Below are 230,686 nucleotides of genomic sequence, written 5' to 3' on the forward strand. Positions count from 1 at the left end.
CTCATAACCTGAAGGCCGCAGGTTCAAATCCTGCCCCCGCAACCAGACAGACAATCCAAAAACCCCCGGTCCGCAAGGTCCGGGGGTTTTTGCGTTCCAATGCCACGAAAAGGATCAGGCGACGTCGCGTTGGGCTGATGGCACTCCGCGAACGAGAGGCCGGTGTCCTAGAGCAGCTTCGGCAATGGCGCGTCGCTTCATTGGTCTGATCAAAGTTCTCCGGCAGCTAATGCCGCTTTACCGCAACGCTCTGTTCGTTCCGGGTATGGGAGACCGGCAAGGCGCACCAGTGTTTGTGGTGTGTGCGTGCCCGGCCGAGTGCCTGCCGCACGGGCGCCAGATCGCGGACTGTATCCGCCATACGCATTTGCCTGGAGGATGCCGGTGAAGTCCGAAGCTGGCGTTCGAAATGCTTCTGTCACCGATTTCGCGGTGCGGGGAATAGAGCCGCAGTTGGCGAATGCGCGCGGAAGGGGCTTCTATTCCGAATAGATGGTCGGATGCGGCTCGTGTCAGTCTTGTCGCTCGCCATGATCGGCACGGTCGTCTCGTCGCCATGCAACTGCTCGGCTGAAAAGTCATGGGCGGCGATCAGCGAACGGAAGGCCTTCAGGGCCGTGGCACACGCGCCGACTTGGGCGGCAAAGCCGCGGGGTTCACAGGCAGGGGGTCTGGCGGCTGCGTGATCGTTTGGCACACGATGCGGGAGAGCGCCTGCCGCATCGTCAGGATAGCGTCCCTTGCCACGGGATGACCTCCAGGGCCGCCCTGTTACGAGAGTGGTGTTGGCGTGGCATCATCGCCATCGCGCTGAGCCTTGGAGGCGTGGCCGAGCCGTCGCAGGGCCAACGGGTCGGATCCGCTATGAGCGACGCCAGTCAGGATGCTGGTTTCTCACGCGATCTGCATATGGGTATCCCGCCAAACATCCTGGACCGCCTGAATGGCTGTATCCGGCTTTGAATCACCGATGAAGATGATGATCGGACCCTGTTCCGTGTAGCTGGGATCATAAAAGTCGAGCAGATCCGGATGGCGGTCCTGCAGGAACGCGGGCATGCCGCCGCCGTGGCGCAGCAGGTGATCCACCACGACCTGATCGCCATGAACGGAATTGGGTACCGCGCCGCACGAGCCGGGCTGCATCCAGCGGTCGGGGTCCGCTCTGAAGGTTTCGTAGAGATGGTCGAGCTCGTTCCCGCGCCAGCGCATGAGCGCGGTGGAGAGGCGGCCTTTCAGGAAATAATCCTCCATGGCGGCCATGCTGTCATCGACGAGACCGCTTGCATCTCCGGTAAAGACCGTATCGAGATCGCAGAGGATCGTAAGATCGTCAGCGAGATCTGCGCGGAAGGCCTCGAACTTCGACCACCATGCCGGCCAGCCATGGCGAAGCGGCAAGGTCTCGACCCCCGCCACCTGAAGGTCAAGGTCCGTAAGGCAGACGACACGGTCGAGCCCGGAGATCGACCGACGGGCGCCCGCGTTCAGGCGCTCGACCCATCCTGCATCGTAGCGGCCACCGCTTTTCAGAACCGTCGTGAAGGTGACCATGCGGGTTACACCACCTTCAGCCGCGGCGTTTCGTTGACAGCGGTGCCCTGCCAGAGGTCGTCGCACAGCGTCTCGAGCCAGTTGGCAGCCTTGCGCGCGGCATCCGGATCGTGCAGCGCGTGAAGAATGGCTGGGTCGATCGCCTCTGCGGCATCCAGAAGCTGCTGCCACCCACGATAATCGCCCGGCCATGCCGGTGCGGTCACGGCAGCGCCCAGTGCGACCAGGGCTTCCGCCTTTCGGTGCTGCTCGGCGAAGTAACGCCATTCCGGCATGACGACGAATTTGGCGCCTGCACGGGCGATCTCGTGGACCGTGTTATCGCCGGCCGAGGCGACGACGATGTCGGCCGCGGCAATATGGTCGGTGACGTTCTCGACCCAGCCGAGCTCCTTGAGGTTGGCGAAATCCGTCTCGTGCCCTTCCCGGTGAACAGGGCCGGCAACCAGCCAGAGCGCATCCGGCACCGCACGCGCGGCAATCGTCAGCGGTGCCAGCGGTGTCCCGCTGCCGCCACCGCCCGTCAGGACCAGAATGACCTTGCGATCGTCTGCAAGGCCGAGCTTGGTCCGGGCCGCCTGTCGTGTGGGCACCGCGTCGCGCGTTGTGCACAGCCCGCCGGTGTAGATCGTCTTGGCGCGGAGAGCCTGCGGATAATCGTCCTGCTCCAGGCGGGCGTCGAATGGCGCGATCATGCCGACGCAGGCCTCGTAGGAGCCGATATGGCCCACATCGCTGCGATCGCCATGCATGCGGATCTGCACCGTCGGCGTGCTGACGATGCGGCCCAGCATGCCGATCTCCGCGGAGACATCGACCACGAAGAGACCGACATCGCGGTCATCCAGATGATCGACGATGGTCCGCATGGTGCGGCGCATGGAGGGAAGCCCGAGCGGCACGCAATGCATGACGGACGGCGTGGGTTCGGCAAAGAGCCGCGGCGTCGGCACGGTTTCGCCGATCATGTTCGGAAGCGCGATGACCTCGATGCGAGGGTCGGCCTTGGCAAAATGCTCAGGGCCCGCGGTGAGCACGGAAACAGGACGGTCCTTGCTGAAATGCTCGGCCATCGCCATCGTACGATTGGCGTGGCCGCGGCCCTGATGGTGGACGAAGAACGCGATCGGTTTTTTCATGAAAATGGTCCCATCAGGAAAAGAGAACGTGGTCGGGCTGGCGTGCAGCGTTTGTTTCGCGGTCAAGGGGGCGGCGCAGCAGGCGGATTTCATGGGCCGCGCTCGTCCAGTCGATCAGCCCGCGTTCTGCGAACTGCGTCAGCCAATAGTCCATGCACCAGACCCCGTGCTTCGCGTGGTACAGGCTGGCATTGCGCAGGATGTGGTCGAAGTGCTGAAGCGGCGGGATATGGACGGAATGATGCTGGTGGTAGGCACGTGCGCCACCGACGCGGTAGGTTCGAAGGCCTGCTTTCGAGGCTCTGCGCGCAAGGTCCGTTTCTTCGCCGCCATAGCCATAGAAGTCCTCGTCCATGCCGCCCAGCGACGCCCAGGTCGCCTTGCGCAAGGCAAAGGACAGGCCCCAGAGTTGTCCCGAATCCGGCTCTTCGGCGACGCCGAGAGGAGGGAATGCAGGCTTGGAGGGGTGGGCGAGGCCGTGGCTCTCCAGCGCGGCGACATCGCCGTCAAACCTTGGCAGGCCGCCCGGGAGATAGTGGATTTCACCGAGCATGACGCCGTCGTGCAGGGTCAACGCTCGGGTATAGGCCTCAACGGTGGCCGGCGAGGGAATGCAGTCGACATCAAGGAAGATGAGATGCGTACCGGATGCGGCCTCCGCCGCGCGGTTCCGGGCCGCAGCAAGCGGGAGGTCGTCACCGTCGACGAAGACATGGTGGACCGGAAAGGAGAGGACCGGCAGCGCTTCGGCCTTTTCGGCCTGCATCCACGCGATCACGAGTTCGCCGGGTGGTACGCTCTGTTGCGAAAGCCCCGTCATCAGCGCCCGCAGATGATCATCCCGTCCGCGGACGATCGTCAGGACGCTTGTGGAGACCACTGCCGTCATAATGCCAGACCCGCGGCCTTGGCCTTGTTGCGGAAGTGGAGAACCCCTTCGATGATGCCTGCGGCGTGGGTGCTGGACGCGATGTAGGCATGCTTCAATGCCGGCAGCTTGCCGAGATTGTCGGAATAGTTGGCAACGATGATCGATTGCGGAATGGCCTGCAGCATCTCGATGTCGTTGCCGCTGTCGCCTGCAACGAAAACCGAGCTTTCCGGCAAGCCGTAGCGACGGCGCACATGATCGACGGCTGTCCCCTTGGAGGCCTTGATCGGCAGGATATCCAGATAGCGCCTGTGGCTGTGAATGACGGACGCCAGCACGCCCGCTTCCTGAAGGGCTGTCCGCACACGCTCGACGGTCGCGTGGTTGCCGTCGCTGAAATAGCTGAGCTTGAAGTCCCGCTGTTCCAGCGGGGCCTGCAGCGTTATGCCGGATACGCCACGCAGGACCCGCTCGACGGCCGAGCGCTGCCATTTTGCGGCAATCGTCTTCAGCCAGCCCTCGTCCTGCTCGTAGGATACGCCGTTCTCCGAGAGCGTATAGATCTCCGAGCCGACCGACGTAATCATCACTTCCGGACGCGGCACGTCCTGTTGTTCCAGGATTGCCATGGCGCTGTGAAAGGAGCGTCCGGTCGCAACGCCGAAGGCCAGATTCTCCTGCACACGGCGCCAGTTGCCGAAAGCATGCAGATGCGGAACGGAGCCGACAAGCGTGTTGTCGATGTCGCTGATCAGGAGCTGGATGGCGCGTTGCGTGGCCATTTCCGGTGGGCGGACGAGGTCATGGACGAGCCCGTGATACCGCGTGACGTGCCGCTCCCAGTCATAGGTCTTCACCGCCCTGTCGCCGCACGCGGCAAAGCGATCCCACATCTCGTCATTGCGAAAGATCTGCAGCAAGGCATCGGCAATGCCATTCGCATCGCGCGGGTCGACCAAAAGTCCGTTGCCGCAGGTCTCGATGATGTCGTTCGGTCCACCGCTGTCGGTCGCCACGAGCGGCAGCCCGACGGCGGCCGCTTCCAGAAGCGTCAGACCGAACGGCTCGTTGAAGGCCGGGTTGACGAATATGCCGCGCCGGTCCCGGGCATAGGCATAATATCCGGGTATATCCTCGCCACGATGGCTCTTGGGGTAGGCCACCTTGCCGTAGAGGTCGTAGCGGTCGATGAGACGCAGGAGCTCGCGAAGATTGGCGGCCATGTCCGCCTCCAGCGTGTCGATGTCGTCCCGCGAACCCGCGACGATCACCAGATTGGCCGCGGCCTGCAAGGCGTCCGACTGGCCATAGGCCTCGATCAGGCCGGCAAGGTTCTTCTTGGCAACCGGCCGTGCAATGGCAAGGATGACGGGCTTGTTCGGCTCTACCAGAAACCGCGCCATTTCTCGCTCGACGACGGGCGATGCCGCCGCACCGCGAAACGCTTTCAGGTCGCTACCGGGCGGCAGCACGCGAATCTTGCCGGGGTCGTAATGACGGTAGGCCTTGTATTGCAGTTCCGCTTCGTCGCGGGAGGATGCGATGACGAGGGAGGCCCGGGCGAGCGCCAGCTCTTCCGCTGCGATCCGCTCGGCAAAGCCGCGGTCGGCCTCGCAGGCGGGCAGGGCTTTCTGCTTGACCTTGCCCAGCGAGTGGCCGGTGAAGACGAAGGGGATGCCGAGTGCATCCTCGACACGGGCCGCCACCACTGCGGCATCGGCATAATGGGCGTGGAGAATGTCCGGTCGAAGGCCGCCCGCCACGATGTGTTCGATCAGCGCGGTCGAAAAGCTGTCCAGTTCGGTATGCAGATCTTCTTTGGCGAGGTAGCCCGGATGCGTCGTGCGCAAGCGGACAATACTCGTGGTCTCATCCACGATTTCGACAGGCGTGAGGTACGCTTCACCGAACCCTTCGAAGGCGCGCGTGGCGATGACAATGCGCCCGGCCTGCTGTTCCTGTTTGCAAGCATCGACCAGATCCAGGAGGTAGCGGATATGCCCGCCCGTATCCGTCGTCAGCCCATATTCGACATTGTTTCCGCGCAGGCACCCTTGAAGTGCGACGTGAAGAACGAACATACATGATCTCCCGTGCAGTCAGGACCAGAAATGCCGAACCGCGACCGTGAACTGAATGAGCCAATAAAAGTTGCACAGGTTGCACCAAGTATTTTCCCCGTGCCGCCTCTCAACCACGGCGGGACCGAACGTGTCATTCACGACCTGGCGGTCGGGCTGCAGGCGCTGGGCTGCGAGGTGACGCTGTTTGCCCCCTCTGACAGCACATGCCCGGTACCTCAGGTCGGGGCCCTCCCGAGCCTGCAATTCCTTGAAAACAAACATGGTCTCGTGCCGCCGTCGATTCCGTCCGTTCTGGAAACAGTGCGGATGGAGGAGGTCCGCCGCGCGCTGTCCTTGTTCGACATCGTGCACTTCCACGGCGAGTTTTTCCATGCCGTGACGCTGGGCGAAAAACGTAAACAGTCGCTGACGACAATTCACTGGCGTGTCGACGAACTCGACCGAGAGTTGTTCTTTTCGGCTTTTCCTGATCTTCCTGTCGCGGCCATTTCACGATCGCAGGAAGAGGCGCTGCCTGTGGCGAACCGCGCAGGTGTCGTGCTGCATGGCGTCGACCCGGCACGCTTCGAGCCGAACGACACGCCGGAACCCTATCTCGCCTTCATCGGCCGCATGACCGACCAGAAACGGCCGGATGTCGCCATCCGCGTGGCAAGGGCAGCGGGTCGGCCGATCCGGCTAGCCGGGACCGTCGATGTCGGCAACCCGCTTTACTTCGACACCCATGTTCGACCGTTTCTCTCGCCGACTGCGGAATACATCGGTCCCGTGGACGATGCGGCCAAGAATGTCCTGTTGCGCAACGCCAGCGCGCTGCTCTTTCCGATCGACTGGCCGGAGCCGTTCGGGCTCGTGATGATCGAGGCCATGGCCTGCGGCACGCCGGTCATCGCCTGGAACCGGGGCTCCGTTCCCGAAGTCGTCGAACACGGTGTGACCGGCTTCATCGTCGACAGCGAAGAGGATGCGCTGGCGGCCATCGGGCAGATCGGCCAACTCGACCGACGCGTGATCCGCGCGCGCTTCGAGCAGCGTTTTACCGCACGGCGCATGGCGCAGGATTATCTCGATATCTATCGGAGGCTGCTCCAGCGATGATGCGCACCGCTCTCATTGCATGGGATTATCCGCCATCGCCGAGCGGGCTTTCGACAGCGGCGCGTGAGATCGCGGAAAGTCTGGCGGCACAAGGCTGCGACGTCACGGTGTTTTCCGGAGACAGGACCGGCACGAGCATGAGCGACGGCGTGCGCATTATCGGCTGCGCCATAGAGGAGCGCTCGGCACTTGGGCGCTTGCGGACCTATGCCGGCATCGGCCATCTCGCGGCACCCCGGCGGTTTCGCGATGCAGTGGCCTCCGCGCATGCCGCAGTGCCGTTCGATGTGGTTGAGGCGACCAACTGGTATGCGCCGGCCGCGCTGCTGGCCGGGCGGCGGGATCTGCCGCTTGTCACGCGCAATTCCACGCCTGCGTCCTGGTCGAGGGACAGCCGGCTCTCTCCCCGCAACCGGGTGGATGCCTGGGCGGCGGATAGGCTGGAGCGGCGGCAGGCGCACGGCAGCGCGGCGCTGATCTCCAACACGGCCGAGCATGGCCGCCGCATCGCCGACCTCTACCGCCTCGACGCGCGCCGCCCGCACGCAACGATCGGCCTCTCGCTCTCGCAAGCCGTGCTGAGGCGGGCGGGCGCGGCGACCTATCCGCCCGCGCAGGACCCGCTCCGCATTCTCTTCGTCGGCCGGGCCGAGGCAAGGAAAGGCTTTCGCGAACTCATGGATGCGATTGTCCAAGTCGCCGAGGAAGCCGATGCGGGGTCGGTCGCAAATTTTCGCGTCGACCTGCTGGGTGTACCCGATAGCGACCTGCCGGAGACGCTGTCTCCCAGCGCCCGCCGGCGCATTTTTGCCCTCGGCCGACAGCCGGACGCGATGCTGTTTGTTCTCTACGAGGCGGCCCATATCGTCGCGGCGCCCTCGCGTTACGAGAGTTTCGGCCTGGTCTATCAGGAGGCGATTGCCTTCGGCCGCCCGATCATCGCCTCGGCGGAAGACCCGAGCGCGCGCGAATTTGTCGGCCAGACCGGAGCAGGCTTGCTCGCATCGGCAACGACGGGCAGGGCGATCGCAGAGTGCCTGCGGGACATGCTGACGTCCGACACGCTGCGCACAGCGCTCCGCTTGAAGGCGTTGAAGGCGGCCGGAACCTTCTCCCGTGCGACGCTCGGCCGCCAGACGATCGAGGTCTACGAGCAAGCCGTTGCCGGCCATCGCGACACCGGATGGGCGAGGGCCAGATGAAGCGGACGGCCATTGTCGGCAACGCGCCAGAATTCGACGGTCGGGACTTTGATATCGACGGGTACGATCATGTCGTGAGGTTCAACAACACCGCCGGGCTCGGCTCCACGAGCGGCACCAAGACGTCCGAACTCGTGCTGGTCAGCCGTGGCGGACAACCGGCGGAATGGCTTGCCGATCCCATGTTCCCGCAGCGACGGGCCGTGCAGGATGCCGCGCGAATCACGCTGGTCTTTCCACCCTCGGAAAAGCCGGAAGACGAGTGCCATGCTGAAGACCTATGCCAGCGCCTTGGTCTGCTGGGCAAGGAGATCGGGTGGATCGATGCGGCAACAGAAGACAGGGCACGTGCAGCGCTGCTGACCCACGGCGCACTCTCGACCTCCGCTCTCAGCTCCGGCTTTCTCTACACATTCCGGACGTTGGAGGCCGAGGAGCCCGGATCCTCGTCGTTCGACATCGTCGGCTTCGGTTTCGACGGGTGGGATGGGCATGCCTGGAGCGCCGAGCGCGCCTGGTTTGAAGCCGCGCACAATTCCGGCCGGCTTGTCCTGCACCCTTTGGCAAGACGCTGACCGACGACGGGCAGGGAAGAGAGAATGCCAGACGCCATCACCGCTCGCTGTCCGCTTTGCCAGGCCCGTGGCATTGCGCCGACGTCTCGAACCCTGCGGAGCGGAGATGTCGTTCGGACATTTCCCTATGCCTGCTCACACTGCGGGCTGCTGCTGGATGCGCCCGCCACCATGCCGGATCCCCGGCAATGCGATGCGTTCTTTCGTGATATTTGCGCCCGAAAGCCTCCGATGGCCCACGCCGATGATCCCTTTGGTTGCGACATCTATACGATGCGGACGATCGCAACCCGTTTCGGTCTTGCGGCGAAGCCGGCGAATGCGATGCAGGACGAAGAATTGCGAAATCCGCATGGCACGCTCGCGGCCGATGCCGACCTCGTATCCTTGCTAACGCTCGCACCAACAGCTGTTGCCGTCGGCATCCTGTGCAGTGAGCGGGAGGCGGGTTTCGTGCTGGAGACGGCCGCGCGCCATTCGTCCTGGGCGGCTGAGGTCGTCGTCCTCGTTGATCGCGCCGCAGCGCCAGCCGAAGTAAGGCAGGACGGCGACAACGGCTTGGTGAGGGTATTTTCACGCCGGCTGAATGGCGATTTCGCAAGCCAACGAAATGCGCTGCAAGCTCTCTGTCGCAGTCCCTGGATCTTCCAACTGGATGCCGATGAGGACGTTTCGCCGGAACTTGGAGATAGCCTAACGCGTCTCGCCACGCTTGCCGACCGGCAAGGTGTCGTCTCGATCGGTCTGCCGCGCAAGAATCTGGTGGATGGACACCTCTCCGACCTCTACCCGGACGTCCAGTATCGCCTCAACCGATGCGACGTTTCCTATGAGGGGATCGTGCACGAGCGCCCTGAGCGCGCTTGGCAGAGCAGCTTCATTGCCCTTTCCGGCGCCATCGAGCACAACCTTACGGCCCGGCATGTTGCCAGGAGATCGAACGTCTACGAGACGCTCCAGCCCGGTGGCGGACGCCTGTTCGAGAGGGATGCGCTTGAGCGCCCCTTCTCGCTTTTATAAGTCTCGGCGCATATTGGCGGCGCCGTTACGTGTCTGGGACGGGCGACAGGCGCGTTTAGAACCTCCGGGGGCGAATTATCCGGGCGCGGGAACAAGCCGCTCCGGGACGGCCGAGCGTCGCTGCGAAAAACATGACGGGCGATCATCGGATCGCTAGATCTAGGGATGCCGTCACGAGCCGTTAACCGTTTCCGTTAGCATCGGATGTACCGAACAGGATCAGTATGATCGCGCCGATACGCGGGGCATGATGCCTGAACGCACATCCGCAGATGCAGGCTTCACGGCACCCCGGAAACACAATGGACTCGCGAAACACCACCCCCCGCACCGGCTCGACGGTAACCGTCGCGTGCGCAACCGCCTTCTTCCTTCTCGTCGGCGTAACTCTTACCGGGCTGATGATGAACGTCGTGACCACCATGGTCGCCTCGGCCGACCGCATCGATAACGCCCGTGCGGAACGGGCGGCGCATTCGGTCGTCACGGCGCTGGAGGGGCGGCTCGCGGCCGTCACGGGCGACAATTCTGTCTGGGACGATGCATACGCGGCCTCGGTCGGTGACGATCCTGTGGGATGGGCCTTCAGCAATTGGGCGAAGACGAGCGCCGACTATCCGCTTTACGACGGTGTGGTCGTGACCGATCCGACGGGAAGGATCTACTCGTCTTACATGAAGGGCCTGGTTTTCGATCCGATCGCCATGTTCGGACCTTCTTTCCAGAAACAGATTCAGGCGGCCCTTCTCGGTGGAAGAGAACCGACGGTTCAATTTTTTGCCGCAGGCGGAAAGCTGTTTCTGATCGCGTCCAATGCCATCCAGCCCTATGCAGAACCCGTGGGCCTGCCGAAACCGCGACATGTTCTGACATTCCTGAAGGAACTGACCCCTGCGGTGCTCGACGCTCAGGCCACCCCATACGACCTGAACGGCCTGCGCGTCGCCACTGCAGCAGAGCACACCGAACTCGCCATTGACCTGCTTTCGATTGACGGGAATCCTCTGGCGCGCCTGGCTTGGGAGGAGAAGCATCCCGGCAGCGAGCTTTACCACGTCGTCCGGCCGAAACTGATCGTCGCTCTTGCCATTCTCCTCGTGTTCCTGATCGGCATCCTTGTCTCCGGAGCAACGGAGACGCGCCGATTGAAGGCATTAGCGCAGACGGCTCGGCATGAGGCTGCCCACGATGGACTGACGGGCTTGTTGAACCGCAGCGGCCTGCTCCAAGAGATGGGGCGGGTCCAGAACCTGCGTGTCGATGACGGGAGTCTCACGCTCCATCTCATCGATTTGGATGGATTCAAGGCCGTAAACGACTCGTGGGGACACGCCGTCGGGGACGAACTCATCAAGCAGGTCGCTTACGCCTTCTCCAACCTTTCTCCAGCGGTCGATGCCGTGGCTCGGCTAGGCGGAGACGAGTTTGCATTGGTTCAAAGGGGTGATCTCTCGACCGTGATCGATGAGGCTGTTCTCGCCATTTTCCGTACGCCCTTCGTGATCGGCGGTCGGACGATCGAGGTGGGAGCGAGCCTTGGCACTGCGTCGGCAACCGCGATCGTCGAGCCGCTCGAGGTTCTAAGACGGGCGGATATGGCGCTCTACCGTGCCAAGGAAGATGGCCGGGGCCGGGTCGTGCATTATGATCCGTCACTCGACGTCGAACGGGAACAACTCTCGCTGCTGGAGGCAGACCTTCGCCTCGCGATATCAAACGGCGACATCACACCGGTCTTCCAGCCCCTGGTCTCCGCGAGTGACGGCAGGGTCCGCGGCGTTGAGGCACTTGCGCGCTGGCAAGCCCCGACGGGGAATGTCAGCCCGGAGACCTTCATTCCGCTTGCTGAGAGGTCGGGCCTCATCGATGCCCTTGGAGCGCTGATGCTCTCCGCATCGATCATCCACGCAAAGCGTTGGAACGACCTTTATCTCTCGGTCAACGTTTCGCCGCTCCAGTTGTGCAATCCGGACTTCCCGAAGACTGTCCTTTCGATTGTGGAAAGGGAGAGCTTTGATCCGCACCGTCTGACGCTCGAGATCACGGAAGGTGTTTTGATCGCGAACCCTGACCAGGCACGGCGGGCGATCGAGTCGTTGAAACGCGTTGGCGTCAGGTTTGCCCTTGATGACTTCGGCTGCGGATACGCAAGCATCGGTGCGCTACGAACGTTCGGTTTCGACCGCGTCAAGATCGATCGGTCGCTGGTGACGGCGCTCGGGGAGAAGTCCAACGGCAAGGACGTCCTTGAAGCGACCGTCCTTCTGGCAACGGCGCTCAACATCCCTGTCACGGCAGAAGGCATCGAAAGTACGGATCAGGCAAACATCCTGCGGGCGGCAGGTTGCGATCAACTCCAAGGATACCTGCATGGAAAACCCATGCGGGGCGAGGACATTGACGCGCTGCTGGACCGGCATCTCCCGACACGGCCCGAGACCCGTTCAGGACATGACGCGGTCGCTGTCGGAAAACGGCGTCCGGCCCGTCGAAACGGTATTTCCTGACGATCCTGGGGAGGCACCTGTTCTCCCTTACGCAAGGTAAGCTGGCGTCGACGGACGTCCGGAGGGTGGTTTTCCGATGCCGATAAAAGTCCGGTGGTTCCACAAGCTTGACAGGACAGCTGCGGAAATCACACATGCAGGACTTCGTGCGGTTGAGGGAGATTATCGAGATGCGTCACGGGCTTATGGCGGCGACGAGCAGCATTGTTTTGGCTTTGGCCACAGGGGCACTTGCCGCGGATATCAGCGAGGATGGCGCTCATGTCATTCGCGACAATCTCAATCGAATGCTGCCCGAGAATGTTGCCAAGAGCGCACCTTTCACGGTCACGCCCGAAGGGTCTCGCTACAAGATCGTCTATGACTTCGCCCAACTGATGTCGCGGATCAAGACAGAGAGTTTTGATATCAAAGGTCTCACGCCATTCGCGATGTTCGCCAAGCCGCTGGACAGCGGACTCTGGGATTTCGAAAGTAACCACAACCTCAATGTCACCGGCTACTTTCTCGGGCCGGACAAAACGCGCACGGACTTCACCTATTCCATCGCCGACATGGTGTTCAACGCTGTCTTCGACCCGGCAATCAGCTATTTCCGCTCGAGTGATCTCAGCGCAAAAGGGCTGAGATTGACATCGTCCTCCGATACCGAGGTGATCGATGCCAGCTTCGGCAACGTCATCTACAAGCTGAACTCCGCGGAAAGTGCCACTGCCGGTCGCCTGGATTTCGCGGCCAACGGGACGTTGAGCACCTTTGTGGAGAAAGTCAGCAGCAAGGACATGCCGCCGATCCAGATCTCGGCAGACAGCTTGGATTTCACCGCGAAGCTCACGGGCGTTGCCGCCAGGGAACTGAAGGAGATGGTCGTGTTCGTGCGCGATCGCTCCGAAGAGAAGCAGCTCACGATGGAGAGTGAGAGAAAGCTCAAGGAGATCCTCGGCAAGGCCTTTCCGCTCCTGAGTTCTCTCGAGGAAACAGTCGGGCTTAACAACGTCGCCGTCACCAGCGCGGTGGGCAGCGGCGGCGCCAAGTCCCTCGGCTATCACTTCAAGGTGGATGGACCGAGCAACGCGACGCGCATCGGCATGGCGATGAATGCTGCCGACGTGACGCTCGACAGTGCGATGGTTCCCGCTGCTTACACCGCCTTTCTGCCGCAGGCGCTTGACATACAGTTCGGCGTTGGCGGCATGAATTTCGCCGCTCTTGGCGACGCGTTCATGAAGATGGACTTCACCACGTCGACCGGCGACAGTGAGATGGCAGGACAGAAGGCTGTCGAGGAGCTCTTCCCGGGCGGTATCCTGACCGTGGATTTCCCGAAGATCAGCGCCAAGTCCAGCGTCTACGACATAGACGTATCCGGTGACATGGAAGGCTCTTTTGATCAGCAAAAGGGCTACAAGGTGAACGCCTCGATCCTGGCACGCGACTACGACAAGACAATCGCGGCGGTGCAGGAGCTGGCAAAAGCCGATCCTGAGCTGAACCAGGCGTCCTTCGGCTTGATGATGATCAAGGGCTTTGCCAAAACCGACCCTGACGGCGCACAGCGCTGGGACGTGGCCGTTGCCAGCGACGGCTCGGTGAGCGTCAACGGCCAACAGATCAAGGGACCTGACGCACCGACGACGGACGCACCCCCGACGGACCAGATCGCGCCTTCGGACGAGGGAGGCCCATCGGAAGAGACAGCACCTTCCGGTGGATCCGAGCCGGATTGACAGACAGACCACCCGGCTTTCTTTCGCCAAACCCTGGCTGCCATGTGGAAGGAAGCGCGAGTTCGTCTCGGCTCCCGCAATGGGAATGCCGCTGCCTCCTGCAGGCTGGAAGGGTCGACAGCGGTTGCCCACGAGCGCGTACTTGCATGGAGATCTGGCGTCCAGCGGGCTCCAGCTCTCCTGACAGACAGGCAGTCCTTCAGACGGGTCTCCAGTAGGACGCCAGCCTCCAGAGGTCGGAGCGCTTGATCTCAGCGATCCGCCGACTGACGCATGGTCAGTCAGATCCCGTTTCCCTCCTGATTGTTGTCACCACGAGCCCGCAAGCTAACGGGTCGTCCAGCCGTTCGTCAGAATGGCGTCTTGAGATGGGGAACATAACCCGCAGGCCATTGTTAGATGCCATCTCGAATCGCAACTGTAAGGAGCGTTACATGGCCGAGAAAACCCTTGAGACACTGTTTCTGGACACTCTGAAAGACATTTACTACGCGGAACGGCAAATTTTGAAGACCCTGCCGAAGATGGCGCGGGCTGCGACTTCCGAGGAAGGCAAGCAGGCGTTCCTGAAGCACAAGGACCAGACCGAAGGTCAGATCGAGCGCCTCCAGCAGGTCTTCGAACTCATCGGCAAGCCGGCACGTGGTAAGACCTGCGAAGCGATCCAGGGCATCATCGCCGAAGGCGAAGAGATCATGGACGAGTACAAGGGGTTCGTCGCCCTCGATGCCGGATTGATTTCCTCGGCGCAGGCCGTCGAGCATTACGAGATCGCCCGCTACGGCACGCTCAAGAGCTGGGCAGGCCAGCTGGGCATGGACGAGGCCGCCGCACTCATCGATGCCAACCTTCAGGAAGAGCTGGAAACCGACCAGCTGCTGACGCAGCTCGGCGAGGCTTCGGCCAATCCCAAGGGCGCCAAGCTCAAAGCTGTCTGAGCCATCCTGCAGGAAGCCGCTTTCGGGCGGCTTTCTGCATGTCTGTCGCGCCCGGCTGAGGTGTGGACATGCACGACGTTTCCCCATCATTTCTGATTTTCATGGACGTGGTCGCGACGCGTTGCCGCAAACACATCAGGGTGAAGCGATGGATGCGGGCGGCCCGTCGATGTGCCATGGGAGTGCATGACCGTCCTCAGGCTGCTGACAGCAGGAAATGGCGTCAGTAGCTTCTTTCGAAGCGCATTCCGGATCGACCCTTTGTCGAGATCAACAAACCTTCGACACGCGAGATCTCGAACGTCGCCATGCCACTGCAGCAGTCCCTTCCTTTTCCGGCGACGTCGATCTTCCAGAGCTTCGCCATAGCCGGGTTCGAGTGCGGTCTGGTTCACGGTGGCCGTCACGACCTCCTCGTCACGACACGGCACACCCCCCCGTTTCGCATGCTTGAGCATTACCGGATCGTTCGCGATCATCGGATGACGACCATCCGCGACGGGCTCGTGCCCGGTCACCACGCCGTGGAACGACTTGCCGCTGCAAAGCAGGCATCGGTCGAAGCCATATGGGATCTGTCGCATTTCCATCGCAACCAAGACCCCGTCCGCTGCGCTAAAATCGCGGCCGATGCATCCAGGGCCGTCAACGGTTCGGACAGGCTGTGGCTCTGTCCCGTCAACGAACCGTCCCTCTATCCGAGGATTTCCGGAATGCCACGACAGGAGGCCGTTGCAATGGCGATCACGATGGCGCGCGTCGCGCGGGATCATCATCCGGATGTCGGCATCCTGACGAACGATCCGATTACCGGTGTGGGCGACCGTCAGTTCGAGGCGACCGATGCAATCGTCTCTGCCGTCCATGTCGACGTCATCGGGATCAACTATTATCCGCACACGGCGAGAACGTCCCTCGTCAAGGTGCTGATGGCGACGTGGCGCCGCTATCGCAAGCCGATCATGGTTTCGGAAACCAGTTGGCACGACGGTCATCCGGTGCATCACCGTCGGTATCCCGGGCTGAACAAGGGAACATGGTTGCGGCATGTCATCGAGCAGGTGCGTGTCGCCAGATTTCACGGGGCCAATATCGTTGGCGTATGCTGGTATCCGATCGTCGATTGTCCACCCTGGCACGCGCCTCAGTCGAGTAACCGCTGGAGCCACGGTTTGATCCGGAAAGATCTGACGGTGGATCCATGGCTATCGGCGGAACTTCGGCAGGTGACGCTGCATGAGGACGCTCTCAATTGAGTGCTTACCGCGTCGCAACGCCTCGGATCGGCCGGCGGAAGCGCAGTCGCATTCGGCTGACAAATGAATGTGGCGACACCAAAGCCAAACTCCTACTGGACATCAAGCATGACATCTGCACGCTTACCAAGGAGCATGGCTTCTTTCGAAAAAGAACCCACCGGTTGGCCCTGAAGCATCCTGCCCTGCAAGCCAGACGATGGTATCCGCGGCCTGTTCGACGGTGCGATATCCGGAATGATTGTTGAAGTCGGTCTTCGTGTAACCGGGATCTGCCGCGTTGACCCTGATACCATCTCCTTCAAGGTCCTTGGCCAGGGACAGGGTGATTGCATTCAGCGCCGTCTTCGAGCTGTTGTACCCCAGTATGTTGACGGTATGGTAAGGATGCGCGGGATCGGAAAGCCATGTGAGCGAGCCCAGGCCGCTACTCACCATGATCACGTTGGCCTGACCGGAAGCCCGAAGCAGGGGCAGGAACGCCTGTGTCACCCGGATCGGGCCAAAAACATTGGTCTGGTAGACCGTTTCTATCTCGCGCACGCTCTGCTCGCTCGGTGCGGCGTAGCCGCCGGGAATGCCCGCATTGTTGATCAAGACGTCGAGCTTGCCATCGGCAGCCTGGACTGTGCGGACGGCGTTCCGAATACTGTCGTCATCCGTCACGTCGATCGCAATCGGCCGCGCATCAATGCCCTCAGACAAGAGTGTTTCCACCGCGCGCGTGCCTCGCCCGGCGTCTCGGCTGCCGAGCCAGATGCGATATCCGAGCCGACCCAGCTGGCGGGCGGTCTCGTAACCGATGCTCTTGTTCGCACCGGTGATCAGAACATTCTTGCCTGTCATATGATGTTTCCCATTCCGCATATCCGGCTCTCGTCTCGTTCTCCAACGGACCGGCTATTTCCTGTTGCGGACGATCCTATCACGCGGCGAATGTTTGATAAGCGATCCAGATCCACATAGTGTGATCGCCATGGCGAGCAATGAAGATCTGCCCTTGGACGACCTGTCCGTCTTTCTGTCGGTCTGCGAAACCGGCGGGTTCAGGAGAACCGCGAAGCAGCTTGGCCTGTCGCCGTCGACCGTCAGTGAGAGGATTGCCTCACTGGAGACGCGACTGGCCGTGCCGCTTCTCATCCGGACCACGCGCAGCGTCAATCTGACGGAGGCCGGGCAGACGCTGGCTTCCCGGCTGTCGCCATTGATGCGAGAAGCACGGGCCGCGCTGCAGGATGTTGCGAGTTCGAAGGGTCAGGTCAGAGGCCAGCTGAAGCTGAATGTCACGGGCGCCGTCATGGTTGACATCCTGCCGCCGTTGATCGATCGCTTCCTCAACCGCTTTCCGGAGGTCAAGCTCGAGCTTGTGGTGGAGGACAGGCTTGTTGACGTCATTGCGGCTGGTTGCGACGCCGGGATCCGCTACGGCGAACATCTGGCCAAGGATATGATCGCTGTCCCGATCGGGCCGCGATATCAGCGATTGGCCCTCGCGGCGTCCCCAGGATACCTCGACGCGCGAGGGGCGCCTGTGCATCCGAATGATTTGCTCAACCATGACTGCATCCGGTTTCGCTTCTCAAGCGGCGCGCTGACGGCATGGGAGTTCGAACGCGGTGAGCAGTCCGTCACGGTCGATCCTCCTGCACGTCTGACAATCGGCGTGAATGCCGCACCCGCTGCCATTGAGCTCGCATCCGCGGGTCACGGGATTATCTGCACCTTCGAGAACTGGCTTCGCCCAGCGCTTGAAGCCGGGGCTCTCAAACCGGTTCTGCCCGAATGGTGGACCCGGTTCGAGGGGCCGCGGCTCTACTTCTCCAGCAGGCTGATGTCCGCTCCTCTCAGGGCCTTCGTCGATCTGTTGGGGGAAGAGAGGCGTAGCGACAGGGTCTGACTCCGTCGCGTTGATGTCGAACCTGCGATGCATGAACCAGACAGGCCTGCAGACCCTTGGGTCGAGCTCGCCCATGAATGGGCCTTTGATAAGGTCCGGATACGTGATCACACCTCACGTCTGTCCGTTCTCCTCAGTGGACCCGGATACGGTCGATCTTTGCCCGTTGGCGTTGCGCGACCGCAGACGCGCTCCTGTCCAGTATTGGTAGCATTGGTTGGACAGGAAATGTCGGCCGCCTCGGCAATCTCATCGGTTTTGCCGCTCACCTTCTTGAAGGGGCGAACCTGCACGACGGCTGCGAGGATCCTTGAACAGCACCAACATCCGCGCTCATATCAAGTCTAGGGGTGCGCGATTATCTTTGGATTAAGGTTCGTCGGGCACTTAATTGTTCGAGGAGGCTGGCTCAGGCAATGTGCTCTCCTCGGCTTTCATCCAAAGACTAAGTTCGCAATCGCTGACGCTCGGCATCAGAATTAACGCGATATTAGTAAGTTAACCCTAAAACTTATGCATCCTTCAGTTGCGGTTGTAACGGGTCTCCAATGATTGGGGGTGGGTCGGGACGCATCACCGTCCCATATCCGCGATGCGATCCGTGTCGCGTCGGTGGCCATTTGAGAGAGACCCGCTATGAGCGCCAACGGAAATGCCGCAGTCCAACTGAAAGAACGCCTCGACTTTGTCGAGCTTAAAGAGGTTCACAAGCGCTCGCTTGCGGCTCTCGCGCCGACCATCGCCCTCTCTCTCGACGGTGCACTGGACGATTTCTATGCCAAGGCGACAGCCCATCCGGAAACCGCCAAGTTCTTTTCCAGCGATGCTCATGTCGCCCATGCCAAAGGGCGGCAGGTCCGGCACTGGGAAACGATAGCCTCAGCGAAATTCGACGAAGCTTATGTCGATGGCGTGACCATGGTCGGGCGCGTTCATGCACGATTGGGCCTCGAACCTCGTTGGTACATCGGGGGCTATGCCCTGATGCTGGAGGGGATCATACGGGCGGTCGTGTCGGAGGAGTTGAAGGGATACTTCGTAAGAGGGAAGGCGAAGAAACTGGCAGACGACATCAGCGTGGTTGTGAAAGCCGCCTTGGTCGACATGGACTACGCCATCTCCGTTTATCTCGAGGTTCTCGCCGAGCAACGGACAGCTGCCGAAAATGCAAGGACGGCAATCAAGAACGACCAAGACACGGCGATGTCCGTCTTGGAGGAATCTCTTGCCAAATTGTCGGAAGGCGATCTTACCGTCGCGCTTGAACGGACGCTGGCGCCCGAGTTCGAGGGTCTGAAATCCGACTTCAACGCCTCGGTCTCAAGCCTCAACGGCGCGATGCGGCAGATCGGTCAGTCCGTCAATCTCGTTTCGGCGCAATCGCACGAGATAGCCGATGCGACGAACGAGATGGCCAAGCGCACCGAGCAGCAGGCGGCCGCGCTTGAGGAAACCGCGGCGGCTCTCGAGCAGATCAGCACGATATCGAAACAGGCGCAGACCCGAACTGCGGAAATCCAGGACATCATCGCCAAGTCAGCAATCGGTGCGGCAAAGTCCGGCGAGGTCGTTGAACAGGCCGTAAACGCGATGAGCGAGATCGAGATCTCGTCGCAGCAAATGACCCAGATCATCGGCACGATCGACGAGATTGCGTTTCAAACCAATCTCCTGGCGCTGAACGCAGGCGTCGAGGCCGCGAGAGCCGGTGACCAGGGCAAAGGGTTCGCGGTCGTGGCCCAGGAAGTCCGCGAACTCGCGCAACGGTCTGCCGGTGCCGCGAAGGAAATCAAGCTGCTCATCGGAAAGTCTTCCGAAGACGTCAACCGGGGCGTCGTCCTGGTCAATTCCACCGGGCGCGCTCTGAAGGAAATCGGAGATCAGGTGCGCATGATCAATGACTTCATGACCCAGATCGCCAGCTCTTCGAAAGAACAGGCTTCCGGGATTGCCGAAATCAACGCTGCCGTGACGAGTCTCGACCAGATCACCCAGCAGAACGCAGCGATGTCCGAAGAATCGTCCGCCGCCACGCAGAAGCTCTCGGCAGAGGCGGTAAGCCTTTCCGAACTCGTCAGCAGCTTTAGGGTTCAAAAGGATCAGTTCCTCCGATCGACCTCCTCCAACAGGACGCCCGTAGCGTCGCCCGCTCGGGCGTTGCAGGACACGATCAAACGTCGTGCCGCGGGCGTCGGGGCGCGGATGAAGGAAAGCTGGGAAGACGTCTGACGGGAACCTTGCCGACGAGTTAGAGTCCTGGAGAGGGGCGATGGGCATGACCATGCCCAGGCGTATCGAGATGCTGATCACACAGAACCGGAGGCCGGGTCAGGGCAGACAGCGCTGACCTGCGTGCCTAGGCCTCGCGGCCCATGTCGCGTTCCTCTCCGCGGCACGGACCGTCACGCTTGAGCGACCCAACAGTGGACACGTGGACGGGAACGGGCGTCGCAGCGCCCTTCGGGAACGCGCATCCGGCTTGAAAATGCGCATCCAGCCGCATTCCGTCGACGATCGAGACCTCGGCGAGCCTGTCGGACGGATGCCGCATGTCTCGACGTCGATGGTCCAGCCCCGAGCTTCACCACACCAGGCAAGACCACACAGCGGGCCGAAGGGTTCTTTCCGTCGCCGCTCATTGCCGACGGCTTGACCTCATGGCCATGTTTGAAACGGAAGACAGGCGGCGCTTACCGAGCGTCGACCTTCTTGCAACAGCGCGCAAACCGTTGAAGACGGACATTGCGATCGTTTCGTCAATTGCTTCGTAACCATTAGCTCACATATGTTCCCGCCTTTGGCGTCCCCCGGACAGTCTATTAAGGCCTCGTTAAAGTCTCTCCCCATAATTTGCGGTGTCCGTATCGAACGACCAATTCGGCATGATGCCGATCCAGGCTACGCGGCCTCGCGTTTGCGACCGAACGCCACCGGACACTGGCTTGCGGCATTGTCCGCCCCACCGTCCTGCCGCTCGTAACGGCATGTGTTATCTATGGAGAATGCGTTGAAGACGTCCAGTTTCGTGGCGGCACTTTCGGTCGCCGCTACTCTTTTGTCGTGTCCTGCGTTTGCGCTCGACAATCCGACGGGCGAAGTCGTGCTCACTGTTCGCGCGGCCAAGCTTGACCACGCCAACGTCGATGGAACGGCCCAGTTCGACTTGCCCATGCTCGAAGCTCTGGTCGGCCGGAAAGCCGTGATGGAGACACCCTGGACCAAGGGCAAGGTCGAATTTTCCGGACCCCTGCTGAGATCGGTTCTCGATGCGGCAGGCGCGCACGGCCAGAAGATCAAGCTCACGGCGCTGAACGACTATGCAGCCGACGTGCCTGCCGAAGACGCAAGCGAACTCGACACGATGCTCGCGACACGCATGGACGGCAAGCGCATGTCGGTCCGTGAAAAGGGGCCTCTTTTCCTGGTCTACCCCTTCGATAAGGATGCGTCGCTCCTCAATGAAAAGTACTTCTCGCGCTCGGTCTGGCAGATCAAGGACATCGAGGTCTCGGAGTGATCCCGTCGTCCCAGCAGAGCGGTGATGTGATCCGGCGCGCCGGCAAGGCCACGATGGTCTTGCAGGCGTTCGCCGTCGCTCTCCTGCTGGGGCTCGTCATGCTGTTCACCGACTTGTCGCAGAAGTACTCCGCACTGCAGGACGGCATAAGGGAGAACGCCCTCTGGTCCGTCTACCAGCTCGACCGCGAGGCGCGGAGACTACACGAGACCGTCCATGTCATGCTTGCGGAGGGGGCGTTCACGGAGCCCCGGATCAAGGCCCTGTCCACCCGCTTCGACATCCTCTATTCGCGAATGGACATCCTCGACAAGACGTCGTTCAACGACGGCTTCCGAAACGATGGCGACGTGTCGGCCGGCGTGTCCGCGATCCGTCGCGCCGTTTCGAACCAAACCCCGCTGTTCGATAGAATATCCGGTGGCGCGCAGGTTGATGCTGCGGACCTCAAAGGCGCGGACCAGGAGTTCGAAGCCCTTATCAAGCACACGGAAGAACTCCTCACTTATTCGAACAACACGGTCAGCGTCGAGCGAGCAGAGGCAAGAGACGCCGTTCTTGGCCTTCAGTGGAAGTCGGCAGGTGTCGTTGCGCTGCTCGTCTGCTGCGTCGGCGTCCTCATCTTCACGCTCAGAAGACAGTTGAATTCGGTCCGTCTAGCTGGACTTACACTTGAGGATATCTCCAACAAGCTGAAAGAGTCCTACATGGCGGCCGAGGCGGGGAACCGCGCGAAGTCGCAGTTCATGGCGACCATGGGCCACGAGATCAGAACGCCTCTCAACGCCATCCTCGGCACCGCGGAACTGCTGGAACTGTCGAACCTGCCGCCGACGGTTGCACCGGGGGTCCAGACGATCCGGCGATCCGGGCAGGCTCTGCTCGAGATCATCAACGAGATCCTCGATTTCTCGAAGATCGAGCATGGTCGTCTCAACATCGAGATCCGGGCGATAGACGTCGCATCGATCGTCGGCGGAGCCGTCGACATGCTCCGGGACCGCGCGACGGAACATGGAACCCGTATCCATCTCGATCTGCCCGAATGCCTGGAAACGCCTGTCGTCATGTCGGATCCGACCCGCCTACGACAGGTTCTCCTGAACCTGCTGAGCAACGCCATCAAGTTCACCGAGGAAGGATCGGTCACCCTCAGGCTGACGGAAACGAGGAATGCAGAAGCCCAGGACAGCATGCGCTTCGAGATCATCGACACCGGCATCGGCATCGACAAGGAGAACATCGACCGCCTCTTTCAGCCTTTCTCGCAGGGCGATGCGACGATTAGCCGGCGCTACGGAGGTACAGGGCTCGGCCTGACCATCAGCCGCCAGATCGTCGAGGCGCTGGGTGGTCAGATCGGGGTTGAAAGCCGAAAAGGCGAGGGGAGCACGTTCTGGTTCGAAATACCGCGCAACCCGGCCGACCCGCTCGCATTGCCAGCAACGGATGAGACGCAGGAGCGCACGGGACCTGTCCCCTCGCTGGACATTCTTCTGGTGGAGGACAACCTCGTCAACCAGCAGGTCGCGGCAGGCTTTCTGAAACACCTGGGTCAGAAGGTCGCGATCGCGTCCGACGGCCTTGAGGCCGTCGAGATGGCGGCTCGGCACCGTTACGACCTCATCCTGATGGACATGCAGATGCCAAGGATGGACGGGATCGAAGCGACACGGCGCATCAGGTCAGCCGAAGAGGATGGGCGAGCCGTTCCGATCGTGGCGATGACGGCGAACGCTTCCGATGACGATTGCCGCCTTTGCCATGAGGCCGGAATGAGCGCGTTCCAGTCGAAGCCTGTGACCATGAGACAGCTACGCACGGTCATTCTTTCGATCACCGGAAAAGATACGGCCCTGCCGCAACATGCTGCCGATGCCGACGCGCCGGTCACCGTGTCCGGTCCCGACCACGCATTTGAGAAGCGCCGGGCGGAGATCATCGAGGTGCTCGGGCCGGACGCTTTCGACGAACTGCTGGGAAGCTTCTTCGATGATGCTTCACAGTTGTTGTCCGAACTGCACGCCGCGCTTTCCGGAAATGGAGGAAACGTCGATCGTATCCTCCATACGCTGAAAGGCGCCGCCAGCAGCGTTGGCCTGCAGGCCGTTGCCGACAGGTCGCAGCAACTGCGGGACAATGCCGTCGGCGACGCCGACCTTGCCGAACTTCATGGAACCATAGCCGATAGCCGACGGCACCTAGCCGCATGAGGGATTACGACGGATGCGCATACTTCTCGTCGACGACAACAGGACGAACCTTGCTTTCCTCACGAAGCTCGTTGAACGCATTCCCGACTGTGTTGCCGTCCCCTTCGGACTGCCCGAGGACGTTCTCGCATGCGCGTCCGATCTGGACTACGACATTGCAGTCATCGACTACCAGATGCCCGGCTTCACGGGGGCCGAGCTCTTGGTCGAGCTGATGCGCTTCGAAAAACACCGGGACAGTTTGGTCGTGATCGTTACGTCCGACACCGATGCCGCGACCAGAATGACGGCGCTGAACGCGGGCGCGATCGACTTCCTGACGAAACCCGTCAATCCGCTGGAGTTCCAGGCAAGGATCAAGAACCTGATGGCGCTCGTCGACGCGCGCAACAAGCTTGCCGACAAGGCGGAGTGGCTGAGGATAGAAGTCGACAAGGCGGTCAGGGAGATACGCGAGCGCGAGGAGGAGATCATCGATCGCCTGACCATCGCGGCCAGCTACAAGGATTTGGAAACCGCGCGGCACACCCGTCGGGTCGGACTGTATTCCGAAGCCATCGCCGTCTGCATGGGTCTTTCGCCGCGTGATTGCTCCGATATCCGGCTTGCATCTCCGATGCACGATATTGGAAAGGTCGCCATCCCGGATGCCGTGCTCCTCAAGAAGGGCAAGTTCACCGAGGACGAGTTCATCACCATGCAGCGCCACACCGTCGTCGGCTGGAACATCCTGCGGGAGTCGAAATCCAGTCTGCTCCGGCTCGCGGCCGAGATCGCCGGCAGCCATCATGAGCGCTGGGACGGCACGGGCTATCCCCACGGAATCGCGGGCAACAGGATCCCGATCTCCGGACGTATCGTCGCGATTGCCGACAACTTCGACGCCCTCACGACCGAAAGGCCATACAAGGCCGCATGGACCGTGGAGCGCACTGTCGAGCACATCCGGTCGAAGGCTGGAACCCAGTTCGATGCGACCTGCGTCGAGGCCTTCGAAAGAGCGCTTCCGCGCATACTGGCGATCATGGAAAGCGACCTTGCCGATAGCGGCGGGCCAGCCGGCGAGAGGGATTTCCTCCCGCAAAGTTCGTTTCCCATGATGCGTCTTCAGTCAGCGTGAGCGCATGGGCCCAACCTCGCGATATCGTGGTCGAAGGGGGTTCTCTCTACCCAATGCGGGCGAAGCGACATCGTCGCGCACACCGCCTCAACACCATGGCATTCGTCGGTTCAATAGTGGTCGGGCACCAAGGCGCACATCCTTCCCGGCGGACTGCGCTCGACTGTGCAGAGAAGCGATGATCTCTCATCGACCGCCGCCGACGTGCGCTCGGGGTCAAGCCCGCTGCGAGCTGCTGCGGCGTGCCCCGTCGGCATGTCATGAGGCCATTGCTGAGCCAATCGACGCGGATCGCCTGTCGACCCGCGCCCGGTACAAAATGTCCACGAAGGTCGCGCGACGTCTCGTGTCGAGCGCGAAACTCTGACTTTACGGCATGCGCAAGGTCTGGCGAAAGTTGCAGCGAGGAGTTTCAGATATCGCTCGGCGCGCGCAACCGCTCGTCGTAGCCCTTTGGAATCTCATGAAAATGATGGCAACCGCTCCTTCGTTTCCTTGTCGAACACATGCAGCGGCGCTGTCCCCAGTGAAAGGTGAACCTGTTCGCCGGGGACCAGTGCGATGCGGGACCTCAGGACAACGGTGATCTCCTGCGAGCCGAGCCGGACAGCAAGGTGGGTTTCCGAGCCTGTCGGCTCCACCACGAGCACCTCGGCCGGTATGCCGCCGGTGTCGGCGATGCCGATCTCCTCTGGACGGATGCCGGCGATGACCGATTGTCCTGCGGCACAACGAAGGCCCGCTGGAAGCGGCACGCGGCCGGCGCCGTTCAGTTCGAGGAAGGCGCCGTCTTCGCCGACGATGACGCCGTCGAGGAAGTTCATGGCGGGCGACCCGAGGAAGCCAGCGACGAAGACGTTCTTCGGATGGTCGTAGAGATCGAGCGGCGTTCCGATCTGCTCGATATGACCACCTTGCATGACGACGATCTTGTCGGCCATCGTCATGGCTTCGATCTGGTCATGGGTGACGTAGACGATCGTCGTCTTCAGGCGGTGATGCAGCGCTTTGATCTCCGCGCGCATTTTGACGCGCAGCTTGGCATCAAGGTTTGAGAGCGGCTCGTCGAACAGGAAAACCTTGGGATCGCGCACGATGGCGCGACCCATGGCGACGCGCTGGCGCTGACCACCTGAAAGCTGAGCCGGCTTCCGGTCGAGAAGCGTCTCGAGACCAAGGATTCCCGCGGCATGATCCACCTTGCGCTTGATCTCGTCCTTGCCGGCGCCCGCCAACTCCAGCGCGAAGCCCATGTTCTGCGCCACCGTCATCTGGGGATAGAGCGCATAGTTCTGGAAAACCATCGCGATATCTCGGTCTTTCGGTTCCACTCCGTTCACGACGCGCCCGTCAATGCTGATCGTACCGCCGGTGATCGTCTCCAGACCGGCCACCATTCGCAGCAGTGTCGATTTCCCACAGCCCGAGGGGCCGACGAGAATGACGAACTCGCCGTCCGCGATGTCGATATCGACACCGTGGAGGACAGGATGGGCGCCATAGGATTTTCGGACGTCGCGGATCTGAACGGTCGACATTCCATGTTCCTCCTAGCGCTTCGGCCGCACGCGGATGGCGAGGTTCGGCTTGCCCGGCAGTTTCACGGCGAAAGCGGCATCCGGACGGCGCGGGCGGAGCGACGCGCCATGCCGGGTCGGATGGTTGGCTGGGGCATCGACGATCGTGGCGGGCGTCACCGTCATTTCCCACGTATCGATCACGTCAACGTCATAGTCTCCAGCCTCCTGCGGCAGGCCCGGCGCCCAGATGACGGGCTGGTGCTCGCCGAGATAGATATAGGTGACGTCACCATCGGTGGCGCCGGACACGCGGCTCCATGGCCAGTTCGCCTCGCGCGCGATCGGCGTCAGGCCGTCTTTCACTTCCTCCTGCAGGAGATCGCGCAGGAAGCCGATCCGCTTCCAGGCCTCCCCGTGCAGCACGCCCCCCTTTGCCCACCAGAGGATGTCGTCGGGATGCATGAAGGTTTCGCCATGACCCGCATAGCCGCCGCGCAGCAGGGTAATCCAGTAACGATGGACCAGTTCGCGGGCGGAAATATTGCCCCAGGACAGCATGATGTCGCCCTCATACTCCGGCTCATCGTTGACGACCGGCTTCCCGTAGGTCTCCCGCCATTCCTGCGTGCGCTTCACGTCCCAGTTCTGGATGCAGACGTGGCTGACCCAGGGGCGGCGATGATCGTAATTCGCGTTGACGTCGCCGTTATGGATCGACTTCAGGTGATGATAGGGATCATTCTCCTCGATGATCTGGAAGTAGCGGTCCCATTGGCCCATTGGCTTGGTGTCGAGGAGGAAGTCATACTCGTTGGCAAGCGACCACCAGACATTGCGATACGCAGCGAGGCGTGCGGTGAGATAGGCGACGTAGCGATAGTCCTGCTCGGCGCTCATGTCGCAATATCCCCAGCGGTCATAGGGATGGAAGATGATGATGTCGGCTTCGATGCCGAGATCGCCCAGCGCTTTCACCTGATTTTCGAAGTGTCGGAAACTTTCGGGGTTGGGCCGGTCGAAATCGAGTTCCCCGTCTGCGTCGCGCTCATAGACGTCATGGAGCGGCTCGTTGATATTGAACGGGTAATCCTTTGGGAAAACGCCCATCCGCATCTTATTGAAGCGCGCCTGTTTTAAGGTTTCCAGCGTCCGGGCCTGCAGGTCCAGAGGTTGATGCGTCCAGGCATAGCAGGTCGTGCCGAACGATAGGAACGGCGTGCCGTCGGCATGGGCGAAGTGAAACCTGTTGGCGACCTGAACGGGTCCGTGGACGTCGGGTCGCGCCGGTCCGGCAAGGAAGCTGCCGGATTGGCCGTCGAGTTCGGGTGCCGAAGAGCGCGTCACATACGTCCATTCGCCCTCGTTGTCGGGCATGAAGCGGACCTTGTAGACGCCATCGCCGTCATAGAAGCCGGGCACCCGCACGCGACGACTCTTCTGACTGAAGTCGGCCTCGAGTTCGACCTCGATGAACGGATTGCCGGAGGAGGGCCCCGTCAGGCTGGTTTCGAAGATGTCCCATTTGGCGATGCTGTTGTCGGTCATATCATGCGTCCTTGATGGAGATTCAGCCCTTCACCGCGCCGGACGTCAGTCCGGAAACGAAGTAGCGCTGGAAGATGAGGTAGACGATGGCGGCAGGAAGCACCGTCATCACGATGGCGGCGTTGAGCTGGCCGTAGTCCCTCGAGAATTGTCCTTGGAAAGCCGAAAGGCCGAGGGGAAGGGTCCACATGTCGCGGTCCTGCAGAAGGACGAGCGCCATGGCAAACTCGTTCCATGTGGACACGAAGTCGAGGATGAGCAAGGCGGCCAGCACGGGCAGGGAAACCGGCAGGAAGATCCGTCGGAAGATCGTGAAATGCGAAGCGCCGTCGATGCGTGCCGCCTCGCTCAGTTCCTTCGGGATACCCCGGAAGAAGCTCTGCAGGATGAAGACCTGATAGGGAATGCCGAAGGCAAGGTAAGGCAGGATGACGCCGGGATAGGTGTCGATCAGGTGCAGGCGGTTCACCAGCGTGAAGAGCGGTGCGAGCATCACCTGGAAGGGGATCATCGTGCCGAAGAGAATGACCAGAAGCAGCATCTTGCGACCCGTGAACGGGATTTTCGCGAAGGCATAGGCAGCCATGGACGAGAGAAACAGACCAAGGGGTACCTTGATGACGGTGATGATGACGCTGTTGAAGAACGTCGTGTTGAAGCGACCACGGTCCCAGGCGCCGGTGTAGTTGGCGAATTTCGGATCGACGGGCGGGGCAAAGGCACTGGACGCCATCACCGCGGCATTGGACTTCAGAGAGGTGAAGATGATGAAGACGAAGGGTGCGACCCAGATGAGCGCGACCAGAACGAGCGTCGCCCACAGCGCCACCAGCACCCAGTCCCGCTGGGGCTTTTGCAGTGTATTGTCGTACGGAGAGGCTGCCGTCGGTGTCATTGCTCGGTCTCCTCGGAGTTTCGCGTCCAGCGCAGATAGGGGATGACGACGCATAGGGTGATGAGCAGGAGGACGACGGAGATGGCGCTGCCGCGACCGAAGTCGAAGATCTGCATCGACTGGGTGAAAGCCCAGAGCGCCAGCATCTGCGTCGACTGCGCCGGCCCGCCGCCGGTCAGGCCGTAGATGATATCGAACGCCTTCAGTGAAGAGATGATGGCCAGCACGAGGACGATGGTGATCGTCGGCTTTAGCGCCGGAAAGGTCACGTGACGAAACACGCGCCAGCGTCCGGCGCCATCGATGCGGGCCGCCTCGATCAGCGTCTTGCTGACGCCCTGCAATCCGGCGAGAAAGAGCACCATGGAAAAACCGACCGTCTGCCAGAGATAGGCGACGAATGCGGAGTAGAGCGCGATGTTGCGGTTTCCGAGCCAGTCCTGGATCCAGGTCTGGAGACCGAGAGAGGTCAGGACCTGCCCAAACAGGCCAAAGAACGGGTCGTACATCCAGCGCCACATGGTGGCGACCGCAATGGGCGCGATGATGACGGGAAGATAGAAGATCGCCCGCAGGCCGTTACGGCCGAAGATCGGCTGGTTGACCCCGAGGGCCAGCATCAGCCCGACCAGCGGGGGAAAGATCGTCGACAGGATCGTCCAGATGACGGTGTTGCGGAACGCGCCCCAGAACACCGGATCCTTGGTAAAGATGTCGACGTAATTGTTGAGGCCGACGAACTCCTTGTGGGCGTCAAGGCCGTTCCACCGCTGGAAGCTCAGGGCCACCACGTCCACCATGGGATAAATCGCAAACAGGACGTAGATGATGAAAGCCGGAGCGATCAGCATTGCCGCCTGGGTGCGCTGGTCGGAGAACAGGGATCTGGACGTCATGAGACACTCCATGCGAGGCAGGCTCTACGGCGCGGCAAGTCCGACGCGGGCGATGGATGCAGAGGGTAGAGGGCCGGCCCTTGCTCAGGGCCGGCGCAGGCAACCGGCAATCAGCGCCGGTTGTCGATGAAGGCCTGAAGCTGGCCGCCGGCATCCGCCGCCGCCATGTTGCCGCTCGCCACTTCGTTGATGACCCGGAAATACTCCGTCGTTACGTCGAGCGGAAAGGCCTGGTCGCCGTTCATGTAGACCTGCGTATAGGTGTTGAAGATGTCGACCCATTTCTGGTCGAGAGGACGCAGGTCCTTGTAGGTGACGTTCTTGTTGATGGAGGTGGTGCTGAACTGCCCGAGGCTTGCCTGCTGCACCGGTGTCGACATGAAATAGTCGAGGAACTTGGCCGCGGTGTCGGGGTTTTTGCTCTTGCTGCTGATGTAGTGATACTCGGCAAAACCGTAGAGTCGGTTGGTACCGGTGGGAACGGGGAAAACGTCGTAGTCGTCGAGGTTTCCGGCCTCTGCGAGCTGCTGCACCAGCCAGTCGCCTTCCAGCATCATCGCCGCCCGACCACCGACGAAGAGATTGAAGGACTGGGCATTGTCGATGCCCATGAAGGGGCTGAGAATGTAGTTCTTGCTCCACCGGTCGAGCTCGGTGAAGGATGCCGCAGCGCAAGGCTCGGTTTTCCAGCTCGTCTTCATGTTCATCAGCGCATCATGCTTTTCGATGCCGCATTTGGACTCCAGGATCACGTCCATCAGGCGCATGAGATGCCAATTGACCGTGCCGCCGAAGGTGATGGCGGGGATGCCGGCAGCTTTGAGCTTTTCTGCAGCCGCGACCAGTTCGTCATAGGTTTTCGGCGCTTCGGTGATGCCGGCCTGCGTGAACAGGGCCTTGTTGTAGTAGAGCGCCTCGCCCTTGAACGTGAAGGGCACGCCCTGCCGTCCGCCCTCGTAGATCTTGGAGAAGGACGCGGCGGCGGGCACCAGCTCCTCGTCCCACTTGTACTGCGCATAATATTTGTCGAGCGGAAGGCTGAGGCCCGCCTTGATGTACTCGCCACCCAGGCCGAGACCGGCCCAGCTGAAGAAGATATCGGGTCCGCGATCCGATCCTGCGGCAACGCGCAGGGCCGTCTTGTGATCGTCGACGCCGCGCGTGACGATCTCGACGTTGACGCCGGGGTTTGCGGCCTCGAAGTCGGAGGCTATTTTCTGCATGGCGGCATTCGATGCCTCAGAGCTGAAATTCAGCGTCCACAGTGTGATATCCTCCGCAGACGCCGCGGTGCCCATCGCAAGTGCTGCGAGCATCGTGCCGGTCCGAAGTGTTTTCGTGATCAAGCGCATGGTGTCCTCCCTGTGTGTTTTCCTCATCCTCGCTGCTTTTTAGACTGGCGGAGCGTCCGTTTGTCAATATGAATTCTGTCAGCCATGACAAAAGTCCGACGATATGGCGATTGTCGGCGCGCCAGTTCTGTCGTAGATGACGTCGTCGGACGCATGGAAAAACGCGAGAATGGGCGAGGGGACGGACGCGATATGGCCAATATGATCAGCGGCGGACTGCGAGGCCTTCTCGACGAGCGTCAGGTCGATACGCCTGTCGCGCGCGTCGTGCGTGCGCTCAGCGGTCACGGCGCGGTCAGTGCTGCCCAGATCGCTCGTACGACCGGTCTCGCGCGCTCCACCGTCTCCACGATCCTTGCCGATCTCCGGCGATCGAGCCTGGTCGTCGAGGTAGAGACGCGCAGCCCAGGCCTCGGTCGTCCCGCGCTTGCCCATTCTCTCAATCCGGAAGCGGGCACCTGTCTCGGCGTTCTGCTCGGACGCAACGAATTGCGGGTGGTTCTGGCGGATGTCGCCCACAACATCGTGGCCGATGTGGCGATCCCGCTCGAGCGCGATTACAAGCCGGAAAAAGCAACGCGGACTGCGAAGCAGACGATCGACAACATCTACAAAGAGCACAGTCTGCCGTATTCCGGGCTATTGGGCGTCGGGTTCGCGGTGTCAGCGCCTATCGCGTCCAGCGGACGCATCATGCGCGGCTCGCAGCTTCCGGGCTGGCAGGGGGTCGATCTGCGTGCAACCTTCGAGCCTGTTCTGCAGAAGCCGATCTTCGCCGACAACGAAAGCAACTGCGCGGCCCTTGCCGAGATGATGTGGGGGGCTGCCGCAGGGTTTGAGAATTTCGTGCTCTTCAAGCTCGATCTCGGCATCGGCGGCGCCATCGTCGCCAACGGCAAGGTTCTCACCGGTGCGGCCGGCACGGCGGGAGAATTCGGCCACATGGTGCTCGATCCTCGGGGGGATCTCTGCACCTGCGGCAACCGTGGTTGTATGGAGCTTTCCTGCAGCGGCGCTGCTGTTCTCGGCATCGCCGAGCGCCGCCTCGCCCGCAGTCTCGGGATGGCGGAGTTCGTGAAGATGGCGCAGGCCGGCGACCTTGGCTTCCAGCGCCTGCTGGAGGATGCGGGCGAGGCGGCAGGCCGCGGGCTTGCAACGGTCGGAACCATTCTCAACCCCGGCCTTTTCGTCATCAGCGGCGGAATGGCGACAGCGGGTGAAATGCTCCTTGCTCCCATCCGCGCAGCCTACAACCGGCACACCTTGGTCAAGGCAGGAGACGGAGAGGGCGCCAACCCCGCGTTTGTCACCGGCCGCTTCCTTGACAACGACAACTGCATGGGCGCTGTCGGACTGGTCCTCCGCCATCACGGGCGACTGACGAGAGCGGTGTAACGCCGTGTGACATGGAGGCGGAAGGCCGACCCACTTTCATCGAGACGGTTAGATCTGCATGTCTCGCCGCGCTTACGACGCCGGGCCCTTTCCTGCGGCAGCGTCGCGGGCGAGGGGAGAGACATCGCTGGCTGGCCGGCGATCTCGCGCCGGCTCTCCGAGAGTGCCTCTGCTGGAGAAGCAAAGGTCCGGGCCTCACCGTATCTGCCGGAGGTTTGCTCGGCGCGAGATGATATCGATGGCTGACCTACGCCGCTGCCATCAATTCGGCCTCGCTCCGGTTGAACATCCGCTCCAGGTTCAGAAAGCAAATCATCCCGCTTGCCTGCGCGATGATGCCTTCGGAAAAGGTCGTGGCGTTCGACGAGGTCACGTCGGGGACCGGTTGCAGCAAGCTTGTTGGCACCATCAGGATATCGGATACGCGATCCACAAGGAGGCCCATGACCATTCCATGAACCTCCGTCACGACAATGGCGCTCCGTTCGGTCGGCTCCGTACTGCGCATTCCCAGTTTGAGCGCGAGGTTGATGACGGGAATAACGGTTCCCCGGAGGTTCATGACGCCGAGCACCTCGGCAGGCGCCTGTGGGATCGGTGTCGCCGGAGCCCATCCGCGGATCTCGCGGATCGTGATGGTCCGGACACAGAATTCCTGATCGTGAAGTCGAAAGGCGATAATCTCGAGCATATCAGTAGTTGCCATTGTCATGATCAGAACTCCTCCCAGCTTTCCTTGACAGCCGCGTTTCCGGCTGCGGCCTTAACGCCCTTTCGCATCGGCAATGCCGCTGCCGGAGCGCTCGGGCGGGCGCTCTGCTGGGTCGCACCCATGGCGGCGGCCATGTGACGCAGTGTGGCGGGCTGTGCACCGAGGCCACCGAGGTTGAACTGGCCGATCAGGTGGCGGAGCTTGCCACTTTCATCGGCAAGGGTTGCACCAGCCGCGCTTGTTTCCTCGACCATGGCCGCGTTTTGCTGGGTCACCTGGTCCATCTGGTTGACGGCGGTGTTCACTTCGCCAAGCCCGACAGACTGCTCGCGGGCGGATGTCGCGATGGAATCCATATGCTGGTTGATCGTGACGATGTAGCTTTCGATCGTCTGCAGGGCCTGGCCGGTTTCGCTGACAAGCTTCACACCGTTCTGGACCTCGACGGACGAATTGCGGATCAGCTCCTTGATCTCCTTCGCCGCCTTGGCCGAGCGCTGTGCAAGCTCGCGGACTTCCTGCGCGACCACGGCAAACCCCTTGCCGGCGTCTCCTGCCCGCGCGGCTTCGACACCGGCGTTCAAGGCAAGCAGGTTGGTCTGGAACGCAATCTCGTCGATGACGCCGATGATGTTGGAGACTTCGCTGGAGGATGTCTCGATCTTCCCCATCGCCTCGACGGCTTTGGCCACCACCCGTCCGGATTCGCTGGCGCTGGCATTCGCCTGGAGCGCGACGGAACGCGCTTCGTCGGCTCGTTTGGATGAGTTCGAGACATTGACGGTGATCTGATCGAGTGCCGCAGCCGTTTCCTCCAGAGACGCCGCCTGCTGTTCCGTCCGCTTCGACAGATCGTCGGCGCCGCGGCTGATCTCCTGGCTGCCGCTGTCGATGGAGCCCGTGGCTTGAGCAACCGAACGCAGCGTGTTTGCAAGCTGTTCGACGGCACCGTTCAGGTCATGACGCAGGGCCTCGAAGTCGGGAGCAAAGGGTTCATTCAGCTGGAAGGACAGATCCCCGGCAGCGAGGCGCTGGAGCCCTCGTGCAAGACCGGCGGTCGCTTCTGTAAGACGGACCTGTGCGGCGGCTTCTGCTTCGGCGGTGAGGCGGATCCGATCGGCTTCGGCCTGCTGTCTTGCGGCTTCCGCTTCTGCCTCCAACTGCCGGTTGGCGATCGCGGACTGACGAAAGACCTCGACGGCCTGCGCCATGTCGCCAACCTCGTCCCTGCGGCCGCGGCCGGGCACCTCGTTCGACGTGTCTCCGCCGGCCAGACGCTCCATGAAGGACGTCATGCGCCGGATGGGCTTGGCAATCGAAACGATGAGCAGCGTCGCGCAGATCAGCGCGAGGACAAGGCTTGCGGCTGAAGCCATCAACAGCGTCGCATAGGAGGTGGCAACAGCCGCATCCTGCGCTGCGAGGGCGGTTACGAGCCGGGCTTGCGCAACGTCGGTCATCTCCCCCGCTTTGGCTCTCATCGCATCCATCGAGGCCTTGCCGGCGCCGCTCGACTCCAGCGCCCGTGCGTCCGCCTGTGTGGTCTTCTGCTGCATCAGCTTGATCTCGGCCTCTGCAACGTCATTGCGCCATTTCGACGCCAGGCCGACGAAGGCATCCAGTCTGGCGACCTGATCCGCGCTGTTGATCCATTCCGTGCGCAGAGCACGCTGTTGATCCTCGAGACGGGTCTGTCCGGACCGATAGGGGGCAAGAAAGTCTTCGTTCCCGGAAACGAGATAGCCGCGGATCCCCGTTTCCTGGTCGATCATGGATGCCATCAACGCATCGATGCCGCGCATGATGCGGGAGCGCTTCAGGGCGTCGTTTGTGGCGTCATCGCCTATGCCGACCTGCAACCAGTTGAAGGCGGCGGTCGAGAGCATCGTGATGAACAAGACAAAAAATGCCGCGAAAAATTTCGTACTTATCTTCCAAGAATTCATGTTTATGGGCCCGTTCCTGCAGATCAATCGAATGGCTTGTCAGCGGAAAATGCTTCGGCACGTTTGAAGCGAGAACAGAAATTCCCCTGTGCGGCCAAGGTGTGCGATCGGCCTTTAATCTTGATTAAAATCGCAATAGTAGAAGTAACGAGTGCAAAATGACGCAAGTGTAAAATAAGATATATAAAGAGAGAGGCTGTCATGTATTATTATCAGAAAACCAGATGACTTTGGCCCAAAACCCGCCGTTTCGTGGTGGTGGCGGTGCCGGCGAGGTGGTCGGCGTCGTCCGACGCTCCGCCCCGGTGCTCTCGTCCTCACACCGGTCGAGCGTCAACCATCGATCAGTCTATCGGGTGCGTCGATCAGACCCTGAGGTGCGAGGAGATGCGCGTGCCGATCGTTTCGATGGGAGCACGGTTTTCCGCAAGATCGAAGGTGCGGCTCGCCAGCGTCCCGTTCATTTCCAGCGGTCGTGCAGGAACTGGGCTGCTTCCCTTGCCTCGTCCGATGAAATCGTGTGGCCCACGTCGGGAAACGTCTTCAGCGTGACATCGTATCCCGCTGCCGCGAGCTGTCGCTTTGCCGCGACCGAGGCTATGGGCGGTATCGTTCTATCTGCGGCGCCATGCATCAGCAGGATCGGGGTCTGCGTAGAAGACGCGGTGGGTGGAAGGGCCAACAGGCCTGCAAAACTTACGACAGCGCCAACCTTCCAGCGCCCCGTGGTCACCGCGTCAAGGGCCATGATGGCACCCTGAGAAACACCGACGAAGGCCACCCTTTCCAGCGCGTTATCGAAACCCTCCCGTTTGACGATCCCGGAAACGAGGTCGTCGAAAGCCCGGCGGGCATCCCGGATACGGTCGGGCTTCATGACCTGGTCATCGACGGGGAACCACTGGCGGCCGCCTGACCTGTGCGGCGACGGTGCGTCGGGCGCCACAAACCTGGTGTTCGGCAATGTCGCCGTCCACGAATGGCCGATCACGGACATGACCGCCCCGCGACCGCCAATTCCATGAAACAGGATGACGAGCCGATCGCGCCGCTCCGGCCGCGCGGGAGCGACGTCGGCCACCTCGTGGCTTTGGCCACCCTTCGCCCCCACCTTGTCGACCACGCCCATGGCTTCCGGGGTCGGTCGGAGACGAGTGTTGGCGGCCGAGGTCGCATTGGAGAGCAAGAAGGCTGACAGCGCAACGAAGGCAAAGACAGCGACCGAATGAGACGAAGCGGCGATACTGGATGTGGTCATGGATTTTCCCGGATGCCTCCGCGAAACCAGATCGGCGTGATATTCGTTCCGCCCTCCCAAAAAATGCCGCGACCGCTGACGGGATGACCGTCCGCACAATCGGGAAGGCGCAAAGCGAGGCCCGGCGTGAAGGCCCTTGGCGCAGACCGGAGTGGGGCCGGTCGGCGCGTGTAACGCCTCGCGGGGAAAGGTTGCCGCGACATTCGCCACGGGCGGCCAGTTTCCGCGGGCGCGGCAACCGGTGTTCGAGAGGTCGCTGGCCGACCGTCACGCGGCCGTGAAAGCGCCTTGCCTGTATTGCTGTGCGAGATGTCTGCAGGCGCGCAGGGTCAACGCCATCACGGTCAGCGTCGTGCCGGAGATGCCGCTTCCCGGGAAGGCGCTGGCATCGGTGACGATCAGGTTGGGTGCATCCCAAAGCTGGTTGTACGGATTGAGAACCGCTGCCTCGGGCGTCTCGCCCATCCGGGCGCCGCCGGTCTCGTGAATCGCCGCGCCCATGCACATGGTCTTCTTGAACCATGTGCGGAACATCCATCGGCTAAAGGCGCTGGCGTCGGGAAAGGCGCCTCTTCCGATTTCCTTCAGCCCGGTCGGCGAGCCGATGAATTCCAGATCGCCGCCGACGCCCTGAACCATCGCTATCAAGCTTTCCTCCTGGCGTTTGAGCAGCGCATGTTCTTCGTCCTGCATGACGCAGCGGATATGCGGGACGGGGATCTTCCAGGCGTCCGTGCGTCTGGCATCGAGCGTGATTCGGTTGTCGGCATAGGGCAGCATCCGGCCGAAACCAAAAAAGGCGAGCCGGGATGCCTCCTGATCCGATGCAGGCGCGCGCCCCACGCTGCCCTGATAGTTGAAATCACCACGGTCCGGATCCGCTCCGCCGAAACGCGGAATGAAGATGCCGCCGGAGGGGTTGTAAAACGGGTCGATGGGGGCAGACTCGTCGATGGCCCAGCCCTTTGCCCCGGCGAAGGAGCCAAAGGCAAGGCATGGCACCTGGTCCATGAAGTAGCGGCCAAGTCCGCCGGAGCTGTTGCCAAGTCCATCCGCATGTCGGCCGGAGGCAGAATTCAGGAGAAGGCGGACGCTTTCGATGGGGGATGCCGCAAGGACGACCATGGCGGCCTGGGCCGTTGACACGGCACCCGTCGCGCTGTCGATGAATTCGGCACCGGTTGCGCGGCCGCTCTTGTCATCGGTGGTGATGCGCCGCACGACGGCGTTGTACCTTACCGTGAGATTGCCGCTCGCGAGGGCTTCCCGCAGCGGTTTCGGGATCCGTGCGGCATCCGGTGCGATATAGCGCCAAGACACCACGTGCCGGTTTTGCCAACGGCTCTCGATCGCGTGCTTGAAGGTCTGTTCCGCCGGCGTCAGACTGGCGCGCTTGGCATAAACGCCGTCCGGCAGGGTGGAGACATCGTCCTTGTTTCCGTAGAGCCCGAGATAGCTTTCGACCTCCGCGTAAAGCGGCGCTATCTCCGCATAGGAGATCGGCCAGTCAACGCCCTTTCCCGTTCTCGCATGAATCTTGAAGTCGTCGTCGGTCCAGCGCAGCAACACGCGCCCGAAGCTGTGCAGCCGTCCGCCGCTCTGGCGGCCACGGATCCAGAGGAAGGGTTCATGTTTCGGTGTTGTATAGGGGTTCTTGCGGTCGTTGACGAAGAAGTGGCTGAAGCGCTCGGTGAAGAAAGCCGCGCGGGCCTGGATGGGTTGTCCCTTCACAGTGGCGCGGGCGCGCTCCCAGATGTTGATGCTGCTTGTCGGGGGTTTCTTGCGCTCAGGATCGAAAGCCTCCGGGCCGACCTCCGCGCCGGCTTCCAGAAGAAGCACCGACAATCCCTGTGCCGTCAGCTCCTTGACCGCGAACGAGCCCGCGGCACCAGAGCCGATGACCAGTGCGTCATATCGTTTGTCCGTCATGTCGGCTCACATCCTGTCTTGAAGCAATAACGGGAGAAATCCTCCCGGGTCTCGCGAAAGACCACATGCCGTTTGCGCTAAAGTCGCGATCCCTCGGCCCCGAAGAGCGATGCCTTTGTCATGTCGAGGCCGGGTGCAAGCGCGTCGCCGGGCTTCAGCGTGACATCGCCCATCAGACGAAGCGAAAGGGTTTGGTCGAACCAGTCGAACCAGAGGACCGCCTCCGACCCCATCGGCTCCACGACAGAGACGTGTCCGGAAAGAGTGGGCAGCCCACGGGCGATGCCGTCGAGCACGAGATGGTCCGGCCGGAAGCCGAGGGTTGCCGGTCCCGCCGCAGGAGGCGTCTCGAAGCCGTAGTTACCGAGATCCGCGCGCAGTCCCTTGCTCTCGAACGTGATCGAACCCCCGTCGGTGTTGATGCGGCCTTCGATGAAGTTCATCGCCGGGGCACCGATGAAGGCGGCGACGAACAGATTGGCGGGCCGGTGATAGATCTCCGCAGGCGAGGCCAACTGCTGGATGACGCCGTCGCGCATGATCGCGATGCGATCGGCCAGGGTCAGCGCTTCGACCTGATCATGGGTCACGTAGATCATGGTGTTGCCGAGACGCTGGTGCAGCTTCTTGATCTCGACGCGGAGCTCGTTGCGGAGCTTTGCGTCCAGATTGGACAACGGCTCGTCGAAGAGGAACACATCGACCTCTCGAACCAGCGCGCGCCCAATGGCCACGCGCTGACGCTGCCCGCCGGAAAGTTCGGCTGGGCGCCGATCCAGCAGCGTGTCGAGGTGAAGAAGGGCAGCGATCCGCGAGACCCGCGCCTCGATCTCCAGCTTCGGCAGTCCCGCGACGCGCAGGCCGAAGGAAAGGTTCTTGCGCACGGACATGCGGGGATAAAGCGCATAGGATTGGAACACCATGCCGATCCCGCGATCCTTCGGCTCTTCCCAGGTGACATTCTTGCCGGAAATCCAGACTTCGCCGGCGGTGATGTTCTGGAGGCCGGCAATCGCGTTCAGGAGCGTGGACTTGCCGCAACCCGAAGGGCCGAGCAAAACGAGAAACTCCTTTGGCGCGATGTCGATCGACATCTCCTCGATGACGGTCTGGTTGCCATAGGCGATCTTGAGGTTGTTGATGGAAATAGCGGACTGCATGGCGGCATTATCCCTTTACGGCCCCTGCGGCGATGCCTCTGACGAACCAGCGACCGGACAGGAAATAGATGGCGAGCGGAACGAGCGCGGTGAGGATCGTTGCGGCCATGTTGACGTTGTAGGTGCGCTCGCCCATCGTCGTGTTGACGATGTTGTTGAGTTGAACCGTCATCGGCAGGTTGTCGCGGCCGGCAAAGACAAGGCCCAGCAGGAAGTCGTTCCAGATGCCGGTGAATTGCAGCATGGACACGACGGCTACCATCGGCACAGCCAGCGGCAGCATGATTTCAAAGAAGATGCGCCAGAAGCCGGCACCATCGACACGGGCTGCCTTGCACAATTCTTCGGGAACGCTGACGAAATAGTTGCGGAACAGCAACGTCACCAGCGGCAGGCCGAAGATGACATGGACAAGGATGATGCCGGCGAAGGAGTTATAGAGACCGACCGTCGCGAGTGCCCGGACCATCGGATAGAGATAGATCTGATAGGGAATGAGACCGCCGGCCAGGAGAAGGCCGAACAGCAGGTGAGCTCCGCGCGGACGCCAGAGCGACAGGGCGTAGCCATTGACGGCACCCATGAAGACCGACAGTGCGACCGATGGCAGGGTGATCGCAACGGAATTCCAGAAGCCGTTGCGAATGCCGACGCAGACGGTGCCCATGCACGCACCGGACCAGGCTGTGACCCAGGCGGACACATCGAGCTTCGCCGGGAGGGCGAAGATCTGTCCGAGGCGGATCTCGTCCATGGTTTTCAGCGATGTGACGACCATGATGTAGAGCGGCAGCGTGAAGAAGAGGACGGCAACGAGGAGGAAAACATAGAGCCCGACGCGGCCGACGGTGATGTGTGCCGGCATCGGGCCGTTGGGGCTTCGCGGGCTCATCCGCGCGCTCCGGTGCTTTTGCGGCGCAGGAACATCGCGTACCGGAACGGAGCGACGATGGCGATCACGCCGAGGACGAGGACCGTTGCCCCCGCGGTGGCCAGGCCGAGGTTCTGGCGCCCGAAGAGATTGTCCATGATGAACTTGGCCGGCACCTCCGTCGCATTGCCGGGACCACCATTGGTCATGGCGACGACGATATCGTAGGTCTTGATCACCCCCATGCCGAGCAGCAGGCCGGCAGCGGCAAGCGCCGGACCCAGTTGCGGCAGGATGATCGAGACATAGATGCGCCAGACGGGAATGCCGTCGATCCTGGCCGCTTTCCATTGTTCGGCCTCGATGCCGCGCATGCCGGCCAGCACGATCACCATGACAAGACCCGCACCCTGCCAGACGCCGGCCAGAACCAGGGCATAGATCGCCATGTCGCGGTTCACCGCCCAGTCGAGAACGAAGCTTTCCCAGCCGAGGGCGCGCACGCTGGCCTGGATGCCGAGCGTCGGATTCAGCATCCATTGCCAGATGAGCCCGGTTACGACGAACGACATCGCGTAGGGATACAGAAAGAGCGTGCGGAAGACGCTTTCAAAGCGGATTTTGCGATCGAGGGCTGCTGCCAGCAGAAAGCCCAGCAGAAGACACCCGCCGACGTAGAGAAGACCGAAGACCAGGACATTGTGCAGCGAGGCGAGCCACTTGGCCGAGGAAAACAGTTTTGCGTACTGGGCAAGGCCGACATAGTCCGACGAGGGAAAGATCGTTGAACCCGTGAAGGAGAGATGGATCGACCACGCCATGGTGCCGATGAAGACCACCACCGCCACGAGCCAGGTCGGCAGAAGGGCGAGGGTCGCTGACAGGTTGGGCTTGCGTTTCATGGGCGTCGCCAGTTCGTTGCGGGATAGGCGGCAGTCATCGCACCCCCCTTTGTCAGGAGCGGCGTGGAGGCGCATCAGCGGCGCCGGAGCAGGTCCGGCGCCATCTGCAGGTCTCATTGCAAGACGGTGAAGAAGTTCGTGGTCGCGGCATCCGCGTCGTTGAAGCTGCCGTTCCAGTATTCATCGACGAAGTCGTCCAGGGCCCCAACCTGTTGCGGCGTCAGCACGATCGCCTGGTCCGGCACGATGGCACCGGCACGCATCAAGTCGACACCCTTCTGGGCGCAGACGTCCAGCTTTGATGTGTCGACGTCGGAACGAGCGGGGACCGATCCCTTCTTCAGGGCGAAATCGACCTGAACCGCCGGATCCATCGCGACGTCGGCGATGAGCTTCTGTGCCGTGTCGGTCTCGGCATTGCCGGTTTTCGGGAGGTAGAAGGAGTCGGCGATATAGACCATGCCCGGCGATTCCGGGACGATCATGCAGCCATAGTCCTTTCCGGCTTCCTTGCCGGCAACGGTAAATTCCCCTTTGGCCCAATCGCCCATGAACTGCACGCCGGCTTTGGCCGTGATCAGCATCGCCGTGGCATCGTTCCAGTTGCGGCCGCTCGCACCTTCGTCGACGTAGCCATGCAGCTTGCCAAGGATCTGCAGCGTCTTGCGGACACCCTCTCGGGAGGCGTCGCTTGTGTCCTTGTCGACGTAGATCTTCAGGAAACCGTCGATCCCGACCTGCGAAAGCAGGATCATGTTGAAGACCTTCGTCTGTTGCCAGGGCTGGCCGCCCCAAGCGACCGGGACCAAGCCCGCCGCTTTCAGCTTATCCAAGCCGGCAAAGAGCTCGTCCCAGGTTTTCGGCTCCGCCTCGATACCCGCCTTCTGGAAGGCGTCTTTCGAATAGAACATCCAGCTTTCGCCATGCGCGCCGATGGGTGCGAGATAGACATGTCCGTCATAAGAAGCGAGATCGAGAAGCGACTTGGGCAAGACGCCGGCCCAGTTTCCGTTCGTGGCGATGTCATCGATGGGGTTGAACAGTCCCTGCTTCAGGAAGTCGGCGGCAGCCAATCCGATAATGCCCTGTTTCGCCCCCGGCGGGTCACCCGCAACCATTCGGTTCTGGAAGGCTGCATCCGCTGCGCCAAAGCCGGCGATCGAGGAGTCCTTCCAGACACCGCCTCGCTTTTCATATTCCGTTTTGATGACGTTGAGGGCAGCGGCCTCGCCGCCCGACGTCCATGAGGATAGCACCTCGATCGTCGGCTTGTTCCCGGCCTCGGCCGTGGTCAGAAACCCGGCGCATGCGACACCGGCCAGAAAGAGCATCATCCTGTTCTTCATCGTTCGACCCTTCCAAAAAACGCCCTTTCGGGGCGCGTTCATCGACTGTGAGGACTGTGTCAGTGATAGATCGGGAGCAGCGCCTGTCGGACGAGCGTGAGCCCGTTGGCAATGTCACGCACGGGATTCGGCGCGGCGTCGAGCTCGAGGATTGCCCACCCTTTGAAACCCCGATCGCGCAGCAGTCTCGTCCAGGCCGGCCAGTCAACCCTCCCGAGACCGAGGTCGCAGAAATAAGGGCGGTGACGATCGTGGATGTGTTCGTCGATCGGCGTATCGGCCGGCATCGGGCCGATCGCATCCTTCCAATGGGCGATGATCATGCGCTCGTGATGGCGATCGACCATCTGCACAGGGTCGGATCCAGCAAGAATGATATGCGCCGTATCCGGGCACATATGCACATAGGCCGGATCGGTGAGCATCATCATCAAATCGACATCGCGGGCGGCGGCGAAGATCGAATGGGCTTCCGTATGAAGCGCAAGACGGATGCCGCGTGCGAAAAGAGCGGCGCCGAGCCGATTAAGGAAATCGGCGATGCGTTTCGCCCGATCGAAATCGTAAAACTCCACCGGCTGCGCGCCCAAAGTCTGGCGCAAGGGGGCGCCGATCACCATGATGTCGCTGCCACACGCCTTCAGGAAATCGGCATAGGCCTCGGCCTTGGCAATAATCGCCGCTTGCGCCTCCGCCTTGGTAAAATCGCCGGAGGCTTCGAGCTCGGCGAAGAAGCCGCTGCACAGCGTCAACCCACGCCGTGAGAGCTCGGCTGCGAAAGCATCGACGGAGCCATATGTCTTGACCGCGTCCTGCCAGTTGAAGGGGGAGAAGGTCAGTTCGACGCCGGTGACGCCTGATTGTTGGACGCTGTCGAGGATCTTGTCCCAGAAGGCGCGTGGCGCCGAGCGTGCATAGGCGATGATGGCATCGTGAGTATCGACATCCCAGAAACCGGGATGGAAGAAGGTGACGAGATCAACACCGAAACGAAGTCTAACACCATCTGTCATGGACACACCTTCCTTAGGGCAGAGCATGCCGTTCCTGAGCGTCGATCGTCACGTCAGCACGACGTCGACTGGCCGCCCCGTTAGATATGGCAAACGTTTGCCATGATGAGATAATAGCCAGGCCTTTTTTTTAAGCAAGTGCTTTTTAGCAAATGTTTGCGAGAAATCGTCTATGACCGTACAAGTGCGACGGAGAGCCTGCAGGAGCATAATGGAACGTGCCTAAGGACAAGGATATTCCCGGGGAGGAGCAGGCAGGTCCCCTGATGGCTGATGTCGCGGTCCTTGCGGGCGTGGCGATCTCGACGGTCAGCCGCGCGCTCGCCAACCCCGGCCGTGTGAACGAGAAGACGCGGATCCGGATCGATGCCGCCGCCAAGCAGCTCGGCTATACGCCGAATGCCATGGCGCGCGGTCTTCGGGTCGGCAAGTCCAATATCATCATGATCGTCCTGCCGGGTTCCCTCTACTACGGCGCTTCGCAGATCGTCCCGCAGGTGCTGCATGCCATCAACACGGCGCTGCTGCGGAGCGGCTATACTCTGCTGATCGCCAACCTCGCGCGCGATGAGCCCTCCGAGCGGCATATCCTCAACCTGGCCTATAGCGGGACGGTCCGGGGCACGATCATCCTCTCGTCGAAGCTGCCGGAGCTGGAAGGTCGTTCGCTCGCGGGCGCCGGCTTGCCGATCGTTTCCATGCTGTTGGATATGAGCGCATCCGGTGTGCCGAGTGTCGTGACCAACGATCGCGAAGCCGTTCGCGACGCAACTGCAGATCTCATTCGTCTGGGGCATCGCCGGTTTTTCTATCTCGCCGGACCTGACGGGAATTATCACGACGTCGAGCGGTTCGGCGGCGTGTTGGAAGCACTGCAGATGGCAGGATTGCCGGAAGCGGCGGTGGTTCGCTCGGGCGGCAAGCTGGATTACCAGCAGGGGTTTGAGATTGGCCTGCAGGGTGCCGACGATTTCATGGCGCTTGCCGAGAAGCCGACCGCCGTCATTGCGACGAGCGACGATATGGCAATCTCGTTCATGAGCAAGTTGAAAGGCATAGGCATTTCAATTCCGGACGAACTCTCGATCGTCTCGTTCGACGGCTCTCCCGTTTGCGCCTTCTGTTCGCCGCCGCTGTCGACGATCGAACAACCGGCAGAGGAAATGGGCGGTGCGGCCGTTGAATTGCTCCTCCAGGCCATCGAGAAGGGAAATGGCCCACAGGCCACGCGTCGGGTCATTCCAAGCCGTCTGATTGTTCGCGACAGCATGGCCACGCCGCCGTCGTCCGCGCACGGGGCAGAGCGCTCGCCCGTTCACCCGCTGCGCGGCTGACGAGCGCGTTCGAGGGTTTCCCGGAAAGGAGGCCGGAGGTCACGCCGACCTGCCGACCGCTGGGCGGCGCGGAACATGTGGGCGAAACGGGACATCGTCGGGCTCTTCAGCGCACGTGCGGATCACGGTCGTGTCGCAGGCGGGACGCGGAGAGAGCCGCCGTGTCCGGCGCGAGCAGGTCGTGTCTCCCGGCAAAGGCGACAAACAGGCCGCGGGCCGTCTCGGCCTCGATGTCGCCCCGCAATGCCGCTTCGCAGGCTTTCAAGGCGACCGCGTGCGCGGCGTCTCGCATCGACATCGGCCACTCGCTAAGGTGCCGATGAGCGTCGGCCACGCTCCGGATCTCGGCCGGAAAGCCGAGGCCGATGACGATGGACACGGGTTTTCTGAAGAAATTCGGTTTCATGGCGCGCTCCTTCCCAACCTCGCCCCAACCTGGCCCAACCCCGGATGTCACCTCCGGGATGTCACTCCCAAATGTCAAAGGGGCGCTGGCGCAGCAGCGCCCCTCCTCGACGGTCTGATCACGCCGCCTTCTGCGCTTCGATCTGCGCCGGCGCGGTTTTCTGCCCAATGGCTGTCCTGCCCTCAATGTCGATTTTCCGCGGCTTCAATGCCTCCGGGATTTCGCGAACGAGGTCGATCGACAGAAGACCGTTCTCCAGGCTCGCACCTTTCACCCTGACGTGATCGGCAAGCTCGAACCGATGCTCGAACGGCCGCGCGGCGATGCCGCGGTGGAGATAGCCATCATTCTGCACCTCCTGTTTCTTGCCGGTCACCGTCAGAAGATTGGACTGGAAGGTGATGTCGAGATCGTCCTGCGCGAAACCTGCGGCGGCAACGGAGATCCGGTAGCTGTCGTCGCCGGTTTTCACGATGTCATAAGGCGGCCAGTCGCTGATCGAGCGGGCGCGCTGGGCGTTTTCCAGAAGATGGAAGACCCGGTCGAAGCCGACGCTGGAGCGAAAGAGCGGCGCATAGTCGTAAGATGTTGCCATAGCCATATCCTCCTTGAAGCAACATGGGATCGGAAGCGCCGCAGCGGCGCTTCCGGCAAAGCCGGCCTTGGCGTCAGCGACCGGCAGGAAACGATTTGGTTTTTGCGTTTTTCGGGTTCAAGAGGGGATGGTGAGAAAAATGTGCGGTCTCGGGCGCTGGCGCTGCGCGAACGCAGCGGTGCCAACGCGCCTCGTTTGTCGCGGCCGGTTGCGACATGCGCTGACTGTCTCCACCGGCTGCATTCTGATGGCGGTGCGGATGTTCGGTGGGTCGCCGCCTCGGCTTTGCATTCTGTCGCGCGCTTTGCCAAAAGAGGTGTTGCAAGAGACAGCAAGGTGGACCCCGGATGCCAATCGAGAACCCGCGTGCGTTCCTCACGTCGCTCTTTGAGGCTGCTGTTCGCGCGGCTGATCCTCTGGAGGCGATCCGGGCCCACCTGCCGGAGCGACCGAAGGGTCGCACGGTTGTGATCGGTGCCGGAAAGGCGGCGAGTCAGATGGCGCAGGCCCTGGAAAGCGTCTGGGATGGTCCGCTGGAAGGCGTGGTCGTCGCCCGGCATGGTCCTGTCGCCGCCTGCGCGCGGATCCGCGTGCTGCAGGCCGCGCATCCGGTCCCCGACGCCGCGGGCATCGTCGGGGCGCAGGCATTGTTGGCGGAAGTCTCCGGCCTGACGCCGGACGATCTCGTGATCGCCTTGATCTCTGGGGGTGCCTCCGCCCTTTTGCCGTCGCCGCCGGCGGGATTCGCTCTGGCCGACGAGATTGCGCTGAACGAGGCGCTTCTCGCTTCCGGTGCGCCGATTTCCGCCATGAACGTCGTGCGCAAGCATGTCTCGCTGATCAAGGGCGGACGCCTCGCCAAGCGCGCGTTCCCGGCGCGCGTCGTCAGCCTCGTCGTGTCGGATGTCCCCGGGGACAATCCTGCCTTCGTCGGCTCCGGTCCCACGATTCCCGACGATGCGGATCGCAATGACGCGCTTCGGGCCATTCGGGACTATGGTATGAAGATCCCGCCCCGCCTTCTCGACCATATCGCCACGGCAGACAGCCCGCGGCCCGACGATCCGGCCTTTGCCGGGCACGAGGCTCATGTCATTGCCTCTGCCCGTGTTTCTCTGCAGGCCGCCGCACGCCTGAGCCTTGAGGCCGGCGTTACGCCGTTGATCCTTTCTGACCGGATCGAGGGGGAAGCCCGTGATATCGGGCGCATGCATGCGGCGCTGGCCATGGAGTTTCAGACAGGCCAGCGCCCGCAGGAAGGCCCGATGGTTCTCCTTTCAGGCGGGGAAACCACTGTGACCATGGGCTTGGAGCATGCCGACCCCGCACGGCGCGGCAAAGGCGGGCGAAACACCGAACTGCTGCTGGCAGCCGCCATCGACCTCGACGGCTCCACTGGCATCACCGGCCTTGCAGCCGACACCGACGGCATCGATGGTTCCGAGACCAACGCCGGCGCCTTCTGCGATGGCCAGACCGCCGCACGCATGCGGGCGACCGGTTGCGAGATGCGTGCCTGCCTTGCCCGGCACGACGCCTGGTCCGCATTTTCAGCGTCCGGCGACCTGTTCGAGACCGGTCCGACGGGCACCAACGTCAACGACTTCAGGGCGTTTCTTCTGCTCTAGGCGTGCAAGACGCTTTGTGGGGCGTTTACTCCGGGGAAGCCGCCGCGCGGATGGCCTGAACCGGCTGCATCAGCGCAGCGGCAGGGTTGGGAAGGGCGTCCGCCCGCTCGTCTGGCCCGACAGGCGGCGGGGCATCGATCGACATCTTCGGTCGGCGTGGTCGCCGCAAACCAGGAGATGGACCGCCCGTCAAGAAGGCCCTTGACTTAATGATGATGATCGTCATATTTAATGATGACGGACATCATCAAAACAGGTCGATGGCTCTGCGGCCCTTTCGAACCGGCGGCCGAGACCAAGAGGTGCAACATGGACAGTGCTCAGAAGACAGCGTTCCTGACGGGCGCCTCGAGCGGGATCGGGAAGGCGACGGCGATTGCGCTGACCAAGGCCGGGTATCGGGTCATCGGCACAAGCCGGACGGCAAAGCCCGGCGAGGTTCGCGACGGAATCCGGCTGGTCGGCTGTGACGTGACCTCCGACGCATCGGTCGCCGCCGCCGTCGCGCAGGCGCATGCGGAGCTCGGGCGCATCGATCTTCTCGTCAACAATGCAGGCTTCGGTATCGTCGGTGCCGCGGAAGAGAGTTCGCTTGAACAGGTCCGGTCGCTCTATGATACCAATGTTCTCGGCGTCGTACGGGTTACCAACGCGGTCCTGCCGATCATGCGAGCACAGGGACGCGGCCGCATCGTCAATGTCGGATCCGGGCTCGGCTTCATTCCCGCGCCGTTCAATACCCATTATTCGGCGACCAAACATGCTCTTGAAGGCTATTCCGAAGCCCTTGATCACGAGGTTCGCGGCTTCGGCGTGCGGGTTCTGCTCGTCGAACCGGGTGCCACGCATACCGCGTTCGAAGCGAGTGCCGTCCCGGCCGATGCACCCCTGACAGCCTATGACCAGCTTCGCGCCGGTTACGATACCGCCTATGGCAAGGCGATGAGGGCGGCCGATACGGCGCAGAGCGTTGCAGACACCATTTTGCGCGCAGCGTCCGACAGCACGCCGATGCTCCGTTATCCCTCGGGCAAGGTGGCGCGACAAGGCGCCTTTGCTCGTCGCTTTCTGCCCCGCTCCCTGTTCGACAGGGTGCTGCACAAACAGTTCGGCCTCGGCTAGGGCATCGCCGGAGGCGACAGCGGGGGTAGTGCCGCGACGTGCCGGTCGCACGGGCCGACCCACGGCGGACGGCAAACCGCGATACCGACATCTTACGACCGGGTGGCGTCTTGAAGAAAACGACCCCGCGGTTCCCTGCAGCCTGACGGCTTGCACTTCCATTCTGGAGAATAGGCCCATGAAGGCTTTCATCGTCGAGACCTACAAAAAGAACGGCGCTCTGCACATGGTCGACCGGGCCGAACCCGTGATCGAGGCCCAGGATGTCCTCATCGAGATCAAGGCGACCGCCATCAACCTGCTGGACTCCAAGATCCGCGACGGGGCGTTCAAGGCTCTGCTCCCGTACAAGCCTCCGTTCATTCTCGGCCACGACCTTGCCGGCACGGTTCTGGCCGTCGGTCGGGACGTTCAACGTTTCGCGGTCGGCGATGCCGTTTATGCAAGGCCGCGCGATCGCCGCATCGGCACCTTTGCGGAGCGCATCTCGGTCCACGAAAGCGACGTCGCGCTCAAGCCCGGCAATCTCGACTGGACGCAGGCAGCATCGATCCCACTGGTAGGCCTGACAGCCTGGCAGGCACTGGTCGAGCTCGGCAAGGTCAAAAAAGGCCAGAAGGTCTTCATCGAGGCCGGTTCCGGCGGTGTCGGGACGTTTGCCATCCAGCTCGCCAAGCATCTGGGTGCGACGGTCGCCACCACCACGAGTGCAAAGAACGCCGCGCTTGTCAGAAGCCTAGGCGCCGATATCGTGATCGACTACAAAACCGAGGATTTCGAAGCCCTGCTATCCGGCTACGATCTCGTCCTGCACAGCCAAGACCAGAAGACGTTGCAGAAAGCGCTTCGCGTGCTCAAGCCCGGCGGCCACCTCATTTCCATCTCCGGCCCTCCGGACCCGACATTCGCGACATCGGCCGGGCTGGGTACGTTTCTCAAACTCGTCTTCACTCTGCTCAGCCGGGGGACCCGAAAAGCGGCGCGAAAACGCGGCGTTCGCTACGATTTTCTTTTCATGCGCGCCGACGGTCGCCAGTTGGCAGAGATTGCCGCCCTGGTCGAAGGCGGCGCGATCCAGCCCGTCGTCGACCGCGTCTTCCCGTTCGAACAGACGGGCGATGCTCTTGCCTATGTCGAGACCGGCCGCGCGAAAGGCAAGGTCGTCGTCGCCGTTCAATAGGCCGAAGACCCATCCGGCCGAGATGGGCTCGGCGTTGACGTCATCCTTCAACGGACCAGACAGAGAGAATTTTATGACCTCCAAACCCACCGTCCTCATCACCGGCGCTTCCACCGGCATCGGCGCCATGTATGCGCAGCGCTTCGCGGAACGTGGGCACGACCTCGTGCTCGTCGCCAGAAACGTCGCGACGCTCGAGGCGCTTGCCGCACGGCTCAAGGAAGAGACCGGCGTATCCGTCGAGCTGTTGCCCGCCGATCTCACGAACGAGGCACAGTTGCTGACCGTGGAGAAGAGATTGCGCGACGATGCCTCGATCGGCATCCTCGTCAACAACGCCGGTGGCAATGTCGGCGGCACCTTCGTGACGCAGAGCATCGAGGACCTGACGAAACTGGTAACCCTGAATGCCACCAGCGTATTGCGCCTTGCGCATGCCGTCGCGCCGCGCTTCGCGCAAAGCGGCGAGGGTTCCATCATCAACATCAGCTCCGTTCTCGCGCTCGCGCCGGAATGGGCGACCTCGGTCTATACCGCGACGAAGGCTTTCGTCCTGTCGCTGTCGCAGGCGCTCCAACTCGAGCTCGCCGCGCAAGGTGTCTACGTCCAGGCGGTGGCGCCTGCGGCAACACGAACCGACATCTGGAATTTTGTCGAGGAAGCCAAGCGCCCACCGATGATGGAAGCCGCCGAGCTCGTTGACGGCGCTCTTGTCGGCTTCGATCGGCGCGAGGCCGTGACCATCCCGCATCTTCACGAGGAGGCGCGTTGGCAATCCATGGAGGCCGCGCGCAAAACGCTCCTCGAGGATACGGGCCACACGACCGCCGCCGCCCGATACCACACGTCGGGATAAGACAAGCTGGGCTGATGCGGATCATCCGCTGAGGCATATCGGGGCGGAGAAGAGCGCCATGCGGGTCACGCGTGAACAGGTCGCGGAAAACAGGCGACGCATCCTCGACGCCTCCGCCCGGCTCTTTCGAAACCGGGGCGTGAGCGCCGTCAGCGTGGCAGACGTCATGCAATGTGCCGGCCTCACCCATGGCGGCTTCTACCGGTACTTTTCTTCCAAGGACGATCTGGTCGCGCAGGCGCTGGCGCATATCCTGACATCGAGCGCCGACGCACCGTTCAGCGTCGGCGAGCACGTGGAACGCTATCTTTCCGCAGAGCATCGAGACAATGCTGCGGAAGGATGCCCCTTTGCGGCGCTCGCGTCCGAGATGCGATACCAGACCCCGCAGGCGCGTGCCGTGATGACGGCCGGCGCGCGTCAGATCATCGCGACGCTGACGTCCGCAATGTCGCCGCATCCGCAAACGGACGAACGGCGCGCTGCCATCGGCAGCTGGGCGGCAATGGTCGGCGCCATGGTGATTGCAAGGGTCGTGGATGACGAAGATCTGTCCGACCGCATCCTCGAGGAGACACGGCGCTTCCTGGAGTCTGTCGCCAGATGCCCTGGAAATGTCGATCCGGAAAGCGGGTCTTCAACCTTCCCGGCGTCGTCAGAGCCCGACTGACACCCTCATTCCGCCAGGACCGAACCAGCAGCGGCCGCAAGGATTTCCTTCGAGAGCGCGTCGTCCTCCACCGCACGCGCAAGAACCAGCGCCCCGACCATCGTCGCCATCGTCGCGATTGCCGATGAACGGTCGGCCATCTCGCCGTTGGAACCGGCGACGGACTGGAGGAGAGCGATCTGGTCTTCGACGCCGCGCTGCATGACGCGGCGAACCTTCGGACCATGGCGCGCCGCGTCCGGTGCGAGGGCAGCGAACGCGCAACCCTGCGAAACGCCGTCCCGATGCTGATCGGACAGATAAAAGCGGACGGCCTTCTTCAGCGCGTCGGGCGCTTCGTCCCCGATCAGGGACGACATGCGTTGCGTGCTTTGCGCGAGCGCGGCCGCCGTTGCCTGGGCAATCAGGTCGTCCTTGGACTCAAACTGCTTGTAGAAGCCGCCATGGGTCAGGCCCGCCGCCTGCATCAGCGTATTGACGCCGACGCCATCGAAGCCTTTCTCTCGAAACAGCCGGCTGGAGCTCTCGATTACCTGCTGACGGTTTTCTTCCGCCTTTTCCTTCGTGACTTTCATGGCACCGATCTCTTCCCGAAAGCTTGATGATATATGATGAACGGCATCTTACTCAACGGCGTTGGGCAAGGGTATGAGAGAGGCTGTTGCGTTGCCTGGGCACGCGCGAACGACCGGAACCTCGACACGGGTCATGTACGGGTATATACACGAAAACATGAACCGTTGCTACTCGATGATGCTCCGTGAGGCGGCCCGCAGGGTTTCGTCAATCTATGACGAAGCGCTGTCGCCGCTTCAGATCAACATCGCTCAGTTCTCCCTTCTCCGCCGCATCGAACGGCTGCAGCCCGTCAGCATGACCGATCTCGCGCAAAGCGCTCAGCTGGATCGTTCGACGATCGGGCGAAACATCAAGGTCCTGAGCCGTATGGGACTTGTCGAGACCGGACGGGCGGACCGGGACCAGCGAGAGGCGACGGTCGGGCTTACCGGCGCCGGCGCCGAATTGCTGGCACGGGCCGGCCCCATCTGGGATCAGTGTCAAAGAGACATGGAGGCGAGCCTTGGTCCGATCAAGATAACAGCACTCGAAGACATCCTGCGCTCGATCTGATCTTCAATAACCAAATACGTGTATATACCGATAAATAGGGACACCATGATCTTCCGGCGCCATGTCTCACCGATCACGGAATGGTTCTCGCAGAAGGGCATCCACTATGGCTGGATTGTCGTCGCGACCACATTCCTGACCATGATGGTGGCGGCAGGTGCTGTCGGAGCCCCCGGGGTGTTGATGAAGCCTCTGCAGACGGAGTTCGGCTGGGACGTGGCCGATATCTCTGCAGCCTTTGCCATTCGCTTTCTGCTCTTTGGCGCAATGGGCCCGTTTGCGGCCGCTTTCCTCACCCGCTTCGGCGTGAAACGCGTTTCCGTTTTCGCGCTTGCCCTCATCGCAGCCGGAGTGGGCGGCTCGTTCCTGATGACAAGCCTGACGGAGCTGTTTCTGCTCTGGGGTGTCGTCGTGGGTCTTGGAACCGGCTTGACCGCCATGGTCCTCGGGGCGACGGTCGCGACGCGCTGGTTTGCTGCGAAGCGCGGGTTGGTTATCGGTCTTCTCAGCGCCAGCGTGGCGACGGGGCAGGTGGTCTTTCTTCCGGTGTTCGCGGCCCTGTCGGAAGCCTGGGGATGGCGCACTGCGCTCGGCCTCCTGCTGGCGATGCTCGGTCTCTGCTCCGCTGTGGTGCTTCTGCTGATGCACGAGCGACCCGAGGACATCGGCCTCTTGCCCTACGGCGCTGCGGAGGCGCCTCCGCCGGAGCAGGGCTTGTCTTCTTTTGCGAAAACGCTGGTTGCGCCGATCCGCATCCTGGCGATGGCCGCCCGGTCCAGCACGTTCTGGATCCTGTTCGGGACCTTTTTCGTCTGCGGCGCGACGACAACCGGGCTTGTCCAGACCCATCTCGTGGCGATCTGCGGCGACTTCGGCATCGCGCCGGTCATGGCCGCCGGCCTGCTCGCAGCCATCGGGGCTTTCAATTTCGTGGGCACCATCGCTTCGGGGTGGCTGTCCGATCGGTTTGACGGCCGTTGGCTCCTCTTCTGGTACTACGGCCTGCGCGGGCTCTCACTGCTCTATCTTCCCTACACGGACTTTGGATTTTACGAGCTCAGTCTTTTCACGCTGTTCTACGGGCTCGATTGGCTCGCAACGGTTCCACCCACTGTTAAACTCATCACTGACCGGTTCGGGAGCGCCTCGACGATCGTCTTCGGCTGGGTTTTTCTCGGCCATCAGATCGGCGCTGCCTTGGCAGCCTGGGGGGCGGGACTGACCCGTAGTCTCTACGCCAGTTACCTGCCCGCCGTCTTCGCTGCGGGCGCAATTTGCCTTACAGCCGCCGTCGCCGTGTTCGCGATCCGGACGCACGCAAGGATGCCTCAACCGGGATCGGCCTGAGTCGCCAGCGGGAAGAACGCGTGTGCCGGCGAACAACACCGGACAAGCGCACCCTGCCGTCCCGGCCCGGCCGCCGATGTCGCTTGCGGAGCCGCCGGCACGAAAGCTCCGAACGGCATGTCACGCTGATGCGTCATGCCGTGTCGGCGGTGGGATCCGGAAATGCCAGCGTCACCACGGTGCCGTGGCCCAGACGGGAGTGAATGCTCGCATCGCCGCCCGACTGGCGGATGAAGCCATAGACGGTTGCCAGGCCGAGGCCGGCGCCTCCGTCCTTGAGGCGGGTCGTGAAATAGGGCTCGAAGGCCTTGTCGATGGCTTCCGGCGTCATGCCGATGCCTGCGTCCGCGACGGATACGATGACGGATGGCCCGTCCCGCACTGCGGAGATCGTGATATCGCCGCCGTTCGGCATGGCGGCTGCGGCATTGAGGCAGAGGTTGAGGATGGATTGCTCGAAGAGGGCGGGATCGAGAAAGACCGGGGGCAGGTCGCCTTGGGTTGACAGGCTGATCCGGCATTTCTCGCCGACGGCAATCTCGAGCACGTCGATCATGCCGGTGAGGACGGCCCGCAGATCGATCGAGACGGGAAAGATCTGCTGCTGGCTCGCCACCGACAACATGCTCGAGGATAGTGCGCGGCCACGGTCCGCTGCCTTTCGGATACGGTTGAGATGCCGCTTCTGGCGGTCGGTCAGGCCGTCCTCGCGCTCCAACAGGCCGAGGCTGCCGGTCACGATGCCGATCATGTTTCCGACCTCGTGGGCGAGCTGGTGGGTCATGCGCGTGATGCCGCCGAGCCGAAGCGCCTTTGCCGCCTCGGCTTCCTGCCGGTCGGCTTCGGTAACGTCGCGCGCGAGGAGCACAAAACCGCCGTCCCGCTGGCGCGAGAGGGACAGTTCCACCACCTGCCCATCGGGGCGGCGCTGGCGCGAGACGAACGGCGTTCCCGGCCGATCCTCTTTCGCCAGCGCCTCCTCCAGGCCCCGGACGTCGACGTCTGCGACCCCCTCCATGAAGCGTCGCAAGGGGAGTTTTCGCGAGGCGCCGCCGCCGCCGAGAAGCTCGATCACCCGTCGGTTCATCGCCAGCGGCTTGCCGGCGGAATCGAAGAGGGCGATGCCCTCGTTCATGCTGCGGAAGATCGCGCGGATCGTCTTGGCCGCCGTGTCCGCCTTGCGCCGCATCTGGCTGACGCGATCGACGCTCTCCCGAAAGGCGCTGAACGCCTGCCCCAGCCGGATCAGTTCCGTTTCGTCGCCGCGATAGCGCGGCACGTCGATGGTTTTCTGTCCTCCGGCGAGCGCGTTCATGCCGGCGGAAAGATCGATGATCCCGCGGGAGACCCGCATGACCGAGCGAATGGCGAGGGCGGCAACGACCAGCATCAGAAGGGCGGTCACGACGACGATGCTCAACAGCCTTTGCAGCATGTGCGAGATCGCCTGGACATCGTTGCCGAGCTTTTGCACGACGCCATCGTTCTGCGCCTCGACGGCGAGCGAAAGCTCGCGCGAGACGGCATGCAGGCGCGTGATCGCAGCGCGAATGGAAAACATTTCTCTGAGGTAACGCGTCTGCGCCGCAAAGATGCGACGGTGCGCATCGAGCGCTGCCTGGTCCATGCGCACGGGCGCCGCCTCGGCAATGGACAGATCCCGGACGTAGCGTCGTTGAAGCTCCCCGAGCTGGAACAGGCTGTCCGAAGTCGAAGCGGATTGGGCGAGGGCATTGAGCGTCGGTGGCAGGTTGCGAACGGTGGACATGTCCCGTGTCGCGATCTGGCTCAGCGCCATCGCGGCATCCGACTTGTGCGCCTGTGCAGCCTCGGCATTGTCGAGCATGGAGATCGTCTGTTGTCGGATGCTTCCGAGCAGAGCAAGAACCGCTCCCGTGTCGGCGGGTGCGCTTGCGCGCTCGCGCCGCGGCTGCATCATGCGCATCAATGCTTCGACCTGCGTTAGGACGGCGCGACTTTCGCTGGAAATGCGATAGGGCGACGTCGCATTCATCAGGAAGGGCGCGCTGGACACGAGATCGGACACTTGCTTGGAAACCGCGGCGGACTTGCCGAGGCTGACGAAGGCCTGAGTGCCGTAGGTTGCCATTTCGTTGCGGGCCTTCAGAAGCCCGAAAATGGCGATGGTGGAAATGCCGAGAACCAGGGCGCCGATGATGAGGATGGCCGCGGGAAGACGGAAGGCGATCGAGGAGAAGAAGGCCCGATGGGTCATTGCTCCGTCTCGCGGCGGGCCGTCTCCAGCACATAGCCTCGGCCACGGCGCGTCTTGATGAAGCGCGGCAATTCCGGGTTCTGCTCGATCTTGCGGCGCAGCCTCAGAACAAGCACATCCACGTTACGATCGACGTAGCGCTCCGTGCCGCTTCCGAGCCGCTCGAGGATCTGCGCGCGGGTTACCGCCAGATTGGGCGTTTCGGCCAGCAATTCGAGAAGCGCGAACTCCGCGCCCGTCAGCGTCTTTCCCGGTTGGCCCTCGCAGATGGCCAGTCTGCGATCGAGATCGATCGTCCAGTTCCCAAGATGCAGCGCCGACGTCGGGAACGCGCGATCGGAACCCGGCTGCGCGCCCGCCTCGGGGACACGCTCGGGTTTCGGCATCAGGATCGAGCGACGCAACACCGCCTTGATCCGGGCAGCGAGTTCGATGGGCTCGAACGGCTTGACGATATAGTCGTCGGCTGCCGTTTCGAGACCCAGAACCCGCTCGGCCGAACTGCCGGCCGCCGTCACCATGATGATGCCGACATCCAGGCTGCTCCGGACGCGCTGGGCAAACGTGCGTCCAGACGCACCAGGCAGATTGTGGTCCAGCAGCACGAGATGCACCGCCTCATGGGACAGAAACACCGTCGCCTCTTCCGCCGATCCGGCAACAAAAGGCGTCCAGCCCTCCGCCTCGACGAGATCAAACAACATCTCCGCCATATCCGGATCGTCCTCGACGATCAGAATCTTCACCTGCATGCCGAAATTCCTCCTGCTGCATCATAGGCTTCCGGAGGAATTGTTCAAATCCTCGCCGATGACGGGAACTGTCACAAATGTAATATCTGTAAGGCTCGCAATCCTTCGAAAGTCTGGCTGTAACAACGGTAACCACTCCTTTCTTGAAGCCTTCGCCGTATCTGCCATTCTGACGGCGGAGGTCGGAGCGGCATCGTTCCGGGAAGTGGAGGATCTTGGTGAGGACGTTCATCTGTCTGATGGCGGCGGCATTCGTGTCGTTCGGCGCGACGGCACGGTCAGAGCCGTTGGCGCGGCTCAACGTCCTGTGCGGCGTTGACGAAGCCTGGTGCGCCGCGATGAAGCAGGCCGTCCTGACGCATTTGAAGATTGACGCGACCGTGACGCGCAAGAGCACCGGCGAAATCCTCGACAGGGTGCGTCAGGAGCGGGCTGATCCCCAGACGGATGTCTGGTGGGGCGGTACGGGAGACACGCATCTGCAGGCAGCGGCCGAAGGCCTGTTGCAGCCTTACCAGCCGCCATCGACGCTGACGATGCTGCCTTGGGCGGACAATTTCTTCGATCTTTCGGGCGGCCATTCCGCCGGCATCTATGCCGGAGCGCTCGGCTTTGCCTACAATGCCGATCTGCTGAAACAGAAGGGTCTGCAGGCTCCCGCCTGCTGGAAGGATCTGCTCGACGGCACCTATGTCGGGGCGATCGAGCTTGCCGATCCCACCACGTCGGGTACGGCCTATACGGCCTTGGCCACGCTGGTTCAGCTCTTCGGAGAAGACGAGGCGTTCAAGTATCTGGGTCGGCTCCGCACCAACATCCGTGCTTTTCCGCAGTCCGGCTCCGCACCCGTGAAGGATGCTGCTCATGGCGAGACGCTGATCGGCATCTCCTTCATCCACGATGCCGTGACGCTGCGTCAGGCGGGGTATCCGCTTGAAATCGTCGCGCCGTGCGAAGGCACGGGTTACGAAATCGGGGCCGTCAGCATCGTGAAAGGTGCAAAGAACCTGGAGGCTGCCCGGGCTTTCGTCGGTTTCGCCCTCAGCGCCGAAGGGCAGGCGACGGGGGCGGCCGCCGGTCAGAACCAAGTTCCGTCCAATGCCGGTGCATCCTTGCCGCCGGGCGCGCCCGATATTTCGATGATCCGGATGGTCGACTACGACTTTGCGACCTTCGGCTCGCCCACAGAACGTAGTCGGCTTCTCAAACGCTTCGATAGCGAGATCCGCGGAATACCCTGAACGCAAACCATTGCCGAAAAGACACGTCACCCGCTGCGCATGACAGGGGAACGGCATCGCCATGCCGTCCGGAGGCTCGTGCAACCCGCTTACAAAGTTCAACCAGGAGGAAAGACCATGAAAACCTATACAGCCTGCATGCTGATGACGGCCGCGACGGCACTGACGGCCCCGTCAGCGCATGCGGCCGGCACGCTCAATCTGATCTGCTCGGCCGACGTCGTGATCTGCGAGCAGATGAAGGGCGACTTCGAGAAGGATCACGACATCAAGGTCAACATGGTGCGCCTGTCATCCGGCGAAACCTATGCGAAGATCCGGGCGGAAGCCCGCAACCCCAAGACAGATATCTGGTGGGCCGGCACGGGTGATCCCCATATGCAGGCGGCATCCGACGGGCTGACGCAAGAGTACAAATCGCCGCTGCTCGACCAGTTGCAGGATTGGGCGCAGAAGCAGGCCGAGGGGTCCGGTTTCAAGACGGTCGGGGTCTATGCCGGCGCGCTCGGCTGGGGCTACAACACCGAGATCTTCAAGACCAAGGGCTTTACCGAGCCGAAGTGCTGGGCTGATCTTCTCAACCCCGCGTTCAAGGGCGAGATCCAGATCGCCAATCCCAACTCGTCCGGCACGGCCTATACGGCCCTGGCGTCGCTGGCCCAGATCATGGGTGAAGATCAGGCCTTCGACTATCTGAAGAAGCTCAACGCCAACATCTCGCAATACACCAAGTCGGGTTCGGCGCCGGTGAAGGCCGCAGCCCGCGGCGAAACGGCCATCGGCATCGTCTTCATGCACGATGCCGTCGCGCAGACGGCGGAAGGCTTCCCGGTCAAGGCCGTCGCGCCCTGTGAGGGCACGGGCTACGAGATCGGCTCCATGTCGATCGTCAAGGGTGCAAAGAACCTCGACAACGCCAAGATCTGGTACGACTGGGCACTTACGCCGGCCGTCCAGTCGCGCATGAAGGACGCCAAGTCTTTCCAGCTGCCCTCCAACAAGTCGGCCGAAATTCCCGAGGAAGCGCCGCGCTTCGAAGACATCAAGCTGATCGACTACGACTTCAAGACCTATGGCGATCCGGCCAAGCGCAAGGAACTGCTCGAGCGCTGGGACCGCGAGATCAGCGCCAACGCCAACTAAGGCGCGCACCCCGCGCCGGCCGACGCAGCTGTCGGCCGGCGCAGGCAAAGGAAACAGGGCATGGCTCGGAGAGGGGATCGGCATGAAGACCGACACGGACACTCGAAACCGCAGACTTGATATCACGCTCGGGCTTGGCATTCTGGCCTTCCTGCTCGTCCCCTGGTACAGGATCGAGGGCGGTTTTCTGGCCTTCGGCTGGCTGTCGGGCTTTCCCGCAGAAGCCTCGGTTTCACCCGGTCTTCTGCAGATCCTTCTTCATGGCCGCTGGTGGCTGGCCGTGGCGGCGCTCATGCTGGCGATTGCCGGCATCGCCCGCTTCACGCAGGATCCAAAACGACGCGGAGCTCTCCTTGTCGCATCCGGCGCGATCGGCACCGCGTTCCTGACGCTGCAAGGATTGGCCATCGGCTATTCCGGCTGGTCCTGGACGGTCAGCGAGACGCTTTTCGGTGCAATGGCGGATGGGCAACCCTCCATGGGGGCCGGCGCTATGCTCTCCGCGCTCGTCTTCGTGCTGCTTTTTTCCTTCGGCCTTGCCGAGCGTGGCGCGATGAAGGGCGATGCCTTCGTCGTCGCGTCCATCGCGCTTCTCGTCTTCCTCGTCGCCATCTTCGTGTTCTATCCGGTCGGCAGCATGCTGGTCGGCGCCTTCCAGGATTTCGATGGCTCGCTCAATCCAGACGGGTTCACCCGCAATATCCAGGATCCCGCCATCTGGAGCCTCGGCTGCGTTCTCGGGGGCGAGCGTTGCGGCGTCGCCTGGCGGACGCTGTTTCTCGCGATCATGACGGCGGGCGGATCCACGATCATGGGGCTTGCCTTCGCGCTGGTCGCCACGCGCACGCGCTTCCCCTTCAAAAAGGGTCTGCGCCTCCTCACCGTCCTTCCCATCATCACGCCGCCCTTCGTCATCGGTCTGGCGCTGACTCTGCTGTTCGGACGTGCCGGCGTCGTGACCGAAGCCTTGTCGAACCTGTTCGGTATCGAGCCCGGCCGCTGGCTCTACGGAATGACGGGCATCTGGATCGCCCAGGTCCTGTCGTTCACGCCCATCTCGTTCCTGGTCCTCATCGGTGTGGTCGAGGGCGTCAGTCCCTCCATGGAAGAGGCGTCGCAGACGCTGCGCGCCGATCGGTGGCGCACATTCTGGCGGGTTTCCCTGCCGCTGATGAAGCCAGGCATCGCCAATGCGTTTCTGATCGGGTTCATCGAAAGCATGGCCGATTTCGGCAATCCGCTGGTGCTCGGTGGAAGCCACGGCGTGCTTTCGACGGAGATCTTCTTCGCCGTCGTCGGTTCCCAGAACGACCCCTCGCGCGCCGCCGTGCTTGCGATCATCCTGCTGTGCTTCACGCTCACCGCGTTTCTCACGCAGCGTTACTGGCTCTCGGGCAAGAATTTCGCCACCGTCACGGGCAAGGGCGATAGTGGCGCCCACATCGCTCTGCCCCGATCCATCGCGATCGGCGTCCATGCGCTTGTCGTCCCCTGGATGCTGTTCACGATCGTCATCTACGGCATGATCCTGTTCGGCGGCTTCGTCAAAACCTGGGGTCTCGACAATTCGCTGACGCTCGATCACTACATCAAGGCCTTCTCGATCGAGATGCGCGATGGTGTCATCGCCTGGACGGGCGTCGCCTGGAATTCCTTCTGGACGACCATGGAGATCGCGCTGATCTCGGCACCGCTGACGGCCGCCGTCGGTTTGCTCACGGCCTACATCATCGTCCGCCAGAAGTTCGTCGGTCGCAACGTGTTCGAGTTCGCGCTGATGATGAGCTTTGCCATTCCCGGTACCGTCATCGGCATCAGCTACATCATGGCGTTCAACCTGCCGCCGCTGGAAATGACCGGCACGGCCCTGATCCTCATCGCCTGCTTCGTCTTCCGCAACATGCCGGTCGGCGTGCGGGGCGGTGTGGCAGCGATGAGCCAGCTCGACAAAAGCCTGGACGAAGCGTCGCTGACGCTGCGCGCGACCAGCTTCCGCACGGTGCGCAAGGTCATCCTGCCGCTCCTGCGTCCCGCCATCACGGCCGCGCTGGTCTATTCCTTCGTGCGGGCCATCACCTCGATCAGCGCCGTCATCTTCCTCGTCAGCGCCGAATACAACATGGCGACCTCCTATATCGTCGGTCTCGTCGAAAACGGCGAGTACGGCGTGGCGATCGCATATTCCTCCATGCTGATCGTCGTGATGATCGTCGTCATCGCCGGCTTCCAGCTTCTCGTCGGCGAACGGCGGCTGCGGCGCGAAAATCGCGTCGCAGGCCTTCGCTCCGCACCTTCCTCTCTTCTCGGTCAGGAGAAAACAGCATGATTCATCCCCGCGCCGGTTCCGTCGTCTTTCAGCACGTGAAAAAGCAATTCGGTGCCTTCACCGCCATCCACGACCTGTCGATCACCATCGAACCGGGCCAGCTCGTGACCCTGCTCGGACCTTCGGGTTGCGGCAAGACCACGACGCTGCGCATGCTCGCCGGGCTCGAACATCCCACCTCGGGGCAGATTCTCATCGGCGGCAAGGACGTCACCATGCTGCCGGCCAATGAGCGCGACGTCTCGATGGTGTTCCAGTCCTACGCGCTGTTTCCCCATATGAGTTCGCTTGACAATGTCGCCTATGGCCTGGAATCGTCGGGCATGAAGCGCAAGGAGGCGCGCGAACGGGCAGAGGAAGGCTTGAAGCTCGTGGGTCTCGCCGGCATGGGGGCGCGTCTTCCCGCCGAGCTTTCGGGTGGGCAGCAGCAGCGCGTGGCCGTTGCCCGCGCCCTCGTGCTGGAACCGCAGGTGCTGCTGCTCGACGAGCCGTTGTCCAACCTCGACGCCCGGCTTCGCCGCCAGGTTCGCACCGAAATCCGCGAGCTGCAGCAGCGCCTCGGCTTCACCGCCGTCTATGTCACCCATGACCAGGACGAGGCGCTGGCCGTGTCCGACCGCATCATCATCATGAAGGACGGCGTGATCGCGCAGGAGGGTTCGCCGCGCGATCTCTACGAAGCCCCGGCGTCCGCCTTCATCGCCGATTTCATGGGCGAGGCGAACGTGGTGGCCTGCGATGTCATTCGCGTCGAGGGCGCGGACGCGACGATCCGCATCGGGGCACTCGAACATCGCGTGCCCAGCCGCAATGCCCGGCCGGGCCCGGCCAAGCTCGCCGTGCGGCCGAACTCGATTACCCTGGAACCGGCTTCGACGGCCGCACTTCCTGGGCGGATTACCCACGCCGCCTATCTCGGCGACCATGTGGAATACGAGGTGGAAACTGACACGGGCAAACTGTTCGTCGTCGATCCCGCCGTGGAACGCACGCTGCCGCCGGCAACCGACGTCGCTGTCGGCTTCAAAGGTCGCGGCATTGCCATTATCAACGATTGAGCCGTCTCGCAGTGAAGGACTACCCATGACGCATGATCTCGACGCCCGCTTCGCGCTTGCGCAAACGATCGCCCGCACCGCCGGCGCCGTCGCTCTCGACTACTTCAACCGGCGCGAGACGCTGGTCATCGAAACCAAGCGTGATGCCCAGGACGTGGTCTCGATCGCCGATCGCGAGGTGGAGAACCTGATACGCGCGGCCGTGGCGGAGGCCCATGCCGATGACGGCTTTCTCGGCGAGGAATACGGCCTTGCTGCAGGCACATCCGGCTACACCTGGGTGGTCGATCCGATCGACGGCACCAGCCCCTTCGTCAACGGCATGCCGAGCTGGTGCGTTTCGATCGCGGTTCTGCGTGACAGCAAGCCGGTGATCGGCGTGATCTACGCGCCCTGTTTCGACGAGCTCTATGCTGGCGCAGATGGCAAGGGGGCGACACTGAACGGGCGCGCCCTGGTTCTCGATCCGTCGCGCACCATCCGCAATGCTGTCACCGGGATCGGCGCCAACAATTACGTCACCCCGGCGTTCGTTGGCAAAATGGTGGAATCGCTGCTGGAGGCCGGTGGCAACTTCATCCGCAATGGGTCCGGTGCGCTTATGCTCGCCTATGTCGCGGCGGGCCGGCTTGTCGGATACTACGAGCCCTATATGCATGCCTGGGATTGCCTTGCGGGTTATTGCCTCGTGCGCGAAGCGGGTGGCTGGCATCATCCCTTTCCAGTCGAAGGCGCGCAGTTGACGCGCGGATCGCCCGTTCTTGCGGCAGCGCCCGGCGCCGTGGATGATCTGCGGAAGATCGCCGGCCTCTAGTGCCGGCGTTCGCCTCGAAAGAGGGCGGCGCGATCCGCCCGGATGTCGGGCCGGAACCTGGGAAGGGCACGTGCGTTTCCGATGGCGAGCCCTTCAACCAGCAAGTCAGGTCATCTCATGTCCCGTGTGATCGTCATCGGAGCAACAGGGCATGTTGGAACCTATCTCGTTCCCGCCCTTGTCGAGGCGGGACACGAGGTCGTCGCGATCAGCCGCGGCATGTCCGACCCCTACAGGCCGCATGCCGCCTGGAGACACGCGGAACGGCTGACGATGGATCGGGACGCGCGGGAACGTGCGGGCACCTTCGGTCAAGACATCCGGTCGCTGAAGCCGGACATCGTCATCGACATGATCTGCTTTACGAAACCCAGCGCGGCGATGCTGGTCGATGCGCTGAAGGGGCATGTCGGCCACTTCCTCCACACGGGCACGATCTGGACGCATGGTACGCCGGTCACCGTTCCCACCCCTGAAGACGCACCAAAGCAACCGTTCGGCGACTACGGGATCCAGAAAGCGGACATCGAAACCTACCTTTTAAGGGCAGCGCACTGCGAGGGCTTTCCCGCGACCGTCCTTCACCCGGGACATATCGTCGGTCCCGGGTGGAACCCGCTCAACCCCCAGGGCAATTTCAATCCAGAGGTGTTTTCGATCCTTGCTCGCGGCGAGCAGCTCCCCTTGGCGAACTTCGGCCTTGAGACCGTGCATCACGTGCATGCGGAGGACGTCGCGCGGCTCTTTCTCGCCGCTCTCTCGTCCCGTGCGAGCGCGATCGGGGAAAGCTTCCACGCGGTGTCGGAAAAAGCCCTGACGTTGCGCGGCTATGCCGAGCGCATGTCGCGCTGGTTCGGACGCGATCCTGATCTCACGTTCCTGCCATACGATCAGTGGGCGGCGGACCGGCCGGCGGAAGACGCCAAAGCCACCTGGGAACATATCGCCCGCAGTCCCAACTGCTCCATGGAAAAAGCAAAACGGCTGCTCGGGTTTGCGCCACGCTATACCTCCCTGCAGGCGGTCGAGGAGGCTGTTACCTGGCTGATCGAGCAGGGCAAGGTGGCGCCGCCGTCTCGCGCAGGCTAAAGCGCTGTGCGTGAGAAAGAATTCACGCAACGCGCTTTAAGGTCCTGTTTTCCCGAAACCGCTGCACACGTTCGGGCGACCTGCATTGGCCCTGAGATGGCCCGGTGCAGCGTCCCCAGATCCGAGACATCCGGGGTTGCGGCGTGTGCCGGAGGAAGGGACCGAGGGTCACTCGACGAGCCGGTAACCGACGCCCGTTTCCGTGAGGATGTAGCGGGGATGATCGGGGTTTTCTTCGATCTTCTGGCGCAGCTGCCGAATATAGACCCTGAGATACTGGACGTCGCTGATCTCCCCCCAGACCTTTTCGAGGATCAGGCGATGGGTGAGGACGCGTCCCGAATGCTGGACCAGAAGCCTGAGGATATCATACTCCTTGGGTGTCAGTCTGACGTCCATTCCCCGCACCCTGACGATCCGCTTGACGAGATCGACGGACAGATCACCCGCCTGGAAGATCGGCTTCTCGCCGTTTGTTTGCAGCCGATGGCGCAGAGCCACGCGAATGCGCGCGACGAGTTCGTTCATGCCGAACGGCTTGGTGACATAGTCGTCCGCGCCGATCTCCAATGCCTGAACGATGCCTGCCTCGTCCGTGCGGCTCGACAGGATGACGATCGGAAAAGAAACGTTCTCCGCCCGCCATCGGCTGAGGAGGTCATGTCCGCTGATGTCGGGCAGGCCGAGATCCAAGAGCACGAGGTCGGGAACATCCGACTGCACCATCTCGATTGCCGAACGGGCGTTCTGCGCGCCTTTGACGACGAATCCCTGCGATGACAGGCCGACGTCCAGCAGCCTTCGGATCGGCGGTTCGTCGTCCACGACGAGGATCTTGACGGCGGCATGGGTCATGATGTCGGTCCTCCTGCCATCGTCGCTATGGGTAGTCGGATCTCGAAGACGGCACCAGGGGTGTCCGGTCGATTTCCCGCGACGATGCTTCCGCCCATCGCTTCGACGAAACCCCGGCAGATCGACAGCCCGAGGCCGGTCCCGGCTTTGACATGGTCGATCTTGCGGACACGATAGAAACTGTCGAAAACGCGCTCCACGTCTCCGGGCGGCAGGCCCGGTCCTTCGTCGATCACGCAGAGGCGAACCGTGCCCTCGGCAGCGCTGGCCTCGATGCGGATCGTCGTGTGCGCCGGAGCGTATTTGGCGGCATTGTCGATCAGGTTGAAGAGCGATTGCTCGAGGAGGACCGGATCGACCTTCACCATGGGCAGATCATTGGGAATTAACGTTTCCACGCGATGGTCCACCGTGATCTTGGCCGCGCGCGCGAGAGCGGACCCGACGATATCGCCGACGAAGTGCGGCGAGGCGTTCGGCATCATGGCGCCCGATCCGATGCGGGTCATATCGAGGAGGTTGGCGATGAAACGGTTGAGACGCTCTGATTCCTCGATGATCGTCGTCAGCAGCTCGGACTTTGCGTCTTCGGACAAGCCGCCGCCGAAATCCTTGATGGTGCCGGCAGATCCCATGATGGCGGCCAGCGGGGTCTTGAGGTCATGCGAGATCGAAGTGAGGAGCGCCGTCCTCAGCCGGTCGGTTTCCGCGGCGAGCCTGGCCTTGTCGACGTCTGCGACGAGCTGGATCCGCTCGATGGCGAGGGCAGCCTGGTCGGCGAGCGCATCGAACAGGCGCTGCTGGTCGGAGTTCAGCAGGGGCCCCTGTCTGTCGTTGTCGAGCCCGACCACGCCGATCGCGCCGCGGCCGGTGCGCAGCGGCAGGTAGAGGCGCTTGGCGCCGGGAAGCGTATCGGCCGCACGTCCTGCGGGCCGATCGTGCTCCCACGCCCAGCGCGCTGCCGCGATGTCCGCATCGACAAGCGTATCGTCCGGCGGATAGCCGGCCTTGACCGCGATCGTCCCGTCCTCCGGCAGAAGGAGGACGACCCGGACCTTCAGCATCGAGGCCATCTGGTAGGCTGTTGCCCAGAGAACGTCGTCAAGCGTGCCCGTTCCCGCAAGCTTGCGAGAAAAGAGATAGAGGTCTTCCGTCGTCCGCGCCCGCTGTCGCGCGGCCATAGCCTGTCTCTGGACCGCGGCGGCAAGGTTGCTGGCGATGAGGGCGGTCCCGAGGAAGAAGAGAAGAGCGACCACGCTTTCCGGGTCGCGGATGGTGAGCGTATAGCGCGGCTCCAAGAAGAAGAAGTTGAAGGCGGTGGCGCCGAGAAAGGAGGCAAACAGGCCGGGCCCGAGCCCCCCTTTGACGGCGGAGGCGAGAACGCCCATCAGGAACACCAGCGCAAGGTTCTGCACATTGAGCGTCTGGTCGAGAAGAATGCCGATCAGCACGGCCATCGAAACGAAAGCGAGACTGGAGAGATAGTCCTTCATCCTGATGCGCGTGGCCGGTGCGGCCGTCCGGACACCGCGCGGCGCGACCTCTTCGCCGCCGTCCGACATGACATGTACGCTGATGGTGCCCGAGTGGCGGATGAGATCGTGCGTGACCGATCCTTCGAACCGCTCCCGCCACCAGGACCGTTCGGACTTGCCGATGATGAGATGATTGACGTTGTTCGCCGTCGCATAGGCCAGCAGCTCGCGCGACACGCGCGACGCCGGCAACGTCACGGTTTCCGCACCAAGCTGTTCGGCAAGCCGCATGCAGGCCGCCAGCCGATCCTTGTCCGCCTCTGCGAGAGAGGCCGACCTTGCGGTCTCCAGATGGATGACGGTCCAGGGCGCCCGCAGTCTGTCGGCGTGTCGTCGGGCGTAGCGGACCAGCGTGGGTCCGTTGCGACCGTGATCGAGGCAGACGAGAATGCGCTCACCCGCGGCCCAAGGGCCCGGGATGGCATGGGCCTGCATATGCGTGAGAAGCTGGTCGTCGACCCGCTGCGCCGTGCGTCGAAGCGCGAGTTCGCGCAGGGCCGTCAGGTTGCCGGGCGAGAAGTAGTTCTCGATCGCGCGCCGTGCCGTCTTGGGAAGGTAGACCTTGCCGTCCTGCATCCGCTTGATAAGGTCCTGCGGCGTGATGTCGATGATCTCGATGTCGTCGGCGCGGTCGATGATCGAATCCGGAACCGTCTCGCGCACCCGGATGCGGGTGATCTGGGCGACGATGTCGTTGAGGCTCTCGACGTGCTGGATGTTGAGCGTGGTGTAGACGTCGATACCCTTTGCCAGCAGTTCCAACACGTCCAGATAGCGCTTGGGGTGGCGGCTTCCGGGTGCGTTGGTGTGCGCGAGCTCGTCCACGAGCGCAAGCGCGGGCCGGCGCTTGAGGATGCCATCGATATCCATCTCGTCGAGCGCGCGTCCTTTGTAGTCGACGGATGTCCGTGCGACGGTTTCCAGTCCGGCGACGAGCGCCTCGGTTTCCCTCCGTCCATGGGTTTCCACCACGCCGATGACGACGTCAGTGCCGTCGGCGCGCCGGGCCCGGGCGGACATCAACATCTCGTAGGTCTTGCCAACGCCCGGGGCTGCGCCGAGAAAGATTTTCAGCTTGCCACGATCGTCCCGGTCCGCCTGGGCAAGGAGCGCTTCGGGGGATGGTCGCCGGTCCCGTCCGCCCTGGTTGTCGTTGGCCATCCTTCGCTCCATGGTTGGTCGGCCGCCGGTCAACGCGACTGCCGACCGATCTTGTGCTTAACGCAGGGCGGTCTTGTCCAGCGCGAGGTTGATCTCAAGCACGTTTACGAGCCGGTCCGGCGTCAGAATCCCGCCCGGCGAGAAGGCGCTGCGGTCGATGAGGGCGTTGACGGCCTCGACCGGCAGGCTGCGCGCGCTGGCGACACGCGCGGCCTGGTAGCGCGCGGCGCGTTCGGTGATGTGCGGGTCGAGACCCGCGCCGGAGGCAGCCGCCAGTTCGGCCGGAAGGGGGTTCTGCGGCGTTGCCCCGAAGGCGGCCGCCGTTTTCGACGCGCGGTCGGTCAAATCGGTGCTTGTCGGTGACTTGTTGGAGCCGCCGGCCGCCGCCGCGTTGTAGTCCACAGCCGAGGGGCGAGGCCAGAAGTATTGCGGTTGCGTGAAGGCCTGTGCGAGCTGTCGGCTACCGATGACCCTGCCGTCTGCAGTGGTGATCAAAGAGCCCTGCGCCATCTGCGGCGTGACAGCCGTACCGACCGCCCAGACGACGCCCGTATAGCCGCCGACGCAGACCAGCATGGTTGCAAGAGCGATGCGGACGCTGGAGAGAAGAGTTTCCATAATGGTTGGTCTCACTTCATGAACATGACGTGTTCGGCGATGGGGCCGAGCGTGGCTGCAGGAAAGAAGGTCAGCGCACCGACGATCACGACCGTGACGGTCAACATTCCGGCGAAGGTGCCGTCCTCCACCGAGAGAGTGCCACTGGACTCGGTGGCCCGGCGCTTGACGGACAGCGAACCGACGATGGCGAGCGGCAGGATGATCGGGATGAAGCGCGCGAGCAGCATGACGGTGCCCGTCGCGATGTTCCAGGCGACGGTGTTGTCGCCGAGACCCTCGAAACCGGAGCCGTTGTTGGCCGCGGCCGACGAGAATTCATAGAGGATTTCGCTGAAGCCGTGCGGGCCGATGTTGTTCAGCGTCGCCGCACCCCAAGGTGTCGCCGCAAAGATTGCCGTGCCGACGAGAATGAAGAAGCCGTGGCTGAGAAGACCCATCATGGCGAACTTGACCTCCTTCGCCTCGACGCGCCAGCCGAGATATTCGGGCGTGCGGCCGATCATCATGCCGGCGATGAAGACACCGACGACGATGTAGAGGAACATGTTGATCATTCCGACCCCGACGCCGCCAAAGTCTTCGTTGAGCCACATGCCGATCATCGGCATCAGGCCCGTCAGTGGATTGAGGCTGTCGTGCATGGCGTTGACGGAGCCGTTGCTGGTGGAGGTCGTCACGACCGCCCAGACGGGGCCGGCCGCCGTGCCGAAACGCAGTTCTTTGCCTTCGAGATTGCCAACATCCTGCGTGATGGGCAGATTTGCAAAGGCGTGGGTCGGTGCGGATTCAAAGCCGACCGCGCCGGTGATGCGGGCGCCCATGAGGACGAGCATGACCGTGAACAGCACGGCGGCATGCTTCATCCGCCCGATGATCCCGCCGAACATCCAGACGCAGCCCATGGGAATGATGATGATCGACATGGTCTGCAGGACGTTCGACCAGAAGGAGGGATTCTCGAGGGGATGCGTGCTGTTCGGGCCAAAGAAGCCGCCGCCATTGGTGCCGAGCTGTTTGATGGCGACGAAGGCAGCGACAGGACCCCGCGCAATGGTCTGCTGGACGCCTTCGAGCGTGGTCGCGACCGCCGATCCCTCGAATGTCATCGGCACGCCGGTTAGGAGCAGGAGGAGGGCGACGACGAGAGCGAGCGGAAGCAGAACGAGGAATGTAGCGCGCTGCACGTCGACGAAGAAGTTGCCGAGCGTGCGTCCCGCAAGCCCGCGCGCCAGCGCCGCGAGGGCGGCAAGGCCGACGGCCGCCGAGACGAACTGAAGCCACATCAGCGCGGCAAGCTGCGACAGGTAGCTCATCGCGACTTCTCCGGAGTAATGCTGCAGGTTGGTGTTGGCGACGAAGGAGCTGGTCGTGTTGTAGATCAGGCTGCCCTCGAGCGCCTGCCGGCCATCGGGATTGAGCGGCAGATACGGCTGCAACGCGAGGATCGCGAAGCAGATCACGAACATGACGACGTTGAAGCCGAGGAGGGAGACGACGTAGCGCTTCCAGTCCTGCGTCGGCGCCGTTGCGGCCCCGCCGATCGCCTGGAACGTCGCGGTCAGGCGGTTCCCTTTGCCTCGGCCGGCACCGGGATCCATAGCCCAGTGCATATAGCGCCCGAGCGGCCAGGAGAGGAGGGCCGTGCCGCCGATGATCATGATGACGAAGAGGATGGCGTGTATCATTTCGAGGTCTCCCGCATCAGGCTTTGTCGAGCGCCGAGGCCAAGGCGAAGAGCAGTCCGAAGAGGGTCATGCCGAGGATGAATACTGCGATGGTCATTGGTTTTTCCGATCAGGCGAGGTTGAGCGCCGACACGATCATGTCGATCAGCTTGATGCCGGCGAACGGCACGACGAGGCCGCCGAGGCCGTAAATCAGGAGGTTTCGGCGCAGCAACGGTCCCGCACCGATCGGCTTGTACGCGACCCCCTTCAGGGCAAGCGGGATGAGCGCGATGATGATGAGCGCATTGAAGATGATCGCCGAGAGGATCGCGCTTTGGGGCGTGGCGAGGCCCATGACGTTCAGCGTGTCGAGAGGCGGATACAGCGTGACGAACATTGCCGGGATGATCGCGAAGTACTTGGCGACGTCGTTCGCGATCGAGAAGGTCGTCAGCGACCCGCGCGTCATCAGCAATTGCTTGCCGATTTCCACGATCTCGATCAGCTTTGTCGGGTCGCTGTCGAGGTCGACCATGTTTCCAGCTTCGCGGGCTGCGACCGTGCCCGTGTTCATGGCGACGCCGACGTCGGCCTGAGCGAGCGCCGGCGCGTCGTTGGTTCCGTCGCCGCACATGGCGACGAGTTTTCCTTTCGCCTGCTCGTCGCGGATAAGCTGCAGCTTGTTCTCGGGCGTCGCCTGGGCCAGGAAGTCGTCCACCCCGGCTTCGGCCGCGATGGCCGCAGCCGTCATGGGGTTATCGCCGGTGATCATGACGGTCCTAATTCCCATGCGGCGCAACTCCGCAAAGCGCTCGCGGATGCCACCCTTGACGATATCCTTCAGGTGGATGATGCCGAGCACCTTACCGTCCCGGGCGACCGCGAGCGGCGTGCCACCCGCTTTCGCAATCGAATCCGCGATCGCTTGTGCCTCCTTTGCCCGTGCCTCCCCTTGTGTCGATGCGGCTGTTCCGGTTTCGCTCTGCAGATAGCGGAGCACCGACTCCACGGCGCCCTTGCGGATCGACGTTCCCTCCAGATCGACGCCGGACATCCGGCTCTGCGCGGTGAAGGGCACGAAGGTCGCATTCAGATCCTGCATGTCGCGCGCGCGGAGGCCGTATTTCTCCTTGGCGAGCACGACGACGGAGCGGCCTTCGGGGGTTTCGTCGGCCAGTGACGCAAGCTGCGCCGCATCCGCGAGATCCTGTTCCGTCACGCCGCTGACGGGGCAGAACGCAGTCGCCTGCCGATTGCCGAGCGTGATGGTCCCCGTCTTGTCGAGGAGCAGCGTATCGATGTCGCCCGCTGCCTCGACCGCGCGCCCGGACATGGCGAGGACGTTGAAGCGGACCAAGCGGTCCATGCCCGCGATGCCGATGGCGGAGAGAAGGGCGCCGATGGTGGTGGGGATGAGCGTGACGAACAGCGCGACGAGCACGATGATCGGGATGGAGCCGCCGGCATAGCCGGCAAACGCCGGGATCGTTGCCGTCGCCATGACGAAGATAAGCGTCATGGCGGCCAGGAGGATGTTGAGCGCAATTTCGTTCGGGGTCTTCTGACGCTCGGCACCTTCGACCAGCGCGATCATGCGATCGATGAAGGTCGATCCGGCGGCTGCCGTGATGCGCACCTTGATCCAGTCGGACAGAACCTGTGTTCCGCCGGTCACCGCGGATCGATCGCCGCCGGACTCGCGGATGACGGGCGCGGATTCACCGGTGATCGCCGCTTCGTTGACGGACGCGATCCCCTCGATGATTTCGCCGTCCGAGGGGATGATGTCCCCGGCTTCGACGAGCACGATATCATTGACCTTGAGCGTCGCACCGGGAACATCCTTCCATGTACGGCTGTCGGCGGATATCAGCAGCTTGGCCTGCGTTTCCGAGCGGGTGCGGCGGAGCGACTCTGCCTGCGCCTTGCCCCGACCCTCGGCCACGGCTTCCGCAAAATTGGCAAACAGCACGGTGAACCACAGCCAGAGGATGATCTGGAACGAGAAGCCGAGACCGTCCGAACCCGATGCCAGATCCTTGACGAAGAGGATCGTGGTCAGAACGGAAACGGTGGCGACCACGAACATGACCGGGTTCTTGGCCAGGGTTCGCGGGTCGAGTTTTCGAAACGCGCCGCCGATGGCAGGCACGAGGATGCGGGCATCCAAGATGCTCGCGGATGTGGGTTTGCTCATCAGAGACCCCGGATGATGGTTGAACGTCGGAAGAAAAGTGTCGGGTGCCCGCGGGGGGCAAAAGCCTCAACCACGACAGAAGGATGCCGGTGTGGAGGTCAGCGCCGAAGCAATGCGGCTTAAAGCGCGTTGCGTGAAAAAGGACTCACATGACGCGTTTTAAGGTCTTGTTGTGATGCATGTCGTTTCCCGAAACCGCTGCACACGTTCGGGCGACATGCATTAGAAGCGCTCCGGTCGCCAAAGGGCGTAGGCGAGATAGGCCGTGATGAAGAGGGTCACACCACCGCTGAGGATGTAATCGAATGTCATGTTGCACCTGTCATTTCTGTCGTGACCCGGCACGCAAAGGCACCGGCGTCAACCGGACTATGCGGCTGACCGGCGTAGGAATTCGAGACGGTGGACATGGCAAAGATATAAAGATTCCATAGGAATCTGGAGCCGATGCGGCGGGAAATGAGAGCGAGGATAGAAGCCTGCGGTGTCTTCAGCCGCTGGCGAGCCGGGCAATGGATTTATCGATCGCGGATCTCCGGCGCGGAAATCCGCTTTAGGAACCGGTGCCGAGCCGTCGCTGCGGGCGCTCGAAATAGCGTTCCGACATATCCGCCGCCGACAGAGGCTTGCTGTAGAGATAGCCTTGCATGACGTCGCAGCCGTAAAGGCGGGCGATCCCGGCCTGCAACTCCGTTTCGATACCCTCGATCGTGACGGCGATGCCCATCGCGCTGGCAAGGGCGACGGTCGCCTGCAGCACGGGCGCCGCATCATGCTTCGCATCCAATGCCGCCACCAGCGACTTGTCCACCTTCACGCGGTCGAACGGAAAACTGCGCAGCATGCCGATGCTGGCGAAGCCCGTTCCGAAGTCGTCGAGCGCGATGTCGACGCCGAGGTCCTTAAGGGCGGTAATCGCTCTCAGGGCCTGCTCCGGATGGCTGATCAGCACGCCTTCCGTGATCTCGAGGGTGAGCCTCGTGGCATCGAAGCCCGCCTTGGCGAGGATCGATGCCACTGCATGGGCGAACCCGTGGTCCTGCAGCTGGACCGGCGAGACATTGACGCAGACGCCGATCCCGGGCCAGGCCGCGGATGCCTCGACGGCCGTTCGCAGCACCTGCAGTCCCAGGGTTTCGATGAGGCCGGCCTTTTCGGCGACCGGTATGAAGACATCCGGGGGAACGCGCCCGAGAGGGGAGCTGCTCCAGCGAGCCAATGCCTCGACGCCGCAGATCGACTGATCGTTGCTCCGGAAAAGCGGCTGGTAGAAAACCTCGATCCCATCGGTTTCCAGCGTCTTCTTGAGGTACTGCTCCATCGTCATGTCGTCACGTCGACGCTGCTCGAGCTCGCTGTCGAAGGTGACGATGCGGCCGCGGCCAAGGTCCTTTGCCCGGTAGAGGGCAACGTCGGCCGCCCGCATCAGGTCGCCCATATCCACATCGGACAGCCCCGCCACCGCGCGTCCGATACTGGCGGCGACCTGGATCTGCCGTGTTCCCAGGAAGAAGACGTCGCAGGCCGCCACAAGCGCCCTATCGGCAGTATCGTCCGCGATGCGCGTCTCCGGCGTTCTGGCCACAACGATTGCAAATTCGTCGCCGCCGAGGCGGGCAATGAAGACTTCCGGCGGCAGGATGTCCCGCAGCCGCGCGGCGACCGAGGCGATGAGCTCGTCGCCCGTTGCGTGCCCCCAGGCATCGTTGACGCGCTTGAACCCGTCAAGGTCGAGGAGACACAGCTCCACGGTGCCTTGCTGTCCGTTTCGCGTGAGGTCGGTCAGGTGTTCCAGCAAGGCACGCCTGTTCCAGAGGCCGGTCAGCGCGTCGCGGAGCGCCGCGTGCCGCGCCGCTGCCTCGTCCTGGCGCAGTTTGCGAACCGCCACCCATCCGGCCATGGCGATGCCGGTGAGAAAGACCATGAGGATGGCGGCGCCGACGGCAAGCTGCGTCTTGACCGTGAGGAAACTTCGGCTGCCTGGCAGCTTGGACGGCCAGCTGAGATAGGCGATGGCCGTGCCATCGAGGTCGGTCAACGGCACGTTCAACATGCTCTCGGACCGTGTGGGACTGAGGCTGAGCTTCTCGATGCGGAAACTCTGCGCAAGATCGCCGATCACCCGGGGCGTCAGGTGCCGTGCCATGAAGAGGGTGTAGAGATTGCGCTCCTCGATCCGGGTGCTGGTCGTGCTCGGGCGGATCTTGGCGGCAGCCATCAGCGCGATACCGCTTTCGGAACGGACGGCGTAGACGGGTGTAATGCCGGCCTGTTCGCCGAGCCGGTCGGCATTGCGCACGATCGTGGTGAAGTGGTCGCCGAAGAAGACCGCGGGCGGTTCGGTCAGTTCCTCGCCATCCTTGTAGGCGACGATGACCTTGCCACGGGCGTCGGTCACGATGGCCGTATCATAGGCCGGGTTGTCCGCCCCGGTATTGGCCCAGTTCTCGATGACCCAGTACTTGCGGTTGATCGAATTGAGCTGCTTGTACGCCCCGTCCCAGGTCGCATTGTCGTGGAGAATGCCATAAAGCTGCGTGCGGAGCGCATCCACGGCCGCGGAGGTCGCATCCAGCGCGCGTTCGTCATCGATCCGGTTGGCGGTCTCCCGCATCGCATCGATCGAGCGGAAGACGATGCCGGCAAAGATGCTGGCGACGAGAATGAACAGGAATGCCACGGCCAGGACCGCGCGTCGCCGTCGCCGGTTATCGGTATGGGGCAGCATCATCTGTCATTCCTCCCCTCCGGCAGCGACGCTGTCGGAGTCCATCGGAAACAGCATTAGGGGCAAGCCCTCAAGAAATGGTGACCATCGGCACCCAAAGATGGTAAGTTTTCACTATCCTATACGAATTGGTTCAGCGCCCTGCTGGTACGGCGGGCCCTTCGGTAACTCTACGCTTGCGTTCGAGGGGCTTTCCCCCTCAGGCACGTGGCGAGAGGGCGCTGACGTCGCTAGAAGACATGGGCAAGCACGCTGCGGTTTCTGCCTCGGATGTCGATCGTCAGCGTGTGCGCGACCTTCCGCCCCGGTGGAGCGCCCCCGGCTGCTTGCAGACAGGCGTCTGAAACGACAAGGCTGCCTTCAAGATGGCGGGTCGCGCGCTCGAGGCGACTGGCGACGTTCACGACATCGCCGATGACGGTGAACTCTCGGCGTTCGCTCGTCCCGACATTGCCGACGATCACTTCGCCGAAATGGAGGCCGATCGCGATATCGACCGGCTGAGCGCCACGCCGTCGCCTCTTCTCCGACCACGCCGCATAGGTGTCGAGCAGCTGGAAAGCACAGGAGAGCGCGCGCTCCGCCGCATCCTTCTGCGGCTGCACGCCGCCAAAGGTCGCCATGAAACCATCACCGAGAAACTTGTCGAGCGTGCCCCCGCACGGGAACAGCACGCTGCAACCGCGCTCCTGGAAGCTCCGCAGGAGATTGAGCGCCTGCTCTGGCGAACGCTTTTCGGCCATGCGGGTGAAGCCGACGATATCCACGAACATGATCGCAACCTCGTGTTTCGTGGGCTCGCCGAAACGCGGGGCGCCGTCGCCCATGGCATGGGCAACGTCCGGAGAAACATAGCGGGCCAGCGATGTGCGAGCCGTGTTGTCCTTGATCTGGGAAATCAGCGTGTTGCGGCTGCGCAGGACCGCGATGGCCAGGATGAGCGTGATCAGGCCGGTCGTCACCAGCTGGACCCACATCTGGATGAGACCGACGAAGTAGGGATTGAGAAACCGCTCGAGCGCCTGCATGTCCGACATCGTGCCGGAAGCGTCGAACCGGACCGTGTCGGGCCGGTCATAGAGCGTGTTGATGCCGAAGGACCAGACCGCGAGGATGATGCCGCCCGTCCATACGACGAGGATAGGGGAGTAGGTGAGCGCCGATTCTGCCAGCAGAAGAAGCAGGTAGAGGAATTCCGGTCCGCGCGTACGGGTCTGGATCGGCCAGTCGGAAGCAAGGTCGCCCAGGGGCGGAAGGAGAATGGTGGCGGTGATGAGGGCGACATCGAGGATGGTGCAGGCCAGCTTGATCGTCCATGCGGCGCGATGATGCCGCGTCGCATACGGAACGTAGCTCAACGCGAGAAAGACGAAGCTGACGGCGAGATAATAGACGTTGCGCGGCCAGGCGGTGCTGACGAGCAACCAGACGGCGATCACGGCGACGGCGCATAGCCGGACGCGAAAGGCCACAGCCAGCCCTTCCAGTTCCGCATCTCGCAGGCGCTTGAACTGCTCGTCGGATGCAGACCGCCCGGGCAGCGCCGCAGACAGCTGAAGCTGAAGCCATTCAAGCATGCGCGTCATTGCCTCGGCTAAGGCCCCGAACGGACGGACCTTCGCGCCGACGAAGCCACAGAGAGTTGGTCATAGATGACATTCCGTCGCACGAGGATTGGTGACAGCACGCACTGCGCAGCGCCGCCCGCGTAAGCAGACGTCCGGACGCCCCATCATTCGACGGCCACCCAGCGCTTTTCCCGAAACGACTGCGCCATGGCGTGGATGCTTCGCTCGATCCGCACACCCTCTTCGAACGTGACGGCCGTGAAGGGTTTGCCGGCGATGGCCTGGTGAAGCTGGTGGCATTCGATGATCTTGAGATCGTTGAAGCCGAGGCCATGGCCCGGGGCCGGGATGAAGCGGTCGTAAGGCGGATGAACGGGCGCTGTGAGGACACGGGCAAAGCCGCGCGTCGCCTCCGGTCCTGAGGTCGTAAAGAGTTCGAACTCGTTCATGCGCTCCTGGTCGTAGAGGATCGATCCCTTGGAGCCGAAGATCTGCAGCGCGATGCGGCCTTTGCGGCCCCAGGCCGAGCGGTTCGTCATCAGAACCGCCGAGATATCGCCCTCGAGCTTCATGAGCACGCTGGCGATATCGTGGTTGTCGACCTCTCTCCGCTCGCCTGCCCGTGTCGGCCGGTCTGCATAGGGCTTGCGAAGGTCAGCGATGACCTCCTGCACATGGCCGAAGAGAGACCAGAGCAGCGATAGCGGATGGACGGCAAAGTCGTCCAGCGCGCCGTAGCCGGAGCTTGCCTCGCTCTTCAAGGAGAAGAATGCCTCTGGATCGGCCATGAAGTCTTCATCCATCTCGGCCCGGACATGGTTCACCTTGCCGATCGTGCCCTCTTCGATCAGGCGGCGGATCTGGGCGATGGCCGGGTTCTGGATATAGTTATAACCCACAATGGCGACTTTGCCGCTGCTGCGCGCCGCCGCCAGCATGGCTTCCGCATCGGCAAGGGCCGGCGCCATCGGCTTTTCGCACCAGACATGCTTGCCGGCCTGAAGAGCGGCGATTGCCATATCCGGATGAAACGCGTTGGGCGTCGTGATCGAGATCACGTCGACCTCCGGGTCTGCCAGAAGGTCGCGCCAGTTGCCGGTTGCTTTGCGGAAGCCGAAGATGCCGGCGCGGTGCGCCGCCATCTCCGCATTGTTTTCGGCGAGAGACACAAGCTGCGGTGCAGGAATGTCGCCGAAAACCTGTCGCACGCCGTTCCAGGCCAGTGCGTGGCACTTGCCCATGTACCCCGTTCCGATAAGGCCGACGCCCAAAGCTTTCATCTCTCTCTCCCCGATCTTTGCCGTGCCGCGCTGTCCCGATGGCGCGCCCCGATGCAAGAGCCTGTCACCGGCCTTTCCCAACCATGGGCTCCGTGACGGTGTCGCGATAGTAGGCACCGACGCTTGGTCAGGTAAAGCCCCGGGAATGAGGACCGGAGGCAAGGCATCGAACCCCGATGCAGGAAGACCGGACTCAACTGCGGCCGACCCTGGATCGCACAGACCGTCGTGTCCTCGCTCAGTTCGGCGAACGCGTGGGGCGGACGACGATTTCGTTGATGTCCACGTCGTCGGGTTGTTCGATCGCAAAGCGGACGGCCCGGCCGATGGCGTCCGGGGTCAGGGCGACGGCGCGGTAGGCTTTCATCGCGTCCCGGGCGATCGGATCGGTGATGGTCGCGGCCAGTTCACTCTCCACGACACCCGGGTGAATGCAGGTGACGCGAAGCTTGTCGTGTTCCTGCCGCAGCCCGTCGGAGATCGCCCGAACGGCGAACTTGGTTGCGCAATAAACCGCGGCCGTGGGCGAGACGCTCAAGGCGCCGATCGAGGCAATGTTGATGATGTGGCCCGAACCGCGCGCCGTCATCTCCGGCAAGACGGCGGCGACGCCGTAGAGAACACCTTTGATGTTGACATCGATCATGCGGTCCCATTCCTCGACCTTCAGCGAGGCCATCAACGACAGCGGCATGATCCCGGCATTGTTGACGATGACATCGATGCGGCCGAAGGCCTCCCGTGCGGCCTTTGCGAACGCGGCGACGTCGGCGCGATCCGTCACGTCCAGCGCGCGGACCATGACCCTTGCGCCCTCGGCACGAAGGTCGCTTGCGAGGTCGTTCAGCCGATCGATGCGACGGGCGCCGAGAACCAGCGTGGTCCCGGCCTTTGCAAGTTCACGCGCGATGCCGGCTCCGATGCCGCTGGACGCGCCTGTGATGAGAACGATCTTGTCCATCCTGTCTGCCTTTCTGTGTTGCAGATGTCGATAGAGACACGATACGTCGTCGAGATTGTCGCGATAAGCTGCCCGCTGCTCACCATTCTGGTAAGGAAACCTAACCAATGAACCCTGATCTGAATGCGCTCTCTGTGTTTGTCATCGTGGCCGAAGCGCGAAGCTTCAGGGCTGCCGCGGATCGCATGGGCGTCACGCGGTCCGCCGTCAGCCAAACGATCCGCAAGCTCGAAGCAGCACTCGGCATCGCGCTGGTGGCGCGCACCACACGAAGCGTCACGCTGACCGAAGCCGGAGAGGATCTTTATCGACGTGCGGCGCCGGCAGTCGCCGAGATCACCGCGGCCATGGAGCACGCAGGCGTACCGTCCGGCCCGCCGCGTGGACGCTTGCGCCTTGCGGTTTCCTCGATCGCCGAGAGCTTTCTGACCGGCCCGCTGCTGGCGACGTTCGCGGAGGCGCATCGGCACGTGAAGCTGCACGTCACGGTAACGGATGAGGACTTCGATATCGTGGCAGAAGGCTATGATGCCGGCGTTCGGCTTGGCGAGGTCATTGCGCAGGATATGATTGCCGTCCCTGTATCGGCCGAGCAGCGGCAGCTCCCATTCGCATCGCCGGACTATCTTCGCGCTTGGGGAACCCCGGTGCATCCGCGCGAGCTCAGCGGGCGGCGCTGTATCGGGTGGCGCGCCGGCGTGGATGTCGCGCCCTATCACTGGGAGTTCGAAGAGGGCGGAAAAGCCTTCTCGGTCGCGGTCGACGATGCCATCACGACCACCGACATGGCTTTGATGATCCGCCTCGCCATTGCCGGGGCAGGCATCACCTTCGGCCTTGAGGAAAGCTTCCGTGTGCCTGTTGCGCGCGGCGAACTGGTGCCACTGCTGGAGGAATTCTGTCCGCGTTTCCCGGGCTTCTACCTCTATTATCCGAGCCGCCGCGACATGGCGCCGAAGCTTCGGGCCTTCATCGATCATGTGAAGCGCTGACGCGCGGGCGACGCTGCGCCCTGCGCAGAGAAGGGCGAAACCTTCCGGTCCCGCCCTTACCTTTTTTGCCTTTCCTGGGGAATGTTCGCTTCCGGTTGCACGCACCGCTATCAGGCGGGTGTCATCGGCCGGCCACCATTCCAGTCGGACATCACCTGCTGACCATTACCTGCTGACCATCATCAGCCGGCCATCATTAGCTGGCAGGACGGAGCTGCAGGCGGGAGATCCCGGCGGCGACATTCAGGCCGGTGCCGGCCTGCGCGCTCAGGGGCTGAAGGCCGAAATTCTTGGAATTGCCGCCGACAAGCGCGTTTGCGCCGAGGCCCAGTCCGACAGCCGCGCTCGCGGAGGCGCCGACATACGTGCCCGCGAGGCTACCCTGGCCGACGGTGGTCGGCACGGTGTTGACGACGATCCACCGCAGGTACGACTTTCCGGTCACACCGACGTCGAGACCGAGCTTGCCGATCGTGCCGGTATACCGCTCTGTCTTGCCGTCGCGCTGGGCGAAGGTGCAATCGACAGCCTTGCTCGATCCGATCAGCAGGCCGATGCCGCCGGCAACCTCGCAGGACAGGGTTCCGAGGCGCTCCCGCGGCTCGTCTGCGACCACGCGGCCATGATGTTTCTTCGCAGGCGTCTTGGACGACGTCATGTCCGCGGCCGATGCGGTGGTGCCGACGGCAAGCGTTGTGGCGAGAGCGAGGATGAGGGTCTGTTTCATGGGATACTCCAAATGGGCTAAGTCTGTTTGATATTTTCGAGGGTTCCGGCAGCGCGCACCCGTCAGCAGGCAGCCTTCGGCGCGATGATCTCGATGTCGCTGAGGACACGGCGCGGGGAAAGGTCGGCCGCGATGCCGATCGCCATATCGGCCATCTCGCTGCTCGGAGCGGTGCCCGACAGCAGAATGTGGTCGTCGCGCACGGAGACGTCGATCCGGCACTCCTCCAGTCCATACGTATAGGCAAGGACGCAGGCGATCGTCGCTTCGGTCGAACCGAAGTCCGGCGTGAGGATGGTGTTCGAAAGAACGGGAAACAACATGATGGCTCTGCCTCTCAATCGGGCTTTCGGTCGGTCGCTCAAGGTCGGATCATCTCACCTGTCCCGGCCCCCACGGGAAATGGGGCCGGGCTCTGGCACGGGCCGCGGGGAGGGGGCTTATTTCAGCGCATCCTTGACGGCATCCTTGGCCTTGCCGAGCGTGCTCTGGGTCTTGCCCTCGAGCTTGTCGGCCTTGCCCTCGGCCTCGAGGCGCTCGTTGCCGACAAGCTTGCCGACGGCTTCCTTGATAGTGCCCTTGACGTCCTTGGCTCCACCTTCGATGCGATTCTTGTCCATTTCGGTTCTCCTTCAATCCTGTGTTCAGGTTCACATGGCAGCGGGTCCGTCGCTGTCATGACACGGGAAATAAGGAGGTCGGAGGAGGGATTTCAGATCGAAAAATACCAATTGGCCTAGTATCAAATGACCTTTTTTGGGGTCGCGAAGCGCTTTTCGGCTATTTCTGCCGGCCCGGTCGTTTGCTCAGCTTGGCATCCGGCGGGCCGGTAAACCCGCGTTCCCTGGCCCAGATGACCGCTGCGGCGCGGCGGTTGACGCCGATCTTGCCGTAGAGCGACGCAATATGATTGCGGATCGTGTTCTTGGAGAGATGCAGGGTGTCGCTCATCTCCGCATCGGTCTGCCCGCTGCAGATCAGGCCCAGGATTTCCCGCTCCCGGTCGCTCAAGGCGACGAGCTGCGCCCTTGGCGCCGTGGTCGAGGTCTGTTTCAGCGTCGCCAGGCGGTCGACGATCGAGCGGCTCAGCCAGGAGGTGTCGGCCATCACGCTCTCGATCGCCTCCACCAGCTGTGCCTCGCTTCGCCTGCGCTCGGTGACGTCCTGCAAGGCCCAGATGACGCATTGTTCGTCGTTGATCTCGACGCGTTCGGCCGAAACGAGGCATTCCGCGAATGCGCCGTCCTTCTGCTTCATGCGCATCGGCTCATCGCGCACGAACGTGTTGTCGCGCAGTTTCTGCTCGAGACCGCGCCGCGCCGGGACGTCGTCCCACAGACGCAGCTCGCCGGCCGTCCGGCCGATCACATCGCTTGCGGCATAGCCGGAGATTTGCAGGAAGGCGTCGTTCGCCTCCGTAAAGACGAAATCGTCCAGCCGCGAGATGGCTGCGGGTGCCGGCGACAGGCGAAAGGACTTCGAGAACCGCTCCTCGCTCTGGCGCAGGGCATTCTGCGCTTTCCGGCGTGCGTCGAGGTCGGCGAAGGTGAAGAGCATGCAGGGCTCTTCCACCACCGCGATCGGCTCGCCTGCAACGATGACGAGACGGTCGCCGCCCGCCGGCAGGGGAACAAGCGCCTCACGATGACGGATGACGCGGCCCTCGCCGAGTTTCGTCAGCGCATCCTCGCCGCTTTCGCAGTTGGAAAACAGTCCGATCGTCTCGACCGTCCGCCCGATGATGTCTTCCTTCATGAAGCCGGTCATTTCCAGAAAGCCCTGGTTGACACGGATGAACCTCTGATCGTCCAGACGGCAGATGAGACCGGGTGCAGGATTGGCGTTGAACGACCGCTCGAAGCGCTCTTCCGCCTCGAAGCGGGGCGTCTCGTCACGCAGCACCAGGGCCAGAACGGCCTCGTCATCGTCCTTTCCCGTGATCACCATGCTCCGGTTGGTGTGCACCCAGGCGACATCGAGATCGCTCGCCGGCGAGATCTCCACCGTCACGTCCTCGACGGTCTCCCCCGCCAGAAGGCGCTCGATCGGATATTCTCCCTCCTCCAGCGGATGATTGTTGCGATAGCGCAGCGTGAACGTCCGTCGATACCCCTTGGCGTGGCCACCGAGGTCATCGATGCACGTGACCCGATGCATCGCAAGCGCGGCCGCGTTCGCAAAGGTGATGCGTCCTTTCTTGTCCAGGAACATGACGCCTTCGCTCAAGCCGCCGAGGAATTCCTGAAGGGTGGCTCGGTCAAGGCTTGGTGTTTTCAGGCGTTCAGGCATGAGCATTTTCCCGTAAGAAAGGGACCGGTTATCGGGATCGAGAGCGCACGGCCACGGCGGTGGCCGCCATCGCCAGAACGAGTGCCGCGATCGCGATCAGGAGATGAATGTGCAGGCGCAGATGGCCGAAAAGGATCTGCACCGCGTTGCCGAAGAGGAAGCCGACGGCGGTGATGGCCAGGCCCCAGAGACAGGCCGCGATGCCGTTCAGCACGAGAAAGCGCAGGGCAGAGATATTGGTGCGGCTGATCAGCAGCGGGCTGATGATGCGCATGCCGTAAATGAAGCGGAACGCCAGGATGAAACCGACCGGATACCGCTCCAGCAGCCCGGTTGCCCGGCGCATGGCCGCGGTCGCTTCGAGGCGAGCGACGAAGCGAAACCGCGCGGAATGGCGGCCGATCAGGAAGAACAGCTGATCGGCGACAAAAGACCCGAACGCCGCGGCAGCGGCCACCTGCCAGTAGACAAGGAGGCCGCGATGCGCGAGGACGCCGCCGAGGAAGGCGACCGCCTCACCCTCCACGCCGGCGCCGATGAGAACGGCCCAAATACCGTAAGTCGAGATCAGCGCTTCCAAGGAGCGCCGCCTGGTGCCCGCGATGCGCTTTTCCAAACCCCGGTCATCTCTTACTCTCCATCAACGATCGCTTTTCAAGATAGATCTCAATTGCGCTTTTTGAAGTGGCTGGCGGGCGGGAGATGGAGCGCCGTTGCAGACCGTCCTCGGGCTTCTTTTTCCGCGATCAGCTGGGTCGATAGGGTTTGAACAGCAAGGCGACCAGAGCCGTCCACCCCGTCTGGTGTGCCGCGCCGAGCCCCTCTCCCGTGTCGCCGTGGAAAAACTCGTTGAAGGTGATACGGTCGATATCGGCGGGATCGCGGGTCGTGCCGGGACGGGCCATGGCCGGGCGCGTGCCCTCGTGGTCCTTCAGGAACAGCGCGCAGAGACGGCGGCAGAGTTCGTCGCAGATCGCGGGCAGGCCGAGCATCTGGCCGGAGCCTGCGGGAAACTCGATCGTAAAGCCTTCTCCGTAGAAGTGGTCGAACGCGCGCAGCGCATCGATGATCATGACGTTGAGCGGCATCCAGACAGGTCCGCGCCAGTTGGAATTGCCACCGAACATCGCTGTGCTCGACAGGCCCGGTTCGTAGCGGACTTCGAAGCGCGCGCCGTCGAGATCGAGTGCGAACGGTGCCTGATCATGCGCTTTCGACAGGGAGCGCAGGCCGAAAGGCGACAGAAACTCGGTTTCGTCCATCATGCGCGTCAGAAGCGCCGTCATGCGCTGTCGGCGCAGGAGCGAGAGCAGCAGGCGCTGATCCTGCCCCGGTTCGGTGAAGCGGGAAACCTGGCCGGTAAGGTCCGGCCGATGCCTCAGCATCCAGCCAAGGCGCGCGGCGAAATCGGCATGCCGCGTCGCGACATCGGCAGCCAGAACCTCCACGGCGCAGAGCGGGATCAGCCCGACGAGCGAGCGGACGCGCAGGGTCGTCTCGCTGCCGTCGGGCAGGACCAGCGCATCGTAGAAAAAGCCGTCCTCGTCGTCCCATAGCCCGCGTCCGCTCTCTCCCTTTTCTGCCTCGCTGCCGCCGACATGCGTCATCGCCGAGGCAATGGTTAGAAAGTGTTCGAAGAACTTCGACGCGACATCCTCGTACACCGCATTTTCCCGGGCCAGTTCCAGCGCGATCCGCATAAGGTTCAGCGCATACATCGCCATCCAGGCGGTGCCGTCGGACTGTTCGATATAGCCCCCGCCGGGGATGGGCTTCGAGCGGTCGAAGACGCCGATATTGTCGAGGCCGAGAAATCCGCCCTGAAAGAGGTTGCGGCCGGCCGCATCCTTGCGGTTCACCCACCAAGTGAAGTTGATCATCAGCTTGTGGAAGATGCGCTCCAGGAAGGCGCGATCGGCCGTGCCGCTTTGCGCCGCATCCATTCGGTAGACGCGCAAGGCGGCGAAGGCGTGGATCGGAGGGTTGGCGTCGCCGAATGCCCATTCATAGGCCGGCAGTTGCCCGCTCGGATGCATGTACCATTCGCGGGTGAGCAACAGGAGCTGGGTCTTGGCGAAGGCAGGATCGACGAGAGCCGCGCTGATGGCGTGGAAGGCGAGATCCCAGGAGGCGTACCAGGGATATTCCCACTTGTCCGGCATCAGCACGACATCGGTATTGGCGAGGTGCGTCCAGTCCGCATTCCGGCCGGAACGCCGGCTTTCGGGCGGCGGTGGCTGCGTGGGATCGCCATCGAGCCACCGCTTGACGTCATAGCGATAGACCTGCTTCGACCAGAGAAGACTGCCGAGCGCCTGCCGCTGCACGAGCCGCGCATCCGGATCGGCGATATCGGCCTGCACGCAGGCGTAAAACGCGTCCGCCTCCTGCGCCCGTTGGGCAAAGACGGCATCGAAGGTTTCGACCGACAGCGGCGCGCTACCGTCTGTCGGTGACAGCCGGTAGCGGAGCACGAGCGTGTCGCCTGAGGCGATGCGATGCTCCGACAGGGCCGCACATTTGGTGCCGTGGCCGGGCAGGGTGCTCGTTTTTCCCCCGATCAGGTGGTTGTTGATGGCGTCCTTGTAGAGGGTATCGCCATCGGCCTCGCGGGACGGGCTCCACTCTCCATGCCGGCGGATATCGGGACGGCGGATGTTGGTTTCATTCTCGCAAAACAGCATTTGCGCCGGCTGCAGCGCCTGGAAACGGCAAGGCGGCATCAGGCGATGGCGGGTCGCGACGCTGTTGTCCTCGCAAAGCGTCATCCCCGGCTTTTCGCCCGGAGCGCCCCAGCTCCAGATGTTGCGGAAGACAAGCTGCGGCAGGACATGGAGAGACGCAGCGTCCGGCCCACGGTTGACGACCGAGACGCGCATCAGGATGTCGTCCGACGTCACCTTGGCATAGCTGACCTCGACGTCGAAATATCGGCGGTCATCAAGCGCGCCGGTGTCCTCGAGCTTGTACTCCGGCAGATCGCTGCCTTTGCGGCGGGCGTTCTCTGCCACGAGATCGTCATAGGGGAAGGCTGCCTGCGGATAGCGGTAGAGCATGGACTGGTAGCTGTGCGACGGCGTCGCATCGAGATACCACCAGACCTCCTTGACGTCTTCGCCGTGATTGCCTTCCTCGTTGGCGAGGCCGAACATGCGCTCCTTGATGATCGGATCCGCGCCGTTCCAGAGCGCCAGCGACAGGCACAGATATTGATGTTCGTCGCAAAAGCCGGCAATTCCGTCTTCGCCCCAGCGGTACGCGCGCGAGCGCGCATGATCATGCGGAAAAAAGGACCAGGCATCGCCGTCGGCGCTGTAGTCCTCGCGCACCGTGCCCCACTGCCGCTCGCTGAGATAGGGGCCCCAGCGCCGCCAGCCCGCGGCTTCGGCGTTCGCGACACGTTGGCCTTCGTCGGTGTCGAAAATACCCGTGGAGGGCGTCACCGGCGCGCCTCGATCTGTGCTGCTCTGTTGCGATGTGCGTCTGCCATGCGGGCTCCCGTCCGGACGTCCTGGTGTCGTGCCTGAAGAGTCAGGCCTTGGCCGCGGTCTCGAAGGTCTCGCGCGCTTCATGGACCTTGGCAAGGTTTTCCTCCGCCCAGATCCACACGCCGCAGAAGGCTTCCCCAAGGCTCCTGCCAAGCTCGGTCAGCCGATATTCCACTTTCGGCGGAACGACAGGATGGATCGTGCGCTTGATCAGCCCGTCGCGCTCCATCTGCCGGAGCGTCTGGGTCAGCATCTTCTGGCTGATGGTGCCGATCTCGCGGCTGAGCTGGGTGAAGCGCAACTCGCCTTTCTCCTCCAGCGTTTCCAGGATCAGCATCGTCCATTTGTCGGCAACGCGCCCGATCAGCTCGTGGACCAGCGCCTCGACACGCGGATCCACCACGTCGGGAATGACGCGCAGCGGCGCGTCAGCGGGCAGGCTTCGCATCAACACTCTCCTTCAGGTGCGTATAAATCTTTTCGGTGCCTTCTGTTCGATGGAGAGTAACAACGTTAGCTTCGATGCACAATCAACGCCAACCTATCCATTGTGCGAGGCAGACCATGAAAACCAGCGGAAACACCATTCTCGTGACCGGCGGCGCGTCCGGAATCGGGCGCGAACTGGCGCAGCGATTTCACGCCCAGGGCAACACCGTCATCATCGCCGGGCGCCGACAGGAGCGCCTGGACGAGGTCGCCGCGGCCCATGACGGGATCGTCGGCTATGCGCTCGATATTGCGGATCCCGCAAGCATCGACGCTTTCGCAGAGACGGTCGTCCGCCATCATCCGGAGATCAATGTTCTCATCAACAATGCCGGCGTGATGATGTTCGAGGACCTGACGCGGTCGCGCGATCTTGCCGATGCGGAATCCACCATCGCGACCAATCTCCTTGGCCCGATCCGGTTGACCAACGCCCTGATCGATCATCTGACGACACGGCCCGACGCCGCGATCGTCAACGTCACCTCCGGTCTCGCCTTCGTGCCCCTCATCGCGACGCCGACCTATTCCGCAACGAAGGCTGCGATGCATTCCTACACGGTGAGTTTGCGGGAAGCGCTCAAGGGCAAGGTCGAGGTCATCGAGCTTGCGCCACCCGCCGTGCAGACCGAGCTGACGCCGGGGCAATCGACACGCGAGGGCTACATGCCGCTTGGCGATTTCATGGACGAGGTCATGGCGCTGTTCTCGCGGCAGCCGACACCGGCCGAGATTCTTGTCGAGAAGGTCGGTTTCCTCCGCTTTGCCGAGGCAGAGAAACGCTTCGATCCGACACTCGCGGCCGTGAACGATTTTGCGCGCAAGGCACGCGAAGGCTAGCACGCGTCTGCGGGCCCGCAGCGCGGCCGGGATCGACGGACGGGGCGAAGGGCAGAGGCGAACAAGCAGGGAAGAAGGGCGCTCCATTATATTTTTGCCCTTTGCGATGAACCAGCTTGTCCGCAGAGGTCCTTGTCCCACTTCATCTCCCACGATACGGCGTTCTCAGGGACATCGTACGGTTGACGGTCACGGATCGGTCGTTGTCGGCGGAGCGCCGGCGACAGCCCGGGCGGCCATGGGAGATCCAGAACGATGAACTTCTCCTGGGGTGCGCTGCGTGCCAGATACCTGACGACGCCGGTTCTGCTGCGGTCGATACCGGTCGGCGTCGTGATCGCCGCCGGTGTTGTCGCAACGACCTGGACGCATATGCTCCTCAGCGATCATCAGGACCTCGTCGTTCATACCTATGAGGCGATCGATACGACCAAGGATGTGCTGATCGGCCTCGACGATGCCGAGACGGGACAGCGTGGCTACCTGTTGAGTGGCGACCGCCGATACCTCGAACCCTACGACAAAGCCCTGACACGACTGTCCGATCTGCGGCGCAGCTTGCGATCGCACATCTCAGACAATGCCGAACAGATCAAACGGGTGGAGACGCTCGGCGGAATGATCGACGAGAAGCTCGGCGAACTCAAGCGATCGATCGCGGCTCATGACGCGGACGGTTTCGCGGCGGCCCGGCAGTTGGAAATCGCCATGATGGAGCGCGCTACGATGGACGACATCCGCCGCGTGATCGGTTCGATCACGGAGAACGAGAAGGCGCTCCTCTCGGCGCGGCAGTCGGAGGTCGACCGTGACGAAGCGCGGATCCGGATCGTTGCAATCCTGGTCGGTCTCGCGTCGTTCCTGACGCGTGCGGCAATCGAGCTTTACCTCGGCCGGAGAGAGCGGGTCGCTGCGAGCCGCGAGCGACGGCAATAAGCGCCCCGGCCGGCTGGCGGGGCGCTTGCGACCGGAGGTGCGCTGGCCGCGATCAGTCGCCGGCGCAGGCGGCTGCAACCTTCTTCATCGACACAAGCCAGATGGCCAATCCGCAGACGGCAAAGCCTGCCAGCGTCAGATAGGCCGCCGAAAATCCGTAATGGGAGACGATGACGCCGGCGATCGCAGGGCTGAGGGACGCGCCGACGCCCTGCACGGTCATGACGGCGCCGAGGCCGGCATTGATGTGGCCCGTGCCCTTCAGCATGCGCGCCACGAGACCGGGCACAGCCACCCCGAGGAGGCCGGCACCGACGCCGTCGAGCATCTGGACCGGGATGAGCGCATAGGGGCTCGGCCAGAGACCGGCGATCAACCCGCGAACGGGCAACGCCACCAGGGCCGCGGCGAGAAGCAGGAAATAGCCGCGCCGTCCCGCAAAGCCGGCCGCGAGAAGGGCAATCGGGATCATCGTCAATTGGGCGATGATCACGGTCGCGGCCGTGTAGGAGACGGGGTCCGACAGGAGGCTCTGCAGAGACGACGGCTGGCTGACCGGCTGGGCTGCGGGCTGGCCCGGCTTGCTCTGCCCCGGAGGCAGCGTGGTCGCGGCATCGGCCTTTCCGCCTGCATTTGCAGGGTCCGTCGTCCCGCCCTTGGCCGGCGCGGTGGAATTCTCCGCCTGGGTCGCGACCTGCTGCCCGAGGAGCGGAAGCATGGCGCCGTTGCCGAAATGGAAGAGCATGAGCGTCGCGGCGAGGATCAGCAGGGGCGTCGATTTCCAAAGGACGCTGAAGCCGGATGGCGCGTCGGCGTCCTGGCCCGCCTTTTTCTCGATCCCGCGCGCGGCATCATGGTCGATGTCGCCGGGCCGGATCATCAAGACGGCGATGATCGAGCCCGCGGCCATGGCCGTCATCAGGATGAACACGGCGGTGAGCCCGAATTCATAGCCGAAGAAACCGGCGCCAGCCGCCGCAAAGACGTTGCCGCCGTGATTCCAGGCCTCGTTTCGTCCGAGCTGCGGGGCGAGCCCCTTCTGTCCGACGAGACCGAGCGTCAGGCCGGCAACGGCGGGACCGATGGCGGCCCCTGCGATGCCTGTCGCGATCTGCGAGGCCGCGACGAAGGTCAGGGTGGGAACGAAGAGAATGGCCAGCGACGCGATGATGACCAGGGCTGCGCAGAACCCGACCATGAAGCGCTTTGCCTTGGAGGCATCCGCAAGCGCGCCAAGCGGCGTGGTCGCCAGCATGCCGGCAATGCCGCCGATCGTCATGACGACGCCGATGGTCGCCGTGCTCCATCCCTGGCCGATCAGGAAGATGCCGAGGAACGGTCCGAGTCCGTCGCGGACGTCGGCGAGGAAGAAGTTGACGGCGCTGAGGGCTTTCACCGACCGCGACCGAGGTTCTACAGGCGCCACATGTGCGCTTGCCGCCATTGTACTCATCGGGGAGTTCCTGTGCTGGACGGAGTGTCGGTAAGAATTCGCTTCGAAACGCGCAGGGCGATCAAAGGTTTCTCATAAAGCGCCTGTTTATCAACGTGCTGCTTTCATGGCGGACGAGACGGGGCGGAGACGTCGCAGATGGACCCTGCACCACCGTTTTTCGCGGCCAGTCCTTGTCGCTTTCAGATCAGGCGTCGCACGGGCTAAGCTCTACAATCGCACGAGATCAGAGACACGGGGCAGGCAATGGCAGAGTTTCCAAGCAGGGCAAAGGTCGTCATCATCGGGCTCGGCGGCATCGTCGGTGCTTCCATCGCGCATCATCTCGTCGAGCGCGGTTGGGACGATATCGTCGGCATCGACAAGTCGGGCATCCCGACCGATATCGGCTCGACGGCGCATGCCTCGGACTTCTGCTACACGACCAGCCATGATTACCTTTCGGTCTGGACCACGCAGTACTCGATCGATTTCTACGAAAAGATGGGTCACTATGCCCGCATCGGCGGCCTCGAAGTGGCTCGCACCGGCGACGACAGCTGGATGGAGGAAATCAAGCGCAAGCTGTCCTCCGCCAAGGCCTTCGGCACGCGGGCGCATTACGTCAGCCCCTCGGAAATCAAGCAGATGTTTCCGCTGATCGAGGAAGACCAGGTCCAGGGCGGCCTCTTCGATCCGGACGCCGGCCTCGTCATTCCGCGGTCGCAGACCGTCGCCGGCAAGCTGATCGATGCCGCTGAAAAATCCGGCAAGCTGAAGATCTTCGGCAACACGCCGGCAACGTCGCTGATCGTCGAACACGGCCGTATCAAGGGCGTTGTCACGCATCGCGGAACGATTCTCGCCGATCACGTCATCGTCTGCGCCGGCATCTGGGGACGCCTGATTGCGGAAATGGTGGGCGAGGACCTGCCGGTCATGCCGGTCGATCACCCGCTGACCTTCTTCGGCCCCTACAATGAATTTGCCGGCACCGGCAAGGAAATCGGCTTTCCGCTGCTGCGCGACCAGGGCAATTCCGCCTATATGCGCGACACCGGCGATCCGAACACGACCGAGGGCGGACAGATCGAGTGGGGCTATTACGAGGCCGACAACCCGCGCCTCTGTCATCCCCGCGAGATCCTCGAAAAGCATGAAGCACGCCTCTCACCCTCGCAGCGCGATCTCGACATGGAGCAGATCCTTACGCCGCTGGAGCGCGCGATGGAGCTGACGCCGATCCTCGGCGAACTCGGCTACAACGAAGGGCACTCGTTCAACGGCCTCCTGCAGGTTTCCGCCGCCGGAGGTCCGTCTTGCGGGGAAAGCCAGAAGGTGCGCGGCCTCTGGTACTGCGTGGCCATCTGGGTCAAGGACGGTCCGGGCTACGGCAAGCTGATCGCCGACTGGATGACCGATGGGCGCACCGAAATCGACCATAGCTCGATCGACTATGCCCGCTTCTACCCGCATCAGCTGACGGAAGCGTTCATCGAGGGCCGCAGTTACGAGGCGGCGCAGAAGATCTATTTCCCGGCGATTCATCCGCGCGAGCCCTACGCCTCGGGCCGTGGCGCCAAGCGCTCTCCCTTCCACGAGCGTGAAAAGGAACTGGGCGGCTATTTCATGGAGCTCGGCGGCTGGGAGCGGGCCCATGGCTACAAGGCCAATGAGCACCTGCTCGAAACCTATGGCGACCGGGTGCCGGTGCGCGAGAACGAGTGGGACAACCGACACTTCTGGCGGGTCTCCAACGCCGAGCATCTGGCGATGAGCGAGGATTGCGGTATCGTCAACCTGTCGCATTTCCACATGGTGGACATCACGGGGCCCGATCATGTCGACCTCCTCGAATGGCTTTGCGCCGCCAAGATCGGCGGCGACGGCAACATCGGCAAGGGCATCTACACGCACTTCCTCGATGACGAGGGCATGGTTCGTGCCGACTTTACGGTGATCCGCATGGCCGACCGCTGCCGCCTCATCAATGGCGCAGATGCGGGCCCGCGCGATTTCCACTACATGAAACGCGTCGCGCAGGATCGCGGCCTCGACGTGACCATCACCGACGTCTCGGAAGCGTTCACGACCATCGGGATCTGGGGTCCGAACGCGCGCGAAACGCTGAAGAAGGTCGTCGCCGATCCTGCCGCGCTCGATCCCGAAAAGTTCGCCTTCGCGGCGATCAAGCCGATCGAGATCGCGGGCGTGACCGTGACGGCCTTCCGCATTTCCTATGTCGGCGAGCAGGGCTGGGAACTGCACATGAAGTACGAAGACGGCCTGGCCGTCTGGGACGCGCTGCGCGCAACCGGCGTGATGGCCTTCGGGGTGGAAACCTACGCGAATTCCCGCCGCATGGAAAAGAGCCTGCGTCTGCAGAATGCCGACCTCCTGACGCAGTACAATCTGATCGAGGCGGATCTGGCCCGTCCGAAGGTCAAGGAGGCGGATTTCCGCGGCAAGGCGAAGCACCTCGAATACAAGGCGCGACCGCATCAACCCGCCATGCTCTGCACGCTGGTCATGACGGAGAACACGGACGCGAACGGGGTCAAGCGTTATCCGCTCGGATCGCTGCCGGTCATCGATCCGGAAACGGGCACCGTGCTGGTCGACGATCTCGGTCGCCGCTCCTACACGACCTCGATCGCCTACGGTCCGACGATCGGCAAGAACATTGCGCTCGCCTATATCCCGCAGTCGCATTGCGTCGTCGGGCGAACCCTGACCGTCGAGTACTTCAACGAAAGCTACCCGGTCGAGATCGTCGCTGTGGGCTACAAGCCGCTCTATGACCCCGAGAACCTCAAGCCGAGAAGCTGAGGCTCTGCTTGCCGGATCTCGGCGCGGCCGCCTTTCAGTTTGAGGCGGCTGCCCTTTTCGGGAGAACGACCCGTTGGAAGACCGCGCCGATCGCGCGGCACGATACTGGCGGGAAGCGGTTGGCGCGGCTCGGTCCTGGCAAAGCTCGCCGCGAGCAACATGCGTCGCCGCAGTCGCCAGAACACGCGCTCTTGCTCCAAAATGTCGCGATGACAGGCGAGATGGAGTGTGTCATTCCTGAGGCATGACATTTCTGCGCCGGATCATCGAAGACAGGCAGACGGGAGGGCTCTTCGGCGTCCTGCTCGCTTTGTCCTTTGCGATCCAGACGCTGATCGTTGGATGGTCCAGTGCCGCGATGGCGGCGCCGGATCCCCTCTCGGTCCTCTGCGTGTCGGAACAGGGCGCGCATCGCCCGGCCGATGGCCATCATCAGGATTGCCCCTGCAGCACGCTCTGCCATGCCGGCGTGCACGTGCAGTCCCTTCTGGCACCCGTCGACGATACCGGCCTGCCGATCCGGTTTTCTGTCTTTATCGACGAACCCGTCGACGTCGCCACGCCGCTGTCCGCCATTGTGGATGTCAGGCGCTACGACGCCCAAGGGCCGCCCGCCTGATCCGGAAAAGCAACTGACGGGCTGGCGGCCCGCCTCATCCGAGCTGAAGACGTCCGCCGCGGCGCGTGTTTCCACGCCGGCCGATGTCTCGGCTTCACGCTTTTTCCGCCGATCCGCGCGCTGTTCTGCGCCGGTCTGCGCACCCGTTCCAGGATTGACCATGACTGATGTCACCCCATCGCGGCCGGCGGGCGATTCCGCGCCGTCTGTCGACCTCTACCGCGCCATCTGGCGATGGCACTTCTATGCCGGCCTGATCGCCGTTCCCTTCATGATCCTGCTGGCCGTCACCGGTTCGCTCTATCTCTTCCGCGACGAAATCGACCGCTCGGCCTTCGCCCATCGCACGGTCGTCGCTCTGGAATCGACGCCGCAACAGGCGCCGAGCGCTCTCATTGGCCGTGCGCGGACGGCTGTCCCGGCAGCGCGGGTAAAGGCCTACCGGCCTCCCGCCGATCCGACCTCCTCGGCACGCGTCACCCTCGAAACGGCGGATGGCGCAGCCTACGTGTTCCTGAACCCCTATTCCGGCGCGATCCTCGCCACGATGTTGAAACGAGAGGAATTCAACGAGGTGGTGCGCAAGCTGCACAGCCTTGAATATTTCGGTCCCTATGCCAATCGTCTCATCGAGGCGATGGCCGGATTCGCTATCATCCTCGTCATCTCCGGGTTTTATCTCTGGTGGCCGCGGCGGCAGACCGGCGGGGTGCTGAGCGTGCGGGGGACACCGTCGCGTCGCGTGTTCTGGCGTGACACCCATGCCGTCACCGGGGCTGTCGCCGGCGGTCTGATCGCCTTCCTCGCGCTGTCGGGCCTGCCCTGGTCGTCCTTCTGGGGCGGCAAGCTGACGGAACTGGCGGTGGCGACCGGCACGGGGTATCCCGCGGCGCTCTGGGATGCCGTTCCGACATCCAACGAGCACGCTCAGCATGCCCTGCAGACCGTCGGATGGACGATGGAGGCCTCGCCGATGCCGATGTCGCATCCCATGACGGGCGATGGCACGATGACAGCCGAACCGATGGGAAAGGGCGCGGAGGCCGCCCCTCTCGGCATCGACAGGATCGTAGAGATCGCACACGCGCGCGGCCTGGCACCGGGGTTCGAGGTCACGCTTCCAGACGACGCGACCGGCGTCTTCACGACGGCCGTCTTTCCCGACGACCTTTCAAAGGTACGCACGATTCATATCGATCAGTATAGTGGGAAACCTCTGGTCGATATCGGCTATGCCGACTACGGTCCGCTCGCCAAGATCACCGAGTTCGGGATCAACATCCACATGGGCCAGCAGTTCGGACGTGTGAACCAGCTCCTGATGCTGGCGACCTGCCTCGCAGTCATCCTGTCCTCGGTGGCCGCCGTCGTGATGTGGCTGAAGCGCCGGCCGGCCGGCCGCCTTGGCGTGCCACCCTATCCCACGAGCCGCAGGGTCTACGGCGTCCTCTGGGGCATGGCGGTGGTCTTCGGCGTGATGTTTCCGCTCTCGGGCCTGCTGATCGTCGCCATGGTCGGGATAGACATCCTCGTGATCCGACGGGTGCCCGTCTTGAGGCGGACATTCGCCTGACGCTCGGGACACGTACCTTGCGGACGGATGAATAGCAGCGATGCGGCAGCCAAAGGAGATTGCCGCGTCGCTTCACGATGTCGACGATCAAACAGACAGAATGGCCGCCGGCGCCGCGCGCACGCGCACCTCGAAGGGCGCGCGACGATCGCTCGGCTTGAGCGAGGGGGCCTGACCATCATCCCACCGTCACACAGGACGGTTAAGGCTGCCGCAAACAGTCTCACGCGATCCGAACGAGGTTATCATGCGGACCCTTCTTGCTGCGCTCGTCGCAACCACCATTCTTGCCGGCACGGCCCAGGCCACGACGGTCTATCCGCTTCCGCGCGCAACGATCCTTGCCGGATCGCCCTTCGACTTCAAGGTCGAGCTGCCCGGCGTGGTGAAGGCCGATGACGTGAAGATCACGGTCAACGGGGAGGATTATGTCGCAGCTCTCGGATCGGCTGCGGCGTTCGTGGCTGAAGAGAAGGGCAAGGAGGACAAGGTCCTCGGTTCCGCCCTGATCCTGCGCGGGGCGCGGATCCTCAAGGCCGGCAGCTACAAGGTCGATGTCACGGCGGGCGGCGAAACGAAATCGGTGACGTGGGAGGTCTACGACACCATCGCCCAGCCCAAGGCGAAGAACGTGATCTTCCTTCTCGGCGACGGTCTGTCCGTCGCGCATCGGACGGGCGCCCGCATCATGTCCAAGGGCATGACGGAGGGCAAAGCCAACGGTCGCCTCGCCATGGACGATCTCGATCACATGGCCTTCGTGGGGACGTCGGCAACGGATGCGATCGCGACCGACAGCGCCAATACGATGTCGGCCTACATGACGGGGCACAAGACCGCCGTCAACGCGCTCGGCGTCTATGCCGACCGGACACCGGCAAGCCTCGATGATCCCAAGGTCGAGACGATTGCGGAAGCCCTGCGCCGCACCACCAAGAAAGCGATCGGTGTCGTGTCGACTGCCGAGATCGAGGATGCGACACCGGCCGCCGTCGTCGCCCACACGCGCAAACGCGCCGACAAGGCCGATATCGTCGGCATGTTCTACGCCGTTCAGCCGGACGTCATCCTCGGCGGCGGCTCCGCCTATTTCCTCCCGCAGGCGACGCCGGGCTCCAAGCGCAAGGACGACAAGGATTACATCCAGCTGTTCAAGGACGCCGGCTATGCGCTGGCGACCGACAAGACGGAGCTTGCGGCCTCCTCCGGAACGAACGCGGCCAAGCTTCTCGGGCTGTTCCACACAGGCAACATGGATACGGTCCTCGACCGGGACTTCCTCAAGAAGGGAACCGTTGCCAAATTCCCCAACCAGCCGGGCCTTGTCGACATGACGAACGCCGCGCTGACCCAACTCTCCCGGAACCAGGAGGGGTTCTTCCTGATGGTGGAAGGCGCGTCGATCGACAAGATGTCCCACCCCATGGACTGGGACCGAGCCATGTACGAGACGATTGAGTTCGACAAGGCCGTCGCCGTCGCGCGCGACTTCGCCGCCAAAAATCCGGAGACGCTGATCGTCGTCACCGGCGACCACACGCATGGCATGTCCATCGTCGGCACGATCGACGACGAAAAGCCGGGCACCGAGATGCGCCAGAAGGTCGGCGTCTACGCCGATGCCGGCTTCCCGAACTACGAGGACAAGGACGGGGACGGCTATCCGGACAAGGTCGACCCGACGCGCCGTCTTGCTGTCTTCTCCAGCAACTTCCCGGATTACTACGAGACGTTCCGTCCGAAGCTTGAAGGCCCGTTCGAGCCGACGGTTCAGAATGAAAAGAAGGAGTATGTCGCCAACCCGGCCTACAAGGACGTCCCCGGTGCCGTTCTGCGCGAGGGCAATCTGCCGCGGGCCTCGGAAAGCGCCGTCCACGCCGTGGACGACGTCGTGCTTCAGGCGAGCGGTCCCGGTGCCGAAGCGTTCAAGGGCTATTTGGAAGAAAGCGACATCTACCGGGTTCTTGCCGACACGCTCGCCCTCGGCGCACCCGACAAGATCGGCGCGAAATAGCGGCGATCCGGCCTGGGCGCGGCCGTCCGGTGCGCATGGGCTTGCCGGACGGCCTCGCCGCTGTTCATGCCGGTCGATCGAGGTTGGGGCGGCCTTGCTTTAAATGGATATGGTCGGGCGCGTCCGCCGCCCGCTCGAGGAAACGCGATGACGAAGACGAAGCCCATGCGACGCCGTACCCTGCTTGGCCTGCTCGCCGCCTTGCCGGTGCTGACGAGAGTGCCGCGGGCCCATGCTGCCACGGAGGTCGGCTTCGATGATCTCTATGGCAGCGTCGGCGTGCTGGGTCTGACCTTCTCCGATACGGTCAAAAGGCTGAACGGGCAAAGCGTGACGATGAGCGGGTTCATGGCGCCGCCCCTCAAGGCCGAGGCGACCTTCTTCGTCCTCACCGAAATTCCCATGTCGATCTGCCCCTTCTGCTCGTCCGACTCGGATTGGCCGGACAATATCGTGGTTGTCTATCTCGACGCGGCACAGACCTTCGTTCAGCCGGGGACGCGGATCTCCGTTTCCGGCATGCTCGACGTCGGTACGTGGACCGACCCCGAGACGGGCTTCGTCAGCCGCCTGCGCCTTCGAAGCGCCCGATACTGGTCGGTGTGAACCCATGCTGTCCCTGACCCTCAAGGATATCTCGGTTTCCTATCCGGGCCTCGGTGCACCGGTTCTCGCCATCCCGCATCTTGAGGTCGGTGCCGGCGAGATCCTTGCGGTCACGGGCGCTTCGGGCTCCGGCAAGAGCACCTTCGTGAACGTCATTTCAGGATTGGAGCCTCTCCGGGAGGGGCGGGTCGATTGGAGTGGCACCGATCTCGCGGGTCTTGCGGAGCATCGGCGCGACCGATGGCGCGGGACGCATGTCGGGCTCGTCATGCAGGACTTCCATCTGTTCCCCGGCTTGTCGGCGCTCGACAATGTGCTGCTGCCGGCGCGCCTCGCTTCGGAGGCGTCCGCGGCCGTCAAGCGCCGGGCACGCGATCTCCTGGCCAGCACGGGTCTCGAGCGGCCGAGCCAAGCGGTCGAGACGATGTCGCGCGGCGAAATGCAGCGGGTCGCTCTTGCGCGCGCGCTCGTGCGTGCACCGGGCGTCGTCATTGCCGACGAGCCGACAGCCAGCCTTGACGAGGCGAGCGGGCAGATCGTCGCGGACCTTCTGGTCGGTCTCACCGGGGCGGTCGGCGCAACGCTGATCGTGGTCTCGCACGATCCGGGGCTCATCGCGCGCCTGCCGCGGCGGATCACGCTCCAGAGCGGGAATATCACGCAGGATAGCCGGGCGGTGACGCCATGATCGGGTTCATCCTCGCCGATATGCGCCGCCACAAGGCCGGAACGCTTGCCATCCTCCTTCTTGTGGCCGTTGCCGTGGCGCTGGCCGTCTCCGTGATTCTGCAGGAGCGCGCCCTTCGGCTCGGAAGCGCGCGCGCAGCCAATGCCTTCGACCTCGTGATCGGAGCCGCCGGGAGCGAGACGCAGCTGGTGCTCTCCTCGATCTTTCTTCAGGCGGCCCCCCTGCCGCTCATGGACGGCGCCGTGTTCCAGCGGCTGGCGACCGATCCGCGCGTCGCCTTTGCCGCACCGATCGGTTTTGGTGACAGTTTTGCAGGCTATCCACTGGTCGGCACATCGTCAGCGCTTGTCGCCCATCTTTCGCCGCAGCTGCAGGAGGGGGCGGGTTTCCGCCGGGAGGGTGATGCCGTCATCGGCGCGGCGGTCGATCTGGCCATGGCCGCCGTGATCAAGCCGATGCATGGCACGGCCGAAGGCGGGGGCCATACCCATACCGGGATCGCCTATTCCGTCGTCGGCCGGATGAAGCCCACGGGCACTCCCTGGGACCGGGCCATCCTCGTTCCGATCCAGGCGGTGTGGGACCTGCATGGCATGGGTCACGCCGAGGCGGATCATGCGGAGGCCGAAGGTGAACAGGCCAAACATTCGTCGGCCGGACCTGCAATCGACGACCTGGAGCACAGTGCCGATCCCGCGGCCGCTCTCGACGAGGACTGGGCGGAGCATGCCGCCGGACTTCCGGCCGTGCTGGTCAAGCCGAGGACCATCGCCGACGCGTACAAACTTCGCCAGGAATATCGCTCCGGCACGACGCTCGCCGTCTTTCCCGGCGAGGTTCTAACACGTCTCTATGCAACGCTTGGAGACGCCAAGGTTCTCCTGCTCGCCGTCGCGATCGGCACGCAGGCCCTGATCGCCGCCGCCCTGCTCCTGGTGACGATCATGCATGTCGCGCAGCGTCGGCGTCAGATCGGGGCGCTTCGCGCCTTTGGTGCGCCGCGCACGGTCGTGTTCCGGATCATCTGGTGTCAGCTCTTCGCCATCGTCCTAGCCGGTATTTTTCTTGGCTTCGGCCTTGGCTATCTCGCTTCCGAGATCATTGGCAACATTGTCTCCCGACAGAACGGCTTTACGATGCCCGTGATGTTCGACAGTGAGGATATCGTCTTTGCGGCCTCGGTCGTGGCGTTTGCCGCCGTGCTCGCCGTGGTCCCGGCCGTGCTTGCCTACCGCCAGTCACCGGCCGCGGCCCTGAAAGGCTAGGACCCGCCGGCGCCGCCAAGTGATGATGGCGCCGTTCGACCGCAAGCGGGACGGGCGATCGCGGCCTGCTGTGCAGGGATGCCGTCAGCTGGCCACCGTCAGACGGCCGCCGTCGGCCGCTCGATCGCAAAGACCAGCAGCGTCGATGTGGCACTGGCGCAGAGCTTGCCGTCCCGATCGGTCAGCGTTGCTTCGGCGAACGCGGCGCGCCGCCCGATCGACAAAACCCGTCCTTCCGCGCGAACGGGACCGCTCGCCTCGGTCAGCGGACGATGATAGGCGATCTTGAGTTCCAGCGTCGTATAGCCTTGGTCGGCCGCCAGCCTGGAGTGGACGGCGCAGCCGCAGGCACTGTCGAGCAGGGTGGCGGCATATCCGCCGTGGACCGAACCGATCGGATTGTAGACGCTGCGATCCGGGTTTCCTTCAAAGACGGCGCGTCCCTCCGCGATCTCGGTCAGGACGAACCGCATCGTATGGTTGATGGGCGGAGGCGTGTTCGCCGCCAGCAGGGCCTGTAATTGCTCGAGACCCGAGAGTCCCGCTTGATTGTTCCGGAAGACGTCCATCCTTGTTCCTGTTCAACGAGAGTGCGGAGATGCGGGGCGAGATCAAAGGCGGATAAGAGGCAGAGGGGGTAAAAGTCGGCACGCTCTTACGCGGACGGCCGCTGCTTACGCACGTTATGTCAGCTCACGTGCATTTTTTTTCGCGGCTCACCGGAAGCCTCAGCTTTAATATGATGATGATCATTTAACAAGGCCACGCATCTACGGTTACGAGCGGATAAAATACGCGGTAGTCAAAAAAACCTACTGATTTATTTGCGTTTTTTGTAAAGAAACGCCGACGAACAACCCTGAAACTCTTCGCAAGATGCACGACGAAAGACGACGACTTAGCTTCACGCGCGCGTCATGTGGTCCAAAATGGGACGTGTTTTGATCGTGTTCGGGGAATAAGTACGGAATTTAGGGTGGATGTTCGTGGTCGGTACATCAAGAAATCTGCGCTCAAGCTCTTGTTTCCTTGGTACTACACTACCTTGGCATGTTGACGGTTGCAGATATTCTTGTTAATCCTTCGTCACCATACGCCATGCTTCAATCACAATCAGGCCTGCAACGATGAGCGCACTGTATAAAGACCCTTCACACCCTATCGAACGACGCGTGGCTGATCTTGTCGGTCGAATGACCCTCGACGAAAAGATCGCACAGATGCACGCCTTCTGGTTGTTCCTGTCGGAAGATGGGCGGCACGATGTGCGCACGGACGAATTCACGGGTGCTGCCGATGCGGACAGTCTGAAGACGAAGCTCTCTCTCGGTCTCGGGCAGATCACGCGGCCCCTCGGCAGTCGCCCCGTCGCTCCGCTTGCCGGCGTTCGCGCCCTGAACAGCCTTCAGAAATTCCTCGTGGAGGAAACCCGGCTCGGCATTCCCGTGATCTCCCATGAGGAATGCCTGTCGGGCATCATGGCGCAGGGCGGCACGCTGTTTCCCTCGTCGCTTGCCTTCGGTGCGACCTTCGATCCGGCGCTGATCGAGGAGGTGGGGAAGGTCATCGGCCAGGAAGCACGCTCGATCGGCTGCCGCCAGGGACTTGCCCCGGTCCTCGACGTGGCCCGCGACGCTCGGTGGGGGCGGACGGAGGAAACGTTCGGCGAAGATCCCTATCTCGTCGGTCTCATGGCCTCCAGCTATGTCCGCGGCCTGCAGGGCCGGGACCGCGACTTCCTGGCGACGCTCAAGCATTATGCCGGCCACTCTCTTTCGGAAGGCGCGCGCAATCATGCGCCGGTCAATCTTGGCTGGCGGGAGTTGAACGACACCTTTCTTCTTCCCTTCGAGATGGCCGTGCGGCTGGCGGACGCCGGATCGGTCATGCCGGCCTATCACGATATCGATGGCGAACCGTGCCACGCCTCGCATCATCTCCTGACGAAGGTGCTGCGGTCGGACTGGGGTTTCGACGGGCTGGTCGTTGCCGACTACATCGGCGTCAGCCTGCTCTACAAGCATCACGGCGTCGCCGGCGATCCTGCCGAAGCTGCTGCCCTGGCCTTCAATGCGGGTCTCGACATCGAACTGCCGGGCGACGACTGCGCCCGGCATCTCAAGCAGGCCCTGGACCGCGGTCTGATCGCCGTCGATACGATCGACGAGATCGTCCGGCGGATCCTGACCGAAAAGATGCGCCTCGGACTTTTCGAAAAGCCTTTCACCGACGAAGCCGGGATCGCGCTGCAGACCCCGGAGGCGATCGACGTCGCCCGTCGGGTGGCCGACCAGTCCGTCGTCATCCTGTCCAATGATGGTCTCCTGCCGCTGGCCGAAAACCGGACGATCGCGTTGATCGGCCCGACGGCGGACGATCCGCTGGCGCTGCTCGGAGATTACGCGTTCCCGGTTCACCTGATCGTCAGCGATCTCACGGACGCCGCAACGGCTGTCGTCACGCCGCGCGCTGCGTTCGAGGCGCGCTTCGGCAAGGAGCGGATCCGCTACGCGAAGGGCTGCCATATTCTGGAGGGCCGTCAGTCCGGTGCGCCGGTTTTCCCGGGCGATGTTCCCGACATGACCACACTCTCGCAGGCCTCTCCGGTCTCCACGAGTCTCGATCTCATCCCGGCCGCCGTCGAGGCCGCTCGACAGGCCGATGTCGCAATCGTCTGCGTCGGAGATCTTTCCGGTATCTTCCAGACCGGGACCGTGGGCGAGGGCTCGGACACCGATACTCTGGCGCTGCCGGGCGTTCAGCAAGCCTTGCTGGAGGCCGTCGTGGAAACGGGGACACCCGTCGTCGCGGTCATCACATCCGGACGGCCCTACACGCTCGGCGGGCTCGAGGACCGTGTTGCCGCCCAGGTGATGGCCTTCTTCGGCGGGCAGGAAGGCGGTCCGGCCCTGTGCGATGTGCTTACCGGCGCCGTCGAGCCTTCCGGCCGGCTGACCGTCTCTGTCCCCCGCAGCGCCGGCGCCTCGCCCTACTTCTATAACCACAAGTTCAAGAGCGCAGGTACGCCCGTTGCCCGTCATTTCGGCAGCCGCTATCCCTTCGGCCACGGGCTCTCCTACACAGCCTTCGTCTACGAGGACCTGACGCTCGACCGGACCCGCGTTGAAAGCGAGGGCGGCAGCGTCGGCGTCTCCTTCACCCTGCGAAATGCCGGGGACAGGGCCGGGTTCGATGTGCCCCAGCTCTATGTCCGCGACATCCAGAGTTCGGTCGTTCGTCCGATCAAGGAACTGAAAGCCTTCAAGCGCGTCTATCTCGAGCCCGGCGAAAGTGCCCACGTCACCTTCCGCGTTCCCACCGATATGCTGTCCTTTACGGGGCCAGAGGGCATCCGCATCGTCGAGGCGGGCACGTTCGAGCTCATGGTCGGCAGCTCGAGCGCGGCGATCCGGCTGCGGAGCCAGATCGAAGTTGAGGGCCCGGTGCGCCGTATTCAGGACAATTGGAACATGGTCAGTCGGGCCTATGTCTGCCACCCATAGGCGTCCATCTCAAAGTAAGACTTTGTATGGGCACCTTGTAGCGATGTTTCGAGGAATACGAGCCGCGCGCATCTATACTGGCGCGCGAGTCCCGTCGAAATGTGCAACGGGACACGGACAGGCATTGTGGCGGTAACGCGTGGTCGTTCTGCGTGAGAGCATCTTCCGGCTGTAAAGTCGGAACCGGTAAAATAGTTGGAAGGCGAATACTGTTTAGTAAGCATCGGCTGTTATTGATGGGGGGGATACTGCCTTCCAATCCACGGATGCCGATCGTGACTTACAGGCTTTCCAGACCGTTCCGATATCTGACGTCCGTCGCTGCGCGACTTGCCGGCAACACGAAGGGTAACGTCGCCGTAACGGTTGCGCTCTCCCTGGTGCCGATGATTCTCGCCGTCGGTGCGAGCATCGACTATATCCGGTCGTACAATGCCCGACAGAGCATGCAGAGCGATCTCGACGCCGCGTTGATCGCCGCCGTCAAGCAGATCGATACGGAAGATCCGACCGTTCTCAAGGGGAAGATCGCCGACTGGTTCCATGCCCAGGCGGATAGCGGCTATGTCCTCGGCGCTGTCTCGATCGACGTCTCCAACCACCGCATCACGGCAACGGCGAGCGGCGCGGTGCCGACGACCCTGATGAAGATCGCGAGCGTCAACTCCGTTGCCGTCAGCGTGGAAAGCGCCGTGCAGGGGCCGTCCACCTCCTATCTCAACGTCTATGTGGTCCTCGACAAGTCGCCGTCCATGCTGCTTGCAGCGACGGCCGCCGGGCAGCAGACGATGTATGACGGCGTGGGCTGCCAGTTCGCCTGCCACACCGGCGACCAGCACACGGTCAACGGCGTTCGCTACGCCGACAACTATACCTACAGCGTCGCCAAGAACATCAAGCTGCGCGCAGGCGTGTCCGTCGATGCCGTCGGACAGGTGCTGGATCTGATCGACAAGGCGGACCAGAATCATGCGAGGATCAAGGTCGGCCTCTATTCGATCGGAGATACCGCGACCGAAGTCCTCGCGCCGACGTCGGATACATCCACCGCCCGCAAGCGTCTGACCGATGACAGCTATGGACTGACAGCGGCGACCTCGACGACCTACACCTATTTCGATGTGGCGCTGGCCGCTCTGGAAAAGAAGGTCGGAGCAGGTGGCGACGGTACGTCGGCATCCAACCCGCTGAAACTGGTGCTACTGCTGACCGATGGGGTCCAGTCGCAACGCGAATGGGTGACGGACGGCGTCAAATGGAGCGGGAGCCGGATTTCATCGCCGGGCTGGTACTGGAACAAGGTCGCGCCGATGAACCCGGCCTGGTGCGCGCCGATCAAGAAGCAGGCTGCGACGATTGCCGTGCTGTACACCGAATACCTGCCGATCACGAGCGACTGGGGCTATAACAGCACCGTGGGGGCGACGATGGCGAGCGCCGACTGGCGCAAGACTTGGGGCGGCGTGATGAACAGCGCCGTGCCCACCAGCATCTCGCGGCGGGACTATATTCCATACGCGCTGACAGATTGTGCGTCGTCCAAGAGCCTCTTCATCGGGGCGTCCTCGTCGGCCGACATCACCGCCGGCCTGTCCGCTCTGTTCAAGCAATATCTCAGCTCCGTTCGGTTGACCCAATGATGGCCCGGCGCGCGACACGCTTCATCCGCCGCTTCTTCGCCGATCGCACGGGCGTGGCGGCCATCGAATTTGCTCTCGTGGCCTTGCCGCTTTTCGTCATTCTTTTCGGGATCATCGAGGTGTCCCTGATGTTCTTCGTCGATGCGAGCCTCGATGCTTCGGTGCGCAAGGTTTCGCGGACCATTCGCACCGGGCAGGTGGCCGCGGCCGCGGTGTCTCTCGGCGACTTCAAGTCCAAGATCTGCGGCGAGATGTCCCTGCTGTTCAACTGCACGGACAATCTGCTGGTCCGTGTTGCCGTTGTTTCCGATCTCGCGTCGATCGCGGCCGCCGATCCCATCGGTCCTGGCGGTACCCTTGCCGTCAACGAGAGCTTCAATCCAGGCAGGACGAGCGACTATGTCCTCGTCCAGGCCTTCCTCCCCTGGACCGCCATCAGCTTCTTTTCGCTTTCCAATGCGCGATTGGCGGATGGCCGTTACCTCCTTGGGTCCGCCGTCCTCTTTCGTAACGAGCCGTTCTGATGATCCAGCACGAACATCTGCCACGCTGCCGTCGGCTGACCACGCTGCTGCGGGGATTTGCCGTGCGTCGCGAGGGCACGTCGGGCGTGGAGTTCGCTCTGGTGCTCCCCATCCTGCTCGCGCTCCTCGCGGGGACGGCCGATCTCGGCCACGCCTTGACGGTCAGCCGGAAGATGGACGAAATCACGGCGACGACCGGCGACATGATCTCGCAGCAGGGGACCTGGACCAAGCTCGATGTCGACAAGCTTCTGGCAGGCGCCAGTTTCATCGTGCAGCCCTACAGCGTGTCAACGCTGAAGATCACCGTGGCGGTGGAGGATGTCGTCCCAGGCGGCGCAGCGGTCGTCAACTGGTCAGCGGGGTTCAACACGCCGCCGCTTGCGGCCGGCTCGAAAAGCACCGTCTCTGTTCCTGCAAACATTCAGCAGGCAGGCGTCCAGGTTGTCCTGACGCGGGCGCAGTATACGCTGACCACGCCGGTCTCGGCGTTTTTCGCCTATTTCACCGGGTCCAGCGGCTACAGCTTCGATCGCTATTTCTTCAATCGCCCGCGGGCTTCGGACACGATCACCTACAACTAAAGATCTTGTTTTGATGCAGGTCGTCTCCCGAAACCGCTGCACACGTTCGGGCGACATGCATTAGTGCTGCGGATCGACCTGTCGTGCCCGGGGCGGCTTGCCGGACCAGACAAAGGCCGCGCCGGCGAGGAGAAGGATGCTTGTGCCGAGGAACACGACCCGCATGCCGATATGGCCTCCGATGAAACCGCCGAGGAGCGGACCCGCGACCTGGCCGACATATTGAGAGGACACGGAGAGGCCGAGCGCGGTGCCGGCGGATTGATCCGGCACCCCGTGGCGGATGACAGCGGCGATGCAGGGCAGGAGCCCGCCGAGCGCAATCCCCATCAGGAAGCGAAGCAGGAGCAACTGCCAGGCGCTCGTCACGAAGGCCTGCGGCAACAAGAGCACGCCGGCCGCAACGAGAGCGCCGGCAATGACCGGCCAGTGGCCGATCCGATCGGCAAGATGCCCGAGCCGTGAGGCCGACAGGATGCTGCCGAAGGCGGCAGCCGACATGACGACGCCCGCCCACATCGTCACCGTCTCCGGCCTTTCGACCAGCTGCGCCAAGTAGACGGTGATGATGGGCTCGATCGACATGTTGGCGAGCATCAGCAACATGCCCGTTGCCAGCATGGCGAGAACGGGCGCCTTGTCCGGTATGGCGGCCCAGCCGGAACCCGCCTTCGCCGCTTGCCGGCGGCCGGGCACGCTTTCCTCCCGGATAAGGAATGTCGTTGCGAGGAAGGCAAGGAAGATCAGGCCGCCGGCTGCAAGGAACGTGTTGCGGATCCCGATCATCGGGGGCAGCACGCCGCCGATCAACGGGCCCACGAGATTGCCGGCCATGATGCCGGAGGAGAGCATGCCGAGCGCCCAGGCCGACCGGTCCCGCGGCGTCTGCGTGGCCACGAGCACCATGGATCCCGAGGAATAGCCTCCCGCGAGGCCGACAAACAGCCGCAGGGCCACAAGCTGCCAGACATTCTCGGCGACCCCCATCAGCCCGATCGCGATCGTCATGCCGAGGCTTGCCCGCACCAGCATCAGCTTGCGCCCGTAGATATCGCCGAGACGCCCCCAAAGCGGCGCGACCAGCGCCGCTGCAAAAAAGGTGGCGCCATAGGCGATCCCCGACCACTGCACGATGGCGGCGTGATCGCGCACGCCGAGTTCCTCGACATACAGCGGGAGGAACGGGAGCAGCAGCGTCATGGCGACGATCGTGGTGAACGAGCCGGCGAGCGAGACGACAAGGTTTCGCCTCCAGTGGATCGAGCCGCCGGCGACCGCTCCCGGTTTTGCTTCCGTCATGATTTCTGCCTGTTGGAGGTGAGCATCCCCCTACAGCGCCCTCTTACCGGAGGCAAGGCCTTGGAGACGAGGCCTCGGAGGCGATGCCGCCGAGCCCGATGGTCGGGATCGCATGAGAGCACGACGATCAGGGCAGGTCCGGATGATCTAACGTTTTGCCCGTCAATTTTGCGGGCTTCGGCCCGCCATAGGCCCAGTCGAGCAGTTCCACCGTATGAACGACCGGGATCACGGTTCCCGAGCCGATCTGTGTCAGGCAGCCGATGTTTCCGGCCGCGATCACATCGGGCTTGGTCGCTTCGAGATGCCGGACCTTTCGCTGCTTGAGCGTGGCCGAGATGTCCGGCTGAAGGATGTTGTAGGTTCCGGCCGAGCCACAGCAGAGATGGCCCTCTGCGGGGTCGCGCACGGTGAAGCCCGCCGCCTTGAGAAGCGCCTTCGGCAGCGCGGTGATCTTCTGGCCGTGCTGGAGCGAACAGGCGGAATGATAGGCGACGACGAGGTCGCGTTTCGGAAGGGTTTCCAGCTCCAATGTCGAAAGATACTCGGTGATGTCCCTCGCAAGCGCCGATACCCGTGCCGCCATGTCCGCATAGAGCGGATCATGGCGCAGCATGTGCCCGTAGTCCTTGACCGTCGTGCCGCACCCCGACGCGGTGATGAGGATACCGTCCACCCCGCCTGCATCGATCTCTCGCATCCAGGCGTCGATGTTGCGGCGGGCAAAATCGAGCGCCCGGGGTTCACGCCCCATGTGGTGGACCAGCGCGCCGCAGCAGCCTTCGCCCTTCGGCGCGGCGACCGCAATGCCGCGCCGGGTCAGGAGCCGGATCGTCGCCGCGTTGATACCGGGATCAAGCGCGGGCTGCGCGCAGCCCTCGAGCAGGATCACGCGGCCGCGGGCGGGCCGGGCTTCGCGCAGGGCGGGCGTCGGCAGCCGCACGGCTGCCCGAGGGGGCGCCAGTTCAAGCATGGCGGACAGCGGGACGAGAGGCTTCACGCGCCGCAGCAGCGGGGCCAGAGGCCGTGCGATACGCGCAAGCGCAAGCGCCGCACGGAAGCGGGCAGGATAGGGCAGGACCGCTGCGAGCAGGCCGCGGATCATCCGGTCTGCCAAAGGGCGTTTGTAGGTCTGTTCGATATGCACCCGCGCATGGTCGATCAGGTGCATGTAGTCGACGCCGGACGGACAGGTCGTCGTGCAGGCGAGGCAGGAGAGACAGCGATCGATATGGGTCACGACCTCGCGATCCGCCGGTCGGTCGTTCTCGAGCATGTCCTTGATGAGGTAGATGCGCCCGCGCGGGCTGTCGAGTTCGTTGCCGAGCGTCACATAGGTCGGGCAGGTTGCCGTGCAGAAGCCGCAATGGACGCAGCGCCGCAGGATCTTCTCGGATTCTGCGACCTGCGGATCGGCCAGCTGTTCGGGCGTGAAGGATGTCTGCATCTCTTATCCTGTCATCCCCATCGATCCCGCCTTTGGCCGCACGACCGGCGCCATCCTTCCGGGCGAGAAGATGCCCGCCGGATCGAGCTTGCCCTTGATCCGTGCGGAGAGGGCGGCAACTGGCTCCGGTTCCGGCTCGAAGGCGGACATCCCAGATCGCTGATGATCCGATGCGCGGATCAGCGTCGCATGCCCGCCGCCGACCGAGGCGATCGCCCGGCGCACGACATCGGCCAACGGTTCGCCAGACATTTCAAGCCAGACGAGACCGCCCTGCCAGTCGTAGAGCGCATCGATCTCGACATGCTGACGGAGCGCGGCGACCAGTCGATGGCCCGCCGTCGGCGCGACAGACACCCGCCACAAAGGCCGATCCTGCCGTGCCTGCAACGGCGCGACGTCGCGCACGGCATGCCACAGCCGCGTGCTGGTCGAAGCGTCGAGCACCTCGACGGGTGCGAAGGCGGAAAGCCTCGCCGCAAGCGACGTGACCCTTACCTCGACCGATGCCGAAAGACCTTCGAGACGCAGAGCCGTGACGGCGTTCGCGGTGCCGAGACTGTCGGAGATGCCGTTGGCCAGTGCCTTTGGGATGTGTGCCGCGCCGGAAACATCGGCGGCCTGGGCCATCGCGGCCGCCATCGCCTGGCTGGCCTCGGCGTCGTCGAGATGGCGAAGAAGGATGGTCGCCTCGGTTTCCGGGCGCGGCAAGACCCGGAAGGTCACTTCGGTGACGAAGCCCAGCGTGCCGTGCGATCCCGCGAGCAGCTTGACGAGGTCGAGCCCGGTCACGTTCTTCATCACGCGTCCTCCGGCACGGATCGCCTCGCCACGCCCGTTGACGAAACGCAAGCCGAGAAGGCTGTCGCGCGCGGCGCCGGCTGAGAGACGGCGCGGGCCCGAGGCATTGGACAGGAAAACGCCGCCGATGGTCGGCTCGCCCTGCGTGTTCATGATGCCGCGATGGTCCACCGGCTCGAAGGCGAGCATCTGGGCGTTGGCATCAAGGAGCGCTGCAATATCGGAGAGCGGGGTCCCGGCCTTCGCCGTCATGACCATCTCGCCCGGATCGTAATCGATGACCCCGGCAAGGCCGGCCGACGTTACGACCATATCGGCCTCGACGCGATTGCCGAGACCGGCGCGCGTGTTGCTGCCGACGAGAGATAGCGGCATCCGTACCCCGGCCGCGTGCCGGATCATCTCGCAGGCCTCCGCTTCGCTTTGCGGACGATGAACATCGCTCATGCGGCTGGCCGCCCCTCGAGCGGAAAGACCTTGGAGGGGTTCAGCAGCCAATCGGGGTCGAAGGCATAGCGGACGGCCATCTGCTGGGCGAGATCGACATCTGAGAACTGGAAGCGCATCAGGTCGCGCTTCTCGATCCCGACACCGTGCTCGCCCGTCAGGCATCCGCCTGCCTCCACGCAGACTTTCAGGATCTCGTTGCCCGCCTCTTCGGCCTTTGCGGCTTTCTCGAGATTGTTGGCGTCGAACAGGATGAGCGGATGCATGTTGCCATCGCCGGCATGGAAGACATTGGCGACGCGCAGACCGAGCGCGGTGCAGATCTCGTCTGTCCGCTGCAGCACATGGGACAGTTTGCCGAGCGGTACCGTGCCGTCCATGCAGATATAGTCGGCGATGCGGCCCGTCGCGCCGAAGGCCGACTTGCGGCCCTTCCAGATCAGGGCGGCTTCGGTCGCCGACTGACTTTCGCGCACCGTCATCACGCCGTGGCGGCGGGCGATCGTCACGATGGCAGCGAGCATCGCCTCCATCTCGGCTTCCGACCCCTCGACTTCGATGATGAGCAACGCGCCGACATGGAGGGGATAGCCGGCCTTGGCGAAGGCTTCGCAGATCTCGATCGCCTGGCGGTCCATGAACTCGATCGCGACGGGGATGATGCCCGCGCCGATGACGTCGGCAACGCAGGCGCCGGCCTCTTGCGATGTGGCAAAACCGAAGAGCACGGGCCGGGCGCCCTCGGCTTTTGCGAGGATGCGCACCGTGGCTTCGGTGACGATGCCGAGCTGCCCCTCCGAGCCGCAGACGAGCCCAAGCAGGTCGTAGCCTGCCGCATCGAGATGCTTGCCGCCGAGCGTGATGACGGTGCCGTCCATCAGCACCATGGTTACACCAAGCAGATTGTTGGTGGTCACGCCGTATTTCAGGCAGTGCGCGCCGCCGGAGTTCATGCCGATGTTGCCGCCGATCGTGCAGGCAAGCTGGGAACTCGGATCCGGCGCGTAGAAGAAGCCGTCGGGTCCGACCGTCTCGGAGATCGAGAGGTTGGTGACGCCGGCCTGCACGCGCGCAACGCGATTTTCGAGATCGATGTCCAGAATGGCGGACATGCGGGAAAGACCGAGGACGACGGCATCCGGCTGTGGAATGGCCCCGCCGCACAGCGACGTCCCTGCACCGCGCGGGACGACCGGAATGCCATGGCGGTTGCAGTATCGCAGGACGTCGGACACTTCCTGCGTCGTGCGGGGCAGGGCAACGGCAAGCGGCAGTTGCCGATAGGCGACATAGGCATCGGTTTCGAACGGAACCAGTTCGCGCGCCTCGTGCACTAGTCCACCGTCCGGCAGTAGGGCGGAGAGATCGGTGATGATCTGCGCCCGTTGCGACAGGACCCCGGCCCGCGGCGGCAGGAACGCGATGGTTTGCGACACGGTCTCTCCTCCCCGTGGACGATGCTGCTCGCATCCATGGAGGCGATTATAGGGATCCTGCGGTTCTGCGCGAGAGGAATTGCGGATCGGGCGATAAATCCTTCGCGGCGGCGACGATCGCGATCCCGGATACGCTGACGCGTCGTCGGGAGAGGCGACGACGCGGGTGTCACGTGAGCGACGGAGGTCGATATCTCAGCAGAAGCCGTTGAGCTTCAGGATCTTGTGGGCTTCGATCGTCGCCTGGAGTTCGGTTTCCGACGCGCGGTTGCCGGCGTTCGTGTCCGGGTGGTGGAGCTTGATGCGCTCCTTGTAGCGTCGGTTGATCTGGTCGGGCGTCGCGTCATGCGCAAGCCCGAGCGTCTCGAAGGCCTTTGCCTCGAGCACCTTCAGTTTCCGCGCCTGCGCCTCGCGCTTCTGCATCAGGCGTTGCGCCGCATTCTTGCGGGCGTTCAAGGATTTTGCCGAACCCGAGCGCACGGTGAAGGGCATCGGCAGTTCCGTCGCCTCCTGGATCGGCTTGCCGAAGCTAGGCCGCGCGCCGCTGATCGCGTCACGCTGGTAGCGCGCAACGACGGGGTCGGACAGATCCGGAGAGAAATTGTAGCCCTTGTTGTACTCCTTGATGTGATCCAGGCAGAACATCAGGAACAGGCCTTCACCTCCGAGGCCGACCGGCGCGCGATGCGTGCCGATCTTCTCGCACCCATGCCATTGGCACTGCGGTCCCGAGGGGGCCTCAGCGGCTTTGGACTTCTTCTTTGCCGACTTGAGGCCGACGAAAATTCGTGAATCAGACATGCAGGGCTTATGCGATCAGACGGGCGATCCCGCAAGACCGCTTTCGTGGGTGGCGAGCATTCTGTCGGCTGCCCACCCCCTCGTGATCGCGCGCCGCGCGCCGCACAGCCCGTACTTTCAGGTCTTTCGTGTCTTGAAGATCGGTGTCACCGCGGTGATCACGAGCACGACGATGCCGCCGAGAATGGCCCCGAAGACAGCCTGTACCACAGTGGCCGCCAGCCAGTGCACCACCTGCGGCAGGATGGGCACGACCGCCTGCGCGTAGGCTGCAGCGCCCTCGACGAGATGTTCCGGTTGATGAAGGCCGAATTCGGCGAGGCCGTGAATGACGATGCTCCCGCCGACCCACAGCATGGCCGCGGTCCCCACAATCGCCAGGATCTGGAGGAAAACGGGCACTCCCTTGACAAGGCCGTGCCCGATCGCCCGACCGACGGTCCCGCCCGTGTCGACCAGATGAAGGCCGATATCGTCGGCTTTGACGATGAAGGCCACGAGGCCATAGACAGCAACCGTGATCAGAATGCCGACAGCGGCGAGCACGGCGACCTGTGTGACGGTGTTCGAGGTGGAGACGCCGGCCAGCGTCAGCGCCATGATCTCGGCGGACAGAATGAAATCCGTGCGAATGGCGCCGGACACCTTCTGCTCCTCGAGGGTTGCAGGATCGACAGTCGATGCCGCGGCGGCATCGGCATGGCCATGTCCCGACAGCACGGCATGGATCTTCTCCGCCCCCTCGAAGCAGAGATAGGTGCCGCCAAGCATCAGCAGGGGCGTGATCAGCCAAGGCGCGAAGGTGCCGAGCAGCAGACAGGCAGGCAGCAGGAACACCAGCTTGTTGCGCAGCGAGCCCTTGGCGATCCGCCAGATGATCGGCAGTTCCCGGCTCGGCGACAGGCCGACCACGTAGGTCGGTGTGACGGCCGTGTCGTCGATGACGACCCCGGCGGCCTTGAGGCTGGCCTTTGCCGTCTGTGCACCGACATCGTCGAGAGACGCGGCCGCGAGCTTCGCGATGGCCGCGATGTCATCCAGTAGCGCTATCAAGCCTGTCGCCAAGAAAACGTCCTTTCAGTTCCGATACCCGGTCCGGTCCCCCGGGGACGTCCTGGCATCGCTATCACTTGTTCTTTCGATCGGTCACAGCGTCAGCCGCGGCACGCGTCGACAGGGCCGCAAGATGGCTGTTAAGTCAATGCACGCGAACGAGGATCCTGATGATTGCGGCCCCGCGGCCGCGTCGATGCCTGCAACACCATCGTCATTCTCCTGACACAGGAAGGATTGTAACGTCCTCCACTGCCCGATCCGCCCCTTCGCCATCTGCCTTCTGTCACGGAGCCCCCATGAACATCAATGACCCGGCCCAGCTCGCTCGCATCAAGGCGGAGATCATCGACAGTTTCGACGAGGAGCTGGAGATGCAGCTGGAGGAGGATCGGCTGGATGACCTCTTCGAGGAAGACGGCACGCCAATGGGCGCGCCGCTTCTCGACCGCAAAATCTATTTCCGCGAGCTGTTTCGCCTCCAGCATGAGCTGGTCCGGCTGCAGGATTGGGTCCAGCACAAGAAGCTGAAGGTCGTCGTGCTGTTCGAAGGGCGGGATTCGGCCGGGAAGGGCGGAGCCATCAAGCGCGTGACCCAGAGGCTCAATCCCCGGGTCTGCCGCGTGGTCGCGCTCCCGGCGCCGTCCGAGCGCGAGCGCCATCAATGGTATTTCCAGCGATACGTCCAGCACCTCCCGACCGCCGGCGAGATCGTGCTGTTCGATCGCAGCTGGTACAACCGGGCGGGCGTGGAGCGCGTGATGGGATTTTGTACGCCGGATGAACTCGAAGAATTCTTCCAGTCGGTTCCGCAGTTCGAGTCGATGCTCGTACGCTCGGGCATCATCCTGATCAAATACTGGTTCTCGATTACCGACGAGGAGCAGGCCTTCCGCTTCAACATGCGGATCCGCGATCCCCTGAAACAATGGAAGCTGTCCCCGATGGATCTGGAGAGCCGCATCCACTGGGAGGCTTACACGAAGGCCAAGGAGGACATGCTGGAGCGCACGCACCGTCCCGAGTCCCCGTGGTGGGTGGTGGACGCCGTCGACAAGCGCAAGGCCCGCCTGAACTGCATCTCGCATCTCCTGCAGCAGATTCCCTACGAGGATGTGCCGAAGCCGTCGATCGAATTGCCGGCGCGCACCCGGCACGCCGACTATTACCGAAAGCCCGTGCCGGCGGACATGTATGTGCCGGACACGTATGACAGCACGTCAGCTGCATCCTCGGAGATCGGATCTCGAAAAAGCGGCGACGATTGAGCGCTATTCCCTAAAGACCTTTTCGAGGAAGGCGATCAGCGACGGTCGCCACACATCCATCTCGTGCTGAAGATCCTTGTACTCATGATACTCGTGGACGATCTTCTTCTCGTCCAGTTTTGCCTTCAGGCCGGCAATATCCTTTCCCGTGACCGTATCTTTCGAGCCCACGGTCACCGTGAAGTTCCGCAGCGCCTTGTTGATCGTATCCGGCGCGTCCAGCGCGGCATCGACGGCCTTGTTGGGCACCGTGGTGGTCGAGACGCCGCTGAAGGTCGCGACCCAGCCGAAGGTTCCAAGATGCGAGAGGCCTGAGACCAGCGCCTGATAGCCGCCCTGCGAGAGGCCGACGACGGCCCGGCCATCGGCATCCGTGCGTACGCGGTACGTCTTTTCCATATAGGGAATGAGATCCGTCATCAGCTCGCGGTCGATCGCCTCCGCATTGATCGGATAGAAGTCCTTCCGACGCTCGGATGCTGGAAAGTTTTCGGCGATGGCCTCGGGGATATCGGCCTCGGTGTCGGGAATGACGACGATCATCGGCCGGATCTTCTTTTCCGCCAGCAGATTGTCGAGGATCTGGGGCGCGCGTCCCTGTGTCACCCAGGAATCCACGGTGTCTCCGAAGCCGTGGTAGAGATAGACGACCGGCAAGGGCTCCGATGCGTCGGTATAGCCGGGCGGCGTGTAGACGTGCATCTGCCGCTGCGATGTCAGCGCCTTGGACGACAGGGTCACCAGGCGCAGGTCGCCATGCGGCACGTCGCGGGTGTCCAGGATGCCGCCCGGCACGAGAATGAGGCTTGTATTGACCTGTCTCTGCGGCTTCGGCTGCTTCGTGCCCGGATCGATGCTGCGGAAGCCGTCGATGTTGAAATAATACTCGTAGAGGTTGGGAGCGAGGACGTCGCTCTTGGCCGTCCACACGCCGTTCTCGCCCCGCGTCATCATCATCGGCGCCTGCTGCCCGAGGACCACGGCGACCGACCTTGCCGCAGGGGCAAAAAGGCGGAACGTGATCGACTTGTCCGCCTCGACAGAGGTGACGAACGCCTTCAACGGCGTGTCTGCCGGCGGGGACGCCGGAGGTTCAACAGCGTAGACGGGTGCGCTTGCCATCACGGCCGCGACGCAACTCGCCGCAACCATTCCGGGCCATAGCTTGAACATGATGATATCCTCCACATGACATGATCCTCGCATCGGGGAACTACGCCTGTAGCGCCGCTTTTCAACGCCTCTTTTCTAAGTTTTACATAGCATTTGGCGCCGTGCCGGATGCCGTGAGAACAGGTTTCGGGACAGTGTCGGCGCACATCGCATCGAACGCATCCTCGAGCAGAGCAGATCGCCTAAATTTTAGACGATCTTAATTTAAGTGAAGGTTTTTTGATCAACTGGTAAATTTCAAAGTCCTTGATCGCCGGGAAAGCCTGGTTTTGCGGTTGGCATATCGTTTGCATTTCCTGTCTGCAGCATGAGCGAACAGCGTTCGAACGCGCCCAACCGATCGAGGAAGACACCGATGACCTTGCTTGAAGTTCCCGTAATCGATCTTGCCCCCTACAAGGAAGGGTCTGCCGAAGGAAAAGCAGCCGTCGCTGCGAAAATCGGACAGGCGTGCCGCGACATCGGCTTTCTCGTCGTTTCCGGGCACGGCATTTCTGAAGATCTCCTTCGCAAGACTCATGCCGTCTCCGCCGAATTCTTTGCGCTGCCACATGGCGAGAAGGTCAAATGCGACCGGCCGGCTCCGGACCAGGTTCGCGGATACTCCGCCGTGGGCGGCGAGGGGCTGTCGTTCAGTCTCGATGAGCCGACACCGCCGGATATCAAGGAGTCCCTCTCCATCGGGCCCGTCGACGTACCGGCCAACGATCCCTACTACACATCGGCAAGCGCCGGTCCGCATTTCGCGCCCAACGTCTGGCCCGCGGTGCCCGCCGCCCTCAAGGACGTCTGGGAAGAATACTTCCGGGCCGTCGATGCGCTCGCGACCGACCTGATGCGGCTCTTCGCGCTGGCGCTCGACCTTGACGAAAACTATTTCGACAAGACGATCGACCGCAACATCTCGATGATGCGCGTGCTGCGCTATCCAAAGCAGACGACGGAGCCTCTTCCCGGCCAGCTGCGCGCGGGCGCCCATTCGGACTATGGGAGCATGACCATCCTGCGCAAGGAACGCGGAGATCGCAGCCTCGAGGTGAAGAACAAGGCCGGCGACTGGGTCGGCGTCCCCGTGATCGAAGGGGCCTTCATCGTCAACATCGGCGATCTCATGCAGCAGTGGACCAACGATACCTGGACCTCGACGGTTCACCGGGTGGTCAATCCGTCACTGGCGTCGGAAGACAACGTGGATCGCCTTTCGATCGTGTTCTTCCATCAGCCGAATTACGACGCGATCATCGAGTGCCTGCCGGGCTGCATCGAAGAGGGTGGGGCTGCCAAATACGAGCCCGTCACGTCCGGCGACCATCTGAAAAGCAAGTTCGTCAAGCAGACGACCTTCGGCAAGGGCGAAAAGCCGCCTGATCCATCCTCGCGAAGGGCTGCAGGACACGGACGACGTCTTCCGTCTGCCGTGTCCGCATGCCCGCGCGCCTATTGATTTCTCCGAGCAAGGGTCCGCCCCGTGAACCTGTCCTATGTCAACGTCTTCACGAAAGACATCGTCTCGCTATCAGGTTTCTATCGCGACCTGTTCGGTTTCGAAGAGATTCCGGAGATCCGCTCGCCGATCTTTGTCGGCCTGACGACGGGGCAGAGCTGTCTCGGCTTCAACGCGCAGGACGCCTACGACCTTCTCGGCCTCGGCGAATTCTCGGGACCGACGGGGATCAAATTCCTCCTCAATATCGACGTCGACCAGCCGGAGGACGTCGATCGCCTCGTGCCGGTTGCGGTGTCCATGGGCGCGCGGCTCATCAAGCCGCCCTACAAGACCTATTACAACTGGTACCAGGCCGTCCTTCTCGATCCTGAGGGAAACGTCTTTCGAATCAATAAAATGCTGTGACTGCACTTCGATCTCCGACCTCTCTCGCGGTCGGGCAATCCAGGAGAACTGACGTATGACCAGACGAAAGAAGGCCGTCATTCTAACGGCCGCCGCCTCCATTTTTGCCGCGTCGCTCGCATCGGTTGCCGAATTCAAGGTGGAGGGAGCGCCGAAGGCCGCCATCATCCTGTTCGGGCCCAAGAACGACGGCGGGTGGAGCCAGGCATTCGAGGAGGCTCGCCCTGCGCTGGAAAAGGCGCTCGGTGCGAAGATCCCGATGGTGGAAAAGGTGTCCGAAGATTCGGCCTCCATCAGCCCGCCGGTGGAACGCTTCATCCAGCGTGGCTACAACATCATCATCGGCACCGCCTTTGGGTACTCCGACACGTTCAAGAAGCTTTCCGAGTCCTATCCGAAGATTGCCTTCCTCAATGCCAGCGGCATCACCAACGGTCCGAATCTCGAATCCTTCTATGGGCGCACCTATCAGAGCCAGTATCTCTGCGGCATGGCAGCCGCCGCCGCCTCCAAGACCGGAAAGCTCGGTTTCGTCGCCGCAAACCCGCTTCCGGTGGTCAACTGGACGATCAATGCTTACGAACTCGGCGCAAGGACGATCAATCCCGACGCGACCCTGACGGTGGTGTTCACGGGCTCCTGGAACGATCCCGTCAAGGAGCGGGCCGCAGCATCGGCACTGATCGATGAGGGCATCGACGTGATCGGCCAGCATGTGGATACGCCCACGCCGCAGATCGTCGCGCAGGAACGGGGCGTTTACGGCACCGGGCACCATCGCGACCTGACCGAGTTCGCTCCGAAGGCCACGCAGTGCTCCTCGGTGTGGACCTGGGCAAAATTCCTGGCGCCGGAGATCGAAAAGATCAAGGCGGGAAGCTGGGAGCCTGCGCCGTATGGGGCCTTCCCGGGGATCAAGGAAGGTGGAACCGACATCGCCTGCTGCGGACCGGCCGTCTCCGCCGACAATAAGAAGAAGATCATGGCGGCGCGACAGTCGATCATCGACGGCAATCCTGTCTTCACCGGGCCCTTGAAGGACCGGGACGGGAAAGAGCGTCTGGCGGCAAATGTCGCCATCACCGATCCCGAACTGTGGACGATGGACTGGTTCGTGCCCGGCGTCATCTCGCAGAAGTAACGGCAACGGCCCGGCGATGGTCCTTCGCCAGCGCCGGGCGCAGTCCACACATCCGGAAAGCATGTCCATGACCCATTCCCTTCTGGAGCTCGAGCGCGTCAGCAAAGCGTTCGACGGCTTCCAGGCGCTCGACGGGGCCAGCTTTTCCGCGGCAGCAGGCGAAATCCATGCCTTGCTGGGCGAGAATGGAGCCGGGAAGTCGACGCTGATGAATATCTGCTGCGGGCTCTACACCCCCGACAGCGGTTCGCTCAGACTGGCAGGGCGGGAAACCCGGCTCTCGGGTCCTCGAGAAGCTGCAGCTCTCGGCATCGGCATGGTGCACCAGCATTTCAAGCTCGTGCGCCCCTTCTCCATTCTCGACAACGTGCTCCTTTCACGGCTCGGTTCCGGCGATCGCATCGCGTCGGCAAAGGGCGAACGCCTGGCGATGCGTGCCGCCATCCACGAGCAGGCGGCCGCACTCGGTGGCACGCTCGATCCGGATGCCCGCATCGACAGTCTGTCCATCGCCGAACAGCAGCGGGTCGAGGTGATCAAGGCGCTGATTGCCGGCGCGCGGATCCTCATTCTCGACGAACCGACGGCCGTCTTGACCGATCAGGAAGCCGAAAAGCTGATGTTGACCCTGAGACGACTGGCGTCAAGCGGAACGACGGTCGTTCTCGTGACGCACAAGCTCATGGATGTGAAGCGATTTGCGGATCGCGTGACGATCCTGCGGGGTGGACGCACCGTTGGCTCCATCGACCCCAAGGGCACCGCGCTTGAGGAACTGACCCGCCTGACGGTCGGGGAGACCCTGCCGACCGTGCGGGAGACGCAACCGGTCTTCGGACGGCGACGGCTGGAGACGCTGGGCCTTTCCGTCCGGCGCGCGGATGGGACCAAGGCGGTCGACGCCGTTTCCTTTCATGTCCGGGCGGGTGAGATCTATGCGATTGCGGGCGTGTCCGGCAACGGCCAGAGCGAGCTGACCGAAGTGCTGATGGGTCTGCGCCGCGCTGGCTCCGGCTCGGTTCAGTTCGAGGATGCCGGGGAGGCCGTCACCGCGGCGGATCCGGCGCGCCTGCGACGGTATGGTGTCGCATTCATTCCGGCCGACCGGTACCGGTACGCGCTGGCAGGAGGTCTCTCGGTCGCCGAAAACTACGGCGTCGGCGACGTGGCCCGTGGGCGGTACGGCTCATGGCTCTGGTTGCGGCGTGGCCGTCTGCGCAAGAATGCCGAGGAGGCGCTGTCCAGCTTCGACGTTCAGGGCGTCCGCGCGCTGTCCCAGAAGGCAGCGCTGCTTTCCGGCGGGAACGCGCAGAAACTGGTCATCGCGCGCGAATTTTCGGACCCGCCGAGCATCATCGTGGCGCAAAGCCCCAGTCGAGGCCTCGATGCCCGCGCAACGGCGGCCGTTCATGCCCGGTTGCAGGCATCGGCGCGCAACGGCGCGGCCGTTCTCCTCGTGAGCGAGGATCTCGATGAAGCGATGAAACTGGCACATCGCATCGGCGTCATGGCGGGCGGCAAACTCGTTGGGGAATTCACGGCGCCGTTCGACCGGCAGCAAATCGGCGGGGCAATGGTGGGCCATGCGTGACGACGTTTCCGATGCGACGCGACGCGCATCTCCCATCGACACCGCCGGCAACGCGGTCATCGCCAAGGCGCACGCTGCCGGGCGCCAGCGGCGCTTCGGGCAGATATCGATCGAGGTTCGCCGAAGCGCCAGCTTCCCGTTGCGCCTGTTTGCGCTCGCGGCCGCTCTGGTGACAGGCCTTGGCCTTTCGGCCTTCGCCCTCATTCTGGTCGGCGTCCCGGCAGAGAGCCTTGCCGACGAATTCGTCAGCGCAACGATCCTGGACCCGATGAATTTCAAGGCCGTTCTGGTCCAGGCGGCACCGCTGATCCTTGTCGGTCTCGCGGCGGCGATGGCGTTTCGCGTGCGTTTCTGGAACCTCGGGATCGAGGGCCAGATGATCTTCGGCGGGGTTGGAGCGACGCTCGTTTCGCTTCTGCATCTCGGTCCGGAATGGGCGCGCCTGCCGCTGATGGGGCTCGCCGCCGTCACATGCGGTGCCCTCTGGGCCTCAATCCCCGCTCTCCTGAAACTGCGCCTCTCGGTCAACGAGATCATCTCGACGCTGCTGCTCAATTACGTCGCCTATTACGTCCTGCTGCATCTCCTGTATGGCGCCTGGAAGGATGAGGACGGTTTTCCGCATTCGCCCGCCTATGCCGCGTCGGAGCTTTTGCCGAACCTGGACAGCGGGGTCAGTGTCTCGCTCGTGCTTGCCGGGGGGATGACCCTCCTGATGACCTATCTCGTCGCGCGAAGTCGCGCGGGGTTCTACATGCGGTTCGTCAGCGCAAACCCGGGTGTCGCACGGGCCTTGGGCTTGCCCGTGGCGAACATGGTGCTTTTCGTCGTGCTTGTTTCCGGCAGTCTCGCCGCACTGGCAGGCTTCGTGGTGAGCAGCGGTCAGGAGGGGCGGCTGACGCAGTCCTTCTTCCCGGGCTACGGCGTTTCAGGGGTCCTGATCGGCTTCCTTGCGCGCAACAACCCGGTTGCCGCAGCCGTGGTGGCCTTGCTGATGTCGGTTCTCGTCATCGCCGGACAGAATCTCCAGGTTTTCTACGGCATTCCCCCGTCGATGGTTCAGTTGATCCAGGCCGTGGTGGTCATGAGCGTTGCCGCCTCCGATTTCCTCGTCATCCATCGCGTTCACTGGATCAGGTACCGCGCATGACCACATTTTTCGTGACGTGGCTTGCCACGATCCCCCAGCTCGCCGTGCCCTATGCCCTTGCCGCGTTGGGCCTCATCCTCTCGGAGCGTGCCGGCGTCCTCAACCTGACGGCCGAGGGCTTGATGCTCGTCGGTGCCCTGGCCTCCGTGGCCGTTCTCCTGACGTTCAGGCCGGATCCGCTGGTGGCGATGATGGCCGGGATGCTGGCGGCAGCCGCCGTGTCGGTGCTCTTCTCGTTCCTGGTCATCGTGCTCCGGGTCAATCAGGTCATCGCCGGTCTCGTCATCGTCTTCTTCTGCCAGGGGCTGACGAGCCTTCTCGGCAATCTGTTTGGCTGGACCAGCAAGGCGTTCTCCGGTCTCGGTCCGGTTTCCCTTGGGGTGCTCGCTGATATCCCCGTGATCGGGCCGATCCTCTTTCGCCAGGACGTGATTGTCTATCTGATGATCCCGATTGTCTTCGGCGTGTCCTATCTCCTGCAGCGGACGCGGCTCGGCCTGCGCCTCCGCGCCGTCGGAGAAAGCCCGGAAGCGGCCGACGCCATGGGCGTCTCCGTATCGATGACGCGCTTTCTCGCCGTCACGGCGGGCAGCGCCCTGGTCGGTCTTGCCGGAGCCTACATCGCCGTCGCGAACGTCAAGGTCTGGATCGACGACATGACGTCCGGTCGTGGCTGGATCGCCATTGCGCTGGTCATCTTTGCGCGCTGGAATCCGTGGCGGGCGGCCGCAGGGGCCCTCCTGTTCGGCTCCATCCAGGCGGTCATCCCCAAGCTTGCCGCCGCCGGCATCGTCCTCCCGCAATATCTCCTGATGACCACGCCGTATCTCGCCACGCTCGGCGTCATGATCTGGGTGTCCATCCGGCACCTGAACGGGCCGAGCGACGAACCCGGCGCGCTCGGCCAGCCCTACGTACGCGAGGAGCGCCGCTGACGCGGCTCCCGGGCTCTCAAGAACGATAGAGAGATATCATGAAGGCACGCGTCTATGGCGAACCCGTCGAGCTACCCGACCATTTCCGGGAATTCACAAGGCGTGAGGATACGGTCGCGATCAGCATCGACCTCCATCAGGGCCATCTGTCGGAAGATCCGGACTGTCCCTGTCCCGCGCCTCGGGCTCGCCAGATCGTCGAGGGTGTCGATCGCTTCCATGACCGTGCCCGTGAACTCGGGGTGCCGATCATCCACGTGCGCAGCACCCTGCGGCCTGGAGGCGTGGACGATGTCAAGGGGATCCCTGCCGCGTGGCGCATGACATTCCCGCTCTTTGTCGGCGACATCCCGAATGCCGACGCGCATGCTCTTGCAGGCAGCCGCTGGACGGAGTTCGCCACGCGTGTGGAGCCGTCCGACATGATCGTCGACGGCAAGAAACGGCTCTCGGCCTTCTATCCGACGGATCTGGACTTTCTCCTGAGAAACATGGGAGCCCGCCGGGTCGTCCTCACCGGATGCATGGCGGATTGCTGCGTCTTGAACACCGCCTTCGACGCCTCCAATCTTGGGTACCGCGTCACGGTTCTCGACGATCTGGTGCGCGGAACCGACGAGCCTCTGGAAAAGGCAGCTCTCGCCATGATCTCGCTGCATCTCGGCGTCGTGACGGACAGCGAAACGCTGCTCCGGGAGTGGGAAACCTCTGGGGCGTGAAGCCCAAAGCCCCGATGACGGCGCGAACCGCCGAGAGGCCCTGACGTCGCGGGATGCCGGGGCCGGGGGCTATCGCTCGAACGGCTCGCCAAGCGATGCGACGCCATTAAGCTTGAGGAGGCGCCGGTCGGCGGAGATGATGCCGAGAACGATGATGGTGACGAGATAGGGAAGGCTCGACAGAAGCTGCGAAGGCAGGTCGAGCCCGCCGGCCTGCGCTGCGAGCGACATCAGCGACACGGCGCCGAAGAGGCAGGCGCCAAGGAAGATGCGACCGGTGAGCCAGGTGCCGAAAACGACAAGTGCGATCGCGATCCAGCCACGCCCGGCAATCATGCCGTCCGCCCAGAGCGGCGTGTAGACGGCCGCCGCGTAAGCTCCGGCAAACCCCGCCATCATGCCGCCGAACGCGATCGCCGCGACCCGCACGGCGATCACGGGATAGCCGATCGCATGGGCCGCCTTCGGATTTTCTCCGACCGCACGAAGGACGAGGCCGACCCGCGTGAAGGTGAACGTGGCCCAGATCGCAAGCGTTGCGCCAAGGGACAGCCAGACCACGACATCCTGCACGAACAGACCGCCGATGACTGGCAGCTCGGAAAGGCCGGGCACGGAAAGCTTCGGCAGGCCCTTGACCGTCAGGCTCTCATAGGACTTGCCGAACAGCGCTGAGAGGCCCTGGCCGAGAATGCCGATGGCAAGACCGGTTGCGACCTGATTGGCCCGAAAGCCGAGCGCGACGAAGGCGAACACGAGCGAAAGGAGGGTGCCCGCAGCGCCCGCTGCGAGAAACCCCAGAAGGTGGCCGCCACCGTGATAGACGGTGATAAAGGCAATGACGGCACCGAGTGCCATGAGGCCTTCCACCCCGAGATTGAGAACGCCGGCACGCTCGACCACCATCTCGCCGAGGGCTGCGAGCAGGAACGGCGTGGCGGCGGCCAGCATCCCGGCCAGGATGAATTCGATCGCGTTCATGTCGGGCTCCTTGCGGCCGTCGGCCAGGCGAGACGGTAGCGCACGAAGGCGACGGCGATGAGATAGGAGAGGAGCAGAATCCCCTGGAAGACGCGCACCACGGCAATCGGCAGGTTGGCGGATACCATCGCATTGTCTCCGCCGATATAGATCACCGCCATGACCAGCGACGAGAGAACGATGCCGAGGGGATGGAGACCCCCGAGATAGGCGACGATGATCGCCGCATAACCGTAGCCCGTCGGAATGGAGCGCTGCAGCTGGCCGAGCGGCCCGGCGACCTCGGCGGCGCCGGCAAGACCTGCGGCAAAGCCGCCGATCAGAAGAGACAGCCAGATGGCGCGGCTTTCGTTGAAGCCGGCATAGCTCGCCGCACGCGGCGCCATGCCACCCACCTGCAGCGTATAACCGAGAAAGCTTTTCTGCATGAACACCCAGGCGGCGAGGGATGCGGCGACGGCGAGGAGGAGGGAGACGTTGACCCGGGTTCCCGGGATCAGCGTCGGCACCATCGCATCGACCTGAAACAGCACCGACTGCGGAAAATTGAAGCCGTTCGGATCTTTCCATGGTCCGAGGAGGAGGAAATAGAGCAGCTGGACCGCGACCAGGCTCAGCATCAGGGACACCAGGATCTCGTTCGCATTGAGCCGCACCCGCCAGAACGCCGTGATGCTGGCCCAGAGCGCGCCGCCGATCGCCCCGAGCAGCAGCATCAAAGGCCAGATCCAGCCGCCTGTCGCCTGGGGAAACCAGACCGGGATGGCGGAGGCGAAGATGGCGCCGAGCACGAACTGTCCTTCTGCGCCGATATTGAACACTCGCGCGCGAAAGCCGATCGCCAGCCCCTGGGCAATCAGCAACAGCGGGCCGGTCTTCAGCAGCACCTCGGAGAACGAGGCCCAGGACAGGAAGGGTTCGAGCAGCATCGCATGCAGCACGGCCGACGGACTGCGACCGATCGCCATGGCGAGGAGCAGATTGAGGAGGATGGCCACGGCGAGCGCGACCGGCGGCGCGATGAGGGTCGCCGCAAGCGATGCGCGATCGCGGCGCACCAGAGACGGAACGATGGAAAGCGCCGATCCCGTCATGCCGTGATATCTCCTGCCTGCGCCTGTGCGCCGATCATGTAGCGGCCGATGTCCTCCGGCAGCGTGTCCCGGGTCGCAAGCGGCGGGCTCAGCGTCCCGTGGTGCAGGACCTGGATCGTGTCGCAGAGTTCGAAGAGTTCCTCGAGCTCCTCGGAAACGACGAGGATGGCCATGCCGGCATTGCGAAGCGCGATGAGCCGTTGCCGGATGGCGGAGGCCGCGCCGATATCGACGCCCCATGTCGGCTGCGCGAGGAAGAGCAGCTTCGGCGCCAGCATGATCTCCCGGCCGACAATGAATTTCTGAAGATTGCCGCCCGAAAGGGAGCCGGCTTCGCTCTCGGGTCCCTGCGCGCGCACGTCGAAGTCACGGATGCAGTCGGTCGTGAAAGCCAGTGCCTGCGTTCGATCGATGAGGCCGCGCTTGAGGAGGTTCTGCGGATGCGCCGTCAGAAGGCCGTTGAGCACCAGCGACATTTCCGGCACCGCGCCACGACCGAGACGGTCTTCCGGCACGAAAGCAAAACCGAGGGCGCGGCGCTTCGCCGGACGCAGCCGCCCGACATCCCGGCCCATCATGAAGATGCGGTCCGGATGTTCGCGTCCCAGCGTTGTTTCGCCGGAGATGAGACTGGCCAGTTCCCGCTGGCCGTTGCCGGAGATGCCGGCAATGCCGAGAATTTCGCCGGCGCGGACAGACATCGTGATCTTCGACAGCGGGACGGCGAACGGATCGTCCGGCGTATGGTCGAGACCAATGATTTCCAGCCGTTTTTCACCCTCGGCGAGGGGGATGGCGGGGATCGGCTCCGGCATGTCGCGGCCGATCATCATCCGGGCGAGATCCTGCGCGTTGTGGTCGCGCGGATCGACATGCCCCGTGACCCGCCCGCCGCGCAAGATGGTTGCCCGGTCGCAGATCGCGCGGATCTCTTCCAGCTTGTGAGAGATGAACAGGATCGAAACGCCACCGTCGCGCAGGCGCCGGAGCGTCTCGAACAGCGTCTCGACAAGCTGCGGCGGCAAAACGGAGGTGGGTTCATCGAGAATCAGGAGCTTCGGCTCCGTCATCAGGCACCGGATGATCTCTACCCGCTGCCGTTCGCCGACGGAAAGCGCATGGACCTGGGCGAAGGGGTCCACCTCGATCCCGAAGCTGCGCCCGATGTCGCGGACACGCGCGACGAGCGCCGCCTTGCGGCCCGGCACGACGAGGCGGATGTTGTCGAGGACCGTCAGGGTCTCGAACAGGGAAAAGTGCTGGAAGACCATGCCGATCCCCTGGCGCCGCGCGTCGGCAGGGGACGCGAGGGTCAGGGGCGCGCCCTGCCAGACGGCGGTTCCGCCATCTGGCGTTTCGACGCCGTAGATCAGCTTCATCAGCGTCGATTTGCCAGCCCCGTTCTCGCCGAGGATCGCATGAATCGAGCTCTCGCCGACATCCAGGTCGATGTCCTGATTGGCCTTGATCGGACCATAGCTTTTCGAGATGCCGCGAAGCGACAGGAGCGGGGCGCGCATGACTTACTTGGGCAAAGGCGTGACGACACCCTTGACGTGCCAGTTCATCGCAATGATCTCCGGATCCGCCAGCGTGACGCCGGCCGCCACGCCTTCGCTGCCGTCGGCCTTGGTGATCGGGCCTGTGAAGGGCGAGAAACTGCCGGCGGCAATCTGTCCCTCGATATCCTTGATCCTGGTCATCGTGTCGGCCGGGATGGCGGGGTTCCAGTCGACAACCTCCACGACCTTTTCCGCAACGCCGAGAAATGCGTTCGCACCTTTGAACGTGCCGGCGAGATGGGCCTCGACGGAGGCTTTGAAGAAGGGCGACCAGTCGGTCGACACGCAGCCGAGATACGTCTTTTCGGCATATTTCTTCATCGAGGAATTCAGGTTGAAGGCGTAGATTCCGGCCTCCTCGCAGGCGGCCACCACCGAGGGCGTGTCCTGCGCATTGGAGAAGATCACGTCGCATTTCTGTGCGATCAGCGCCTTGGCGGCCTCCTGCTCCTTGGCCGGATCGAACCAGGAGTTCACCCAGACCACGGAGACTTCGATCGCTGGATTGACGGCCTGTGCACCGAGCGTGAAGGCGTTGATCGAGGTGATCAGCTCGGGAATGGCGAAAGCCGAGACCGAGCCGAGCTTGCCCGTCTTGGAAAGGGCGGCCGCGGCCATGCCGAGCAGGTAGGTGCCCTGGAAATATTTGGCGGCAAAGGGTGAGAAGTTCGGTGCAACCTGAAAGCCGGAAGCATGCAGCACGGTCACCCCGGGATCGCGCCGGGCGATCTGCAGCGCGCCGTTCTGGTATCCGAAGGAGCCGGCGATCAGCACCTTGTTTCCGTCCGCAACGGTTTTCGTCATGATGCGGTCGGCATCGGGTCCTTCGGCGATGTTCTCGAGGATCGTGACCTTTACCTTGTCGCCGTAGGCGGCCTTGATCGGCTCGAGCCCGGCCGCCAGAGCGTGCCCCCAGCCCACATCACCGATCGGCGACGGGATGACCAGGGCGATGCCCAAGGGTTCGTCGGCGGCCATGGCAAGGTGGCTGCCCAGCGCGCCGACAAGGCCCGTCGCTGCGGCGGCTTTCATCAGGTGTCGGCGTGTCAGATCGGTGTTCATGAGTTCGGTTCCCTGTGTTGTTATTGTCTTAGAATGCAACGTTTGCCAGTGCGGCTTCGGCATCGGCGGCCATCTGCGCTTCGTCCAGACCCGGAAATTCGCCGTTCTGCCAGACAATCCGGCCGTTGATCATGGTCATGTCCACCGGCGCACCGATGCCGACGCGCGCAATCAGGCTTAAGGGATCGTGGCGGGTGCCGACATAGTCCATGCGCCGCGTGTCGATGGCGAAGAGGTCCGCAGCCATGCCGGGCGCAAGACGTCCGATGTCGCTGCGGCCGAGCAGGCTCGCGCCGCCGCTCGTCCCGTAGCGCAGGAAATCGACCGGCGGGGGTACCGGATGCGTACGGCGGGAGGAGACGAGGCACTGGAGCATGTAGGCCGAGTGCAGGCAGTGCATCAGGTTGGAATTGTCGTTCGAGGCGGCGCCATCGCAGCCGAGCCCGAGGCGCAGTCCAAAGGCGGACATGGCGGGAAGGTCTGTCACCTCGGCGCCCACGAGGTAGACGGGCTCCGGGCAGTGCGAGACGCCCGTGCCGCTTCGCGCCATCGTCCGCAGTTCGTCGTGCGTCAGCTCCCAGCAATGGGCGTAGAAGGTGTCCGGCCCGGCAAAGCCGAGCTCTTCCAGATAGTCGACGGTGCGGCGGCCGTGGCGGGCTTGCATGACCGGGCTTTCGCCCTCGCCGACATGCGTGTGCAGCATCACGCCGCGATCACGCGCTAGAGACACGGACTCCGCAAAGGTCTCGCGATAGCAGTTGACTGGCTGGCAGGGTGCAACGACGACCTGGCGCATGCTGAAGGGGCGGGCATCGTGATAGCGATCGATCAGGCGGGCGCAGTCGGCGATGAACGCATCGGTCGTCTCCAGCATCTCGTCGGGAATGGTCGACCCCTCGGATTTCGGCAGCGTGTTGCCGCCGCGTCCCGCATGGAACCGCATGCCGAGGAGGTCGGCGGCCTCGAACTGGCGGTCGATCAGCTGCGTTCCGGCGTGTCGCGGAAAATTGTACTGGTGGTCGAAAGCGGTGGTGCAGCCGTGCTTGATCAGTTCGGCCATGGCGGTCAGCGACGACTGGTAGAAGCATTCCTCGGTAAGCTGCGAGAAGATCGGATAGATGCGATCGAGCCATTCGATCACCGACAGTTTCGTCCAGTCGAGATCGGCCCGATTGCGCACGAAGCACTGGAAGAAATGGTGATGCGTGTTGACGAGGCCGGGATAGACGAACCAGCCACTGGCATCCTGAACCTCGGTGCCCGCGGGCAGGGCATCGCGCGCGATATCGACGCCAATCGCGGAAATGGCGGACCCCACCGTCAGCAGGTCGACATTGCGACGCACACGTAGTCCATCGCCCTCGTCGACGATCACGGCTGCACAGTTCGCGAGGAGATAGCCGCTCATGTCAGACCACGCCCGGTTCGAGAAGAGGTTCGGGTTTCAGCTCGTGCAGGCGGTGAATCCCGGGCATCTCGATGAAGCCGGGAAGCGCGCGAAGAGCGCGCGACCAGAGGCGGATCGCGGGGTAGGGGTCGAGCGAGATGCCGCCGTCCGGTGCCAGGGCGACATACGGAAAACACGCGATATCGGCGACCGTCGGCGCATTGGCCACAAGGAACGCCCGGCCTTGCAGGCGCTGCTCGACGAGCCCGGCTTCCAGCTCGCGAAGCGCGGCGATGCCCGCCGCCTGCAGGGCGCCGATGTCGCCGGGACGCAGCAACATCTCGTGCAGACGCGCCGACCCGAGCGATGTCGTCAGCCGGCTCGAGAAAGACAGCCACTGCTGCTCGCGCGCGGCATCGACCGGCGACGCGCGTCCGAGCCATTGCGACGCGGCCTTGCCCGCGAGATAGACGAGGATCGCCGAGGATTCCGTCAGGACGAGGTCGCCGTCGACGAGGATGGGAAGCGAGCCGGCCGGGTTGAGCGACAACAGCTCCGGTCCCCGATGCTCCGCTCCGGGGTGGAAGTCGACGGGTCTCAACTCCAGCGACACGCCGGCAAGCGCCGCCATCAGGCGAACTTTGTAGCAGCTCGGCGAAAGGACGTAGTCGTACAGTCTCATCATCGCGCCACCAGCTGTGCGCCATAGGTATAGTTGTGCCGCTTCAGCCAGCGCCGATAGGCAATCGACGTTAAGTCCGCGCGTGTCGGAATCTCCATGCCCGGATCAAGCGGCAGCAGACGGGGGACCTGGTTTTCGAGGATCGAGCGGTCCTGAAGAAAGATCATCTGCTGGAAGTGAATGAGATCGGTCATGGCCGTCTCGTCGTCGAACAGCGCCATCCACGGCCAGACGTCGCACAGATCCTCGGCCAGCGGCTGGACGAAAAGCGTGATCACATCCCACTCGGTCGGCCGCGGCGGACAGGTCTTGTAGAGCACCGAGCAGGTGGGCGCAGGAACACGATACATGTACTCCGTCGTGATGCCGCCGCTGGCGGACTTCGACGCCTGCGGCTGGTAGAACTTGACCTCCGTGGCCCAGACCTCGTCCACATCCGGACGGATTTCCGCCGTGTAGTTCAAGACCTCGGTGTGCGGTTCGGCGCCGAGCACATCGGTGTGGACGAACGGGAAATGCGCGATATCGAGGAAATTCTCGACGGCACGCAGCGGCGAGCACCGCACGCGCACCACGCCGACATCCACGAAGCGGCGACCGGGCTGATCGGCCTCGGGGATCGCGAAAATATCCTTTTTCGGCGTGCCCAGCGACGACCAGACATGCCCGTAGCGCAGCTTGACCGGGAGACGCCGGCCGTTATGGCCCGTCACGAGCGCCTGGCCATCGGCATCGTGAGCGACGACGATCGGCTCGCCCATCAGGGCGGTTTGCCTTCCGGTCTTGTCGAGCTGGCTGATGAGGCCGACCGGATACCATTCGTCGGTCATGGCCTGAGCGGAGGCGGTATCGTCCGTCATGGCAAGCGTCCTTTCTCGGCGGCGGTCTCCGCCATGCGCCGCAGCCTCTCGGCACTCCTCGACGCCGCAATGCGCACAGGCGGCAAGCACCCGTCTGCGACAAGCACGTGGGTCACGGTCTGCATCCCGGTGCGAACCTGCTGCGACGGGGAGAGCAGGAGGCAGAGCCGCTCGTCGGCGCGGGTCGTCTCGAGCAAGCCGTCCGCACTGGCCGAAGCGCCCGCCGCCGTCTCGATCGCCTCACGGTCGGCCTCGACGGTCAGGGTCCGCAGCGGGATCCATCCGGCAAGCGACGGCGGATCGGACGCCGGCGTGCCTTCCGCGACCCATACGATGCCATCGCTCTCGCGGACCGCATAGGTCGTGACACGGATGGTCTCCGGGGGCGTCAGGCCCGGATGCGCGGGAATGCGGACGCAGCGCCCGTCCTGCCCATAGCTCCAGCCGTGGTAGATGCAGGAGAGGGCCTCACCGCGCACGAAACCGTGCGAGAGGCTCATGCCGCGATGAGGACAGCGATCTGCGGAGGCTGCGACGTGTCCGGATTGACTGCGCCAGAGGGCAATGATTCCTGCGGAAACGCGTGCCGGGATGACAGTTCCGGCCAGGACGTCGGCAGAAAGGGCGACTGGCGTCCAAAAGCCTGTCGTATCGGAGCGCATGCGTCAAATTCCCGGGAAGGTCCAAGTTTGTCGAGGAGAGAGAACGAGCAGACCGCCGGACTCTCAGCTCCGTTGGGCTTACGTTTGCATAGAAAAAACGCATTGGCAATCATGATCAAATAACGGGCAACAGGTTTCTCGTCATTCCCATCAAACTGTTGTTTTTGCGTTGGGAAACTGGGCGTTACACGGTGCGCGGGCAATCGTTTCGACCCAGACATCGATCGGCCCGAGCAGGCAGCCGATCTCCATCATGTCGATCAGGGCCTCGGGGCCGCGCAGGTCGAGTTCGATCCGTGCGTCGTCGGCGTGGGCGACCGTCTGGCCTAGTCCGAGCTTTGCCGCATGCCGATGGATCCAGGGGAGAAAGGACGCAATATCGAGCTCGCCAAGGATCGTCATCCGCTGTTGGATCTCGTCCGTTTTGTCCTGCACCATCACCATTCCATGTCTCCGGCATTGCGTTCGACGCATCCTCGACCATCAAGCGCTGCAGATCAACGCGGCAAGGTCGGTCACGCGAACTTCCGTGGCATCGGGAGATGGCCGGGCGTTGAACAGGCCCTATCTTGTGCTGCGGAACGTTGACGGAAGCGAGGGGTGATGGACACGATACTGGCAGAGGGAGAAACCTGCTGGCGGATCGCGCGGGCGGATCGGCTTTCGGTCATCGTCGATGCCGAGGCCTTCTTCCGCCATGCGCGGCAGGCGATGTTGAAGGCGAAGACATCGATCGTGCTGATCGGCTGGGATTTCGACACGCGCATCGATCTGGTGCCGGGCAAGAGCACGGACGGAACGCCCGACAAGCTCGGTCGGTTTTTCAATTGGCTCGCCAAGAGAAACGATGCGCTGAACATCCGTATTCTGAAATGGGATATGGGCCTGTTCGCCTCGCTCGTCCGCGGCGAGACGCCGGTCTATATGCTCGGCTGGCTGTTTTCGGATCGCGTCAGCCTGAAGCTCGACAGCGCTCACCCGGCCATGTCGGCCCATCACATGAAGCTCCTCATCATCGACGACGCCGTTGCCTTCTGCGGCGGGATCGACATGACGGTCGGGCGGTGGGATACGACGGATCACCTCGAAAAGGACAAGCGCCGCCGCTCGCCGCTGGGGTTCGCGCAGGATCCCTGGCACGACGCGACCACGTGCTTTTCGGGTAAAGCGGCGGCTGCCCTGGCCGAACTCGCGCGTTCCCGCTGGCTCGAGGCCACGGGGGAGACGCTCGCACCCGTGGAGAGCGGATCAAACCCCTGGCCGGACGATCTCGCCGTGGATTTCCGCAATATCGATCTCGGCATCGCGCGCACCCTGCCGGAGTACGACCGGCGCCGGCAGGTCGTCGAGATCGAGACGGCGACACTTGCGATCATCGCTGCCGCGCGAAAGACGCTCTATATCGAAAGCCAATACTTCGCCTCGCGACGGATCGCCGACGCGCTCGCCGATCGCCTTGCGGAGCCGGAGGGACCCGAGGTCGTCGTCATCAATCCGCAAGGGGCAAACGGCTGGCTCGAGGCGCAGGTCATGGATTCCGCCCGCATTCGGCTGATGAAGCATGTGCGGGATGCCGACAGGTTCGACCGGTTCCGGCTTCTTTATCCGGTCAATGATGCGGGTACGCCTATCTATGTCCACGCCAAGATCATGATTGCCGACGACCGGATCCTGAAGCTCGGCTCCGCCAATCTCAACAACCGATCGATGGGCTACGACACGGAATGCGACGTGCTGATCGAGGCGCGGGAAAACGAGCCTGAAACGGCGCAGACGATTGCGACCCGTCGCGATGCGCTGATCGGGGAACATCTTGGACGGACGGCGCAAGAGGTGGCTGAGGCCATCGTCGAGCACGGCTCGCTGGTCAAGGCCATCGAGCGGCTGACACCCGAGAGAGGACGCCGTCTCGTGCCGGTTGCGATGCGGGAGTTGACGACGGCCGAGGAGCTGATGGCGGAGTCCGATATCACCGATCCCGAGCGGCCGGCCGGGGTGACTTACAAGACGTCGCGCTTTCTGAAGCGGCGGTTCCACCGATCCTGAGGACATCCGCGACGATGCCGACGCTCAGGGGACGACGAGAACCCGTATCTCGCCGCTTCCGGCAGGATGGGAGATGGCGTCAGCCGCTTCATCGAGACGGATCGTCCGGCTGACAAGGGGTGCGACCTGGATCGTGCCCGCGGCGATCAGCGCTGCGGCCCGGGCATGGGTAAAGGGGTTGAGGAATGAGGGGATCAGCTTGATCTCCCGGAACAAGAGGTCGAACGGCGAGAGCGCGACCGTCACACCCTGCGGGAGAACGCCGAGGATGATGACCGTGCCGCCGCGTCGCGCGAGGTGAGGTGCCTGCTCGACGGTCTCGGGAAGCCCGGCGCATTCGAAGACGACATCCGCGCCTCCCGGTATCGCGCCATGAGGCCCGACGGCGCTTTCGACCACATTGCAGCCGGAAGGATCGAGCGTTGCGGTTGCGCCGAGACCCTCGGCCAGCCTGCGCTTGCTTTCGCTGCGCGTCAGGAGGACAACCTCGGTTGCGCCGGCTAAACGCGCGAGCTGCACGACGAGCAGCCCGATGACGCCCCCGCCGATGACGATGACGGAGGCGCCCGGCTTGATCTCCGCAAGATCGACGCCGTGCAGGCAGCAGGCGAGAGGTTCGCAGAAGGCGCCGTGGAGCGGATCGAGCGACGGGGGCAGGGCGAACGCCTGTGTCTCCGGCAGGAGGACGTAGTCGGCAAAGCCGCCATTGCGATGAATGCCGATCGCCTGGAGATGATGGCAGAGATTGACGCGGCCCCGGTGGCACTCCGGACAGCGACCGCAGGCAATGTTCGGATCGCCGGTCACGCGCATGCCCGGCGCAAAACCGGAGACGCGCGCGCCGACGGCTTCGATGATCCCGGAAAACTCGTGCCCGAGCGTGACCGGTGGCTTTGCGGGGAACTCTCCCAGAAAGAGATGCCGGTCCGTGCCGCAAATGCCGCACGCTTCCACGCGCACGAGCAGGTCGTGCGGACCCGGCTCGGGCATGGAGGTGTCCCGCAGGGCGAATTGTCCGACGGCGTCGAGAAACAGCGCTTTCATGGTGCCCCTCCTTTTCGCTTTCAGGAAAGCCAGGTTGCGTAGTCGGACACAAGCAGGCGGGCCGGGGGCTCGTCCTCCTCGATCCCGGAGAAGCGGGTGACGGCGGGGTTCTCGAACATGTTGTCGGCCGCATCGTCGTTGACGGTCGAGACCTCTGCGACGAAAACGTCGGCCCTTTCCGCCCAGAACGCGTGCCAGTCGCCCGGTCGGAGCGTAACGCTTTCACCCGGCTTGAGGGTGAGCCGTGCGCCGGGCGGCAGCACGCGCTCGATGCCATCGCACAGCACGGTCGTTCCCTTGCTCCGGTTGCAGGCTCCCTCGGTGTCGCCGAAGAGTTCGACCACCAGGGTTCCTCCGCCGCGATTGATGATGTCCTCCGTCTTCAGGAGGTGGGTGTGGCTCGGCGTGATCTGGCCTTCTCGCGAGATCATGGCCTTTTCGGCATAGAGCATGCCGCCGCCGCGCTTCAGGTCGGCAAGGCGTCCGTTCCGGGCGGTGAACAGGAGAAGCCCTGTGCGCTCGAAATCGCCGAGGCCGAAATCGGTGATGTCCCAGCCGAGGTTCGCATCGATAATGTTGCCGATCTCGCCCCGGCGTCTATGCATCTCGGCCGGGGTCCAATTGGCGAAGGGGGGCAGCACATATCCATGGGAGGCCATGAAGAGCTCGGCCTCGCGCAGAGAGCGGTTGATGATGCTTCGCAGCAGCTTGTCCGTCATGGCGTTCTCCCTGAAATCTTATCGCACGCCGATGCCGGCGGTGAGGCCGCCGTCGATCCGATGGTCTGAGCCTGTGATGAAGGCGGCCTTGTCGGAGACGAGGAACGCCACGAGATCGGCAACCTCCTCCGGCTCACCGATCCGCCCGATCGGATGCGCGGCGCCGAACCGCCGGAAGACCTCTTCGATATCCGCTTCCGGACCCTCGAAGGTGCGAGCGGCCAGTTCCAGGATGGGCGAGCGGACGGACCCCGGGCTGATCGACACGACCCGGATATGGTCGGCCGCAAAATCGAGCGCCATAGCGCGTGTCATCGCATGAATGGCACCCTTGGAGGCGACATAGGCCGAGACGCCGCTCTGGCAGGCGTGGCCCTGCACGCTCGACAGGTTCACGATCACGCCGCCGCCGCGCCTGCGCATTTCGGGAACGCCAAACTGGGCCGTCAAGTGGATGGAGCCGACATTGACCGCCATGCAGCGCAGAAACGTCTCGAACGACGTCTGTGTGGCGTCGCCATAGGGGTGGATCGCAGCGGCGTTGACGATGATGTCGAGACCCCCGGCGGGTGCCGCCGCGGTAGCGATGGCCGCCTGGACCGCCGTGGGAATGGAGACATCGACGTCGAGCACGGACACGGCAAGGCCGCGCGCCGTTGCGATCTCGCGCAGCGCCGCGTTGGCCGCCTGGTCGATGCCGAGCGCGAACACGGTCGCACCGCTTTCGGCGAGCGTGAGGGCGACTGCCCGCCCGATGCCCGTGGTGCCGGTGACGACGGCGATCTTCTGCGCCAATTCGCGCTTCTCCTCACGCACGGCCCATCTCCTCTGACTGTCTCGACCCGGGAATCCGGGCGTCGGGCATGAAGACGAGCCCTGCGCTCAGATGCCGATCCATATGATAGGCAAAGCCGATCCGGTCGTGGCTGCGCAACGCCTCCACGATCGCCTGATGTTCGGCAAAGACATGGTCCAGCGTGGAACGCTTGGTCTTGCCCGCCATCATCAATCGGCGGATGACAGGCTGGAGCATGCCATATGTCTGTGTCAGCGTGCGATTGCCGGCAGCGCTGACGAGCGCCATATGGAAGGCGAAATCGCGTTCCGAGGCTTCGTCGGCGCTTGTCGCCGCGGGAATGGCGGCATTGATGGCGTCCAGCCTTGCCAAGGTTTCGGCATCCAGATGCGCCACCAGGAGATCGAAGAGGTTCATTTCGGTGAGGCGTCTGAAGCCCTGGATGTCCTGGAACGCATCCGTTGAAACCTCCATGGCGAACGCGAAGAGATCCTGCATCGCGGTGTTGTGCCCGTCGGTCAGCACCGCGCCGAGTTTCTGGCGGGACTCGGCAATGCCATAGGCTTTCAGCGTGCGGATGGCCTCGCGGATCGTCCCGCGACTGGTTGCAAACATCTCGGCAAGCTCGACCTCGCCCGGCAGAACATCCCCGATGCCCATGTGGCGGTCCCGGATCATGGCCCGGATCTGCATCACCACCTCGTCCACCGCCGACGCCTTGGTGTCCGGCAGGTCCGAGGCCGTGTTCATTCGTGCCGGCATTTGCGAGGTCTCAACATTATGTTGGGCATTTCAAGGTCTAAAGGCTTTTCGCTTGCGCAAAACAACGTCAGATGCGTTTATTGTCCTACATTAAATCGAGAGGACGTCAATGCTGGAAAGTTGGAGATGGTTTGGCGAGAATGACCCTGTGACCCTGTCGCATGCACGCCAAGCCGGTGCCCATGGCATCGTCACGGCGCTGCACCACGTCTATGACGGTCGCGCCTGGACCCTCGACGACGTTCTGGAGCGAAAGGCGGCCATCGAGCGTGCAGGCATGGTCTGGTCGGTCTGCGAGTCCATTCCGGTCCATTCGGCGATCAAGCTGCGCAACGGGCAATGCCGCGATTTCATCGACCGTTGGAAGGTCAGCCTTGCCAACCTTGGCCGGGCCGGCATTCCCGTGGTGTGCTACAACTTCATGCCTGTGGTCGACTGGACACGCACGGATCTGCGATATCCCACCGCAACCGGGGGGCTCGCCCTGCGGTTCGACATGGCTGATTTCGCTGCCTACGATCTGTTCGTGCTGAAGCGCCGCGGCGCCGAGGAAAGCTACCAGCCCGACCTCGTGGAAACGGCGCGCAGGCGTTTCGAGGCTCTGTCCGAGGAGGCCCTGCTGCGACTTGAGACCAACATCATCGCCGGCCTTCCGGGCAAGGAGGATACGCACACACGCGACGGCATCCGCGCCCAGATCGCAAGCTTCGACGAGATATCCTCGGCGGACATGCGGGCCAATCTCATTGCCTTCCTTCAAGAGGTCGTGCCCGTGGCAGCCGAGCACGGGGTTCGTCTAGCGATCCATCCCGACGATCCGCCGTTCTCGCTGTTCGGCCTGCCGCGGGTCGTTTCCACGGCTGACGATATCGCGGCCCTTCTCGAAAGCGTCGACGACGAGGCCAACGGACTGACCTTGTGTGCCGGATCCTATGGATCACGGCCCGACAACGACCTGACGGACATGGCGAAGCGGTTTGCCGAGCGGATCCACTTCGTCCACCTTCGCAATGTGCGCAAGGAGGCGGATGGCTCGTTCACGGAATCGGATCACCTCGACGGCGATGTCGACATGGTCGCGTTGACGACGGTTCTGCGGCGCGAAGAGCGACGGCGCGACACGGCGGGGCGGTCCGACAGGGTCATCCCCTTCCGCCCCGATCACGGCCACCTCTTGATCGACGATCAGACGAAAACCGTCAATCCCGGCTATTCCTGCATCGGACGCCTGAAGGGCCTGGCCGAGCTTCGCGGCGTCATTGCCGCCGTCGACGCGTTCGACGGCGGATCTCCGGTCTGAGGCAGCCGGCCTACATGGCCGACATGTCGTCCAGAAGGTTCTGCGCGAGCTCGCTGATCGCGACCTCCGCTTCTTCGAGACCCCAGCCGACCTTTTCAGCCTCTTTCGCAAGGCGCTGGAGCGGCGGCGGCAGGCGGCCGGAAGCGGTCTCGACAATGTTCTCGGGCGTCAGGCCCTTGGCGATGTCGAGGAAGGTTTGCTCGACGGCTTCCTGACAGGCGATGTCCCGGTCGGGGTAGGGGCCCGTTCCCCGCGGCTTGTTGAGTAGCAGCATGTTTCTCGCTCCTGTCGGTGTCTGGTGCCGGTCTAAGCCAGTCGGTAGAGCATCGCAACATAGGCGAGCGCGACGACGACGGTGACGCCTGTGCGAAGACGAAGATACCACCGACGCTCTGCATCTCCCGCAAAGACGATCCGGTCGGCGAGAAGAAGCATGCCGAAGACCACCAGCTGGATGCCGGCGGCCAGCGCCGGCGGCTGCAGGAGCAGCGTGGCGAAGGACAAAAGGGCCAGGACATTGCTGGCGACGATGGTGGCGATGCCGGCTTTGCCCATCTGCGCCACGCCCCAGAGCGTTCCGGCCATGAACGCCGAAATAACAGCGCCATAGGCAAGATATGCCTCTGTCGTGTCGACGCCGAAGAGCGTCTGGGGTGCCATGAGCAGGAGCCAGAACGGCAGGGCACCGGCATAGGTCAGCACGGTAGACGTTGTTTTCGACAGGGGGCTCATTCGGCGGGTTCTTTCAACAGCGGGACGAGCGCATCCGCCAGCCGGGTCGCACTCTGGAAGGCGGCTTCGACGCGGCCCGCGATGCACCAGTCGCCGCAACAGGCGAGACGCTGGCTGGAATCAAGCAGAAAAGGCTGGCCGGCAGGCCGCGCAACATTGGCGTAGCGCCACCGCTTCAGGATGGCGCTGTCCGCCTCGTCGTCATCGAGCGGCACGTGGCGTCGCAGCGCGGCCAGCATGTCTTGGCGCAGGATGTCGAGCGGATCGGACAGATGCGCGTCCGACCAGTCCGGCCTGGCGTTCACGACCAGGCAGGGACGCGCCCCGCGTCCGGGTTTGCGATCGTTGCGGGAGATCCAGTTGATCACCGGATCCTCGAGACGCGCGGCCGCAAACGGCGTATCCGCCCCCGAGCGCAGGGTCACCATCAGGGTGAAGCAGGCATTCATCGCGGTGTCGAGCACAGCCTTCCGATGCGTGAATGTCTCCGGCAACAGGGCGGCCGCCTGTGGCGCTGGCGCGGTCGCAATCACCCAGTCGAAGGGGCCGACGTCTCCGGCATGCGTCTGTAGAACCCAGGCCCCCGCGAGATGGCGGATCGAAGCGACCTCCGTGTCGAAGGCGACATCGCACGTGCGTGCCATCCAGCTCGGAACGGAAGTCATATCCGGCGTGCCGACATATCGCGGCTCTTTTTCCCGCGCGGTGTCGACCGGGGAACGGTCGTCAGAGGACAGGATCGGCAGGGAGACAATATCCGCGCCCCATCGCGCCATGACGCCGTCATCGGCGGCCGCGTCCAGCATGTCGCGAAAACGCGGGTCGCGGATCGTAAAGTACTGGGCGCCATGATCGAAGGAAACATCGTCGATCCGTCGCGTGGCCATCCGGCCTCCGACGGCCTTGCTCTTTTCAAAGATCCGCACGGCGGCGTGGCCGCCAAGAGCGCGGGCAAGCGTCAGGCCCGCCATTCCCGCACCGATGATCGCCACACGTTTGAGATCGCTCATATCTTCCCCGGCCGCTCGTTCTGCCCCGCATCCAGGCAGACACTGAAGGACGATGTAACGCCGGCGTCCCTAACGGCAACTGCCGGGCCATGCGTCATCGCCCAGCCACCTCCTGTCGAAACAGACGCTGCAAACGCGGACGAACCCGAAGGAAGCCGCGATAGGCCAACTCGAAAACGGGTGTCGCCGGTTTCCAGCCTGCGACGATGCCGAGTGGCCGCAGCAGGGGGATGGCGCGCCACATCGCGGCGAAGGCCGCAGCGCCCGATAACAGCCGGCCGTTTTCCTCGGCGTGAAAGCGGGCGAGGAGATCGCCTCGGTCGATCGGGCAGGACGTGTCGGGACTGCAGGCATCCACGAAACGGATGGCATGGGCACGGTCGAGCCGTCGCATCAGCGCAATTTCACGCTGACATAAAGGACAGCTGCTGTCGAACCAGACGGTGACAGTCTCGACCAAGGCTTGCTTCCATCCTGTGTAGGGCCCGAACGTCCGGAAATGGCATTCAGGGGTTTGCGCTCCGGTTACGAAGAAGCAGCCGATATGGATCAACCCCATGGTCACGTCACCGTCCAAAAGACGCTTGCTTTGATCGATGATGTTTGATCAAACTTAGCTCATCAGGCGGGGGACGAGCGTGAAGCGAGCGCGTGACAGCAAAGAAACGGAAGCCTCGAACGCCGGCACGGATGAGACGACGCTCTCTCCGGTCGGGCGAGAGACGATGCACGATCGCGTCTACGCGAAGCTCCGCCATTCTTTGATCAACGGCATGTTCGATGCCGGTGACGTGCTGCGCATCGTCGATCTTGCCGAGCGTCTTCAGACGAGCACCATGCCGGTGCGCGAGGCGCTCGGGAGGCTGGTCTCGGAGAAGGCTTTGGAGTCGCTGCCAAACCGCTCCGTCCGCGTGCCGCTGATCACCCGCTCTCGGCTCGATGATCTCGCCCGCGCCCGAACCCTCATCGAAGGGCAAATGGTCTTGCTCGCGCTGCCGCATCTGACACGCGAGGATCTGGCGGTCCTCAGGCAGACAAATCTGGATTGCGATGCTGCCTTCGAGGAACACGGCCGCGATATCGGACAGGTCACGTCCGCGCTGAACTATCGCTTTCATTTCCACCTCTACAGCGTTGCGCGCTCCCCTGTGCTCCTGTCGATCGTCGAGAGCCTCTGGCTGCAGTCGGGCGCCATCATAAGGCAGGCGGCGCAGATACATGACGCGCAGGGCGGGCTGGCGGCGACGGACCACCATTGGGCGCTGATCGCGGCCCTCGAAGCCGGCGATGCGGACAAGGCGTTGCAGTCGCTCACGAACGACATCAGCCGCTCGTTCGATCTCATCCGGGGGCGGCTGGAAGCGCAGGAAACGGCGGAGGTGCGATATGGCTGAGGCAGGCGATGACGGCTTCGAACTCTATGACCTGCGCGTCGACGTGATCATTCCCGAGGGCGGCGCCGTCTATTGTGGCGCGCGGCCCGGAGACCATTTCGAACTGCGTGGCGAGATGCTGCATCTGCCGGACGGGCAGGGCTTTTCCATCTATTCGCTCGCGTCCGTTCTGCCGCTGCTTGCGGCGAAGCAGCGTCCGACGCACCGCAACGACTGGATGACGACGGACGCGGACATCGCTTGTCCAGATCCGCACTGCTCCACCCGGCTGCGCATCACGCGGCTGCGGCACCGGCGCTTCAGCCATGCCGAAACGACGGCCGTTCCCTTGACCGACGCAACATAGGCCTCACGACATGCAACGCATTTCTATCTCTCCCGGCTACGAGATCTCCCGCGTCATCCGCGGCGGCTGGCAACTGGCCGGCGGTCACGGGGCTGTTGATGCCGAGACGGCGGTGGAGGACATGATCGCCTTCGCCGATGCAGGGATCACGACATTCGACTGTGCCGACATCTACACCGGCGTCGAGGAGCTGATCGGTCGCTTCCGCATCGCCTACGGTCGGCTGCGCGGTGCTGAAGCGCTGGCGCGCATTCGGGTGCATACCAAATTCGTGCCCGATCTGGCGGTCCTGCCGACCATCGACAAGGCCTATGTCGAGAGCGTGATCGACACGTCTCGCAAGCGGCTCCATCTGGAAACGCTGGATCTCGTGCAGTTTCACTGGTGGGCGCTCGACGTTCCCGGCTGGCTGGAAACGGCGGGATGGCTGCGGGAGCTTTCGGAGGCGGGCAAGATCGGAAAAGTCAGCCTCACCAACTTCGATACCGACCACGTCGCGGCCATGATCGACGCCGGCGTTCCCATTGCCTCCCTGCAGCTGCAATATTCACTGCTCGACCGTCGTCCGGAAAAACGCATGGCCGCGCTGGCGCGCGATGCGGGATTTGCCCTTTTCTGCTATGGTACGGTTGCCGGCGGCTTTCTGAGCGACCGCTGGCTGGGAATGGCGGAACCGGAGCATCCGCTCGAAAATCGATCGCTGACAAAGTACAAGCTGATCATCGACGATTTCGGCGGCTGGGACCTGTTCCAGGCGCTGCTCGTCACGTTGCGCCGCATTGCCGACCGGCACGGAACCGACATCGCGACCGTGGCGAGTGCAGCCCTCCTGACAAAACCCGCCGTCGCCGCCGTCATCGTCGGCGCCCGCAACCGGAACCATTTGCCGGCAAACCTCGCCATCGCGAATATCAGGCTCGACGGGAACGACCACGCAGCGCTCGACGCGACGCTGGCCGAAGCGGTGCCTCTGGAGGGCGATGTCTATGCGCTGGAGCGCGATCGCACGGGGCGCCACGGGTCCATCATGAAATACAATCTCAACAAGGGGGAATGAAATGAAATCGTCCTATCTGCTTGCCGCGCTGTTCACCACACTCGCCGCGTCCGCCTCGCCCGCACGTTCCGCCGATTGCGACATTACGGTCGGTCTGGTGATGGAGCTGACGGGCCCGGCCGGAGAGTATGGCCAGGCAGGCGCGAAGTCCGTCGAGATGGCCTTCCGCGACATCAACGACGCCGGCGGCGTGGCAGGCTGCAAGCTCGTGGCCGACACGCGCGACAGCCAGAGCCAGGGCAACGTCGCCGTCGACCAGGCAACGCAGCTCGTCAACATCAAGAAGGTGCCGGTCATCATCGGCGGCATCATTTCCTCCGTGTCGATCCCGATCCTGACCTCGGTGACCGCGCCGGCCGGCGTCGTGCAGGTCTCCCCGGCATCGTCGTCGCCGACGCTGACCGCCCTCGGTCGCGACGGCAAGACCAACGGTGTCTTCTTCCGCACCATCACCTCGGACGCGTTGCAGGGCACGGCAGCTGCAAAATATGCGATCGACCAGGGTCTGAAGACGATCGCGATCATCAACGTCAACAACGACTTTGGCGTCAACATGGTGCGTGAATTCAAGACGGCCTATGAAAAGCTGGGTGGCACCATTACCTCGACGACGCCCTACAACGAGAAGCAGTCGAGCTATGCCTCGGAAGCAAGTGCGGCGATGGCCGGCGAACCGGATGCGCTGTATCTCGTGAGCACGCCCGTGGATGGCGCGACGATCGCCCGCGCTTGGATCTCCGGCGGCGGCAAGCAGGCCTTTCTCCTGAACGACGGCATGAACTCCAAGGACTTCATCGAGAGCGTCGGCGCGCAATATCTCGAAAACGCCTACGGCACGTCTTCGGGCACCAGCCCGACGGCATCGACGGAGTATTTCAACGCCAGCTACGAGGCCTTCTCCGGCGGCATTTCGCCGTCGGCACCCGCGGCCGACCGGTCCTACGATGCCGGTGCGATCGTCGGCCTTGCCATTGCCAAGGCGGGCAAGTCGGACGCGGCGGCCATCAAGACGGCCATGCGCGAGGTCGTGGCCGAGGGCGGCACGCCGATCCACGCCGGCAAGGAGGAGTTCGTCAAGGCTCTGTCGCTGATCAAGGAGGGCAAGCCGATCAAATACGAAGGCGTCATCGGCCCCGTGAGCTTTGACCAGTATGGCGATATCACCGGGCCGTTCCGGCTGTGGAAGATTGCCAACGGTGACGTGACGACCGTCGGTGAACTGAGCGCGGATGAGGTCGGCAAGCTGAAAGACGGCAAATAGGTCTCGGCAAGAGGCCGGCAGGCAAGGTCCTGCCGGCCTTCGAAAGCGCGATGCGAGGTGTGCGTTTTACGCTGAAGCGCAACCAGCTCGCTTCGAGAGGCTGACCGGTTCGCCTGATTTGGGGTGGGCGTTTCTGGCGTAAGATGTCTGCCGGTGTTTTATCGCCGAGGCATGTGCGTGGCGTTGCATTCAGGCGATGGCATATTTCGGTGAGAACACAGTCTCTGAGCGACAGCGGATCGCAGAACCGTGTCTGTGTTCCGAGGCTGGCCTGCAGGTAGGGGCAGTCGGTGAATTCGGTACCTCGGTCGAATGTGACCGACTGACGCGCTAGGCGGGGCAGGGATTGCAGCAAGCGGATCAGGCCGTCCATCACCGGTCTGGATTGCCGGTCATTGTTGCGCAGGAAGCCTGCAATCGGCGGATCCGTCCGACCAGCGCAGGCACATTGGCCGCAAGTCGCACTTCATCCTTGAACCCACCCGGGTACGTCAGCGGATCAGATAATCAACATTATGGAACAAAGATTGCCGGTCGGGCGAGCGGCGGCTAGCAGGAGCCGCCGCGTACGTATCCGGGGAACGTTCCGCCGAACGCCCGGGATGTGAACGGCGGTTGCCGTCCACATCCCGGGTGCCAGAATGCCATCTCGCGACATGCCTCAGGCTGCGTTGTCGGCAAAGGCTCTTTCGATCCGGCCGGTCATCTGCCGGATGTCGGAGGTGGCGCGGGATGCGGCGGATGATGCGCGCGACGGCGGCGCATCGAGCTGGAACTGTGCGATCAGGTCGCCCAGTCGGCTGGCTTCCGCTGCAAGGGTTGCGCACGCCGCATTGCTTTCCTCGACCATGGCAGCATTCTGTTGGGTGACCTGATCCATCTGGTTGACTGCCTTGTTCACCTCGGCAAGTCCCACGGACTGTTCGCGGGCCGAGGTTGCGATGGCGTCCATGTGCTGGTTCACGGTGACGATGTAGGCCTGAATGCTCTTGAGAGCGTTACCGGTTTCGCTGACCAGCTTCACGCCACTTTGAACCTCGACGGCCGAGTTGCGGATCAATTCCTTGATCTCTTTGGCGGCCTTGGCGGAGCGCTGGGCAAGTTCCCGCACTTCCTGGGCGACGACCGCGAAGCCCTTGCCCGCTTCTCCGGCGCGCGCAGCCTCCACGCCGGCGTTCAGGGCCAGAAGGTTCGTCTGGAAGGCGATCTCGTCGATAACGCCGATGATGTTCGAGATCTCGCTCGACGACTGTTCGATCCGGTGCATGGCGTCGACAGCACTTGCGACCACCTGGTCGGATTTCTCGGCGCTGCTGTTGGCCTGGACGGCGACGGTTCGGGCTTCGTCCGCGCGTTTCGATGAGTTCATGACATTGGCCGTGATCTGATCGAGCGCTGCTGCTGTTTCCTCCAGCGATGCGGCCTGTTGCTCAGTGCGTCTCGACAGATCGTCCGAGCCGGCACTGATCTCGCTCAATCCCGAGCGGATGACCGATGTCGCACCCGAAACCGAAGACAGCGCGTCATGGATCTTGCTGGCGGTCTCGTTGAAGTCCGTCCGGAGGTGGGCCGCCTTTGGCGTAAATTCCGCGGAGATTCTGTGTATCAGCTTCCCTTGCGAAAGCGCTGACAACCCGTTGGCCAGTTCCTGGATGGTCGCCCGGTCGCTCTCCCCTTCCCGTTCCATTTCCTCCTTCAGCAGAACCTCTTGATGGATGTTGATGAGAGAACCGCAGGCCCTGATCGTTACGCCGTCGGCCTGGTGCGCGCATCCGCCGGTGGCTCTGAACCATTCATACGAGCCATCGCGCAGTTTCAGCCTGTACTGAATCCGGTATCGCGTCTGGTCGGTCTTGTCTTCAAGATGCTTTCCGAAAGCAGCGAAGGTCGGCGCGACATCGTCCGGGTGAAGCCTGTCGGCCCATGACTGGACAACGTCCGGAAACGACTGGGCATCCGTATATCCGAGCAGTCGGCGAAAGTGCGGCGACCACGTCCATTTGCTGCGCGCATCCAGCGCGTCGCCATTGTACAGTATGCCTTCCCAGAGCCCGACGCCGCACGCCTCATCCAGCAGATCCGATCGCTCGCGAACGGCACGCAGCTCTGTCTCAAGTTCCTCTATCCGTTTCTGTTTCGCGCTTTTAAACATGCCATACCTTCCCAACACTGCATGATTAGAGGGCGCTATATTACACGAAAAAGATATAATGAATCGTTGCGGTCTGCGCGGGTCCGTGCGTGGCCGGTGCGCCCGGCGTGATCAACCGCTATCGCCGTCGATCAGTGTCATCGGCCAGAGCTGACGATGCGCGGCGTTGGGATAAAGGGACGCGTAGGCTGGCATGCTGGCGAGGAGGGTTTCGGCGAGAGAAATTCCGAGATCGCGCAGCGACAGGTCAAAACAGGTCAGCCGCGGAGAGAGATAGCGCGCCTGCGGACTGTGCAGACCGATCACCGCAATGTCCTTGCCGGGCGTCAGGCCGGCGGCTTCAAGCCCGTGAAACAGGCCGGTGACGCTGCCGTCGTTCAGCACGACAATGGCCGACGGACGATCGGGATGGTGCGCGAGGCCCTGGCCGACACGATAGCCCCCTGCTTCATTGGGCGACGCGTCAAAGATCAGATCATCCTCCAGCGTCAGCCCGTGTTCCGCCAGCACCAGGCGGCACGCGCCCAGGAACACATGGCCGAGATTGAGGTCGTCGTGGGGACGCAGCACGGCGATGCGGCGGTGGCCACGCTCGACCAGCCGCGTCATTGCGGTCGTGGCCATGCCTTCAAAGTCCAAGTCGATGAAGGGCTGGCCGACATCGGTCAGACTGCGGCCGAGGGCCACGAAGGGGATCTTGCGGCGGTCGAGCAAAGCGAAACGTTCGTCGACCCGACGCGTTGCCGACAACATGATGCCATCGGCAAAGCCGCGCGCGACCACGCGCTCGAGATAGGCATCCGGATCTTCCTCCGAGGAGCAGAGCAGCGCGACGAGATCCAGCCCATGACGGGCAAACACCGTCTGCACGCCGTCGAACACGCTCATGAAGAAGGTATCGCCCTGCCCGGTGATCTCGTGACCTGTCTGCATCATGAAACCGATGACGCCGGTCGATCCTTTCCGCAGGGCGCGGCCGGACTGGTTGGCGACGTAGCCGAGCCGTTCGGCCGCCTCGAGAACCCGTCGCCGGGTGTCCTCGTTGACGTCCTTCTTTCCATTCAACGCGCGCGAAACCGTGCCGATCGAGATGTCCAGATGATCGGCCAGCTGCCGTATGCCCTTCACCACCACCGATGCCCATCCTTCTTGCTCGACAAATCCTATTGACACGATCCCCCTTCTGTCCATAGTCTCGTAAACGTTTACGGAGATCGGAAGAGGAGTTTCGATCCCGTCGGGAGGACTTCAGTGACAGCATACAAGGCCGTTTTATGCGGGTGCGGAGCTATGGCCAAAGGCTGGCTCAGGGCGCTCGCGGCAGACCCGCTTCTCATGAGCCGCATCGAGGTCGTGGGCCTCGTCGACCTCGATCGCACGACCGCGGAAGCCCTGGCGCAGGAGTTCGGGCTCGGCAACGCGGCCATCGGAACAGACGTATCGGCAATGCTGGAGTCGACGCAGCCGCAGATCGTCTTTGACGTCGTCATTCCTGCCGCCCGCCGTGCGGTCGTTTCGGCAGCGCTTGCGCACGGATGCCATGTGCTCAGCGAAAAGCCGATGGCGACATCCCTGGAGGAGGCCCGCGCGCTGCTGGAACTTGCCAGGCAGGCCGGTCGCATCCACGCGGTCGTTCAAAACCGCCGCTTCATCGCCGGCGTTCGGCGCATGCGGCAACTGGTGGAAAGCGGCGCGATCGGTGCGTTGACCGCGGTCCATTGCGACTTCTTCCTTGGGCCGCATTTCGGCGGCTTTCGCGACGCGATGCAGAACGTGCTGCTGCTCGACATGGCGATCCATACCTTTGATGCCGCCCGCTTCGTGTCCGGCAAGGTGCCTCTCTCGGTCTATTGCGTCGAAACCAACCCTGCGGGGTCCTGGTATGCGCACGGGGCCGCGGCCAATGCCATCTTCAAGCTGTCGGACGATGCCGTCTTCACCTATCGCGGCTCCTGGTGCGCGGAAGGCCGGCGAACGAGCTGGGAGAGCGCGTGGCGGCTGGTCGGATCGAAAGGCATGATGACCTGGGACGGCGAAAGCGCTTTCGAGGTGACCGTTTCCGGCGACGAGCCCGGGCTCCTGCACGGCGCCCGCGAACTGGCGATGCCGGAGACTGACAACGCGGCGCAGACCCAGGGACATGCCAGCGTCCTCCTCGATTTCCTGCACGCGATCGAAACCGGCGGCGAGCCGGAAACGATCGGCCACGACAACATCAAGAGTCTTTCCATGGTGTTCGGCGCCATCGAGAGCGCTCGAACCGGCCTTGCCGTCGATCTTTCAGCAGAAGGACACATGCTGTGAACACCCCCGCAAATTCCATCCGCATCGGCACCATGATCAGCGCGAGCGCCGGACAGGCGGCGACCCGCATCGGTCAGATTGCCGACCTCGGCTTTGAAAGCTTCGAACCGTTCTTCTGGCAGACCACCAACGGGCAGGATCTGGCAGACCTTGGCAAGCGTTGCCGCGAGGCGATCGCCGATCGCGACATCACGATCTCCACCATCGGCATGTTCGGCAACCCGCTCGAGGAACAGGACCTCGATCTGCAGACGCTGCAGGGCTGGAAAGACTGCATCGACAATGCCCACCACTTCGGAGCAACCTGTGTCGCCGGCTTTACTGGCCGCGTCCGCAACGCGCCGCTGCCGGAAAGCCTGCCGCGCTACCGGCAGATCTGGAGCGAGCTTGCCCGCCGTGCCGCCGACAAGGGCGTGAAGATTGCGTTCGAGAACTGCGCGATGGACGGAAACTGGCAGACCGGCGACTGGAACATCGCCCACAATCCGGATGCCTGGGAACTGATGTTCAACGAGACGCCGGACGACAATATCGGGCTCGAATGGGAGCCCTGCCACCAGATGGTCTACCTGATCGACCCGCTGCCGCAGATCCGCAAATGGGCGCCCAAGATCTTCCACGTTCACGGCAAGGACGCGACGATCCGATGGGACGTCATTCGCGAACACGGGATCTTCGGCAAGGAAAAGTTCGTCTTCATGCGCACGCCGGGCTTCGGCGACAGCAACTGGACCGACATCATCTCGGAACTGCGCCTTGCCGGCTGGTCCGGCTCGATCGACATCGAGGGCTGGCACGATCCCGTCTATCGCGATGCCCTGGAGATGACGGGGCAGGTGCACGGCCTGAACTATCTCAAGACATGCCGGGGCGGAACGTTCGTCGTCGACCCGCAGTGAACAGCCGGGCGCCATGGAGGTTGGCGCTCGGAGGAAGACCCGCAACAAGGAGGAGAACATGACCATGAAGACTTGGCTTGCAGCCGGTGCTCTCGCGCTGGCCACCGCATCCCCGTTCGTAACCGTCGCGCACGCCGAAGACGTCAAGATCACCGTCTGGTCGCTCGACCGCGACATCCAGCCGGCGCCCAATCTCATCAAGGATTTCAATGCGCTGAAGAACGGCATCACGGTCGAATATCGCCAGATCCAGTTCGACGACGTCGTCAGCGAGGCCATGCGCGCCTACTCCACCGGCCAGGCGCCGGATATCATCGCCATCGACAATCCGGAGCATGCGCTGTTTTCGTCGCGCGGCGCCTTTCTTGACCTGAGCGACAAGATCGCCGCCTCGAGCGTGGTGAAGACGACGAACTACTTCCCGGGCCCGCTTGCCTCCGTCATGTGGGATGGAAAGTATTTCGGCATTCCGAAGGCCACGAACACGATCGCGCTCTACTACAACAAGGACATGTTCAAGGCGAAGGGTCTCGATCCCGACAAGCCGCCGCAGACATGGGCGGAATTGCTGGACGCCGCCCGCAAGCTCAACGATCCTTCTAAAAATGTCTACGGCCTCGCCTTCTCGGCAAAGGCCAGCGAGGAAGGCACATTCCAGTTTCTGCCCTGGGCACAGATGGGCGGCGCATCTTACCAGGCAATCAACGCGCCGGGCGCGGTGAAGGCGCTCGACACCTGGAAGACCATCATGGACGAGAAACTGGCCTCGCCCGATACGCTGACGCGCGGCCAGTGGGATTCCGCCGGCACCTTCAACTCCGGAAACGCCGCGATGGTCATCTCCGGTCCGTGGGAACTCGACCGGATGAGCGCCGAAGCCAAGTTCGACTGGGCCGTGACCCTCCTGCCCGTGCCGGAAGCCGGCGCCGAGCGCTCGTCCGCGATGGGCGATTTCAACTGGGCGATCTTCTCCACCACGCAGCACCCGGACGAAGCCTTCAAGGTGCTCGAATACTTCGCCTCGCAGGACGACCGGATGTTCAAGGATTTCGGCCAGCTGCCCGCCCGCTCCGATATCGCCATTCCCCCGACCGGCAACGAGAAGAAGGATGCGGCGCTGAAGGTGTTCGTCGAACAGCTGAAATACGCCAAGCCGCGCGGGCCTCACCCGGAATGGCCGAAGATCTCCAAGGCCATCCAGGATGCCATCCAGGCTGCGCTAACCGGGCAGATGAGTGCGCAGGATGCGCTCGATCAGGCCGCGGCGAAGATCAAGTCGGTTCTCGGTTAAACGGGCTTCCTCCCGGAGAGCATGGAACCGGAGGAGCGCCAAGGGCGGCCAGGGGCCGCGTGCCTCCTCCGGTGCCGTGTTCAAGCACCGCCTGCATCCTGTTCAACCCAGATCCGACGCATGATCGCCGCGACCGCGCGCTTTCGTCCGGAACAGCTCTGATGGGAGCGATGATGAAACGCATCTTCTCCAGCCTGGCGGACGGAAAAGGCTTCGATGTCGCCTTGATCGTCTTTCCCTTCGCGTTCCTGTTCGTCATGGCAGGTCTGCCCCTGGTCTACAACGTGGTGATGAGCTTCCAGGAAGTCGACATGTTCAGTCTCGGCACCTTTGCGCGGCCCTTCGTCGGCTTCAAGAACTATGTGACGCTGTTTTCGCAGCCCGAGACGTGGCCGATCTTCAAGAACACCGCGATCTTCGTCGTTGCCTCGATCGCCGGCCAGTTCATCATTGGCTTTTCTCTCGCGCTGTTCTTCTGGACGAATTTCCCCGGTGCTTCCTGGCTGCGCGGCCTGTTTCTCGTTTCCTGGGTCATGCCGGGTCTCGTGGTGGGCGCCATCTGGAACTGGATCCTCTCCGGCGATTTCGGCGTGCTCAACTATCTGCTGCACACGCTCGGCATCATCGACAGCAACATCTTCTGGCGTTCCGATCCGAGCTACGCACTTTGGGCCGTCATCATTGCCAACATCTGGCTCGGCACCTCGTTCAACATGATCCTTCTGTCGGTCGGCCTCTCCGCCATTCCAAACGATCTGTTCGAAGCCGCCGAGCTCGATGGGGCCAATGCCTTCCAGCGGTTTGCGACGATCACCGTGCCGATGATGCGTTCGACCATCGGCGCCGTCATTTCGCTGGGGCTGATCTTCACGCTGCAGCAATTCGACCTGTTTGCGGCCATCACCTCCGGCGGGCCGAACAACGCCTCCAACGTGACCCAGTACTGGGCCTGGGATCTGTCGTTCCGGCAATACGACTTTGCGCAAGGCGCGACCATTTCGGTGGTCATGATCGTCTTCGTGATGATTGCCTCGATCGTCTATGTCAGATCCACTCGGCACGAGGTGCGCGGATGAGCGAAGCGTCGAAACACCGTCTGATGCTGGCCATCGCCTGTCTTCTGGCTGCCATCTATCTCTTTCCGCTCTACTGGATGTACGTGACGTCGCTGAAAAGCGGATCGGCGATGTTTGCGACACCGCCGGGCCTGTTTCCGGTCGATCCCCAGTGGAGCGTCTACAGCTATGTCTGGGAAACCCGGGACATGGGGCGCTACATGTGGAACTCGCTGGTGATCGCCGCGGGCTCCGTCGCGCTGATCGTCCTTCTCGGCACCGGCTGTGCCTATGTGCTTGCCCGCTATCGCAACCGCTGGGTCGATCTCGGCCTGTTCCTGATCCTCATGCTGCAGGTCCTGCCGGCGTCGCTCCTGATCACGCCGATCTTCGTCGGCTTCTCCCAGCTGGGTCTTCTTTATACCCCGCGCACCGCCGTCATCATCGCGATCGCGGCCAAGAGCATGCCGTTTTATGTGGTGCTGGTGCGGTCGACCTTCATGAGCGTGCCGATGGAACTCGAGGAAGCGGCCCTCGTGGACGGCAATTCGCGGATCGGGGCGTTCTTCAACATTGTCCTGCCGCTCGCCCGCAACGGCATTCTCGTCAGCGGCATCCTTATCTTCATGCAGGCCTTCGGCGAGTTCGTCTATTCCAAGTCGATGATCCAGAATATCGAGCTGCAGCCCGCCAGCGTCGGGCTGAATTCCTTCATGGGTCCGAACACCAACGAGTGGAACAACATCCTGGCCTATGCCTCCATGTATGTGACGCCGATCCTGGCCATTTTCGTCCTGCTTCAGCGCCGTATCGTCTCCGGCCTCACCTCGGGAGCCCTCAAATGAGCAACCAGTCCGATCTGCAGATAGAGTTGACCAGCGTTAACAAGCATTACGGCGCTTATCACGCCCTGCGGAACATCGACCTGCGGATCGCCAAGGGCACGTTCGTTGCGCTCGTCGGCCCGTCCGGCTGTGGCAAGTCTACGCTGCTGCGCTCCATGGCGGGCCTCGAGAGCATTACCAGCGGCGATCTCGTCATCGCCGGCGAGCGGATGACCAATGTGCCGCCGCGCAAGCGGGACCTCGCGATGGTGTTCCAGTCCTACGCGCTCTACCCGCACATGACGGTGAAGGAGAACCTGACCTACAGCCTGCGGATCCGCGGGGTGAAAAAGGCGGAGGCGAACAAGGCGGCCGAAGAGGTTGCGGCAACGACCGGCCTTTCCGGTCTTATGGGACGCTATCCGCGCGAACTGTCCGGCGGACAGCGACAGCGCGTCGCCATGAGCCGCGCCATCATCCGTCACCCCAAGGCGTTTCTTTTCGACGAACCGCTCTCCAACCTCGATGCAGCCTTGCGCGTCCATATGCGCAAGGAGATCCGTGCGCTGCACGACCGACTGGGCGCCACCTCGGTCTACGTCACGCACGATCAGATCGAGGCGATGACGATGGCCGACCATGTCGTCGTCATGCGTCAGGGCGTTATCGAGCAGCAGGGCGCGCCGCTCGATCTCTATGATCGCCCCGTCAACCGCTTCGTCGCCGGTTTCATCGGGTCGCCTGCGATGAACTTCATTCCAGCGATCGCCGGCAACGACGGGCGGTCGCTCATGCTCGATCTCGGCGACACCCAGAGGCTCGACCTCGATCGCCCGATCGCCGCCGGTCGGCCGCTGACCGCAGGCTTGCGGCCGGAGCATCTGGAGATCGATCCGACCGGCGCCGGCCCGATCAAGCTTCGGGTTGCCGCGGTCGAGAGCACGGGCTCGAACAGCTACATCACCACGGCCAGCAAGCCCGAGATCGTGCTCGTGACCAACGGCCGCAGCCCCGTTGCCGTCGGGGACCCGATATCGATCGGAATCGCGCCCCGACATGTTCACGTCTTCGATGCGGAAACCGAGGCCCGGATCGGGATGCTGCCCGAATGATGGTGCCCAAATGATGCTGGCCGAACGCACCGGATGACATGATGCTGTCTGCACGAGCACCGCGTGCAGGATCGCTTTAGGAATGCCTCAACCCTGTCGACGATCTTCCGTGAAAAAGGGCACGATTGGGCGTGCAGTCTGTCTCATTCCGGGATTCATGCGGCAAGAACGGCCCACCGGGAGGAATTTATTAGAGAATGCTGATTAGAGTGGGGCGAAAAGGAGATCCCGCTCCATGATCGGCTGGGCGAAACGTCAGATCTTTGCCTTCTGCGCAACCGACACCTTTACGTCGCGCCGCAATGTGCTCTCGGTTGCACTGCGGACCGCGCTGGCGGTCGTGTTTATCGGCGATATTCTCAACGTGGTGGGGCACCTGTTTCTCGACAGGTTGGGCCTTCTGCCCTACCCGCTCGTGCCCGCGGCGACCGTCGGCGTTCTGATCACCACCATGCTCGGCACGCCCTTGATCTTTGCCGTCTTCTATATCGTCGGCCTTGCCATTCACGATCTGTCGATTTCCCGCGCTCGCTTCGAGGCGCTGAGCCGGACCGACCAGCTGTCGGGCCTTCTCAACCGACGGGCCTTTCTCGAGGTCTATGCTCATCATGACGGTGACGCCTCCCTCGTCATTTTCGACATCGACCGCTTCAAAGCCTTGAATGACAGCTTCGGGCATGACGCCGGGGATCGGGCGATCATGTCGGTGGCCGCCACCCTGAGGGACAGCTTCCATGCGCCCCATGTTGTTGCCCGGATCGGAGGCGAAGAATTCGCAGTGCTCGTTGTCGGCCTCAGACCGGCCGATCGTCTGACGCTCGCGGGTGCCGCCGTCGCCCGGATTGCCCGAACCCCCATCGCGCTCGGCGATATCGAAACGACGGTCACCGTGTCGGCAGGGGTTGCGGAATTTGCGCAGCACACGGGTTTCGCGCAGCTGTTTGCGGCCGCCGACAAGGCGCTCTATCTCGCCAAGTCGTCCGGCCGAAATCAGGTTCTGCACGCGGCCGGGATCCCAGAGCTGATCCGGAAGGGCGCCGGCGGTCAATCGGCGGCTGCCTCGGCGCTGTCCGCATGAATGACCAAGCCGCGCGCGGTTCGATCCGTCGCGAGCGTTGGAGCCCTTATGTTACATGGTCGCGCCCAGCTGCCAGGGCACGAACTCGTTTGCGCCATATCCCAGCTCTTCGGACTTCGAACGCTCGCCGGAGGCAACGCGCAGGACCGTCTGGAAAATCTCGCGGCCCTTTTCCTCGATCGAGACGCCTTCGAGCACGTCCCCGCAATTGATGTCCATGTCCTCTTCCATCCGGCGGTAGAGATCGGAATTGGTGGCGAGCTTGATCGAGGGCGTCGGCTTGCAGCCATAGGCCGAACCGCGGCCTGTGGTAAAGGCGATGACATTGGCGCCACCCGCCACCTGCCCTGTTGCCGCGACCGGATCATAACCGGGGGTGTCCATGTAGACGAACCCCTTTCGATCGATGCGCTCCGCGTATCCGTAAACGCCGCGCAGGGTCGATGTCCCGCCCTTGGCGACGGCGCCGAGCGACTTTTCAAGGATCGTCGTCAGCCCGCCCGCCTTGTTGCCGGGTGACGGGTTGTTGTTCAGTTCGCCGCCTGCGCGCGCCGCATAGTCCGTCCACCAGTCGATCAGGTCGACGATCTTCTGGCCGACCGCCTCGCTCTCCGCCCGTCGCGTGAGCAGATGCTCGGCCCCGAAAATCTCGGGCGTTTCGGACAGGATGGCGGTGCCACCCTGCCGCACGAGTTGGTCTACCGCCGCACCCAGCGCCGGATTTGCCGTGAGCCCGGAATAGCCATCGGAGCCGCCGCATTGGAGGGCAAGCGTGATTTCGGATGCCGCAACCGTTTCGCGACGCGCCTTGGCGGCAACCGGCAGAAGGGCGCGGACACGTTCCACGCCGGCCTCGATCGAGCGGCGTGTCCCGCCGGCCTCCTGGATCGTGAGGCTCTGGAAATGATCGCCCTCGACGATGCCATACTGCTGCTTCAGACGCGGAATCTGGAAGACCTCGCAGCCGAGCCCGACGAGCAGGACGGCGGCGAGATTGGGATGGGTGGCGTAACCCCATTGGGTGCGGGCCAGGATATCGTATCCCTCGCCTTTGGCCGCCATGCCGCAGCCCGTACCATGGGTAAAGGGAATAACGCCATCGATCTCCGGATAGTCCCGCAGGATGCCCGACCGCTCCACAGCCTCGGCGATGAAACCGGCGACGGTGGCGGAACAGTTCACGGAGGAGAGAATGCCGATATAGTTGCGCGTCCCTACGCGCCCATCGGGGCGGCGGAACCCCTGAAACGTTTCCGGGACCTCCCCTGCAAGCAATCCGCCGTCGGGGCGTGCCTCCGTGGCAAAGGCGTAGTCACGGGCAAAATCGTGAATCGCGACATTGTGCTCGTGCACCCAGTCTCCGGGGGCAATGGCCGTGGAAGCAAAGCCGATGATCTGTCCGAATTTGCGGATCGGCTCGCCTTCGGAAATCGGAACAAGCGCGATCTTGTGACCCTTGCCCACCGCGCTGCGCGCCGTCACGCCGTTCTGAAGGCTGTCGCCGTTCGAAACGCGGTCGATGGCGATGACCACGTTGTCGGCATCGTTGAGGCGCAGGATGCGGGGCGTCGGCATGTTCAGATCTCCAGGATGGCTTTGATGGTGCCGGCTTCCGGGCGCAACCATTGCGGAAAGAGTTCCGGCCCGTCGGCCAGAGCGCCGCGATGCGTGATCAGGGCGTCGACCGGAACGCGGCCAGCCGCCATTTGGCGGACGACCTCCGCGAAATCGTCGGCCTGCGCGTTGCGGCTGCCAAACAGGGTCGCTTCGCGCTTGTGAAACTCCGGGTCCGAAAAGGTGATGTCCGTGCGCACGACGCTGACCAGCACATACCGCCCTGCATGCGCGAGGAAACCGAAGCCGCGCTGCATGGCAGCGGCATTTCCGGTCGCATCGATGACGACATCGAAGAAGTCGCCGCCCGTCATCCGCGACGCTTCGGCTTCCGCCGACGCGTCGGCCATGATCATCGCATCGGCGCTCAGCCGGTCGAGCGTGAAGCCCAGACGGTCTTCGCGGACATCCATCACGGTGACATGCGCGCCTCGCGCCTTGGCGAAGATGATGGCAGACATGCCGATCGGGCCGGAGCCGACGACGAGAACACGGTCATCCGCCGATACGCTCCCGCGCTTTACGCCGTGCGCGCCGATGGCCAGGAATTCGATGGTGGCCGCAGCATCGAGCGAGGCGCCACCCGCCGAGACCACGTTTCCTTCCGGCACGCAGAGATACTCCGCCATGCCGCCGTCGCGATGGACGCCGAGCACAGCAATGTTCTGGCAGGCGTTCGAGACGCCCTTGCGGCAGGCATGGCAGGTCCCGCACGACAGATATGGCACGATATAGACCGCCTCTCCGGCCTTCAGCGCGCTGCCCTCGGGTGCGCGCTCGACCGTGCCCGACAGCTCATGTCCCATGACCCGGGGATATTCGAGGAAGGGGTGCTTGCCCTGAAAGATGTGGTAATCCGTGCCGCAGATGCCGACGCGTCGGATGCGGACCAGAACCTCGCCCGGCGCCGGCACGGGTACGGGACGATCGATGACCGAAAGACGGCCGGGCTCGTTGCAGATCAGGGCTTTCATGACACCACCTTAGCAGATCGTTCGCAGTCTCGTCTCGGTGCGGAAGCCGGAAATGCCGGCTCCCGCGATGGCATCGTCTACGACGTAGACACAGGCCCTGGGCTCAAGTCTTGGGCAGGGTCGCTGGCAGCGGCACGCCCGTATAGCGATTGTAGATCTCGCTGAGCTTGCCGTTCTTGAGGTTTTCGGCAATGACCTCGTTCAGCCGTGCCTTCAGCGCGTCGTCGCCTTTCCGCAACCCGATCGCATAAGGATTGGTCTTCAGCACGAGCTTGACCGACAAGGGATCGGCCGTGCGGCGCTGATTGACGGCAGCCATGATCTGCGGCGAAGACGCCATGACATCCACCTGTCCGGAGACGAGCGCGGTCACCAGCGTCGCGTCGTCATCATACCTGGTCAGCTGTGCACCCGGCAGCTTTGCCGTTGCTTCGAGGTCGTTGGTCGAGCCGCGCGTCGTACCGACCTGCACGCCGTTCAGATCTTCCGGCTTCGTCACGGACGCACCCGCACCGGAGCCGGCCGCCACCACGATCTGGATGACGCCATAGGCATCGGTGAAGTCGATGACCTTCTTGCGCTCTTCATTGACGCTGAAGGACGCCATGACGATATCGGCCTGGCCGGTGAGGAGTGCGGGAACGCGGTTCGGGCCCGTCACCTGAACAAGTTCGACCTCGACGCCGAGCGCTTCAGCCACCAGACGCGCGCTTTCGATGTCGGAGCCCGTGGGCTGCATCTGCGCGTCTGTCATGCCGAAGGGCGGCGACCCCAGATCCACGGCGATGCGGATCTTGCCGCGCTCCTTGATGTCGGCCAGCGTGTCGGCCATAGCATGCGATCCGCCAAGGATCGGCATTCCGATGACGAGGGCAAGGGCCGCCGCGGAGACGGTGGCAAGCAGGGTGCGTCGTTTCATGTTCATTCCTCCCGGTTGAGATGATGGGCGTGACGCGGTCCATGATCGGCGCTGGATGTTCCGGCCGGACCGCTGCAGGTTTCGTGTCTTGGCGTCAGAGGCCGCTGCCGACGAAGCTCGCCAGCTCCGGCGTCTTCGGCGCGTCGAGCATGGCGCCCGGCCCGGTTTCCCAGACCTGGCCCTTGTGCATGTAGATGACCTGGCTCGCGACTTTACGGGCAAAGGCCATCTCGTGGGTGACGAGGATCATGGTCATGCCCCCGCGCGCGAGGTCCTCCATGACTTTCAGAACCTCACCCGTCAGCTGCGGATCGAGGGCGGATGTGACCTCATCGAACAACATCAGCTTCGGCTGCATGGCGAGCGATCGGGCGATCGCCACGCGCTGCTGCTGTCCGCCGGAGAGCTGTTCGGGGTATTGCTCGGCCTTTTCAGACAGTCCGACCTGGGCCAGAACGTCCAGCGCAAGCTCGCGCGCTTCTTTCTTGCCCATCGATTTGACGCAGGTCGGCGCGAGCATGATGTTCTGCTCGACCGTGAGATGCGGAAACAGGTTGTAGCTCTGGAACACGATACCGACGTCGCGGCGGAGCGCACGGCGGTCGAGTTTCGGATCGGCCACCGCGTGGCCGCACACCTCGATCGTGCCGTCCTCGATGGTTTCAAGAGCGTTGATGCAGCGCAGGGCTGTCGACTTGCCCGATCCGGACTGTCCGATCACAGCTGCGACGCCGCCGCGTTCGACCTCGAAGGAGACGCCTTCCAGCACCTTGAGGGCGCCGAAATACTTGTGAACGTTGCTGAGCTTAACGACCGGCGACATTGAGCTTCCTTTCAAGCTTCCGGCTCCAGACGGACAACGGGAAGCAGATCGCAAAGTAGAAGGCTGCCACCACCATGAAGACGGTGAACGGCTCGAAGATGGAGTTGTTGATGAGTTTGCCGGCTTGGGCGAGTTCGATGAACCCGATGACCGAGGCGAGCGAGGTGTTCTTCACGATCTGCACCAGGAAGCCGACGGTGGGCGGCGTGGCGATGCGAAGGGCCTGTGGCAGGATCACCCGCGACATGCGCTGCCAGCGTGAGAGTGCCAGGCATTCTGCGGCTTCCCACTGCGTTTTCGGCACGGCCTCGATACAGCCGCGCCAGATCTCGGCAAGGAAGCCCGAGGCGTAGATCGTCAGCCCGGCTCCGGCCGCAAGAATGGCGGGAAAGCCCGGGCCGGCGAAGATCGCGATGCCGTAATAGATCAGGAACAGGAGGATCAGCAGCGGCGTGCCCTGAACGATCTGAATATAGGTGCTCGCCGCCCGTCGCAGCGTTTTGGACGGGCCGATGCGGGCCAGCGTGACACCGAAGCCGAGCAGCCCGCCGCCGACGAAGGCAATGGCCGAGAGACCGAGGGTCCAGAGAGCCGCCCAGGCCAGGAACTCGAAATGGACAAGACTGAAGGAAGGGGTCGTGATCACAGGGGCCGCCTCACAAGGTCGTGCCGAGCTTGCGCTGGCGGGTGAAGGCTGCCTGGGCGAAGGCGGTAAAGGCGCCGCGCATCACGAAGGACAGGACGAGATAGATGATGCCGACGACAATATAGGTCTCGAACGCCCGGAAGGTGCCGGACTGGATCCGGTTGGCGACAGCCGTCAGCTCCTCGGCGGAAATCTGCGAGGTGATCGACGACGCCAGCATCAGCAGAACGTACTGGCTGGTGAGCGAGGGGTAGACCCGCTCGATCGCCGGACGCACGATGACATGCCAGTAGATCTGCGCACGCGAAAGCCCGAGACATTCGGCAGCCTCCACCTGCGAGCGATGGATGGACTGGAGACCGGCCCGGACGATTTCGCAGGTATAGGCGCCGACATTGACCGTGAGCGCAATCATGGCCGCGTGGTTGGCGGAGACCCGGATGCCGAGCGTCGCGATGCCGAAATAGATGATGAAGACCTGAACCAACAGGGGCGTATTGCGGATCACCTCGACATAGGCCGCCACGATCCCCCGGACGACAGGCGATCCATCGGCGCGACCAATGGCGCAGAGCGTGCCGACGATGAAGCCGGCAACCGTGGCGACGGCCGACAGCTGCAGGGTGAGAAGCGCGCCCCAGAGAAAATCCGGCCAGTATGGCAGCAGCGCGGCGAAGTCGAACGTGTAGCTCATGTCTTAGACCCTTCCGTCGTCATCGTGCCGTTGCCTGACGCGGCAACGAGGCTGCGAAGGATCGGTGCAGTCGGCCTGGTGCCCGCACGTTCGACCCAGGCGAGAAAGGCTGCGATGCGGCGCTCGATCTTCACCCCATGATTCTGAGCGATATCGGCCACGCGGTGATCGAGAAACGGATTGTCGAAGCGCTCGAGCGTGACATCGACGTAAGCCGATGCTGCGTCCGCCATGCCGTGCGCGGCAAAGCCCGGCACGACCTCCTGCCGGTAGACGGCAAGCAGGCGCTCGCGAAGGCCAGAGTCCTGCAGGATGGCGCGAACCGTCTCGTCCTGTGCCCGGCCTTCGCGCAGCCAGATGTCCGCGAGATAGGTATGGCCGAGGTTCAAGATATGCAGCTTTAGCCGCTCGAACGGTTCCAGATCGTCCGTCAGAACGACGGAGGGATGCCGGAAAGGCAGCGAAAGCCCGGGCCTGGCCTCGATCGCCCAGAGCGCATAGGGCTCGGCCACCGCGCCGACGGGTTCGATCGCTTCGGAGACGATGCGGTCCACGAGGGTGTTGGCAAAGACAACATGCGCCTCGACATAGTTTCGGAAGCCATCGTCTGCCCCAGCCTCGGCAGCGAGAGAAAAAACCGCATCTCTCAGCATGTCGCCATTGCGGTTCAAGAGCTCGCAGGGGAGGACGGTCAGTGGGCCGCCGTCCGACAGCCAGCGATGATGCAGCAGGGTTGCGAGCTTGCCGACGAACGAAACGGGCACGCCGCCGGAAAAGAGCGTAGCGCCGCGATCCGCTGCGGGAACGTCGTAACCGCGGTCACCTGTGTTTGAAACGACGAAGGCTGCATCGGCGGCGAAGAGATCCTTCAGGCGTTCCCAGTCCGCCTGAGCGGAAAGACCGCCATCGACGGATGTCACAGAGATGCGACGTTCGATCTTCCGGCCGGCGTCAAGACCCCGAATAATGACAGGGTATCCGTGTGGCTGGCCGAAGGCTGCAACCCGACCGGCGCGTTCCGTCGAGCCCGAGACCTGGACGACGGTGATGGGTCCGATGGCCTGGCCGGCCTCCCGCGCCTCGTGGACAAAGAGATCGACATGCGCCTGCAGGAACCGGCTCGTTCCGAACTGGATAATGCGGGTGCTCATATGCAATCGCCCGACCTCAGAACGCCAAAGGCAGCGCGGCGGACCACACGGGCGGACGACGGTCCGTTGCTCGATTTTCCCGACATACCCAGGATTCTCCTCACACTCTCCTTGCGTTTTATATGCAAAGAACAAACGATGCCGCAACCCTTTATTTTGTTTATTTTATACAATAGACAGAATGTGGCTGAGCAGGGAACGTGTCGGGAGCGGGCTGGAATGAAGGGAAATGCCGTCTATAAACGGAGTTACAACGGATGCCTCGCGATCTGCGGGACCCTTGGGCTGGGCGATGAAATGCCGTCCGAAAACGAAATCTCGCAGTCTCTCTCCGTCAGCCGCACCACGATCCGGGCCGTCATGGCAGGGCTGGAGGCCGCGGCTATCCTCACGCGCGACAGTGGAGCACGCCGTCTGGCGCGTTTTCCGGAAGCCGCCGACGCCTTCCCCGATACGCAGACCGTATCGACCAGCGCCACCGTCGAGCGGCGCTTTCTCGAGTGGATCCTGCAGGGGCATATCGGCCCCGGCCATCTCCTGACGGCTGCCGAACTTGCGCGACAGTTCGGGACGTCGACGACGATCATCCGTGAGCATCTGCCGCATTTCCAGCACTTCGGCCTTATCGAGCGGCGGCCAAACAGCGCCTGGCTCTTCAAGGGCGTGACGCCCGCCTTTGCACACGAGATCTACGAAGTGCGCGAAATGTTCGAGTTGCGCGCCGCGCGCAGCTTTATCGACCTTCCCGACGAGAGCCTGCCCTGGCAGCGCATGCGCGCCATCGAAGCCGAGCACCGGGCGCTGCTTATGGAGATCGACAAGGGATACGCCCTTTTCCCGGATCTCGACGAGCGTCTGCATCGCACCGTCCACGAGACGGCAGACAACCGTTTCATCAAGGATTTCTACGACATCATCTCGATGCTGTTTCACTACAATGCGCAATGGGATGCCGAAGACGAGAAGCAGCGCACCTTCACGGCGCTGACTGAACATCTCGCCTATATCGAGGCGCTGCTCCGCCGCGACCTGAAGGCAATGGACCGCGCGTGCCGACAGCATCTGAAAACGGCCCGCGGCAATCTGCTCCGCTCGATTGATGCGCGGACGAAAACGCCGCGGCGCTGAGCCCGTACGGCATCGATCACGCCGGTGAATCGGACAGCCTTGATCGATTCATAAGTTTGGTTGGACGCTGCAGGCGGGCCGGGCGATTCTGGCCGCATGACCAAACCGCCTTTCTATCTCTATATCGAGCGAACCCAGCCTGCCGATAACATGGCGCGGTTCTATGCCCTGTCGATCGAACCGTCTCTGTTCGGCAAACCATCGCTGGTGCGCCGCTGGGGACGGATCGGGACCACCGGACGCGAAAAGATCCACCTTTTCGAGAGCGAGGCCGAGGCCATCACCCTGTTCCTGGCCGTCGCGCGCCGGAAGCGCAAAAGGGGCTACGCCCCGAGATTTGAGCAATCCAGTCGCATCGCCAGCGCGTATTCTCTCGCGTAACCGAGAACCGGACACGGCAATTTCGCAGATTCTCATATGGCCGGAACAAATGGCGGTATGAGGGCATTGTGAGGTGCCGTTGTAACTGCCCTCTTTTCGGCGCCTGGAGTATGCATGAGCCAGAAAGATGATTGGCATCTCACGGAAATCCTCGATTACGAGCATGGCCGGGGTGATCCGTTTGCCGCCGCCGTGCGTGCGACCCGGATGGCGATGGTCATCACGGACCCGTCGCAGCCTGATAATCCGATCGTCTTCTGCAACGAGGCGTTCCAGAAGCTGACCGGCTACGACCGCGAGGACATTATCGGTCGGAACTGCCGTTTCCTGCAGGGTGCCGACACCGACCCGTCCAGCGTGTCGAAGATCCGCGCCGCCATCGAGGCTGAGGAAAGCATCCATATCGATCTCCTGAACTACCGCAAGGATGGCTCGACGTTCTGGAACGCGCTGTTCCTGAGCCCGGTTCGGGGTGCGAGCGGAGAGGTTCAGTTCTTTTTTGCGTCGCAGCTCGACGTTACCGATCGCGTCATGGCGCAGGAAACGATTGCCGCGCAGAAGGCAGCTGTTGACAGCGAGGTGAGGCGCCGCACGGCCGATCTCGAAAAAGCTCTGGAAGCCAAGACCTTGCTGCTTCATGAGGTCGATCACCGCGTCAAGAACAATCTGACGATGATCGGCGCGCTTTTGCGCCTCCAGGTCCGTTCGATCGACGATGCGGACATACGCGCAAAGCTCGAGACCATGATGGAGCGGATCGATGCGCTGGCAACGGTTCATCGCCGCCTCTACCAGGCGGAGGACGTGACACGGTTCGACGTTGCCGCTTTCGCCGCCAACCTTGCCTCCGACGTGATCGGCGCCAGCGGCCGCAGCAATATCCGGCTGCGATGCGACATCGAGCCGATCGAGGTGCGGTCAGAGCATGCGTCAGCCCTCGGCCTCATCCTCAACGAGGTTCTGACCAATGCCATCAAGCACGGGCTGCGGGAGAACCGAGCGGGATCAGTGTCTATTGTCGCCATGCGCGACGGCGAGACGGCAACGCTGGCCATCGAGGATGATGGTGTCGGCCTGATCATGGATCCTGCATCGACGGGCCTCGGACACGCTTTGATCAAACGCCTGTCGCCGCAGAGTGGCACGACGGTCGCCTGGGACCGTCTGCCGACGGGAACACGCGTCACCTTGAGAATACCGGAAATGGAGCAGACATCATGACCCCCTCCCCCACGGCTTTCAAAGCCCTGCGGGTCCTCATTGTCGAGGACGAACCTCTTCTGGCCATGGATGTGGAGATGATGGTCGAAGAAGCCGGGCACCATGTCGTCGGCGAAGCAGCATCGCTTTACGAAGTCGAGGCCATGGCCACCGAGTCCGCCCCGGATCTGGCGCTGGTGGATATGCAGCTTGCGCGCGGAACGAACGGTCTCGATGTATCGCGGCTGATCCAGGATCGGTGGCCGGCTGCGGTGATCGTCTTCGTGACGGCAAATCCGAAGAAGATCCCGGAAGACTTTTCCGGCGCCCACGGCGTGATCGCAAAACCGTTTTCGCGCAGCGGGTTCCTGTCCGCCCTGAATTATCTCGGCGAAGGTATCTCCGATCCGCCGCCCGCTTCCAGCCAGCCGTCCAGCTTCGTCGCGGCGCCGTCCGTGCGCGAGATCTGGTCGGCACGGTCACAGATGGACGGATAGGTCTTCATAAAGGTCAGGCGCGTTTTTACCGGGCTTCGCTGAGCGAGGCCCGGTCATTGTTGTTGCAGACAATGTGCGAAAACGCCTATTCCGTCTGCTGCAGCTGCGACAGCAGGGCCTGCATTTTCACGACCAGACCCGAAGGCGCGTAATCGACATCGATCCCGCCGGAGCCGGCCAGTCCCATGCGGAGCAGCTTTGAGCCGAAGCCTTTGCGTTCCGGAGGCGTGACCAACGGTCCACCGGTTTCCTGCCATGTCAGGTGCAGCGAACGTTCGGCACCCGTGCCTTCGATGAACCAGTCGATGGCAACGCGACCGTGCTCGTTCGACAAGGCACCATACTTGACGGCGTTCGTGCCGAGCTCGTGCAGCAGCAGTGCCAGCGACAAGGCGCCCTTGGGTCCGACGATGGTGCGGGGGCCGCGCAGGTCGAAACGGTCTGCGGGCGCCACACTCTCCAGCGTCGTTGCCATGATCGCCTGGATCGGCGCAGAATCGTGATTGTCGTGCAGCAGAACATCATGCGCACGGCTGAGCGCGTGCAGCCGCTTTTCAAAGGTTCGGACGTGCACCTGTTCCGTCACCGGGCGCAGCGTCTGCGTTGCAATCGCCTGCACCATGGCCAACATATTCTTCAGCCGGTGCGCCATTTCCCGGTTGATCAGTTCCTTTTCGGCCTCGACCATCTTGCGGTCCGAAATGTCCGTCACCACCACGACGGCGCCCGAAAGTGATCCGGAAAGATCCTTGATGGCTTCGCCGACGATGGAGATCCAGGTCTTGCTGCCATCCGGCCGGTGATACAGCACCTCGGCTTTGGCTCGGTCGCATTCCCGGGACATGATGCGCGCCAGTGGGTACTGCTGCGGATCGAAGGGCGAGCCATCATGTTGCGTGGCGACGAAGATGGCGTAGTCCTCCACCGATTGGGCCGCGGTGGCGTCGTGGCCGAGCAGTTGCTGCGACCGTTCGTTCTGCAGGATGATGCGCCCTGTCGGGGCCTCTGCAAGCAGCACGCCGACCGGCATGGTGTCGATGATCGTGGACAGCTGCCTTTGCTGATCGCGAAGTTCGGCCTCGAGTTTCAGGCGTTCGGTGACCTCGACGAAGAGCACCACGAAACGCTCCTTGTCGAGAGGCTGTGCATGACCTTCGTACCAGCGGCCGGTCTCGCCGACCTGACGGATGAAAACGAGGGGTTCGCCAGACCTGACGACCTCGGCAAATGCCGGGATCCACGCATCTTCGGCGCCGCTGAACACCTCCGTGACCGTTCGCCCGACGGCAGAGGACGGCGCTATGCCGACAAGGTCGCCCCAAGCCCGGTTGACCTCGACATAACGCCAGTCGACAGCCTCGCCATCGGCGCTGCGAATAAGCTCGCCGAGGATGAAACCCTCTTCGAGCTGCTCGAAGAGGCCGCGCCAGTGTGATTCGCTCTTCTGGAGACGTTCTTCCGCCAGCTTGCGGGCGGTCACGTCGGAAAAGACGGAGGCGATCTGGTCGGAGCCGATCCGGCGGATGCGGTTTTCGAACCACTTCCCGCCGATTTCTGTGGCTCTGTTGACATGGACGATCGGTTCGCCGTGCTCGAAAACGCTGCGGTAGGCCGGCATCATGTCGCTGAGAACGCCTGGCGCTACCTCCGACAAGGTGGCTCCCCGAACGGTTTCCGGCGTCATTCCCGTCAGGCGCTGGAACGCCGGGTTGACGTCCTCGAAACGAATATCGACGATGTCGCCCTCGACATCGCGCACAGCGCTCGCGACGTAGTAGCCCTCCTGCATATCGTGGAACAGCGAGCGATACATCAGCTCGGATACACCGACCTCGATCTGCTTTTCGACCACTTTGGCAAGGGTCTCCAACGCCTTCCGGTCCCGCTCCCCCCAGATCCGCGGTTTCGTGTCGATGGCCGCGAGAGCCCCGATGAGCTGGCCGTCCGGCAGACAGATGGGAACGCCGAGATAGGCGACCACGCCGAGATCGCCGATGGCCCTGTTGTCGCGGACAAGGTCATGCAGGCGCGCATCTTCGACGGTCAGGATGGCATTGGTGCTGACGACATGCTGGCAGAAGGAATGCGTGATCGGCGTCTCACCGAGGGACGCCCATGGCTCCGGCAGCCCGCAATGGCCGGCAAAGACCTGGCGGTTCTCATCCACGATGGAAATGATCGAAACCGGAACCTCAAGCGCGGCGCGAACGTGCTCGGTCAGATGTCCGAATTGTTCGTTTCCAGCCTTGTCGAGAAGGCCACTGCGACGGATTGCGGTGATGCGTTGTGCGGCGAGTTCTTCGGCGTTCATCCTGACCTTGTCGACATCGTACCGTCGATTTTCCGGACCCGCGCCAGAGGGACAATCCAGCGGCTGCGATGTTCGGCTGAGACATACGACCGAATACCGGTTTTTCAAGCATGTTCTGAAGGAAACACGTCCGTTACAGTGCGATGACGACGAAGAATGGCAAAAATGTCGATCTGTGATGAACGATCCCTGCCGGCGCTGTTTGCATGCGCCGGCAATCGGTTAAGAAGAGTGGTGTCAGAGCGTGTTCCGCGCGGCTGACGGACACCCGCCCCTCGCGCCCTATCCGGCTATCTCCAGTGTCCAGGCATGTTGCCCAAGAAGGATCGACACCGACCCCGCGCCGGAAAGAGGAAGGCCGCCGCAGAGCGATCCGGTCGTGACCACACTGCCCTGACGCAAGCTGTCTGCAGGACGGTCAGCTCCATTGGCATAGACGACGAGAGCGGCCAGCGGATCGATATCCGGATGCCGGGCGAGTGCATCGAACAGAGGTTGGGTACCCTCGGTCACACGGAGGGGGTCTGCCTGCCTTCCCTCCGTGAGTACATCGACGTCGAGGGGAGGTCCAAGACGATAACCGGCATTGCTCATGAGATCCGCGACAAGCAGACCCGTCCGGTTCTGGGGGCCGCCGAGGTAGCGGCTTCGGACGAACTCGACGCCGAGACGGACCTCGGCGATGGCATCGCGGATATCCTGCCGATGATAGCTCTGCGCCCGAACAGGAACATCGCGACCGAGGACGAGGGCGATCTCGACTTCCAGCTTCAGGCCCGGTTGATAGGGAAAGTGCGCATGCTCCGTGACCGAGAGGAGCGGGGCGCTCAGCACGCTGTCGCCACGCAACGAGAGTTTGCAGCCCTTCGGCGCGATGCCGAGCTGCTCCAGCACCATCGACTGGATGGCGTAGGCGTCGGCAAGATCCGGTTGCGGCACGGTATCGCCGTCGACCAGACTGTCCTGACGAATAGCCTCGACCAGCATGTTGGCCAAATCCCTGCTCATGGGCGCTCCGCTCTCTCTGTCTATCATCGCCCGGACCGGCGGCTTGGTGGCATCCGAAACGTGATCGCGGGCTGGGTCACGCCTTGCGATCCCTGTGGATCGGCTCCGCGACGAACGGCCCGCCCTGGAACAGTGCGGCGGGATCGCCCTTCGCAAGGGCAGGAAGCTGCGCGTCGAGTTCCGCCCGGAACTGTTCGGCATTGTCCTTGGGGCGCCAGCCGAGATAGGCGGCTGCGCTGTTGTCCCACCAGGAGCAATCATTGTTCGAAACGCCCCAGATGATCGGGCAGCCCAGCAAGGGGGCATGGAAGACCCTGCCGATCAGCGACTCGAAATCGTCGAACGACATCCACGTTGCCAGCATCCGGTGGTTTCGCGGCTTCTCGAAGCAGCTGCCGATGCGGACCAGTGCCGTCTCCTGCCCGAACTTCTCGTAATACATCCGCGCTAAGGCCTCTCCGAAGCATTTGGAGACGCCGTAAAGGCCGTCGGGTCGCATTGGCGATCGGGTGTCGATGTGCTCGTCCTGACGGTAAAAACCGATCGTGTGATTGGAGCTCGCAAAGAGAATTCTCGGCTGTCCATGGGCCTGGGCGGCTTCATAGAGATTGTAGAGCCCGGCAATGTTCGCGTTGAGGATCTTCGAGAACGTATCCTCCACGGAGATGCCGCCAAGGTGCAGGATGCCGTCGCACCCCTCGACCAGTGCCATGACCGCCTCGGCGTCACCAAGGTCGCAGGGCATCAATTCCTCGTTCGGCGCAGCATCGCCGAGATCGGCGATGTCGGACAGCCTGACGACATCCGCCAATTTGCCCAGTCGCTCGCGCATCGCACGACCCAGCCCACCTGCAGCACCGGTTACCAGCAGTCGTTTCAAGGGCAATTCCTCCTCTGTTGTCAAAGTTATCATACAGGCTGCTGGAATCGCGTCAACAGATCGGCTATATCAGTGCCGCCGGATGCACGTATACTGCAGTCGCAACTCAGGCGGGGACGTAGAGAATGAACAAGACCGGCGCCACGGGCAGCACCTTGACGGCGAGACTCGGAGAGAGCCTGCGCACCGCCATCGTGGATGGTCGGTTTCCGCCCGGCACGAAACTTCCGAGCGAGGCGCAGCTGGGAAAATCGCACGGCGTCAGCCGGACCGTGGTGCGCGAGGCCATCGCAAGCCTGCGGGCAGACCGGCTCGTGGACACGCGGCAGGGCGCGGGCGTGTTTGTGCTCGATCCGCCCCAGGCCATGGTTCCTGCGGCATTGTCCCTGCAGAATATCGACCCGGCACGGGTCTCTTCGATGATCGAGGTCCTCGAGCTGCGAACGGCGGTCGAGGTCGAATCGGCCGGCCTGGCGGCACTTCGGCGCTCTCCTTTGCAGGAAGAGGTGATTCTCGAGCGGCACTATGCCGTTCGCGCCTGCCTGGAAGCCGGCACCTCCAGCTCGGAAGCCGATTTTGCGCTTCATCTCGCGATCGCCGAGGCGACCAACAATCCCCGCTTCCGCGACTTCCTGTCGATGATCGGCGCCAGCGTCATTCCGCGCGCAGCCCTTCGCACCGGCGAGGAGGAAACCGACCAGACCGCCTACCTGAAGCTGATCGACGAGGAGCATCGCGCCATCGTGTTTGCCATTTCCAACGGCGATGAGGATGCGGCGCGCGACGCCATGCGCCGCCATCTGCGTGGAAGCCAGACCCGGTACCGGTCCCTTCTGCACGAGAGCCGAAAACCTGTATGACAGGTTATTGACACCCGTCTGACGAACTTGTAGATCTCGGGGTGCCGGAGGAGGCAAAGAGGATACCCCGATGAACCCGCAAGACGTCAAACGCGCCCTTGGCGCCGGCCTGTTGTCATTTCCCGTAACCCATTTCGACGGGAACGGTGTTTTCCAGGCGGAAAGCTATCGCCGGCATGTCGAATGGCTGGCCGGGTTTCCGGCGCCGGTGCTGTTTGCCGCAGGCGGCACGGGCGAATTCTTCTCGCTCGCCCCGCGTGAAATTCCCGACATCATCCGCGCCGCCAAGGAAGCGGCCGGCAAGACGGCGATCGTCTCCGGCTGCGGCTATGGCACGGAGATCGCAATCGAGATCGCCCGCGGCGCGGAGAAGGCAGGCGCCGACGGCATCCTGCTCCTGCCGCACTACCTGATCGACGCGCCGCAGGACGGCATCTTCGAGCATGTGCGCCGCGTCTGCCAGTCGGTCGGCATCGGCGTCATGGTCTACAATCGCGACAACTCGGTCATTCAGGTCGAGACGCTGCAGCGCCTGTGCGACGCCTGCCCCAATCTGATCGGTTTCAAGGACGGAACCGGGGATATCGGCCTCATTCGGCAGATCTCGGCGACCATGGGCGACCGGCTGACCTATCTCGGCGGCATGCCGACGGCGGAGCTGTTTGCAGAGGCCTATCTCGCAGCGGGTTTCACGACCTACTCGTCTGCGGTCTTCAACTTCGTTCCGAAGCTTGCGGTCGAATTCTATGACGCCCTTCGCGGCGGCGATCGGGCGCGTTGCGAGACGATCCTGAAGGATTTCTTCTACCCGTTCATGGCGCTGCGCAGCCGGCGGAAGGGCTATGCCGTTGCCGCCGTCAAGGCCGGCGTCCGGCTGCAGGGCTTTGATGCCGGCGCGGTCCGGCCTCCTTTGTCCGACCTGACGGCCGAGGAAGAGGGTATTCTCGACCGGCTCATCGACCCCTGGAGGCGTTGAGGTGAAGATCGCGGCCGTCCATACGCACCTGTTGGAATATCGGCTGCCGACGCCGTTCGAAAGCGCGTCGATGCGGTTCGACCGGCGGGCCCATATTCTGGTCGAGGTGGTCTGCGACAACGGCCTTGTCGGCTGGGGCGAATGCCTGGGCCCTGCCCGGCCGAATGCCGCCGTGGTCAAGGCCTACACGCAGTGGCTCATCGGCGCCGACCCGCTGGAGACCGAAAAGATCTGGGCCGTGCTCTACAATGCGCTTCGCGATCAGGGGCAGCGTGGTCTGGCCATCACCGCCCTGTCGGGGATCGACATCGCGCTCTGGGACATCAAGGGCAAGCATTTCGGCGTACCGGTCTCGACCCTGCTCGGAGGTCGCTTCCGGGACAATGTCCGTGCTTACGCAACCGGCAGCTTCAAGCGCGACGGCGTGAACCGTCTCGACGACAATGTCGCCGACATCACGCGTTACCAGCGTGAAGGCTTTCACGCGAGCAAGATCAAGATCGGCTTCGGCGTGGCCGACGATCTTGCGATCGTACGGGCGGTGCGCGACGCGGTCGGGCCGGACTTCCGGATCATGGTCGACGCCAATCACGGCTATGACGCGCTCGATGCCGTTCGCTTCGGCAACGCTGCCGCCGAACTGGACATCGACTGGTTCGAGGAGCCTGTCGTGCCCGAGCAGCTGGCGGCCTACCGCGAGGTGCGCCATCGCCAGCCGATCCCGGTTGCAGGCGGGGAAACCTGGCACAGCCGCTGGGGCATGCGCGAACCGATCGAGACGCGCGCGGTCGATATCCTTCAGCCCGATCTCGCCGGCACTGGCGGCTTTACCGAAGCCCGCCGGATCGCCGATCTGGCGGCGCTGCACGGCGTCCGCGTGGTGCCGCATGTCTGGGGCACCGCCGTGCATATCGCTGCAGCCCTCCAGTTCATGGCGGCGATGGTGCCGAGCCCGGTTCGGGTCAATCCGATCGAACCTATTCTGGAATTCGACCGCACAGAAAATCCGTTCCGCCAGGCGGTGGTCAAGACGCCGATCGATCATGTGGACGGTGTCGTCGCCATTCCGGACGGCCCCGGCCTTGGCATCGACGTCGACCGCGACGCGCTCAAGGAATACCGCATGCCGGACGCCGGGGAGAATCTGTAATGCTCGTCAGACCCCTTTCAGGCCCTGCACCGAAGACCGTCTTTCCGTCCGGCGCCGTCGACAGCCAGATGCATATGTACCTTCCGGGATATCCTGCGCAGCCGGGCGGGCCGGACCTTCCTGCCGGTAGTCTTCCCGATGCCGATCAGTACCGCGCCTTCATGGCCTGGCTCGGCATTGACCGCGTCATCATCACGCAGGGCAACGCCCATCAGCGCGACAATGAAAATCTCATCGCCTGCCTCGCCGAGATGGGCAATGTCGCCCGCGGCGTCGCCGTTATCGACGCGACGACCAGCGAGCGTGAACTCGACCGGCTCTCGGCCGCCGGCGTCGTGGGTGTCCGCATCATGGATCTTCCGGGCGGCGCCGTCGGGCTCGACGCGCTTGAAACGGTCGATGCCATGGCGGCGAGCCGCGGCTGGATGCTGGCGGTCCAGTTCGACGGAAACCGTATCCTCGATCACGCCCCCCGCCTGAAGGCTCTGAAGGCGCGCTGGGTGTTCGATCATCACGGGAAGTTTTTTGCCGGCGCCACGCCGGACGGCCCGGAGATCACGGCGTTGCGACAGCTGATGGATGGCGGCCGGTGCTGGTTCAAATTTGCCGGCGCTTACGAGTCGTCGCGTACCGGCGGTCCGGATTATGCGGATGTTGCGGCCTTCTCGAAGGTTCTGGCCGCCCATGCGCCGGAACGCATCGTCTGGGGCAGCAACTGGCCGCACAATCTGGCCAAGACGCAGGATGCCTATCCGGACGATGTCGCCTTGACCGACACGGTTCTCGGCTGGATCGGCGACGAGGCTGCGGTGCGCCAGGCGCTGGTGGACAATCCCGAGGAACTCTTCGGCCTTCCCGCCTGGCAGGACAGCCGATCGTAAGATGTATCGCACGTTCGACGGTGGAGCGCCGGACGATGGTTTTTGAAAAGTGGAGGAACACATGAACTTCGCAGGCAAACTGATCATGGCGCTGGGCATCGCCCTCGCCGCCTCGACCGCACAAGCGCAGGAAATCACCCTGCGCTCGGCGGACATTCATCCGGATGGCTATCCGACCGTCGAAGCAGTCAAATACATGGGCCAGCTGGTTTCGGAGCGGTCCAACGGCCGCATCAAGATCGAGGTGTCCAACAATGCCGTTCTCGGCAACGAGAAAGATACGATCGAACAGACCCGATTTGGCGTCATCGACCTGAACCGCGTCAACGCGGCACCCTTCAACAACCTCGTACCGGAAACCACGGTGCTTGGCCTGCCCTTCCTTTTCCGCTCGACCGAGCACATGCACCACACGGTCGATGGGCCGATCGGCGATGAAGTGCTCAAGGCCTTCGAGCCGCATGGTCTCGTCGGGCTGGCCTTCTACGATTCCGGCGCGCGCTCCTTCTACACGACCAAGAAGCCGATCGAGAAACTGGACGATCTCAAGGGCATGAAGATCCGCGTCCAGCAGTCCGACCTCTGGATCGCGATGATGCAGGCCTTCGGCGCAAACCCGACGCCGATGCCGATGGGCGAGGTCTACTCGTCGCTGGAAACCGGTGTCGTGGATGGCGCCGAGAACAACTGGCCGTCCTACGAGTCCGCGCGCCACTACGAAGTCGCCAAGAACTACACGCTGACCGAACACTCGCTCAATCCTGAGATTCTGGTCATGTCCAAGATCTCCTGGGACAAGCTGACGCCCGAGGACCAGACTCTGCTGCGCCAGGCCGCCAAGGACTCGGTCGGCAAGATGCGGGAACTCTGGACCGCCCGCGAGAAAGCATCCGAGGAGAAGGTCCGTGCGGCCGGTAACAACATCATCAAGGTCGACAAGAAGCCCTTCGCGGATGCGATGAAGCCCGTCTACGACCGCTTCGTCACCGACCCCGCGATGAAGGACCTGCTCGAGCGCGTCCAGGCCGTTCAATAACATCTGCTCTCGACAGGCCCCTCTCCGGGGCCTGTCTTTTCTTTGCCGGCGCGGGCATGCCACCGGCTCTTTGGGAGGATTCTGTCATGCGGCATTTCATGTCGTCCGTGCGGCCCGGTCTGGCCATGCTCAATCGACTTGCGCTCTATCTCGCCGGCCTCGGCATCATCGTGATGACGCTGATCATCGGCTGGCAGGTATTCGGACGCTATGTCCTCAACGACACGCCGAGCTGGTCGGAGCCGCTGTCGCTGCATCTCATGTCGTGGTTCATCCTCCTGGGTGCTGCGGTTGGCGTGCGCGAGAGCGTGCATCTCGGGCTCGATCTCGTGCACCACATGGTGTCTCCCACCATCCAGAAGATCATGGATCAGGTCAGCCTCGGCCTCATCACGCTCTTCGGGATCGCCATGGTGTATTATGCGACACTGCTGGCCATGGGCACCTGGAGTGCTCGCATCCCCGTGCTCGGCTGGCCGGGCGGCGTCGATTTCTTTCCCATGATCGCCGGCGGCGCGTTGATTGCCCTGTTCGCGGCGGAGCGCTTCATCGACGTCTCGCTCGGTCAGGAAGTCACGGATGTTGTCGTGCTGACGGAGGTCGCGTAATGGCCTACAGCATTCTTTTCGGAACCTTCGTCGTTCTCATGTTCATCGGCATGCCGATCGCCTTCTGCCTCGGCATCGCATCGGTCGCCACGGTTCTCTACATGGGTCTCCCGCCCATCGTCGTCTTCCAGCAGATGAATTCCGGCATGAACGTCTTTGCCATGATGGCGATCCCGTTCTTCATCTTCGCGGGCGATCTCATGGTACGCGGCGGCATTGCCAACCGGCTGATCCGCTTTGCCGCAGGCCTTGTCGGTCACCTCAAGGGCGGCCTCGGGCAGGTCAACATCGTGGCCTCGACCCTGTTCGGCGGCATCTCCGGTTCGGCCGTTGCCGATGCCTCGGCGGTCGGCGGCCTGATGATCCCGCAGATGGCGGCGCGGGGCTACGACCGCGGCTACGCCGTGAACGTCACCGTCAACGCGGCCATCATCGCCCTGATGATCCCGCCGTCCCACAACATGATCCTCTATTCGATCGCTGCGGGCGGCAATGTCTCGGTCGCCGATCTCTTCACCGCCGGCATCATCCCGGGCATGCTGCTCGCGGGTGCGCTGATGATCACCGCCTACATCGTCGCCCGTCGCCGCGGCTATCCGTCCGAGCCGTTTCCGGGTTTCCGGCGCCTGGGTTACTATTTGCTCGCGTCCTTCCCTGGACTGCTCCTGATCGGCATCATCTTCGGCGGCGTGCGCTCGGGCGTCTTCACGGCAACGGAAAGCTCCTGCATCGCGGTGCTCTACGCGTTCCTCGTTGCCACGCTGGTCTACCGCGAGCTCAACTGGAGCGGTTTCATCGAGGCCGTGCTCGGCGCGGCACGCACCACGTCCATGGTGCTGCTCGTCATCGGGACTGCCGCGTCCTTCGGCTGGCTGATGGCGTTTCTTCAGGTGCAGACCCTGATGATCGGGGCGATCAGCGCGATATCCGACAATCCGATCATCGTGCTCCTGGTCATCAACGTCATCCTGCTTCTGCTCGGGACCTTCATGGACATGGCGCCGATGGTGATCATCGCGACTCCGGTTCTCCTGCCCGTCGTCAAGGCCTTCGGCGTCGACCCCGTGCATTTCGGCGTGGTGATGATCCTTAATGCGGGGATCGGGCTCAATACGCCGCCGGTGGGAACCGTCCTCTTCGTCGGTTGTGCCGTGGGTGGCATCTCGATCCGCGAGGCGATGAAAACCATCTGGCCGTTCTTCGGCGCAAGTGTCGCGGTCCTGCTCCTGGTCACCTACATTCCCGCGCTCTCACTCTGGCTGCCCGCCGTGTTTCGATAAACAATCCCGGAAGACGGCCCGATACACGCCCTGCATCGCATAGATGCGGGGCGTTTTTCATTGTGACCAAGCGCGGGTCAGCACGCCACTCCAGCAAATGCAGGAAGCCCAAAACAGAAAAAGCCTGCTGCGGGAGGAGGTGCAGCAGGCTTTTCCAAACAGATCGAACATGGGCTGGGAGGAGGAGTGCCGATGTTCGAGCAGACGTCCCCGGGAGGAGGAAGGGATCGTCTTGAGAACGAAGCTCTGCGGGAGGAGGTGCATCGCTTCGTTAAAAGGGAATATAGGGATCTCCGAAGCGGCTTCCAGATCCGTCTTTGCAGTGCAGCCATGCGATGGAAGCAGGCCTGCGTCGCCCCGGTATCATGCCTGAAATCGGTCGAAGGCTGTCAGCCGGCGCATCGGTGGATCTGCCTCCGGATAGCGATAGATCTCGCTCCGGAGAAACTGCAGTTCGTCCTCGACGCCCTCCTCCGCGATTTCGATCCACCATGATTTCGGCCGGCCGTCGCTGCCATCGGCCCAGCGGTAGCCCCGCGCCTTCAGATGGTCTTTCATATCGAAGGGACTGTGCTCGGCGTAAATCCGCACACGGCTGGCCCGGCTCGCCGCGTGAAGTTCCGAAAAGGCCGTGGACACGCCGTCGACCCGCCGATCGAGAACTTCCAGAAGCGCAAAGCAATCATCGACAGCCCGGTGGCCTTCGTGGAAGTACCCCGCCTGGCCAATGAGATAGCCGAGCTTGGTGCCCTCGTAGCCGCGGGCCGACCAGTCGATTTCCGCATTCGAACAGGCCCAGGCCTTGCGGCTGAAGGCGGGGTGAAAACTCTCGCAGAAGGGACGATCGAAAGCGGCATTGTGGGCAATGATCAGATCGGCGGGCACCACCATGGCTTCCAGAGCCTCAATGTCGATCTCCTGCCCGGCGACCATCGCGTCCGTGATGCCGGTGAGACGCGTGATCTCGGCAGGTATCGCGATGCTTGGCTGCCGCAGACCGCCGAAGACGCCGGAGACGTCACCGATCTCGCCACTTTCGTTATAGGTGAACGCGATCGCGCCGATCTCGATGATCTCGTTGCGTCGATGATCAAGGCCCGTCGTCTCCGTGTCGAGAAGGACGCCGCGCAAGGGGAAGCCGGGTCCAAGGACGTTCGCGACGGGGCGCGGCTCAAGCTTTCGAAGGATCCGGTAGCGGCCGGTTTCGGTCAGGACGTCGACGAGGTTGGCCTCGCTGACCGGTTCTACGGGCATGCCGGTTGATCTTGCGCGGCGCGGCGTCGGTCGTCTCGTCTCGTGCGCTTCCTGCGCAAACATGTCGAACTGCACTGCCATGTCATGCCTCATCTGCGGACCGACAGAGCCGGTGATGGCGGCTCCGTTCATTGAGTCTATCCGGACTCGCGAAGATGATTATAACCTGATGACAGACTCACGTCAGGAGGAAGTCTTGGAAACCACTGAAATCGGCAGCCGCAGCGATTTTGCGCTTTGGGCGATCCAGCGCGCGCAGGAAATCGTGACCAGCGAGGGCGCCGCCTTTGCGATCGCTGCGCGCGACATGAACGAAGACGCTCTCGCGGCAACAGCTTCGGCCCTTGGCACGGCCATCTCGGAAGCCATGCTCGAGGTTTTCGACGGCCTGATCGGTGCGTGATCGACAGGCACGAGGGGTAAGGGCCAACTTTCCATCGATTTCAGTCGGATACGCCCTTCCCTTCACAGGGAACCGCCATATCTCACTCTGCAGCGTCCTGGAGGCATTTCCCGGAGGCCTGTCATGTAAGGAGTTGGGGTTATGGGAAGTTCTGCATTGATCAGCATCCTGATCACGTTTCTCGTCGTTGTTCTGGTTCTCTATCTTGTCGCACGCCTGCCGATCGACGGCCGTGCCAAGCAGATCGTCCAGATCATCATCATCATCATCGGCATCATCTCGCTGCTGAAGTATCTCGCCGTCTTCTAATGCATGTCGCCCGAACGTGTGCAGCGGTTTCGGGAACGACATGCATGAAAAGAAGACCTTAAAGCGCGTTGCGTGAATCCTTTATCACGCAACGCGCTTTAGGCGACCAATGATCGACGTGATCAAACAGGCTCGGCGTCCCGCCGGGCCTGTTTTCGTTCGTGCTCTCCGGATTGTCGAGAATACGGGCTGGCCGTCCAGGCCGCGGTGCCATCCCGCCCGGGAACGGCTGCACCTGGCTGCAGCGCGACCGGGCGGTGGCATGGTTGAGACCTAGGAGTTCGTCGAGCTTGCCGCTTGCGTCTGTGCCTCGGGTGAACTGTGATTGGCATTCCACCATGTCGCCCCGCCGCCAATGATCGTGCATGCGATGACAAAGATCGCAACGAGGTAGATGGCCATCTGCTGCCGGTCGTGTTTTCGGTCCATGCTGTCTCCTATCGAAGCCCATCGAACCAGCACGGCACTGCCGAGTTCCACGAATGCTCGGAAGTTTGCGGCAGCAGGACCTCATGCATCAGGACGACGGGGCGTCACCTGGCCGCGCCTCGAGAGGGATGCGCCGGCCATCCGGGCCGAAGAGATGGAGCCGTTCCGGAGGAAAGCCGACCGTCAGGCCCGCGCCCGGCGCGAGCAGCGCCCGATCGCTGCTGAAGATCTTGAACGGCAGCCCGTGCACTTTGAGATGCAGGATGATCCCGAGGCCGGTCGGCTCAACGAGTTCGACGGTCGCCGCCGCGCCATCGCCGTTGGGTCGGATGGCCACATGCTCGGGGCGGATGCCGAGCGTGACGGATGTTCCCTCTGCCAGATCCACACGCTGGCCGAGCGAGATCGTGGTGCCGTTCGTCAGGCGGACCGCACTCGACCCGGTCTCGGAAATGACAGTGCCTTCCAGCATGTTCATCCCCGGCGAACCGATGAAGCCTGCAACGAAGAGATTGGCCGGCCGATCATACAGTTCCAGCGGCGCGCCGATCTGTTGCACTTCGCCGGCATTCATCGCGACGATGCGCGACGCGAGCGTCATCGCCTCGATCTGGTCATGCGTGACGTAGACGGAGGTCGCGCCGAACTCTGCATGCATGCGCTTGATCTCCGCCCGCATCTGTTCGCGCAGACGCGCATCCAGGTTTGAGAGCGGCTCGTCGAACAGGAAGGCCTTCGGCTGGCGGACGATGGCGCGGCCCATGGCGACCCGCTGTCGCTGCCCTCCCGAAAGCGCCTTTGGACGACGGTCGAGATACGGGTCGAGCCCGAGCTTGGACGACGCGGCCGCAACGGCGGCGGCGATCTTTTCCTTGGGGCTGCGGCGCAGGCGCAGGCTGTAGCTCATGTTGTCCGCGACGGTCATGTGCGGATAGAGGGCGTAGGACTGGAACACCATGGCGATGTCCCGGTCCTTCGGCTTCAGGTCGTTCACCTCGCGGCCGCCGATCGACATCGTTCCCGACGAGATCGATTCCAGCCCGGCGATCATCCGCAGGAGGGTCGATTTCCCGCAGCCGGATGGGCCGACGAGGACGATGAATTCGCCGTCTGCAATCGACAGATCGACGCCATGAAGCACCGGATGGTCTCCGTAGGACTTGACGATGTCGCGCATTTCGATGGAGGCCATGGATTATCCTTTCACCGCGCCGGCCGTCAGGCCCTGCACGAGATACCGCTGGATCAGGAGGAAGAAGAGGCAGGCCGGCACGAGCGCCATGACGCCTGCCGCCATCATCTGCCCGAAATCGACGGAGAATTTCGACACGAAGGTGAGCAGCCCGACCGGGAAGGTCGCGCTGTCGTTGCCCGAGATCAGCATGAGCGCGAAAAGCAGCTCGCTCCAGGCGGCGGTGAACACGAAGCCGAGGGTGGCTGCGATACCGGGCAGCGTCAGAGGCAGGATGATCTGGCGAAAGGCGGTGAACCGGCTCGCTCCGTCGATCATCGCCGCATCTTCGAGATCCCTCGGAATTCCATCGAAGAAGGACTGCATGAGGAACGTGGCGAAGGGAACGTTGAAAGCGGTGTAGACGATGATGAGGCCGGTCAGGCTGTTGGTCAGGCCGAGCGGCGACAGCATCTTGAAGATCGGCGCGACGAGCATCACCAACGGAAACATCTGCGTGATCAGCATCAGGGCGACGACGGCGTATTTTCCGCGAAACACGAAGCGGGACAGCGCGTAACCGGACAGCGATGAAATCAGCGTGACAGCCAGCGCGGTCGAGCCCGCAACGATCAGGCTGTTGCGAAAGAAGATCGGGAACGCGCTGTTCTCGATGACATACCGGTAGTGTTCGAGTGTCGCGTGCGACGGCCACATCCGCACGCCTTCGCTGTAGAGCAGGTCGTTCGGCGTGACCGAAACCTTCAACAGCCAGTAGAGCGGGAAGAGAGCGAAAGCGACGTAGACGAGAATGGCCAGACGGTGCGCGATGGTGAGGAGAATGCCCATGGTCAATCCTTCTCGATCAGGCGCTGGCGAATGACCACGATCACCATGGAATAGGCCAAGAGGAGCACGAGGAGCACGAGCGCGATCGCGGAAGCATAGCCGAAATCGAGCCGCTTGAAGGCCTGGGTGAAGATGTAGCTTGCAACGATCTGGGTGCGGTCGGCCGGCCCGCCATTGGTCATGACGATGATGAGATCGGCGAAATTGGCGATCCACACCGTGCGCAGGAGAACGGTGATGGCAATGGTGGGGGCAAGGAAGGGCAGCGTGATCGACGTGAAGCGCTGCAGCGGATTGGCGCCGTCGATCGCGGCCGCCTCGTAGAGGTCGCGCGGGATTGCCTGCAGGGCTGCCAGAAGCGTGATCGCGAAAAAGGGAATGCCCCACCAGACATTGGCGATGATTGGCCCCCACATCGCAAGCTGCGGATCGGCGAGAATGTTGTTCGGCGCAGAGAGGATGCCCAGCGACACCATCCAGTGCGGAAGCGGACCGATGACAGGATTGAACATCCAGGCCCAGTTCAGCCCGGCAAGAAACGTCGGAACGGCCCATGGGAGAAACACCAGCGCCTGTGCCAGGCCGCGCCCGGCAAAGGGCTTGTCGAGCAGCAAGGCCAGAATGAGTCCGAAGAAGAACTGGAGAAAGACAGAAGCGCCGGTCCACCAGAGCGTATTGCGCAGCGCGCGGTAGAAGGCCGTATCCTGCGACAGTTCACGGAAATGATCGAGGCCGACGAAGCCGCCCGAAAACGGGTTGAGCAACTGGATGTCGCGAAACGCATAGGACAGGCCGAGCACGAGCGGCACCAGCATCACGGCGATGATGAGCACGAGCACGGGCGCCGTGTAGAGCCATGGCTCGACGGTATGTGCGATCCGGCGTGCGAAAGGCTTGCGCGGGCGGCTGCCCGTGGCGGTAGGGATCATGGGGTCGTCACCTGAAGGTCCGGCACTGGCATGAGGATGCGTGCCCGGCGCGCGCAAAGAGGCGGCGCACCGGGCACGCGAGAAGCTTACTTCGCGGCGAGGAACTTCTTCTGCGCCTTCGTCATGTAGTCCGCCCACTGCTTGGCAAGGTCTTCCGGCGTGATGTCGCCGAGCAGGGCTTCCTGCGAGGTCTTGATGACGAGGGAGTCCTTGAAGAAGGCGAACTCCTCAAGATAGGTCGGCATCGTCGTCGGAACGGCATTGGTGTCCGCAAGCTCTGCAAACCAGCCCTTGAACTGCTCGCTCTGATAGAACGGGTCCTTTTCGGCGGTCGTGAGGGCCGGCAGGGCACCGGTCTTCTTGTTCCACTCGATGTTGCCTTCCGGTCCCTCGAGCGTGGAGATCAGCTTCCAGGACAGATCCTTGTTGGCGGAAGAGGCCATCATCGACCAGCCGGCGAAACCGATGGTCGGGAAGGTCTTGCCGTCCGGCCCCTTCGGCATGGTCATGACGCCGAAATCTTCCGCCTTCATGCGCTGCGCGATGGCAATCAGCGCGTCCGGATCCTGGTCGAGGAAGGCGCAGGTGCCGGAGTAGAAGCCGGCAACGATCTCGTTGAAGCCCCAGTTGACGCTGTCTTTCGGGGCATAGCCGTTCTTGTAGAGATCGACCACATAGGTCAGGCCCTTGATCCAGCCGGGGCTGTCGAAGGTCGAGGTGCCGTCTTCGTTGAAGAAGCTGTTGGACCCTGCCATGCTGGCGCCGAACATGACCCAGCCGTTCAGGCCACCCGGGCCGCCGCGCAGGCAGTAGCCGTACTTGCCGGGAATGGCGGACACCTTCTTGGAAGCTTCGGCAAACGCTTCCAGCGTCTTCGGCGGTTCCGTCACGCCTGCCTGCTCGAGCAGCTTCTTGTTGTAGAACATGGCCCGAAGGTAGAAGCCGTAGGGCAGCATGTAGGCCGTGTCCTTGACGTCTCGACCGAGCTCCAGCGTGCGGGCGCTCAGATCCTTGGTGTGTTCCCACTCCTTCAGATAGGGCTCAAGGCTCTCCAGCATGCCGTTATTGGCATAGAGCGAGAGCCATGTATCCGGCATCTCGATGACATCGGGAACGTCGCCCGCCGAAACCATGGTTGCGAACTTCTGGAAGGCGTCGCTCCAGGGAAGCGAGACGATCTCGACCTTGGTGCCCGGGTTGGCACTTTCGAACTTGGAGACGATGCTTTTCAGCGTCTCGGTGCGCTCGGGGCTGGTGATGACTTCGACGAGTTTGATGGTGGTATCGGCCAAAGCCGTTCCCGCCATCAGAGCGGTGAAAAATGTAGCTGCGATCAGGCGTTTCATGCTGTTCTCCCTTTTCTTGATTGACGTGGCAGTCTCAGGCCGCCGCCGCGTTTGTCGCGGCGTGGATGGCAGGTTCGAGGTCGGCCCAGAGCGCCTCGGTTCCTTCCAGTCCGACATGCAGGCGGACGGATCGGGCGCTGATGCCGAAGGTGTGGGCAGAATTGGGCTGCGCCTTCTGCTCCAGCACGACCTCACCCGGAACGATCAGGCTCTCGTGCCCGCCCCAGGAAACGCCGAGCTTGAAGAGCTGCAGCTGGTCGGCGAAGGCTCTGACATCGACGCCTTCCCGGAAAATGAAGGAAAAGAGCCCGGACGTGCCCTTCAGCCCCGGTGGCAGGCGATTGGCAAGCCCGGGGTGGCAAACGGTCTCCACGGCATCCATGGCCTGGAGGCGTGTCGCAATGTCCAGCGCAGAAGCCTGGTGCTGCTTCATGCGGATCGGCAACGTGCGCAGACCGCGCACGATGAGCCAGGCATCGAACGGCGACAGCTTGCCGCCGAGATAGGGATAGGCCTCGCCGCGGATCCGGTCGATAAGCGCTTTCGGGCCTGCAACGACGCCCGCCACGACATCGCTGTGGCCGCCGAGATATTTCGATGCCGAATGCAGAACGAGATCGCAGCCCAGCGACAAGGGCTGCTGGAAGATCGGGCTTGCCCAGGAATTGTCGATGACGGATATCGCGCCGTGACGGCGGGCGATCGCCGCCAGCGCGCCGACATCATGTGCCTCCATCACCCAGCTCGTGGGACTTTCCATGTAGAACAGCGTGGCGCCCGGCATGGCCGCTTCGACCGCTGCCTCGTCACGCCCGTCGACATAGGTGACGGCGATGTTCATCCGCTTGAAGAACGTACCGAACAGGCGAAACGCATCGGGGTACAGGTGGCGGACCGCCACGATCCGATCGCCGGGTTGCACGAAGGACAGCACGGTCGAGGAAATTGCTGCCATGCCGCTGGCAAATCCGAGCGCATCTTCCGCGCCCTCCAGCTTGGCGAGCATCTCCTCGAACAGACGCACCGTCGGATTGAGCCCGCGGGTGTAAACCGGTCGGCTCCGCTCGCCGCGATAGGTCGCCACCATCTCGTCATAGCTCGAAAAGGTGAAGAGCGACGTCTGCACGATCGGTGGCACGACGGCCTCGAAGGCATGGGTCGCGTCGTGGGCGACGATGAGAGAGGCAGGATCGAAGAGATCGTGGCCTGGGGTCATTTCGACATGTCCTTGATATCTTCCTCGACGATGGCGAGGATTTTCAGCGTTTCCATGCGGGCCGCCTCTGCATCGCCGACCGCGATCGCGTTGAACAGCGTCCGATGGAAGGGGAAGGAGCGGGCCGCAAAATCCGGCCGGTCGAAGGGCTTCGACCAGAAGCGTTCAAATCCGCCCCGCATCTGTTCCAGCAATTGGCCAAAGAGAGGATTGTGCGTGGCATCGTAGATCGACAGGTGGAAGGCGAGATCGGCCTTGCCGGACGTGCCCTCGGCAAGATGGACCCGCTCCATCTCGTCGAGCCTGGCTTCAATCGTCCGCAGATCGGCCGGCGTGCGACGACGTGCAGCTGCCATCGACGCCTCGACTTCGATCCCGCGGCGCACCTCGAGCGTCATCAGCAGGGCATCGCGAAGACCGCCGGATTCAAAGGACAGAGGCATGTGGACCGTACCGGCAGAGATCGGCTTCAGGAGGTAGTTGCCGCTGCCTTTGCGGCTTTCGATCACGCCGAGTGCCTGAAACTTCCCGATCGTCTCCCGAATGGTCGAGCGACCGACGCTCAGCGCCAGCATCAGTTCGCGCTCGGCCGGCAGACGGTCTCCGGCTTTCAGGCCGGCCTGCTCGACGTAAAGCGCCAGCGCCGTCTCCACCTGCTGGCCCCGATTGATGGGCGGCAGCGGATCAATCCGTGTCGAGGCACGGGACGGTGCACTCATGACAACAATCCTGATCGATGAAATTGGTCTGACATCCTGCCAATTGAAATCGGCAGCGACCGTTTGTCAAGCCGTCCCCACCGGTGTCGAAGGGTGGACGTGCGGGAATCACGGACGAGAGATCCGCCGCTCAGTGGAATGGCAGGCATCTTCATGACCAGCGGATGCTTTTCGGAGAGCCAGCAGGCATCAGCCCGTCAGCGCGATCTCAGGAGAGAGCGCCGGGCGGCGTCAACGGATCTTTGCTTGCTTCGAAGGGGCTAGCGCTCTGACTCGGGCGTTGCCACGAGATGTGCGGCAGCCGCGTTGGCGTCGGCAAGGGCGCGATCGAGCGGGAAGCCGCGGGCTGTTTGCGCGGCGAGCATGCCGATGAATTCATCACCGGCGCCGTGGGTGCTTTCGACCTTCACCCTGACAGGGTCGATCATGATCTCGCGTCCGTCGCGATCGACGGCAGCAACACCCGCTCCGCCCGCCGTGACGACGACCTGGGGGTAACTCTTGCGCAGGATGCGGGCTGCGGACACGGCACCGTCCAGCGTTTCCACGACATCGACGCCCGCCAGCATTTCGGCCTCGATGGCGTTGACGACGAGGATATCGACCAACGATCTGAGCTCGTCGGACAGCGGCCGCGCCGGGGCGGCGTTGAGAAGAACAAGACCGCCGGCCGCCTTCACCCGGCGTGCAGCCAGCACATTGGCCACGTCCGGGATCTCGTTCTGCAGCACCAGAATGGTGGTGTCTGTCAGCACGTCTGCGGCGGCGTCCAGATCGCGTTCGCCGAGGTCGAGATTGCTGCCCGAGACGATAACGGCGCCATAGTCGCCTTCGCTGTCGAAGATCGCGACGCTCATGCCGGTCGCGCGCCGCGCGTCGCGCGCCACGAAGCGATGATCGACTCCTTTGCGCGCGAGGTTGTCGATCAGGAAACGGCCGAACTCATCGTCGGCAACGGCGCCGATCATAGACGTCGTGATGCCGGCCTTGGCAGCGGAGACCGCCTGATTGCCACCCTTGCCGCCGCTCTTCGCATGCCAGGAGGAACCGGTGACCGTTTCGCCCTTGCGCGGACGCGCGGGACCGAAAACCGCAATATCGTAGTGCAGGCTGCCAAACACGGTGACGCGGGGACTGGAGGTCATGGAAGTCTATCTTTTCGCTTGGAGCTGACGGCAGACATCGTCTGCTTGAGATTGCGTTCCGCCGCGCGATAATCGCGCTGGGCGACGGCGACGAAGATGGCGTCGAGAATGTTGAGCTGGGCGATCCGCGCCGCGGCATTTTCGCCCATCAGGGGCGAGCCTTGCGCGGTCGAGCACAGAACCACATCCGCTGCCTGGGCGAGCGCTGACCCACCATAATTGGTAATGGCGATGGTGCTTGCACCATTGCGGCGGGCAAGCTGGATGCCCTCGATGACCGCCGTCGTATTGCCGGAATGCGAGAAGCCAACCGCGATGTCGCCCTCCTTCAGAAGGGACGCCGACATCAGCATCATGTGGCTGTCGTCGAAGACATTGGCCCGCACCCCGATGCGCAAGAACTTGTGCGAGACGTCCCGGGCGATCTGGGCCGATCCGCCGACGCCGTAGAAATCCCGCTGGCGTCCCGTATGGATCATGTCCGCCGCCTTGTCGAAGGCGCCCATGTCGAGAATTGCCAGCGTCTCCTCGAGCGCGTGAATCGAGGTGCGGAAGACCTTCTGGACGATCTCCTGCGAGGTATCGTCGACGGACAATTCCCGGTGCATTTCTGCCGTCGGCTGGCTGTTGTACTGGCTGACCGCCGCGCGAAAATCGCGGTAGCCGGCAAAGCCCAGCTTTTTGGTGATTTTCACCACCATGGCCTCGGAGACTCCGGCCTCCGCCGCGATCTTCTTCAGCGATGTCTCGTCATTGAAGTCGCGCAAGCCGAAGACCGTATCAACAACCTTTGCTTCGAGCGGGGTCAGCAGCGGCATCATCATCCGGATGCGCGGTCCAACCGCCTTCATGTCGAAGCTTTCCGTATTCATCCCCGCCCCCTCGTGGCTCGATCGATCATCATGGCGACGAGGATTATAAGGCCGGTTGCAAGAAGTTGGTAGAACGCCTGGACATTCATCAAGGTCAGGCCGTTCCGCATCGTGCCGAGGATGATGGCGCCGAGAATGGTGCCAACGATGCTGCCCTTGCCGCCCATCAGCGAAGCCCCGCCAATGGCTGCGGCTGCGATGGCGTCGAGTTCCCAGAGATTGCCGAGGATCGGTTCGGCGGCGCCGAGACGACCGATGAGGATGAGCGATGCAAGGGCCGCGAGTCCGCCGGAAATGACATAGGCCGTAATCTTGGTGCGGGCGATGGGAACGCCGGCGACGTAGGCCGCTTCCTCATTGCCGCCAACGGCCATCAGGTATTCCCCGATCGGCGTCTTCGTGAGCAGCACCCAGGCTGCGACCGCAACGATGGCGACGATGAGAATGGGGGTGGGAATGCCGAACAGGGCGCCGTTGAAGATCTGGCGGAAGCCCGGGGGAATGCCGAGAACCGGGTTGCCCCCGGTATAGATGAGCGCCAGCGCGCGGTAGGTGCTGAGCGTTCCGAGCGTGACGATGAAGGGCTGCAGGCCGACATAGGCGACGAGCACGCCGTTGATGAAGCCGCAGAGGACGCCGATGCAGAGCCCGGCAAGGATCGCAAGCGGGATCGGCGTGCCTGCGAGCAGCAGCGTTGCCGTGATCACGGCGGAAACCGCAGCTGTCGGTCCGACGGAAAGGTCGATGCCGCCGGAGATGATGACGAGCGTCATGCCGAGCGCAAGGCACGCGTTGATGCTCGACTGCTGGAGAATGTTGATGAGATTGCGTTCCGACAGGAAGCCGGGAACGAGCGTGGCGAACACGGCGACGATGACGACGAGGCCGATCAGCGTGCCGGCATCGCGCAGCGAAAAGGAGAAGCGGCCAAAGCCCGATGCAGTCTTGTCGGCCGGAGCGGCAACGGAGGTGGTCATGGCAGTGTCCTATTCGTCTTCTTCAGCGTTCACGTCGTTTGAAAGGATGGTCTAGGCAGCCGGCGCGGTCTCGGTGACGCCCGGGATCGCGTGCGCAACGATTGCGCTTTCGCTGAGACCCTCGCGGGGCAGTTCCGCAGCGATCTGTCCGTCCCGCATCACGAGCACCCGGTCGGACAGTCGGATCACTTCCGGAAGTTCGGAAGAGACCACGACGATCGACCGGCCTTCCGCGGCCAGGGCTTCGATCAGATGGTAGATCTCGGACTTCGCACCGACATCGATCCCGCGGGTCGGTTCGTCGAACAGCAGGATGTCGGACCGGGCGGCCAGCCAGCGGGCAATGATCGCCTTCTGCTGGTTTCCGCCGCTGAACAGCCGGATCGGCCGGTCGAGCAGAAAGGGGCGAAGGTTGACGCGCGTGAGGAGATCGTTCGCAGTCGTCTTGAGCCGGCCTTTCGAGATGAAGCCGCTGCGGGAAAACGCCGGGAGGGAGGCCAGCGCCATATTGAGCGCCACCGAGCGCCCGGGCACGATGCCGTCGCGCTTGCGCTCTTCCGGCACCAGGCCGATGCCTGCCGCGATTGCGTCCCGCGGATTGGCGAGTGTGACGGGCTTGCCGTCGATCTCGAGACTCCCACCGGACAGACGGTCGACCCCAGCCATCAGACGCAGGAGTTCCGTGCGGCCGGAGCCGACAAGACCGGCAATGCCGACCACTTCGCCCTTGCAAACGCTGAAGGAGACGTCGCGGATCTTCGGCGACGTCAGGTTCCTCGCCTGCAGCTTCACGGTCGAGGTCGCGTGCGACACGTGGGCGTCCTGCAGCAGTTCACGCCCTACCATCATGGTGATCACATCGGTGTGCGAGACCTTGGAAAGATCGACGACGTCGATCAGGCGGCCGTCCCGCATGATGCTGGCGCGCTGGCAGATGCGAAACACCTCGTCCATCTTGTGCGACACGTAGACGATGGAGACGCCGCTCGCCGCAAGGCGGGCAATGACCTCGGCTAGGCGCTCGAACTCGCTCGGCGTCAGGCTTGATGTCGGCTCGTCCATCGCGATGATGCGGGCCTTGTCGAGCAACGCCCGGCCGATCTCGACGATCTGACGCTGCGCCACCTTGAGCGTGGAAATGGGAGCACCCGGATCGATACCCGGATCGAGCATTGCCAGGGCTTCGGCGGCGCGACGCTCTTGCTCGCGGCGCGCGACCAGGAGACCGCCGGCCTTGGTGACGGAGTGTCCGAGAAACATGTTCTGTGCGACGGTCAGGTGCGGCACCTGCTGCAATTCCTGATGGATCATCGCGATACCGGCAGAGCGGGCATCCATCGGCTTCTTGAACGCGACAGGCTTCTCATCCACCAGCACGGACCCGGACGTCGGCTTGAAGACGCCGGAGAGGATCCGCAGGAGCGTCGATTTGCCCGCACCGTTTTCCCCGAGCAGACCATGGATCTCACCCGGCTGGACGTCGAAGGAGACATCCGACAGTGCCTTGACGCCAGGGAAAGCCTTGGTAATCCCCTGAAAACGCAGTCGTGCAACGGTGCTCATCGGTCTCTCCTGCCCTTTGCGAAAGAGACGCCGACGGATGCCGGCGTCTCTTCGTGGTGCTTACTTTGCAGCCTTGGCGTCTTCCATCAGCACCTTGCGGACATCGACGCCTTCACCTCGGTACTTCGCCAGGTTGTCGGCGGTGATGAGGGCCTGCGGCGTGGCCACGACGCGGGGCAGCTTCTGGCCGGCGACAAGACGCAGCGCGGTTTCCAGTGCCACTTCGCCGGTGAGAACCGGGAAGCTGTCGACCGTGCCGGTCAGCTCACCCGCCTTGATCGAAGCATAGGCGTCCGAAATGCCGTCAGTGCCGAACACGGCAACCTTGCCCTGCAGGCCGGCCGCCTTCACAGCCTCGACGATGCCGAGCGCCATGCCGTCATTGTTGGCATAGAAGCCGACGAGGTCGGGATGCTGGTTGAGGATGTTGGTGGCGGCGTCGTAGGATGTCTGACGGTCCCAGTTGCCAGGAACGCTGGCGACGACGTCGAATTTTCCGTACTCGGTGATGGTCGACTTGAAGCCGTCGGTCCGCTGGACAGCGGCGTAGACGCCTGCCTGGCCTTCAACGATGGCGACCTTGCCGCCCTGCGGCTTGTTCTCGATGAACCACTTGGCAACGCGGACGCCATTGTCGCGCTGGACGTTGCCGACATAGTGCTCGGCCTGGGGAATGACGGCGTCGTTGACGTTGACGACGGGAATGTTGGCGGCCTTGGCCTGCTCCATGACCGGCTGCAGGTTCGCATCCGTCTGGGGCGAAACCAGCAGAACGTTGTAGCCCTGCGTGATCATTCCTTCGGCAATCGTCAGCTGACCCAGCTGGTCGCCTTCACTCTGCGCGGCCTGATAGACCACAGGCACGTTGTGTGCCTTGCCGAAGGCCTCGTAACCCTCGCCCAGCGAACGCCAGTATTCATTGGTCAGCGTCTTGGAGACAGCGCCGGCCTTCGTGCCTTCCGGCACTTTCGGGAACGCGCCGAATTTGGCTTCGACCTGAGACCAGTCGATCCGGTCCTTTTCGGTATCGGAGTTGAGCGGCGCGAGGTCCTGAGCAAAGGCCGCGCCGAACAAGAGGCTGGCGGCGAAGCCGGCAGCGATGGTTGTCTTCAAAAATGTCTTCATGGTTTCCTCCCAAGTTTCATCCTCCGGCATGCGCAGCGGCATGCCGGTTCTGGCGTTCACGATAGTGCAGGCGTAGGCGGGTTCAGTTGCCGAGCATCAGCTCCTGGACGACGGCCTGTGCGGAGACGGCGTCCTGGCGGTCAATCGCGCCGGAAAGGCGATTGTCCTGTTCGAGGCGGTCCACGACCTTCAGCATGCGCTTGACGGTCTGGATGTTCACCTCGCATTCGTGGACCGGATCGAGACCGGTCATGTCGGGGAACGTATCGAAGTAGATGGCGCCGTCGTAACCGTCGCGGCGGATCTGGCGGAGAAGTTCGATCGTCTGCTGGGGATGGACCGAACCGACCATCAGGCCGTCGTCGCGCTTGGCGTAGCCATCATTGAGGTGAACGCCGAGAACCCGGCTGTAGCGCGCAATCAGGGCTGCAGCAAAGGCCGGCTGTTCGTCGGCATAGAGAACGTGCGCAAAGTCGAGCGTGACGCCGAGATTGGGGAGACCGACATCCTTGATCGCCAGAAGTGTCGTCGCGCAATCGGGCATCAGGCTGTAGGAGCGCGGTTCGTTCGGCTTGTACTCGATGCTGATCAGGCAGTCCGGGTCATGTTCGCAGACTTCACGGATGCCATCAATTTCGTGTTGCCATAGGGTCGCGTAGTCGGCCTGGAACGCGTAATCGAAACCGTCCTGGCCAAGCCAGAGCGTCATCAGCTTTGCGCCGGCTTCGCGCGTCGCATCAATGCCCTTCTTCGTCAGCTCGATGGCTTCACGGCGAACGGCAGCGTCCGGATTGGTGAACGCGCCAATCTTGAAGGCGGGGTTGGTGTAGTACCGCATGGCAAAGCCGTTGACGGAAAGGCCGAGATCGCCAATGCGGCGGGCCAGATCTGCCGGCTTGTCGGCGCCGTGGTCCGGATAGTTGAGGTCGAGATCCGTGAGCCCGTCGACCTTCGCCGCACGTGCGACCATCTGCATGACGCTCGGCTTGCCCACCAGGTCCGGCCATTCGACGTGCGGGCGCGATGCGAAGGAATTGAGACGGGTTGCAAATTTGAGATCGGTCACGGCGGGTGCTCACATCGTTTGTTCGTGAGCTAACTTCACATTAATTATGAAATCTGTAAAGTTTAAATGTGTTGTGCAACGCACCAATTCGATCGTCTGCCGGCAGATGGTTACACGCAGGTGCCCGGCATTGCGCCCACGATCGGCGGCCGGGCAGCTTCCTGCCCGGCTTTCAGTCTTGTCATCCGAGAAACCAGTGCCTTATGCGCCGGCCGGCGGAATGACGCCCTTCGTGAACAGGAAGCAGCCGTAGAAGCGCGTCTCGCCGGTCGAGATGACGCAATAGGCCTTCTTCGCCAGGTCGTAGAAGGCGAAGCGCTCGATGCCGTACATCGGGCACGGCTTGCCCTCCGCGCGATCGATTTCCGCCTGCACTTCACGCTGCACGTCCGGCTGTTCGTCCGGTGCGCCCATCACCTCCATGCGTCCGGCGGAGTTCTGCAGCGGGGTGTCGAGCGGCAGCACCGAAAGGATCGCGGCGATCGCCTGTGGCGCGCTGAGGTTGGCCATCGTCAGCGGCCGCCCGATGACGGTCTGGCGGCCGACGCTGTCGGTCGGGAAGTTTGTGTCGGAAACGACGAGCGTATCGCCGTGTCCCATCGATCGCAGAGCGTGCAGGACGTCGGCGCTGAGCGCCGGATGAATGTTTTTCAGCATGAATGCCTCCCATTGCGTCTCGTTGCGGCCATCGCCGCAAACCTTGTCGGCCTATTTCACGGCGCCTGCCGTGAGGCCCTTCACGATGTAACGCTCCAGGAAGATTCCGACCAGCACCAAAGGCATGATCGCCGCGGTCGCAATCGCCGCCATCGACCACCAGTTGATTCCCTGCGATCCCGTCTGGCTTGCCACCATGACCGGAAGCGTCTTTGCGTTGGAACTCGTCAGCAGCGCCGCGAAGAAATATTCGTTCCAGCACAGGATGACGGAAAGAATGAAAGCGGCCACCATGCCGGGAAGCGCGATCGGAAGGACGATGCGCAGGAACGCGCCCCAGATCGAGCATCCGTCGACGAGAGCGGCCTGCTCGAGTTCGAGCGGGATCGTGTCGAACTGGTCGCGCATGATCCAGATGACGATGGGCAGCACCATCAGCGTGTAGACGAGGATGAGACCGATCAGCGTATCGAGCAGCATCAGATGCTTGTAGAGAACCAGAAACGGCATGGCGAGAACGACGGGCGGCAGGATGAGCTGCGACAGAAAGAAGAACGAGATGTCCTTGTTGCGCATCCAGAGAAACTTGTACGAGAAGCGGCTGAGGCCGTAAGCGGCAAGCGAACCGATGATGACGGCCAGAAACGATGCGCCGGCCGAAGCAACGATGCTGTTGAGGAAGCGGCGAACGAACTCGTCTCGCACCGTCGAGGGGGCCGAGATCGTATCCGGTGAGAGACCGAGCGAGCGCCACCCCTTCCAGTCCGGCGTGAAGTCGACGAAGGGAATAAGATGCCCTTGCGTCACGTTGACGGCCGTCTTGAACGAGGTCGTGATCGTCCAATAGATCGGGAAGAGCGAGATGAACGCCCACAGGATCAGCGCGGCATAGATGAGAAGACTCCACGTCATGAACCGCGGGCGACGCGACCAGAGACCTGTGCGGTCTTCGTCACCTGCGGAAGCGTAAGGGGTACTTGCCATGACGGGCCTCAGTTTGAACGCTGCATCCATCGGCTCGCCCCTTTGAGGATGAGCGCGACGAAGATGATGATGACGACGAGATAGAATTCCGCGAGCATCGTGCCGTAGCCGACATTCGAGCGATCCCGATATTCGCGGAAGATGAAGCTGGAAACGGTGTCCGTCGCGCCGCCGGGTCCGCCGGCCGTGACGTTGATGACGATGTCGGCGAGCTTGAGCTGGAAGATGATCCGCAGAATGACCACGGTCATGCTGACCGGCAGCATCAGCGGGAATGTAATTTCCTTGAAGCTCTGCCAGCCCGAAGCGCCATCCACCTTGGCCGCTTCCTTCACCTCGGCCGGCAGTGCCTGAAGGCCGGCGAGCAGCAGGATCATCATGAAGGGAATCGATACCCAGGCGTCCATCGCCATGATGGAGGTCCGCGCCAGCCAGGGTGTCGAGAAGAAGGCCGGGTTATCCCAGCCGAGATGCCGGGCAAGCGTCGCTGCCGGGCCGAAACGGTATTCCATCAGCGACTTGCCGATCATCCAGCTGACCGCCACGGGGCTGAGCATCAGCGGCAGAAGGAAGGCGACCCGGAAGAACTTGCGGGCGCGGATCTCCGCGTTGAGGAGCAGCGCGAGCCCGAACGCGATCGCATACTGCACCAGCACGGCCGCGACGTAGTAGACCATGTTGAGGAGCGCGTTCCAGAAGTAGACGTCGGCGAACAGGGTCCGAAGATTGTCGAGCCCATTGAACCTGCGTCCGGCGGCAGCGCTGAGGTTCCAGTCGGTAAAGGCGATATAGAGGCCGAAAACGGTCGGGAAGACGACCATCGCGACAGTGAAAAGGACGGCCGGAAGCACGAAGGCAGCCCGTTGGCCATCTTCCCCCCGGATCAGGATCTGTGCGGTGCAGAGCGCCGCTGCCCAGATGATGTAGGCGAACAGGAGCGGCCGCCAGCTGACCAGCCCGATCGCGGTCACTCCGGTCGCGTCGAGAACCTGCAGGAGAAGCACGGCAAACAGGAAGATCGTCGCCGCCGCGAACAGCCGACGACCGCGCCGTGCGGAGATCAGCTGGAGTTCGGCCCGTTCGGGACGGGCGGACAATGGCTGGCGACCGGCAGGCATGGCTGTATGGGACATCGGCAAACCCTTGGGGCGCACGCGGGCGCAGTGCGTCATGCACGAATGAGAATGCCGGGCGACGCAGGCGCGCCGCCCGGCTTGGTCCGTCAAGCTCCGAGCGAAGCCTTGTAAAGGGCAATCTGCTTTTCGCGGCCGAGCTGGTCAGTGATCTTTTCCCAGGCGCTGGCGATCGCGTCTGCGCCTGCCTGTGCCGTCGCCTGCCCGGCGAAGACCTTGGCGAGTTCGTCCTCGGCCACGCTGTAATACTGGAAGATGCCGGGAATGCGCGGTTCGATCGCGGCGTTCGGGTGGTTGTAGGAATTCGACTGCGACGCGAGGTAGCTCGTGATGAACGCCTCGTCGTACCCCGCCGATACCCATTCCTTGATGTTGAACTGGCTCTTCCGGTAGCACTGGAAGCCGGAGGGATAGGCTGCCGTCCAGAGAGCCAGGTCCTTTCCGCCAAGATGCGCGGCTGCGCTCCAGGCGGCTTTCTTCTTCTTCTCGTCGCTGTCGACGCGGGCCATGACATAGACGCCCCAGCCGAGATAGGCCATGTTCGGCGCGTGGTTCGGACCGCTGGGCAGCTTGTCCCACTGGCCGGTCTTCGCGTTGTACACGTCATCCGAGCCCGGAAGAATGTCGAAGCCGATCGTGTCGCCGACAACCGAGCTGTCGCTCGTGCGCGCGCTGGCGCCGACATCGCCCCACCAGGAGATCATGGAACCCGTGCCGGCCAGGAACTGCTGGAATGCCGTCGTGCCCGGATCGGCATTGAGCTGGTCGCCCGCCTCCGACGGAAGCGCGTCGATGACGTCCTGGATCGCGCGAACCCAGGCCGGGTTGTTGATGCGCGGCTTCATCGTATCAACGTCGAACAGCCAGGCCTTGTCGTCCGGATGCTTGGCATAGGCCGTTGCGCGGCTGCCGAGGAAGTAGAAGCCGAAGCCGCCCCATGCCTTGGGCGCATCGAGATAGCCGACGGCTTCCATGCCGCCCACGGTCTTGCCCTTGAGGAACTTGGTGACCTCCTGAACCTTCTGCCAGGTTTTCGGTACGCCCCACTCGCCCTCGTGGCCCTCGTCCTTCCACGCCTTGGCAAGGTCCGCATCGCTGAAATAGTCGGTGCGGTAGTTGAAGTTGTGGCAGTCGCCATCCACCGAAATGCGGTAGGTCTTGCCGTCCCAGGTGCCCACCGGCGCCTTGAGGTAGTCGACATAGTCGTCCATGTCGATCTGGGCCTTGACCCAATCCGGCATTTCGGACGCAAGGCCCTTGCCGCAGACGTCGCCCTCGAACGGTGCGCCCATTTCCAGAAGATCGAAATCGACGGTGCCCGTCGCGATCGCCTGCTGCAGGCGCGGGTTGTAGTCGGCCTGTGCGAGGTCGATCCAGGTGATCTTCGCGCCAGTGTAATCTTCCCAGGGCTTCAGAAAGCCGCGGAAGAGCACGTTGTGAAGGTTCTGGTTGTTGAGCCCCATGAAGGACAGCTCGACGCCCGCGAACTCGCCCTGCTTCACGCTCTTCTTGGTCGCCTCAAGGCACATCTCGCCGACCTTCTGCCAGTCGGCATCCGTCGGCGAGCCCTTGCCGACGCCTGGGATCTGCAGCAACTGGCTGCGGAACGCGGTGTCCTGCGCAAAAGCCTCGCCGAAGCCGCCGAGCCCATCGAGCATGGTGCTGGCGGCGGCGACGGCGCCGAGGCTCGCCCCCGTCTTGAGAATGGCGCGTCGGCTCAGGCCGATCGCCATCATGCGTTCGAAGTCACTGACTTTCATGATGGTCTCCTCCCATGTGAACAATCCGCCACGTTTCGTGGCACGCCGGCGCACCCGCCCAGGAGCGCCGGTCTATCGCAATCAGCCGAGCCGCAGGCCGGATGCACCGTCGAAAAGGTGCACCAGTGCGGGGTTCGGGGTCATGGCGATGACCTGATCGGTGTTTCCTTCCACCCGGTCACGGAACACGCCGATGATCTTCTGCTGCCCGAGACGGGCAAAAACCTGCGTTTCCGAACCCGTGGACTCGATCACCGAAATCCTCGTCTCCACCGGTCCGCCGAGCGTAAAGTGCTCGGGCCGAATTCCGTAGTAAGCCGGCTGCCCGTCGGAACCTGCCGGAATCGCGTTCAGCGGCAGGACGATCCCTTCGTCCGTCTCGAAGCTTGGTGTCGCGCCGGCACGGATGCGGCCCTTGATGAGGTTCATGGAGGGCGAGCCGAGGAAGCCGGCCACAAAGATGTTCGCCGGCCGGTCGTAGAGTTCCAGCGGCGAGCCGATCTGCTCGACGCGCCCGTCCCGCAGCACCACGATGCGATCCGCCATCGTCATGGCTTCCACCTGGTCGTGCGTGACGTAGATCATCGTCGTGGCCAGGCGTCGCTGCAGTTCCTTGATCTCGGCCCGCATCTGCACACGCAGCTTGGCGTCGAGGTTGGACAGCGGTTCATCGAACAGGAAGACCTTGGGATCGCGCACGATCGCCCGTCCCATTGCGACCCGCTGGCGCTGACCGCCGGAAAGCTGGCGTGGGTAGCGGGCAAGGTAGGGAACGAGATCGAGGATCTCGGCAGCCTTGCGGACGCGCGTCTCGATTGTCGCCTTGTCGTCTCCGCGCATCTTCAGGGCAAAGCCCATGTTGTCCGCCACGGTCTTGTGCGGGTAGAGCGCGTAGCTCTGGAACACCATGGCGATATCGCGATCCTTCGGCGGAAGGTCGTTGACGACCTTTCCATCGATGCGGATGTCGCCCGAGGAAATCGGCTCGAGGCCAGCCACCATGCGCAGCAACGTGGACTTTCCGCAGCCGGAAGGTCCGACCAGCACCACGAACTCGCCGTCCGGGATCTCCACCGACACGCCATGGATCACGGCGAGGCTGCCATAGACCTTGCCGACATTTTCAATGTTCATCGACGCCAAAGGGGGGCCTCCTACCCACTTTCGCTGTGCACTCCCTCACAGCCCGACGCCAGCAGCGCCGTTCATCGGTAACTTCACACACAATAATATTCTTGTAAATTGGTATTCGTGGGCTGTGCTCCGATTTGTTGCAATGTGCATTTCATCGTCCCGGCTAGCCGCGCAGACGCAGAGATAACGTCTATTCCGACGCCATTTCAAACAAAGAGACTTGGCGACATCACAAAATGTAGTAGCCTTGTGAAGTAAGGCGAGGGAGAAGAGCGCATGCTCAAGGGAATCGATCCGGTGATCCACGCGGATCTCATGCACGCAATGATGCAGATGGGCCATGGCGACGACCTCGTCCTGTGCGACATCAATCATCCCGCCGCAACCATTGCGGCCCAGACGACCTATGGCCGCCTTCTGGACGTGTCGGGTTGCGGACTGACGGCGGCGGCGCGCGCGATCCTCACCCTGTTCCCGCTCGATACCTTCATCGAGCGTCCGGTGAGCCGCATGCAGGTCGTTGGGCGTCCCGAGGCGCGCGTCCCGATCTTCGATGCCATGCAGGAGGTGGTGGATGAATCTCAGGGCCGACCCATCCCCATGGAGGCGCTGGAGCGCTTCGCCTTCTACGAGGCCGCCAAGCGATCCTTCGTCATCGTGCGGACATCCGATCCCGGGCCCTATGGCTGCTTCATCTTCAAAAAGGGCGTGATCTGACACGACGATTGCCCCGACGGCAGGCGCGCGTCCGTGGAGGACTGTTCAAGCTTTTCCCCGGCTGATATGTTCGTTATTTGTTCCGAATGCCCCGGCGTGCCGATTCTGCGCCGGGTCTCGGAGCGGACGGAACGGGGAAGACGGCATGGTGGCGGCAGCCTATCTGGATGCGTTGAACGAGCGGCAGCGCCAGGCCGTCGAGCACGGGATCGTTTCCGGCGTAACCTCGTCTGAGACGGTCGCGGGCCCGCTCCTGATCATCGCCGGCGCGGGGTCCGGAAAGACCAACACGCTTGCACATCGCGTCGCCCATCTCATCGTCCACGGCGCCGATCCGAGACGCATTCTTCTCCTGACGTTTTCGCGCCGCGCTGCGTCTGAGATGGCAAGGCGAGTCGAACGCATCTGCCGAAAGGTGCTTGGAGCCAATGCCGGCGTGCTCACGGACGCGCTTGCCTGGTCCGGCACCTTCCATAGCATCGGTGCGCGCCTGCTGCGGATCTATGCGGAGCAGATCGGCCTCGACATCGACTTCACCATTCACGATCGCGAAGACAGCGCCGACCTGATGAACCTCGTGCGCCACGAACTCGGCTTCTCCAAGATGGAAAGCCGGTTCCCGACAAAGGGCACCTGTCTCTCGATCTATTCTCGGGTCGTGAATTCGCAGACGCCGCTCGCGGAGGTGCTGCGCCTGCATTTTCCGTGGGTCGCAGGATGGGAGGCGCAGCTGAAGAGCCTGTTTGCCGCTTACGTCGCCGCGAAACAGGCCCAGAACGTGCTCGATTACGACGATCTGCTGCTGTACTGGGCGCAGATGGTGTCGGACCCCGATCTGGCGCAGGATATCGGAGAGCGGTTCGACCATGTCATGGTCGACGAGTACCAGGATACGAACCGCCTGCAGGCCTCGGTGCTGATGGCGCTCAAACCCGGCGGGCGCGGTCTGACCGTGGTTGGCGACGACGCCCAGTCCATCTATGCGTTCCGGGCAGCGACCGTGCGCAACATTCTCGATTTTCCCGGCTCCTTCAGCCCGGCGGCCGACGTGATCACGCTCGACCGCAATTATCGTTCGACGCAGACCATTCTCGCCGCGGCCAACGGCGTCATCGACCTTGCACGTGAGCGCTTCACCAAGAACCTGTGGACGGAGCGCCACTCGGCCGAGCGGCCCAGGTTGGTGACCGTCAAGGACGAGACCGACCAGGCCGGTTTCATCGTGGAGCAGATCCTTGCCAATCGTGAGACGGGGATGACGCTGAAGCAGCAGGCGGTGCTTTTTCGCTCGTCGCATCACAGCGGACCTCTGGAGGTGGAACTGACGCGGCGCAACATCCCCTTCGTGAAATTCGGGGGGCTCAAGTTTCTCGACAGCGCGCATGTGAAGGACATGCTGGCCGTCCTCCGGTTTGCACAGAACCCGCGCGACCGGGTTGCCGGCTTTCGCCTGCTGCAACTGCTGCCGGGCGTGGGGCCGCAGACGGCGGGCAGGATCCTCGACGTCATCGCGACGGATCCCGAACCGCTTGCGGCGATGGCCGAAATTCCTGCGCCGCCGCGCACGGGAGCCGATTGGAGCCCCTTTCTCGCCATGCTGGAGAGCCTGCGGAAGGCAGGACAGGGTTGGCCGGCCGATCTCGGGCTCGCGCGGCTGTGGTACGAGCCGCATCTCGATCGCCTTCACGAGGATGCCGAGACTCGCAAGGCCGACCTTCTGCAACTCGAACAGATCGCCGGAGGCTATGCTTCGCGGGAGCGGTTCCTGACCGAGCTGACGCTCGATCCGCCCGATGCCACCAGCGACCAGGCGGGGGTGCCGTTGCTGGACGAGGATTATCTTATCCTGTCGACGATCCACTCGGCGAAGGGACAGGAGTGGCGCTCGGTCTTCATGCTGAACGTGGTCGACGGCTGCATCCCGTCCGATCTGGGAACCGGAACCACGCAGGAAATCGAGGAAGAGCGCCGTCTTCTTTACGTCGGAATGACGCGCGCGAAGGACAGCCTTTCGCTGATCACGCCACAGCGCTTCTTTACGCACGGGCAGAATCCGCAGGGCGATCGCCATGTCTATGCGGGTCGCACCCGCTTCATTCCCGCGACCCTTCTACAGTTCTTCGAAAGCACGACCTGGCCTTTGGTCTCGCCATTGGCGTCCGAGCGCAGTGCGCGGGAAATCCGCATCGACGTTGCGGCCCGAATGCGCGGCATGTGGACCTGAGCCCGTGCAGCCGGGCGCTCGGGAGACGGAAGACAGAGAGGCGGCGCGCGCAGCGGCCGAACTCGCCGAGGCGTTGGCAGCTTTCGCGCCGGGCGCGGCGTCTGAACCCGACCCGTTGCCACCGCCGCGTGCGACCTCCGACGATGCGCCGGTCCGCAAGATCATTCACGTCGACATGGATGCTTTCTATGCCTCGGTCGAGCAGCGGGACAATCCCGAGCTGCGCGGCAAGCCTGTGGCCGTCGGCGGGTCGGCCGCGCGCGGCGTGGTTGCGGCCGCGAGCTACGAGGCGCGCGTTTTCGGCGTGCATTCGGCCATGGCCTCCGTGACCGCCAAACGCAAATGTCCTGATCTGATCTTCGTCAAGCCACGCTTCGAGGTCTACCGATCGGTGTCCCACCAGATCCGGGAGATCTTTGCGGATTACACGCCGCTGATCGAGCCGCTGTCGCTGGACGAGGCCTATCTCGACGTGACGGAAAATCTGAAGGGCATGGAGATTGCCACGGAGATCGCCGCGGAAATTCGGGCCCGGATCTTTGCCGTGACGGGCCTCACCGCTTCGGCCGGCATCAGCTACAACAAGTTTCTCGCCAAGATGGCCTCCGACCAGCGAAAGCCGAACGGGCAGTTCGTCATTACGCCCAAAAATGGTCCGGCCTTCGTAGAGGCCCTGCCCGTCAAGAAGTTCCATGGCGTCGGCCCCGCGACGGCCGAGCGCATGAAGAAGCACGGCATCGAGACAGGGCTGGACCTCAAGATGAAGCCGCTCGCCTATCTCCAGCAGCATTTCGGTAAATCAGGCGGATATTTCCACGGCATTGCCCGGGGAATCGACGAGCGGCGCGTTCGTCCGGACCGGATCCGCAAATCGGTCGGTGCGGAAGACACATTTGGCGAGGATATCTCGGACCTAAGGCTCGCCGAGGCCGAACTACGGCCTCTCGCCGAGAAAGTCTGGCGGTATTGCGAGGCGCACGCCATCACCGGCAAGACCGTGACGGTGAAGATCAAATATGCGGACTTTACGCAGGCAACGCGTGCGCGAACGCTTCCCGTTGCCTTCAGCCGGATCGAGGATCTTCTTGAGGTGGCCGATCAGCTCCTGGCGACGGTGCATCCGTTCCGTCGTCCGGTGCGCCTTCTCGGCGTTACCTTGTCGTCGCTCAACACCGCAGGGTCAGGCTCCGATGCACAGGGCGCGCCGCAACTCGATCTCGGGCTCTGACCCGACCGGTATAGCCTGTCGGCCGACAGGCAAACGCCAGCATGCAAACTTGAAAGCCCCCAAACGAAAAAGCCTGCCGCGGGAGGAGGTGCGGCAGGCTTTCCGATAAGAACCGAACGGCGGCTGGGAGGAGGATGCCGCCATTCCGACGAACGATCCTGGGAGGAGGAGTGGACCGTTCGTAACACGAAGCAAGGCGGGAGGAGGTGCGTTGCTTCGTTGACCCAAGGTATACGCTTCCGCGCTTGCTCTTACGAGAAGCAATGTTGCAGTGCAGCTATGCAGAAAACGAGGGTCAACTTCTGTCGATGCCATCGGCAGGCGACGGCCGCACGCAGTCAGGACCGGTTCCCTCGCGCGACGCCCTTGTCCTGAATGTCAGCCTATGGTTGGATTCGAGGCTTGTAACGTTGAGGAGATGTCATGGTGCTGCCTCTCGCGCCGCTGGTCGCCAGCGCCCTGCCCGCTTTTTCCATCACGCTGGTGTCGGCATGAGAGCGTTCGATGCCATCATCATCGGCGCGGGCCAGGCCGGCCCCTCGCTTGCCGCCCGCCTGTCGGCTGCCGGGCGCTCCGTCGCGATCATCGAGCGCAAGCATGTCGGAGGAACCTGCGTCAACACGGGCTGCAAGCCGACCAAGGCCCTCGTCGCAAGTGCCCATGCGGCGCACATCGTGCGGCGCGCCTCGGATTTCGGCGTGATCATCGATGCAGATGTCCGGATCGACATGGCCGCCGTCGTTCGCCGGTCGCACCAGATCACCCTCGACAGCCGTCGCAGCAACGAGGTTTGGCTTGCGGGGCTCGAAACCTGCACGCTCATTCGCGGCCATGCGTGCTTCGAAGACGCGAACACCGTACGGGTTGGCGACGAACGTCTGACGGCGCCGCAAATCTTCATCAATGTCGGCGGCAGGGCCACCGTTCCTGATTTTCCGGGTATCCGCGATGTCCCCTTCATGACCAACAGCGACATCGTCATGCTGGACCGCCTGCCACAACACCTCATCGTCGTCGGCGGCAGCTATATCGGACTGGAGTTTGCGCAGATGTACCGCCGCTTCGGGGCGAAGGTGACCGTCGTCGAGAAGGGACCGCGCCTGGTGGCGCGGGAGGATAAGGACATCTCCGAAGCGATCCGGGCGATCCTCGAGGCCGAAGGCATCGACGTGCGGACGTCGTCCGAGTGCATCCGCTTTGCCCGTGAGGGAGAGGATCTCGTCGTCGGCGTCAACGGCTTGGAGGGCGAGCCCGCTCTTCGCGGCTCCGACATTCTGCTCGCCACAGGGCGGACACCCAATACCGATGATCTTGGCCTTGAACGTGCCGGGGTCGCAGTCGACGGTCGCGGCTACATTCAGGTCGACGACGCGCTTGCGACCAGCGTTCCGGGTATCTGGGCGATGGGCGACTGCAACGGGCGCGGCGCGTTTACCCACACCGCCTACAACGACTACGAGATCATTGCCGCGAACCTGCTGGACGGAGAGACCCGCAAAGTGTCCGACCGCCTCCCCGGCTATGCGCTCTACATCGATCCGCCGCTTGGTCGTGTCGGGATGAGCGAGCGGGAGGCGCGGGCCTCGGGTCGGCCGATCCTCGTCGGCCAATTGCCGATGACACGCGTCGGTAGGGCCGTGGAGAAGGGCGAGACGCAAGGGCTGATGAAAATCGTCGCCGATGCCGAGACGCGGCAGATCCTGGGTGCCGCCATCTTGGGCACGGGTGGCGACGAGGCCATCCACGGCGTGCTCGACATGATGAACGTCGGCGCACGCTACGACGATCTCCGCTGGGCCGTGCCGGTTCACCCGACCGTTTCGGAATTCTGGCCGACGCTCGTTCTCGGGATGAAACCGGTGCAGGGCCCCTGACGAGAGAAGGCCCTCGACGGTTGTCGAGAGCCTCGTTTCTCTGGTTCTGACACCGTCGAGGCATCAGAATTGCCGCGGGGTTAGAATTGTCGCGGGATCAGAATTCTTCCCAATTGTCCGCTGTCGCCGAGGGCGCGGCACGCGCGGAACCGCCGGAAAAGGCGCGCGCAAGCGTGTTCGCCATCTTGCGCGCCGGAGATGCGACGGGGATGGCACGGGTTGCCGAGGCGAGCGCCGGCCGGGTTGCGCCCTTGGCGCGCAAGGCCGGCTGAGACGCAACGACCGGCTCCGGGGCATAGGCTGCCGAGGAGGCGCCGCCAAACTGGAAGCGGGCGACCAGATCCTTCAGGCGCGTCGCCTCTGTGGCCAGCGTCGCGCCGGCCGCGTTGGCTTCTTCCACCATGGCGGCGTTCTGCTGCGTCACCTGGTCCATCTGGTTGACGGCCGTGTTGACCTCGGCAAGGCCGACAGACTGTTCGCGGGCGGATGTCGCGATCGCGTCCATGTGCTGGTTGATCGTGACGATGTACGCCTCGATGGTCTTCAGCGCCTCACCCGTTTCGCTGACAAGCTTGACGCCGCTCTGAACCTCGCCGGAGGAGTTCCGGATCAGGTCCTTGATCTCCTTGGCGGCCTTCGCAGACCGCTGTGCGAGTTCGCGCACTTCCTGCGCCACGACCGCAAAGCCCTTGCCGGCCTCACCCGCGCGGGCAGCTTCGACGCCTGCATTGAGGGCGAGAAGGTTCGTCTGGAAGGCAATTTCGTCGATGACGCCGATGATCGAGGAAATCTGGTTGGAGGACTGTTCGATCTTGCTCATCGCATCGACGGCGCTCGTCACGACCGCGCCGGACCGGCGTGCATTGTCGTTCGCCTGAACGGCGACCGTCCGGGCTTCCTCTGCGCGCTTCGACGAGTTCGCCACATTAGCAGTGATCTCGTCCAGGGCGGCCGCGGTTTCCTCAAGCGATGCGGCCTGCTGCTCGGTCCGGCGGGACAGATCGTCGGCGCTCTGGCTGATTTCGCGCGAGCCGCTGTCGATCGAGCCGGTCGCATCGGCAACGGCACTTAGCGTGCTGCGAAGCTGCTCCACAGCCCGGTTGAAGTCGGTGCGCAGGGTTTCGAAGTCATCGGCAAAGCGCTCGGTCAGCTGGAAGCTCAGATCGCCGGAAGCAAGATGCGCCAGGCCCTGTGCGAGGCCGCTCGTGGCCTGCGCCATCGCTTCGGCCTGCGCATGTTCGCGTTCGGACTGACGTCGCCGCTCGGCTTCGCTGAGCGAACGCTGCTCGTTTGCCGCGGTTTCCAGCTGTCGCGCCTTCAGGCCGTTTTCCTTGAAAACCTCGACGGCGCGTGCCATGCCGCCGACTTCGTCGCGACGTTCCGTTCCGGTGACATCCGTCTCGAGATTGCCGGTTGCCAGACGCTGCATGGCGCTGTCCAGAGCGTCGATCGGCCGGACAAGCCATGACCGAATGGCGAAGAAGGCGGCAAGGATGACGATGAGGGCCCCGAGGACGACGAGGGCAAAGGTGATCCAGTAGGTGCGGATCGACTCGTCCGTCAGGTGGTCATTGACCGTGCTCGCGACGGCCAGCAGCTCGGCGGTTTCCTGCGCCAGTGCCTGGCTCATCACCGGGAAATTCATCTCGCATTCGCGCAGGAACGCGCCCTGTGCGCTCAGTCGGTCCTGCGATCCCTTGGCTGCCGCAGCGCGGCCGAAGGCATTGCCGCAGGCTTCGGTCAGGATGGATAGCCCCTTGGCCTTCAGATCCGAGATTGCCGCATTGTCGGGCGTTGCAGCCAGCGCCGCATCCATTTCCGCAGCAAATTCCGTCTTGGCGGCCTCAAGCTCGGTGGATGCCGAGGCCTTGGCGGCTTCGGAATTGACGATCATCAAGGTGCCAGCCGCAGCACGTGCATTCTGAAAGGCGCGGTTGGCCAGCGCCAGTTCCGTTGCCGCTTTCGCTTCCTTGCTCAAAAGTGCGGTATAGGCGGCGTCGGTCTTCATGATCCGGTCGCCGGAGTAGAACGCGACACCGAGGGAGAAGAGCGCAAAAACGCCCATCAGGCTCAGGAATTTCCCAATGATCGGAATGTGTTTCACAGATTGCCTCAAGCCGTACATGTCAAAGATTGCGATGCAACATAGGCATTGAGATTTAAGTGATGGTTTACATCATAGGCAGCGCAAGCGAATGCTGACGCATTTTACGGTTCATTCCGGGCCGATGGTCGGTGCGACGCCCGGGCCTTGGGCGCGCCTCCCTGCTCAGGCCTCTTGCTTACGCCGCCACCGACTTCGCCGCATCGCTTTGCTCACGCCGTGCCGCATAGCGCTGCGCGATGACGGCGCAGGCCATCAGCTGGATCTGGTGGAACAGCATCAGCGGCAGCACGATGGCGCCGACGGATGACGAGGCGTTGCCGAAGATCGCATTCGCCATCGGGACGCCGCTTGCCAGCGACTTCTTCGATCCACAGAAGGTGATGGTTATCTCGTCGTCCTTGGAAAAACCGAGAAGGCGACTTCCGAACATGGTGATGCAGATCACGGTGGCGAGAAGCAGCATGTCAACCACGATGACGGTGGCGATGTCGCCGAGCGAGAACGTGTGCCAAAGCCCTTCCATGACGGCCTCGGAGAAGGCGAGGTAGACCACCATCAGGATCGAGCCGCGGTCGACCGGCATCAGCAGCTTCTTGCGCGAGCGGATCCAGTTGCCGATCCAGGGCTGGAGGATCTGCCCGATGACGAAGGGCAGCATGAGTTGGAGGAGGATGCTCTGCAGCGCGCTCCAGGAAAATCCGCCATTGCCCGTCGTGGAAAGAACAAGGCCCGTCAGAAGCGGTGTCAGGAACATGCCGAAGATGTTGGAGCCGGATGCTGCAACGATGGCGGCGGGCACGTTGCCGCCCGCCATGGACGTGAACGCGATCGAGGACTGGACGGTCGACGGCAGAACACAGAGAAAAAGAATGCCGGTGTAGAGCGGGGCCGCGAGGATCGATGTGGGTATGAAGCCGATGGCGAGACCCAGAAGCGGGAAGATGCCGAAGGTCATCAGGAGGATCGTCAGATGCAGGCGCCAATGCAGCGCGCCGGCAACCACCGTGTCCCGGGACAGGCGTGCGCCATGCAGGAAGAACAGGAGCCCGATCGCGATGTCCGTCGCGACATTGAACGCCTCGGCATAGCGCCCGTGGATCGGCAGAAGCGAGGCGAGAATAACGGTGCAGACCAGGAGCACAGTGAACGTATCGGGGAGATAGCGGCGCATGAATGCAGTTCCTTACGGACAGCGACGCGAGGCCCTGCCTTGGACAAGAACCGCGTCATCGCTTATCATAAAACTGAATGCAAACACTAACAGTCATCGCAAAGCGTGATAGCCATGCTCAACCTCACCCATCTCGCCTGCTCCTTGCCGAATGATGTGCGTCCAGACCCCTTGATTCGCGTTACCGAGCCCCTTGATCCGCGTCTACCGCTATAAGGCAACTGTTGCGTCATCATCCACTATCATGAAGAAATACTAAAACAGTGAGTGCCTACTTCTCGTAGCTTCGGATGAAACGCCGCGCCGCGACGACTTGAACTTTCGTTAGCCCATTCGTCGGTTGAAGGATTGTGAGACTGGTCATCCGAGAGATCAGTCTGGAGTCGCATCTTCTCGAAAGTAAATTCGTTGCCACGCTCAGGCTGTTGAGGCTTGCCTGATGCTCAGGCGGGCCTGCGTCGAGTGCACCTACGCGGATGCTGGCTCCAAAATTCAGAAACTCGGTGCCTGATCGACCCGATGATCTTACTGCCCCCGATGCACCAAAGCTCTCGACGGTGTGTCGATTGCGACACCGCGCTGGCGTGTCGCGCGGGAGAGGCAAAGGAAACGAGGGAAGTTTTGGAACGAGGAACCGGTAGCCTGCGTCTCGCACATTGGCACCGAACTTGCGTGCTCGCCGGCGGCGCAGCGCACTCGCTCAAGGCGCTGCCGAAGACCCAATCGGCCAAGGATTCGAACAGTGAGTGAGGTGGAGGTTTGCTGCGTAGAGCTTACGAACCGGGGCGAGTTATTCCCCTTTTAATTTAGAATTAATGCACGTTTATGCGCGCGTTTCCGCGTCAAGGCCGCAACCCAACGCTCGGGACAAGCTGTGGCAAATTCAAACTGCGCGCTTTCGAATGGACTTGCGGCATGACCTCAACAATCCAGTAGGCGCCGCTGCGGTCGAACCGACTTGGCTTGTACATCTAATCTGACGGTTCGGAGTCGCCAGCAGGTACCACCCCAGACCCAGCACCGGCGCTCCAAAAACGTTTTCCCGATGAAAGTTTTTTCCACATGCATTTCTTAAGTAGATGGAGCGCACATGTGCAACGACCACCATCTCCTCACACAGACGTCACGGTGGTCGGTCACTAGAGCAGGCCGGGACCCAACTTACAGATTTCGGGTCTTTGAATTCTTCTCGTTTACCAAACGCCGGTGATTTTACGTCATGGTCGCACCACCGCCCCCGGAGGCGGTGATGAATGTAAAGGAGACTAGAAATGACGTTTATCGGAACGACGTGCCTGGTTAGCGAAGCAAGCAAACCAAGACCCAATCCTCACGTGGTCGAATTCTTGGCGAACAACTCAATCGTTCTTCCCTTGGCGGTGGTCACCGAGATTGAACGCGGAATCCTAAGGGTTTCAATCAACGACCCGCAACGGTCGTGCAGGCTCCGTGATTGGCTAAGCTCTCAAAAAAAGACTTGGCCGCTTCTCCAAGGCCGCGACCATGAAGCCGCCAAAGTACTTGCAGAAATGCTCGAATGCAGGCCTCTTAGAAACACCTGGTTGCCGCAGCCCAAAGCGCGGTATCCGAAGCTGGCTCATCACGTCTTCGTTGCGGCGTCTGCGATTGCATATGACTTGCCGGTGGCGACGGTCGCCACTGAGAGCCTTTTAGCGATCGACGGCTTTTTTCCTCTCCCCGGCATTTACTGTGCCAAAAGCAGCAGCTGGACATCGGCAACGCCCGAACGCTGGATCAGTGACCAGCCGACGGGATACGCGATCCCATCGGCTGCTTAGTACGCGGTAGGTTAGTACGCGGTAGGTTAGTACGCGGTAGGTTAGTACGCGGCTTGCTAAGACCACTTGCGTGGCGCGGTCGGCAGACCTAGAACTCTGTCGATCGCGGGAAGTTCTCTTCCATGGCGCTACACTACCGCGAATTTATTAAAAAAGCACCGGCGGTCCGACGTTACCGGCGGTCCGACCTTGTAGCCGACGCTGAAGGGTGCCTCCCTTATGGCAGCCGCCCCATGGCGAAGCTACGAGGGCTTTCTCAAGATGTAGGCGCGATGCTGCAGCTAGCAGGCCTGCGCTCGGGTTCTCCTCAAAGATGGGCGCGGCAGAAACGAGGTACTCGAACCGACCGGGATGGTAGTCGATCACGTCGGCGACTGTTCCGATCAGCTTTTTGATGCCATCGGACACGGCACGTTCATGCCGTGTCACTCCGCGGCCTACATATCGGCGAAACCAACCGACCCCTTCACGTCCAGCCACCTTGCCGGCTCGGGCGGTCCAGTCCGTTCGGCACAATGTCCTACAACTACCCTACCTGGTCCGTTCTCGACTTCTGGAACGCGATGCAGTCCGAATACTCGCGGATGGAACACGAGGGACTATGGCACTCTCAAAGGATAGTAACCGACGATTTTCGGCTTAAGTTCTTTGGCCTGCATCCACATGGCTTCGAGGGCAGCATCACACTGCAAGCGCGATGCTGCCCCGGTTGCAGGCGGAAAAACGCCCTTCAGCGGCTTGGCGTTAAACGCTCCTGCCTGACACTCGTCTTTCGAGTTCGATCTTTGCCGCTTGCATCATGTCCATATCGTGCAGATTGCTGAGCGCCGAGAGCTCGATTATCATCGACCCGATCTCTTTACCAACTTTTAGGTTCTTATCCAAAGGCTGCTCAAGCTGCGTGAAGTCGGTCAGTTTTCCACCTATTGCCAGGTACAGCCGTACCGCGTTTTCCAGAAACTGCCGTTGACGTTCGACCGTATCGGTGAGGTGCGACACGCTTTCGGTAAGCTGGAGCATTTTTATCGCGCGGTTTTGGAATTCACCCATCTATGTCGTCCAGATCCAGTTGTCATAACGAAGCCGTTCCCGCCAATCTATGTACGCCGCACAGTCTAGAACTTCCAGTCTACAAGTGCATCGGTTCTTCGGTCCGCAAGAGACACACGTTCGGTAGCGAGCGCACCACCACAGTCCGCGTGACCGCGTCGGTAAACTGGAAAACTCCGATGGCATACGTCTGTCGCCTTCACAGGCAACGCAGCGTTTCAGCGGTGCCGAGGCGCATCCACTATAATTTTGTTAAATTTTAAACCTTATCTTCATGCGAACGGGGCCGGTGGGCGGACAGGCACGGTCGAGGCAAGCGTGTCAGAAGAGGGTGAAATGCTGTTCAAATCGACGACCGGACGAAACGTCTTTGCCGTGGTAGCTTGCGGCGTCTTCGCGACGATTGCGACCTCCGGCGTGCTTTTCTACCGGGTGTACGAGAATGCGCGGGAAAACAGTCTCGACCACATGCGCCAGATCGCGCAGGCGGAAGCGCTGTCCTCGGAAAAGGACATCGGCGGCACCGTGCGGATCGCGAACGGCCTTGCGTCAGTTCTAGAAACAATGAAGCAGAGTGCCGACACGGATCGCGGCAAGGCCGACAAGATAATGCTTCACATGCTGGAGAGCACTCCCGATATCCTCGCGCTCTGGACCGGATGGGAGGCGAATGCCTTCGACGGAAAGGACGCGGAATTCGTAAATAAGCACGGCCATGACGGGACCGGCCGTTACGTACCCTACTGGGTTCGCGGCGGAGACGGCAAGGTCAGCAACACGGCCTTGACCGACTACGCGACGCCCGGCCCCGGAGATTACTACCAGGTCCCGTTCACGACACGGAAGACGGTGGTGATCGAACCATATCCATATATGATCGACGGCAGGGAAGTTCTCATGACCTCCATAGCCCGGCCGGTGTATTTCGAGGGCAAGGTCGTCGGAGTAGCGGGCCTCGACCTGTCGTTGTCGGATACCAACAAGGCACTTCAGGCCACCCATCCGATGGAAACTGGCTACATGAGCCTGGTCACCGGAGCGGGTAAAATCATCGCCCATCCCGATCCCGAATTGATCGGCAAGAGCCTTGTTGACGGAGGCGCGCAGACAAACGGGTGGGACAAGCTGATTGCGGAGCCTGGCATCGAGCGGGAGCTCGTGTCATCCGACGGGAGCACGCATCTGGCCGTCGCCTCAGTCGTGCACTTGACGCCTGATACTCAGTGGTATGCGATCGTCTCCGTACCGAAGTCGACAGTGTTCGCGCAGCTGAACGTGATGATACGCGACGCGATCGTCACCATCCTGGTCGCGGCAGCCCTGCTCGGTCTCGCGGGATGGCTCATCGCAGGCCGCTTTATCGGCCGCATTACGAATGTCATCGCCGAGACGGCGCAAATCGCGAAAGGCGAGCTCGATGTCCGATTGAAAGATTGCCAGGTGAAGGACGAGATCGGCGACCTCTCCCGTTCGCTCGACGTGCTTCTCCGCAGCAACCGTGAGAAGGCTCGTCTCGAGCGCGATGTCGAAAACAGTCGCAGCCTTGGCGAACAGGAACGAGTCGTCCGCGAACGCACGGCCGCCAGGGAAGCAGCCGACACCAAATTCGCGGTTGACAGCCTTGCCCATGCTCTGTCCCGGCTGGCCGACGGCGACGTTTCATACCGCATTCGCCAACCATTCGTCTTGGGGCTCGACGGCTTGCGCAACGATTTCAACGGTTCGGCCGAGAAACTCCAGGACGCGCTTGTACGGGTATCCGACAATGCCCGCGGCATCGACGCCGGCGCCAACGAAGTACGCGCGGCGGCTGACGATCTCGCCCGGAGAACGGAGCAGCAGGCGGCCGCCGTAGAGGAGACAGCAGCAGCCCTCGAAGAAATCAACACCACGGTGAACGACGCTGCCAAACGGGCTCGCGAAGCCGGGCAACTCGTTTCGCGCACGCGACTGGGAGCGGAACGCTCGGGGGACATTGTCCGGCAGGCGGTCACCGCGATGGAGCGTATCGAACAGTCTTCCAGTCAGATATCGAACATTATCGGCGTCATCGACGAGATCGCATTCCAGACGAACCTTCTCGCACTCAACGCCGGCGTCGAGGCTGCCCGAGCCGGAGAGGCTGGCAAAGGATTCGCCGTGGTTGCGCAGGAGGTGCGAGAGCTGGCACAGCGGTCAGCCAACGCTGCCAAGGAAATCAAGGCTTTGATCACCACATCGAACAAGCAGGTCGATGAAGGCGTTCAACTTGTCGGCAGCACCGGAAAGGCGCTCGACGCTATCGTGACAGAGGTCCAGGAAATCAATCAACACGTAAACGCCATCGTCGAATCCGCGCAGGAACAGGCAACCGGGCTTCAGCACATCAATACCGCGATCAACCAGATCGACCAGGACACGCAAAGGAACGCCGCCTTGGTCGAAGAGACTACGGCCGCTGCGCATACGCTGGCAACGGAAGTTCAAGCGCTCAACCAGTTGATCGGCCAGTTCGAGCTCGGGCGCGGATCCGAACCTCGCAACACGGCTCGCGCGGCTGCCTGAGAGGATGGGTTCCCGCCGGCTTCCTATTGTTTGAGGCGGCGGCGGCGAGTGGTCGGTCGCTCTCCTACTTAGCCAGGATGCAACAGTAAAAGGCCGTCGACTTCGACGACTTTCGACCCTTTGATGCGGATAGATCCAGCCGTCCAAGGGGGCGCCGAGGAAACGGTTGATCGACAACGGCATTTCGAACAGCCGAGCAATGCCTTACCCGCCTCCTCGATCTCGTCATCGTAGCGGCGTGTAGCGTTTAAAGGGCTGACGGACGCTAAGAGGCCATCAGCGAGCCGACGACTCGGACTCGAAGCTCACGAGGCTTTCAGCGTGACGTAGCCGTCGCGGCGACCCAGTCTTGTTTCGCGAAGAGCCGGGCATTGCCGGAGCACATGGAGGAGAAAAGTAGTCGCCTCCTCTACCTCCAGACAACACGCGCTTCTTTCGAGGAAACGACACTCTAATAGCGGAAACTTGCAGATGTTCAGGCTTTTCGGGCCGCGTTAAAGCATGCAGGCTACCGAAAAAAGAGACCGCGGCGGACGGGTTGGGCGCTCGACTGCCGTTTCGTTGGCCGCAGGCAGAAACCGGAAAAACTCCTGCGTTCACCATCTCCGCCGTGTCCGGTTGACGCGCCGCGATCTCGCATGGGTAAGTCGCCAATCCCGTATTAGTTCCCGATTGGTCACGGATTGACCGTCCGCGAATTGGACTACTCGTCGAACAGTACGGCTGACACGACGTCTCCGGTGACAGGATCGAGATAGACATCCGCCTGGAGTCTGGAGGACGTAAGCGCACGAACGTGATAACATGTTCCCTCGACATCCAGGGTCACGATCGTCTTGTAACCGGCATCTGCTGCCCGTCTCGATATCGTATCCTTGTCCAACCACTCCGAACGAGGATATCGCGTGCAGTCTTGCCCGGCCCCGGTGGCGACAGTTGCCGACTGGGCCGTAAACAACAGGACAAAACCCCACACGATCGGTCTGATAACGAACATCGTCTTCCATGAGGTCTGCAACCTGTCGAAGCTCTGTCAGAGGTCCATGGAAATCCCGTTGTCATACGCTACCGCGAAAGTTCGACCAGCGCCTCGAAACCATCGATCCGCCCACGCGCGGGCGAAAACAGAGTGAGCTTCCCGCCCATTTCGATGACGATCCGGTCAGCTATAGCAAGCCCAAGCCCTGTGCCGGACGCAGACGTCCGACCGCGCCGGAACCGGTTCTTCAGGCCGGATAGCTCGTGTTCTTGAACGATATCGCAGGCATTGGTGACGCTTACGGAATGATCCCCGGTCACCTCCACGAGCACCGGAAGCGTGGAGTCGCCGTGAAGGAAAGCGTTCTCGATCAAGTTTCGCATGACGATGCCGAATGCATCGACGTCCACTCGACGCGGCATCGACTTGAGGTGCGGGTGCCTGAGTTCCACCTTTCTGTCGAGACCCGGTACGCGCTGGAGATCAAGCACGACGATAGCGAGGACCTGCAGGAGATCGACCTCGGTCTCCTTGCTGCCAATGCCGGATTCCGCGCGGGCGAGCTGCAAAAGCTTTTCAGCCAGATGTCCAAGATCGCGTAGCGATTTTTCGATCTTGCGGGCGCGCACTTTTGCCGGGCCGTCCGGAAGCTCTTCGACGAGCCGCTGGGTCTGCGCAAGCGCGCCGGCGATTGGAGTTCGCAGTTCGTGCGCGCTGTTCGCCGTGAATTCACGTTCGGCCGCGAAGGCATTTCTCAGTCTTTCGAGCAGCAGATTCACCGAATGGGCGATCGGCGTCAGTTCTTCCGGAAGATGCGCTTCTTCGAGCGGAGCCATGTTGCCACCGTCCTTCGTCGCGATGGCCTGCCGTAAGGCTCCGATCGGTTTCAGGGCGCGCCCGATCACCAGCCAGATCGAGACGATGCTCGCCGGGATCAGGAGGAGAAGCGGGATAAGCATCGTCACCGCGCTTTCGCGGACCGCCTCGCGTCGATTGGAGAAGCGGTCTGCCACCTGCAGGATCAGCTTGCCGTCGGGACTGACGGACGTGAACACCCGATACTTCGTCGTATCGCTGAAGCCTTTGTCCATTTCCGGCTGGATCACGGTGGACGGAGCATCGTCCGACTTCAGCAGCAAGCGGCCCGAGGGATCGCGGACCTGATAGACGAGATACTCGCGCCGGCCGGACCTGTTGAGGCTTTCAATCTCAAGGCCGTCGGCCTGCTGACGCAGTTCGAGATCGTCTACTGTCAGAGCGAGAAGCCTTTCCGCTGTCTCCTGGAGCGCGCTGTCGAACACCTCGTCCAGTTCGTGCCGCATGACAAGAACGCCAAGGCCAAGCGCGACAAGCCAGAAGGCGACGAGCATTCCGGTCAGGGAAAGCATGAGCGGTCGCGTGATGCTCGCCCTGTTCCTCATCTGTCACCCATCGCATCGCCGAAGGCATAACCGAGCCCCCGAACGGTCCTGATCCTGTCGCGACCGATCTTCTTGCGCAGCCGGCTGACATAGACCTCGACGGTGTTGCTCTCGATCTCGGAACCGAACGCATAAAGCGCCTCTTCGATCCGGTCTTTCGCGACGATGTTGCCGGGGCGGGCCACGAGCAGATCGAGCACCGCCCATTCGCGTGCCGTGAGGTCCACGGTCTTGTCCGAGACGGTGATCCGATGCTCGGTGCGCTGAATCTCGATCGTCCCGAACGTCAACACGGGTTGAGGCTTTGCATCGTAGCGTCGAGCGACCGCGGCGATCCTGGCCTCGAGCTCACCCAGATTGAAAGGCTTGACGAGATAGTCGTCAGCGCCGGCGTTCAATCCTTCGATACGGTCGGAGATCTGATCGCGCGCCGTCAGGACGATCACCGGTGTCGTATCTCCCGACTTTCGCATCCGTCCCAAGAAGTCGATACCGCTACCGTCCGGGAGCTGGAGATCGAGCAGAACCAGCCCATAGCGCACCGAGCCGAGCGCGGCTTCGGCATCGGCGATCATCCGCATCCAGTCGACGGCATGGTTCGAGGCAGCGACGTGGTCGCGTACTGCCTCACCGATGAGGTCATGATCCTCTACGAGCAATATACGCAGTGCTGAAACTCCTCGGAGCGTTTCAATATCCCTACCACGGGCGGACGGTCGTACCAGAGCGATGTTAGGCGAGGATGAACGACAAACTCTTATGGACACCCGTATCCTTCAGGTGCCTGTCAGCTTCAGGTCGCACGGTTGGCAAACGCCATCCTCCGCGCTATCGAAGGGCCAACCTCCCATGTCCACCACACGCAGGCATCTCCGGTCGCGACTTGCGCAGGCGTTCGCCATCTCCATGGCAGCAGCCGGCATCTGCCTGGGTGGCTACCTCGGATATCTCCAGCTTAGCGGCAATTTCCACACGGTCATCGAGGGCCAGCTCTACCGCTCTGCCCAACCATCAGCGGCCAGCCTGGAGGGCTACGTTCGACTTTACGGTATCAAGACTGTGATCAATCTCCGCGGCCCCGAGCGCAGGGAGCACTGGTACACAGAGGAGATAGCGACCTCGAGCCGGCTCGGCATCGATCATGTCGATTTCGCCATGTCCGCCTCTCGAGAGGTTACACCGGAGACTGCCGACAAGCTGGTGGAGATCATGAAGAACGCCCCGAAACCGATCCTCATCCACTGCAAGTCCGGTGCGGACCGCAGCGGCATTGCAGCAGCGCTCTACAGCCATAAGATCGCGGGACACGACGAAGAAATGTCGGAAGGTCAGTTGTCGATCGCCTTCGGACATATCGCCGTTCCCTATCTCTCGCAAGCATTTGCCATGGACCGGAGCTGGGAATATCTCGAGAAGCAGGCCCCCACCAAAGGCTAGTTGGCTTGGTCCGAAGGCGCGATCAGGCGCCGTGCGAGATACCAGCAGACAAGCGCCCAGGTCGCCCCGGCGCACCAGCCACCCAGCACGTCCGTCGGATAATGCACGCCGAGAAGCACCCGGCTGCTTCCGATGATCAACGTCAGGAACACGCCCGTCGCCAACATGAAGACCTTCGCCGCACGCGTCGGTTGATGCCGTGCCAGCAGGCCGCCGAGCGTCAGGTAGGTGACCGCCGAGAGCATCGCATGCCCGCTCGGGAAGCTGAAGTCGTTGATGTCGACCAGATGCGGAACGATATCGGGACGCTGGCGTGCGATGAAGATCTTCAGGGTCGTGCTCAGGAGCCAGCCGCCGGCGATCGCCAGGAAGACAAAGAGCGCCATGGCCTTCCGGCGCACGGACAGGAGGTAGAGAACGGTCAGGAACGTCGCCAGGGTCAGCACGGTCACGCCGCCCAGACTGGTGATGTCCGTGGCCGCATGGGAGACCCACGCGGATCCGACGGTTCGTGTCAGGTCTCCGGGCTGGCGGAGCGCCAGAAGCACCGTCTCGTCGATACCTTTCGTGTCACCTTCGAGGACCTCGTCGGCAAGCCACTGGAAGAACAGCACGCCGCCGGAAACGACCCCGAAGATCATCAACCCGAGAGGCTCGACGCCTTTCAGTCGTCCGACAACAGGACGCAACACAGCAGGAAGGCTTGGCATCGGTTCTCTTTCATCGTTTGCTGTCATTAGAAGGCAGCGTTTTCGGTCGTGACGGCCGTCAGGCTGCGAGCCAGCCAAGCCAGACTGAATGGCTTCGTGAGAAAGTCGGTCGCGCCGCACCGCAGCGCTTCCATCTGGTCAGATATCTGATCGAACGCCGTGAGGACGACGACGGGAACCGCGCCTTTCGCTGCCCTCAGCGCTTGAAGTAGGGTCAGCCCGCTGCCATCGGGAAGCCTGAGATCGAGAAGGACGACGCCAAACTCGCTGCCCGTGGCGGCTGCACACGCCTCGCCAAGTGTCGCACACCAGACGACCGCGTGACCCATCGCCTCCACGTGGTCGCGGATGGCCTCTCCGAGGATCACGTTGTCCTCGACAAGCAGCACCTTCATAGATCAGAACCCGTCATGTCATCACCGTGACGTAGACCGAGCTGCAAAGGAAAATTACGTTGGCCGAGATCAGGCAGAGGACAGCGAACGAGCCGAGGTCCTTCGCATGTTTCGCGGTCGTCGAGACTTCCGGAGAGATGCGATCGACGATCTCCTCGATGGCCGTATTCAGAGCCTCGAAGCCTATCAGGGCAAGAAACAGAACCGCCGCTGCCGCCATCGTCGGAACGCTGACACCGAGAGCCGCGTAGATGACCGTCAACACGGCCCCTGCCCCGACCTCCTGCCGAAACGCCGCTTCCTTCCATGCGCGCGAGAGGCCGCCTGCCGAGTAGCCGCTTGCGGCGATGAAGTGCGCCATGCCCGTAAGCTTGCGCGGTTGAGTGTCATTGTCCATGTGGTGTTGCCTTTCTGCAGGCAGCGAAGATGTCGAGCGCCGGGTCGTAGACGGTCGTCCGGACATTCATCATGCCGAGGACGCTGTGGAAAAGATTGTCGTGCGAACGCTCCATACCAACCGTGGCTTCAAGGCACGTACGATCGAGATCCATCGATCGGGTAAAGGCATCGTCGAGCCAGACAAAGAACGGCACGTGGGTCTGGACATCGGGTGCGATGACGTAGGGTGCGCCATGTAGGTAGAGGCCGTTCTCCCCGAGAGACTCGCCGTGGTCCGACATGTAGACCAACGCCGTCTGCAAGGCTGCGGACCGCTTCTTCAACGTCTCGATGACGCTCGACAGGACATGGTCGGTGTAGAGGATGCTGTTGTCGTAGGCATTGACGATCTCCTCATCCTTGCAGTTGCCGAGTTCGGCCGTCCGGCAGTCCGGGGTGAACGTCCTGAACGCCTCGGGGTAGCGCAGATAGTAGGTCGGGCCGTGACTACCCATGGTGTGAAGCACGAGAACGCTGTCCTTCTCGACCTGGTCGAGCCAGGTGTCGAGGCGATCGGGAAAGATACCGTCCTGGCACTCGCCCATCATGCAGAAGCGCCCGTCCGCAGTCTTGACCAGGTCGATAAAGGTCACGCGGTCTGCGACGCCCTTGCTGCCCGTATTGTTGTCCCACCAGACGACGTCGGCACCTGCATGTTTCAGGACGTCGAGAAGCGTCTCGGTTCGAAGTCCTTTGTCGTGGGTGTAGCCAGCTCGGGTGAGGTTCGAAAACATGCACGGGATGGACACGGCCGTCGCCGTGCCGCAGCTTGTCGTCTTGGGAAAGTAGACGATGTCCTGTCGGCTCAGCTCTGGATTGGTCTGGCGAGCATAGCCTCCAAGGGAGAAGTTCTGCGCCCTGGCGGTCTCGCCAGCAACGATGATCGTGACGCGAGGTCTCTTGTCAGTGGCTCCGACATTGGCGATCTCAGCGTCAAGGCCGAGCGGCTCCGCAACGACGTCGGTCTCGCCGCTCGTCTGCAGCAGAAACTTTGCCGTGCCCACAAGCGGCGTGCCAGGATTGAGGCTCTTGACGAGATCCTTGTGCTGCCGAAGCATTGCCGTGAACGGTTTGGAATTGATGACAAACACGCCGGCCGACACGACGAGGCAGAGGACGATCACGGCTAGATTGCGCGGCACCTTCTGAAGGTAGGGCCGGTGGACGATCCGTATCCACAGCAAAGCCGCGATCGGCAGCACGGCGAACAGCAGCATGTGCAGAGCCAGACCCGGCGTGATCAGATGCTGTGCCTCCGCGGGCGTGGTCTGAGCCGCGTTGCGGACCATGTCGTCGTCGATGACAACACCGAACCTGTCCATGAACCATGAGCCGATCGCGGACGCGGTGATCAGCACGATGGAAAATGGCCGGATCAGAAACTTCACCGAAAACGCGGCCAGGAGAGCAATATGGAGGGCAAGGACGATGACGAACAGTCCAGCGACGCCGCCCGGATGATCCGCAAGATACGCCACAGCCTTCGACCAGAAGGTCCGGTTCGTGAAGCAGACGAGAAAGGCTGCAACAAGCATGCTGGTCGGAATGCTTCCGAGAGACGGGCGGTAGACGCTTCGTATCAAACTCTGTCTTCGGGAAGTCACATCGCACCTGGTTGTCTGGATCGGGCAGTTGCTTTCGGTTCCGGAAAAACGTCAGACGCAAACTGCTAAGGTCGTGATGACGGGCCAAACTGACAGAAACCTGAAAGCGTGCTGCGAAAGGCTCATAATCAAGCACTGGATATCCCCTACAATGTCGTCGAGGCTTGCGCGCGGCATGGTGCCAGCAAGTCCAGCGACCGGTCGTAGACGTTGGTCACGACATTCATCATTCCGAGCACCGTGTGGAAGAGGTTGTCGTGCGAAGCAGGTGCCTCTGCGATGCCTTGCACGCAGGTCAGGTTCAGGCCCGTGACTTTGGTGTACGAAGGCGTGAACCAGGTGATGAACGGCACGTGCGTCTGCTGGACAGGCGCGAACATGTATGGCGCACCGTGGAGGTACAGTCCGTTTTCGCCGAGCGACTCTCCATGATCCGACATGTAGATCATCGCGCCGTTGATCTCAGCCTCGTGCTTCTTCAGCAGCTTGATCACCTCGGCGAGATTGTGATCCGTGTAGAGGATGGTGTTGTCGTACGCGTTGACGATCTCCTCATTGGAACAGTCCGATAGTTGGGCTGTGCGGCAGTCCGGCTTGAAACGGCGAAAGGCTTCAGGGTAGCGCTGGAAGTACGCAGGGCCATGGCTGCCCGCCTGATGCAGGACGATTGTCGTATTTCGTTTTACGTCCGCCAGCTTGCGGTCAAGTTCACCCAGGAAGATGTCGTCCAGGCACTCCCCGTCACGGCAGAAGACCGAGTCTTTCTGACGCGTCATGCTCGCGAAACTGACAAGATCGGCAATACCCTTGCTGCCGGTGTTGTTGTCCCACCAGACACTTTCGATGCCGGCCCGGTGAAGAACATCCATCAGGGTGTCGGTGGAACGCGCCTTGCGGTCCGTGTACTCGGTCTTCCTGTAGACGGAAAACATGCAAGGAAGGGAAACGGCAGTCGCTGTTCCACAGCTCGTCGTCTGCGTGAAGTTGAAGACCCCGAGAGCCTTCAGTTCAGGATTGGTTTCACGCGCGTAGCCGTTCAGGGAAAAGTTCATAGCGCGTGCCGTTTCCCCGGCAACGATTACCGTGACGAACGGCTTGCCCGATTTTGCGATGACCGGACCCAGTCTGGCATCCAGGCCTATCGGCGCACGCACGACGCCTGCATCCCGAAAGGCGCTAACGCCAAGCGATATCGCAGAGGTGATTGGCGAAAACGGCGTCAGCTTGGCCATCATGTCCCGGTGCTGGCGAATGTTGGAGGAGATGCCTGCGTAGTTTGCAAGGACAAGTCCGAGACACCCGAAAAGAAGAACGGTCACGACGACGGTGTTGGCTACCAGCATCTTGAAGAAGGGCCGATGGCGCACACGAACGAGGAGAACGAGAACGGACGGCAGGACCCCGAAGAACAGGACATGCAGCAGAAAGGGAGGCGTCGTCAGATGGCCGGCTTCCTGAGGTGTCGTGACTGCCGCGTTGCGCAGCATCTCCTTATCGATGATCACGCCGAAGGTGTCCGTGAAATACGATGCCACCGCTCCGGACAAGATAGCGAACACGAGGGCAGGTTTGATGAGGTATTTGGCGGAAAGAACGACGAGTCCCGCCGCAACCAGGAACATGATGGCCAGACCAAAACCAAAGAAGCCTGCATGGAACCCGCCGAACACGTTGAAGGCGTCGTTGAAGAACGAAAGGTTGAGTGTTGCCAGGAGGTAGAAGGTGACGAGGAAACAGAGGGGGATGCTTCCAATGGACGGTCGTTTGAAAATGACGAAGGACAATGCTAGCTCCGGGAGGTACGACGATCGCGTCCCCCTGATCGGCTCCGATCCTGACAGCGGCCTGAACGGACGGTTGCTCGCGGCTTGTCTGATCATCGGTCATTACGGCGGACAGAGCGACGTCGCCGCCCTGTCCGTCGAAAGTCGTCTTATCGTACAGGTTCCAGTTCGGGGCGTGTCCGGGCCGCCGACATCGTCGAGACGACCAGGACAACGATCAGCAGGCCTAGCGTCACCATCGACGCCGCACCGCGGGGAGGTCCATGCCGCCCTTTTCCAACGGCTTGGTCAGAAGGTCGCCGAATGTCGCGCCGAATGGGCGCGTGAAGACGAAGGCGATCCAGAACAGCAGGATGTGGTTGAGCCGCGTCGTGTGGAGGCAGACGACGACCGCGCCGATGATGGCGGCCGTTACCAAGGCGCCTTGCAGATAGCTGAGGTCCATGTTGTCGGTGAGGGAAATCGCCGAACGCATTACCGAGACTGTTGGAGAAGACGACCGCGAACCAGAACGGGACCTCCACGTCGCGGCGTATGGCGGGGTAGACGGCGAGGTTACTGGCGCGGGCATACCCGACGCCAAGCTCGCCATGAGGCCCGCAACGAGGAGCGCCGATCCCGAGGCGTAGCCCAGCCCGAAGGACCGGTCCAACATGTCGGATATCTCGGTGCCGGCGGCCGTGGTCGCCACGATCGCGAGCCAGAAGAGCGCGCGATTGTAGCGCGGCGCGCGGATCTGGAAGAACAGTATGACCGCGAGCGCGAAAAACGTGATGGCGAAGCCGACATAGTAGGCGAGGTCAGGAGTCATCGACAGGAAGTCGCCTGTGGTCTCGCCAAGCGTGGTGGCGAGGATCTTCATGATCCAGATGGCCACGGTGACCGCCGCGACCTTGCCGATGACGCGCGTTGTCCAGGGCATGCGTTCCGTGCTGCGGTGCATGATCTGTCTCAGGTATGATGGGGTGGGAGGTAAGCGATGCGTAACCCGTTCTGACGACGGCCACGACAGCCGTCCAGATCCAGGCCCGTCGCCCGGTCATGAGGTCGCAGGAATACAAGCACCATCATGGTGCCGTGACATCCGGATCGCGGTTCAGTCCTTGATCTCGGTGATAACCTGATGCCTGTAATCTCTGCTTGCATTGCCTCTGAATCGACAATGCCTGTCGATCCGCCGTCGAAAACCGAAGTCCTCCGTCGCGATGGATGGTAAGTCCACGGATCGCATGTTGCTGTACCGATATCACCGGGCGTACTCTGCGCTCGCGCTCGAGCGACAGGAATCCCGACCATGAAGACTATGCTTTCAGGCTGGCCCCTTTGGGCTCTTCTATCTGCGGGCTTCGCTGCGCTGACGGCGATTTTCGCGAAGGTCGGCGTTGAGAACGTCAACTCCGACTTTGCCACCTTCGTGCGCACCATCGTCATTTTGCTGGCTGCAGCGCTCATGCTCTGGATCACTGGCAACTGGCAGCAGCCGTCTTCGGTATCGCCGCGAAGCTGGCTGTTCATTATCCTGTCTGGGTTTGCCACAGGTGCTTCATGGATCTGCTATTTCCGCGCGTTGAAGCTCGGCGATGCCGCGCGTGTCGCCCCGGTCGACAAGCTCTCCGTCGTCCTCGTCGCCGTCTTCGCTGTCGTTTTCCTGGGAGAACGGCTCTCCGTACCCAACTGGATCGGCATCGTCATGATCGCAACAGGAGCCGTTCTGGTAGCCTACCGCAGCTAGAGAGGAACCGCCTCGTGTTCTCGATAGAAAGCGTGAAGGCAGGGTTATGGTTGGCGTTTTCCATTTTCGCGAACGGAAAGTACTCGACTGCGTCCGGCTGCACCTTGCGAGACGGGTGACCGTGCATGGTTGACCTCCTTCTCGAAAGTGGGATGTGCCGTCGATGGTTGCGGTCGGGAAGAACGAGAACGACGCATTTGAGCTCGATCTTGGCACTAGACAATTCGAAGTCACTAACATGTCCCTGTCGCCTCCGGCTTCCGACGATGATGTCGAACGCTTGGCGAGCATTGGAAATTCCTGTCGCCTGGCGTGCTGTCTGTCAGGGGTTTTTCGAGAGCTTGCCGTCCCCCCGCGCTCATGCGACGTTCACTTGAACGACGGACGACAGGGTTCGCCAACTTGCAACGGGCGCGCCTGGTCGGGAGGTTGGGCGAACTGGACGGACCCCGTCCTTCAAGACCACTTTTCCGCGTGACCCTAACCGCATGCTATCTTCCGTCACGGCCAGGACAGTCGGCTCGTCTTCCATCTGCACGTCGCGGGCAAGGAACGCTGCGGCGGCCGAGATACCGTCACGAACGACAGGGGTCCGTCCGCGAGTTCCGCGCTCGCTAGGAACGAGTTCATGGACTCTCGAGACTGGCGGGTCCGACCTCGGTCAACGTGACCGGCCATTTTAGGACGTCCAAAGAGCTCGAAACCTGGAAGAACTGCCGTTGTCCGTCATTATGTCGGGGATGCCCTTTCTGACAAGCTCCGGCATCACGTCACTTGAAGCGCCGTCAATTCCGCTTTGACGACCGCGCTTCTGACGAACGGATTGAGATTATTCGCGGCCTTGGAAAGGCGAGTTCCCCTCTTGCCGCGTCTTGACGTGGGGAGCCAGCGCCGCGCGAAATCACATTCGCTCGCTCAGGGCGATAGACTGCCTGCTCGCGCAAACCTGAACGCGCTAGCGATCCTCAGGCGACATATGACGCAAACGAACGGACAGCTCCTGTACCTCTTGTATTTCGTACGAAAGGTACCTCCTTACCGGGGATGGAGGCCGTTTGGAAAGCGACAGTCCCGGCCTCCACTCGGTTTTCGGACGGATCGGTCGCGGGCTGAACCCGCCGGCGCAGTTCGGGCAGACATTGAAGAGTTCCGTGTCGACGCAGTTTGCGCAAAACGTGCATTCGTATGAACATATCTGTGCTTCCGACGAGTGCGGAGGCAGGTCGCGGTCACAGAATTCACAGTTTGGTCTCAACTCGAGCGCCATGCTAACACCTATCATCAGCGGTTTGATAATCGCGGCGGCGTGTCACCGTCCGCCGACAGATCTTAGCCGGTCGCAATCGGGTCGCTACGAGCAGGACTGCCAAACAGAGTTACGATCGTGCCAAAAGAAGTGAGTTCGAGAGATAAGCGCGTTGTCGCGCTGGCCTACAACGGTCTTTGCACGTTCGAATTCGGCATCGTCTCCGAGGTGTTCGGGCTGGAACGTCCCGAACTTGAACCCGGCTGGTATCGCTTTACAGTTTGCGCTGAACATCCTGGTAGGCTGGAGACGAACGTCGGGATCACCATAGACATACCCAACGGGCTTGAATGTCTCCAAGACGCCGGGACCATCATCATTCCAGGCTGGAATTTGAAGGGTCCTGAACCGTCCCAAAACCTATGTGACACGCTAATCGCGGCGCATGGTCGAGGCGCCAGACTGGTCAGTATCTGCTCAGGCGCTTTCCTTCTCGCGGCAACCGGCTTGCTTGCGCATCGTACCGCAACGACTCACTGGAAGCACGGCTCGCTTCTACGTTCGCTCTACCCCGCCGTTCACGTCGACGATACCGCCCTCTACACGGACGACGTCGACATCCTCACATCGGCCGGCTCTGCCGCAGGCATCGATTTGTTGCTGCACATGATACGCAAAGACATCGGTCCGGAAGCAGCCAACAGCGTAGCGCGCCGCATGGTAACCGCGGGACATCGTCTGGGGGGTCAAGCGCAGTTCATCGAAAGGCCCAAGTCGATCATATCGGACGACCGCTTGGGCGCGTTGTTGGATCGTGTCCAGCGCGAACTGGAGCAACCATGGAACATGGAGACGATGGCCGGATGCGCAGTCATGAGCAAACGTACGTTCGCTCGGAAGTTCAAGGCCGTGACCGGCGTCAGTCCCGGAGCTTGGCTGAATTCGGAACGTCTGGCTTTGGCACGTGACCTTTTGGAGCGTACAAAGCATTCGTTAGACAGCATCGCGGAGGAGACCGGGCTGGGGACCGCGGCGAACATGCGCCTTCATTTCAACAAGGCGTTCGGGATTTCGCCCGATCTCTATCGTAGACAGTTCGCGCACCTGCGACAACCTACGGGAACAGGCAGCAAAGGCCGCATCTGAAGTCCTTGGGTATCTTTATTCTCCGCGCGGGCTACCCGGCGATAGAATCCACAGCGGTGCACTCCGATCATTTGGGAATTCGAAGCACTCGATGCGCCTATCCGTTAAATACGCTCGGGCGGCAGTTGGGCTTTCCAGAGTGCCGTGGTGGCCCGACGTCCACGTTGGACTGGCGAGTGGACCCTCGGAACCTGTGCGCACCGACGTGACGTGTGGCACTGAACTATGGCTCAGTAGATGATACTCCGGTACACCGGCGTCTGTGATCGCCTTGTAGCAACCAGCTGCCTTCCTGGCGCTGCCTGGGTATCGTGATGCGCGCCGTCCGTCGAACGCCACGCGTTATCATCAGCTGGACACACCGGTCTCTTGGTACTGTCCTTCGCTCGCGAAAGGCAAGCGGTATGCTGCGTGAACAGCACTGTCGGGCCGCGGCGGTGCGTCGTGTCCGCGAAAACGCTGTCGGCCACAACCAGAGCTGCCGCGGTTCGATCGAAGATCACTCGATGCCCTCTTGCTCCCCCTGGATGACGTTGCTAGGTTCACTGGACAGGCCCGTAGCTCAGCGGTTAGAGCCGTCGGCTCATAACCGATTGGTCGCCAGTTCGAATCTGGCCGGGCCTACCATGATATTGTAGTTCGTCATCATAGATGATCGTTTCGGCGATCCGATCATCCTAACGAACTCTGTTTTCGTACAGTAAGTCGTCCCAGTCGAAGCACCTCGAAATGAATTTGTGTAATCACCTGCGCCGAAGCGATTGTGTTACGAGTGTCTCCTCGGCCTTGGCCAGAAGATCGGCCCCGCCACTGATCGTCTCATCGTTGGCGACACCCGCAGCCGCCCACAGAGCACGCCTTCGAACTTTTATCGCTACCGCAGATAGAAATCGGCCATCCAACTATATGATAGCCTAATCATAAAAAAGGTCTGCACCTGTGCGAACGGATAAGCCTTTTCCCTTATGGCCTGTTTGTGAGTTGGCTGGGGATGAACCCCTTTCGCTCGCCTGGCCGAGCGCCGAGGCCGGCGAAAATCTGCAGGTTGAGTTTGTCCGCCAACTCAGGCGGCGGCTCTTTGTTGTCGAGAACAATGATCTGCATCGACGGATCGACAGACGCCAGGCTTTCCCAAAATTTTGGCTCGATCGTAGGCTCGATACGGTCATCGTCCGCTTCGACGTCAGATTGGTCGCGACGTTGCTTTACGGTCGTCAGCGGAGAGTCCAGAACGACAAATCCCGGATGCGGCTTCCCGCGGCTGCGGCAATATCTCAACAATGCCACTGAAATAGCCGCGTGCATAACGGCTCGGAACCCCTTCCCGTGGGCGCGACGGACCTTCCCGTTGACCTTGACGTCATACTGGCTCTCCTCGAACTCGACCCTGACGTCTTCCTTCCAAGACCAATCCTTGAGGACCGCTTCGATCTCCCTGCAGAGTTCGGTCGTGGCCATAGGATCGAGCGGGGCCCATTTCAGCTTTTTCTGCGGCTCTTCAATAGCCCTCTCGAGTTCCGCTTTCATCATCTCGAGCTTGGCCGCTTCGGATCGGTTGGCGCGAGCCGACTGCAGATCGAGCCGCTTCTTGACCAAGTCGCCCAGCGACGCTTTGCTCTGCTGACGGGCCGGGATCAAGACGGCGTCTTGCAGCCTGTCGATCTCCCGCAGTCGAGCAGCATCGTCGCTCGCGCTACGCTTCCAGTCGTCGCGCCTCCGTTGCAGGTCAGAGATTGCGATCTGCAGATCAGTCTGCAATCCACGTATCTTGGCGGCTTCCGCCGAAGCAGATGCATAGACTTCTTGAGAGCTGAATCTAGGTTCAGGGTGATCTGGGTGCTCGTGTCCCGCCCCTTCGAGAGCCTGTCCGCATAGAGGACAATCGCTGATCTGTAGTCCATCAAGATAGTAGGAGCCTTCAGCGATGAAATCGAGACGCTGGAGATCAGACGAATACCTTTCGTCGAGCAGCAGATAACGCGTCAGCATGGCATCGAGGGCGCCAACCTGCGTCTCGGACTTTACAAGTGACTGATAAACGGCTCCCCTCTCTGCGTAGAGCCGCGAACGCTCGGCCGCGTTTTGTTCGAGCGCTTCCGACAGTCTGGTAATGGTCGCCTCCAGGCGGTCGATGCTTTCCTCTTCCTCGACCTCCTGACGCTCCTTCAAACGGGCGTTCAGTGGAGCGATCAAGTCAGCCAGGAGATCGCGCTGCGCTCGAAGCCGCACCGAAACGATTTCGCGTCGTTCCTGGGCGACGATGCTGGCATCGTCTTTTCCGGTGAGCAGATAGGAGAACATGCGCTTCTCTGGCGTGTCGCCGAACGCGCCCCGCAAAATAGGCGAACCTTCAGTAATGATGTCGTTCTCGTCGACGAGGAGTATCGGCAGCATGGTTCGGATTGACAGCCGTTGCGTCTCGCCGACGGCATTTTTGCGCAGCGTCACCGTCTCCGGCAGCCCAAAGAACGGGAACACCCTTGACGTGACGTCGCGTACGACGGACCGCCCCTGCCGCTTTGACGCGAGGATTTCCGCCTCGGTGTCATCGCGTCGAAGCCGGTCTTCGTCGGGCCGAGGCACCTCGAGATTGTCGTTGCCGATCAGATCGCAAATGGACTGGGAATAGGCCAGAATTTCCCCGCCATGGAGACTGCGCTCAAGTGTGAGAACTTCATCGTCTGCGTTCCGGAACTCGAGCCAAACCGTCTCGTAGGCGGCGGCCTCGTCAATCGTCTTCTTCAGTTCATCGGCGCCGAGGACGTAGTCTACGAGCCTTGCAAGATAGCTCTTCCCGGTATCCGAGTCACCTGAAACCACGTTTGGACCGCGATTGAAGCGTATCATCGCGTCCAGCTGGTCCCTTCCAGTTATTCGTATCTCAGCTATTCGCGACATTAGAGAACAATGTCCTTCAAGGCTGCCAAGGTATCGAATTCCGCTCCCCACTCACCTACCTGAGCCGCCATGTAGGCCTGCAGACGATCATCGGCATACGGGTCGAACCTGTCGGACACCCATTTGGCACGATCCCGCAATCCCTCGGCATAACTTGTCTTCATAAGTCCAACGAACGCGGCTGTGAGGTCGGAGGCGGAGTAATAGATTCCCCGATCAGTCATGTTTCTGACGACGAGCTCTCTCGCGCACATCAGCGACAGGCCTGTGTCGACGACCTGCCGTTTTACAACCCATTCCGCCCCGCGATTCGGCACCGCCGGATGCAGGCTCGGACGTGACGCATCGACGTCGCCGGAGTGAACGATTAGGTAGTCATAGCTGATGAGACGTTGGACGTCGAATAGAGCCGGCATCGATGCCGACAATATGAACAGCAACCGAAAACCGCATTCGACGGGGGTGTTGAACAGGCGTGGCGGTTGCGGTGTTGCTTCACTGCCCGCGGAATTAGTCATTCCGGCACCACTTCGCTATGCCGTCGTTCGCAAGATGATGGCATATGCCTTCGCGATCTAACGGTTCCATGTGATCTTTGAGGGCATGAGCGTCGATCTCTTGCTGCTGGGCCGCCTTTACCGTTGCCGTCAGACGCTCATGTCCGCTGGCCGCCGCACCATTATACGTATGATAGAGGCCGTCCCCGAACTTTGTCACCAGATCATGGAAAAATTCGACCTGCTGCATCTGGTCATGAGCAAGGCGTTTGAGCCCTTCGGCGCTATAAAACGTGATGCGCGAACGCTCGAACAGTGACGCGGATTTGCGGTGGGTCGCGAAATCTGCCTCTTTTGTCACGGGTGCGGAAATCATCTCGCTGATCACCTCATAAAGCTGCTGAACGTACCCGCGCTCCTCTTCTGCGACCGTAGACGGCGGAGGTGGAGCTTTCTCTCGGTCAATCAGCGGCTTGCCAAACACTATCCTATGGAAAGTAGTCTCGGCGTGTTCTGCGAGTATATCAAGGGGCTGCTTGACCCTGACTAGCGAAAGGTCCACGCCCTCTACAAAGGTCAGAAGTTTATCTTCAAGCTTGATGACTTTTTTACCGATTATCTCCGTGGAGCAATACTTGTCCCAGTTTTGGGTCAGTTCGAACTTCAAATCGTCGGGGTAATCGATTAGGTCCTGGAAATCATTCGTTACCCCTCTGTGGGTAACAAACCAATACTCCTTCGGCATGGAAAATTTGCCGATCGACGCGAAATAAAGAACCTTGCCGATTTCAGCGAGGCCGACCCTGACACCGATCTTGGCGTTGTAACGCTTGCATTGGTATAGATGCCAAAACCGGTCTGGAGAGCCTGGCGCACCGAACCACACTACGATGTCACGACCCTTGTCGCCAGCACCGCCGCGTTGCTGCACATCGTTCACTCCCGCGAGTTTCCCATTGAGATAGCCATGGGCCCACTCGAGCACGAACCGCTCGAACTCGTCAGGGCTGAATAGCCCGAGCCTGTCGAGCGGTTTGACCGGAAGGCCATGGACGAAACCGACGCCGAGTAACCGGGCATTGGCGCCGGGCCACTTCGTCGGGACGTCGACCACTTGCAGATCGTCATTTTGCATTCTGAAAAATCCGCCAGTCAGGGTTCGCAACATATAGAGGCTACTTAGAAGGTACAAGTCAGAGGTGTGTCGGCAAGAGACGGAAGGGCATCTGACTTAAACGCAACCTGAATTAAGTTCACATCGTTGCAGTAGCCGCGGGACTTCAACCTCATCGTTACGGGATGGTCGTGATTCAGTCGCGACCATCGTCCTTGAGCCTTGTCGTGTTCCAGGTTCGCGTCCGCCTGCCGCTTGAGTTGATCAAAAGCGTCAATGACGGGCGCATTCCGGACTTCAAGTATATTAAGTTCCAGGCGGACCGACCGCAGGGGCAAAGTGGGTGAAAGGAACGCGCATTTGGTGCGGAACAACGGCGGCGCCGCGCGGGGGGAGTTTGTCCATGAACGGATTACGACCGGACGTTACAGGGCGACGCTGGGAAGGTCATGCCGGATCCCGCTGCCAGTAGATACCGACCACCCGCGTCTTACGTCTTGAAGGATCTTACAACACCGGCTTGGCAGGAAAAGGAGGGAATGCTGCAATGCCATGCCATGGCTGATTTCGCAACCTCGTTTACCGATGTAGAGGCTCACCAGGTTCGAAGTTGACTTTTCGCTCTTCGGACAAACTGACGGCGTTCGGAAGAACGATGCCTCACAGATCAACCCGTGCAAAGCCAATCGCGTCCAACGTCTCAGCCACGCGGTTTATTGGCGGTGCATCTTAATCGGGAACATTGCAGGAGTGGGCTGGTTGGCAAAGACCTCAAACGGAAGGAACTTCCATGTTCATGAGAGTCGACCAGCTGCAGGCTAACCTGCCTGCGCCAAAGCGCGCTGACCCAAATGCCGCCGCGGCCTTGCAGGAACTCCTCGGAGGCAAATACGGCGAGATGTCGACGCTTGGGAACTACATGTTCCAGAGCTTCAACTTCCGATCGAAAGAAAAACTGAAGCCGTTCTACAGCCTTGTCGCCGCTATTACGGCCGAGGAGCTCGGCCACGTCGAACTCGTTAGCAACGGCATTGCTATGCTGAACAATGGCCCGGATGTTCCGGACGGCGACACCGGAGATGGCGGTGATATCTCGGGAGCTCCATTTGAAGACATGAAGGATATGCGGCTCGCAGCGGCCTTCCTGTCGGGAGGCGGCGGTGCGATGCCGGTGAACAGCAACGGCGTTTCCTGGAACAACGACTTCATCACGACGACCGGCAATGTCGTGCTCGATCTGCTGCACAACTTTCATCTCGAATGCGGCGCACGGCTTCACAAGCTACGCGTCTACGAGACACTCAGTGATCCGACGGGCCGCGAAGTCTGCGGTTATCTCCTCGTGCGCGGATCGGTGCATGCACACGCCTACGCGCTCGCATTGCAGAAGGTGACAGGGGTCGATGTGAAGAAGTTTCTGCCGACCCCAAACATCCCGCTCGATAAAATCCCGGAATGCCAGAAGTACTTGGACGAGGGGTCGCATCGCCGGCTCTACACCTTCAGTCCCAATGACTACAAGGAGATGTCCGGCATCTGGGGCAACGGCGAAGTGGCGCTTCCCACCGATCCGCCAGGAGAACTCGAAGTCGTCGATGGAATGCCCGAAGGCGGCAAAATCCACCAGCTGGTCGGTGTGCCCTCCGCGTTTACGCCTGACTATGCACCTGAGGAAATGTTTGAGATCGCTGAAAAGCTTTATAAAAAGTCACGGTAACCAGATTGGGGAGCACCGTTTCGATGCTCCCCATTGATGTCGATGAAGGCGTGCTCAGTAGGGGCTTCGGTCTCGGTAAGGGGTGACGATTGGGCATCCATGCGCCCACGTATTCTACACCAGTCGGACTCCAGAAGTAGAACACGGTTTGGCTTCAGCCTTGCGCAGATCGTAACTGCCGACTTCATTGAGGCGACGACCACGGTTACTGCGG

General features: G+C 62.5%; 200 protein-coding genes, 1 tRNA gene and 1 pseudogene. 87 read left to right on the forward strand and 115 right to left on the reverse strand.

Features of this window, described 5'->3' with window-relative positions:
- Nucleotides 1-894: 894 nt before the first annotated feature.
- The 4 genes from ASG25_RS08520 to ASG25_RS08535 are packed head-to-tail and all read right to left on the reverse strand — an operon-like array spanning nucleotide 895 to nucleotide 5,645.
- Nucleotides 895-1,554: a hypothetical protein gene (locus ASG25_RS08520; protein ID WP_062472556.1), complete on the reverse strand. Its 660-nt coding sequence runs from the start codon at nucleotides 1,552-1,554 to the stop codon at nucleotides 895-897.
- Between the two features lie 5 nt (nucleotides 1,555-1,559).
- The gene (locus ASG25_RS08525; protein ID WP_062472558.1) at nucleotides 1,560-2,693 is read right to left on the reverse strand and encodes a glycosyltransferase; all 1,134 of its coding nucleotides are present in this window, start codon (nucleotides 2,691-2,693) and stop codon (nucleotides 1,560-1,562) included.
- A gap of 13 nt (nucleotides 2,694-2,706) precedes the next feature.
- Nucleotides 2,707-3,582 (reverse strand): galactosyltransferase-related protein, encoded by an 876-nt coding sequence (locus tag ASG25_RS08530; protein ID WP_062472560.1) that lies wholly within the window; start codon nucleotides 3,580-3,582, stop codon nucleotides 2,707-2,709.
- Nucleotides 3,579-5,645, reverse strand: a complete 2,067-nt coding sequence (locus ASG25_RS08535) for an HAD-IIB family hydrolase (RefSeq protein ID WP_062472562.1) — start codon at nucleotides 5,643-5,645, stop codon at nucleotides 3,579-3,581. Before ASG25_RS08535 ends, ASG25_RS08530 begins: the two co-directional genes overlap by 4 nt.
- A 30-nt stretch (nucleotides 5,646-5,675) precedes the next feature.
- On the opposite strand from ASG25_RS08535, the gene ASG25_RS08540 reads away from it, so the two are divergent.
- From ASG25_RS08540 to ASG25_RS08570, 7 genes are all read left to right on the forward strand, one after another.
- Nucleotides 5,676-6,746, forward strand: coding sequence for a glycosyltransferase family 4 protein (locus tag ASG25_RS08540; protein ID WP_062472564.1), 1,071 nt, complete (start codon nucleotides 5,676-5,678; stop codon nucleotides 6,744-6,746).
- Nucleotides 6,746-7,948, forward strand: a complete 1,203-nt coding sequence (locus ASG25_RS08545) for a glycosyltransferase family 4 protein (protein WP_062474344.1) — start codon at nucleotides 6,746-6,748, stop codon at nucleotides 7,946-7,948. The genes ASG25_RS08540 and ASG25_RS08545 overlap by 1 nt, the downstream gene beginning before the upstream one ends.
- Nucleotides 7,945-8,523 (forward strand): hypothetical protein, encoded by a 579-nt coding sequence (locus ASG25_RS08550; RefSeq protein ID WP_156379894.1) that lies wholly within the window; start codon nucleotides 7,945-7,947, stop codon nucleotides 8,521-8,523. The genes ASG25_RS08545 and ASG25_RS08550 overlap by 4 nt, the downstream gene beginning before the upstream one ends.
- Nucleotides 8,524-8,754: 231 nt before the next feature.
- Complete coding sequence (locus ASG25_RS08555; protein ID WP_062472568.1) at nucleotides 8,755-9,543, forward strand: hypothetical protein; 789 nt, start codon at nucleotides 8,755-8,757, stop codon at nucleotides 9,541-9,543.
- Between the two features lie 302 nt (nucleotides 9,544-9,845).
- Nucleotides 9,846-12,050, forward strand: coding sequence for an EAL domain-containing protein (locus tag ASG25_RS08560; RefSeq protein ID WP_082480016.1), 2,205 nt, complete (start codon nucleotides 9,846-9,848; stop codon nucleotides 12,048-12,050).
- Between the two features lie 134 nt (nucleotides 12,051-12,184).
- The gene (locus ASG25_RS08565; RefSeq protein ID WP_200942765.1) at nucleotides 12,185-13,777 is read left to right on the forward strand and encodes a hypothetical protein; all 1,593 of its coding nucleotides are present in this window, start codon (nucleotides 12,185-12,187) and stop codon (nucleotides 13,775-13,777) included.
- 434 nt (nucleotides 13,778-14,211) lie between these two features.
- Nucleotides 14,212-14,715: a ferritin-like domain-containing protein gene (locus ASG25_RS08570; RefSeq protein ID WP_062472570.1), complete on the forward strand. Its 504-nt coding sequence runs from the start codon at nucleotides 14,212-14,214 to the stop codon at nucleotides 14,713-14,715.
- 86 nt (nucleotides 14,716-14,801) lie between these two features.
- Here ASG25_RS08570 and ASG25_RS22995 read toward each other — a convergent pair whose 3' ends face one another.
- Nucleotides 14,802-15,314: a hypothetical protein gene (locus ASG25_RS22995; protein WP_162242178.1), complete on the reverse strand. Its 513-nt coding sequence runs from the start codon at nucleotides 15,312-15,314 to the stop codon at nucleotides 14,802-14,804.
- A 138-nt stretch (nucleotides 15,315-15,452) separates the two neighbouring features.
- Between ASG25_RS22995 and ASG25_RS23000 the strand changes: the two genes are divergently transcribed.
- Nucleotides 15,453-15,971, forward strand: coding sequence for a glycosyl hydrolase 53 family protein (locus tag ASG25_RS23000; protein WP_210168460.1), 519 nt, complete (start codon nucleotides 15,453-15,455; stop codon nucleotides 15,969-15,971).
- Nucleotides 15,972-16,094: 123 nt separating this feature from the next.
- On the opposite strand, the gene ASG25_RS08580 is transcribed toward ASG25_RS23000, so the two are convergent.
- Nucleotides 16,095-16,817, reverse strand: a complete 723-nt coding sequence (locus ASG25_RS08580) for an SDR family oxidoreductase (protein ID WP_062472574.1) — start codon at nucleotides 16,815-16,817, stop codon at nucleotides 16,095-16,097.
- Between the two features lie 130 nt (nucleotides 16,818-16,947).
- On the opposite strand from ASG25_RS08580, the gene ASG25_RS08585 reads away from it, so the two are divergent.
- The 5 genes from ASG25_RS08585 to ASG25_RS08610 all read left to right on the forward strand — a co-directional run bounded on the left by ASG25_RS08585 (nucleotide 16,948) and on the right by ASG25_RS08610 (nucleotide 24,718).
- Nucleotides 16,948-17,868 carry a LysR family transcriptional regulator gene (locus tag ASG25_RS08585; RefSeq protein WP_062472576.1) on the forward strand — a complete coding sequence of 307 codons (921 nt, stop codon included), beginning with the start codon at nucleotides 16,948-16,950 and terminating at the stop codon, nucleotides 17,866-17,868.
- Nucleotides 17,869-18,504: 636 nt separating this feature from the next.
- On the forward strand, nucleotides 18,505-20,097 hold the full coding sequence (locus ASG25_RS08590; protein WP_082480018.1) for a globin-coupled sensor protein: 1,593 nt from the start codon (nucleotides 18,505-18,507) through the stop codon (nucleotides 20,095-20,097).
- Between the two features lie 778 nt (nucleotides 20,098-20,875).
- On the forward strand, nucleotides 20,876-21,385 hold the full coding sequence (locus ASG25_RS08600; protein WP_244475254.1) for a molybdopterin-dependent oxidoreductase: 510 nt from the start codon (nucleotides 20,876-20,878) through the stop codon (nucleotides 21,383-21,385).
- Complete coding sequence (locus ASG25_RS08605) at nucleotides 21,382-23,598, forward strand: ATP-binding protein (protein ID WP_062472582.1); 2,217 nt, start codon at nucleotides 21,382-21,384, stop codon at nucleotides 23,596-23,598. The genes ASG25_RS08600 and ASG25_RS08605 overlap by 4 nt, the downstream gene beginning before the upstream one ends.
- 13 nt (nucleotides 23,599-23,611) lie before the next feature.
- Nucleotides 23,612-24,718, forward strand: a complete 1,107-nt coding sequence (locus ASG25_RS08610) for an HD domain-containing phosphohydrolase (protein WP_062472584.1) — start codon at nucleotides 23,612-23,614, stop codon at nucleotides 24,716-24,718.
- 461 nt (nucleotides 24,719-25,179) lie between these two features.
- On the opposite strand, the gene ugpC (ASG25_RS08615) is transcribed toward ASG25_RS08610, so the two are convergent.
- From ugpC (ASG25_RS08615) to ASG25_RS08635, 5 genes are all read right to left on the reverse strand, one after another.
- Nucleotides 25,180-26,256, reverse strand: a complete 1,077-nt coding sequence (gene ugpC, locus ASG25_RS08615; protein WP_062472586.1) for a sn-glycerol-3-phosphate ABC transporter ATP-binding protein UgpC — start codon at nucleotides 26,254-26,256, stop codon at nucleotides 25,180-25,182.
- A gap of 12 nt (nucleotides 26,257-26,268) precedes the next feature.
- Nucleotides 26,269-27,783, reverse strand: coding sequence for a DUF5060 domain-containing protein (locus tag ASG25_RS08620; protein ID WP_062472588.1), 1,515 nt, complete (start codon nucleotides 27,781-27,783; stop codon nucleotides 26,269-26,271).
- 22 nt (nucleotides 27,784-27,805) lie between these two features.
- Nucleotides 27,806-28,678, reverse strand: coding sequence for a carbohydrate ABC transporter permease (locus ASG25_RS08625; RefSeq protein WP_062472589.1), 873 nt, complete (start codon nucleotides 28,676-28,678; stop codon nucleotides 27,806-27,808).
- On the reverse strand, nucleotides 28,675-29,574 hold the full coding sequence (locus ASG25_RS08630; RefSeq protein WP_062472592.1) for a sugar ABC transporter permease: 900 nt from the start codon (nucleotides 29,572-29,574) through the stop codon (nucleotides 28,675-28,677). Before ASG25_RS08630 ends, ASG25_RS08625 begins: the two co-directional genes overlap by 4 nt.
- 110 nt (nucleotides 29,575-29,684) lie before the next feature.
- Nucleotides 29,685-30,890, reverse strand: a complete 1,206-nt coding sequence (locus ASG25_RS08635) for an extracellular solute-binding protein (protein WP_244479399.1) — start codon at nucleotides 30,888-30,890, stop codon at nucleotides 29,685-29,687.
- A 228-nt stretch (nucleotides 30,891-31,118) separates the two neighbouring features.
- Here ASG25_RS08635 and ASG25_RS08640 point away from each other — a divergent pair, with 228 nt between their 5' ends.
- Nucleotides 31,119-32,321, forward strand: a complete 1,203-nt coding sequence (locus ASG25_RS08640; RefSeq protein WP_062472596.1) for an ROK family transcriptional regulator — start codon at nucleotides 31,119-31,121, stop codon at nucleotides 32,319-32,321.
- A 247-nt stretch (nucleotides 32,322-32,568) separates the two neighbouring features.
- On the opposite strand, the gene ASG25_RS08645 is transcribed toward ASG25_RS08640, so the two are convergent.
- From ASG25_RS08645 to ASG25_RS08685, 9 genes are all read right to left on the reverse strand, one after another.
- Entirely contained in the window at nucleotides 32,569-33,033 is a 465-nt protein-coding gene (locus ASG25_RS08645; RefSeq protein WP_156379892.1) for a chemotaxis protein CheW, read from the reverse strand.
- A 2-nt stretch (nucleotides 33,034-33,035) separates the two neighbouring features.
- A complete protein-coding gene (locus ASG25_RS22185; protein WP_244479349.1) occupies nucleotides 33,036-34,931 on the reverse strand; it encodes a methyl-accepting chemotaxis protein in 1,896 nt (631 codons plus the stop codon).
- A 508-nt stretch (nucleotides 34,932-35,439) separates the two neighbouring features.
- Nucleotides 35,440-36,237 (reverse strand): prolyl oligopeptidase family serine peptidase, encoded by a 798-nt coding sequence (locus ASG25_RS08655; protein ID WP_244479350.1) that lies wholly within the window; start codon nucleotides 36,235-36,237, stop codon nucleotides 35,440-35,442.
- 267 nt (nucleotides 36,238-36,504) lie between these two features.
- On the reverse strand, nucleotides 36,505-38,166 hold the full coding sequence (locus ASG25_RS08660) for a GMC family oxidoreductase (protein WP_062472598.1): 1,662 nt from the start codon (nucleotides 38,164-38,166) through the stop codon (nucleotides 36,505-36,507).
- Nucleotides 38,167-38,243: 77 nt separating this feature from the next.
- Nucleotides 38,244-39,326, reverse strand: a complete 1,083-nt coding sequence (locus ASG25_RS08665) for an ABC transporter ATP-binding protein (RefSeq protein WP_062472600.1) — start codon at nucleotides 39,324-39,326, stop codon at nucleotides 38,244-38,246.
- A gap of 7 nt (nucleotides 39,327-39,333) precedes the next feature.
- Nucleotides 39,334-40,218, reverse strand: a complete 885-nt coding sequence (locus ASG25_RS08670; RefSeq protein ID WP_062472602.1) for a carbohydrate ABC transporter permease — start codon at nucleotides 40,216-40,218, stop codon at nucleotides 39,334-39,336.
- Nucleotides 40,215-41,099 (reverse strand): sugar ABC transporter permease, encoded by an 885-nt coding sequence (locus ASG25_RS08675; RefSeq protein ID WP_062472604.1) that lies wholly within the window; start codon nucleotides 41,097-41,099, stop codon nucleotides 40,215-40,217. The genes ASG25_RS08670 and ASG25_RS08675 overlap by 4 nt, the downstream gene beginning before the upstream one ends.
- A 113-nt stretch (nucleotides 41,100-41,212) precedes the next feature.
- Entirely contained in the window at nucleotides 41,213-42,445 is a 1,233-nt protein-coding gene (locus tag ASG25_RS08680) for an ABC transporter substrate-binding protein (protein ID WP_062472606.1), read from the reverse strand.
- A 59-nt stretch (nucleotides 42,446-42,504) separates the two neighbouring features.
- Entirely contained in the window at nucleotides 42,505-43,458 is a 954-nt protein-coding gene (locus ASG25_RS08685; RefSeq protein ID WP_062472609.1) for a sugar phosphate isomerase/epimerase, read from the reverse strand.
- Nucleotides 43,459-43,676: 218 nt separating this feature from the next.
- Here ASG25_RS08685 and ASG25_RS08690 point away from each other — a divergent pair, with 218 nt between their 5' ends.
- Complete coding sequence (locus ASG25_RS08690) at nucleotides 43,677-44,792, forward strand: LacI family DNA-binding transcriptional regulator (protein WP_062472611.1); 1,116 nt, start codon at nucleotides 43,677-43,679, stop codon at nucleotides 44,790-44,792.
- 106 nt (nucleotides 44,793-44,898) lie between these two features.
- Here the strand turns inward: ASG25_RS08690 and ASG25_RS08695 are convergent, their stop codons facing one another.
- Both ASG25_RS08695 and ASG25_RS08700 read right to left on the reverse strand, forming a co-directional pair.
- On the reverse strand, nucleotides 44,899-45,198 hold the full coding sequence (locus tag ASG25_RS08695) for a DUF982 domain-containing protein (protein WP_062472614.1): 300 nt from the start codon (nucleotides 45,196-45,198) through the stop codon (nucleotides 44,899-44,901).
- Nucleotides 45,199-45,316: 118 nt separating this feature from the next.
- Nucleotides 45,317-45,793, reverse strand: a complete 477-nt coding sequence (locus tag ASG25_RS08700) for an Hsp20 family protein (RefSeq protein ID WP_062472616.1) — start codon at nucleotides 45,791-45,793, stop codon at nucleotides 45,317-45,319.
- A 347-nt stretch (nucleotides 45,794-46,140) separates the two neighbouring features.
- Between ASG25_RS08700 and ASG25_RS08705 the strand changes: the two genes are divergently transcribed.
- The 5 genes from ASG25_RS08705 to ASG25_RS08725 all read left to right on the forward strand — a co-directional run bounded on the left by ASG25_RS08705 (nucleotide 46,141) and on the right by ASG25_RS08725 (nucleotide 51,249).
- Nucleotides 46,141-47,421: a glycerate kinase gene (locus tag ASG25_RS08705; RefSeq protein ID WP_062472618.1), complete on the forward strand. Its 1,281-nt coding sequence runs from the start codon at nucleotides 46,141-46,143 to the stop codon at nucleotides 47,419-47,421.
- 309 nt (nucleotides 47,422-47,730) lie between these two features.
- A complete protein-coding gene (locus ASG25_RS08710) occupies nucleotides 47,731-48,543 on the forward strand; it encodes an oxidoreductase (RefSeq protein ID WP_062474357.1) in 813 nt (270 codons plus the stop codon).
- A 178-nt stretch (nucleotides 48,544-48,721) separates the two neighbouring features.
- A complete protein-coding gene (locus ASG25_RS08715) occupies nucleotides 48,722-49,723 on the forward strand; it encodes an NADP-dependent oxidoreductase (protein ID WP_062472620.1) in 1,002 nt (333 codons plus the stop codon).
- 73 nt (nucleotides 49,724-49,796) lie between these two features.
- Entirely contained in the window at nucleotides 49,797-50,579 is a 783-nt protein-coding gene (locus ASG25_RS08720) for an SDR family oxidoreductase (protein WP_062472622.1), read from the forward strand.
- Between the two features lie 58 nt (nucleotides 50,580-50,637).
- Complete coding sequence (locus ASG25_RS08725) at nucleotides 50,638-51,249, forward strand: TetR/AcrR family transcriptional regulator (protein ID WP_082480021.1); 612 nt, start codon at nucleotides 50,638-50,640, stop codon at nucleotides 51,247-51,249.
- A 5-nt stretch (nucleotides 51,250-51,254) separates the two neighbouring features.
- Here ASG25_RS08725 and ASG25_RS08730 read toward each other — a convergent pair whose 3' ends face one another.
- Entirely contained in the window at nucleotides 51,255-51,824 is a 570-nt protein-coding gene (locus ASG25_RS08730; RefSeq protein WP_062472624.1) for a TetR/AcrR family transcriptional regulator, read from the reverse strand.
- Nucleotides 51,825-51,981: 157 nt separating this feature from the next.
- Here ASG25_RS08730 and ASG25_RS08735 point away from each other — a divergent pair, with 157 nt between their 5' ends.
- Both ASG25_RS08735 and ASG25_RS08740 read left to right on the forward strand, forming a co-directional pair.
- Nucleotides 51,982-52,380, forward strand: coding sequence for a MarR family transcriptional regulator (locus tag ASG25_RS08735; RefSeq protein WP_062472626.1), 399 nt, complete (start codon nucleotides 51,982-51,984; stop codon nucleotides 52,378-52,380).
- 45 nt (nucleotides 52,381-52,425) lie between these two features.
- On the forward strand, nucleotides 52,426-53,727 hold the full coding sequence (locus ASG25_RS08740) for an MFS transporter (RefSeq protein ID WP_062472628.1): 1,302 nt from the start codon (nucleotides 52,426-52,428) through the stop codon (nucleotides 53,725-53,727).
- A gap of 133 nt (nucleotides 53,728-53,860) precedes the next feature.
- On the opposite strand, the gene ASG25_RS08745 is transcribed toward ASG25_RS08740, so the two are convergent.
- Together ASG25_RS08745 and ASG25_RS08750 are read right to left on the reverse strand one after the other, a co-directional pair.
- Nucleotides 53,861-55,963: an ATP-binding protein gene (locus ASG25_RS08745; protein ID WP_062472630.1), complete on the reverse strand. Its 2,103-nt coding sequence runs from the start codon at nucleotides 55,961-55,963 to the stop codon at nucleotides 53,861-53,863.
- Nucleotides 55,960-56,715, reverse strand: a complete 756-nt coding sequence (locus tag ASG25_RS08750; RefSeq protein ID WP_062472633.1) for a response regulator transcription factor — start codon at nucleotides 56,713-56,715, stop codon at nucleotides 55,960-55,962. The genes ASG25_RS08745 and ASG25_RS08750 overlap by 4 nt, the downstream gene beginning before the upstream one ends.
- A gap of 239 nt (nucleotides 56,716-56,954) precedes the next feature.
- Here ASG25_RS08750 and ASG25_RS08755 point away from each other — a divergent pair, with 239 nt between their 5' ends.
- The 6 genes from ASG25_RS08755 (at nucleotide 56,955) to ASG25_RS08780 (ending at nucleotide 64,386) form a co-directional block, all read left to right on the forward strand.
- Entirely contained in the window at nucleotides 56,955-57,956 is a 1,002-nt protein-coding gene (locus ASG25_RS08755; protein ID WP_062472637.1) for an ABC transporter substrate-binding protein, read from the forward strand.
- A 117-nt stretch (nucleotides 57,957-58,073) separates the two neighbouring features.
- Nucleotides 58,074-59,099 (forward strand): ABC transporter substrate-binding protein, encoded by a 1,026-nt coding sequence (locus ASG25_RS08760; protein WP_062472639.1) that lies wholly within the window; start codon nucleotides 58,074-58,076, stop codon nucleotides 59,097-59,099.
- 82 nt (nucleotides 59,100-59,181) lie between these two features.
- Nucleotides 59,182-61,425: an iron ABC transporter permease gene (locus ASG25_RS08765; protein ID WP_062472641.1), complete on the forward strand. Its 2,244-nt coding sequence runs from the start codon at nucleotides 59,182-59,184 to the stop codon at nucleotides 61,423-61,425.
- Nucleotides 61,422-62,483, forward strand: a complete 1,062-nt coding sequence (locus tag ASG25_RS08770; protein WP_062472643.1) for an ABC transporter ATP-binding protein — start codon at nucleotides 61,422-61,424, stop codon at nucleotides 62,481-62,483. Before ASG25_RS08765 ends, ASG25_RS08770 begins: the two co-directional genes overlap by 4 nt.
- 25 nt (nucleotides 62,484-62,508) lie before the next feature.
- A complete protein-coding gene (locus ASG25_RS08775) occupies nucleotides 62,509-63,297 on the forward strand; it encodes an inositol monophosphatase family protein (RefSeq protein WP_062472645.1) in 789 nt (262 codons plus the stop codon).
- Nucleotides 63,298-63,414: 117 nt separating this feature from the next.
- The gene (locus ASG25_RS08780) at nucleotides 63,415-64,386 is read left to right on the forward strand and encodes an NAD(P)-dependent oxidoreductase (RefSeq protein ID WP_062472647.1); all 972 of its coding nucleotides are present in this window, start codon (nucleotides 63,415-63,417) and stop codon (nucleotides 64,384-64,386) included.
- Nucleotides 64,387-64,554: 168 nt separating this feature from the next.
- Here ASG25_RS08780 and ASG25_RS08785 read toward each other — a convergent pair whose 3' ends face one another.
- The 10 genes from ASG25_RS08785 to ASG25_RS08830 form a co-directional block, all read right to left on the reverse strand.
- Nucleotides 64,555-65,241, reverse strand: coding sequence for a response regulator transcription factor (locus tag ASG25_RS08785; protein ID WP_062472649.1), 687 nt, complete (start codon nucleotides 65,239-65,241; stop codon nucleotides 64,555-64,557).
- Nucleotides 65,238-67,937 (reverse strand): sensor histidine kinase KdpD, encoded by a 2,700-nt coding sequence (locus ASG25_RS08790; RefSeq protein WP_062472652.1) that lies wholly within the window; start codon nucleotides 67,935-67,937, stop codon nucleotides 65,238-65,240. The genes ASG25_RS08785 and ASG25_RS08790 overlap by 4 nt, the downstream gene beginning before the upstream one ends.
- 57 nt (nucleotides 67,938-67,994) lie before the next feature.
- Nucleotides 67,995-68,555 carry a potassium-transporting ATPase subunit C gene (locus ASG25_RS08795; RefSeq protein ID WP_062472654.1) on the reverse strand — a complete coding sequence of 187 codons (561 nt, stop codon included), beginning with the start codon at nucleotides 68,553-68,555 and terminating at the stop codon, nucleotides 67,995-67,997.
- Nucleotides 68,556-68,566: 11 nt separating this feature from the next.
- Entirely contained in the window at nucleotides 68,567-70,243 is a 1,677-nt protein-coding gene (kdpA, locus tag ASG25_RS08800; protein WP_200942767.1) for a potassium-transporting ATPase subunit KdpA, read from the reverse strand.
- A 109-nt stretch (nucleotides 70,244-70,352) separates the two neighbouring features.
- On the reverse strand, nucleotides 70,353-72,422 hold the full coding sequence (gene kdpB, locus ASG25_RS08805) for a potassium-transporting ATPase subunit KdpB (RefSeq protein WP_062472657.1): 2,070 nt from the start codon (nucleotides 72,420-72,422) through the stop codon (nucleotides 70,353-70,355).
- A 222-nt stretch (nucleotides 72,423-72,644) separates the two neighbouring features.
- A complete protein-coding gene (locus tag ASG25_RS08810) occupies nucleotides 72,645-72,734 on the reverse strand; it encodes a potassium-transporting ATPase subunit F (RefSeq protein WP_062472659.1) in 90 nt (29 codons plus the stop codon).
- A gap of 241 nt (nucleotides 72,735-72,975) precedes the next feature.
- Complete coding sequence (locus ASG25_RS08815; RefSeq protein WP_062472661.1) at nucleotides 72,976-75,153, reverse strand: EAL domain-containing protein; 2,178 nt, start codon at nucleotides 75,151-75,153, stop codon at nucleotides 72,976-72,978.
- A 227-nt stretch (nucleotides 75,154-75,380) separates the two neighbouring features.
- Nucleotides 75,381-76,727, reverse strand: coding sequence for an adenylate/guanylate cyclase domain-containing protein (locus ASG25_RS08820; protein ID WP_162242180.1), 1,347 nt, complete (start codon nucleotides 76,725-76,727; stop codon nucleotides 75,381-75,383).
- Between the two features lie 155 nt (nucleotides 76,728-76,882).
- Nucleotides 76,883-77,998 (reverse strand): Gfo/Idh/MocA family oxidoreductase, encoded by a 1,116-nt coding sequence (locus ASG25_RS08825; RefSeq protein WP_062472665.1) that lies wholly within the window; start codon nucleotides 77,996-77,998, stop codon nucleotides 76,883-76,885.
- A 238-nt stretch (nucleotides 77,999-78,236) separates the two neighbouring features.
- The gene (locus ASG25_RS08830) at nucleotides 78,237-78,959 is read right to left on the reverse strand and encodes an SDR family oxidoreductase (protein WP_062472667.1); all 723 of its coding nucleotides are present in this window, start codon (nucleotides 78,957-78,959) and stop codon (nucleotides 78,237-78,239) included.
- Nucleotides 78,960-79,066: 107 nt separating this feature from the next.
- Here ASG25_RS08830 and ASG25_RS08835 point away from each other — a divergent pair, with 107 nt between their 5' ends.
- Entirely contained in the window at nucleotides 79,067-79,951 is an 885-nt protein-coding gene (locus tag ASG25_RS08835; RefSeq protein ID WP_062472669.1) for a LysR family transcriptional regulator, read from the forward strand.
- Between the two features lie 196 nt (nucleotides 79,952-80,147).
- Here ASG25_RS08835 and ASG25_RS08840 read toward each other — a convergent pair whose 3' ends face one another.
- The 7 genes from ASG25_RS08840 to ASG25_RS08870 form a co-directional block, all read right to left on the reverse strand.
- Nucleotides 80,148-80,678, reverse strand: coding sequence for a DUF992 domain-containing protein (locus ASG25_RS08840; protein WP_062472671.1), 531 nt, complete (start codon nucleotides 80,676-80,678; stop codon nucleotides 80,148-80,150).
- 62 nt (nucleotides 80,679-80,740) lie between these two features.
- Complete coding sequence (locus ASG25_RS08845; protein WP_062472673.1) at nucleotides 80,741-81,001, reverse strand: BON domain-containing protein; 261 nt, start codon at nucleotides 80,999-81,001, stop codon at nucleotides 80,741-80,743.
- A gap of 117 nt (nucleotides 81,002-81,118) precedes the next feature.
- Entirely contained in the window at nucleotides 81,119-81,298 is a 180-nt protein-coding gene (locus ASG25_RS08850; RefSeq protein WP_062472675.1) for a CsbD family protein, read from the reverse strand.
- 160 nt (nucleotides 81,299-81,458) lie between these two features.
- Nucleotides 81,459-82,967 carry a helix-turn-helix transcriptional regulator gene (locus tag ASG25_RS08855; RefSeq protein WP_062472676.1) on the reverse strand — a complete coding sequence of 503 codons (1,509 nt, stop codon included), beginning with the start codon at nucleotides 82,965-82,967 and terminating at the stop codon, nucleotides 81,459-81,461.
- A gap of 28 nt (nucleotides 82,968-82,995) precedes the next feature.
- Nucleotides 82,996-83,547, reverse strand: coding sequence for a DedA family protein (locus tag ASG25_RS08860; protein ID WP_244479351.1), 552 nt, complete (start codon nucleotides 83,545-83,547; stop codon nucleotides 82,996-82,998).
- 166 nt (nucleotides 83,548-83,713) lie between these two features.
- Entirely contained in the window at nucleotides 83,714-86,410 is a 2,697-nt protein-coding gene (locus ASG25_RS08865) for a hypothetical protein (RefSeq protein WP_062472678.1), read from the reverse strand.
- 88 nt (nucleotides 86,411-86,498) lie between these two features.
- Complete coding sequence (locus ASG25_RS08870) at nucleotides 86,499-86,903, reverse strand: helix-turn-helix domain-containing protein (protein ID WP_062472680.1); 405 nt, start codon at nucleotides 86,901-86,903, stop codon at nucleotides 86,499-86,501.
- A gap of 116 nt (nucleotides 86,904-87,019) precedes the next feature.
- Between ASG25_RS08870 and ASG25_RS08875 the strand changes: the two genes are divergently transcribed.
- The gene (locus ASG25_RS08875) at nucleotides 87,020-87,784 is read left to right on the forward strand and encodes an SDR family oxidoreductase (RefSeq protein ID WP_062472682.1); all 765 of its coding nucleotides are present in this window, start codon (nucleotides 87,020-87,022) and stop codon (nucleotides 87,782-87,784) included.
- A 255-nt stretch (nucleotides 87,785-88,039) separates the two neighbouring features.
- Nucleotides 88,040-88,720 (forward strand): CHASE3 domain-containing protein, encoded by a 681-nt coding sequence (locus ASG25_RS08880; protein WP_062472684.1) that lies wholly within the window; start codon nucleotides 88,040-88,042, stop codon nucleotides 88,718-88,720.
- Nucleotides 88,721-88,772: 52 nt separating this feature from the next.
- Here the strand turns inward: ASG25_RS08880 and ASG25_RS08885 are convergent, their stop codons facing one another.
- The gene (locus tag ASG25_RS08885; protein ID WP_062472686.1) at nucleotides 88,773-90,173 is read right to left on the reverse strand and encodes an MFS transporter; all 1,401 of its coding nucleotides are present in this window, start codon (nucleotides 90,171-90,173) and stop codon (nucleotides 88,773-88,775) included.
- 246 nt (nucleotides 90,174-90,419) lie between these two features.
- On the opposite strand from ASG25_RS08885, the gene ASG25_RS08890 reads away from it, so the two are divergent.
- The 7 genes from ASG25_RS08890 to ASG25_RS08925 all read left to right on the forward strand — a co-directional run bounded on the left by ASG25_RS08890 (nucleotide 90,420) and on the right by ASG25_RS08925 (nucleotide 99,746).
- Nucleotides 90,420-92,981: an FAD-dependent oxidoreductase gene (locus ASG25_RS08890; protein WP_062472688.1), complete on the forward strand. Its 2,562-nt coding sequence runs from the start codon at nucleotides 90,420-90,422 to the stop codon at nucleotides 92,979-92,981.
- Between the two features lie 244 nt (nucleotides 92,982-93,225).
- Nucleotides 93,226-93,600 (forward strand): hypothetical protein, encoded by a 375-nt coding sequence (locus tag ASG25_RS08900; protein ID WP_062472692.1) that lies wholly within the window; start codon nucleotides 93,226-93,228, stop codon nucleotides 93,598-93,600.
- A gap of 160 nt (nucleotides 93,601-93,760) precedes the next feature.
- Nucleotides 93,761-95,173 (forward strand): PepSY domain-containing protein, encoded by a 1,413-nt coding sequence (locus ASG25_RS08905; RefSeq protein WP_062472694.1) that lies wholly within the window; start codon nucleotides 93,761-93,763, stop codon nucleotides 95,171-95,173.
- Between the two features lie 247 nt (nucleotides 95,174-95,420).
- A complete protein-coding gene (locus ASG25_RS08910) occupies nucleotides 95,421-97,187 on the forward strand; it encodes an alkaline phosphatase (protein ID WP_062472696.1) in 1,767 nt (588 codons plus the stop codon).
- Nucleotides 97,188-97,334: 147 nt separating this feature from the next.
- The gene (locus ASG25_RS08915; RefSeq protein WP_062472698.1) at nucleotides 97,335-97,793 is read left to right on the forward strand and encodes a hypothetical protein; all 459 of its coding nucleotides are present in this window, start codon (nucleotides 97,335-97,337) and stop codon (nucleotides 97,791-97,793) included.
- Nucleotides 97,794-97,797: 4 nt separating this feature from the next.
- Nucleotides 97,798-98,481 carry an ATP-binding cassette domain-containing protein gene (locus ASG25_RS08920; protein WP_062472700.1) on the forward strand — a complete coding sequence of 228 codons (684 nt, stop codon included), beginning with the start codon at nucleotides 97,798-97,800 and terminating at the stop codon, nucleotides 98,479-98,481.
- Nucleotides 98,478-99,746, forward strand: coding sequence for an ABC transporter permease (locus ASG25_RS08925; protein WP_062472702.1), 1,269 nt, complete (start codon nucleotides 98,478-98,480; stop codon nucleotides 99,744-99,746). Before ASG25_RS08920 ends, ASG25_RS08925 begins: the two co-directional genes overlap by 4 nt.
- Nucleotides 99,747-99,844: 98 nt before the next feature.
- Here the strand turns inward: ASG25_RS08925 and ASG25_RS08930 are convergent, their stop codons facing one another.
- Nucleotides 99,845-100,315 carry a PaaI family thioesterase gene (locus tag ASG25_RS08930; protein ID WP_062472704.1) on the reverse strand — a complete coding sequence of 157 codons (471 nt, stop codon included), beginning with the start codon at nucleotides 100,313-100,315 and terminating at the stop codon, nucleotides 99,845-99,847.
- Nucleotides 100,316-100,918: 603 nt separating this feature from the next.
- On the opposite strand from ASG25_RS08930, the gene ASG25_RS08935 reads away from it, so the two are divergent.
- From ASG25_RS08935 to ASG25_RS08950, 4 genes are all read left to right on the forward strand, one after another.
- The gene (locus ASG25_RS08935; protein ID WP_200942769.1) at nucleotides 100,919-103,249 is read left to right on the forward strand and encodes a glycoside hydrolase family 3 N-terminal domain-containing protein; all 2,331 of its coding nucleotides are present in this window, start codon (nucleotides 100,919-100,921) and stop codon (nucleotides 103,247-103,249) included.
- A gap of 308 nt (nucleotides 103,250-103,557) precedes the next feature.
- Nucleotides 103,558-104,889 carry a TadE/TadG family type IV pilus assembly protein gene (locus tag ASG25_RS08940; protein ID WP_244479400.1) on the forward strand — a complete coding sequence of 444 codons (1,332 nt, stop codon included), beginning with the start codon at nucleotides 103,558-103,560 and terminating at the stop codon, nucleotides 104,887-104,889.
- Entirely contained in the window at nucleotides 104,886-105,413 is a 528-nt protein-coding gene (locus ASG25_RS08945) for a TadE/TadG family type IV pilus assembly protein (RefSeq protein ID WP_062472710.1), read from the forward strand. The genes ASG25_RS08940 and ASG25_RS08945 overlap by 4 nt, the downstream gene beginning before the upstream one ends.
- Nucleotides 105,413-105,997, forward strand: coding sequence for a TadE/TadG family type IV pilus assembly protein (locus tag ASG25_RS08950; protein WP_082480022.1), 585 nt, complete (start codon nucleotides 105,413-105,415; stop codon nucleotides 105,995-105,997). Before ASG25_RS08945 ends, ASG25_RS08950 begins: the two co-directional genes overlap by 1 nt.
- Before the next feature lie 60 nt (nucleotides 105,998-106,057).
- Here the strand turns inward: ASG25_RS08950 and ASG25_RS08955 are convergent, their stop codons facing one another.
- The 6 genes from ASG25_RS08955 to ASG25_RS08980 all read right to left on the reverse strand — a co-directional run bounded on the left by ASG25_RS08955 (nucleotide 106,058) and on the right by ASG25_RS08980 (nucleotide 113,293).
- The gene (locus ASG25_RS08955) at nucleotides 106,058-107,296 is read right to left on the reverse strand and encodes an MFS transporter (RefSeq protein WP_062472712.1); all 1,239 of its coding nucleotides are present in this window, start codon (nucleotides 107,294-107,296) and stop codon (nucleotides 106,058-106,060) included.
- Nucleotides 107,297-107,423: 127 nt separating this feature from the next.
- The gene (glcF, locus tag ASG25_RS08960; protein WP_062472714.1) at nucleotides 107,424-108,743 is read right to left on the reverse strand and encodes a glycolate oxidase subunit GlcF; all 1,320 of its coding nucleotides are present in this window, start codon (nucleotides 108,741-108,743) and stop codon (nucleotides 107,424-107,426) included.
- Nucleotides 108,744-108,746: 3 nt separating this feature from the next.
- A complete protein-coding gene (glcE, locus tag ASG25_RS08965; protein ID WP_062472716.1) occupies nucleotides 108,747-109,991 on the reverse strand; it encodes a glycolate oxidase subunit GlcE in 1,245 nt (414 codons plus the stop codon).
- The gene (locus ASG25_RS08970; RefSeq protein WP_062472718.1) at nucleotides 109,988-111,427 is read right to left on the reverse strand and encodes an FAD-linked oxidase C-terminal domain-containing protein; all 1,440 of its coding nucleotides are present in this window, start codon (nucleotides 111,425-111,427) and stop codon (nucleotides 109,988-109,990) included. The genes glcE and ASG25_RS08970 overlap by 4 nt, the downstream gene beginning before the upstream one ends.
- Nucleotides 111,428-111,622: 195 nt before the next feature.
- Nucleotides 111,623-112,228 (reverse strand): J domain-containing protein, encoded by a 606-nt coding sequence (locus ASG25_RS08975; protein ID WP_062472720.1) that lies wholly within the window; start codon nucleotides 112,226-112,228, stop codon nucleotides 111,623-111,625.
- Nucleotides 112,229-112,345: 117 nt separating this feature from the next.
- On the reverse strand, nucleotides 112,346-113,293 hold the full coding sequence (locus ASG25_RS08980) for a DUF808 domain-containing protein (protein WP_062472722.1): 948 nt from the start codon (nucleotides 113,291-113,293) through the stop codon (nucleotides 112,346-112,348).
- Between the two features lie 287 nt (nucleotides 113,294-113,580).
- On the opposite strand from ASG25_RS08980, the gene ppk2 reads away from it, so the two are divergent.
- Entirely contained in the window at nucleotides 113,581-114,549 is a 969-nt protein-coding gene (gene ppk2 / locus ASG25_RS08985) for a polyphosphate kinase 2 (RefSeq protein ID WP_062472724.1), read from the forward strand.
- A 3-nt stretch (nucleotides 114,550-114,552) separates the two neighbouring features.
- Here the strand turns inward: ppk2 and ASG25_RS08990 are convergent, their stop codons facing one another.
- The gene (locus ASG25_RS08990; RefSeq protein WP_062474366.1) at nucleotides 114,553-115,722 is read right to left on the reverse strand and encodes an esterase; all 1,170 of its coding nucleotides are present in this window, start codon (nucleotides 115,720-115,722) and stop codon (nucleotides 114,553-114,555) included.
- 355 nt (nucleotides 115,723-116,077) lie between these two features.
- Here ASG25_RS08990 and ASG25_RS08995 point away from each other — a divergent pair, with 355 nt between their 5' ends.
- The 7 genes from ASG25_RS08995 to ASG25_RS09025 all read left to right on the forward strand — a co-directional run bounded on the left by ASG25_RS08995 (nucleotide 116,078) and on the right by ASG25_RS09025 (nucleotide 123,110).
- Nucleotides 116,078-117,166, forward strand: coding sequence for a 2-oxoglutarate and iron-dependent oxygenase domain-containing protein (locus ASG25_RS08995; RefSeq protein ID WP_082480023.1), 1,089 nt, complete (start codon nucleotides 116,078-116,080; stop codon nucleotides 117,164-117,166).
- A gap of 24 nt (nucleotides 117,167-117,190) precedes the next feature.
- A complete protein-coding gene (locus ASG25_RS09000; protein WP_062472726.1) occupies nucleotides 117,191-117,574 on the forward strand; it encodes a VOC family protein in 384 nt (127 codons plus the stop codon).
- A gap of 55 nt (nucleotides 117,575-117,629) precedes the next feature.
- Entirely contained in the window at nucleotides 117,630-118,715 is a 1,086-nt protein-coding gene (locus tag ASG25_RS09005; RefSeq protein ID WP_062472730.1) for a BMP family ABC transporter substrate-binding protein, read from the forward strand.
- 67 nt (nucleotides 118,716-118,782) lie between these two features.
- The gene (locus tag ASG25_RS09010) at nucleotides 118,783-120,306 is read left to right on the forward strand and encodes an ABC transporter ATP-binding protein (RefSeq protein WP_200942771.1); all 1,524 of its coding nucleotides are present in this window, start codon (nucleotides 118,783-118,785) and stop codon (nucleotides 120,304-120,306) included.
- A complete protein-coding gene (locus tag ASG25_RS09015) occupies nucleotides 120,299-121,456 on the forward strand; it encodes an ABC transporter permease (protein ID WP_082480025.1) in 1,158 nt (385 codons plus the stop codon). The genes ASG25_RS09010 and ASG25_RS09015 overlap by 8 nt, the downstream gene beginning before the upstream one ends.
- Complete coding sequence (locus ASG25_RS09020) at nucleotides 121,453-122,391, forward strand: ABC transporter permease (RefSeq protein WP_062472732.1); 939 nt, start codon at nucleotides 121,453-121,455, stop codon at nucleotides 122,389-122,391. Before ASG25_RS09015 ends, ASG25_RS09020 begins: the two co-directional genes overlap by 4 nt.
- A gap of 38 nt (nucleotides 122,392-122,429) precedes the next feature.
- Nucleotides 122,430-123,110 carry an isochorismatase family cysteine hydrolase gene (locus ASG25_RS09025; RefSeq protein ID WP_062472734.1) on the forward strand — a complete coding sequence of 227 codons (681 nt, stop codon included), beginning with the start codon at nucleotides 122,430-122,432 and terminating at the stop codon, nucleotides 123,108-123,110.
- Nucleotides 123,111-123,179: 69 nt separating this feature from the next.
- Here the strand turns inward: ASG25_RS09025 and ASG25_RS09030 are convergent, their stop codons facing one another.
- The 9 genes from ASG25_RS09030 to ASG25_RS09070 all read right to left on the reverse strand — a co-directional run bounded on the left by ASG25_RS09030 (nucleotide 123,180) and on the right by ASG25_RS09070 (nucleotide 131,838).
- Nucleotides 123,180-124,091: an ABC transporter permease gene (locus ASG25_RS09030; RefSeq protein ID WP_062472736.1), complete on the reverse strand. Its 912-nt coding sequence runs from the start codon at nucleotides 124,089-124,091 to the stop codon at nucleotides 123,180-123,182.
- A complete protein-coding gene (locus ASG25_RS09035) occupies nucleotides 124,088-125,185 on the reverse strand; it encodes an ABC transporter permease (protein WP_062472738.1) in 1,098 nt (365 codons plus the stop codon). Before ASG25_RS09035 ends, ASG25_RS09030 begins: the two co-directional genes overlap by 4 nt.
- The gene (locus ASG25_RS09040; protein WP_062472740.1) at nucleotides 125,182-126,705 is read right to left on the reverse strand and encodes an ABC transporter ATP-binding protein; all 1,524 of its coding nucleotides are present in this window, start codon (nucleotides 126,703-126,705) and stop codon (nucleotides 125,182-125,184) included. The genes ASG25_RS09035 and ASG25_RS09040 overlap by 4 nt, the downstream gene beginning before the upstream one ends.
- 3 nt (nucleotides 126,706-126,708) lie before the next feature.
- Nucleotides 126,709-127,809, reverse strand: coding sequence for a BMP family ABC transporter substrate-binding protein (locus tag ASG25_RS09045; protein ID WP_062472742.1), 1,101 nt, complete (start codon nucleotides 127,807-127,809; stop codon nucleotides 126,709-126,711).
- 28 nt (nucleotides 127,810-127,837) lie between these two features.
- Nucleotides 127,838-129,217 (reverse strand): amidohydrolase, encoded by a 1,380-nt coding sequence (locus ASG25_RS09050; RefSeq protein WP_062472743.1) that lies wholly within the window; start codon nucleotides 129,215-129,217, stop codon nucleotides 127,838-127,840.
- A gap of 1 nt (nucleotide 129,218) precedes the next feature.
- Complete coding sequence (locus tag ASG25_RS09055) at nucleotides 129,219-129,878, reverse strand: glutathione S-transferase family protein (protein WP_062474372.1); 660 nt, start codon at nucleotides 129,876-129,878, stop codon at nucleotides 129,219-129,221.
- A complete protein-coding gene (locus ASG25_RS09060; RefSeq protein ID WP_062472745.1) occupies nucleotides 129,878-130,738 on the reverse strand; it encodes an aromatic ring-hydroxylating dioxygenase subunit alpha in 861 nt (286 codons plus the stop codon). The genes ASG25_RS09055 and ASG25_RS09060 overlap by 1 nt, the downstream gene beginning before the upstream one ends.
- Nucleotides 130,735-131,400 carry a Rieske (2Fe-2S) protein gene (locus ASG25_RS09065; protein ID WP_062472747.1) on the reverse strand — a complete coding sequence of 222 codons (666 nt, stop codon included), beginning with the start codon at nucleotides 131,398-131,400 and terminating at the stop codon, nucleotides 130,735-130,737. Before ASG25_RS09065 ends, ASG25_RS09060 begins: the two co-directional genes overlap by 4 nt.
- 150 nt (nucleotides 131,401-131,550) lie before the next feature.
- Nucleotides 131,551-131,838, reverse strand: a complete 288-nt coding sequence (locus ASG25_RS09070) for a hypothetical protein (protein WP_062474374.1) — start codon at nucleotides 131,836-131,838, stop codon at nucleotides 131,551-131,553.
- Nucleotides 131,839-132,003: 165 nt separating this feature from the next.
- Between ASG25_RS09070 and ASG25_RS09075 the strand changes: the two genes are divergently transcribed.
- The gene (locus ASG25_RS09075) at nucleotides 132,004-133,446 is read left to right on the forward strand and encodes a phospholipase D-like domain-containing protein (protein ID WP_062472749.1); all 1,443 of its coding nucleotides are present in this window, start codon (nucleotides 132,004-132,006) and stop codon (nucleotides 133,444-133,446) included.
- 24 nt (nucleotides 133,447-133,470) lie between these two features.
- Here ASG25_RS09075 and ASG25_RS09080 read toward each other — a convergent pair whose 3' ends face one another.
- From ASG25_RS09080 to ASG25_RS09095, 4 genes are read right to left on the reverse strand one after another with little or no spacing between them, the layout of a single operon-like run.
- Nucleotides 133,471-134,490: a zinc-dependent alcohol dehydrogenase family protein gene (locus ASG25_RS09080; RefSeq protein WP_062472751.1), complete on the reverse strand. Its 1,020-nt coding sequence runs from the start codon at nucleotides 134,488-134,490 to the stop codon at nucleotides 133,471-133,473.
- 20 nt (nucleotides 134,491-134,510) lie between these two features.
- Entirely contained in the window at nucleotides 134,511-135,209 is a 699-nt protein-coding gene (locus ASG25_RS09085; RefSeq protein ID WP_348271265.1) for a D-lyxose/D-mannose family sugar isomerase, read from the reverse strand.
- Between the two features lie 18 nt (nucleotides 135,210-135,227).
- Complete coding sequence (locus ASG25_RS09090) at nucleotides 135,228-136,025, reverse strand: SDR family oxidoreductase (protein ID WP_062472752.1); 798 nt, start codon at nucleotides 136,023-136,025, stop codon at nucleotides 135,228-135,230.
- Nucleotides 136,018-136,767, reverse strand: a complete 750-nt coding sequence (locus ASG25_RS09095) for an FCD domain-containing protein (protein WP_244479352.1) — start codon at nucleotides 136,765-136,767, stop codon at nucleotides 136,018-136,020. The genes ASG25_RS09090 and ASG25_RS09095 overlap by 8 nt, the downstream gene beginning before the upstream one ends.
- Nucleotides 136,768-136,876: 109 nt before the next feature.
- Between ASG25_RS09095 and uxuA the strand changes: the two genes are divergently transcribed.
- On the forward strand, nucleotides 136,877-138,067 hold the full coding sequence (uxuA, locus tag ASG25_RS09100) for a mannonate dehydratase (protein WP_062472756.1): 1,191 nt from the start codon (nucleotides 136,877-136,879) through the stop codon (nucleotides 138,065-138,067).
- A 10-nt stretch (nucleotides 138,068-138,077) separates the two neighbouring features.
- On the opposite strand, the gene ASG25_RS09105 is transcribed toward uxuA, so the two are convergent.
- From ASG25_RS09105 to ASG25_RS22190, 4 genes are all read right to left on the reverse strand, one after another.
- Nucleotides 138,078-138,341 carry a hypothetical protein gene (locus ASG25_RS09105; protein ID WP_062472758.1) on the reverse strand — a complete coding sequence of 88 codons (264 nt, stop codon included), beginning with the start codon at nucleotides 138,339-138,341 and terminating at the stop codon, nucleotides 138,078-138,080.
- Nucleotides 138,342-138,373: 32 nt separating this feature from the next.
- A complete protein-coding gene (locus ASG25_RS09110) occupies nucleotides 138,374-138,799 on the reverse strand; it encodes a DUF3429 domain-containing protein (RefSeq protein ID WP_062472760.1) in 426 nt (141 codons plus the stop codon).
- The gene (locus ASG25_RS09115; RefSeq protein WP_062472762.1) at nucleotides 138,796-139,809 is read right to left on the reverse strand and encodes an FAD-dependent oxidoreductase; all 1,014 of its coding nucleotides are present in this window, start codon (nucleotides 139,807-139,809) and stop codon (nucleotides 138,796-138,798) included. The genes ASG25_RS09110 and ASG25_RS09115 overlap by 4 nt, the downstream gene beginning before the upstream one ends.
- A gap of 94 nt (nucleotides 139,810-139,903) precedes the next feature.
- Nucleotides 139,904-140,368, reverse strand: coding sequence for a DUF393 domain-containing protein (locus ASG25_RS22190; protein ID WP_082480027.1), 465 nt, complete (start codon nucleotides 140,366-140,368; stop codon nucleotides 139,904-139,906).
- A 79-nt stretch (nucleotides 140,369-140,447) separates the two neighbouring features.
- On the opposite strand from ASG25_RS22190, the gene ASG25_RS09125 reads away from it, so the two are divergent.
- From ASG25_RS09125 to ASG25_RS09140, 4 genes are read left to right on the forward strand one after another with little or no spacing between them, the layout of a single operon-like run.
- A complete protein-coding gene (locus ASG25_RS09125) occupies nucleotides 140,448-141,203 on the forward strand; it encodes a GntR family transcriptional regulator (protein ID WP_347360114.1) in 756 nt (251 codons plus the stop codon).
- The gene (locus ASG25_RS09130; protein ID WP_062472765.1) at nucleotides 141,196-141,549 is read left to right on the forward strand and encodes a TIGR04076 family protein; all 354 of its coding nucleotides are present in this window, start codon (nucleotides 141,196-141,198) and stop codon (nucleotides 141,547-141,549) included. The genes ASG25_RS09125 and ASG25_RS09130 overlap by 8 nt, the downstream gene beginning before the upstream one ends.
- A 10-nt stretch (nucleotides 141,550-141,559) precedes the next feature.
- Nucleotides 141,560-142,606 (forward strand): aldo/keto reductase, encoded by a 1,047-nt coding sequence (locus ASG25_RS09135; RefSeq protein ID WP_062472767.1) that lies wholly within the window; start codon nucleotides 141,560-141,562, stop codon nucleotides 142,604-142,606.
- A 1-nt stretch (nucleotide 142,607) separates the two neighbouring features.
- Nucleotides 142,608-143,867 (forward strand): ABC transporter substrate-binding protein, encoded by a 1,260-nt coding sequence (locus tag ASG25_RS09140; protein ID WP_062472769.1) that lies wholly within the window; start codon nucleotides 142,608-142,610, stop codon nucleotides 143,865-143,867.
- Nucleotides 143,868-143,970: 103 nt separating this feature from the next.
- Here the strand turns inward: ASG25_RS09140 and ASG25_RS23410 are convergent.
- The 3 genes and pseudogenes from ASG25_RS23410 to ASG25_RS09150 form a co-directional block, all read right to left on the reverse strand.
- Nucleotides 143,971-144,320 (reverse strand): annotated as a pseudogene (locus ASG25_RS23410) (IS30 family transposase); the annotation flags it as partial.
- 208 nt (nucleotides 144,321-144,528) lie between these two features.
- Nucleotides 144,529-146,019 (reverse strand): PAS domain-containing methyl-accepting chemotaxis protein, encoded by a 1,491-nt coding sequence (locus ASG25_RS22200; RefSeq protein ID WP_082480029.1) that lies wholly within the window; start codon nucleotides 146,017-146,019, stop codon nucleotides 144,529-144,531.
- A 111-nt stretch (nucleotides 146,020-146,130) separates the two neighbouring features.
- Nucleotides 146,131-147,147 carry a LacI family DNA-binding transcriptional regulator gene (locus ASG25_RS09150; protein WP_062474380.1) on the reverse strand — a complete coding sequence of 339 codons (1,017 nt, stop codon included), beginning with the start codon at nucleotides 147,145-147,147 and terminating at the stop codon, nucleotides 146,131-146,133.
- 123 nt (nucleotides 147,148-147,270) lie between these two features.
- On the opposite strand from ASG25_RS09150, the gene ASG25_RS09155 reads away from it, so the two are divergent.
- From ASG25_RS09155 to ASG25_RS09185, 7 genes are all read left to right on the forward strand, one after another.
- Nucleotides 147,271-148,323 carry a Gfo/Idh/MocA family oxidoreductase gene (locus ASG25_RS09155; protein ID WP_277996179.1) on the forward strand — a complete coding sequence of 351 codons (1,053 nt, stop codon included), beginning with the start codon at nucleotides 147,271-147,273 and terminating at the stop codon, nucleotides 148,321-148,323.
- Nucleotides 148,320-149,222 (forward strand): sugar phosphate isomerase/epimerase, encoded by a 903-nt coding sequence (locus tag ASG25_RS09160; protein ID WP_062472773.1) that lies wholly within the window; start codon nucleotides 148,320-148,322, stop codon nucleotides 149,220-149,222. Before ASG25_RS09155 ends, ASG25_RS09160 begins: the two co-directional genes overlap by 4 nt.
- Before the next feature lie 58 nt (nucleotides 149,223-149,280).
- Nucleotides 149,281-150,513 carry a sugar ABC transporter substrate-binding protein gene (locus ASG25_RS09165; protein WP_062474382.1) on the forward strand — a complete coding sequence of 411 codons (1,233 nt, stop codon included), beginning with the start codon at nucleotides 149,281-149,283 and terminating at the stop codon, nucleotides 150,511-150,513.
- Nucleotides 150,514-150,686: 173 nt separating this feature from the next.
- Complete coding sequence (locus ASG25_RS09170) at nucleotides 150,687-151,589, forward strand: sugar ABC transporter permease (RefSeq protein ID WP_062474388.1); 903 nt, start codon at nucleotides 150,687-150,689, stop codon at nucleotides 151,587-151,589.
- Nucleotides 151,586-152,413, forward strand: a complete 828-nt coding sequence (locus ASG25_RS09175) for a carbohydrate ABC transporter permease (protein WP_062472775.1) — start codon at nucleotides 151,586-151,588, stop codon at nucleotides 152,411-152,413. The genes ASG25_RS09170 and ASG25_RS09175 overlap by 4 nt, the downstream gene beginning before the upstream one ends.
- Nucleotides 152,410-153,504 (forward strand): sn-glycerol-3-phosphate ABC transporter ATP-binding protein UgpC, encoded by a 1,095-nt coding sequence (ugpC, locus tag ASG25_RS09180; protein WP_062472777.1) that lies wholly within the window; start codon nucleotides 152,410-152,412, stop codon nucleotides 153,502-153,504. Before ASG25_RS09175 ends, ugpC (ASG25_RS09180) begins: the two co-directional genes overlap by 4 nt.
- 235 nt (nucleotides 153,505-153,739) lie before the next feature.
- Nucleotides 153,740-154,582 (forward strand): GGDEF domain-containing protein, encoded by an 843-nt coding sequence (locus tag ASG25_RS09185; RefSeq protein WP_062472779.1) that lies wholly within the window; start codon nucleotides 153,740-153,742, stop codon nucleotides 154,580-154,582.
- Nucleotides 154,583-154,633: 51 nt separating this feature from the next.
- Here ASG25_RS09185 and ASG25_RS09190 read toward each other — a convergent pair whose 3' ends face one another.
- The 7 genes from ASG25_RS09190 to ASG25_RS09220 all read right to left on the reverse strand — a co-directional run bounded on the left by ASG25_RS09190 (nucleotide 154,634) and on the right by ASG25_RS09220 (nucleotide 161,403).
- Nucleotides 154,634-156,157: an altronate dehydratase family protein gene (locus ASG25_RS09190; RefSeq protein WP_062472781.1), complete on the reverse strand. Its 1,524-nt coding sequence runs from the start codon at nucleotides 156,155-156,157 to the stop codon at nucleotides 154,634-154,636.
- A gap of 2 nt (nucleotides 156,158-156,159) precedes the next feature.
- Nucleotides 156,160-157,170 carry a zinc-binding alcohol dehydrogenase family protein gene (locus ASG25_RS09195; protein WP_062472783.1) on the reverse strand — a complete coding sequence of 337 codons (1,011 nt, stop codon included), beginning with the start codon at nucleotides 157,168-157,170 and terminating at the stop codon, nucleotides 156,160-156,162.
- A 103-nt stretch (nucleotides 157,171-157,273) separates the two neighbouring features.
- The gene (locus ASG25_RS09200; protein WP_082475735.1) at nucleotides 157,274-158,089 is read right to left on the reverse strand and encodes a transporter substrate-binding domain-containing protein; all 816 of its coding nucleotides are present in this window, start codon (nucleotides 158,087-158,089) and stop codon (nucleotides 157,274-157,276) included.
- A 94-nt stretch (nucleotides 158,090-158,183) separates the two neighbouring features.
- Entirely contained in the window at nucleotides 158,184-158,912 is a 729-nt protein-coding gene (locus tag ASG25_RS09205; protein ID WP_062472788.1) for an amino acid ABC transporter ATP-binding protein, read from the reverse strand.
- On the reverse strand, nucleotides 158,896-159,558 hold the full coding sequence (locus ASG25_RS09210) for an amino acid ABC transporter permease (protein ID WP_244475241.1): 663 nt from the start codon (nucleotides 159,556-159,558) through the stop codon (nucleotides 158,896-158,898). Before ASG25_RS09210 ends, ASG25_RS09205 begins: the two co-directional genes overlap by 17 nt.
- 10 nt (nucleotides 159,559-159,568) lie before the next feature.
- Complete coding sequence (locus tag ASG25_RS09215; protein WP_062472790.1) at nucleotides 159,569-160,252, reverse strand: amino acid ABC transporter permease; 684 nt, start codon at nucleotides 160,250-160,252, stop codon at nucleotides 159,569-159,571.
- A complete protein-coding gene (locus ASG25_RS09220) occupies nucleotides 160,249-161,403 on the reverse strand; it encodes a D-mannonate oxidoreductase (protein ID WP_062472792.1) in 1,155 nt (384 codons plus the stop codon). Before ASG25_RS09220 ends, ASG25_RS09215 begins: the two co-directional genes overlap by 4 nt.
- Between ASG25_RS09220 and ASG25_RS09225 the strand changes: the two genes are divergently transcribed.
- From ASG25_RS09225 to ASG25_RS09240, 4 genes are all read left to right on the forward strand, one after another.
- Nucleotides 161,353-162,531 carry a GntR family transcriptional regulator gene (locus tag ASG25_RS09225; protein ID WP_244479353.1) on the forward strand — a complete coding sequence of 393 codons (1,179 nt, stop codon included), beginning with the start codon at nucleotides 161,353-161,355 and terminating at the stop codon, nucleotides 162,529-162,531. The two genes, ASG25_RS09220 and ASG25_RS09225, sit on opposite strands and share 51 nt — an antisense overlap.
- A gap of 96 nt (nucleotides 162,532-162,627) precedes the next feature.
- The gene (locus tag ASG25_RS09230; protein WP_062472796.1) at nucleotides 162,628-162,912 is read left to right on the forward strand and encodes a WGR domain-containing protein; all 285 of its coding nucleotides are present in this window, start codon (nucleotides 162,628-162,630) and stop codon (nucleotides 162,910-162,912) included.
- Between the two features lie 114 nt (nucleotides 162,913-163,026).
- Nucleotides 163,027-164,133, forward strand: a complete 1,107-nt coding sequence (locus ASG25_RS09235; protein WP_062472798.1) for a PAS domain-containing protein — start codon at nucleotides 163,027-163,029, stop codon at nucleotides 164,131-164,133.
- The gene (locus ASG25_RS09240; protein WP_062472801.1) at nucleotides 164,130-164,609 is read left to right on the forward strand and encodes a response regulator; all 480 of its coding nucleotides are present in this window, start codon (nucleotides 164,130-164,132) and stop codon (nucleotides 164,607-164,609) included. The genes ASG25_RS09235 and ASG25_RS09240 overlap by 4 nt, the downstream gene beginning before the upstream one ends.
- Nucleotides 164,610-164,694: 85 nt before the next feature.
- Here ASG25_RS09240 and ASG25_RS09245 read toward each other — a convergent pair whose 3' ends face one another.
- From ASG25_RS09245 to ASG25_RS09255, 3 genes are all read right to left on the reverse strand, one after another.
- Nucleotides 164,695-166,920, reverse strand: a complete 2,226-nt coding sequence (locus tag ASG25_RS09245) for a PAS domain S-box protein (protein WP_062472803.1) — start codon at nucleotides 166,918-166,920, stop codon at nucleotides 164,695-164,697.
- Nucleotides 166,921-167,202: 282 nt separating this feature from the next.
- On the reverse strand, nucleotides 167,203-167,928 hold the full coding sequence (locus tag ASG25_RS09250; protein WP_062601272.1) for a hypothetical protein: 726 nt from the start codon (nucleotides 167,926-167,928) through the stop codon (nucleotides 167,203-167,205).
- A 76-nt stretch (nucleotides 167,929-168,004) separates the two neighbouring features.
- On the reverse strand, nucleotides 168,005-168,808 hold the full coding sequence (locus ASG25_RS09255) for an NAD(P)-dependent oxidoreductase (RefSeq protein WP_062472807.1): 804 nt from the start codon (nucleotides 168,806-168,808) through the stop codon (nucleotides 168,005-168,007).
- A gap of 125 nt (nucleotides 168,809-168,933) precedes the next feature.
- On the opposite strand from ASG25_RS09255, the gene ASG25_RS09260 reads away from it, so the two are divergent.
- From ASG25_RS09260 to ASG25_RS09290, 7 genes are all read left to right on the forward strand, one after another.
- Nucleotides 168,934-169,668, forward strand: a complete 735-nt coding sequence (locus ASG25_RS09260; protein ID WP_062472809.1) for a FadR/GntR family transcriptional regulator — start codon at nucleotides 168,934-168,936, stop codon at nucleotides 169,666-169,668.
- Nucleotides 169,669-169,738: 70 nt separating this feature from the next.
- On the forward strand, nucleotides 169,739-170,644 hold the full coding sequence (gene kdgD, locus ASG25_RS09265; RefSeq protein WP_062472811.1) for a 5-dehydro-4-deoxyglucarate dehydratase: 906 nt from the start codon (nucleotides 169,739-169,741) through the stop codon (nucleotides 170,642-170,644).
- Between the two features lies 1 nt (nucleotide 170,645).
- A complete protein-coding gene (locus ASG25_RS09270; RefSeq protein WP_062472813.1) occupies nucleotides 170,646-171,794 on the forward strand; it encodes a mandelate racemase/muconate lactonizing enzyme family protein in 1,149 nt (382 codons plus the stop codon).
- Nucleotides 171,794-172,675, forward strand: coding sequence for an amidohydrolase family protein (locus tag ASG25_RS09275; protein ID WP_062472815.1), 882 nt, complete (start codon nucleotides 171,794-171,796; stop codon nucleotides 172,673-172,675). Before ASG25_RS09270 ends, ASG25_RS09275 begins: the two co-directional genes overlap by 1 nt.
- A gap of 61 nt (nucleotides 172,676-172,736) precedes the next feature.
- Nucleotides 172,737-173,711: a TRAP transporter substrate-binding protein gene (locus tag ASG25_RS09280; protein WP_062472817.1), complete on the forward strand. Its 975-nt coding sequence runs from the start codon at nucleotides 172,737-172,739 to the stop codon at nucleotides 173,709-173,711.
- An 86-nt stretch (nucleotides 173,712-173,797) separates the two neighbouring features.
- Nucleotides 173,798-174,319 (forward strand): TRAP transporter small permease, encoded by a 522-nt coding sequence (locus ASG25_RS09285; protein WP_062472819.1) that lies wholly within the window; start codon nucleotides 173,798-173,800, stop codon nucleotides 174,317-174,319.
- Nucleotides 174,319-175,599 (forward strand): TRAP transporter large permease, encoded by a 1,281-nt coding sequence (locus tag ASG25_RS09290; protein WP_062472822.1) that lies wholly within the window; start codon nucleotides 174,319-174,321, stop codon nucleotides 175,597-175,599. Before ASG25_RS09285 ends, ASG25_RS09290 begins: the two co-directional genes overlap by 1 nt.
- Before the next feature lie 363 nt (nucleotides 175,600-175,962).
- Here the strand turns inward: ASG25_RS09290 and ASG25_RS09295 are convergent, their stop codons facing one another.
- Nucleotides 175,963-176,934, reverse strand: coding sequence for a 3'-5' exonuclease (locus ASG25_RS09295; protein WP_062474393.1), 972 nt, complete (start codon nucleotides 176,932-176,934; stop codon nucleotides 175,963-175,965).
- Nucleotides 176,935-177,049: 115 nt separating this feature from the next.
- Here ASG25_RS09295 and ASG25_RS09300 point away from each other — a divergent pair, with 115 nt between their 5' ends.
- Both ASG25_RS09300 and ASG25_RS23130 read left to right on the forward strand, forming a co-directional pair.
- Complete coding sequence (locus tag ASG25_RS09300; protein WP_062472824.1) at nucleotides 177,050-177,256, forward strand: hypothetical protein; 207 nt, start codon at nucleotides 177,050-177,052, stop codon at nucleotides 177,254-177,256.
- 141 nt (nucleotides 177,257-177,397) lie between these two features.
- The gene (locus ASG25_RS23130) at nucleotides 177,398-177,565 is read left to right on the forward strand and encodes a Thivi_2564 family membrane protein (RefSeq protein ID WP_156379891.1); all 168 of its coding nucleotides are present in this window, start codon (nucleotides 177,398-177,400) and stop codon (nucleotides 177,563-177,565) included.
- Nucleotides 177,566-177,838: 273 nt separating this feature from the next.
- Here ASG25_RS23130 and ASG25_RS22660 read toward each other — a convergent pair whose 3' ends face one another.
- The 18 genes from ASG25_RS22660 to ugpC (ASG25_RS09385) form a co-directional block, all read right to left on the reverse strand.
- Nucleotides 177,839-177,994 (reverse strand): hypothetical protein, encoded by a 156-nt coding sequence (locus ASG25_RS22660; protein ID WP_156379890.1) that lies wholly within the window; start codon nucleotides 177,992-177,994, stop codon nucleotides 177,839-177,841.
- Between the two features lie 88 nt (nucleotides 177,995-178,082).
- Nucleotides 178,083-179,186, reverse strand: coding sequence for a sn-glycerol-3-phosphate ABC transporter ATP-binding protein UgpC (gene ugpC / locus ASG25_RS09305; RefSeq protein ID WP_062472826.1), 1,104 nt, complete (start codon nucleotides 179,184-179,186; stop codon nucleotides 178,083-178,085).
- 3 nt (nucleotides 179,187-179,189) lie between these two features.
- Complete coding sequence (locus tag ASG25_RS09310) at nucleotides 179,190-180,020, reverse strand: carbohydrate ABC transporter permease (protein WP_162241387.1); 831 nt, start codon at nucleotides 180,018-180,020, stop codon at nucleotides 179,190-179,192.
- Complete coding sequence (locus tag ASG25_RS09315) at nucleotides 180,017-180,943, reverse strand: sugar ABC transporter permease (RefSeq protein ID WP_062472830.1); 927 nt, start codon at nucleotides 180,941-180,943, stop codon at nucleotides 180,017-180,019. The genes ASG25_RS09310 and ASG25_RS09315 overlap by 4 nt, the downstream gene beginning before the upstream one ends.
- 86 nt (nucleotides 180,944-181,029) lie before the next feature.
- A complete protein-coding gene (locus ASG25_RS09320; RefSeq protein WP_062472832.1) occupies nucleotides 181,030-182,289 on the reverse strand; it encodes a sugar ABC transporter substrate-binding protein in 1,260 nt (419 codons plus the stop codon).
- Between the two features lie 34 nt (nucleotides 182,290-182,323).
- Nucleotides 182,324-183,505 carry a PLP-dependent transferase gene (locus tag ASG25_RS09325; protein ID WP_062472834.1) on the reverse strand — a complete coding sequence of 394 codons (1,182 nt, stop codon included), beginning with the start codon at nucleotides 183,503-183,505 and terminating at the stop codon, nucleotides 182,324-182,326.
- Nucleotides 183,502-184,224 (reverse strand): FadR/GntR family transcriptional regulator, encoded by a 723-nt coding sequence (locus ASG25_RS09330; protein ID WP_156379889.1) that lies wholly within the window; start codon nucleotides 184,222-184,224, stop codon nucleotides 183,502-183,504. Before ASG25_RS09330 ends, ASG25_RS09325 begins: the two co-directional genes overlap by 4 nt.
- A 260-nt stretch (nucleotides 184,225-184,484) precedes the next feature.
- The gene (locus tag ASG25_RS09335; protein ID WP_062472836.1) at nucleotides 184,485-185,369 is read right to left on the reverse strand and encodes a ribokinase; all 885 of its coding nucleotides are present in this window, start codon (nucleotides 185,367-185,369) and stop codon (nucleotides 184,485-184,487) included.
- Nucleotides 185,366-186,241 carry a MurR/RpiR family transcriptional regulator gene (locus tag ASG25_RS09340; protein WP_062472838.1) on the reverse strand — a complete coding sequence of 292 codons (876 nt, stop codon included), beginning with the start codon at nucleotides 186,239-186,241 and terminating at the stop codon, nucleotides 185,366-185,368. The genes ASG25_RS09335 and ASG25_RS09340 overlap by 4 nt, the downstream gene beginning before the upstream one ends.
- The gene (locus ASG25_RS09345; protein WP_062472841.1) at nucleotides 186,238-187,218 is read right to left on the reverse strand and encodes an ABC transporter permease; all 981 of its coding nucleotides are present in this window, start codon (nucleotides 187,216-187,218) and stop codon (nucleotides 186,238-186,240) included. The genes ASG25_RS09340 and ASG25_RS09345 overlap by 4 nt, the downstream gene beginning before the upstream one ends.
- Nucleotides 187,219-187,269: 51 nt before the next feature.
- On the reverse strand, nucleotides 187,270-188,781 hold the full coding sequence (locus tag ASG25_RS09350; RefSeq protein WP_062472843.1) for a sugar ABC transporter ATP-binding protein: 1,512 nt from the start codon (nucleotides 188,779-188,781) through the stop codon (nucleotides 187,270-187,272).
- 60 nt (nucleotides 188,782-188,841) lie between these two features.
- Nucleotides 188,842-189,906, reverse strand: coding sequence for a substrate-binding domain-containing protein (locus tag ASG25_RS09355; RefSeq protein WP_062474397.1), 1,065 nt, complete (start codon nucleotides 189,904-189,906; stop codon nucleotides 188,842-188,844).
- Between the two features lie 82 nt (nucleotides 189,907-189,988).
- A complete protein-coding gene (locus tag ASG25_RS09360) occupies nucleotides 189,989-190,972 on the reverse strand; it encodes a sugar phosphate isomerase/epimerase family protein (protein ID WP_062472845.1) in 984 nt (327 codons plus the stop codon).
- A gap of 201 nt (nucleotides 190,973-191,173) precedes the next feature.
- Nucleotides 191,174-191,629: an RbsD/FucU family protein gene (locus tag ASG25_RS09365; RefSeq protein ID WP_062472847.1), complete on the reverse strand. Its 456-nt coding sequence runs from the start codon at nucleotides 191,627-191,629 to the stop codon at nucleotides 191,174-191,176.
- Nucleotides 191,630-191,680: 51 nt separating this feature from the next.
- Nucleotides 191,681-192,541 carry a carbohydrate ABC transporter permease gene (locus ASG25_RS09370; RefSeq protein ID WP_244479401.1) on the reverse strand — a complete coding sequence of 287 codons (861 nt, stop codon included), beginning with the start codon at nucleotides 192,539-192,541 and terminating at the stop codon, nucleotides 191,681-191,683.
- An 80-nt stretch (nucleotides 192,542-192,621) separates the two neighbouring features.
- Nucleotides 192,622-193,746: a sugar ABC transporter permease gene (locus ASG25_RS09375; RefSeq protein WP_062472851.1), complete on the reverse strand. Its 1,125-nt coding sequence runs from the start codon at nucleotides 193,744-193,746 to the stop codon at nucleotides 192,622-192,624.
- Nucleotides 193,747-193,835: 89 nt separating this feature from the next.
- On the reverse strand, nucleotides 193,836-195,506 hold the full coding sequence (locus ASG25_RS09380) for a hypothetical protein (RefSeq protein ID WP_062472853.1): 1,671 nt from the start codon (nucleotides 195,504-195,506) through the stop codon (nucleotides 193,836-193,838).
- 81 nt (nucleotides 195,507-195,587) lie between these two features.
- Entirely contained in the window at nucleotides 195,588-196,649 is a 1,062-nt protein-coding gene (gene ugpC, locus ASG25_RS09385) for a sn-glycerol-3-phosphate ABC transporter ATP-binding protein UgpC (protein WP_062472855.1), read from the reverse strand.
- 267 nt (nucleotides 196,650-196,916) lie between these two features.
- Between ugpC (ASG25_RS09385) and ASG25_RS09390 the strand changes: the two genes are divergently transcribed.
- From ASG25_RS09390 to ASG25_RS09405, 4 genes are all read left to right on the forward strand, one after another.
- Nucleotides 196,917-197,357 (forward strand): RbsD/FucU domain-containing protein, encoded by a 441-nt coding sequence (locus tag ASG25_RS09390; protein ID WP_062472857.1) that lies wholly within the window; start codon nucleotides 196,917-196,919, stop codon nucleotides 197,355-197,357.
- A gap of 145 nt (nucleotides 197,358-197,502) precedes the next feature.
- On the forward strand, nucleotides 197,503-199,581 hold the full coding sequence (locus ASG25_RS09395; RefSeq protein WP_200942773.1) for an ATP-dependent helicase: 2,079 nt from the start codon (nucleotides 197,503-197,505) through the stop codon (nucleotides 199,579-199,581).
- Nucleotides 199,582-199,756: 175 nt separating this feature from the next.
- Nucleotides 199,757-200,809 (forward strand): DNA polymerase IV, encoded by a 1,053-nt coding sequence (gene dinB, locus ASG25_RS09400; protein WP_062474401.1) that lies wholly within the window; start codon nucleotides 199,757-199,759, stop codon nucleotides 200,807-200,809.
- A gap of 491 nt (nucleotides 200,810-201,300) precedes the next feature.
- On the forward strand, nucleotides 201,301-202,683 hold the full coding sequence (locus tag ASG25_RS09405; protein WP_062472859.1) for an FAD-containing oxidoreductase: 1,383 nt from the start codon (nucleotides 201,301-201,303) through the stop codon (nucleotides 202,681-202,683).
- Nucleotides 202,684-202,780: 97 nt separating this feature from the next.
- Here the strand turns inward: ASG25_RS09405 and ASG25_RS09410 are convergent, their stop codons facing one another.
- Entirely contained in the window at nucleotides 202,781-204,787 is a 2,007-nt protein-coding gene (locus ASG25_RS09410) for a HAMP domain-containing methyl-accepting chemotaxis protein (protein ID WP_062472862.1), read from the reverse strand.
- Nucleotides 204,788-204,965: 178 nt separating this feature from the next.
- On the reverse strand, nucleotides 204,966-205,961 hold the full coding sequence (locus tag ASG25_RS09415; RefSeq protein WP_062472864.1) for a bile acid:sodium symporter family protein: 996 nt from the start codon (nucleotides 205,959-205,961) through the stop codon (nucleotides 204,966-204,968).
- A 1,271-nt stretch (nucleotides 205,962-207,232) separates the two neighbouring features.
- Here ASG25_RS09415 and ASG25_RS09420 point away from each other — a divergent pair.
- The gene (locus ASG25_RS09420) at nucleotides 207,233-207,760 is read left to right on the forward strand and encodes a hypothetical protein (RefSeq protein WP_062472867.1); all 528 of its coding nucleotides are present in this window, start codon (nucleotides 207,233-207,235) and stop codon (nucleotides 207,758-207,760) included.
- Nucleotides 207,761-208,504: 744 nt separating this feature from the next.
- Here ASG25_RS09420 and ASG25_RS09425 read toward each other — a convergent pair.
- A complete protein-coding gene (locus ASG25_RS09425; protein ID WP_062472869.1) occupies nucleotides 208,505-208,810 on the reverse strand; it encodes a hypothetical protein in 306 nt (101 codons plus the stop codon).
- A gap of 336 nt (nucleotides 208,811-209,146) precedes the next feature.
- Here ASG25_RS09425 and ASG25_RS09430 point away from each other — a divergent pair, with 336 nt between their 5' ends.
- Nucleotides 209,147-211,354: a methyl-accepting chemotaxis protein gene (locus ASG25_RS09430; RefSeq protein ID WP_062472871.1), complete on the forward strand. Its 2,208-nt coding sequence runs from the start codon at nucleotides 209,147-209,149 to the stop codon at nucleotides 211,352-211,354.
- A gap of 1,065 nt (nucleotides 211,355-212,419) precedes the next feature.
- On the opposite strand, the gene ASG25_RS09440 is transcribed toward ASG25_RS09430, so the two are convergent.
- Together ASG25_RS09440 and ASG25_RS09445 are read right to left on the reverse strand one after the other, a co-directional pair.
- Entirely contained in the window at nucleotides 212,420-213,721 is a 1,302-nt protein-coding gene (locus ASG25_RS09440; protein ID WP_244479354.1) for a sensor histidine kinase, read from the reverse strand.
- A 29-nt stretch (nucleotides 213,722-213,750) separates the two neighbouring features.
- Nucleotides 213,751-214,422: a response regulator transcription factor gene (locus ASG25_RS09445; protein ID WP_062474403.1), complete on the reverse strand. Its 672-nt coding sequence runs from the start codon at nucleotides 214,420-214,422 to the stop codon at nucleotides 213,751-213,753.
- A 181-nt stretch (nucleotides 214,423-214,603) separates the two neighbouring features.
- On the opposite strand from ASG25_RS09445, the gene ASG25_RS09450 reads away from it, so the two are divergent.
- Nucleotides 214,604-215,191: a dual specificity protein phosphatase family protein gene (locus ASG25_RS09450; RefSeq protein WP_348271266.1), complete on the forward strand. Its 588-nt coding sequence runs from the start codon at nucleotides 214,604-214,606 to the stop codon at nucleotides 215,189-215,191.
- On the opposite strand, the gene ASG25_RS09455 is transcribed toward ASG25_RS09450, so the two are convergent.
- The 6 genes from ASG25_RS09455 to ASG25_RS09480 form a co-directional block, all read right to left on the reverse strand.
- Entirely contained in the window at nucleotides 215,188-215,901 is a 714-nt protein-coding gene (locus tag ASG25_RS09455) for a phosphatase PAP2 family protein (protein WP_062472876.1), read from the reverse strand. The two genes, ASG25_RS09450 and ASG25_RS09455, sit on opposite strands and share 4 nt — an antisense overlap.
- A 26-nt stretch (nucleotides 215,902-215,927) precedes the next feature.
- Nucleotides 215,928-216,296, reverse strand: coding sequence for a response regulator (locus ASG25_RS09460; RefSeq protein ID WP_062472878.1), 369 nt, complete (start codon nucleotides 216,294-216,296; stop codon nucleotides 215,928-215,930).
- Nucleotides 216,297-216,309: 13 nt separating this feature from the next.
- Nucleotides 216,310-216,693 (reverse strand): diacylglycerol kinase, encoded by a 384-nt coding sequence (locus ASG25_RS09465; RefSeq protein WP_062472881.1) that lies wholly within the window; start codon nucleotides 216,691-216,693, stop codon nucleotides 216,310-216,312.
- Nucleotides 216,683-218,269 (reverse strand): phosphoethanolamine--lipid A transferase, encoded by a 1,587-nt coding sequence (locus ASG25_RS09470; protein ID WP_082480032.1) that lies wholly within the window; start codon nucleotides 218,267-218,269, stop codon nucleotides 216,683-216,685. The genes ASG25_RS09465 and ASG25_RS09470 overlap by 11 nt, the downstream gene beginning before the upstream one ends.
- 215 nt (nucleotides 218,270-218,484) lie before the next feature.
- Nucleotides 218,485-220,218 carry a phosphoethanolamine--lipid A transferase gene (locus ASG25_RS09475; RefSeq protein WP_082480033.1) on the reverse strand — a complete coding sequence of 578 codons (1,734 nt, stop codon included), beginning with the start codon at nucleotides 220,216-220,218 and terminating at the stop codon, nucleotides 218,485-218,487.
- Nucleotides 220,219-220,354: 136 nt separating this feature from the next.
- Nucleotides 220,355-221,065, reverse strand: coding sequence for a hypothetical protein (locus ASG25_RS09480; protein ID WP_244479355.1), 711 nt, complete (start codon nucleotides 221,063-221,065; stop codon nucleotides 220,355-220,357).
- A gap of 351 nt (nucleotides 221,066-221,416) precedes the next feature.
- Between ASG25_RS09480 and ASG25_RS09485 the strand changes: the two genes are divergently transcribed.
- Nucleotides 221,417-221,854 (forward strand): EamA family transporter, encoded by a 438-nt coding sequence (locus ASG25_RS09485; protein ID WP_062472884.1) that lies wholly within the window; start codon nucleotides 221,417-221,419, stop codon nucleotides 221,852-221,854.
- Nucleotides 221,855-222,809: 955 nt separating this feature from the next.
- On the opposite strand, the gene ASG25_RS22205 is transcribed toward ASG25_RS09485, so the two are convergent.
- On the reverse strand, nucleotides 222,810-223,121 hold the full coding sequence (locus tag ASG25_RS22205; RefSeq protein WP_082480034.1) for a DUF1272 domain-containing protein: 312 nt from the start codon (nucleotides 223,119-223,121) through the stop codon (nucleotides 222,810-222,812).
- A gap of 117 nt (nucleotides 223,122-223,238) precedes the next feature.
- On the opposite strand from ASG25_RS22205, the gene ASG25_RS09490 reads away from it, so the two are divergent.
- Nucleotides 223,239-224,246, forward strand: a complete 1,008-nt coding sequence (locus ASG25_RS09490; protein ID WP_062472886.1) for a helix-turn-helix domain-containing protein — start codon at nucleotides 223,239-223,241, stop codon at nucleotides 224,244-224,246.
- A gap of 551 nt (nucleotides 224,247-224,797) precedes the next feature.
- A tRNA-Ile gene (locus ASG25_RS09495) sits at nucleotides 224,798-224,873 on the forward strand.
- Between the two features lie 336 nt (nucleotides 224,874-225,209).
- Here the strand turns inward: ASG25_RS09495 and ASG25_RS09500 are convergent.
- Genes ASG25_RS09500 through ASG25_RS09510 form a run of 3 tightly spaced genes read right to left on the reverse strand, consistent with a single transcriptional unit; the run spans nucleotide 225,210 to nucleotide 228,776 of the window.
- A complete protein-coding gene (locus ASG25_RS09500) occupies nucleotides 225,210-227,093 on the reverse strand; it encodes a hypothetical protein (protein WP_156466868.1) in 1,884 nt (627 codons plus the stop codon).
- Nucleotides 227,094-227,143: 50 nt separating this feature from the next.
- On the reverse strand, nucleotides 227,144-227,662 hold the full coding sequence (locus ASG25_RS09505) for an ABC-three component system middle component 2 (protein ID WP_062472890.1): 519 nt from the start codon (nucleotides 227,660-227,662) through the stop codon (nucleotides 227,144-227,146).
- Nucleotides 227,655-228,776, reverse strand: a complete 1,122-nt coding sequence (locus ASG25_RS09510) for an ABC-three component system protein (RefSeq protein ID WP_062474410.1) — start codon at nucleotides 228,774-228,776, stop codon at nucleotides 227,655-227,657. Before ASG25_RS09510 ends, ASG25_RS09505 begins: the two co-directional genes overlap by 8 nt.
- Before the next feature lie 769 nt (nucleotides 228,777-229,545).
- Between ASG25_RS09510 and ASG25_RS09515 the strand changes: the two genes are divergently transcribed.
- Nucleotides 229,546-230,472: a manganese catalase family protein gene (locus ASG25_RS09515; protein WP_062472892.1), complete on the forward strand. Its 927-nt coding sequence runs from the start codon at nucleotides 229,546-229,548 to the stop codon at nucleotides 230,470-230,472.
- Nucleotides 230,473-230,686: the final 214 nt, after the last annotated feature.

It is taken from the genome of Rhizobium sp. Leaf384, assembly GCF_001424065.1.
Lineage (GTDB): Bacteria > Pseudomonadota > Alphaproteobacteria > Rhizobiales > Rhizobiaceae > Ferranicluibacter.

Coding starts and splice junctions, on each gene's coding strand:
- ASG25_RS09250 (WP_062601272.1), bottom strand. CDS start 167,928: ATGAGCAGGGATTTGGCCAACATGCTGGTCGAGGCTATTCGTCAGGAC.
- ASG25_RS08930 (WP_062472704.1), bottom strand. CDS start 100,315: ATGGACGTCTTCCGGAACAATCAAGCGGGACTCTCGGGTCTCGAGCAA.
- ASG25_RS09140 (WP_062472769.1), top strand. CDS start 142,608: ATGAAATCGTCCTATCTGCTTGCCGCGCTGTTCACCACACTCGCCGCG.
- ASG25_RS08755 (WP_062472637.1), top strand. CDS start 56,955: ATGGCGGCGGCATTCGTGTCGTTCGGCGCGACGGCACGGTCAGAGCCG.
- ASG25_RS09200 (WP_082475735.1), bottom strand. CDS start 158,089: ATGAAACGACGCACCCTGCTTGCCACCGTCTCCGCGGCGGCCCTTGCC.
- ASG25_RS08550 (WP_156379894.1), top strand. CDS start 7,945: ATGAAGCGGACGGCCATTGTCGGCAACGCGCCAGAATTCGACGGTCGG.
- ASG25_RS08855 (WP_062472676.1), bottom strand. CDS start 82,967: ATGCCTGAACGCCTGAAAACACCAAGCCTTGACCGAGCCACCCTTCAG.
- ASG25_RS08630 (WP_062472592.1), bottom strand. CDS start 29,574: ATGACGTCCAGATCCCTGTTCTCCGACCAGCGCACCCAGGCGGCAATG.
- ASG25_RS08730 (WP_062472624.1), bottom strand. CDS start 51,824: ATGAAAGTCACGAAGGAAAAGGCGGAAGAAAACCGTCAGCAGGTAATC.
- ASG25_RS08815 (WP_062472661.1), bottom strand. CDS start 75,153: ATGATGCTGCCCCATACCGATAACCGGCGACGGCGACGCGCGGTCCTG.
- ASG25_RS09280 (WP_062472817.1), top strand. CDS start 172,737: ATGAACTTCGCAGGCAAACTGATCATGGCGCTGGGCATCGCCCTCGCC.
- ASG25_RS08695 (WP_062472614.1), bottom strand. CDS start 45,198: ATGAAACCGAATTTCTTCAGAAAACCCGTGTCCATCGTCATCGGCCTC.
- ASG25_RS09060 (WP_062472745.1), bottom strand. CDS start 130,738: ATGACGGACGATACCGCCTCCGCTCAGGCCATGACCGACGAATGGTAT.
- ASG25_RS08705 (WP_062472618.1), top strand. CDS start 46,141: ATGCCAATCGAGAACCCGCGTGCGTTCCTCACGTCGCTCTTTGAGGCT.
- ASG25_RS09065 (WP_062472747.1), bottom strand. CDS start 131,400: ATGCGCTCCGATACGACAGGCTTTTGGACGCCAGTCGCCCTTTCTGCC.
- ASG25_RS09345 (WP_062472841.1), bottom strand. CDS start 187,218: ATGACCACCTCCGTTGCCGCTCCGGCCGACAAGACTGCATCGGGCTTT.
- ASG25_RS09515 (WP_062472892.1), top strand. CDS start 229,546: ATGTTCATGAGAGTCGACCAGCTGCAGGCTAACCTGCCTGCGCCAAAG.
- ASG25_RS08825 (WP_062472665.1), bottom strand. CDS start 77,998: ATGAAAGCTTTGGGCGTCGGCCTTATCGGAACGGGGTACATGGGCAAG.
- ASG25_RS22205 (WP_082480034.1), bottom strand. CDS start 223,121: ATGGCGCTCGAGTTGAGACCAAACTGTGAATTCTGTGACCGCGACCTG.
- ugpC (WP_062472826.1), bottom strand. CDS start 179,186: ATGGCCTCCATCGAAATGCGCGACATCGTCAAGTCCTACGGAGACCAT.
- ASG25_RS09235 (WP_062472798.1), top strand. CDS start 163,027: ATGAGCCAGAAAGATGATTGGCATCTCACGGAAATCCTCGATTACGAG.
- ASG25_RS08770 (WP_062472643.1), top strand. CDS start 61,422: ATGATTCATCCCCGCGCCGGTTCCGTCGTCTTTCAGCACGTGAAAAAG.
- ASG25_RS08565 (WP_200942765.1), top strand. CDS start 12,185: ATGCAGGACTTCGTGCGGTTGAGGGAGATTATCGAGATGCGTCACGGG.
- ASG25_RS22190 (WP_082480027.1), bottom strand. CDS start 140,368: ATGGGGTTGATCCATATCGGCTGCTTCTTCGTAACCGGAGCGCAAACC.
- ASG25_RS23130 (WP_156379891.1), top strand. CDS start 177,398: ATGGGAAGTTCTGCATTGATCAGCATCCTGATCACGTTTCTCGTCGTT.
- ASG25_RS08555 (WP_062472568.1), top strand. CDS start 8,755: ATGGCCCACGCCGATGATCCCTTTGGTTGCGACATCTATACGATGCGG.
- ASG25_RS08560 (WP_082480016.1), top strand. CDS start 9,846: ATGGACTCGCGAAACACCACCCCCCGCACCGGCTCGACGGTAACCGTC.
- ASG25_RS09325 (WP_062472834.1), bottom strand. CDS start 183,505: ATGACCCCAGGCCACGATCTCTTCGATCCTGCCTCTCTCATCGTCGCC.
- ASG25_RS09020 (WP_062472732.1), top strand. CDS start 121,453: ATGACCACATTTTTCGTGACGTGGCTTGCCACGATCCCCCAGCTCGCC.
- ASG25_RS09415 (WP_062472864.1), bottom strand. CDS start 205,961: ATGCGCCGCTATCTCCCCGATACGTTCACTGTGCTCCTGGTCTGCACC.
- ASG25_RS08725 (WP_082480021.1), top strand. CDS start 50,638: ATGCGGGTCACGCGTGAACAGGTCGCGGAAAACAGGCGACGCATCCTC.
- ASG25_RS09165 (WP_062474382.1), top strand. CDS start 149,281: ATGACCATGAAGACTTGGCTTGCAGCCGGTGCTCTCGCGCTGGCCACC.
- ASG25_RS09045 (WP_062472742.1), bottom strand. CDS start 127,809: ATGAACACCGATCTGACACGCCGACACCTGATGAAAGCCGCCGCAGCG.
- ASG25_RS09230 (WP_062472796.1), top strand. CDS start 162,628: ATGACCAAACCGCCTTTCTATCTCTATATCGAGCGAACCCAGCCTGCC.
- ASG25_RS09260 (WP_062472809.1), top strand. CDS start 168,934: ATGAACAAGACCGGCGCCACGGGCAGCACCTTGACGGCGAGACTCGGA.
- ASG25_RS09130 (WP_062472765.1), top strand. CDS start 141,196: ATGGCTGAGGCAGGCGATGACGGCTTCGAACTCTATGACCTGCGCGTC.
- ASG25_RS08535 (WP_062472562.1), bottom strand. CDS start 5,645: ATGTTCGTTCTTCACGTCGCACTTCAAGGGTGCCTGCGCGGAAACAAT.
- ASG25_RS09095 (WP_244479352.1), bottom strand. CDS start 136,767: ATGCCGGCACGAATGAACACGGCCTCGGACCTGCCGGACACCAAGGCG.
- ASG25_RS08655 (WP_244479350.1), bottom strand. CDS start 36,237: ATGACCACATCCAGTATCGCCGCTTCGTCTCATTCGGTCGCTGTCTTT.
- ASG25_RS08640 (WP_062472596.1), top strand. CDS start 31,119: ATGGCCAATATGATCAGCGGCGGACTGCGAGGCCTTCTCGACGAGCGT.
- ASG25_RS09015 (WP_082480025.1), top strand. CDS start 120,299: ATGCGTGACGACGTTTCCGATGCGACGCGACGCGCATCTCCCATCGAC.
- ASG25_RS08975 (WP_062472720.1), bottom strand. CDS start 112,228: ATGTCTGATTCACGAATTTTCGTCGGCCTCAAGTCGGCAAAGAAGAAG.
- ASG25_RS09480 (WP_244479355.1), bottom strand. CDS start 221,065: ATGCACCGCAGCACGGAACGCATGCCCTGGACAACGCGCGTCATCGGC.
- ASG25_RS09070 (WP_062474374.1), bottom strand. CDS start 131,838: ATGGTGCAGGACAAAACGGACGAGATCCAACAGCGGATGACGATCCTT.
- ASG25_RS08945 (WP_062472710.1), top strand. CDS start 104,886: ATGATGGCCCGGCGCGCGACACGCTTCATCCGCCGCTTCTTCGCCGAT.
- ASG25_RS08885 (WP_062472686.1), bottom strand. CDS start 90,173: ATGAGTACAATGGCGGCAAGCGCACATGTGGCGCCTGTAGAACCTCGG.
- ASG25_RS08900 (WP_062472692.1), top strand. CDS start 93,226: ATGACATTTCTGCGCCGGATCATCGAAGACAGGCAGACGGGAGGGCTC.
- ASG25_RS08570 (WP_062472570.1), top strand. CDS start 14,212: ATGGCCGAGAAAACCCTTGAGACACTGTTTCTGGACACTCTGAAAGAC.
- ASG25_RS09440 (WP_244479354.1), bottom strand. CDS start 213,721: ATGCTTTCCCTGACCGGAATGCTCGTCGCCTTCTGGCTTGTCGCGCTT.
- ASG25_RS08910 (WP_062472696.1), top strand. CDS start 95,421: ATGCGGACCCTTCTTGCTGCGCTCGTCGCAACCACCATTCTTGCCGGC.
- ASG25_RS08785 (WP_062472649.1), bottom strand. CDS start 65,241: ATGACCCATGCCGCCGTCAAGATCCTCGTCGTGGACGACGAACCGCCG.
- ASG25_RS08950 (WP_082480022.1), top strand. CDS start 105,413: ATGATCCAGCACGAACATCTGCCACGCTGCCGTCGGCTGACCACGCTG.
- ASG25_RS08740 (WP_062472628.1), top strand. CDS start 52,426: ATGATCTTCCGGCGCCATGTCTCACCGATCACGGAATGGTTCTCGCAG.
- ASG25_RS09350 (WP_062472843.1), bottom strand. CDS start 188,781: ATGAGCACCGTTGCACGACTGCGTTTTCAGGGGATTACCAAGGCTTTC.
- glcF (WP_062472714.1), bottom strand. CDS start 108,743: ATGCAGACATCCTTCACGCCCGAACAGCTGGCCGATCCGCAGGTCGCA.
- ASG25_RS08700 (WP_062472616.1), bottom strand. CDS start 45,793: ATGGCAACATCTTACGACTATGCGCCGCTCTTTCGCTCCAGCGTCGGC.
- ASG25_RS08745 (WP_062472630.1), bottom strand. CDS start 55,963: ATGACCCATCGGGCCTTCTTCTCCTCGATCGCCTTCCGTCTTCCCGCG.
- ASG25_RS08635 (WP_244479399.1), bottom strand. CDS start 30,890: ATGCTCGCAGCACTTGCGATGGGCACCGCGGCGTCTGCGGAGGATATC.
- ASG25_RS08775 (WP_062472645.1), top strand. CDS start 62,509: ATGACGCATGATCTCGACGCCCGCTTCGCGCTTGCGCAAACGATCGCC.
- ASG25_RS08750 (WP_062472633.1), bottom strand. CDS start 56,715: ATGCAGGTGAAGATTCTGATCGTCGAGGACGATCCGGATATGGCGGAG.
- ASG25_RS08520 (WP_062472556.1), bottom strand. CDS start 1,554: ATGGTCACCTTCACGACGGTTCTGAAAAGCGGTGGCCGCTACGATGCA.
- ASG25_RS09380 (WP_062472853.1), bottom strand. CDS start 195,506: ATGAAAGTCAGTGACTTCGAACGCATGATGGCGATCGGCCTGAGCCGA.
- ASG25_RS08915 (WP_062472698.1), top strand. CDS start 97,335: ATGACGAAGACGAAGCCCATGCGACGCCGTACCCTGCTTGGCCTGCTC.
- ASG25_RS08835 (WP_062472669.1), top strand. CDS start 79,067: ATGAACCCTGATCTGAATGCGCTCTCTGTGTTTGTCATCGTGGCCGAA.
- ASG25_RS09395 (WP_200942773.1), top strand. CDS start 197,503: ATGGTGGCGGCAGCCTATCTGGATGCGTTGAACGAGCGGCAGCGCCAG.
- ASG25_RS08995 (WP_082480023.1), top strand. CDS start 116,078: ATGACCTTGCTTGAAGTTCCCGTAATCGATCTTGCCCCCTACAAGGAA.
- ASG25_RS09450 (WP_348271266.1), top strand. CDS start 214,604: ATGTCCACCACACGCAGGCATCTCCGGTCGCGACTTGCGCAGGCGTTC.
- ASG25_RS08735 (WP_062472626.1), top strand. CDS start 51,982: ATGAACCGTTGCTACTCGATGATGCTCCGTGAGGCGGCCCGCAGGGTT.
- ASG25_RS09340 (WP_062472838.1), bottom strand. CDS start 186,241: ATGAATACGGAAAGCTTCGACATGAAGGCGGTTGGACCGCGCATCCGG.
- ASG25_RS09320 (WP_062472832.1), bottom strand. CDS start 182,289: ATGAAACGCCTGATCGCAGCTACATTTTTCACCGCTCTGATGGCGGGA.
- ASG25_RS09105 (WP_062472758.1), bottom strand. CDS start 138,341: ATGCTGCTACTCAACAAGCCGCGGGGAACGGGCCCCTACCCCGACCGG.
- ASG25_RS09390 (WP_062472857.1), top strand. CDS start 196,917: ATGCTCAAGGGAATCGATCCGGTGATCCACGCGGATCTCATGCACGCA.
- ASG25_RS09275 (WP_062472815.1), top strand. CDS start 171,794: ATGCTCGTCAGACCCCTTTCAGGCCCTGCACCGAAGACCGTCTTTCCG.
- ASG25_RS08795 (WP_062472654.1), bottom strand. CDS start 68,555: ATGGAAACTCTTCTCTCCAGCGTCCGCATCGCTCTTGCAACCATGCTG.
- ASG25_RS09240 (WP_062472801.1), top strand. CDS start 164,130: ATGACCCCCTCCCCCACGGCTTTCAAAGCCCTGCGGGTCCTCATTGTC.
- ASG25_RS09245 (WP_062472803.1), bottom strand. CDS start 166,920: ATGAACGCCGAAGAACTCGCCGCACAACGCATCACCGCAATCCGTCGC.
- ASG25_RS09055 (WP_062474372.1), bottom strand. CDS start 129,878: ATGAGACTGTACGACTACGTCCTTTCGCCGAGCTGCTACAAAGTTCGC.
- ASG25_RS08890 (WP_062472688.1), top strand. CDS start 90,420: ATGGCAGAGTTTCCAAGCAGGGCAAAGGTCGTCATCATCGGGCTCGGC.
- ASG25_RS08585 (WP_062472576.1), top strand. CDS start 16,948: ATGGCGAGCAATGAAGATCTGCCCTTGGACGACCTGTCCGTCTTTCTG.
- ASG25_RS09040 (WP_062472740.1), bottom strand. CDS start 126,705: ATGCGCGCCCCGCTCCTGTCGCTTCGCGGCATCTCGAAAAGCTATGGT.
- ASG25_RS08920 (WP_062472700.1), top strand. CDS start 97,798: ATGCTGTCCCTGACCCTCAAGGATATCTCGGTTTCCTATCCGGGCCTC.
- ASG25_RS08610 (WP_062472584.1), top strand. CDS start 23,612: ATGCGCATACTTCTCGTCGACGACAACAGGACGAACCTTGCTTTCCTC.
- ASG25_RS23000 (WP_210168460.1), top strand. CDS start 15,453: ATGGCGATCACGATGGCGCGCGTCGCGCGGGATCATCATCCGGATGTC.
- glcE (WP_062472716.1), bottom strand. CDS start 109,991: ATGAGCGATGTTCATCGTCCGCAAAGCGAAGCGGAGGCCTGCGAGATG.
- ASG25_RS08720 (WP_062472622.1), top strand. CDS start 49,797: ATGACCTCCAAACCCACCGTCCTCATCACCGGCGCTTCCACCGGCATC.
- ASG25_RS09215 (WP_062472790.1), bottom strand. CDS start 160,252: ATGAGCTACACGTTCGACTTCGCCGCGCTGCTGCCATACTGGCCGGAT.
- ASG25_RS09295 (WP_062474393.1), bottom strand. CDS start 176,934: ATGGCAGTGCAGTTCGACATGTTTGCGCAGGAAGCGCACGAGACGAGA.
- ASG25_RS09010 (WP_200942771.1), top strand. CDS start 118,783: ATGACCCATTCCCTTCTGGAGCTCGAGCGCGTCAGCAAAGCGTTCGAC.
- ASG25_RS09465 (WP_062472881.1), bottom strand. CDS start 216,693: ATGGACAATGACACTCAACCGCGCAAGCTTACGGGCATGGCGCACTTC.
- ASG25_RS09170 (WP_062474388.1), top strand. CDS start 150,687: ATGAAACGCATCTTCTCCAGCCTGGCGGACGGAAAAGGCTTCGATGTC.
- ASG25_RS09405 (WP_062472859.1), top strand. CDS start 201,301: ATGAGAGCGTTCGATGCCATCATCATCGGCGCGGGCCAGGCCGGCCCC.
- ASG25_RS08710 (WP_062474357.1), top strand. CDS start 47,731: ATGGACAGTGCTCAGAAGACAGCGTTCCTGACGGGCGCCTCGAGCGGG.
- ASG25_RS09075 (WP_062472749.1), top strand. CDS start 132,004: ATGGACACGATACTGGCAGAGGGAGAAACCTGCTGGCGGATCGCGCGG.
- ASG25_RS09365 (WP_062472847.1), bottom strand. CDS start 191,629: ATGCTGAAAAACATTCATCCGGCGCTCAGCGCCGACGTCCTGCACGCT.
- ASG25_RS08875 (WP_062472682.1), top strand. CDS start 87,020: ATGAAAACCAGCGGAAACACCATTCTCGTGACCGGCGGCGCGTCCGGA.
- ASG25_RS08925 (WP_062472702.1), top strand. CDS start 98,478: ATGATCGGGTTCATCCTCGCCGATATGCGCCGCCACAAGGCCGGAACG.
- ASG25_RS09285 (WP_062472819.1), top strand. CDS start 173,798: ATGCGGCATTTCATGTCGTCCGTGCGGCCCGGTCTGGCCATGCTCAAT.
- ASG25_RS09370 (WP_244479401.1), bottom strand. CDS start 192,541: ATGACGTGGAGTCTTCTCATCTATGCCGCGCTGATCCTGTGGGCGTTC.
- ASG25_RS09225 (WP_244479353.1), top strand. CDS start 161,353: ATGCGCCTGCAGGAACCGGCTCGTTCCGAACTGGATAATGCGGGTGCT.
- ASG25_RS09005 (WP_062472730.1), top strand. CDS start 117,630: ATGACCAGACGAAAGAAGGCCGTCATTCTAACGGCCGCCGCCTCCATT.
- ASG25_RS09335 (WP_062472836.1), bottom strand. CDS start 185,369: ATGACCTCCAGTCCCCGCGTCACCGTGTTTGGCAGCCTGCACTACGAT.
- ASG25_RS08845 (WP_062472673.1), bottom strand. CDS start 81,001: ATGTTGTTTCCCGTTCTTTCGAACACCATCCTCACGCCGGACTTCGGT.
- ASG25_RS08665 (WP_062472600.1), bottom strand. CDS start 39,326: ATGCAGTCCGCTATTTCCATCAACAACCTCAAGATCGCCTATGGCAAC.
- ASG25_RS09185 (WP_062472779.1), top strand. CDS start 153,740: ATGATCGGCTGGGCGAAACGTCAGATCTTTGCCTTCTGCGCAACCGAC.
- ASG25_RS09080 (WP_062472751.1), bottom strand. CDS start 134,490: ATGAAAGCGCTGTTTCTCGACGCCGTCGGACAATTCGCCCTGCGGGAC.
- ASG25_RS09315 (WP_062472830.1), bottom strand. CDS start 180,943: ATGATCCCTACCGCCACGGGCAGCCGCCCGCGCAAGCCTTTCGCACGC.
- ASG25_RS09375 (WP_062472851.1), bottom strand. CDS start 193,746: ATGTCCCATACAGCCATGCCTGCCGGTCGCCAGCCATTGTCCGCCCGT.
- ASG25_RS08905 (WP_062472694.1), top strand. CDS start 93,761: ATGACTGATGTCACCCCATCGCGGCCGGCGGGCGATTCCGCGCCGTCT.
- ASG25_RS08540 (WP_062472564.1), top strand. CDS start 5,676: ATGCCGAACCGCGACCGTGAACTGAATGAGCCAATAAAAGTTGCACAG.
- ASG25_RS08645 (WP_156379892.1), bottom strand. CDS start 33,033: ATGACAATGGCAACTACTGATATGCTCGAGATTATCGCCTTTCGACTT.
- ASG25_RS08780 (WP_062472647.1), top strand. CDS start 63,415: ATGTCCCGTGTGATCGTCATCGGAGCAACAGGGCATGTTGGAACCTAT.
- ASG25_RS09085 (WP_348271265.1), bottom strand. CDS start 135,209: ATGACGGACAAGCTGCTGCGAAGCATCATCAACCGCTCTCTGCGCGAG.
- ASG25_RS09115 (WP_062472762.1), bottom strand. CDS start 139,809: ATGAGCGATCTCAAACGTGTGGCGATCATCGGTGCGGGAATGGCGGGC.
- ASG25_RS09030 (WP_062472736.1), bottom strand. CDS start 124,091: ATGAACGCGATCGAATTCATCCTGGCCGGGATGCTGGCCGCCGCCACG.
- ASG25_RS08675 (WP_062472604.1), bottom strand. CDS start 41,099: ATGAAACGCAAGCCCAACCTGTCAGCGACCCTCGCCCTTCTGCCGACC.
- ASG25_RS08850 (WP_062472675.1), bottom strand. CDS start 81,298: ATGGACAAGAATCGCATCGAAGGTGGAGCCAAGGACGTCAAGGGCACT.
- ASG25_RS08580 (WP_062472574.1), bottom strand. CDS start 16,817: ATGACAGGCAAGAATGTTCTGATCACCGGTGCGAACAAGAGCATCGGT.
- kdpA (WP_200942767.1), bottom strand. CDS start 70,243: ATGATACACGCCATCCTCTTCGTCATCATGATCATCGGCGGCACGGCC.
- ASG25_RS09175 (WP_062472775.1), top strand. CDS start 151,586: ATGAGCGAAGCGTCGAAACACCGTCTGATGCTGGCCATCGCCTGTCTT.
- ASG25_RS09500 (WP_156466868.1), bottom strand. CDS start 227,093: ATGATACGCTTCAATCGCGGTCCAAACGTGGTTTCAGGTGACTCGGAT.
- ASG25_RS08765 (WP_062472641.1), top strand. CDS start 59,182: ATGAAGACCGACACGGACACTCGAAACCGCAGACTTGATATCACGCTC.
- ASG25_RS08525 (WP_062472558.1), bottom strand. CDS start 2,693: ATGAAAAAACCGATCGCGTTCTTCGTCCACCATCAGGGCCGCGGCCAC.
- ASG25_RS08870 (WP_062472680.1), bottom strand. CDS start 86,903: ATGCGAAGCCTGCCCGCTGACGCGCCGCTGCGCGTCATTCCCGACGTG.
- ASG25_RS09205 (WP_062472788.1), bottom strand. CDS start 158,912: ATGTCGCCGGTCGTTAAGCTCAGCAACGTTCACAAGTATTTCGGCGCC.
- ASG25_RS08840 (WP_062472671.1), bottom strand. CDS start 80,678: ATGAAACAGACCCTCATCCTCGCTCTCGCCACAACGCTTGCCGTCGGC.
- ASG25_RS08790 (WP_062472652.1), bottom strand. CDS start 67,937: ATGGCCAACGACAACCAGGGCGGACGGGACCGGCGACCATCCCCCGAA.
- ASG25_RS09110 (WP_062472760.1), bottom strand. CDS start 138,799: ATGAGCCCCCTGTCGAAAACAACGTCTACCGTGCTGACCTATGCCGGT.
- ASG25_RS09330 (WP_156379889.1), bottom strand. CDS start 184,224: ATGAGTGCACCGTCCCGTGCCTCGACACGGATTGATCCGCTGCCGCCC.
- ASG25_RS09455 (WP_062472876.1), bottom strand. CDS start 215,901: ATGCCAAGCCTTCCTGCTGTGTTGCGTCCTGTTGTCGGACGACTGAAA.
- ASG25_RS09195 (WP_062472783.1), bottom strand. CDS start 157,170: ATGAAAGCCCTGATCTGCAACGAGCCCGGCCGTCTTTCGGTCATCGAT.
- ASG25_RS08680 (WP_062472606.1), bottom strand. CDS start 42,445: ATGAAGAACAGGATGATGCTCTTTCTGGCCGGTGTCGCATGCGCCGGG.
- ASG25_RS22200 (WP_082480029.1), bottom strand. CDS start 146,019: ATGTTTAAAAGCGCGAAACAGAAACGGATAGAGGAACTTGAGACAGAG.
- ASG25_RS09190 (WP_062472781.1), bottom strand. CDS start 156,157: ATGCCGACGCCCCGCATCCTGCGCCTCAACGATGCCGACAACGTGGTC.
- ASG25_RS09460 (WP_062472878.1), bottom strand. CDS start 216,296: ATGAAGGTGCTGCTTGTCGAGGACAACGTGATCCTCGGAGAGGCCATC.
- ASG25_RS08810 (WP_062472659.1), bottom strand. CDS start 72,734: ATGACATTCGATTACATCCTCAGCGGTGGTGTGACCCTCTTCATCACG.
- ASG25_RS09505 (WP_062472890.1), bottom strand. CDS start 227,662: ATGACTAATTCCGCGGGCAGTGAAGCAACACCGCAACCGCCACGCCTG.
- ugpC (WP_062472586.1), bottom strand. CDS start 26,256: ATGTCGACCGTTCAGATCCGCGACGTCCGAAAATCCTATGGCGCCCAT.
- ASG25_RS09430 (WP_062472871.1), top strand. CDS start 209,147: ATGCTGTTCAAATCGACGACCGGACGAAACGTCTTTGCCGTGGTAGCT.
- ASG25_RS08685 (WP_062472609.1), bottom strand. CDS start 43,458: ATGACAGATGGTGTTAGACTTCGTTTCGGTGTTGATCTCGTCACCTTC.
- ASG25_RS09475 (WP_082480033.1), bottom strand. CDS start 220,218: ATGATCAGACAAGCCGCGAGCAACCGTCCGTTCAGGCCGCTGTCAGGA.
- ASG25_RS08530 (WP_062472560.1), bottom strand. CDS start 3,582: ATGACGGCAGTGGTCTCCACAAGCGTCCTGACGATCGTCCGCGGACGG.
- ppk2 (WP_062472724.1), top strand. CDS start 113,581: ATGAACATCAATGACCCGGCCCAGCTCGCTCGCATCAAGGCGGAGATC.
- ASG25_RS08590 (WP_082480018.1), top strand. CDS start 18,505: ATGAGCGCCAACGGAAATGCCGCAGTCCAACTGAAAGAACGCCTCGAC.
- ASG25_RS08545 (WP_062474344.1), top strand. CDS start 6,746: ATGCGCACCGCTCTCATTGCATGGGATTATCCGCCATCGCCGAGCGGG.
- ASG25_RS09510 (WP_062474410.1), bottom strand. CDS start 228,776: ATGCAAAATGACGATCTGCAAGTGGTCGACGTCCCGACGAAGTGGCCC.
- kdgD (WP_062472811.1), top strand. CDS start 169,739: ATGAACCCGCAAGACGTCAAACGCGCCCTTGGCGCCGGCCTGTTGTCA.
- ASG25_RS08660 (WP_062472598.1), bottom strand. CDS start 38,166: ATGACGGACAAACGATATGACGCACTGGTCATCGGCTCTGGTGCCGCG.
- ASG25_RS22660 (WP_156379890.1), bottom strand. CDS start 177,994: ATGGACCGAAAACACGACCGGCAGCAGATGGCCATCTACCTCGTTGCG.
- ASG25_RS09050 (WP_062472743.1), bottom strand. CDS start 129,217: ATGAGCGGCTATCTCCTCGCGAACTGTGCAGCCGTGATCGTCGACGAG.
- ASG25_RS08715 (WP_062472620.1), top strand. CDS start 48,722: ATGAAGGCTTTCATCGTCGAGACCTACAAAAAGAACGGCGCTCTGCAC.
- uxuA (WP_062472756.1), top strand. CDS start 136,877: ATGCTGGAAAGTTGGAGATGGTTTGGCGAGAATGACCCTGTGACCCTG.
- ASG25_RS09290 (WP_062472822.1), top strand. CDS start 174,319: ATGGCCTACAGCATTCTTTTCGGAACCTTCGTCGTTCTCATGTTCATC.
- ASG25_RS09220 (WP_062472792.1), bottom strand. CDS start 161,403: ATGAGCACCCGCATTATCCAGTTCGGAACGAGCCGGTTCCTGCAGGCG.
- ASG25_RS09470 (WP_082480032.1), bottom strand. CDS start 218,269: ATGCTTGTTGCAGCCTTTCTCGTCTGCTTCACGAACCGGACCTTCTGG.
- ASG25_RS09035 (WP_062472738.1), bottom strand. CDS start 125,185: ATGACGGGATCGGCGCTTTCCATCGTTCCGTCTCTGGTGCGCCGCGAT.
- ASG25_RS08760 (WP_062472639.1), top strand. CDS start 58,074: ATGAAAACCTATACAGCCTGCATGCTGATGACGGCCGCGACGGCACTG.
- ASG25_RS09420 (WP_062472867.1), top strand. CDS start 207,233: ATGACGTTTATCGGAACGACGTGCCTGGTTAGCGAAGCAAGCAAACCA.
- ASG25_RS08820 (WP_162242180.1), bottom strand. CDS start 76,727: ATGCTTGAATGGCTTCAGCTTCAGCTGTCTGCGGCGCTGCCCGGGCGG.
- ASG25_RS09425 (WP_062472869.1), bottom strand. CDS start 208,810: ATGGGTGAATTCCAAAACCGCGCGATAAAAATGCTCCAGCTTACCGAA.
- ugpC (WP_062472777.1), top strand. CDS start 152,410: ATGAGCAACCAGTCCGATCTGCAGATAGAGTTGACCAGCGTTAACAAG.
- ASG25_RS09355 (WP_062474397.1), bottom strand. CDS start 189,906: ATGAAGACATTTTTGAAGACAACCATCGCTGCCGGCTTCGCCGCCAGC.
- ASG25_RS08620 (WP_062472588.1), bottom strand. CDS start 27,783: ATGACCGACAACAGCATCGCCAAATGGGACATCTTCGAAACCAGCCTG.
- ASG25_RS08880 (WP_062472684.1), top strand. CDS start 88,040: ATGAACTTCTCCTGGGGTGCGCTGCGTGCCAGATACCTGACGACGCCG.
- ASG25_RS08625 (WP_062472589.1), bottom strand. CDS start 28,678: ATGACACCGACGGCAGCCTCTCCGTACGACAATACACTGCAAAAGCCC.
- ASG25_RS08830 (WP_062472667.1), bottom strand. CDS start 78,959: ATGGACAAGATCGTTCTCATCACAGGCGCGTCCAGCGGCATCGGAGCC.
- kdpB (WP_062472657.1), bottom strand. CDS start 72,422: ATGAGCAAACCCACATCCGCGAGCATCTTGGATGCCCGCATCCTCGTG.
- ASG25_RS09135 (WP_062472767.1), top strand. CDS start 141,560: ATGCAACGCATTTCTATCTCTCCCGGCTACGAGATCTCCCGCGTCATC.
- ASG25_RS08955 (WP_062472712.1), bottom strand. CDS start 107,296: ATGACGGAAGCAAAACCGGGAGCGGTCGCCGGCGGCTCGATCCACTGG.
- ASG25_RS09485 (WP_062472884.1), top strand. CDS start 221,417: ATGAAGACTATGCTTTCAGGCTGGCCCCTTTGGGCTCTTCTATCTGCG.
- ASG25_RS09025 (WP_062472734.1), top strand. CDS start 122,430: ATGAAGGCACGCGTCTATGGCGAACCCGTCGAGCTACCCGACCATTTC.
- ASG25_RS08990 (WP_062474366.1), bottom strand. CDS start 115,722: ATGTTCAAGCTATGGCCCGGAATGGTTGCGGCGAGTTGCGTCGCGGCC.
- ASG25_RS08670 (WP_062472602.1), bottom strand. CDS start 40,218: ATGAGCCCGCGAAGCCCCAACGGCCCGATGCCGGCACACATCACCGTC.
- dinB (WP_062474401.1), top strand. CDS start 199,757: ATGGATGCTTTCTATGCCTCGGTCGAGCAGCGGGACAATCCCGAGCTG.